The 175,757-nt window shown below is 57.6% G+C and carries 157 protein-coding genes, 4 tRNA genes, 2 rRNA genes, 1 other RNA gene and 2 pseudogenes (2 of these 166 cut by a window edge); 65 read left to right on the forward strand and 101 right to left on the reverse strand.

Annotated features, from left to right (window positions below):
• The 4 genes from V6582_RS09890 to phnG form a co-directional block, all read right to left on the reverse strand.
• Positions 1-378: the beginning of an alpha-D-ribose 1-methylphosphonate 5-phosphate C-P-lyase PhnJ gene (locus V6582_RS09890; protein WP_156631146.1), read on the reverse strand. Its footprint begins 531 nt before the window's first position; 378 of the gene's 909 nt are visible here — the first part of the coding sequence; its start codon is at positions 376-378; its stop codon lies beyond the left edge, outside the window.
• Positions 379-520: 142 nt separating this feature from the next.
• Positions 521-1,627: a carbon-phosphorus lyase complex subunit PhnI gene (locus V6582_RS09895; RefSeq protein ID WP_156631147.1), complete on the reverse strand. Its 1,107-nt coding sequence runs from the start codon at positions 1,625-1,627 to the stop codon at positions 521-523.
• Positions 1,628-2,233: a phosphonate C-P lyase system protein PhnH gene (gene phnH, locus V6582_RS09900; RefSeq protein WP_420360169.1), complete on the reverse strand. Its 606-nt coding sequence runs from the start codon at positions 2,231-2,233 to the stop codon at positions 1,628-1,630.
• The gene (gene phnG / locus V6582_RS09905) at positions 2,233-2,700 is read right to left on the reverse strand and encodes a phosphonate C-P lyase system protein PhnG (protein WP_156631149.1); all 468 of its coding nucleotides are present in this window, start codon (positions 2,698-2,700) and stop codon (positions 2,233-2,235) included. Before phnG ends, phnH begins: the two co-directional genes overlap by 1 nt.
• A 99-nt stretch (positions 2,701-2,799) precedes the next feature.
• Between phnG and phnF the strand changes: the two genes are divergently transcribed.
• Positions 2,800-3,537 carry a phosphonate metabolism transcriptional regulator PhnF gene (gene phnF, locus V6582_RS09910; protein WP_337739201.1) on the forward strand — a complete coding sequence of 246 codons (738 nt, stop codon included), beginning with the start codon at positions 2,800-2,802 and terminating at the stop codon, positions 3,535-3,537.
• Here the strand turns inward: phnF and deoA are convergent.
• The 9 genes from deoA to V6582_RS09955 all read right to left on the reverse strand — a co-directional run bounded on the left by deoA (position 3,521) and on the right by V6582_RS09955 (position 12,506).
• Positions 3,521-4,840 (reverse strand): thymidine phosphorylase, encoded by a 1,320-nt coding sequence (gene deoA, locus V6582_RS09915; protein ID WP_156631150.1) that lies wholly within the window; start codon positions 4,838-4,840, stop codon positions 3,521-3,523. The genes phnF and deoA overlap by 17 nt on opposite strands.
• Before the next feature lies 1 nt (position 4,841).
• Positions 4,842-5,615, reverse strand: a complete 774-nt coding sequence (deoC, locus tag V6582_RS09920; protein WP_197434335.1) for a deoxyribose-phosphate aldolase — start codon at positions 5,613-5,615, stop codon at positions 4,842-4,844.
• Positions 5,608-6,417 carry a purine-nucleoside phosphorylase gene (locus V6582_RS09925; RefSeq protein WP_156631152.1) on the reverse strand — a complete coding sequence of 270 codons (810 nt, stop codon included), beginning with the start codon at positions 6,415-6,417 and terminating at the stop codon, positions 5,608-5,610. The genes deoC and V6582_RS09925 overlap by 8 nt, the downstream gene beginning before the upstream one ends.
• Positions 6,414-6,806 (reverse strand): cytidine deaminase, encoded by a 393-nt coding sequence (locus tag V6582_RS09930; protein ID WP_012654697.1) that lies wholly within the window; start codon positions 6,804-6,806, stop codon positions 6,414-6,416. The genes V6582_RS09925 and V6582_RS09930 overlap by 4 nt, the downstream gene beginning before the upstream one ends.
• 1 nt (position 6,807) lies before the next feature.
• On the reverse strand, positions 6,808-7,779 hold the full coding sequence (locus tag V6582_RS09935; protein ID WP_156631153.1) for an ABC transporter permease: 972 nt from the start codon (positions 7,777-7,779) through the stop codon (positions 6,808-6,810).
• A gap of 12 nt (positions 7,780-7,791) precedes the next feature.
• Positions 7,792-8,937 carry an ABC transporter permease gene (locus V6582_RS09940; RefSeq protein WP_156631154.1) on the reverse strand — a complete coding sequence of 382 codons (1,146 nt, stop codon included), beginning with the start codon at positions 8,935-8,937 and terminating at the stop codon, positions 7,792-7,794.
• Positions 8,938-8,944: 7 nt separating this feature from the next.
• Positions 8,945-10,456 carry an ABC transporter ATP-binding protein gene (locus tag V6582_RS09945; RefSeq protein WP_070163957.1) on the reverse strand — a complete coding sequence of 504 codons (1,512 nt, stop codon included), beginning with the start codon at positions 10,454-10,456 and terminating at the stop codon, positions 8,945-8,947.
• Positions 10,457-10,619: 163 nt separating this feature from the next.
• On the reverse strand, positions 10,620-11,612 hold the full coding sequence (locus V6582_RS09950) for a BMP family lipoprotein (protein ID WP_156631155.1): 993 nt from the start codon (positions 11,610-11,612) through the stop codon (positions 10,620-10,622).
• A 573-nt stretch (positions 11,613-12,185) separates the two neighbouring features.
• Complete coding sequence (locus V6582_RS09955; protein WP_156549061.1) at positions 12,186-12,506, reverse strand: hypothetical protein; 321 nt, start codon at positions 12,504-12,506, stop codon at positions 12,186-12,188.
• Between the two features lie 302 nt (positions 12,507-12,808).
• Here V6582_RS09955 and V6582_RS09960 point away from each other — a divergent pair.
• Positions 12,809-12,898, forward strand: a tRNA-Ser gene (locus V6582_RS09960).
• 168 nt (positions 12,899-13,066) lie between these two features.
• Positions 13,067-13,558, forward strand: coding sequence for a hypothetical protein (locus tag V6582_RS09965; protein WP_156631156.1), 492 nt, complete (start codon positions 13,067-13,069; stop codon positions 13,556-13,558).
• Between the two features lie 16 nt (positions 13,559-13,574).
• Here the strand turns inward: V6582_RS09965 and pncB are convergent, their stop codons facing one another.
• The 7 genes from pncB to V6582_RS10000 all read right to left on the reverse strand — a co-directional run bounded on the left by pncB (position 13,575) and on the right by V6582_RS10000 (position 22,317).
• Entirely contained in the window at positions 13,575-14,879 is a 1,305-nt protein-coding gene (pncB, locus tag V6582_RS09970; protein ID WP_156631157.1) for a nicotinate phosphoribosyltransferase, read from the reverse strand.
• A 160-nt stretch (positions 14,880-15,039) separates the two neighbouring features.
• Entirely contained in the window at positions 15,040-15,321 is a 282-nt protein-coding gene (locus V6582_RS09975; RefSeq protein WP_012654689.1) for a hypothetical protein, read from the reverse strand.
• A gap of 84 nt (positions 15,322-15,405) precedes the next feature.
• On the reverse strand, positions 15,406-16,368 hold the full coding sequence (locus V6582_RS09980; RefSeq protein WP_156631158.1) for a 2-hydroxyacid dehydrogenase: 963 nt from the start codon (positions 16,366-16,368) through the stop codon (positions 15,406-15,408).
• 27 nt (positions 16,369-16,395) lie between these two features.
• Positions 16,396-18,024: an ABC transporter ATP-binding protein gene (locus V6582_RS09985; RefSeq protein ID WP_156631159.1), complete on the reverse strand. Its 1,629-nt coding sequence runs from the start codon at positions 18,022-18,024 to the stop codon at positions 16,396-16,398.
• A complete protein-coding gene (locus V6582_RS09990) occupies positions 18,021-19,157 on the reverse strand; it encodes an ABC transporter permease (RefSeq protein ID WP_060719359.1) in 1,137 nt (378 codons plus the stop codon). Before V6582_RS09990 ends, V6582_RS09985 begins: the two co-directional genes overlap by 4 nt.
• A complete protein-coding gene (locus tag V6582_RS09995) occupies positions 19,157-20,248 on the reverse strand; it encodes a microcin C ABC transporter permease YejB (RefSeq protein WP_012654685.1) in 1,092 nt (363 codons plus the stop codon). Before V6582_RS09995 ends, V6582_RS09990 begins: the two co-directional genes overlap by 1 nt.
• A gap of 173 nt (positions 20,249-20,421) precedes the next feature.
• Positions 20,422-22,317, reverse strand: coding sequence for an extracellular solute-binding protein (locus tag V6582_RS10000; protein WP_156631160.1), 1,896 nt, complete (start codon positions 22,315-22,317; stop codon positions 20,422-20,424).
• A gap of 288 nt (positions 22,318-22,605) precedes the next feature.
• Here V6582_RS10000 and mepA point away from each other — a divergent pair, with 288 nt between their 5' ends.
• From mepA to V6582_RS10030, 6 genes are all read left to right on the forward strand, one after another.
• A complete protein-coding gene (gene mepA / locus V6582_RS10005) occupies positions 22,606-23,616 on the forward strand; it encodes a penicillin-insensitive murein endopeptidase (RefSeq protein ID WP_156631273.1) in 1,011 nt (336 codons plus the stop codon).
• An 83-nt stretch (positions 23,617-23,699) separates the two neighbouring features.
• Entirely contained in the window at positions 23,700-24,080 is a 381-nt protein-coding gene (locus tag V6582_RS10010) for a methylglyoxal synthase (protein WP_060719362.1), read from the forward strand.
• 47 nt (positions 24,081-24,127) lie between these two features.
• Complete coding sequence (locus V6582_RS10015; protein ID WP_156631161.1) at positions 24,128-25,150, forward strand: glucokinase; 1,023 nt, start codon at positions 24,128-24,130, stop codon at positions 25,148-25,150.
• A 104-nt stretch (positions 25,151-25,254) separates the two neighbouring features.
• Positions 25,255-27,045, forward strand: a complete 1,791-nt coding sequence (locus V6582_RS10020; protein WP_156631162.1) for an ABC transporter ATP-binding protein — start codon at positions 25,255-25,257, stop codon at positions 27,043-27,045.
• Between the two features lie 100 nt (positions 27,046-27,145).
• Positions 27,146-27,958 carry a 4-hydroxy-tetrahydrodipicolinate reductase gene (gene dapB / locus V6582_RS10025; RefSeq protein ID WP_156631274.1) on the forward strand — a complete coding sequence of 271 codons (813 nt, stop codon included), beginning with the start codon at positions 27,146-27,148 and terminating at the stop codon, positions 27,956-27,958.
• 34 nt (positions 27,959-27,992) lie between these two features.
• Entirely contained in the window at positions 27,993-28,628 is a 636-nt protein-coding gene (locus V6582_RS10030; protein ID WP_156631163.1) for a 2,3-bisphosphoglycerate-dependent phosphoglycerate mutase, read from the forward strand.
• 249 nt (positions 28,629-28,877) lie between these two features.
• Here the strand turns inward: V6582_RS10030 and V6582_RS10035 are convergent, their stop codons facing one another.
• The 7 genes from V6582_RS10035 to V6582_RS10065 all read right to left on the reverse strand — a co-directional run bounded on the left by V6582_RS10035 (position 28,878) and on the right by V6582_RS10065 (position 34,496).
• The gene (locus V6582_RS10035; protein WP_156631164.1) at positions 28,878-29,414 is read right to left on the reverse strand and encodes a TIGR02281 family clan AA aspartic protease; all 537 of its coding nucleotides are present in this window, start codon (positions 29,412-29,414) and stop codon (positions 28,878-28,880) included.
• A 130-nt stretch (positions 29,415-29,544) separates the two neighbouring features.
• Positions 29,545-30,174 carry a uracil phosphoribosyltransferase gene (gene upp / locus V6582_RS10040; protein WP_060719365.1) on the reverse strand — a complete coding sequence of 210 codons (630 nt, stop codon included), beginning with the start codon at positions 30,172-30,174 and terminating at the stop codon, positions 29,545-29,547.
• An 84-nt stretch (positions 30,175-30,258) separates the two neighbouring features.
• Complete coding sequence (locus tag V6582_RS10045; protein WP_156631165.1) at positions 30,259-31,257, reverse strand: adenosine deaminase; 999 nt, start codon at positions 31,255-31,257, stop codon at positions 30,259-30,261.
• The gene (locus V6582_RS10050; RefSeq protein ID WP_156631166.1) at positions 31,254-32,474 is read right to left on the reverse strand and encodes a phosphopentomutase; all 1,221 of its coding nucleotides are present in this window, start codon (positions 32,472-32,474) and stop codon (positions 31,254-31,256) included. Before V6582_RS10050 ends, V6582_RS10045 begins: the two co-directional genes overlap by 4 nt.
• A gap of 144 nt (positions 32,475-32,618) precedes the next feature.
• On the reverse strand, positions 32,619-33,203 hold the full coding sequence (locus V6582_RS10055; RefSeq protein ID WP_156631167.1) for a TadE/TadG family type IV pilus assembly protein: 585 nt from the start codon (positions 33,201-33,203) through the stop codon (positions 32,619-32,621).
• Positions 33,200-33,823, reverse strand: coding sequence for a TadE/TadG family type IV pilus assembly protein (locus V6582_RS10060; RefSeq protein ID WP_156631168.1), 624 nt, complete (start codon positions 33,821-33,823; stop codon positions 33,200-33,202). The genes V6582_RS10055 and V6582_RS10060 overlap by 4 nt, the downstream gene beginning before the upstream one ends.
• Before the next feature lie 226 nt (positions 33,824-34,049).
• Positions 34,050-34,496, reverse strand: a complete 447-nt coding sequence (locus V6582_RS10065; protein WP_420360170.1) for a pilus assembly protein N-terminal domain-containing protein — start codon at positions 34,494-34,496, stop codon at positions 34,050-34,052.
• A gap of 377 nt (positions 34,497-34,873) precedes the next feature.
• Here V6582_RS10065 and V6582_RS10070 point away from each other — a divergent pair, with 377 nt between their 5' ends.
• The 10 genes from V6582_RS10070 (at position 34,874) to V6582_RS10115 (ending at position 44,494) form a co-directional block, all read left to right on the forward strand.
• Positions 34,874-35,059, forward strand: a complete 186-nt coding sequence (locus V6582_RS10070) for a Flp family type IVb pilin (protein ID WP_156631169.1) — start codon at positions 34,874-34,876, stop codon at positions 35,057-35,059.
• A gap of 196 nt (positions 35,060-35,255) precedes the next feature.
• Positions 35,256-35,774, forward strand: coding sequence for an A24 family peptidase (locus V6582_RS10075; RefSeq protein ID WP_156631170.1), 519 nt, complete (start codon positions 35,256-35,258; stop codon positions 35,772-35,774).
• A gap of 110 nt (positions 35,775-35,884) precedes the next feature.
• The gene (gene cpaB / locus V6582_RS10080; RefSeq protein ID WP_156631171.1) at positions 35,885-36,694 is read left to right on the forward strand and encodes a Flp pilus assembly protein CpaB; all 810 of its coding nucleotides are present in this window, start codon (positions 35,885-35,887) and stop codon (positions 36,692-36,694) included.
• A gap of 14 nt (positions 36,695-36,708) precedes the next feature.
• Positions 36,709-38,268, forward strand: coding sequence for a type II and III secretion system protein family protein (locus V6582_RS10085; protein ID WP_420360171.1), 1,560 nt, complete (start codon positions 36,709-36,711; stop codon positions 38,266-38,268).
• Between the two features lie 11 nt (positions 38,269-38,279).
• The gene (locus tag V6582_RS10090) at positions 38,280-38,996 is read left to right on the forward strand and encodes a CpaD family pilus assembly protein (RefSeq protein ID WP_197434336.1); all 717 of its coding nucleotides are present in this window, start codon (positions 38,280-38,282) and stop codon (positions 38,994-38,996) included.
• Positions 38,997-39,021: 25 nt separating this feature from the next.
• Positions 39,022-40,308: a CtpF protein gene (locus V6582_RS10095; protein WP_156631174.1), complete on the forward strand. Its 1,287-nt coding sequence runs from the start codon at positions 39,022-39,024 to the stop codon at positions 40,306-40,308.
• A gap of 50 nt (positions 40,309-40,358) precedes the next feature.
• Positions 40,359-41,837 carry a CpaF family protein gene (locus V6582_RS10100; RefSeq protein ID WP_070163979.1) on the forward strand — a complete coding sequence of 493 codons (1,479 nt, stop codon included), beginning with the start codon at positions 40,359-40,361 and terminating at the stop codon, positions 41,835-41,837.
• Between the two features lie 4 nt (positions 41,838-41,841).
• Complete coding sequence (locus V6582_RS10105) at positions 41,842-42,846, forward strand: type II secretion system F family protein (RefSeq protein ID WP_156631175.1); 1,005 nt, start codon at positions 41,842-41,844, stop codon at positions 42,844-42,846.
• A 9-nt stretch (positions 42,847-42,855) separates the two neighbouring features.
• The gene (locus V6582_RS10110; RefSeq protein WP_156591411.1) at positions 42,856-43,836 is read left to right on the forward strand and encodes a type II secretion system F family protein; all 981 of its coding nucleotides are present in this window, start codon (positions 42,856-42,858) and stop codon (positions 43,834-43,836) included.
• Positions 43,837-44,116: 280 nt separating this feature from the next.
• On the forward strand, positions 44,117-44,494 hold the full coding sequence (locus V6582_RS10115) for a hypothetical protein (RefSeq protein ID WP_156631176.1): 378 nt from the start codon (positions 44,117-44,119) through the stop codon (positions 44,492-44,494).
• A gap of 141 nt (positions 44,495-44,635) precedes the next feature.
• Here the strand turns inward: V6582_RS10115 and V6582_RS10120 are convergent.
• A tRNA-Leu gene (locus tag V6582_RS10120) sits at positions 44,636-44,722 on the reverse strand.
• Positions 44,723-45,113: 391 nt separating this feature from the next.
• Here V6582_RS10120 and V6582_RS10125 point away from each other — a divergent pair.
• A complete protein-coding gene (locus V6582_RS10125) occupies positions 45,114-45,527 on the forward strand; it encodes a BA14K family protein (RefSeq protein WP_156631177.1) in 414 nt (137 codons plus the stop codon).
• A gap of 125 nt (positions 45,528-45,652) precedes the next feature.
• Here V6582_RS10125 and pheT read toward each other — a convergent pair whose 3' ends face one another.
• The 8 genes from pheT to infC all read right to left on the reverse strand — a co-directional run bounded on the left by pheT (position 45,653) and on the right by infC (position 54,651).
• Positions 45,653-48,076, reverse strand: coding sequence for a phenylalanine--tRNA ligase subunit beta (pheT, locus tag V6582_RS10130; protein ID WP_156631178.1), 2,424 nt, complete (start codon positions 48,074-48,076; stop codon positions 45,653-45,655).
• Between the two features lie 29 nt (positions 48,077-48,105).
• Complete coding sequence (locus tag V6582_RS10135) at positions 48,106-48,525, reverse strand: ASCH domain-containing protein (protein ID WP_156631179.1); 420 nt, start codon at positions 48,523-48,525, stop codon at positions 48,106-48,108.
• Complete coding sequence (gene pheS / locus V6582_RS10140; protein ID WP_156631180.1) at positions 48,522-49,607, reverse strand: phenylalanine--tRNA ligase subunit alpha; 1,086 nt, start codon at positions 49,605-49,607, stop codon at positions 48,522-48,524. The genes V6582_RS10135 and pheS overlap by 4 nt, the downstream gene beginning before the upstream one ends.
• A gap of 162 nt (positions 49,608-49,769) precedes the next feature.
• Positions 49,770-50,174 carry a 50S ribosomal protein L20 gene (rplT, locus tag V6582_RS10145; protein ID WP_070147507.1) on the reverse strand — a complete coding sequence of 135 codons (405 nt, stop codon included), beginning with the start codon at positions 50,172-50,174 and terminating at the stop codon, positions 49,770-49,772.
• A gap of 39 nt (positions 50,175-50,213) precedes the next feature.
• Positions 50,214-50,417 (reverse strand): 50S ribosomal protein L35, encoded by a 204-nt coding sequence (gene rpmI, locus V6582_RS10150; RefSeq protein WP_012654654.1) that lies wholly within the window; start codon positions 50,415-50,417, stop codon positions 50,214-50,216.
• A gap of 227 nt (positions 50,418-50,644) precedes the next feature.
• Positions 50,645-52,000 carry a sensor histidine kinase gene (locus tag V6582_RS10155; RefSeq protein ID WP_156631181.1) on the reverse strand — a complete coding sequence of 452 codons (1,356 nt, stop codon included), beginning with the start codon at positions 51,998-52,000 and terminating at the stop codon, positions 50,645-50,647.
• A complete protein-coding gene (locus V6582_RS10160) occupies positions 51,994-52,662 on the reverse strand; it encodes a response regulator transcription factor (RefSeq protein ID WP_156631182.1) in 669 nt (222 codons plus the stop codon). The genes V6582_RS10155 and V6582_RS10160 overlap by 7 nt, the downstream gene beginning before the upstream one ends.
• A 1,452-nt stretch (positions 52,663-54,114) precedes the next feature.
• Positions 54,115-54,651: a translation initiation factor IF-3 gene (gene infC / locus V6582_RS10165; protein ID WP_337739202.1), complete on the reverse strand. Its 537-nt coding sequence runs from the start codon at positions 54,649-54,651 to the stop codon at positions 54,115-54,117.
• Positions 54,652-54,971: 320 nt separating this feature from the next.
• On the opposite strand from infC, the gene V6582_RS10170 reads away from it, so the two are divergent.
• On the forward strand, positions 54,972-55,781 hold the full coding sequence (locus V6582_RS10170) for an alpha/beta hydrolase (RefSeq protein ID WP_156631184.1): 810 nt from the start codon (positions 54,972-54,974) through the stop codon (positions 55,779-55,781).
• Between the two features lie 185 nt (positions 55,782-55,966).
• Complete coding sequence (locus V6582_RS10175; RefSeq protein WP_156631185.1) at positions 55,967-56,581, forward strand: transglutaminase-like cysteine peptidase; 615 nt, start codon at positions 55,967-55,969, stop codon at positions 56,579-56,581.
• 77 nt (positions 56,582-56,658) lie between these two features.
• Here the strand turns inward: V6582_RS10175 and mbfA are convergent, their stop codons facing one another.
• From mbfA to cmk, 3 genes are all read right to left on the reverse strand, one after another.
• Positions 56,659-57,642, reverse strand: a complete 984-nt coding sequence (gene mbfA / locus V6582_RS10180) for an iron exporter MbfA (protein ID WP_156631186.1) — start codon at positions 57,640-57,642, stop codon at positions 56,659-56,661.
• A gap of 161 nt (positions 57,643-57,803) precedes the next feature.
• Positions 57,804-59,507, reverse strand: coding sequence for a 30S ribosomal protein S1 (gene rpsA / locus V6582_RS10185; RefSeq protein WP_060719485.1), 1,704 nt, complete (start codon positions 59,505-59,507; stop codon positions 57,804-57,806).
• Positions 59,508-59,675: 168 nt separating this feature from the next.
• Positions 59,676-60,320 carry a (d)CMP kinase gene (gene cmk / locus V6582_RS10190; RefSeq protein ID WP_337739203.1) on the reverse strand — a complete coding sequence of 215 codons (645 nt, stop codon included), beginning with the start codon at positions 60,318-60,320 and terminating at the stop codon, positions 59,676-59,678.
• Positions 60,321-60,600: 280 nt separating this feature from the next.
• On the opposite strand from cmk, the gene V6582_RS10195 reads away from it, so the two are divergent.
• The 3 genes from V6582_RS10195 to V6582_RS10205 all read left to right on the forward strand — a co-directional run bounded on the left by V6582_RS10195 (position 60,601) and on the right by V6582_RS10205 (position 62,990).
• Positions 60,601-60,987, forward strand: a complete 387-nt coding sequence (locus tag V6582_RS10195; RefSeq protein WP_060719389.1) for a TIGR02300 family protein — start codon at positions 60,601-60,603, stop codon at positions 60,985-60,987.
• A gap of 151 nt (positions 60,988-61,138) precedes the next feature.
• Positions 61,139-61,214, forward strand: a tRNA-Ala gene (locus tag V6582_RS10200).
• Between the two features lie 396 nt (positions 61,215-61,610).
• A complete protein-coding gene (locus tag V6582_RS10205) occupies positions 61,611-62,990 on the forward strand; it encodes an MFS transporter (protein WP_156631188.1) in 1,380 nt (459 codons plus the stop codon).
• Between the two features lie 81 nt (positions 62,991-63,071).
• Here V6582_RS10205 and V6582_RS10210 read toward each other — a convergent pair whose 3' ends face one another.
• Positions 63,072-63,542, reverse strand: a complete 471-nt coding sequence (locus V6582_RS10210) for a hypothetical protein (RefSeq protein WP_070147499.1) — start codon at positions 63,540-63,542, stop codon at positions 63,072-63,074.
• Positions 63,543-63,843: 301 nt separating this feature from the next.
• On the opposite strand from V6582_RS10210, the gene V6582_RS10215 reads away from it, so the two are divergent.
• Entirely contained in the window at positions 63,844-64,479 is a 636-nt protein-coding gene (locus tag V6582_RS10215) for a trimeric intracellular cation channel family protein (protein ID WP_156631189.1), read from the forward strand.
• 64 nt (positions 64,480-64,543) lie between these two features.
• On the opposite strand, the gene irrA is transcribed toward V6582_RS10215, so the two are convergent.
• A complete protein-coding gene (gene irrA, locus V6582_RS10220; RefSeq protein WP_070147497.1) occupies positions 64,544-64,960 on the reverse strand; it encodes an iron response transcriptional regulator IrrA in 417 nt (138 codons plus the stop codon).
• A 307-nt stretch (positions 64,961-65,267) separates the two neighbouring features.
• Here irrA and fabA point away from each other — a divergent pair, with 307 nt between their 5' ends.
• From fabA to fabI, 3 genes are read left to right on the forward strand one after another with little or no spacing between them, the layout of a single operon-like run.
• Complete coding sequence (gene fabA / locus V6582_RS10225) at positions 65,268-65,783, forward strand: 3-hydroxyacyl-[acyl-carrier-protein] dehydratase FabA (RefSeq protein WP_156631190.1); 516 nt, start codon at positions 65,268-65,270, stop codon at positions 65,781-65,783.
• Positions 65,784-65,817: 34 nt separating this feature from the next.
• Positions 65,818-67,041, forward strand: a complete 1,224-nt coding sequence (gene fabB / locus V6582_RS10230; RefSeq protein ID WP_156631191.1) for a beta-ketoacyl-ACP synthase I — start codon at positions 65,818-65,820, stop codon at positions 67,039-67,041.
• A gap of 5 nt (positions 67,042-67,046) precedes the next feature.
• The gene (fabI, locus tag V6582_RS10235) at positions 67,047-67,853 is read left to right on the forward strand and encodes an enoyl-ACP reductase FabI (RefSeq protein WP_070163998.1); all 807 of its coding nucleotides are present in this window, start codon (positions 67,047-67,049) and stop codon (positions 67,851-67,853) included.
• A 71-nt stretch (positions 67,854-67,924) separates the two neighbouring features.
• On the opposite strand, the gene V6582_RS10240 is transcribed toward fabI, so the two are convergent.
• The 11 genes from V6582_RS10240 to V6582_RS10290 form a co-directional block, all read right to left on the reverse strand.
• Positions 67,925-68,941 (reverse strand): class I SAM-dependent methyltransferase, encoded by a 1,017-nt coding sequence (locus V6582_RS10240; protein WP_156631192.1) that lies wholly within the window; start codon positions 68,939-68,941, stop codon positions 67,925-67,927.
• 174 nt (positions 68,942-69,115) lie between these two features.
• A complete protein-coding gene (gene pnp, locus V6582_RS10245) occupies positions 69,116-71,260 on the reverse strand; it encodes a polyribonucleotide nucleotidyltransferase (protein WP_012654636.1) in 2,145 nt (714 codons plus the stop codon).
• A 436-nt stretch (positions 71,261-71,696) separates the two neighbouring features.
• Entirely contained in the window at positions 71,697-71,966 is a 270-nt protein-coding gene (rpsO, locus tag V6582_RS10250; RefSeq protein WP_012654635.1) for a 30S ribosomal protein S15, read from the reverse strand.
• Positions 71,967-72,170: 204 nt separating this feature from the next.
• On the reverse strand, positions 72,171-73,100 hold the full coding sequence (truB, locus tag V6582_RS10255) for a tRNA pseudouridine(55) synthase TruB (RefSeq protein WP_156631193.1): 930 nt from the start codon (positions 73,098-73,100) through the stop codon (positions 72,171-72,173).
• Positions 73,101-73,104: 4 nt separating this feature from the next.
• Positions 73,105-73,518, reverse strand: coding sequence for a 30S ribosome-binding factor RbfA (gene rbfA, locus V6582_RS10260; protein ID WP_012654633.1), 414 nt, complete (start codon positions 73,516-73,518; stop codon positions 73,105-73,107).
• A 94-nt stretch (positions 73,519-73,612) separates the two neighbouring features.
• Positions 73,613-74,227 (reverse strand): YcxB family protein, encoded by a 615-nt coding sequence (locus V6582_RS10265; RefSeq protein WP_197434337.1) that lies wholly within the window; start codon positions 74,225-74,227, stop codon positions 73,613-73,615.
• 5 nt (positions 74,228-74,232) lie between these two features.
• Positions 74,233-77,013, reverse strand: coding sequence for a translation initiation factor IF-2 (gene infB / locus V6582_RS10270; RefSeq protein WP_156631195.1), 2,781 nt, complete (start codon positions 77,011-77,013; stop codon positions 74,233-74,235).
• 103 nt (positions 77,014-77,116) lie between these two features.
• Positions 77,117-77,812 (reverse strand): RNA-binding protein, encoded by a 696-nt coding sequence (locus V6582_RS10275; RefSeq protein ID WP_234889616.1) that lies wholly within the window; start codon positions 77,810-77,812, stop codon positions 77,117-77,119.
• On the reverse strand, positions 77,812-79,428 hold the full coding sequence (gene nusA / locus V6582_RS10280) for a transcription termination factor NusA (protein WP_156631196.1): 1,617 nt from the start codon (positions 79,426-79,428) through the stop codon (positions 77,812-77,814). The genes V6582_RS10275 and nusA overlap by 1 nt, the downstream gene beginning before the upstream one ends.
• 58 nt (positions 79,429-79,486) lie before the next feature.
• On the reverse strand, positions 79,487-80,101 hold the full coding sequence (gene rimP / locus V6582_RS10285) for a ribosome maturation factor RimP (protein ID WP_156631197.1): 615 nt from the start codon (positions 80,099-80,101) through the stop codon (positions 79,487-79,489).
• Between the two features lie 73 nt (positions 80,102-80,174).
• Positions 80,175-80,591, reverse strand: a complete 417-nt coding sequence (locus V6582_RS10290; protein ID WP_349508965.1) for a hypothetical protein — start codon at positions 80,589-80,591, stop codon at positions 80,175-80,177.
• Here V6582_RS10290 and V6582_RS10295 point away from each other — a divergent pair.
• A complete protein-coding gene (locus V6582_RS10295) occupies positions 80,473-82,032 on the forward strand; it encodes an MFS transporter (protein WP_349508957.1) in 1,560 nt (519 codons plus the stop codon). The genes V6582_RS10290 and V6582_RS10295 overlap by 119 nt on opposite strands.
• Positions 82,033-82,115: 83 nt before the next feature.
• Positions 82,116-84,617, forward strand: coding sequence for a calcium-binding protein (locus tag V6582_RS10300; protein ID WP_156631198.1), 2,502 nt, complete (start codon positions 82,116-82,118; stop codon positions 84,615-84,617).
• 72 nt (positions 84,618-84,689) lie between these two features.
• On the opposite strand, the gene V6582_RS10305 is transcribed toward V6582_RS10300, so the two are convergent.
• Positions 84,690-85,736, reverse strand: a complete 1,047-nt coding sequence (locus V6582_RS10305; RefSeq protein WP_156631199.1) for a glycosyltransferase family 61 protein — start codon at positions 85,734-85,736, stop codon at positions 84,690-84,692.
• A 327-nt stretch (positions 85,737-86,063) separates the two neighbouring features.
• Here V6582_RS10305 and V6582_RS10310 point away from each other — a divergent pair, with 327 nt between their 5' ends.
• On the forward strand, positions 86,064-91,040 hold the full coding sequence (locus V6582_RS10310) for a beta strand repeat-containing protein (protein WP_156631200.1): 4,977 nt from the start codon (positions 86,064-86,066) through the stop codon (positions 91,038-91,040).
• A 440-nt stretch (positions 91,041-91,480) separates the two neighbouring features.
• A complete protein-coding gene (locus V6582_RS10315) occupies positions 91,481-94,738 on the forward strand; it encodes a beta strand repeat-containing protein (protein ID WP_156631201.1) in 3,258 nt (1,085 codons plus the stop codon).
• A 42-nt stretch (positions 94,739-94,780) separates the two neighbouring features.
• Here the strand turns inward: V6582_RS10315 and V6582_RS10320 are convergent, their stop codons facing one another.
• Both V6582_RS10320 and recR read right to left on the reverse strand, forming a co-directional pair.
• On the reverse strand, positions 94,781-96,040 hold the full coding sequence (locus V6582_RS10320; protein WP_156631202.1) for a lytic murein transglycosylase: 1,260 nt from the start codon (positions 96,038-96,040) through the stop codon (positions 94,781-94,783).
• 36 nt (positions 96,041-96,076) lie between these two features.
• The gene (gene recR, locus V6582_RS10325) at positions 96,077-96,682 is read right to left on the reverse strand and encodes a recombination mediator RecR (RefSeq protein WP_156631203.1); all 606 of its coding nucleotides are present in this window, start codon (positions 96,680-96,682) and stop codon (positions 96,077-96,079) included.
• Positions 96,683-96,738: 56 nt separating this feature from the next.
• On the opposite strand from recR, the gene V6582_RS10330 reads away from it, so the two are divergent.
• Positions 96,739-97,356, forward strand: coding sequence for an MOSC domain-containing protein (locus V6582_RS10330; protein WP_156631204.1), 618 nt, complete (start codon positions 96,739-96,741; stop codon positions 97,354-97,356).
• 195 nt (positions 97,357-97,551) lie between these two features.
• On the opposite strand, the gene V6582_RS10335 is transcribed toward V6582_RS10330, so the two are convergent.
• A complete protein-coding gene (locus tag V6582_RS10335; protein WP_156631205.1) occupies positions 97,552-98,544 on the reverse strand; it encodes a LysR substrate-binding domain-containing protein in 993 nt (330 codons plus the stop codon).
• Positions 98,545-98,723: 179 nt separating this feature from the next.
• Between V6582_RS10335 and V6582_RS10340 the strand changes: the two genes are divergently transcribed.
• The 4 genes and pseudogenes from V6582_RS10340 to V6582_RS10360 all read left to right on the forward strand — a co-directional run bounded on the left by V6582_RS10340 (position 98,724) and on the right by V6582_RS10360 (position 101,379).
• On the forward strand, positions 98,724-99,917 hold the full coding sequence (locus V6582_RS10340; protein WP_156631206.1) for an MFS transporter: 1,194 nt from the start codon (positions 98,724-98,726) through the stop codon (positions 99,915-99,917).
• A 37-nt stretch (positions 99,918-99,954) separates the two neighbouring features.
• Positions 99,955-100,128, forward strand: a complete 174-nt coding sequence (locus V6582_RS10345) for a hypothetical protein (RefSeq protein ID WP_156631207.1) — start codon at positions 99,955-99,957, stop codon at positions 100,126-100,128.
• A gap of 24 nt (positions 100,129-100,152) precedes the next feature.
• A pseudogene (locus V6582_RS10350) lies at positions 100,153-100,293 on the forward strand (transposase); the annotation flags it as partial.
• A gap of 528 nt (positions 100,294-100,821) precedes the next feature.
• Entirely contained in the window at positions 100,822-101,379 is a 558-nt protein-coding gene (locus V6582_RS10360) for a DUF992 domain-containing protein (RefSeq protein ID WP_234889618.1), read from the forward strand.
• Between the two features lie 79 nt (positions 101,380-101,458).
• Here V6582_RS10360 and V6582_RS10365 read toward each other — a convergent pair whose 3' ends face one another.
• Positions 101,459-102,460 carry an aldo/keto reductase gene (locus V6582_RS10365; RefSeq protein WP_156631209.1) on the reverse strand — a complete coding sequence of 334 codons (1,002 nt, stop codon included), beginning with the start codon at positions 102,458-102,460 and terminating at the stop codon, positions 101,459-101,461.
• Between the two features lie 203 nt (positions 102,461-102,663).
• Between V6582_RS10365 and V6582_RS10370 the strand changes: the two are divergent.
• A pseudogene (locus tag V6582_RS10370) lies at positions 102,664-103,555 on the forward strand (LysR family transcriptional regulator).
• A gap of 49 nt (positions 103,556-103,604) precedes the next feature.
• On the opposite strand, the gene V6582_RS10375 reads toward V6582_RS10370, so the two are convergent.
• Positions 103,605-104,558 (reverse strand): aldo/keto reductase, encoded by a 954-nt coding sequence (locus V6582_RS10375; RefSeq protein ID WP_156631211.1) that lies wholly within the window; start codon positions 104,556-104,558, stop codon positions 103,605-103,607.
• 142 nt (positions 104,559-104,700) lie between these two features.
• Here V6582_RS10375 and V6582_RS10380 point away from each other — a divergent pair, with 142 nt between their 5' ends.
• Positions 104,701-105,687 (forward strand): Gfo/Idh/MocA family protein, encoded by a 987-nt coding sequence (locus V6582_RS10380; protein ID WP_156631212.1) that lies wholly within the window; start codon positions 104,701-104,703, stop codon positions 105,685-105,687.
• Between the two features lie 19 nt (positions 105,688-105,706).
• Here V6582_RS10380 and V6582_RS10385 read toward each other — a convergent pair whose 3' ends face one another.
• Positions 105,707-106,081: a GtrA family protein gene (locus V6582_RS10385; RefSeq protein WP_156631213.1), complete on the reverse strand. Its 375-nt coding sequence runs from the start codon at positions 106,079-106,081 to the stop codon at positions 105,707-105,709.
• The gene (locus V6582_RS10390; RefSeq protein WP_156631214.1) at positions 106,078-107,082 is read right to left on the reverse strand and encodes a glycosyltransferase; all 1,005 of its coding nucleotides are present in this window, start codon (positions 107,080-107,082) and stop codon (positions 106,078-106,080) included. The genes V6582_RS10385 and V6582_RS10390 overlap by 4 nt, the downstream gene beginning before the upstream one ends.
• 160 nt (positions 107,083-107,242) lie before the next feature.
• Here V6582_RS10390 and V6582_RS10395 point away from each other — a divergent pair, with 160 nt between their 5' ends.
• Positions 107,243-109,111, forward strand: coding sequence for a hypothetical protein (locus tag V6582_RS10395; protein WP_156631215.1), 1,869 nt, complete (start codon positions 107,243-107,245; stop codon positions 109,109-109,111).
• A gap of 30 nt (positions 109,112-109,141) precedes the next feature.
• On the opposite strand, the gene V6582_RS10400 is transcribed toward V6582_RS10395, so the two are convergent.
• Positions 109,142-109,369, reverse strand: a complete 228-nt coding sequence (locus V6582_RS10400) for a hypothetical protein (RefSeq protein ID WP_156631216.1) — start codon at positions 109,367-109,369, stop codon at positions 109,142-109,144.
• 152 nt (positions 109,370-109,521) lie between these two features.
• Between V6582_RS10400 and xseA the strand changes: the two genes are divergently transcribed.
• The 4 genes from xseA to V6582_RS10420 all read left to right on the forward strand — a co-directional run bounded on the left by xseA (position 109,522) and on the right by V6582_RS10420 (position 112,754).
• Positions 109,522-111,153 carry an exodeoxyribonuclease VII large subunit gene (gene xseA / locus V6582_RS10405; RefSeq protein ID WP_156631217.1) on the forward strand — a complete coding sequence of 544 codons (1,632 nt, stop codon included), beginning with the start codon at positions 109,522-109,524 and terminating at the stop codon, positions 111,151-111,153.
• A gap of 324 nt (positions 111,154-111,477) precedes the next feature.
• Entirely contained in the window at positions 111,478-111,687 is a 210-nt protein-coding gene (locus V6582_RS10410; protein WP_025427963.1) for a cold-shock protein, read from the forward strand.
• Between the two features lie 428 nt (positions 111,688-112,115).
• Complete coding sequence (locus V6582_RS10415) at positions 112,116-112,340, forward strand: hypothetical protein (protein ID WP_156631218.1); 225 nt, start codon at positions 112,116-112,118, stop codon at positions 112,338-112,340.
• 33 nt (positions 112,341-112,373) lie between these two features.
• Positions 112,374-112,754, forward strand: coding sequence for a DUF6481 family protein (locus tag V6582_RS10420; protein WP_156631219.1), 381 nt, complete (start codon positions 112,374-112,376; stop codon positions 112,752-112,754).
• Positions 112,755-112,976: 222 nt separating this feature from the next.
• Here V6582_RS10420 and V6582_RS10425 read toward each other — a convergent pair whose 3' ends face one another.
• The 3 genes from V6582_RS10425 to V6582_RS10435 form a co-directional block, all read right to left on the reverse strand.
• Positions 112,977-114,227 (reverse strand): aminopeptidase, encoded by a 1,251-nt coding sequence (locus tag V6582_RS10425; protein WP_156631220.1) that lies wholly within the window; start codon positions 114,225-114,227, stop codon positions 112,977-112,979.
• A gap of 209 nt (positions 114,228-114,436) precedes the next feature.
• Entirely contained in the window at positions 114,437-114,910 is a 474-nt protein-coding gene (gene ybaK, locus V6582_RS10430; RefSeq protein WP_156631221.1) for a Cys-tRNA(Pro) deacylase, read from the reverse strand.
• 48 nt (positions 114,911-114,958) lie between these two features.
• Complete coding sequence (locus tag V6582_RS10435) at positions 114,959-115,318, reverse strand: ArsC family reductase (protein WP_156631222.1); 360 nt, start codon at positions 115,316-115,318, stop codon at positions 114,959-114,961.
• Between the two features lie 348 nt (positions 115,319-115,666).
• Between V6582_RS10435 and V6582_RS10440 the strand changes: the two genes are divergently transcribed.
• Positions 115,667-116,035, forward strand: a complete 369-nt coding sequence (locus V6582_RS10440) for a hypothetical protein (protein WP_156631223.1) — start codon at positions 115,667-115,669, stop codon at positions 116,033-116,035.
• 52 nt (positions 116,036-116,087) lie between these two features.
• On the opposite strand, the gene V6582_RS10445 is transcribed toward V6582_RS10440, so the two are convergent.
• Complete coding sequence (locus tag V6582_RS10445; RefSeq protein ID WP_234889619.1) at positions 116,088-117,491, reverse strand: nicotinate phosphoribosyltransferase; 1,404 nt, start codon at positions 117,489-117,491, stop codon at positions 116,088-116,090.
• Positions 117,492-117,892: 401 nt separating this feature from the next.
• Between V6582_RS10445 and V6582_RS10450 the strand changes: the two genes are divergently transcribed.
• Positions 117,893-120,016: a hypothetical protein gene (locus V6582_RS10450; RefSeq protein ID WP_156631225.1), complete on the forward strand. Its 2,124-nt coding sequence runs from the start codon at positions 117,893-117,895 to the stop codon at positions 120,014-120,016.
• A gap of 47 nt (positions 120,017-120,063) precedes the next feature.
• Here the strand turns inward: V6582_RS10450 and V6582_RS10455 are convergent, their stop codons facing one another.
• The 4 genes from V6582_RS10455 to V6582_RS10470 form a co-directional block, all read right to left on the reverse strand.
• The gene (locus tag V6582_RS10455; protein WP_156631226.1) at positions 120,064-121,011 is read right to left on the reverse strand and encodes an AEC family transporter; all 948 of its coding nucleotides are present in this window, start codon (positions 121,009-121,011) and stop codon (positions 120,064-120,066) included.
• 111 nt (positions 121,012-121,122) lie between these two features.
• A complete protein-coding gene (locus tag V6582_RS10460; RefSeq protein ID WP_041696061.1) occupies positions 121,123-121,617 on the reverse strand; it encodes an acyl-CoA thioesterase in 495 nt (164 codons plus the stop codon).
• 163 nt (positions 121,618-121,780) lie between these two features.
• Positions 121,781-123,205 (reverse strand): phosphomannomutase, encoded by a 1,425-nt coding sequence (locus tag V6582_RS10465; RefSeq protein ID WP_156631227.1) that lies wholly within the window; start codon positions 123,203-123,205, stop codon positions 121,781-121,783.
• Between the two features lie 677 nt (positions 123,206-123,882).
• Entirely contained in the window at positions 123,883-125,079 is a 1,197-nt protein-coding gene (locus tag V6582_RS10470; protein ID WP_156631228.1) for an IS701 family transposase, read from the reverse strand.
• Positions 125,080-125,314: 235 nt separating this feature from the next.
• Between V6582_RS10470 and V6582_RS10475 the strand changes: the two genes are divergently transcribed.
• Together V6582_RS10475 and V6582_RS10480 are read left to right on the forward strand one after the other, a co-directional pair.
• On the forward strand, positions 125,315-126,841 hold the full coding sequence (locus tag V6582_RS10475; protein ID WP_156631229.1) for an alkaline phosphatase family protein: 1,527 nt from the start codon (positions 125,315-125,317) through the stop codon (positions 126,839-126,841).
• A gap of 151 nt (positions 126,842-126,992) precedes the next feature.
• Positions 126,993-127,619: a ribonuclease D gene (locus tag V6582_RS10480; RefSeq protein ID WP_156631230.1), complete on the forward strand. Its 627-nt coding sequence runs from the start codon at positions 126,993-126,995 to the stop codon at positions 127,617-127,619.
• 81 nt (positions 127,620-127,700) lie between these two features.
• On the opposite strand, the gene lepA is transcribed toward V6582_RS10480, so the two are convergent.
• Together lepA and ftsZ are read right to left on the reverse strand one after the other, a co-directional pair.
• Positions 127,701-129,524 (reverse strand): translation elongation factor 4, encoded by a 1,824-nt coding sequence (lepA, locus tag V6582_RS10485; RefSeq protein WP_060719491.1) that lies wholly within the window; start codon positions 129,522-129,524, stop codon positions 127,701-127,703.
• 87 nt (positions 129,525-129,611) lie between these two features.
• Complete coding sequence (gene ftsZ, locus V6582_RS10490) at positions 129,612-130,598, reverse strand: cell division protein FtsZ (RefSeq protein WP_337739196.1); 987 nt, start codon at positions 130,596-130,598, stop codon at positions 129,612-129,614.
• Between the two features lie 184 nt (positions 130,599-130,782).
• Here ftsZ and V6582_RS10495 point away from each other — a divergent pair, with 184 nt between their 5' ends.
• Positions 130,783-131,367: a helix-turn-helix domain-containing protein gene (locus V6582_RS10495; protein ID WP_156631278.1), complete on the forward strand. Its 585-nt coding sequence runs from the start codon at positions 130,783-130,785 to the stop codon at positions 131,365-131,367.
• Positions 131,368-131,383: 16 nt separating this feature from the next.
• Complete coding sequence (locus tag V6582_RS10500) at positions 131,384-131,908, forward strand: GNAT family N-acetyltransferase (RefSeq protein WP_156631232.1); 525 nt, start codon at positions 131,384-131,386, stop codon at positions 131,906-131,908.
• 48 nt (positions 131,909-131,956) lie between these two features.
• On the opposite strand, the gene V6582_RS10505 is transcribed toward V6582_RS10500, so the two are convergent.
• The gene (locus V6582_RS10505) at positions 131,957-132,145 is read right to left on the reverse strand and encodes a YegP family protein (protein ID WP_012654592.1); all 189 of its coding nucleotides are present in this window, start codon (positions 132,143-132,145) and stop codon (positions 131,957-131,959) included.
• Between the two features lie 169 nt (positions 132,146-132,314).
• On the opposite strand from V6582_RS10505, the gene V6582_RS10510 reads away from it, so the two are divergent.
• Positions 132,315-132,638, forward strand: a complete 324-nt coding sequence (locus V6582_RS10510; protein ID WP_156631233.1) for a SelT/SelW/SelH family protein — start codon at positions 132,315-132,317, stop codon at positions 132,636-132,638.
• A gap of 36 nt (positions 132,639-132,674) precedes the next feature.
• On the opposite strand, the gene V6582_RS10515 is transcribed toward V6582_RS10510, so the two are convergent.
• From V6582_RS10515 to ffs, 3 genes are all read right to left on the reverse strand, one after another.
• The gene (locus V6582_RS10515; RefSeq protein ID WP_012654590.1) at positions 132,675-132,998 is read right to left on the reverse strand and encodes a YbaB/EbfC family nucleoid-associated protein; all 324 of its coding nucleotides are present in this window, start codon (positions 132,996-132,998) and stop codon (positions 132,675-132,677) included.
• 98 nt (positions 132,999-133,096) lie between these two features.
• Positions 133,097-134,992 carry a DNA polymerase III subunit gamma/tau gene (locus V6582_RS10520; protein WP_156631234.1) on the reverse strand — a complete coding sequence of 632 codons (1,896 nt, stop codon included), beginning with the start codon at positions 134,990-134,992 and terminating at the stop codon, positions 133,097-133,099.
• 71 nt (positions 134,993-135,063) lie between these two features.
• Positions 135,064-135,160, reverse strand: an RNA gene (ffs, locus tag V6582_RS10525) — signal recognition particle sRNA small type.
• A 146-nt stretch (positions 135,161-135,306) separates the two neighbouring features.
• Between ffs and V6582_RS10530 the strand changes: the two genes are divergently transcribed.
• From V6582_RS10530 to V6582_RS10540, 3 genes are all read left to right on the forward strand, one after another.
• Positions 135,307-135,714 carry an HIT family protein gene (locus tag V6582_RS10530; protein WP_156631235.1) on the forward strand — a complete coding sequence of 136 codons (408 nt, stop codon included), beginning with the start codon at positions 135,307-135,309 and terminating at the stop codon, positions 135,712-135,714.
• Positions 135,711-136,676 (forward strand): NAD(+) diphosphatase, encoded by a 966-nt coding sequence (nudC, locus tag V6582_RS10535; protein WP_156631236.1) that lies wholly within the window; start codon positions 135,711-135,713, stop codon positions 136,674-136,676. The genes V6582_RS10530 and nudC overlap by 4 nt, the downstream gene beginning before the upstream one ends.
• Before the next feature lie 318 nt (positions 136,677-136,994).
• Positions 136,995-138,965: a glycoside hydrolase family 3 protein gene (locus tag V6582_RS10540; RefSeq protein WP_156631237.1), complete on the forward strand. Its 1,971-nt coding sequence runs from the start codon at positions 136,995-136,997 to the stop codon at positions 138,963-138,965.
• Between the two features lie 47 nt (positions 138,966-139,012).
• Here the strand turns inward: V6582_RS10540 and V6582_RS10545 are convergent, their stop codons facing one another.
• Both V6582_RS10545 and V6582_RS10550 read right to left on the reverse strand, forming a co-directional pair.
• Complete coding sequence (locus V6582_RS10545; RefSeq protein WP_337739197.1) at positions 139,013-139,867, reverse strand: prephenate dehydratase; 855 nt, start codon at positions 139,865-139,867, stop codon at positions 139,013-139,015.
• A 10-nt stretch (positions 139,868-139,877) separates the two neighbouring features.
• Positions 139,878-140,627: a 3-deoxy-manno-octulosonate cytidylyltransferase gene (locus V6582_RS10550; protein WP_156631238.1), complete on the reverse strand. Its 750-nt coding sequence runs from the start codon at positions 140,625-140,627 to the stop codon at positions 139,878-139,880.
• A gap of 157 nt (positions 140,628-140,784) precedes the next feature.
• Here V6582_RS10550 and V6582_RS10555 point away from each other — a divergent pair, with 157 nt between their 5' ends.
• Positions 140,785-141,342 carry a c-type cytochrome gene (locus V6582_RS10555; protein WP_156631239.1) on the forward strand — a complete coding sequence of 186 codons (558 nt, stop codon included), beginning with the start codon at positions 140,785-140,787 and terminating at the stop codon, positions 141,340-141,342.
• Positions 141,343-141,721: 379 nt separating this feature from the next.
• Here V6582_RS10555 and V6582_RS10560 read toward each other — a convergent pair whose 3' ends face one another.
• From V6582_RS10560 to V6582_RS10610, 11 genes are all read right to left on the reverse strand, one after another.
• Entirely contained in the window at positions 141,722-143,443 is a 1,722-nt protein-coding gene (locus V6582_RS10560) for an ABC transporter substrate-binding protein (protein WP_156631240.1), read from the reverse strand.
• A 44-nt stretch (positions 143,444-143,487) separates the two neighbouring features.
• Positions 143,488-143,769, reverse strand: coding sequence for a DUF2160 domain-containing protein (locus V6582_RS10565; RefSeq protein WP_060719440.1), 282 nt, complete (start codon positions 143,767-143,769; stop codon positions 143,488-143,490).
• 13 nt (positions 143,770-143,782) lie between these two features.
• The gene (locus V6582_RS10570) at positions 143,783-144,595 is read right to left on the reverse strand and encodes a carbohydrate ABC transporter permease (protein ID WP_081341579.1); all 813 of its coding nucleotides are present in this window, start codon (positions 144,593-144,595) and stop codon (positions 143,783-143,785) included.
• Between the two features lie 3 nt (positions 144,596-144,598).
• Positions 144,599-145,486: a carbohydrate ABC transporter permease gene (locus V6582_RS10575; RefSeq protein ID WP_087726971.1), complete on the reverse strand. Its 888-nt coding sequence runs from the start codon at positions 145,484-145,486 to the stop codon at positions 144,599-144,601.
• Positions 145,483-146,577: an ABC transporter ATP-binding protein gene (locus V6582_RS10580; RefSeq protein ID WP_156631241.1), complete on the reverse strand. Its 1,095-nt coding sequence runs from the start codon at positions 146,575-146,577 to the stop codon at positions 145,483-145,485. The genes V6582_RS10575 and V6582_RS10580 overlap by 4 nt, the downstream gene beginning before the upstream one ends.
• 3 nt (positions 146,578-146,580) lie before the next feature.
• Positions 146,581-147,672 carry an ABC transporter ATP-binding protein gene (locus V6582_RS10585; RefSeq protein ID WP_156631242.1) on the reverse strand — a complete coding sequence of 364 codons (1,092 nt, stop codon included), beginning with the start codon at positions 147,670-147,672 and terminating at the stop codon, positions 146,581-146,583.
• A 262-nt stretch (positions 147,673-147,934) separates the two neighbouring features.
• Positions 147,935-149,485 carry a glycerol-3-phosphate dehydrogenase gene (locus V6582_RS10590; RefSeq protein ID WP_197434339.1) on the reverse strand — a complete coding sequence of 517 codons (1,551 nt, stop codon included), beginning with the start codon at positions 149,483-149,485 and terminating at the stop codon, positions 147,935-147,937.
• Between the two features lie 76 nt (positions 149,486-149,561).
• Complete coding sequence (locus V6582_RS10595) at positions 149,562-150,332, reverse strand: DeoR/GlpR family DNA-binding transcription regulator (protein ID WP_156631243.1); 771 nt, start codon at positions 150,330-150,332, stop codon at positions 149,562-149,564.
• 83 nt (positions 150,333-150,415) lie between these two features.
• Positions 150,416-150,817, reverse strand: a complete 402-nt coding sequence (locus V6582_RS10600) for a DUF2177 family protein (protein ID WP_156631244.1) — start codon at positions 150,815-150,817, stop codon at positions 150,416-150,418.
• Positions 150,818-150,944: 127 nt separating this feature from the next.
• On the reverse strand, positions 150,945-151,637 hold the full coding sequence (locus V6582_RS10605) for a ChrR family anti-sigma-E factor (RefSeq protein ID WP_156631245.1): 693 nt from the start codon (positions 151,635-151,637) through the stop codon (positions 150,945-150,947).
• A complete protein-coding gene (locus V6582_RS10610) occupies positions 151,637-152,203 on the reverse strand; it encodes a sigma-70 family RNA polymerase sigma factor (RefSeq protein ID WP_234624744.1) in 567 nt (188 codons plus the stop codon). Before V6582_RS10610 ends, V6582_RS10605 begins: the two co-directional genes overlap by 1 nt.
• A 247-nt stretch (positions 152,204-152,450) precedes the next feature.
• Here V6582_RS10610 and V6582_RS10615 point away from each other — a divergent pair, with 247 nt between their 5' ends.
• From V6582_RS10615 to V6582_RS10625, 3 genes are read left to right on the forward strand one after another with little or no spacing between them, the layout of a single operon-like run.
• The gene (locus V6582_RS10615) at positions 152,451-153,809 is read left to right on the forward strand and encodes an NAD(P)/FAD-dependent oxidoreductase (protein ID WP_156631246.1); all 1,359 of its coding nucleotides are present in this window, start codon (positions 152,451-152,453) and stop codon (positions 153,807-153,809) included.
• On the forward strand, positions 153,806-154,609 hold the full coding sequence (locus V6582_RS10620) for a DUF1365 domain-containing protein (RefSeq protein WP_156631247.1): 804 nt from the start codon (positions 153,806-153,808) through the stop codon (positions 154,607-154,609). The genes V6582_RS10615 and V6582_RS10620 overlap by 4 nt, the downstream gene beginning before the upstream one ends.
• Entirely contained in the window at positions 154,606-155,820 is a 1,215-nt protein-coding gene (locus V6582_RS10625) for a class I SAM-dependent methyltransferase (RefSeq protein ID WP_156631248.1), read from the forward strand. The genes V6582_RS10620 and V6582_RS10625 overlap by 4 nt, the downstream gene beginning before the upstream one ends.
• Before the next feature lie 68 nt (positions 155,821-155,888).
• Here the strand turns inward: V6582_RS10625 and V6582_RS10630 are convergent, their stop codons facing one another.
• The 3 genes from V6582_RS10630 to V6582_RS10640 all read right to left on the reverse strand — a co-directional run bounded on the left by V6582_RS10630 (position 155,889) and on the right by V6582_RS10640 (position 157,997).
• Positions 155,889-156,659, reverse strand: coding sequence for an SDR family NAD(P)-dependent oxidoreductase (locus V6582_RS10630; RefSeq protein WP_156631249.1), 771 nt, complete (start codon positions 156,657-156,659; stop codon positions 155,889-155,891).
• Positions 156,659-157,213: a DUF3833 family protein gene (locus V6582_RS10635; RefSeq protein WP_156631250.1), complete on the reverse strand. Its 555-nt coding sequence runs from the start codon at positions 157,211-157,213 to the stop codon at positions 156,659-156,661. The genes V6582_RS10630 and V6582_RS10635 overlap by 1 nt, the downstream gene beginning before the upstream one ends.
• Positions 157,214-157,280: 67 nt before the next feature.
• The gene (locus V6582_RS10640) at positions 157,281-157,997 is read right to left on the reverse strand and encodes an SDR family NAD(P)-dependent oxidoreductase (RefSeq protein WP_234889620.1); all 717 of its coding nucleotides are present in this window, start codon (positions 157,995-157,997) and stop codon (positions 157,281-157,283) included.
• A gap of 112 nt (positions 157,998-158,109) precedes the next feature.
• On the opposite strand from V6582_RS10640, the gene V6582_RS10645 reads away from it, so the two are divergent.
• Together V6582_RS10645 and V6582_RS10650 are read left to right on the forward strand one after the other, a co-directional pair.
• Entirely contained in the window at positions 158,110-158,511 is a 402-nt protein-coding gene (locus V6582_RS10645; RefSeq protein ID WP_070164126.1) for a hypothetical protein, read from the forward strand.
• A 13-nt stretch (positions 158,512-158,524) separates the two neighbouring features.
• The gene (locus V6582_RS10650; RefSeq protein WP_156631251.1) at positions 158,525-159,004 is read left to right on the forward strand and encodes a hypothetical protein; all 480 of its coding nucleotides are present in this window, start codon (positions 158,525-158,527) and stop codon (positions 159,002-159,004) included.
• On the opposite strand, the gene iolB is transcribed toward V6582_RS10650, so the two are convergent.
• The 6 genes from iolB to V6582_RS10680 all read right to left on the reverse strand — a co-directional run bounded on the left by iolB (position 159,001) and on the right by V6582_RS10680 (position 166,025).
• Positions 159,001-159,819, reverse strand: coding sequence for a 5-deoxy-glucuronate isomerase (iolB, locus tag V6582_RS10655; protein ID WP_156631252.1), 819 nt, complete (start codon positions 159,817-159,819; stop codon positions 159,001-159,003). The genes V6582_RS10650 and iolB overlap by 4 nt on opposite strands.
• Positions 159,816-160,022 carry a hypothetical protein gene (locus V6582_RS10660; protein ID WP_156631253.1) on the reverse strand — a complete coding sequence of 69 codons (207 nt, stop codon included), beginning with the start codon at positions 160,020-160,022 and terminating at the stop codon, positions 159,816-159,818. Before V6582_RS10660 ends, iolB begins: the two co-directional genes overlap by 4 nt.
• A 278-nt stretch (positions 160,023-160,300) precedes the next feature.
• Positions 160,301-161,203, reverse strand: coding sequence for a myo-inosose-2 dehydratase (gene iolE / locus V6582_RS10665; protein WP_156631254.1), 903 nt, complete (start codon positions 161,201-161,203; stop codon positions 160,301-160,303).
• Between the two features lies 1 nt (position 161,204).
• Entirely contained in the window at positions 161,205-163,028 is a 1,824-nt protein-coding gene (gene iolD / locus V6582_RS10670) for a 3D-(3,5/4)-trihydroxycyclohexane-1,2-dione acylhydrolase (decyclizing) (RefSeq protein ID WP_156631255.1), read from the reverse strand.
• Between the two features lie 131 nt (positions 163,029-163,159).
• Positions 163,160-165,064: a bifunctional 5-dehydro-2-deoxygluconokinase/5-dehydro-2-deoxyphosphogluconate aldolase gene (locus V6582_RS10675; protein ID WP_337739199.1), complete on the reverse strand. Its 1,905-nt coding sequence runs from the start codon at positions 165,062-165,064 to the stop codon at positions 163,160-163,162.
• 127 nt (positions 165,065-165,191) lie between these two features.
• The gene (locus tag V6582_RS10680; protein ID WP_156631257.1) at positions 165,192-166,025 is read right to left on the reverse strand and encodes a MurR/RpiR family transcriptional regulator; all 834 of its coding nucleotides are present in this window, start codon (positions 166,023-166,025) and stop codon (positions 165,192-165,194) included.
• A gap of 218 nt (positions 166,026-166,243) precedes the next feature.
• Here V6582_RS10680 and iolG point away from each other — a divergent pair, with 218 nt between their 5' ends.
• Together iolG and V6582_RS10690 are read left to right on the forward strand one after the other, a co-directional pair.
• Positions 166,244-167,233 carry an inositol 2-dehydrogenase gene (iolG, locus tag V6582_RS10685; protein ID WP_156631258.1) on the forward strand — a complete coding sequence of 330 codons (990 nt, stop codon included), beginning with the start codon at positions 166,244-166,246 and terminating at the stop codon, positions 167,231-167,233.
• A gap of 226 nt (positions 167,234-167,459) precedes the next feature.
• A complete protein-coding gene (locus V6582_RS10690) occupies positions 167,460-168,464 on the forward strand; it encodes a hypothetical protein (RefSeq protein ID WP_156631259.1) in 1,005 nt (334 codons plus the stop codon).
• Between the two features lie 169 nt (positions 168,465-168,633).
• Here the strand turns inward: V6582_RS10690 and V6582_RS10695 are convergent, their stop codons facing one another.
• Positions 168,634-169,665, reverse strand: a complete 1,032-nt coding sequence (locus V6582_RS10695) for a LacI family DNA-binding transcriptional regulator (protein ID WP_156631260.1) — start codon at positions 169,663-169,665, stop codon at positions 168,634-168,636.
• A 162-nt stretch (positions 169,666-169,827) separates the two neighbouring features.
• Here V6582_RS10695 and V6582_RS10700 point away from each other — a divergent pair, with 162 nt between their 5' ends.
• Together V6582_RS10700 and V6582_RS10705 are read left to right on the forward strand one after the other, a co-directional pair.
• The gene (locus V6582_RS10700) at positions 169,828-170,775 is read left to right on the forward strand and encodes a dihydrodipicolinate synthase family protein (protein WP_012654554.1); all 948 of its coding nucleotides are present in this window, start codon (positions 169,828-169,830) and stop codon (positions 170,773-170,775) included.
• A 317-nt stretch (positions 170,776-171,092) separates the two neighbouring features.
• Positions 171,093-172,475, forward strand: coding sequence for an MFS transporter (locus V6582_RS10705; RefSeq protein ID WP_156631261.1), 1,383 nt, complete (start codon positions 171,093-171,095; stop codon positions 172,473-172,475).
• A 331-nt stretch (positions 172,476-172,806) separates the two neighbouring features.
• On the opposite strand, the gene V6582_RS10710 is transcribed toward V6582_RS10705, so the two are convergent.
• From V6582_RS10710 to V6582_RS10720, 3 genes are all read right to left on the reverse strand, one after another.
• Positions 172,807-172,883 (reverse strand) — tRNA-Met (locus V6582_RS10710).
• A gap of 229 nt (positions 172,884-173,112) precedes the next feature.
• Positions 173,113-173,227, reverse strand: a 5S ribosomal RNA gene (rrf, locus tag V6582_RS10715).
• A gap of 337 nt (positions 173,228-173,564) precedes the next feature.
• Positions 173,565-175,757: ribosomal RNA gene (locus V6582_RS10720) — 23S ribosomal RNA — on the reverse strand (it continues 720 nt past the right edge of the window).

Consider the following 175,757-nt stretch of genomic DNA (forward strand, 5'->3'; position numbering starts at 1 on the left):
CTGGCCCGCCCGCAGCTTTTCCTCCGGAATCCGGTGGCGGGTCTGGATGATGGTGGCATCGCCCGTATGGGTGGTAACCGCAACATTGGCGACCTTCTGGAAAAACGCCCGGATCGACACGGCATTGGTGGTGTCGTCGGCGCCCTGGTCAATCACCTTCAGCACATCTTCCGGCCCCAGGATCGCCGCCGTCACCTGGACGCCGCCAGTGCCCCAGCCATAGGGCATCGGCATTTCACGCGAGGCAAACGGCACCTGATAGCCGGGGATGGCAATGGCCTTCAGGATCGCCCGGCGGATCATCCGCTTAGTCTGCTCATCGAGATAGGCAAAATTATAAGTAGCAATTTCGTCCGCTAATGAAACTTCCGTAATCATTGTGCGTTACCCTTCCAGAAATTCGCAAACAGGGAGCAATGAGCATGGAAATCGAAATGATGTTCGCCGTCTTCGTGACCCTCATGCTGGGCGTCTCGACGCTTTGCGCCGCCTGGTATGCCGATCACGACTGATAGACCGGTCATTCCGCCGCCTCGCTCAGGTCCAGCCCTTGCTGGCGGGCCTGTTCGTGTTCGGAGCGCATACGCCGCACCAGATCGAGTTCTGCCTGGAAATCCACGTAATGCGGCAGTTTCAGATGTTCAACGAACCCTGTTGCCTGCACATTGTCACAATGGGACAGGACAAACTCCTGATCCTGGGCAGGGGCGGTGATATCCTCGCCCAACTCTTCGGCGCGCAGTGACCGATCCACCAGCGACATGGCCATCGCCTTGCGCTCACTCTGACCGAACACCAGGCCATAGCCGCGTGTGAATTGCGGCGGGGCTTTTGATGAGCCCTTGAACTGGTTGACCATCTGGCATTCCGTAACCTGAATACGCCCAAGCGACGCGGCAAAGCCAAGCTCCGGCACATCCAGCTCCACCTCAACCTCGCCCAGGCGGATTTCGCCGGCAAAAGGATGGCTGCGGCCATAGCCACGCTGGGTGGAGTAGGCGAGCGCCAGAAGGAAGCCTTCATCACCACGAGCCAGAGATTGCAGCCTCAGATCCCGCGCCATCGGAAACTCGATAGGCTGGCGGGTAATATCACCGGCCAGATGATCCTCCGGCATGTCGCCATCAGGTTCGATCAACCCTTCCTCGCGCAATATATCGGAGACCCGCATGGCGGCTTCGCTGGTTGGCGTCTTCTGGACCGGCGGCTCAACGTCGCCCTCTTCCAACAATGACGGGTCGAGCAGACGGTGAGTATAGTCGAAAGTTGGCCCCAATAGCTGGCCGCCGGGCAAATCCTTGTAGGTGGCGGAAATCCGGCGCTCGATCCGCATCGCGCCGGTATCGACCGGCTCTGACAGACCAAACCGCGGCAGCGTGGTGCGATAGGCGCGCAGCAGGAAAATCGCCTCGATCATATCGCCCCGCGCCTGCTTGATAGCCAGCGCCGCAAGCTTGCGATCATAAAGCGAGGCCTCGGCCATGACGCGGCCAACGGCCAGCGCCAATTGCTCGACAATCTGATCGACGGTCATTGTCGGCAGGCTTCGATCACCCCGGCGACGGTCGGCCAGCAAGCTGTGGGCATTGGCAATGGCGGTTTCGCCGCCCTTTACAGCAACATACATTCACGCCTCCTCGGATAGTATCGCGCAGCTGCGCGGCAGGCAGAGAAAATCCCGACCGGCAGTGAAAATCACATCGACGCCGCGTGGAAACAGGGCATGATTGTCCTGCCAATGGCGCAGGAACCCGTCCGGCAAGCCAAGCGGAGCGATCATTGTCAGGTCCTGGATACCGGGACCCTTCAGCGTGAGCGGTTGACCGCCTTCGAGACTGGCGACTTCATAAATGAGGGTCACCGAGCGGTCAGGATAATCCTGCGTGCCGGTGGAAAATTGCGCGAATGTCGCAAGCGGGCTGCCTGCTTCGAAAAACGCAAACTGCGCTTCGGTCTTGTCGGTTGTCGCCACCGCGCCAGTGTGAAAGCTCAACCAGGCGGGCGTCGCATTTTTGGCAAGCCCGCCGCTCAGCCAGACACGGGTATCGGCATCGCACAGCGTCAGGGCGATGGCCGCCTGCGCCAGACCGAAAGGGGCTGGCGGTTGCAGCGACAGGTCAACAATCTGGTGGGTGCCGGGCCGGGCCATACCGTCCATGATGGCGCGAAACACACTTTGAGCTTCAAATACCGGCTGAGAAAAACCGCCGGTCAGGCTTTCCGCTTCGAGCATCAGTCTTCTCCTCTGACCATGGTGAAGAAATCCACCTTCGTTGCCGCCACCTGCTCCGCCTTGACGCGGTCGCCCTCATTCAGGCGCCGCTCCACAGCCGCCAACAAAGACTCAATCCGGTCGCGATGCGCCTCATCCTGCCAAAGCGCATCGAAAATCGCTGAGAGCCGCGCCTTTTCCTTTGATGTGCCAAGGGCCTGAGCATGCCCGACCTGGCCCGATGTCAGCCTGCATGTCGCCCGCGTCACCGTCACTTCACCCAGGTTGAAGGACGCGCCACCGCCACCGATACGTCCGCGCACCATGACCAGACCAGTCTCCGGTCCGCGCAGGAAGTGTGCTTCCGGTGCAGACGGCAGCGCGCTCCACAGCGCCTTCAATTCATCCAGTTGGGCCGCCGCCAGAAGGTCGACAACTCTTTTTCGATGCATACCGTCCGGATTTGCACTTTTTGCTCGTGCGTCCATTGTCAAATCTCCATTTGTCTATTAATATAGACAACCATACAACTTATCTTTACAAATATTCCTCCGGGATGACAAGCGTGTGACATGATGGGGCAGAAGGTGGCGGGGCAAAAAGCAATCGAAAGACAGACAGGCGTGGCGCTCTGGCGTCAGATTGCCGATCGAATCCGGGTATCGATCAGCGATGGCACCTATGACACGACGGGCATGGTGCCGCCGGAAACGATTCTGGCCGGAGAATTTGGCGTCAATAGACATACTGTGCGCAGCGCGTTGGCAGCGCTTGCCCAGGAGGGGATCGTGCGCGCGGTTCAGGGACGCGGCACATTGATCGAGCGACGGGATCGGATCAGTTTTCCGATTTCAAAACGCACCCGTTTCACGCCCGGAATCGGCGGTCAGGCGCGGGCGTTGGAAGGCCTGTTGCTGGAAAGCGCCGTCGAGACACCCAGCTCTGAGCTGATGGACCATTTGCAATTGGCAGACGGCGTTCAGGTGATCCGGCTGGAAGTGCTGCGCAAAGCGGATGGCCGGGCGGTATCACGCTCCACCAGCTGGTTTCCCCTGCCCCGTTTCGAAGGGATCGATGTGGCATATCGGCAGAGCGGCTCAATCACCGCCGCCTTCGCCGCCTGCGGCCTTGCCGATTATCTGCGCGTGCGCACCGACATCAGCGCCGTCCATGCCGATCCTTCCGACCGGGATGAACTGGGCCTGTCACCCGGTGCCATCGTGATGATCACAAAGGCCCTGAACACCGATATGGACGGCGTGCCGGTTCAATATGCCGTGACGCGCTTTCCCGCCGACAGGGTGCAGTTCACGATTGAGAGTTGAGCCGTTCAACCACCGCAGGCCACGGTGCAGGTGCCTCATCGCCGATGGCAAAACTTGCCGCGATGACCTGCGCGGCGCGGGTGCCGCTGGCCTCATCGGCAGCATGGACGACAGCCAGAACGTCGCCTTTGGAAACAGCGGTTCCCACCGGCAGGAAGCCGCTGAAGCCAACCGAATGGTCAATCCTGTCTGAAGCGCGGCGGCGACCTCCACCAAGGTCGATCACCGCAAGGCCGATATCGCGCGTGGCGACCGTGGAAACGAAGCCGGATTGCGTGGCAAGAACCGGAATGTCGAGCACCGACTTGGGTAGATATTGCCCAACCCTGTCGATGAAATCCACCGGCCCGCCCAGCCCATGCACCATGCGTCCGAAAGTCTCGGCAGCCCGACCGCTGTCCAGGGCTTGGCGGCAGCTGATGTCAGCGGCGTTCCGATCTGGCTCGATCCCGGCATTGACCAGCATCTCGGCACCGAGCGCTAGTGTCACGGTTTCCAGCCGGGTTCCTGCCTTTTGACCTCTCAGAAAGGCGACCGCATTGGCCACTTCAACGGCATTGCCCGCACAATCCGCCAGAGGCTCGTTCATATCGGTCAGCAGCGCCGAGGTTCTGGTGCCTGCGCCATTGGCGACCGCCACCAGTGAGTGTGCAAGCGCCCGCGCCTCTTCGATCTGGCCCATGAAGGCGCCATTGCCGAATTTGACATCCATCACCAGGCTCTCCAACCCGCTGGCGAGCTTCTTGGAGAGAATGGACGCGGTGATCAGTGGCACGGATTCCACCGTGGCCGTTACATCGCGAACCGCGTAAAGCCGTTTGTCGGCGGGGGCGAGATCGGCGGTCTGGCCGATGATGGCGCAGCCAATCTCCTCCACCAATGCATGGAAGACCGAGGCATCCGGCGCAATATCATAGCCGGGTATCGATTCCAGCTTGTCCAGCGTCCCACCGGTATGGCCAAGGCCCCGCCCGGAAATCATCGGCACGGCCAGCCCGCAGGCGGCCATCATCGGCGCCAGCATCAGCGAGACATTGTCGCCGACGCCGCCGGTGGAGTGTTTGTCGGCCACCGGACGGCCTGCCGTCTTCCAGGACAGAACTGTGCCGCTGTCGCGCATCGCCAAAGTCAGCGCCACCGTCTCGGCATCGCTCATGCCCCGCAGGAAGACCGCCATAGCAAAGGCGCCGATCTGCGCTTCCGACAATTCATCCCGGCTCAAGGCGCGGATGAAGGTCTGAAGATCGGCACTGGAAAGCTCCGCCCCGTCGCGCTTGCGGCGAATGATCTCCACGGCCTGCATATCAATAGCCGCTGGCTGGGCCTGAGGATTTTTCGCCGGATAGAATGGCCAGGATATCGTTCAACAGGCCGGATGCGCCGAAGCGGAAGGTAGAGGGCATCACCCAATCCTCACCCATGATCGCGCTGGCGTGGCGGAAATACAGGCTCGCATCCTTGACCGTGGAAATGCCACCCGCCGGCTTGAAGCCGACCTTGCGGCCACTGTCGCGGATTTCCTGGAGCATGATATCGGCTGCCTCAAGGGTGGCGTTGACCGTAACCTTGCCGGTCGATGTCTTGATGAAATCGGCACCTTCGGCAATTGCGATCTGCGAGGCACGGCGGGTAAGGGCGGCGCTTTTCAACTCGCCGGTTTCTAAAATGACCTTGAGAATTGCGGGCGAGGCGATCACGGCCCTCACAGCCCGGATCATCTCCATCACGGCCGTTTCATCGCCTTGCAACAAAGCCTGGTAGGGGATGACCAGATCAATCTCATCCGCGCCGTCGGCCAGAGCCGCCTCGGTTTCCGCGACAACCGCCGCAATACCGAGATTGCCCGAGGGGAAATTGACCACCGTTGCGATCTTCACCTGGCCGTCATGACCAAGCAAGCCGCGCGCCTGCGCAACGAAACGCGGCCAGATGCAGATCGCCGCCGTATGGCCAAATGGCGTCACGGCACGGACGCACAGTTCATCGATCTCTTCTGGTCTGCAATCGTCTTTCAGATTGGTCAGATCCAGCACCGACAAGGCGACGGCAGCGCATTCGCGCAGTTCACGGCTATCCAAGATCTGCTCCTCCATGAACGATCATTCGCTTGAGGATGGCGGCAAGCCGTCTCCCGCCAATCGGGGCCATATCCTTGGTCTCCTCGTGGCTGAGTTCGGCGCCCGTCATCCCTGCTCCATAATTGGTGATAACCGACGCGGCCGCAACCTTCAGGCCAAAAAAACGCGCCAGGATGACTTCCGGCACGGTCGACATGCCGACCGCATCGGCGCCCATCGTCCGCGCCATGCGGATTTCCGCCGGCGTCTCGAAGCTTGGTCCAGAAAACCACATATAGACACCGGATGACAGGGAAATGTCTTCATCGTCTGCCGCACGGCGCATAGCCTCGGCCAACTCGCCGTCATAGGCCTGGGTCATGCCCACAAACCGTCCATCCCCCGCCTCGCCGATCAGCGGGTTGATGCCGGAGAAATTGATGTGATCGGTAATCTGCATCACCGAGCCGGGCGGCATATCGGCCCGCAAGGAACCGGCAGCATTGGTCAGGATCAGCGTGGTTACGCCAAGCGCTGCCAGCGTCTCGATGGGAAGCCGCATGGCTGCGGCATCACCCGCTTCGTAATAATGCACCCGGCCCGCCAGCATGATAATCGGCTGACCGGCGAAAACCCCGGCCACCAGTTCCTTGGCATGGCCGGAAACGCCACCCTGCGGAAAACCCGGTATATCGGAAAAGGGAATGCGAACCGCGCTCTCCACCTCGTCCACCAACCCGCCAAGGCCGGAACCGAGCACGATGGCGATGCGTGGCAGAAGCCCGTTCAGCCTGTCGATGAGCAGATCGACCGCCGGGGTCATCCGAGTGTATCCGTCTCGAAGCTGAAGGGCAGCAACTCGTCCATGCTCATCACCTTTTGCACGCCCACTTCATCGCAGAGGTAGATTTTCGTCTCAGGCGAAGCAAATTCCCGGATCTTCTGACGACAGCCGCCGCAAGGCGGGCAGAGCGCCAGCTTTTCAGCGATGACGGCGATCTCAACGATCTTCCGTCCGCCGCCCATAATCATGCAGCCGATGGCCGTCGGCTCGGCGCACCAGCCTTGAGGAAAAGACAGGTTCTCGATATTGGCGCCGACATAGATCTTGCCATCATCGGCGCGGATCGCGGCACCGACCGGAAATTTCGAATAGGGCGCATGGGCATGGCGCATGGCATCGCGGGCCGCCTCGAACAGATCGTGAGACATATTACCGTTCCTTCACATAGGGCACGCCGCCCGCCTTGGGACCATTGGCGGCTCCGATAAAGCCAGCCAACAGAATACAGGTGAGAATATAGGGCAGAGCCTGGAAAATCTGCACTGGCACTTCCCCAATGCCCGGCACCGCCTTGCCCTGCATGAAATTGGACATCGCATCGAGAAAGCCGAACAGCAGGCAGGCGAACATCACAGGCACCGGCTTCCATTTGGCAAAGATCAGCGCGGCAAGCGCGATATAGCCCTTGCCCGCCGACATGTCGCGGATGAAGGCAGCCGATTGGGCGATGGCGAGATAGGCGCCGGCAAAGCCGCAGAGAAAGCCTGCAACGATCACCGCCCGGTAGCGCAGCCAGGCAACCGATATCCCTGCCGTATCGACAGCACCGGGATTTTCGCCCACGGCCCGCAGCCTGAGGCCAAAGCGGGTACGGTACAGTACCCACCAACTCAGCGGCACAGCCAGAAAGGCCAGATAGGTCAAGGCATTGTTGCCGGAAACGACATTGGCATAGAGAGGGCCGAGAAACGGCACGTCAAGCAGGGCCTCAGCGCCCGGAAGCACGATTGGCTGAAAGCGGGCATCACCAGGCAGTTGCGGGGTGCGTCCGCCCTGGCTGAACCAGGCCTGGCCCAAGACCGCCGTCAGGCCCGCTGCGACGAAATTCAGCGCCACACCGGAAATGATCTGATTGCCGCGATTGGTGATCGAGGCAAAGCCATGGATCAGCGAAAAGCCGATGGACACAGCAATGCCGCCTGCAAGCCCCGCCCAGGCCGAGCCGGTGAGATAGGCAACGCAGGCCGCCGCAAAAGCGCCCGCCAGCATCTTGCCTTCCAATCCAATATCGAAAACCCCGGCCCGTTCGGAAAACAGCCCGGCCAGCGCCGTGAAAATCAGCGGGATCGACAGACGCACTGTGGAGCCCAGGATGCTGACAATCATATCGAAATTGTCCATATCGTCAGATCCTCACTTGTTTGACTTGGCTGGGCTTGACGAGGCGGGGCGGGCAGCCGGGCGGGCAATCGTCTGGTAGAAACGCACCAGCGCCGGTCGGAACATGAATTCCAACGCGCCTGCAAACAGGATCACCAGACCCTGGATGACCACGATCATGTCGCGGGTGATATTGGGCATGTCGAAAGACAGTTCCGCGCCGCCCTGGTAGAGCACGCCGAACAGGATGGCCGCAATGACGATGCCGAGCGGATGGCTGCGGCCCATCAGGCTGACCGCAATACCGACAAAGCCCGCGCCGCCGACAAACTCCACCTGGAGGCGAGCGGAAGCGCCCATCACCGTATTCAGCGACATCATACCGGCCAGACCGCCTGATATCAGCATGGTGATGATAACGATTTTCACATAGGGAATGCCGGCATAGGCCGCCGCCGAACGGCTGATGCCGAGCGTGCGCATTTCATAGCCAAGCTTGGTGCGCCAGATCAGCACCCAGACAGCCGCCGCCATGACAAGAGCGATGATGAAGGAGACGTTGAAGGGTGCCGGGCCGAGCTTCAGGCCAAACAACGCCATCAGCCAATCCAGCTTCGGCAATTGACCGCCCACAAGAAAGGTCCGGGTTTCCGGCGCCATCTTGCCCGGCACGATCAGCACATGCACCAGCAGATACACCATCAGCGCCGCGCCGATGAAGTTGAACATGATGGTGGTGATAACGATATGGCTGCCGCGTTTTGCCTGCAACCAGGCCGGGATCAACGCCCAGGCCGCCCCGAACAGAGCCGCCCCGATCACCGCAAACGGCATGGTGACATACCAGGGACAATAATGGTCCAATGCCAAGGCCACCAGCGCCGCGCCAAGGCCACCGACATAGGCCTGACCCTCGGAGCCGATATTGAACAGCCCGGCATGATAGGCAACCGCAACCGACAGGCCGGTAAAGATGAAATTGGTGGCATAATAGAGCGTAAAACCAATGCCTTCACCGCGACCCAGCGCGCCCTGAAGCATGAGGACCAGAGCGTCCCAGGGATTTTCGCCGATGATCCACACGACCAGGCCTGAAATCAAAAAAGCCAGCAGCAGGTTGATCAACGGCAAAAGCCCGTAGGTGATCCAGTTCGGCAGCGGAATGGAAGCGGTACTCATCAAAACCTCAAGCGGCAATGCCGGCCATCATCAGGCCCAGCGTCTGTTCATCGGCATCTGCCGTCTTTTCGCCCACCACCTTGCCGGCAAACATCACCAGGATGCGGTCGGACAAGGAGCGGATTTCATCCAGTTCCACCGATACCAGCAGCAGCGCCTTGCCCTTGTCACGGGTTTCGACGATGCGCCGGTGAATGAATTCAATGGCGCCGATATCGACGCCACGGGTCGGCTGGCCGATAATCAGCACATTCGGATCGCGCTCGATCTCGCGGGCAACGACGATCTTCTGCTGATTGCCGCCCGAAAAATTGGCCGTCTTCAATCGGGGATTGGGTGGTCGGATATCATATTTGGCAATCTCGACCTCGGCAGCAGCGCGGATCGCCTTCGGATCGAGAAACATGCCTTTTCCGTAGCGCTCGTCGCGGTGATAGCCAAGAATAGCGTTCTGGCTTTCCTCAAAGGGCAGGACAAGGCCCATATGATGGCGATCTTCAGGGATATGGGCAAGGCCAAGATCTCTTAATCGAGCAGGATCGTAACCGGTGACTGATTTGCCAGCGATGAGGATCTCGCCCGATACCGGCTTGCGAATGCCGGTGATCGCTTCCAGCAATTCGCTCTGGCCATTGCCCGCTACGCCAGCAATGCCGACAATCTCACCTTCGCGCACATCGAAGGACACATCATCGACCATGACGACGCCGCGACTGTCCTTGACGGTCAGGTTGCGCACCGACAGCAGAACGTCTCGCGGCTGTGCAGGCTGCTTGTCGACCCGCAGCAGCACCCGGCGGCCAACCATCAGCTCCGCCAATTCCTCTACAGTGGTCTCCGCCGTCTTGCGGGTGGCAACGATTTCGCCGCGCCGCATGACGGAAACCGTATCGGTAATCGCCATGATTTCCCGCAGTTTGTGGGTAATCAGGATAACCGTTTTGCCCTGATCGCGCAGCACGCGCAGGATCTTGAACAGATGATCGGCCTCGGCAGGCGTCAGCACCCCTGTCGGCTCGTCGAGAATGAGAATATCGGCGCCGCGATACAGCGCTTTCAGAATTTCCACCCGCTGCTGGCGACCGACCGGCAATTCCTCGACCACGGCATCGGGATCGACATCCAGCCCGTAATCCGTTTCCAGCTGCTTTAGGGAGGCGCGGGCCGCTGCCGTTCCCTTGGCCAGCAAAGCGCCACCTTCGGCACCCAGCATGACATTTTCCAGCACGGTAAAATTTTCGACCAGCATGAAATGCTGATGCACCATGCCGATGCCGCTGGAAATGGCCGCCTGGCTGTCCTTGATGACCGTCGCCTGGCCGCCGATTTTGATCTCGCCGCCATCTGCCTGGTAAAATCCATAGAGGATCGACATCAGCGTCGATTTCCCGGCACCGTTTTCACCGATAATGCCATGGATCGAGCCCTTGGCCACTGTCAGGTTGATATTCTTGTTGGCATGAACCGGACCGAATTTCTTGTCGATCCCGATGAGTTCAATCGCAGGGGTTTGGGCCACGTGCAAAACTCCGGAGAGAGTATTTCCAGCAAAGGTGCGAAGCAGTTTTGCGTCCGGAAATGCAAAAAGAGAGAGAATTTTCGCTGTTCGACGAAAAGCGAAAACGCTCTAACGGACATGAAAAGGGCGCGAGGCGGAATGCCGCTCGCGCCCTCGTTTCAGATCACTTCGGGCAGGAATTGTCTGCCATGTAATCATGAACCTTGACTGTGCCGGCAATGATATCGGCGCGGGCCTTTTCAACAGCCGCCTTCATTTCCGGTGTAATCAATGCCTTGTTGTTGTCGTCGAGTGCTGCCATCACGCCGTCTTCCTTGACGCCAAGCACTTCCAGGCCAGGCTTAAACTTGTCAGCCTTGGCATCGGCATAGGCGTTATAGACAGCCAGATCGACGCGCTTGACCATGGATGTGAGCACGGAACCCGGATGCAGATGGTTCTGGTTGGAATCGACGCCGATTGACAGTTTCTTGGCATCGGCTGCGGTCTGCAACACGCCCATCCCGGATGCACCGGCCGCCGCGTAGATCACGTCGGAGCCCTGGTCCATCTGGTTCTTGGTCAACTCGCCAGCGCGGACCGGATCGTTCCAGGCCGCACCTGTCGTGCCAACCATGTTCTGCAACACTTGGATCTTCGGATTGGCAGCGCGTGCGCCCTGCTCATAGCCGCATTCGAACTTGCGGATCAGCGGAATGTCCATGCCGCCGACAAAGCTGACTTTGCCGGTTTTGGAGGCCATGCCGGCCAGAAGACCAACCAGATAGGAGCCTTCTTCTTCCTTGAAGACCACCGAGCGGACATTCGGCTTATCCACGACCGAATCGACGATCACGAATTTGGTTTCTGGAAATTCGGTCGCGACCTTTTCCATGGCCGAGGTCCAGGCGAAGGATACCGCGACGATCGGGCTGAAACCCTTGGAGGCAAAGTTGCGGATCGCCTGTTCGCCCTGGGTATCGCTGGTCGGTTCGAAATCCCGGAACTTGATGCCGGTTTCCTTTTCGAACTTGTCCGCGCCGTTGAATGCTGCCTCGTTGAAGGATTTGTCGAACTTGCCGCCGGTGCCATAGACGAGCGCCGGCTTGATGTCGGCAGCGAGCGCCGAGGCCGACATGGCGGCCATGGCAAACAGCGTGATAAGGGATTTCTTCATTGTGCAGCCCTGATGTTGCTTGTGTTGTTCTTTATAGGCTTTCCATGCGCGACGGAGAATTGCGTCACCACGGCCAGCCCGCCCCCTCTTAGGTTCGGCTGGGCCGCATCCTTGCACGGCTTTCCAAAAAATTCACCAGATTTTTTTCAACTGGTAAATATTAACAGGACTGCTGTTTTTTAAAGCTGAAAGACGAAAAACCAGCCGCATCAACGGTTTGTTTGCTGTATTTTTAGCGGCAGGCGACGCACGCCTGTATAGCACAGCCTGCGTTAACCACAGGCGTTCTTGGCCAGAGAGTGTTGATGGCCTTCCTCGGCGCCATAAAACAGACCCGCCCGAGTAGTTTTTACGGCAGACGTCTCTCCGCAAATAGCCTTTTACAGCTCTAAATCCACATGACGCCAGAATACACCTCAGAGCGATAGGTATTACCGACGTCATAGACCGGGAGCGTGCATTACAGCGCCGTGCGTTTTATAAAACGCACAAAGGACGCTGTAACACTTTAAATCTACTGCATAATTCCTTAAATCGATTCCGATTTAAGGAATTATGCAGTAGATCGGAATATCAGGCTGCGAACCGCCCGGCAGGCGACCGCCGTTTATAGCCGGCGATCCACAGCAAAAGAGCCATGGTCAGGAAAACCGCAAAAGCCGGCTGCTGCAATATGCCTTTATCCGCCAGCTGCAAGGCGTCACTGCTGATATGGGCGGTGATTGCCTGCTTGACCACGGCAAGGCTGGCCGGGCCGATATCGGCCCAAAGCGAACCGAAACCCGTTGTGACGACATCCGAGGAAGCGACGGACTCTATGGCATCGGTCGTCCCCGCCACGATGGCGAGAACAAGCATGATGAAACTGAGAATGCGCAATAAAAACCGGATCATCCCCGTCTCTTTCCATCTTGCCCGCGCCCGCTTTTACAGGATTGCCGGTCTACTGCATAATTCCTTAAACCGGAATCGGTTTAAAGAGAAAATTATGCAGCAGATATAAAGCGCTAAAGCCAACCTTTGTGCGCCATATAGGGCGTACGGCGCTGTAGGCCCAAGCGCGCAATCCAGCGCCTGATAAAAGATTTCCGAGGCTTTGTCGAAAAACTGTCAGATTTGGGTTGATCGCCGCCGAATCCTTGATATATGTCCCGCCCGAACGGTCAAGCTGCCCAGCAGCAAGCTTTTCGAAAAACGGACAGGTGGCCGAGTGGTTTAAGGCGCACGCCTGGAACGCGTGTGTGCGTGAAAGCGTACCGAGGGTTCGAATCCCTCCCTGTCCGCCATTAAGTCCCGTAAGCCGGTAATTCCATTATATTGACTGTCTAAAACGTCCAGCAGGTTCGACAGAATGTGTTGGCTTTCTCTTTGTGCCATGGTCTTGACGACTGATCCCGGATACACCGCTTCGAAAAAGCAGCGGTGATCGGACGATGGCGAAAGCGGAAAGACAGATGAAAGCTGCGGAGGTAGAGCGTCTCCGCTCAACGTTTCCCGGCATTTACAGTGATTTTTTGGCGGGCCGCATTGGTTCTCTGCGGGTGGCGCTTGAATTGGCGGGACTGCGACCGCAACGCAGCCGGTTGGAGAAGCTGAAAAACTCCTGGAAAAAGGCGGGCTTGGAAGAGCGGCAGGCGTTTATCGCCTGGCTGACAACCCAGAAAAACGGCGAGGTACTGGAAAGCACTTTGCCCCGGTCAACCCTGTCCGTGCAAAAATCTGCCTCCGGCCCGATTGCCAATGGCCGCTATCTGTTGCCGGAAACGATTATCCGCATTGAAGCCGTCATGGCGCGGCGGCGGCTGAAGCCGGGCGAGGTCATGCAGGAACTCGGTTTTGGCGCCAATGACAGGAGCCTGTTAAAGGCTCTGGCACGCAAAGCCGCATTGAGGCTGAAAGCCATCGCGGCGCTGGAAAGCTGGCTTGCCAAAAACGAACCCTCCTGATCCCTCGACGCAGGCCTTATACCTTTACAGCATGCTCCACACGGTCCTCGGACCCGAAGAATTTCAGGTAGCGTTCGACTTCGGCGGGTTCTCCAGTTGCCTTCAAGGGATTGTCGGAGAGTTTGACGGCGGGCCGGCCATTGGCTTCGGTGATCTTGCAGACGATGGAAATCGGCTTTAACCCGGCAATATCATGGGGTGCGCAGCCGATGAAATCATTGGTGAGGTTGGTGCCCCAGCCAAAGCTCATTCGCACCCGGCCTTCGAAATGACGGTAAGTGTCGATGATGGCATCCACATCCAGACCGTCGGAAAAAATCAATAGTTTCTGGCGCGGATCGCGGCCCATTTTCTCCCACCAGGCAATGATCCTCTCGCCGCCTTCGATCGGTGGGGCGCTGTCAGGTCGAAAACCGGTCCAATCCGCCACCCAGGGCGGCGCATCGCGCAGGAAAGCCGATGTGCCGAAGGCATCGGGCAAAACAATCAGCAGATTGCCGTTATAGAGCGTGTTCCAGTCCTGAAGCACTTTATAGGGCGCATTGGCCAGTTCAGCATCGGTCTTTGCCAAGGCCGCCGCCACCATCGGCAATTCATGGGCATTGGTGCCGACCGCTTCCAGATCCGAATCCATAGCCAGCAATACATTGCTGGTGCCGGTAAAAGCTTCGCCAATACCTTCCTTTAGGGCTTCCACACACCACCTTTGCCACAGGAAGCTGTGGCGACGGCGGGTGCCGAAATCGGAAATCCGCAGGCCCGGCAATTGCTTCAGCCGCTCGACCTTTTCCCACATCTTCGCCTTGGCACGGGCGTAGATAACATCCAGCGTAAAATAGCCGAGTGATTTCAGCGCAGCCCGCGAACGCAGTTCGTTGATAATCGCCAGGGCCGGGATTTCCCACAGCGTGGTTTCCATCCATCGCCCGCGGAAGGTCAGCTCATATTGGCCATCGCGCTTGGAAAGCTCGTAGGGCGGCAGGCGAATTGTCGACAACCAGGACAGAAATTCCGGCTCGAAAATCTGGGTACGGCCATAAAAACTATTGCCCGCCAGCCAAATCAATTCTTTTTTGCTGATACCAAGCGTGCGGACATGGTCGAGTTGGGCGCGCAGTTCCGCCTCGTCAATCTCGTCGGCGATTCGCACCGTAGTCGTACGGTTGATCAGCGTGAACGTCACATCGACATCTGGATAAAGCTTCCAGATCATCTGTAACATCAACAGCTTATAGAAATCGGTATCGAGCAGGCTGCGCACGATAGGGTCAAGCTTCCAGGCATGGTTATAGACCCGCCTTGCAATATCCGCCTTTGCCATTTGTCCTCGCCGCCTGCCGCCGGCCTGGTTTTGGCCGCACCATTATAGCCACCGCCGCATGGCGTTGGCCTTCAGGATCAACCTTATCGAAAAAACTGTGACCAAAGTCCAGTGGCGGGGAAATCCTATCTTGGCCGAATGCGCCGCCCGCCTGTCGCAATCACGGCGTGGTGCTTGGTTGGCTCGGCTGCTGCGGCGCAGTCGTTGGGCGTGTCGTTTCGGTGGCCGGGTCCGTTGAGGGTGCAATTTTCTGCCCCCACCATTCCGCCGGTATCCACGCAACCAGCGCCAGAACCAGTCCTGCCAACAGAACGATCAGCACAGGCTTCCCGCGAAAGCCCTGCCGCGCCTCGGTCGGCTCCAGCGGGCGCTCTGCTCCCGGCGTTTCGGGCGTCGTATTCAGGTTTCTATCAGCGGGGTCGAAATTGCCTGGTCCTGCCATGCGAAGAGCCTCCATCTGTTTCATACGCAATCATACGTAAACACTCATGAAGGCCAACGTACCGACAAGGCAAAGGTTCCGGGATCAATACCCCGCAGAACGGTCCACGACATGATCCAGCGCCTCACCCGCCTCAAACCGCGTGATCTGCGTCTCCACATGGGCAAACAGCGCCCGTACATCCGAGGCCGCAGCCGCATGAGGGGTCAGGACGACATTCTCCATGGCCCATAGCGGGCTATCCATCGCCAGCGGTTCTTTTTCAAACACATCAAGCGATGCGCCACCCAGCACGCCTTTCTGCAAGGCGGTGATGACATCCGCTTCCACCTGGCTCCCCCCACGACCAGCATTGAGAAACACCGGCTTGTCCAGCGCTCCGCCCTGCCGCAGGCGTGAAAACAGGCTGCTATCATAGAGGCCCCGGGTTTCCGGGGTCAGCGGCAGGAGGCCGACAAGGATATCGGTACGGGCCAGGAATTCATCGATCCGCGCCTCGTCATAGGTGTCGATCCCGTCAATCTCGCGTTTGCGCCGCGACCAGCCGATCACGTCAAATCCCATCACCTTCAGTTTGCGCGCCGCATCCTGGCCCAGAACCCCCAGCCCCATGACACCGACGGTAACATCGCGGGCTTCCGGCTGGAGATCCTTCTCATTCCAGACCGTATCGCGCTGCTGCCTGAGATATTGGCCCATATGGCGCAGGTGATAGAGACAGTTCACCACCACCCATTCGCTCATCCTGTCCGTCAGGCTGCGGTCAACGAAGCGCACGATCGGCAAGTCGGGCAGACCCGGCAGTGTCAGGACGTGATCGACACCGGCGCCACCGGAAAACAGCACTTTGAGACCCGAAGCGCGGGTAAACAGCGATGGCTCCGGCTTCCACAACACCGCATAGGCTGCGGCCGACAGGTCCCTGCCAGCGTTCTCGGGATCACCGAGATCGATCACCTCACGGTCCGCAAAGGCCCCGGCCAGCGCTGCCTGCATGGCGGCGCGTGAAAACTTGAGGTCGATCACCACGGGAGGCTTGGCGGACATGTGGGGGCATCCTTGCAGAGACTGGTATTATTGGCTGACGCCACCGATATTCATGGCCTTGAGGTCGAATGCGGCAGCCAGAAGAGCCTTGGTATAATCCTGTTTCGGGGCGCCGAAAACCTCCTGCGCCGGTCCCTGCTCGACAACTTTTCCTGAACGCATGACGATGATGTCATTGGCCAGCGCCTTCACCACTTTCAGGTCGTGGCTGATGAACAGATAGGCGAGGTCATGGCGGCTCTGCAAGTCGCGCAACAGATCCACCACCTGCGCCTGCACGGTCATATCCAGCGCCGAGGTCGGCTCATCCAGCATCACGAAGCGCGGTTTCAGCACCATGGCACGGGCAATGGCGATACGCTGCCGTTGGCCACCGGAAAACTCATGCGGATAACGCCAGCGGGTGGCGATATCCAGACCTACTTCCTCCAGCGCCCAGCAGACCCGCCTGTCACGCTCTGCTGCCGACAGGCTCCGCTCATGCACTCGCAATCCCTCGGCAATGATATCCCCCACCGACATGCGCGGGCTCAGCGCCCCGAACGGGTCCTGGAACACTACTTGCAAACGGTCACGCAGCGGTCGCATCTGCTTAAATGAATAGCCGTCGATATTCTTGCCGAGAAAGCCGATCCGGCCCTCGGACGAGATCAGCCGGGCCAGCGCCAGCCCCAGCGTGGTCTTGCCGGAGCCGGATTCACCGACCACGCCAAGCGTCTGTCCGGCGCGCAGCGTCAGATCGACACCGTCCACGGCCTTCACATTGTCCACTACCCGGCGCAGAAACCCGGCCTTGATCGGGAACCAGACACGGATCTCCTGCCCTTCCATTACGACAGGCTTTGCCAGATCGGTTTCCGGCGGCACACCGCGCGGCTCGGATGCCAGCAATTTCCTGGTATAGGCATGTTGCGGATTGGCGAAGATCGACTCGACCGGGCCGCTTTCAACGATTTTACCGCCGGTCATCACACAGACGCGGTCGGCGAATTTACGGACGATGCCGAGATCATGGGTGATGAACAGCATGGACATGCCATGCTCATGCTTCAGCCCGGCCAGAAGCTCCAGAATCTGGGCCTGCACCGTCACATCCAGCGCCGTGGTCGGCTCATCGGCCACCAGCAGCTTTGGCCGGTTGGCAAGCGCCATGGCAATCATCACCCGCTGACGCTGGCCGCCGGACAATTCATGCGGAAAGGCCGAGAGCCGCTTTTCCGGCTCGCGAATGCCGACCTGAAGCAGCAGTTCCAGCGTCCGCTTGCGGGCGGCCTCTCCGGTCAGCGACTGATGGAGTTCCAGGATCTCGCCAATCTGCTGCTCGATGCTGTGCAGCGGGTTGAGCGAGGTCATCGGCTCCTGGAAGATCATAGTGATGTCATTGCCGCGCACCGCACGCAACGCCGGCTCGGACAGGGTCATCAGATCCCGCCCGTCAAACAGGATCTGGCCGGAGGGATGGCTGGCAGCGGGATAGGGCAGGAGTTTGAGGATCGAGGCAGCCGAGACCGATTTGCCGGAGCCGGATTCGCCCACCAGCGCCAGGATTTCCCCCGGTGCTATATCGAAGCTGACGTGATCCACGGCAAGGCTCTGGCTTTCGCCCTGATGAAAGGCGACCGATAGATCGCGAACGGACAGAAGAGGCGCGCTCATTTGAAGGTCTTCCTCGGATCGAAGGCATCGCGCACCGCCTCGCCGACGAAAATCAGCAGGGACAGCATGATCGCCATGGTGAAGAAGGCCGTCAGCCCCAGCCAGGGCGCTTGCAGATTGCGCTTGCCCTGGGCGATCAACTCACCCAGCGAAGGCGAACCGGGCGGCATGCCGAGGCCAAGGAAATCCAGCGAGGTCAGGGTGGTGATCGATCCCGACAGGATGAAGGGCAGGAAGGTCAACGTTGCCACCATGGCATTAGGCAGCAGATGGCGGCGCATGATGGTCCAGTTACCGACACCAAGCGCTCGGGCAGCATTGACATATTCGAAGTTTCTGGCCCGCAGAAACTCCGCCCGCACGATGCCGACGAAATGCACCCAGGTGAACAGCAGCATGATGCCCAGCAGAATGAAGAAGCCCGGCGGCAGCAGCGAGGCGATGATCAGCAGAATGTAAAGCAGCGGGATCGATGACCAGATCTCAATGAACCGCTGCATCAACAGATCGGTCTTGCCACCGAAATAGCCTTGCACGGCACCCGCGGACACGCCGATCACCGCAGAAATCATCGTCAGCGCCAGGCCGAACAGTACGGAAATGCGGAAGCCGTAAATCATCCGCGCCATGACATCGCGAGCCTGATCGTCGGTGCCAAGCCAGTTCATGTTACCGAGAATGCAATTCGGGTCATCCGCACCTTTCGGATAGGCCGAGCAGCGTTGCTTGGCGTCCATCAGCCAGAAGGGCGGCGTCGGGGCCGATTGCGGGATTTCCGAATTCACCGTGCGATAGGAATAGCGGATCGGCGGCCAGATCATCCAGCCATGGGCGTTGATTTCGTCCGAGACAAAGCTGGAGCGATAATCGGTGACAGCCAGAAAGCCGCCGAATTTTTCCTCCGGATAATTGATGGCGACAGGAAACAGGATCTCGCCCTTGTAGGAGGCGATGATTGGCCGGTCATTGGCGATCAGCTCGGCACAGAGGCTAAGCCCGAACAGAACCATGAAGATCCAGAAGGACCAGGAGCCGCGCCGGTTGGCCTTGAAATTCTCCAGGCGCCGCCGGTTGATCGGGGTCAGGAACGGCTTTTTTGGCGGCTTGGCCAGGTGTTCGGGAACGGCTGCCATCAGACATCCCTCCGGTCAAAATCGATGCGGGGATCAATCCAGGTATAGATCAAATCCGAGACAAGGCTGACCACCAGCCCCAGCAGCGAGAAGATATAAAGCGTGGCAAACACGATCGGATAATCGCGGTTGATGATCGACAGATAGCCGAGACGCCCCAGGCCATCCAGTGAGAAGATATTCTCGATCAGCAGCGAACCGGTGAAGAAGGCCGAAACGAAAGCGCCGGGAATACCAGCAATGACGATCAGCATGGCATTGCGAAACACATGGCCATAGAGCACCCGATGCTCGCTGAGGCCCTTGGCGCGGGCCGTCACCACATATTGTTTCTTGATCTCGTCAATGAAGGAATTCTTGGTGAGCAGCGTCGTGGTGGCAAAGGCCGAAAGCAGCAATGCGGTCAGCGGCAGGGTCAGATGCCAGAAATAATCGAGGATCTTCTGCCACCAGCTGAGATCGGCGAAATTATCGGAGGTCAGGCCACGCAGCGGAAACCAATTGTAGAAGGAGCCACCGGCAAACAGCACGATCAGCAGAATGCCGAACAGGAAGCCCGGCACGGCATAGCCGACCACGACGATGCCGGAGGTCCAGACATCGAAGGTCGAGCCGTCCTTGACCGCCTTGCGGATACCGAGCGGAATGGAAATCGCATAGGACAGCAACAGAACCCAGACGCCGAGCGAGATCGAGACCGGCATTTTCTCGACAATCAGGTCGATCACCGAGGTGTTTCGGAAGAAGCTCTCGCCGAAATCGAAGCGGATATAGTTCCACATCATGTCGAGAAACCGGGTGAGCGGCGGCTTGTCGAAGCCGAACTGCTTTTCCAGTTTCTTGATCAGATCCGGGTCCAGCCCCTGGGCGCCGCGATAGTTCGATCCGCCATCGCCCATGCCGCCCTGGCTGACGATATCGCCACCGCCGGAAAGCCGCTGGTCGGCGCTGTCGCCCTGGCCGCTTAACTGCGCCACCACTTGTTCCACCGGACCGCCGGGGGCAAACTGGATGACCAGGAAGGAAATGCCCATGATGCCGACCATGGTCGGGATCATCAACAGCAGGCGGCGCAGGATATAGGCGCCCATCAGCGGAACGCTCCCGTGTTCACCATGCCATCATGTTTTGCCAATCCATCCGTCCTTTATTGCTCTTGTCGTATGTTCGGGGCGCTGATTCGCCCCGCCTATTGGTAGCGGCTGAAATGCGGCCTGCAAAGCAGGCTGTCACTGCCTATGCCGCCGTATGGTCATGCATAGGGTTAATTCGAGGCTTGCTTTGACCACCAGATATCGGGGAAACCACTGGCAAATTCCGGCAGGTCCTGGGGATGGGCAAACTTGTCCCAATAGGCAAACCACATCTCGCCGCGGGTGTAGGACGGCACGACATAAGCGCCCGCCAGCAGCAGCCTGTCGAGGGCGTGGGCGGTTGCGATCAAAGTGTCGCGGTCTTTCGCAAAGATAATCTGGTCGATCAAGGCATCGATGCCCGGATTCTTTATACCGGCATAATTGCGCGAAGCCGTGGTGTCGGCACTGGCCGACCCCCAGTAATCGCGCTGCTCATTGCCGGGATTGGTGGATTGCTCCGCAACATAATAGACGGCGTCATAATCGAAGCTACGCAACCGGCTGGTGAATTGGGAGGAATCGACGCTTCGGACATTGACCTCGATGCCGATTTTTCGCAGATTATTGGCATAGGGCAATGCCACCCGCTCGATGAGCGGACCATCCAGCAAAATTTCGAACGTGAACGGTTTGCCGGTCGCCTTGGACACCATCCGGTTGCCGCGCAATTCGTAGCCTGCCTTGGCGAAAAGCGAAATAGCCATGCGCAGATTGTCACGCTGCTTTGCGGGGTCTCCATTGACCGGATTTTTATAGACCGTGGAGAACACCTCCGGCGGCACATATTGCTTGATCCCGTTCAGGATCTCCAACTCCTTGCCCTCAGGCAAGCCGCTGGAGGCCAGGTCATTTCCATAGAAATAGCTGTCGATCCGCTTGTAGAGCCCGAAAAACACCGTTCGGTTCAGTTCCTCGAAATCGAAAGCATAATTCAACGCCTTGCGGACATTCACATCCTTGAACTGCTCCCGCCGCGTATTGAGGAAGAAGCCCATCATCAAGCCGGCTTTGCGGTAATCGTTCGGGATCTGCTCGCGCTTGATTCTGCCTTGGACGGCAGCCGGAAAATCGTAGGACTTGGTCCAGCGCATGGCGGAATTTTCAAGCCACAGATCGGTCGCGCCAGAACGGAAACCTTCGAATGCGACATTGATATCGGCATAATAGGTGTAGGATATACTGCGGAAATTATTGTAGCCGATATTGACGTTGATATCCTTGCCCCAATAGTCATCCCGCAATTCGTAGCGCACCGATCCACCCGGCGAAAATCCGGCGATGCGATAGGGACCAGATCCCATGATCGGCTCAAGCGTCGTCTTGGAGATGTCACGCGGCTTGCCATCGGGTCCCTGGGCTTGCCACCAATGCTTTGGAACGACGTCGAGTTGCCCGACAATCGAAGGCAGTTCCTTGTTGCCTTTCTGATCGAACGTGAACGTGACTTCCTGGTCGCCAGTCTTTTCGGCCTTCACAACATGACTATAATAAATCGCAGCCGCCGGGTTGAGCTGCTTGACGGCATCGAAACTGAAAACAACATCATCCGGGGTGACTGGCTGGCCATCCGCCCATTTGGCCTCGCGCCGCAGCCGAAATTTCACATAGGAAACGTCGTCGGGATAGGCGAGCGCCTCCGCCAGCAGACCGTAGCTGACGCCATCCTCATCGAGCGAGGATTTGAGCAGGGTTTCGGTCACAAGCGATGCGCCAGGGGGCGACGATAGCAGCACCTGGACACCATCTGCCAACTGCCCCTTACCCGCGATCGGATTGAAGGTATCGAAGGTGCTGCCGAGCGACGAAAGTTTCAATTCCCACGCCTTCGGCGCATCGGGATTGACATAGTTGAAGCGTTGAAAACCCTCGGGATATTTGGGTGCATCGATCACGCCGATGGCGTAGCGCCATTGCGGCTCCTCTGCGAAAGCCTGAGTGGCCAAGCTCTGTGCGGCACAGAGACCCAAGAACAATGGGCCCAAAAACAATGCGCGTATTTTTGCCCCGGCGCGGATGACAGCCATAAATTACCCTCGAACTTCAACAGAAAGGCCGACAATGCCTTTCCACCTGCGTGATGCCCCACATTTCTGTCGGAGAAAGAGACCCTTGCAGTGGTGATTTGGCTGACAAGATAAGACAAAACCGGGCGAAAGACAGGCTTTGGCACGCAAACCCACACAAACTCTCCGGTTTTGCGGAAAGCCGGGTTCCACTTTCGTCTGGCAAACCCTAGTTTCATCGAGGTGCAGACGGATGATTCCGCAAGGACGAGGTGAAATTTGACGAGACGATCAACAGTGCTACGGGCGATGACAGCCGGGCTGGCGGTTCTTTCACTCGGGATCGACATGGCCATGGCAGGGCCGGATCAACCCGCAAAACTCGCCTTCCCCCAGGAAACCCTTCCCAATGCAGGGCCGGTCATGCCCTATGGTTCCTATGCGCGCGGCTGCATGAGCGGGGCGGTCGCCCTGCCGACGGATGGACCCAATTGGCAGGCGATGCGGCTATCGCGCAATCGCCGCTGGGGCAATCCGGCGATGATCCAGACCATTGAGCAACTGTCGCGCGATGCGCAGAAGATCGGTTGGCCGGGGCTGCTGGTCGGCGATATCGCCCAGCCGCGCGGCGGGCCGATGGCCAATGGCCATGCCTCCCACCAGATCGGGTTGGACGCCGATATCTGGCTGACCCCGATGCCTGCAAAACGCCTGACCGTGCAGCAACGCGAGGATCTGCCCTTTACCTCGATGATCCTGAAGGACAAGTTCCTGACGATCAATCCGCAGACCTGGACACCGACCCATGCCCGGCTGCTGATGCTGGCGGCAAGCTATCCGCAGGTCGAGCGGCTTTTCGTCAATCCAACCATTAAGAAGAAACTCTGCGAAAGCTGGACGGGCGACCGGACCAATATGGGCAAGATCCGTCCGATCTATGGCCATGACGCCCATTTCCATATCCGGCTTTCCTGCCCGCCCGGTGCCGCCGGTTGCAAGCCGCAAGCGCCTGTTGCTCCCGGCGACGGCTGCGACAAATCGCTGGCCTGGTGGTTTACCAAGGAACCGTGGGAACAGAAGAAACGCGACCCGAATGCCAAGCCCCCGCCGCCGCCACGCCCCGTGATGGTTTCGGACCTGCCCAAGGCCTGTGCCGCGGTGCTGGATGCTCCGGCTGTCGCCAGCGAGAAACAGGCGACTTTTGGCGGCGCCAAGGCCTATGTCAGTCCGGGGTCTGCCTCGGTAAAAGCCTCCTCAGCCGCCCCTGATGATGCCAACCTGCCGAGCGAGGACGTTCCATCGCCGTCGCCGCGCCCCTAAGATCAGGCGGGGGCGGCTTTTCAATTCCCTGCCCCTTGGTATAAGAGATCCGCAAATCGATTTAAACGCTCAGGGGAGAACCAATGGCTGAGCGCCAGAAGATTGCGCTGATCGCGCATGACAAGATGAAGGACCAGATGGCGGCGTTTGCCCGCCATCATCAGAGTTTTCTTGAGCAATGGCAGATTGTCGCCACCGGCACCACGGGCGCACGGGTGCAGGACGCCTGTCCGAAACTGGACGTTCTCAGGATGAAAAGCGGCCCTCTGGGCGGCGACCAGCAGATCGGTGCGATGATCGCCCAGGAAGAAGTCGCCATGCTGATCTTCTTCGTCGATCCCCTCACCCCCATGCCCCATGACGTCGATGTCAAGGCGCTGATGCGACTGGCTATTCTTTACGACACACCGATGGCGCTCAACCGGGCGACAGCCGACCGTCTGTTGCCCGTGATCACGGAATAATATCAAACCGCAAGGCCGAAGCCGCGTGACCAGAAATGGATTTTTCAATGCCAAAACCTCATGACAATGATCACATGCCCTTTCCGGTTCTTGTCGGCGATATCGGCGGCACCAATGCCCGTTTCTGGATTCTGACGGATGCCCATGCCGCGCCAAGGGAATTTCCCAATATCCGGACAGCGGATTTCCCGACCATCGACCAGGCCATACAGGATTGCATTCTCGACAAATCCGGCTTCCAGCCGCGCTCGGCCATCCTGGCTGTGGCCGGTCCGATCAAGGATGACGAAATTCCGTTGACCAATTGTCCCTGGGTCATTCGTCCCAAGGCGATGATTGCCGATCTCGGCTTTGACGATGTGCTGGTGGTCAATGATTTCGAGGCGCAGGCGCTGGCCGCTGCATCACTGGGGCGCAACGACCGTGAACCGATCGGTCCCCTGACCGAAACATCGCTGAATTCCCGCGTCATTCTGGGCCCCGGCACCGGGCTTGGTGTTGGTGGGCTGCTTTATACCCATCATACCTGGTTTCCGGTTCCCGGCGAAGGCGGACATGTGGATATCGGGCCGCGCAGCGAGCGGGATTGGCAGATTTTTCCACATATCGAGCGGATCGAAGGCCGGATTTCCGGCGAGCAGATCCTGTGCGGGCGCGGCATCCTGCATCTCTACAATGCCATCTGCGCGGCCGATGGCATTGCGCCTGTATGGACCGATCCCGCCGATGTGACACAGCATGCCCTAAAGGGCAATGATCCGGTCTGCGTGGAAACCATGACACTGTTCGTCACCTATCTTGGCCGGATTGCAGGCGACATGGCTCTGGTTTTCATGGCCCGTGGCGGCGTTTTCCTGTCTGGCGGCATTTCGCAAAAGATCATCCCCCTGCTGAAGAGCCCGGTCTTCCGGGCCGCATTCGAGGACAAGGCGCCGCATACGGAGATGATGCAGTCCATTCCCACCTTTGTCGCCATTCACCCGCAGGCCGCCCTTTCGGGACTGGCAGCCTATGCCCGCACGCCATCGAGCTATGGCGTGAAGCATGAAGGGCGTCGCTGGCAGCGTTGATTGCGTCGCGCATTGCTCTATGGTCAAAAGCCGCCGGACTGGCTATAGACCGGCTGGCGCGGCCATGATGGTCGCTATGACGAACCGAATGGGAAAGACATTTCTTGCGCGACACCATCAAGACCTCCCTGCCAGAATCCTCGGAAAGCATCACGGCAGTTCTTAAGCGGGTCATCGCCGAAAACGGCCGCGATCATGTGCGCGGCTATGTCTTCGCCATCATCTGCCTGGCAACTGTGGCGCTGACGACGGCCTTTACCGCCTGGATCATGGAAACTGTCATCAACGAGGCCTTCGCCAACAAGCGCGCCGATCTGGTCTGGATCATTTGCGTCTCGATCTTCGTTGCCTTTTCCCTGCGTGGCCTTGCCAGCTATGGCCAGGCCGTGGCTTTGTCCAAGATCGGCAATAATATTGTCGCGCGCTATCAGAAGCGGTTGTTCAGCCATCTGATGACGCTGTCGATGGGCTATTTCAACGAGGCCCGCTCGGCGCATCTGGCCGCCCAGGTCAGCCAGAATGTCAATGGCATCAGGGATGTCCTGAACCTGACCGTCACGTCGACGGCACGGGATCTGCTCAGCCTCATCGGCTTGATCGCGGTCATGCTCGCCAAGGATTGGGTGCTGACGTTGATCGTCTTCGTGGTGGCGCCTCCGGTTCTCTATTCGCTGCGCTATATTTCCAAGCGGCTGCGCAAGGCGACGACGGATTCCGTCATTCTCAACAGCCGGGTGCTCGGCGCCATGCAGGAAAGCGTCCAGGGCATCGCGGTGGTCAAGGCCTTCACCATGGAGGAGGAGCTTGGCCGCAAGGTGGAAGGCATTATCGACAGCGCCGAAAGCCGCGCCAATCGCATTGCCCGCCTGAGCGAACGCACCTCGCCGATTACCGAGAGCTTTGCTGGCCTCGCCATTGCCGCCGTGATTGCCTATGCCTCCTACCGCACCATCGCCGGAGGCATGTTGCCGGGCGCGTTCTTCTCCTTCATCGCCGCCCTGCTGATGGCCTATGAGCCTGCCAAGCGGCTGGCAAAATTGCAGATCCAGATGGAACGGGCCGTGGTCAATGCCCGGATGATCTATGCGATCCTTGACACCCAGCCGCACCAGCGCGACAAGCCAAACGCTGGCGAATTGAAGGTCACCGAAGCCCGCATCGAGTTCAAAGACATTCATTTTGCCTATGGCAACGGCCCTGAAATTCTGAAGGGCGTCGATATCACTGCCGAAGGCGGCAAGACCACGGCGCTGGTCGGGCCATCGGGTGCCGGCAAATCCACCATCATCACACTGATTCCGCGCTTCTACGATCCGCCGCAGGGCCAGATCCTGATCGACGGGCAGAACATTGCCGATGTGACCAAGGCCTCTTTGCGCAAGCATATCGCCTATGTATCGCAGCATCCCTACCTGTTCGAAGGCACGATCCGCGACAATATCCGCTATGGCCGCCCCGACGCCACCGATGCCGAAGTGGAAGAGGCCGCGCGCCTTGCCTACGCCCACGACTTCATCCTGGCCCAGCCCTATGGCTATGAAACGCCGGTGGGTGAAAACGGCCTGACGCTGTCCGGTGGCCAGCGCCAACGCCTGTCTATCGCCCGCGCTCTGGTGCGCAACGCGCCGATCCTGCTTCTGGACGAAGCGACATCCGCTCTCGATACCGAATCGGAAGCCGCTGTGCAGAAGGCATTGGACGAAGCCATGAACGGCCGCACCGTCGTGGTCATCGCGCACAGGCTTTCCACCGTGGTCAAGGCCGACAAGATCGTCGTGATGCAGGAGGGCCGCGTGGTCGAAGTGGGCAACCACAGGACGCTGACCGAAAGGCCGGAAGGGCTTTACGCCCGGCTGAACAACATGCAGGCAACCAACGGAAGCCCTTCATTGTAAGTGCAAAGCCTGTGCAGAAGGACGGATGAGGACGGAGAGAGGCATGACAGTTGCGTTGAACACCGATCCGATCAAGGCCAACACGATCAAGGCTGGACCGATGAAACTGGTCGTGGTTGGCGCCAACGGACGCATGGGCCAGGCCCTGGTGCGGATCATTTGCGAGACGCAAGGTGCTGTGCTGCATGCGGCGGTGGGCCGTCCGGGCTCTGCCTCGATTGGCCGGGATGCCGGTGATCTGGCCGGCGTCGGTCCACTGGGTGTTCCCGTCACCGACGATGCACTGGCCGCCTTCGTCAATGCCGATGGGGTGATCGACTTTACCAGGCCGGAAACCTCGGTGGAATTTGCCGCCCTGGCAGCCCAGGCCCGCATCGTCCATATCATTGGCACCACGGGATGCTCGCCAGCCGACGAGGCGAAGTTCGAAGCGGCAGCGCGCCATGCCAGAATTGTCAAATCCGGCAATATGAGCCTCGGCGTCAATCTGCTCTCTGTTCTGGTCGCCCAGGCGGCAAAGGCTCTGGAAGCGTCTGGCTGGGATATCGAAGTGCTGGAAATGCATCACAAACACAAGGTCGATGCGCCCTCGGGCACCGCCCTTCTTCTGGGGGAAGCCGCCGCCAAGGGGCGTGGCATCGACCTGAAGGACAATGCCGTCAAAGTGCGCGACGGCCATACCGGCCCGCGTGCGCCCGGCTCGATCGGCTTTGCAACGCTGCGCGGCGGCTCGGTGATCGGCGAACATTCCGTGCTTCTGGCTGGCGAAGGTGAGATCGTGACGCTTTCCCATAGCGCTGGCGACCGCTCAATCTTTGCACGCGGCGCGGTCAAGGCCGCGCTCTGGGCGCAGGATAAGAAGCCCGGCCTTTACTCCATGCTCGATGTTCTCGGGCTTTCATCTCCGCAATAATGTTTCCAGTAACGTCAATGAGAGGATTTTGTCGATGACCGGTACCCTCGTGCTCGTGCGCCATGGCCAGAGCGATTGGAATTTGAAGAACCTGTTCACCGGTTGGCGCGACCCCGACCTGACCGAACTTGGCGTGCAGGAAGCCAATGCTGGCGGCAAGGCGCTGAAGGATTACGGTATTCAATTCGATATCGCCTACACATCCGATCTTTCCCGCGCCCAGAAGACCTGCGGTATCATTCTCGACAATCTTGGCCAATCCGGCCTTGAAACCATCCGCGATCAGGCGCTCAACGAGCGCGATTACGGCGATCTTTCCGGCCTGAACAAGGATGACGCCCGGGCCAAATGGGGCGAAGAACAGGTGCATATCTGGCGCCGCTCCTACGACATCCCGCCACCGGGCGGCGAAAGCCTGCGCGATACCGGCGCCCGCGTCTGGCCCTATTACCTCACCGAAATCCTGCCGCGCGTGCTGCGGGGCGAAAAGGTGCTGGTGGCTGCCCATGGCAATTCGCTGCGCTCGCTGGTGATGGTGCTGGACAAGCTGACCAAGGAACAGATCCTCAGCGTCAATCTCGCCACCGGCGTGCCGATGGTCTACAAGCTGAACGCCGATTCCACCGTGGCCTCCAAGGAGGTCTTGGGCGACATGTCCGGCGCGCATTGAGCGCAGGTTCATCAACTTTAAACCAATGACGTTAGGGCTCCTCCAAAAGGAGCCCTCAGTTTGTTGACAAACCCCAATCTCGGCATTTCGTCACCCTCGGACCTGCCCCGAGGGTCTGCTATCGCTGAATAAGCATTGACGTTGTTAGACAAAATTAACGTGCGTAGATGCTCGGCACAAGGCCGAGCATGACGTCGAGGATAAATACGGGGTTTGTCAGCAGTCTGAGGGCTCCTCCAAGAGGAGCCCTTATTTTTGACTGAGCTTCAACTGGCCATCTTCAACTTTGTAGCTGCCGAGCTGTTTCAGGAATGTCATGCCGATCAGCGTGCCGGACAGGGCCTTGTCCTTCATTACCATGGCTTGAACCTGCGTGACGCGCACCCCGCCAACCTCCACCCGGTCCAACATTACCACCGCAGCCAAAGTGTCGCCATTGGCGGTATTAACCTTGTATTTGAAGTTCAGATCGTTGCCGCCGAAACCCAGCCTGCGGGCCGTGGTTTCATTGATGGCAACCGTGCTTGCGCCGGTATCGATCATCGCATCGACGGTTTTGCCGTTGATGCGGAAAGGTGCAATGAAATGGCCCCGGCCATCGGCTTTCAGGATCGCCTGACCTGAACCGGCGACCGGCTGTGGCGTGGCCGCGAGACGGGTTGCCTCAAGGCGCGCCGCTTGGGATTGCTTTTCCTGGCCACTTTCCGCCCTGTCCTGCAAATAGGCAGGCAATTGCGTGGCGACGAGGACTGTCAGACCGGCAAAAACCACAACCCGCATGAACATCACATCTCTCTCCAGATCTATCGAAGATAGAAACGGTGGGCAGGATTTCACTTCGGTTAACACAAACGCTCAAAAGCAAACCCCGGCACAGGAAGCACCGGGGTTGAAGCCGTTCGTCGTTAAGAAAGTTTTACTTCGTGCCGTACATCCGGTCACCGGCATCGCCCAGGCCAGGCACGATATAGCCCTGCTCATTCAGGTGACTGTCGATCGACGCCGTAAAGATCGGCACATCTGGATGAGCTTCGCGGAAATGCTTCAGGCCTTCAGGAGCTGCCAACAGGCAGACGAAACGCAGGTTTTTAGCACCGCGCTCCTTCAGCTTATCGACGGCGGCAATGGAGGAATTGCCGGTGGCCAGCATCGGATCGACGACGATCACCAGCCGCTCCGACAGGTTTTCCGGGGCCTTGAAGTAATATTCGACCGGCTGCAAGGTCTCGTGATCGCGGTAGACGCCGACATGCGAGACACGGGCAGAGGGGACGAGATCCAGCATGCCTTCCAGCAGGCCGTTTCCGGCCCGCAGAATGGAGGCGAATACCAGCTTCTTGCCTTCCAGCACCGGCGCTTCCATTTCCACCATCGGTGTTTCGATGGTTTCCACGGTCAGTTCCAGATCGCGGGTCACTTCATAGCAGAGCAGCGTCGAGATTTCCCGCAGCAGCCGGCGAAAGCCCGCCGTCGAGGTTTCCTTGCGGCGCATGAAGGTCAGCTTATGCTGCACCAGGGGGTGATTGATGACTGTGACGCCGTCCATGGGAAACCTCTTGTCTCTTCCGCTCTATTCCTGACTGTGATGTTTCTTCCAACGAATCGGTGGGATGAGCAAGGCTTGCAGCCGTTAAATCGCTGCCTCATCCCCAGAACCAGCCGCTTGCAGCCGCTGCAACAGGTTTTGGCGGGTCGCCTCATCCACGAAAGCCGCTTCGATTGCCGTGTTCGTCATGGCGTTGATCTCGGCATTTGAAAAGCCCATCTCCGCAACGATGGCATAATCTCGTGCCAGTGATGTCTGGAAAAACGGCGGATCGTCGGAATTGATACACATTCGCACCCCGGCATCGGCCAGAGCCCGCATCGGATGACTGGCATAATCCTCAAACACCTTGAGCGCGATATTGGAAGCCGGACAGACCTCAAGGACCACGCCTTCATCCGCCAACCGCCTGACCAGATCAGCATCCTCAATGGCGCGAACCCCATGGCCGACGCGGCTCGGGCGCACCAGATCCAACGCGTCACGAACACTGAACGCGCCACAGAGTTCGCCAGCATGGATGGTAATGCCATAGCCCGCCTCGCGGGCGATGTCGAAAGCCGGGGCGTAGTCCGCCACCCGGTTCATCCGCTCCTCCCCCGCCATGTTGAAGCCAGTGATCAGCGGGTGCTGGTAATCGGCCAGCCATTTCGCCCGGCGCAAGACGTTTTCCGGCCCCAGATGCCGTTCGCCGATTATCACCATCCGGCATTCGATACCGGTCTTGGCCCGGGCAGCTGCAATGCCCTCTGCCAGCCCTTCAATATAGGCTTCGGCGGACAATCCCACCGCCTCGCCGTGATCAGGCGAAACGAATAGCTCGCTATAGATCGTATTGACGCCCGCCAGTTCGCTCAGATAGGCCTCGGCCAGGGCGGCGAAATCCTCCTCGCTGCGAAACACCGAGGCGACAAAATCATAGGCCGCTATGAAACTGGTGAAATCCCCCCAGACATAAGCGTCATCCCGAAGGAAGGCTCGGGCGTCGATACCGTATTTCTCGGCTTGGGCCGCGACCAGAGCCGGCGGTGCGGCGCCTTCGATATGGCAATGCAATTCGGCTTTCAACAGCGATGCGGTCATAGGAAACTCCTGCCATGGCGCCCCGGAGCAATGCCGAGATGGGCTGCAATCGTTTCGCCGATATCGGCATAGGTGTCGCGAATGCCGATAGAACGCGCCCGGATGCCGGGACCGAACGCCATGATCGGCACCCGCTCGCGCGTATGATCGGTGCCACGCCAGGTCGGATCGCAGCCATGATCGGCGGTCAGGATCACCATGTCTCCAGGGATAAGCTTGCGGTAGACATCCGGCAGCCACAGATCGAAGGCTTCCAGCGCCGCAGCATAACCCGGTACATCGCGGCGATGGCCATACAGCATATCGAAATCGACGAAATTGGTGAAAACCAGATCGCCCTCTGCCGCTTCGTCCATCACCGCCAACGTCGTCTCCATCAAGGCGGCATTGCCATTGGCCTTGATTTCGCGGCCTGTCCCCTGATGGGCGAAGATATCGCCGATCTTGCCAATCGCATGCACCGTGCGGCCCGCTTCACTCAGCCGGTCGAGCAGGGTCGGCTCCGGGGGCGGGACCGAATAATCCCGCCGATTGCCGGTGCGTTGGAAAGTCGAAGCACTGTTGCCGATAAAGGGGCGGGCGATCACCCGACCGATCCTGTAGGGGGTGAGCAATTCCCGGACGATTTCGCAGAGCTGCAGCAGACGCTCCAGCCCGAACACATGCTCATGGGCGGCAATCTGGAAGACACTGTCGGAGGATGTATAGCAGATCGGCTGGCCCGTTCGGCAATGCTCCTCACCCAACCGGGCCAGGATGTCGGTGCCAGAGGCATGACAATTGCCGAGAATGCCGGGAAGATCGGCGCGTTTACAAATCTCGGCGACGAGATCGGCGGGAAAGGCATCGCCTTCTTGCGGGAAATAACCCCAGTCGAACATCACGGGCGTACCGGCGATTTCCCAATGGCCGGACGGTGTATCCTTGCCCCGGGAAATTTCGTTGGCCGCACCGTGGAGACCAAAGACCCGTTCCGGCAGGGCCATGCCCGCAGGCAGGCTGCCGCTGGCCAGGCTGGCAATCTGCAACAGGCCCAGCGCCGACAGGTTCGGCAATATCAGCGGCCCGGAACGCAGGCCATCGCGGTCTCCGGCACCGGCGGCGCAGAATTCTGCGATATGCCCCAGCGTATCGGCCCCGTCATCGCCATAGGCTGGCGCATCGGGGGCGCCGCCGACACCGAAGGAATCGAGAACAAACAGAAAGGCTCGCGCCATGCTTCACCCGTCACGCCCGGTCATGCCTTGCATTTCACCTTAAATCGCTTCGTGATTCAGATGAGACGTAGCAGCAGGCAGTTGAATATCAATCGGACGGATTGAATAGACATTTAGGCAGGCAATGGCAAATCTCTACTCAGATCAGCAATCCGAGCAGGCAATCTCACCGTTCTCCCGCTGACGGAAGTAATAATCCCTGGCGATGGTAATGGTGTTGACGCTCGATCCCGAAAATCCCGGCAGATAGGTGACAAGCTCATGCGGCACAGTCAGTTCCGCGTGAACGAAAAAGGCATTGGCAGCCGCCATGCCGGACGGCAGCGTGACCGTTGCACCGGTTGCATAGGGTTTGGAGCCATCCTGCGCCCAGGACCAGGCAATCGTCGCCTTGACGTTGCTGTCCACCTTGATGCCGGTGATCTTCAGCGCATAGCCCGTGGTCGCAGTCGGCGCAAACATGGCCTTCAGCACATCCGGCATGGTCGCCAGGAAGGTCTTGTTGACCGTTTTCTGCTGGCGCGCCACGATATCGGCGATGGCCCCGGCGCTGTTGGTGGCGCGTTGGGAAACGCTGAGTGCCATGGTGAGTTCGAACGCGCCGAGATACAAAACCAGCAGCAGGGGTACGATCAGGGCAAATTCTACCGCGCCCACGCCGGATCGATCCAGGGCCAATCGCCGGAACGGTCTGCACAGACGGAACATCAACACCGATATCGACCTCATGGATAATTCTCGTTCTGGAATGCCATGGTCGACACGATCAGATAATCTGAGTTGCTGGAGACGCCGGGGCGATGGATCGTGGCGATATAGGGACGGACAAGATCCGTGGTGACCGGCCAGTAATAAAAGGCGCGCAGCATATTGATCGAACTTGCTCCACCCGGCGTGAAAGCAAAACTGCTCGTATCGAGACTACCCCCCGTGGTGGCGATGGTGGTGGGCATGGCGGAAAAGGCCGAGAAGGTTCGCACATCGAGCCAGAGCCGGTTAGGTGTTGCCACTTCATCCGCGTCGCAGGTGAGAAGAAAGGAAATCTCGTTGCAGAATAGCTGGCGGAATTCCGTGGCCGTCTTATCGGTGCTGCGGGTCAGGTTATAGGTGATATTGCCGGTGCGCAATTGCCTGCCGAGCGTATCGACCGCTGAATTGACGGTCTGTTCGGCAATGAAAGCCACGAATGTTTCCAGAATGGCAAAAATGATCAGGAAGTAAGGAATGGCCAGAATGGCGAATTCGATGGCCGCCGATCCGTCACGGGAACGACGCAAACGCCTGGCCGCTAATATCCATCTGCGCCATCGTCCGTCGCGTTTGTCACGGGTGCCATCTGGAAAGACCATCGTCTGAATGCCGGTTGTTGTGCCTGATAGCAAGCTAGGGCTGGATCTATTTAATTTTCGTTGCCGAATTCCTTCAGTTTGAACAGGATAATACGGAAACGACTTAAAACTTAATTTTAGGTATTTTGAATAAATTCATGTTGTTACTGCATGATTTCTTATGCAGGCGCTGATTCCGCAACGATACGGCAGATAAAGTCTCACTGTGTCGCGTAGCGACCTGCCGCTATTGGCTGGTTACGCTGGAAACACTATTGCTGGAAGACGCATCTCCGGTGGAATTGCCAGACTGCGAATGCTGCTCACAGCTTGGCGTGCAGGACAGGACCGTGCGTTGCGTCTGTTTGTACAGCCGAACTGTATTGGCTTCATCGATAGAGACAAGAATGCGCTCGTCGAAAATAGCATTGCCCTGGCTGTCGAGCAGAACCAAATTCGTCGTTCCGAAGCTCCGCCCTGTCAACACGATGGTTTTCGGGTCGGCCACGGTGGCATCGGCGACTTTCTCATTACCGATGATGACCTTGCTGACGGGACGGTCGAGTTTGAGAATGCGGGCCTGGTTCATGACCACGCGCAAAAGTGGGTCTTCAGCACGAGCCGTGCCGGAAACTGTCGCCATTCCGGCAAGCAATAACGCAAAACAGCAGCGAAACGACATCGTCAGCGTCATGGAAAATATTCTCTCGTGCAGATAAGAACCATAGATTGAGGTAAAATGGTAAATGAACCATGAAGCCGCCGTCTCCTCTCAGAACACAATACGGTTCATCTCCCGATAAACATTGGCATGTCCGCGGCCATAACTGACACATACTTGCATAACTTCGCATGTAAACATGCCGTAGGTTGGCCCTTTTTCCGAAGTGAATACAATTTTTCCGACTATCTTTCAGCTTCATTTACCACACTGAAATCAAGCTGCCGTTCAAGGATAATTAACTTGTTTTCTTAAGGCGATAGCAATGCGGCGACCTGTAATTTCAGTTCAACCGGACAACAAAAAACAGTTGGCGGACCAGAGAAACCCTTATGGAGCAGGAGAAGAGCATGTCCAAGATTTTCGCACGTTTTATGAAGGATGAATCCGGCGCGACCGCCATCGAATACGGTCTGATCGCCGCTTTGATTTCCGTGGCCCTCGTCGCTGGTGCAACGACGCTCGGAACCAGCATCAACAGCACGTTCACCAATCTGACAACGCAGATGAATAAGGGTGTTGAGGCAACAAAATAAGCTTCAAGTGAGCAGCCTCATGGCTACAAAAGCCGCCTCGCAAGGGCGGCTTTCCTGTTTTTTCGCGGGTCCCCGCCCCAAATTATTATCCTAAAATTATTATCATTGCCGCATTTTCGGTTTCGGGAGAGATTCCGTAAAGGCTTTGCGTCATGATTATTGCGTCCAAATCACCTCCTCAAGGGATACGTCCGCCATGCTGGCTGTCACGCTGTCACTGATCATGCCTCTTTGTCTGGCACTGGCGGCCTTTACCGATTTGTTCGAGATGAAGATCCCCAATGCGATCCCGCTTGCGCTGCTTATCGGCTTTGCCGCCCTCGCCCTGGTGTTGGGCCTGCCTTTAGGCTTGGCCGGTCTGCATCTCGCAGCAGGTCTGATTGTATTTTTCGGTTGCTTCACGCTGTTTGCCGTCAATGTCATGGGCGGCGGCGACGCCAAGCTTTTGACCGCTGCTGCCGTCTGGTATGGCTTCAACATCAGCCTGGTGGAATTTCTGATCGAAGTCGCGGTGTTCGGCGGCGTGCTGACCCTGATGATCCTGGCTTTGCGCAGCCAGGCCAATACCGTGATGGCCCTTGGCCTGCGCCTGCCGCGCTCGCTGATCGTCGAGAAAAAAATCCCCTATGGCATTGCGATCGCCATTGGTGGTTTTTGCAGTTTTCTCAGTGCCCCAGTGGTGACATTGGCCTTGGCGACAGTTTCGCCGAAATAAATCCAGCAATATTTTGTTAACCACACCAGTAAGGCGGTTGTTAACTATAATTACACCAATTTCTGTTCTTTTCGACCTTAAGAAAGCTTCCGCCGACTTAAGGACAGACCATGAAGCCCGCCCGCATTCTCATTCTCTTTGTCGCCGTGGCTGCGGCCGGGCTGGCCGGTCTGCTGGCCATGGGGCTGAGCGGGCAAAAGCACGTGGTGGTGCAGCAATCCGAGCCTGTGGTGACGAAGGAGCCGACCACCAAGGTGCTGATCGCCGCCGCCAGTCTGCCGGTCGGCGCCCGCCTGACCGATAAGGCCATGCGCTGGATGGACTGGCCGAAGACCGATCTGGTCGACGGCTTCGTGACGGAGGAAAACCGTCCCCAGGCCCTGAGCGACCTTGCCGGGCTTGTTGTGCGCCTGCCGATTTTCGAAGGTGAGCCGATACGGATCGAAAAGATCGCCGACGCCTCCAGCCGTACCCTTTCAGCCCTGCTTCCAGCCGGAAAGCGGGCAATCTCCACGGAAATTTCCGTGGCAACCGGTGCTGGTGGTTTCATCCTGCCGAATGACCGCGTTGACGTAATCATGGTCCGCAAGGGCGATAACGACAATCATCTGACCGAAACCGTGCTGTCCAATGTCCGCGTTCTCGCCATCGACCAGCAGATCGAGGAAAAGAACGACGGCACCCGTTCGGTCATCGGCACCACCGCAACGCTGGAACTGACACCGGAGCAAACCAAGGTGCTGACGGTTGCCCAGCAGATGGCCGAGCGCCTGTCATTGGCGTTGCGTTCCGTGGCGGATGCCCAGGAGCAGGACAATAGTTCCGCCAGCTACCTGCTGAGCGGCGATAGCGGCGGGCCACAGGTGCAGGTCATCAAATCCGGGCAGATCGTCAAGAGCGCGGGAGCTGCAAAACAATGAACGGACGATTTGCCATGCGCCTTACCCCCGCCCGCCTGCTGCGGATGATGATCACCGGCAGCCTTTCGCTTGGCCTGTCGATCACCGGCCTGCCGGGAGAAAATATGCTTGTCTGGCAGGCCGACGCGCTTGCCGCGGGAGCCCAGAGCCTGGTGCGCATCGCCCAAACCGGCCCCGGTGTGCGGCGTGATCTGAAGCTTGGCCTCAACAAGGCCATCGTCGTCGATCTGCCTGAAGATGCGCATGATATCCTGGTGGCCGACCCGGAACTGGCCGATGCCGTTACCCGCACCTCGCGCCGGATCTATCTGTTCGGCAAGAAGGTCGGCCAGACCAATATTTTCATTTTCGGGGCAGATGGCCGCGAGATCGTCAGTCTCGATCTGCAAATCGAACGGGATATCGAGGGTCTGCAAACCAACCTGAGCCGGTTCATCCCTGAGTCCAATATCAAGGTCGAGATTATCTCTGACAACGTCGTGCTGAGCGGCACGGTGCGCACACCGCAGGATTCGTCGCGGGCCGTCAGCCTTGCCAAGGCCTTCCTCCAGGGTGGTGAAGCCACCACCCGCGGAGAAACCGCAACCAGCGACAGCAGTGGCGACGGTGCGGTGGCCATCTACGCGGAAAACCGTCAGACCTCGCAGATCGTCAACATGCTGACCATCGAAGGCGAAGATCAGGTCACGTTGAAAGTCACTGTTGCCGAGGTCAGCCGCCAGGTGCTGAAACAGCTCGGCGTCAGCGCCAGCGCCACCGATGGCACCAGCGGCATCAGCTACGCCAATCCTTCCAATCTCGGCAACTCCGTCGACGTTGGCGGCACCGCCACAATTTCCAAGACATTCGGCAGCTTTGGCATCAGCGCCTATGTCAACGCCATGGAACAGGCCGGTGTGATGCGCACGCTGGCCGAGCCCAGCCTGACGGCGATTTCCGGCGAACAGGCGAAATTCTATGTCGGCGGCGAATATCGGCTGGCAGCCGGCCAGGAAATCAGCACCGACAGCACAACCGGGCAGAAAACCGTCTCTCGTACGACCTCGACCGTCGATTACGGTATTCAGCTGAACTTCCGGCCGGTCGTGCTCTCTCCCGGCCGGATCAGCCTGGCGATCGAAACCAATGTTTCCGAACCGACCTATGAAGGATCGGTGGTAGAGGGCAATTCGGATGCATCCATCCCTGGTTCCACCTATCTGTCGATCCGCAAGCGCGAAGCCTCGACCACGGTCGAGCTGCCCTCCGGCGGATCGATTGTGATCGCCGGTCTGGTTCAGGACAATGTCCGCCAGGCCATGTCCGGCCTGCCGGGTATTTCGAAAATCCCGATCTTCGGCACGCTGTTTCGCAGCAAGGACTTCGTGCGCAACGAAACCGAACTGGTGATCATCGCCACGCCCTATCTGGTTCGGCCCGTTACCCGCAATGCGCTGGCGCGTCCTGACGACAATTTCAATCCTGCCGGAGACGGCGCCATGTATTTCCTGAACCGTGTCAACAAGGTTTACGGCCGCAAGGAAGCCACGGCGAACGGCCCCTATCACGGCACTGTCGGCTATATTTACAAATGAGGGCGGACGCGATGACACTTCACCCAGCTTTTGCCCAGAGTCATACCTTGACTCGTCGCTTGGCCCGCACCGTGGCACTCTGCCTTGGCGTGATAGCCATCCTGCCGCTAGCCAGTTGCGGCGGTATGAAAGACGAGATGTCCACCGGCTCGATCCCCGACGATTACCGGACCCGCCACCCGATCATCGTCACCGATGTCGAGCATTCGCTGGATCTTCCGGTCGCGCAGGGTTCAGGCCGTCTGACAATCGGCATGAGCGATGCAGTGACGGGCTTTGCCCAGGACTACCGCAATGCGTCCACCGGCTATGTGCAGATCCTGGTGCCGCAAGGCTCTCCCAATACAATGGCGGCCTCCAGCATCGCACGCCAGGTGCGCAGCCTGCTGGTTTCCAAGGGCATTGCCGCCCCCAAAATCGTTGAACGGCCTTACCGGGCGGGCGCAACAGGTGATGCCGCGCCGATCCGGCTGAGCTATGTCGCAACCACGGCGGTGGCCGGACCGTGTGGTCAATGGCCGGAGGATCTCTCCAACGACACGGCGCAGAACAAGAACTGGCAGAATTTCGGCTGTGCCTCCCAGGCCAATCTGGCCGCGCAGGTTGCCAGCCCGACGGACCTGATCGCCCCGCGCGGTATGACGCCGATCGATGCCGAGCGGCGCTCGACGGTGATCGACAATTATCGCGACGGCAAGGATACCTCTACCACGACATCCACGGATTGATCGACAAGGATCGCGGGGCAGGCTGATGAATACCATCAAATACGATATCGCCGGATCGAAAGAAGACGGCCTAGCCTCAGAGCCGGTGAGAACCGGCAATCTCGAGCAATTGCGGCCCTTGCCGCGCATTTCCGTCCATGCGTTCTGCATCTCGGACAATGTGCTGGCCGTGATGGAAGAGGCCGCCCGTGACCGGCGCATGACAAAGGTCAGCATGCGGGTAACAAGCGGCGGCATTTCGGCGGCAGTCAATATGTTTGCAGGGGCGCCGACCCCCAATCTGGTCATTCTGGAAACCGATGCGAAGCCTGAGAACCTGCTTTCCGAGCTGGCGCCGCTGGCCGATGTCTGCGATCCCTCGACCCGGGTCATCGTCGTCGGACGCTATAACGACATCGCTCTTTACCGCGAATTGATGCGCAATGGTGTCTCCGATTATATCGTTGCGCCGGTCAGCATGGCCGACGTCATCGGGGCCTTGTCGTCGATCTTCATCGATCCCGATGCCGAGCCGCTTGGACGCAGCATCGCCTTCATCGGCGCAAAAGGCGGCGTCGGCTCCTCCACCATCGCCCATAATGCCGCCTTCATGGTCGCCTCGCTGTTTTCCTCCGAAACCATCCTGGCCGATCTGGACCTTCCCTATGGCACGGCCAATATCGATTTCGATCAGGACCCGGCCCAGGGCATAGCCGAAGCGGTCTTTGCTCCGGAGCGCCTGGACGAAGTGTTTCTGGACCGGCTGCTGACCTCGTGTTCGCAAAACCTGTCCCTGCTGGCCGCCCCTTCCCTGCTGGACCGGGCCTATGATTTTGAGCGCGGCGCCTTCCTGCCGCTGTTGGAAACCCTGCAACGCAGCGCCCCGGTCGCAGTGCTGGACCTGCCGCATAGCTGGAATGAATGGACGCTGGCACTGCTGTCGGAAGTGGATGAGATCGTTCTGACCTGCGTGCCGGATCTTGCCAATTTGCGCAACGTCAAGAACCTGCTCGATGCGCTGAAGCGGCTGCGGCCAAACGACAAGGCACCGCATCTGATCCTCAATCAGGCCGGAATGCCGAAACGGCCGGAAATTTCGCCCAGCGACTTTTTCGAACCGCTGGAAATGCAGCCCGCCGCGATCATTCCTTTCGATATCCAGCTGTTTGGCAATGCTGCCAATAGCGGCCGGATGATCGCCGAGATCGATGCGAAAAGTCCGACGGCGGAAACATTCTCGCAGCTCGCCCATCTCATCACCGGACGGGTCAGTATCAAAAAGCCCAAAAAAGCAGGACTCGGCACGATATTCGCCAAGCTGGCCCGCAAATAAACATGCAACCGAGAGCGTCTTTTGCATAGGCGCTCGACTGGAACGAGACAATGTTCGGTAAACGTGGAAATGAAGGGTCTGTAAAGTCCGGTTCCGGCATGGCGCCGCCGGTCTCGGCACTGTCATCGCCCGGCATGCCAGCGTCTGTGTCGGCCTCCGGGCGGATCGAACCGGGCCGCGCCGAGCCACCCAGGCCAGCCGCTCCCGCCGATCCAGCGCAGCGTCGTCGCCAGAACCGGACCGAGGATTATTACGATACCAAGAGCCAGGTTTTTTCGGCGCTGATCGACACGATCGACCTGTCGCAGCTTGCCAAGCTGGACGCGGAAAGTGCGCGCGAGGAAATCCGCGATATCGTCAACGATATCATTTCCATCAAGAATTTCGCCATGTCGATCTCCGAGCAGGAAGAGCTGCTCGACGATATCTGCAATGACGTGCTGGGCTATGGCCCATTGGAACCCTTGCTGGCCCGCGACGATATTTCCGACATCATGGTCAATGGCGCCGGCCAGACGTTTATCGAAGTCGGCGGCAAGACCATCGAATCGGACATCCGGTTTCGCGACAATTCCCAGCTTCTCTCCATCTGCCAGCGCATCGTCAGCCAGGTTGGCCGTCGCGTTGACGAGAGCAGCCCGATCTGCGACGCCCGCCTGCCGGACGGTTCGCGCGTCAACGTGATCGCTCCGCCGCTGTCCATCGACGGTCCGGCGCTGACGATCCGTAAATTCAAGAAGGACAAGCTCAACCTCGACCAGTTGGTCAAGTTTGGCGCAATCACCCCGGAAGGCGCGCAAGTCCTGCAAATCATCGGGCGGGTGCGCTGTAATGTGGTGATTTCCGGCGGCACCGGCTCAGGTAAAACCACCCTGCTCAATTGCCTGACCCGCTATATCGACGCCGACGAACGGGTGATCACCTGCGAAGATACGGCAGAATTGCAATTGCAGCAGCCGCACGTCGTCCGGCTGGAAACCCGCCCGCCGAATATCGAGGGTGAAGGCGAAATCACCATGCGCGATCTCGTCAAGAACTGCCTGCGCATGCGACCAGAACGGATCATCGTCGGTGAGGTGCGCGGATCGGAAGTCTTCGACCTGTTGCAGGCGATGAATACCGGCCATGACGGCTCGATGGGCACCATCCACGCCAATACCCCACGCGAATGCCTGAGCCGCATGGAATCGATGATTGCCATGGGCGGCTATTCCCTACCAGCAAAGACCGTGCGCGAGATTATTTCCGGCTCGGTCGACATCATCATCCAGGCCGCCCGTCTGCGTGACGGGACACGCCGCATCACCCAGATTACCGAGGTGGTTGGCATGGAAGGCGATGTCATCATCACCCAGGACCTGATGCGCTTTGAAATGGAAGGCGAGGACCTGACCGGCAAGATCATTGGCCGTCATGTGTCCACCGGCATTGGCAAGCCGCATTTCTGGGAACGCGCCCGCTATTACAACGAGGAGCGGCGCCTGGCGGCGGCGCTCGACGCCATGGAACAGAAAACCGGTGTAGTTTAAGCCCATGAACATCAATGTGCTCGCCATCGTGTTTCTTGCAGCCCTCGCGGCGGGATCGCTGGCCTATGTATTGTTGTTTTCACGGGTGCAGGCCGACAAGAAAACCGCCACCCGCCTCGCCCGGGTGAAAAATGCGGAAGCCGATACCGCCAAGAAACAGGTGGCGCGCGACCGGGTTCAGGAGCTTTCCAAGCGGCGCAAGTCCGTGCAGGACACGCTGAAGGAAATCGAACGCAAGCAGAATGAGAAAAACAAGAAAATCTCCAACCAATCGCTGAAACAGCGGCTCGGCCAGACCGGTCTCGATGTCAGCCTGACCCAGTTCAGCATTGCCAGCACCACGCTTGGCCTGGTGTTTTTCTGCCTGTGCTTTGTCCTCGGCATGTCCCTGTTTGTGTCCCTGGGTATCGCCTTTACGGCTGGTGCCGGCCTGCCGCGCTGGATCGTCAATTTCCTGATCCGCCGGCGTCAGGAAAAATTCCTGACCGAATTTCCCAATGCCTTGGACGTGATGGTGCGGTCGATCAAATCCGGTCTGCCGCTCAATGATTCCCTGAGGATGATCGCCGTCGATGCGCAGGAACCGGTCAAAACCGAGTTTCGCCGTGTGGTCGATGCCCAGCAACTGGGTATAACCGTGCCGGAAGCCTGCGCGCGCATGTTCAATTCCATGCCTCTGCAAGAGGTCAGCTTCTTTGCCATCGTCATCGCCATCCAGTCCCAGGCGGGCGGCAATCTCTCCGAGGCACTGGCCAATCTGTCAAAAGTGCTGCGCGAGCGGCGCAAGATGAAAGCCAAGGTCAGCGCCCTCTCCATGGAGGCCAAGGCATCGGCGGTGATCATCGGCGCGCTGCCCTTCATCGTCGCCTTTCTCGTCTACATTTCCTCCCCCGCCTATATCATGGTGCTGTTTACCGACCCGCGCGGCCATATGATTCTGGGAGTGTCGGCGGTGTGGATGTCCATCGGCATTCTTGTGATGCGCAACATGATCAATTTCGACATTTGAGGACATGCGATGTCTGCCGATCTTGCCGCCACACTGACCAACCCGACCCTGCTGATCGCCGTATTGGTGGCCATTGCGGTTTTTGCCACCCTTTACACCCTGATTTCACCGTTGCTGGAACGGAGCGACCTCAACAAGCGGATGAAGGCCGTTTCCTCCGAGCGCGAACTGATCCGCGCCCGTGAGCGGGCCAGGATGAACAGCGAGGGCGGACGCGGCAGCCTGCGCAATACCGATAACAGTTCGGCCCGCAAGATCGTCGAGCGTTTCAACCTGCGTAAGGCGCTGGTGGACGACAAGACCATGGACCGGCTGAAAACCGCTGGCTTGCGCTCCCAAAATGCCCTGAACATGTTTCTGACGGCCCGGTTCCTGCTGCCCTTCCTGTTCCTGGCGCTGGCAACCACCTGGATCTTCGGATTGCACAACATGCAGTCCCGGCCGTTTGCCGTGCGTTTCCTGGCGGCGGTTGTGGCGGGTTATGTCGGCTTTTACCTGCCCAATATCTATATTTCCAACCGGATTACCAAACGGCAGCATTCGATTCGCCGGGCCTGGCCCGATGCGCTGGATCTGATGCTGATCTGCGTCGAATCCGGCATGTCGATGGAAGCGGCGATGCGGCGCGTCGCCGATGAAATGGCGTCTCAATCTCCGGCTCTGGCCGAGGAAATGGTGCTGACCACGGCGGAACTGTCCTTCCTTCAGGACCGCCGCACGGCCTATGAAAATCTTGGAAACCGCACCCAGCTGGAAATCGTCAAATCCGTCTGCCAAGCACTGATCCAGGCGGAACGCTATGGAACGCCGATCGGCCAGGCCCTGCGCGTTCTGGCGCAGGAGGGCCGCGACGAGCGGATGAACGCCGCTGAGAAGAAAGCCGCCGCCCTGCCCCCAAAGCTGACCGTGCCGATGATCCTGTTTTTCCTGCCGGTGCTGGTCGCTGTTATTCTTGGTCCAGCCGGTATTCGCGTCTCCGACCGGTTCTAGGTATTTTGGCAGGGTAGACGTTTGATGGATTTCACGATCCGATACCAGTTGGCGAAACCGTGATCGGCAAGGCCTGCCTTATGCCCTTTTGTCCATGCGACAGCCTTCCTATATCAAAGAGAACACGCACGGCTTTGAGCAGCTCAGAAACAGATCTTCGATTGTTTGCCAGGGAAAAACACATACCGATTTCCCTACCCCTGCAAACCTGAGAAAAAGGGCCTGAGAAAAGGACTGCGCATCTGGACCTTTGGCGCCGTGTCAGCACATGGAGATCGACATGCAGAACCAAGCAGCAAGATGGACGGCAGCGCTGGTGGCAGCAGGATTGACCATTGCGGCGCCAGCCTTTGCCGACCAGAACAAGAAACCCACCATGGATAACTGGTCGCAGCCCTTGAAAGCTTACAAGGACCTGCCCGGCGTAAAGACGCAGGCCGAAATCGACCGGCAGAACCTCCAGCCAAGTTACCGCTGCAAAACCGAGACCGTGCTGATGCAAGGGCGCGGCACCCGCGATTTTCATTTTCTCGGCTCCGGCATGCCGCGAACCGTCTATCGCTGCACCACGGACGAAGGCATTACCTATATGGGCAGCGAGCAACCGCGCACCGGGGCCTGGCTGCCGGGGATCAATCCGAGAGATGTCGGGGAATAAGACCTAGAGTCTGTCAGGGAAAACCGGATTCCACTTTTCCCTGACAAACTCTAGAACACGAAAAACGTATAAAAACAAAAAAGCCCGGCGAACCGGGCTTTTTTGTATTCATAAACCAAATCAAAGATTTGGCTTGGGAATTGGTGCCCAGAAGAGGACTCGAACCTCCACACCCTTTCGAGTACCAGCACCTGAAGCTGGCGCGTCTACCAATTCCGCCATCTGGGCGACGAGGAGGGATTTAGTAGGCCAGCCCGCGCCTGTCAACACGGTTTTTGAAGTTTTCATGTCAGGACCGATTTTTTTCCGGGAGCCTCTATCCCGTTCATTTTGCAGCATCATTCAACATTCGCCCAAGCACCTGAATCTAGTGGTTTTAATAGGAACAATCCGCGACACAGAAAAAACTGACGCCAATAAAAGATTTACCTAATATACAAAGCGATCTCGTCCGAAAGACTGAGTTTTTGAGAGGTGCAAGCGGAAGGCAGATGGAATCATGTCACCAGAAAAATTGCCTTGCCTTGAAATTGTCCCCACCCCCGAAGCTTGGGCCTTGAAGCTTAGGCGATGAGATTTATGTAATTCGGCATTTCCGATTATTGTGAGGAGGCGTAGAATGCCAGTGTTCCGCAATGCCTTGGCTGGGGTTGCGTTCGCCCTTGTCGGCAGCCTGCCTGCTGTCGCATCGGCGACCATGCCATTTGCCGTGGCCCCGCCGAGCGGCAACCCATCCCAAGTCATCGATATCCGCTATGTCTGTGATGTCTATGGTTGCTATGACCGACCCGATTACGGCAGGCCGCCACCGCCGCCGCCAGGCTATTACCGGCCAGTCCCACCACCGCCTCCGCCGCCCTATTACCGCCCCGCACCTCCGCCACCCGGCTATTATCGTCCAGCGACACCGCCGCGGGTATCCAACCGCCATATCCGCTGGTGCATGGACCGCTATCGGTCCTATGATCCACAAACCAACCGCTACATCGCCGGGGATGGCCGCCTGCGGGTCTGCCGCTCACCATTCCGATGATTTAAGCGTCTGACTGTGTTGAAAACCTGAGAAACGCAAAACCCCTCGAAATATTCGAGGGGTTTTTACAATCACGATAAAAACAGCGGGACAAAGTTCCCGCCACCCGGCCCTGAAGACAGGTGTCAGGCGCGTAAAACACCGCCTGTGGTCTTTTCAACATTGCCGACGATCTTCTTGGTCAGCGCGTCAAAATCCTCATCGGTCAGGGTCTTGTCCGATGGCTGGATCAGAACTTCAATGGCAACGGACTTCTTGCCCTCGCCAACGCTTGCCCCTTCGAACACGTCAAACACGTTGACGCCTGATATCAGCTTGCGGTCGGCACTGGTGGCGGCCTTGATGATTGCGCCCGCTTCCACCTGTTTTTCAACCACAAAGGCGAAATCGCGCTTCACCATCTGCAAGGGTGAGAGATCCAGCGCTGGCTTGGTGCGGGTGGCCTTCTTCTTCGGCTCCGGCATGGCATCGAGATAGATTTCAAAGCCGCAGAGCGCACCAGACACATCCAGTGCTGCCAGCGTCTTGGGGTGGAACTCGCCAAAATAGCCGAGAACTACCTTTGGCCCCATCTTGATGGTGCCGGAGCGGCCCGGATGATACCATTCCGGCCCACCCTGCTCGATCTGCACATTGCCCATCGGCAGGCCGCAGGCTTCCAGCACGGTCAGCGCATCGGCCTTGGCATCATAGACATCCACCGGCTTGCCGCCTCCCTTGGCTGCGTTGGACCACATGCGGCCAGCACCGCTAAGCGATGCCGTACCACGGCGCACGCCGCCTGCCACGCGGCGCTGGCCTTCGGGCGTATCGCCTTCATAAGTGCCGGAGACTTCGAAAATCGCCACATCGCCAAAACCACGGTCAGCGTTGCGCTGGGCAGCGGTGAGCAGACCCGGCAGCAACGATGGGCGCATGTCCGACATATCAGCGGCAATCGGGTTGACCAGTTTCAGCGCCGCGCTACCGCCGCCAAACAGGGCGGCCTGTTCCGCTGAGATGAACGACCACGTCACCGCTTCCATCATGCCTCGGCTGGCCAGCGCCCGCTTGGCTGTGCGGGTGCGGATCTGCAAGGTGGTGAGGATCTTGCTGTTGACCGCACCCATGGATGGCAGAGGCTCAGGCGTGATCTTATCCACGCCATGCATACGCATGACCTCTTCCACCAGATCGGCCTTGCCGTCCACATCTGGCCGCCATGATGGAACGGCCACCTTAACGGCTTCGCCCTCGCCCGACACCTCAAAGCCGAGGCCGGTGAGGATGGAGCGGGATTCGTCGGTGGAGACATTCAGGCCGGTGAGGCGCTTGACTTCGGAAAACGGGAAATCAACGACCTTCTTAGTGTGGCCCTGATAGCCAACCACCTTGGTGGTGGCAGCCACACCGCCGCACATTTCCAGCACCAGTTCGGTGGTGCGCTCAAGGCCGGGCACCATATAGTCCGGGTCAACGCCGCGCTCAAACCGATAGCGGGCATCGGTGATGATGCCGAGCGAACGGCCCGATTTGGCAATGTTGATCGGGTCCCACAGGGCCGATTCAATCAACACATTACTGGTGTTTTCATCGCAGCCGGAATGCTCGCCGCCCATGATGCCGCCAATGGATTCAACGCCATTGTCATCGGCAATCACCACGGTGTTGGGTGTCAGCTTATAGGTGCGGGTGTCGAGGGCCAGAATTTCCTCGCCATCCTTGGCACGGCGCACGGTCAGCGCACCCTTCACCTTATCGGCATCAAACACATGCATGGGGCGACCTTGATCAAAGGTCATGTAATTGGTCACATCCACCAGCGCCGAGATGGGCCGCAGGCCAATGGCAATCAGCCGCTTTTGCATCCAGACCGGGCTTGGACCATTTTTGACGCCGCGCACCAGGCGATAGGCAAAGCCGGGGCAAAGCTTGGCATCATCCAGCTCCAGCTTGACCTCAACCGAGGTCTCGCCTTCCACTGCAAAGCTTGGAGCTTTTGGCTGCTTCAACGTGCCAAGGCCGGAGGCCGCCAAATCACGGGCAATGCCGTAAATGCTGGTGCAATCGGGCCGATTGGGCGTGAGATTGATCTCGATGACCGGATCATCAATGCCCGCATAGGCCGCAAAAGAGGTACCGACAGGCGCATCGTCCGGCAGATCGATAATGCCATCGTGATTGTCAGACATGTTGAGTTCTTTTTCAGAACACATCATGCCGTGGCTTTCCACGCCACGAATATTGCCAATAGCCAGCGTCACATCCAGCCCCGGCACATACATGCCCGGACGGCCAAACGCGCCAATCAAGCCCGCCCGCGCATTTGGCGCGCCGCAAACGACCTGCACAGGTTTACCGTCGCCAGCATCGACCGAGAGAACTTTCAGACGATCGGCAGACGGATGCTTTTCCTCGCTCAAAATCTTGGCAATCACAAACGGCTTATAGGCCGCCTTGTCATCAACATCCTCAACTTCAAGGCCAATGGCGGTAAGGCGCTCGCAGACCTGATCCAGCGTGGCATCGGTGTCCAGATGGTCTTTCAACCAGGAGAGTGTGAATTTCATCTTAGCAATCTCTTCTTCCGCACTGGGCCTTAGCCCTGATCTCGCTTTAATATGTCCACGAGACGAAACCGCTCGCAAACCAGTTCCATATCCGGCGTGAACCCGCCATTGCGGGCGAAATAGACCTCGTGCCCAACCCGCCAGGCTTCCAATGTCTGGTCATCCTCGCCTTCGTCATGGGCGAATGCGGCATCAACCTCATCGAAACGCCGGATTGTGACCTCTACAGTCTCAATCACTGCGGCAGCGCGCCCTGCACCATCCAGAACGACGTCACGACGCCCGACGACGGGAATGGGCTCACCTTTTGGGCCAAAATCCCGCAATGCACCGCATGTTGCAGTTTTCTTGCCTGCGAGCACCAACCCCAGAAGCTGATCCGCCAGCTCAGGCGAATCACCAAACGCGAAGGTCACAGCATCGCGGTGTGGCTCCGGTAGCTCGATCATACGCTCAAGCCACCAAACAATGTCGGCATGTCCAATGGACGAAAACCGTAGTGGCTCATCCAGCGAACGTCGGCATTGAAGAAGTCGCGCAGGTCCGGCATGCCGTATTTCAGCATGGCGATGCGGTCGAGGCCCATGCCCCAGGCAAAACCCTGGTATTCATCGGGGTCGAGGCCGCCTGCACGCAGCACGTTGGGGTGGACCATGCCGCAGCCGAGGATTTCCATCCAGTCCTTGCCTTCGCCGAATTTGACGATGGGGCCGCTGGAACGGTCGCACTGAATGTCCACTTCGAATGATGGTTCCGTGAACGGGAAGAAGGACGGCCGAAAGCGCATGGTGACGCTATCGACTTCAAAGAAGGCCTTGCAGAATTCTTCCAGAACCCAGCGCAGATGGCCAACATTGGCGGTCTTGTCGATCACCAGACCTTCGACCTGATGGAACATCGGCGAATGGGTGGCGTCGGAATCCTGTCGGTAGGTCTTGCCCGGAATAACGATGCGGATCGGCGGCTTTTGCGCTTCCATGGTGCGCACCTGCACCGGCGAGGTATGGGTGCGCAGCACCTTGCGCTCGCCATTGGCGTCGGGCTGGAGGAAGAATGTATCGTGCATTTCGCGGGCCGGGTGGCCTTCAGGGAAGTTCAGCGCCGTGAAATTGTAATAGTCGGTCTCGATATCCGGGCCTTCGGCAATGGAAAAGCCCATATCGGCAAAGATCGCGGTGATTTCATCAACGATCTGGCTGATCGGGTGAATACGCCCACGCTCCGCAGGCGAGGAACGCACGGGCAGCGACACATCCAGCGTTTCAGCCTTCAGGCGCGCATTGATGGCGGCGTCCTTCAGCTCGGTCTTTTTAGTGGTCAGTTGTTCGGTGATCTCGTTTTTCAGCGCGTTGATTGCCGCACCACGGGTCTGGCGCTCTTCCGGCGTCATGGAGCCCAGTGTTTTCAAAAGCTCGGAAACCGAGCCTTTCTTGCCCATGGCGGCAAGACGCACGGCTTCAATGCCAGCCTCGTCGCTGGCAGCGGCGATATCGGCCAGAAGGGATGTTTTCAAACTCTCGAGATCGGACATTGTCGTCTTTCCTGCCTATGTTCGGCCGCCAGCACCAGAGCATTTCCAGCAAAAGTGTATAACGGGTTTGCGTCCGGAAATGCGTTAAACCATGAAAAAACCCGCGCCAGTTTGCCCAGCGCGGGTTTCCCAATAACCAAATTTCAGTTTGGGACGCGCTGGTTACTTAACCGCGGTCTCAAACTCATTCTTCGTGCCAGCATCCTTGAGGTAGGACAGAGCCTTCTTGGAGGCTTCAACCAGCGCGCCGAAAGCTGCCGGCTCATGGATGGCCATGTCGGACAGAACCTTACGGTCAACTTCAATGCCAGCCTTGTTCAGGCCGTCGATGAAGCGGCCATAGGTCAGGCCGGATTCGCGCACAGCTGCGTTGATACGCTGAATCCACAGGGCGCGGAAATTGCGCTTGTTGACCTTGCGGTCGCGGTAGGCGAACTGCTTGGAACGATCCACCGCAGCCTTGGCAGCGCGGATGGTGTTCTTGCGGCGGCCGTAAAAGCCCTTGGCGGCCTTCAGAACCTTTTTGTGCTTGGCATGAGCGGCAACGCCGCGTTTTACGCGTGACATGTCATGATCTCCTTAAATGATCCAAAAAGCGAAAGGGTCTCAGAGACCGTTTGGCAGGTAGTTCTTGATGACTTTCTTGCCGTCTGCTTCGGCAAGTACCATCGTTCCGCGTGCATTGCGGATGAACTTGTTGGACCGCTTGATCATGCCGTGACGCTTGCCAGCGGCAGCAGCCAGGACCTTGCCGGAGGCAGTGATCTTGAACCGCTTCTTGGCGGAGGACTTCGTCTTCATCTTGGGCATTTTGCTACTCCATTGTTCTTGTATCGAAACAGGCAGACGAGGCCTGTTTTCAAGCATAAAGAACGGCCACGGCATGCCCTGCCGGACCGTTCGGACGGGCGCTTATAACCGCAGGCCCGGTAAAGTGCAACGGGATTCAAGTGCGCGAGGCAAAAATCGCTTTTGCGGCCTGCCAACACCAGAAAATCGACGGCTTAAGCGCGTTATCCAGGCCAAATGACCTGCCGTCAGATCGGGTGAGCCGGAATCTGACGTCCGCCATTGCGGGGAAATTGCAGTGTGACGAGCAAGCCGCCAATATCGGCCTGATCCAGGCTGAGATTGCCGCCATAAGCGGTCATGATATCGGCGCAGATCGCGAGGCCCAGACCGGAACCGCCTTGGTCTGCATCCAGAAATTCGCCCCGGCGCAGCACCTGCTGCCGGTCTTGCGGACGCACACCCGGCCCATCGTCACCAATGACGATCATCGCCATGTCCCGATCCGCAAAAGCGCGGACGTGAATGACCGAGGAGGCCCATTTCGTTGCATTGTCGAGAATATTGCCGATTGCTTCGGCAAGATCGGCGGCGTCGGCCTCAATCGCCAGACCTGGTTCTACATCGACATCCCAGGCAAGGTCCCGCGCCCGGGCAATCGGGTCAAGAACTTTGACCAGCTTGCCCATCAGGCCTTCCATGTCGGTCACCTGCATCTGCTCGACGCCAAGGCGAGCGGCCTGCAATTGCCGGTCGGCTCGCTGACGCACCAGGTTGATTTGCTCGAAAGCCGCTTCACGCTCGGCGGAAGGCAGATGCTGCACCATTTGCGCCAGCACCGTCAGCGGTGTTTTCAACCCATGCGCCAGGTCGCTGGCCCTGCTGCGTGCCTTCTCGATCGTGTATTGCCGTTCGGTGAGCAGGAGATTGATCTCTTCGACAAGCGGCATCACTTCAGGCGGCACGCCGTCATCCATGACCCGCAACTGACCGGCCCGAACCATCGACACCTGGTTTCGCACACGCGTCAATGGCTGCAACACGACCCGGGCCTGGAGCAGCGCCGCGCCCAGCAGAACCAGGGCAGTGATCAGCATGACGGACCGCGAGCGCTCCCGATGCTGATCAAGCGGTTCCATCAGGTTGGCCAAAGGAAAGCCGGCATAGATGATAACAGGATAGTCTATGCCCTCATCCGAGATTTTGATTTCGCTGCGTAGCAGTAAAATATCCTCGCCATCGGGCCCCTGCGCACGACTGAAATCGAATGGCCCTTCCTGGTGCAGTCCAGTTCTGGGCAGTTCCACATCCCAGAGCGACCGCGAGCGCAGGCTGCGGCCATCAGGCGTCCATACCTGCCAGTAACGCCCGCCGCTGACGGTGGAAAAGCGCGGATCCGCTGGCGGCGAGACGATATCAATCTTGCCATTTTCCACCTTCAGGCGGGAGGCAATGGTATTGATAATGACAGTCATCTCGGTTTTGAATTGCTGACCGACATAGTTGATGAACAAAAAACCGACCGAGAACCAAAGGACCATCAGCGCCAACCCGATTGCCAGGAAGGAGCCGATCGCGAGCCTAAGGCGCAGTGATCTCAGCATGAATTTTCGTCCGGCACGACATAACCGAAGCCGCGCCGTGTTTCGATAGCACTGGCATCCGTTTTCTTGCGGATCCGCGCCACCATGGCTTCAACTGCATTTTTCGAAGCATCGTCATCGCGACCCTGGATCTGGGTGGCGATCTCATAGGCTGAAAAGACCCGGCCCTTGTTTTGGACGAGAATCTGGATCAATCGAAACTCCAGCGGACTGACGTCCAGCAGGGCACCATTGAAAGTGACTGTCCGACCGGCTTCATCCACCTGGAAACGCCCGGCTGAAAACAGAGTATGGCTGGTTTTCCCAGCGCGCCGCAGCAATGCGCGAAGCCGGGCCAGCAATTCCTCTGTCCGGAACGGTTTCGGAAGATAGTCATCCGCTCCGGCATCGAAACCATCAACCCTTTCCATCCAGGACCCCCGCGCCGTCAGGACCAGAACAGGTGTCTGGATCCTATCCTTGCGCCAGCGTCTCAAAATGGAAAGGCCATCCAGCCCAGGCAGGCCGAGATCGAGAATAATGGCGCCAAGGGAGGTATCCTCTCCAGCTTCCCAGACATCCGGTCCCTTGTTGACCAAGGTTACCTCGTAGCCCTCGCCTCGCAACGTCTCCGCCACATGGCGACCGATATTGGCATCGTCTTCAGCCAGTAAAATACGCAAGATTCAATGCTCTCCAAAAGATCGCCGAGAAAGAAGTTACAATCCGCGCAAGACGATATCATGCATGGCGCTATAGGATTTTGTTTGCATCGTATTGTCCAAAACCCGGTTTCTACTTTTCGGTACGATGCCGTGTAGACAGTCGCTGTCAACTTTATCGTGCCAGTTTTCCGGTTCGCGCGTCCACTTTCAAGGTGCGAAACCGCCCGGAAATGTCCTTTACGGTCAGCAAGTAAAAATCACCGTTGGAAAGATAGCGTAAATCCACGTCGATCAACCGCGAGCCTTCAGGCAGCTTGAGATTGCTAAGCACCTCTCGCAACGAACGATAGCGGCCACTTTTGACGCCGTCCAGTACCTGGGGCCGGACGATGCTCGGATCGTCATCTGTAAACGAGCCGTTTGGAGTTCCGCCTGGACCTCCCCCTCCGGGCCTGCTGCCAAAAGGCCCAGGAGCGCCTGAAAATCCAGGAGGTCCGCCACTCGGCGGATCGCCGCCTCTTCCTCCACCTGGGGGGCCTCCTGGAGGACCACCTGGCGGGCCTCCGCCTGGCGGCCCACTGCGATTGTCAGCCATAGCGAAACTGGTAAAGAACAGGGATACAAGAAACAGAATTGTCGCCACGCCGCGACCATAGACGCGGTAGCGCTCTGGCCCTTCTGTCGCAAAACACGTCAGGTAAGAACGTTGGCGCCGGATAGCTCTGGCGTCCTCCATTTTTCCATCTTCCGTTGAGCTGCTTCTCATGGCCATTCCGGTATAGGCACAGGGCGACACTGGCTGACAAACTTTAATCGGCGCTCGATTGCCTGTATTCAGTCATAAAATCCCATTGGACCTCAGATAAATTATCCAGTCAACGCGACGAGTGATGCCCAAGCCTATCCGACGGCATTCTCAGGCTGATTCGCATAGCGCCATTTGAATATAGAGGTCGCCAATAGCTGTAAAGCTAAATAACAAATGACACAAAGGGTTTCACTAGTATTTTTTGGCTTTTTTGAGATGCCTCAGATACTAAATTCGATCAATTTCAATTCAAATCAAATTTGATGTCCAATTGAACACTCATTGGAAAATATAAATCATACTAATTAACTGGATAGACCACAAAAGTGCATAGGTATGCACATTCCCCAATAAGGAACTCCGCCGTTCCATTTAGAGACGGCGGAGTTTCCAATAGGCTAATAGCCTTGGTTGTCATCCAGGGGCATAGGATGACATAACAGACTGGGAACGTTGTGGGGACGTGGGGTAAATCCCGTCTGTTGAGAATGACAATGCCAAAACACCGCTGACATCGCGCTGACGCCATTGTCAGGATTTTGTCAGGTTGCATATTCGAAGCGAAACAAGGGCTTTATTAAAAAAAAGCGACCTGCGCTCGATAAAACGCATGTCGCTTCAAACTTGCAGATACTCTCGGGTCCGACTGATAGGTCGCTGGCTTATTTAGGTGCCAGCACCATCATCATCTGACGACCTTCGAGCTTGGGTTCAGCCTCAACTTTGGCAACTTCGACTGTGTCTTCCTTCACCTGCATGAGCAATTTCATGCCCAGTTCCTGGTGGGCCATTTCGCGGCCGCGGAACTTCAGGGTGACTTTGACCTTGTCGCCGTCTTCAAAGAATCGCGACATCGACTTCATCTTCACCTCATAGTCATGGGTGTCGATGTTCGGGCGCATCTTGATTTCTTTGACTTCAACGATTTTCTGTTTCTTGCGCGCTTCTGCCGCCTTCTTCTGGTTGGCGTATTTCAGCTTGCCAAGGTCCAGGATCTTGCAAACGGGCGGTTCAGCATTCGGCGAAATTTCGACCAGATCGAGACCGGCTTCTTCCGCCATGCGGAGCGCCTGGTCCGTCGGCACGGCGCCGAGATTCTGGCCTTCTGAGTCAATCAACTGGACCTTTGGAACCCGGATCTCCCGGTTGGAGCGCGGCCCGTCCTTAACGGGGGCATCGGCTTTGAACGGTCTGCGAATGGTCGTATTCTCCTCAATAATTTCGGATAGTCATATCGGTGATTTCGGAACGTCAGATAGGCCCGATTGTCCCGCCTTGCAAGGCTGAGCTCTCTATCGGACCGCTGTTCAAAGGGTGATAGCATAGTTTTTTAAAAAAATCACCTGCTGTCGTGAAGAGAAGAATCTGTTTTATACCTTATACGACGGCCTGAAGATGCTCACGCATCCCGGCCTTCAAGAGATTTCGAATATCTCAAATGCTCAAAGCATTGAGATATTCGAAACCGGAATACCAACTGCTCTCTTCAATCGCAGTTGGACCACACCTGGAGACAATGATGACCGATGCCGGACGAACAATCGAAACCCATGCTATCACCGTGGGACAGGGAAGCGATGCGCGCAGCATAGCCGCGCTGGTCCGGGCACCCACAGGAGAGAATCGCGCCACCTGCATCTGGCTTGGCGGCTACCGATCCGACATGACAGGCACCAAGGCGCTGGAAATGGACGCCCTGGCCCGGTCGCTTGGGGTTGGAGCGATCCGCTTCGATTATTCCGGGCACGGTGCCTCTGGCGGAGCCTTTCGCGACGGCACCATTTCCCGCTGGCTGGAAGAAGCGCTTGCCGTTGTTGATCATTTCAAACCGGCAAACGTCGTTCTGGTCGGCTCCTCCATGGGTGGCTGGATTGCATTGCGACTGATCCAGGAACTGAAAGCCCGCCACAACAATCCGACCCAGGTGGCAGGAATGGTGTTGATCGCACCGGCTCCCGACTTCACTTCGGACTTGATTGAGCCAATGCTCGGCGACCGGGAGCGGGCAGATCTGACCGAGAAAGGTTATTTCGAGGAAGTCTCCGACTATAGCCCGGAGCCGAATATCTATACGCGTGCGCTGATGGAAGACGGGCGCGCTAACCGGGTGATGACCGGCATGATCGACACTGGCTGCCCCATCCATATCCTGCAAGGCATGGCCGATCCTGATGTGCCCTACCAGCATGCGCTGAAACTGGTCGAACACCTGCCCGCCGACGATGTTGTATTGACCTTGGTGCGTGACGGCGATCACCGCCTGTCGCGTCCGCAGGACATCGACCGGATGCGCAGTGCCATTCGCGCCATGATCGAACCAAGGCCATAAGGCTAAACCCAAGCCAAAGCCAAAGCCCAACTTTGTGTGCCATTCGGCGAAAATGCGACAAAAACTTCACACTGATTAACGGATTTTAACCATATTGGCCGATTGAGCCGCCCCTCGACCTTGGAACGATTGACTCTCTGCCCTGGGTAATCTTAACTCTTTGTTAAGAATTCAAGGGGCGTCTCATGACCTTCAGGCTCTCAGCTCTGGCAGCTTTTCTGGCACTTCCGCTGTTTTTCGCGGGCAATGCGGCTGCGGATATGACATCGGCTGTTCCAGCCTCGATGGTCACCGGCGGCATCACTTCGCAGCCCATCGGTCATTACGAATTTTGCTTGCGCTACAAGGCCGAATGCCAGGTGCGCAGCAAGCCTGGCCCCGCGCGCCAGGTTACCGAACACGGTTGGGATATCGTTCACGCCGTCAACATGGACGTAAACAAATCCATCACGCCGATGACCGATATGGACGTCTATGGTCGTGAAGAATGGTGGGAATATCCCGTTGACGCAGGCGATTGCGAAGACTTTGTTCTGTTGAAGCGCAAGCGTCTGCTCCAGGCCGGATTTTCGGAATCGGATCTGCTGATTACCGTCGTGCGTAAGCCTGATGGCGAAGGCCATGCGGTATTGACGCTGCGCACATCCACAGGCGACTATATTCTCGACAATCTGGTTGACGATGTAAAACTCTGGAGCGACACCTCCTACACCTATCTGAAACGGCAGGCGAGCTTCGATACCGGTCGTTGGGTCACGATTGAAAGCGGCAAGGATGTTCCGGTCGCGGCGTTGAAATAGGCCAACAGACAATCGGCACAGACAATCGAAAAAGGGCCTGGATGTGGAAACACTCCAGGCCTTTTTCATGCACTGTTTCAACCGCTGCCGATCAGGATACCTGCGGCCAATACCAACGAACCGCCCAGCACCACCTGCATGGCCGCACGCCAGAACGGCGTTTCCATATATTTGTTCTGTATGAAGGCGATGGCCCATAATTCGATGAACACCACCACGTCCGCCGTTGCCGTCGCCGTCCAGAAATGCGGAATGAGATAAGGCAACGCATGGCCCAGTCCGCCCAGCGTCGTCATGATGCCGCAAGCAAGGCCGCGCTTGATCGGCGAACCTCGGCCAGAAATCTTGCCATCGTCATGGGAGGCTTCGGTAAAGCCCATGGAAATCCCTGCCCCCACCGAGGCCGAGAGGCCGACCAGAAAGGTCTGCCAGGTATCGCCGGTGGCAAAGGCCGCCGCAAAGATCGGCGCAAGGGTTGAAACCGAACCATCCATTAATCCGGCAAGGCCGGGCTGCACATAGGTGAGAACGAACTGCCGCTTGGTGGTTTCCTGCTCCAGTTGCTGGACGTCCTCAGGCCGGTGCTTTTCACCCAGCATATGGGCCACATCCTCATGGCCCTGCTCCGCCATGGCCAGATCGCCCAGAAGTGCTCTTGTGCGGGCATCCGAGACATGTTTCTGGGCCTCGACATAAAAATTATAGGCGGAGCGCTCCATGGCTTCCGCCTCTTGGCGCACCTGATCAACAGAAAGCTGGGCCTGAAGCCAATCGGGCTTGCGCGTCATGAAACCTTGGACATGCTCCCGGCGGATCAGCGGAATGTGCTCGCCAAATCGCTGGCGATGCATGTCGATCAGCATGTTGCGGTGCGTGTGCTCCACCTCCGCCATATCCTTGAAAACCTTGGCGGACTGAGGATATTGCTCTTTCAACCGATCCGCATAGGCCAGATAGATCCGCGCATCGTCTTCCTCAGAAGAAATCGCCAGCGCAAGAACCTCCTGTTCGGTGAGACTATCCAGACGTCGCTTCGCAGGGGCGAATAAGGAGCGGAACATGATGGCAGATCTCCAATTTAGAATAATTCTAAATTTAGAGCATTGTTCGATTTGCAGCAAGAGCGGTTTTCAGCAATCATCACGCCAGCAACCATCAAGCCAAAGAAAAACCCGCCGGACATTGCTGCCCGGCGGGTTTTTAATCTTCTAAACCGCGACGATTAGTCGTTGCTGCGGTTCTTCAGGGCTGCGCCCAAGATGTCGCCGAGCGAAGCGCCGCTGTCGGATGAACCAAACTGAGCAACAGCTTCCTTCTCTTCAGCGATTTCCAGTGCCTTGATCGACAGCATGACCTTGCGATCCTTCTTGGAGAAGTTGGTGACGCGAGCGTCAAAAACCTGGCCAACGGAGAAACGCTCAGGGCGCTGGTCGTCACGGTCACGAGCGAGGTCGGCGCGGCGGATGAAGGACACGATGTCTTCATGGTTGACGAGCTTGACTTCGACGCCACCGTCATTGACCGCGATCACTTCGCAGGAAACGACAGCATTCTTGCGCAGATCGCCGGAAGCGGCGGCATCACCGACCGAGTCCTTGCCGAGCTGCTTGATGCCGAGCGAGATACGCTCCTTTTCGACATCCACATCGAGAACAACCGCGCGAACAACGTCGCCCTTGTTGTATTCTTCGATAACCTGTTCGCCTGGACGGTTCCAGTCGAGATCCGACAGGTGAACCATGCCGTCAACGTCGCCTTCGAGGCCGATGAACAGGCCGAATTCGGTCTTGTTCTTGACTTCGCCTTCGACTTCAGCGCCAGCCGGATGGCTGTAGGCAAATGCCTGCCATGGGTTTTCGAGGGTCTGCTTCAGGCCAAGCGAGATACGACGCTTGGACGGATCGACTTCGAGAACAACCACGTCAACTTCCTGGCTGGTGGACAGGATTTTGCCGGGGTGAACGTTCTTCTTGGTCCAGGACATTTCGGAAATGTGGATCAGGCCTTCGATACCTGGCTCCAGCTCAACGAATGCACCGTAGTCGGTGATGTTGGTCACGGTACCGGAGATCTTCTTGCCAACCGGGTACTTGGCAGCAATGCCATCCCAAGGATCAGACTCGAGCTGCTTCATGCCGAGCGAGATGCGGTGGGTTTCCTGGTTGATACGGATGATCTGAACCTTGACCGACTGGCCGATGGACAGGATTTCCGAAGGATGGTTCACACGACGCCATGCCATGTCGGTGACATGCAGCAGACCGTCAATGCCGCCGAGGTCAACGAACGCACCGTAATCGGTGATGTTCTTGACAACGCCTTCAACAACCTGGCCTTCTTCGAGGTTCTGAACGATTTCAGAACGCTGCTCGGCGCGGGACTCTTCGAGAACCGTACGGCGCGAAACCACGATATTGCCGCGACGCTTGTCCATCTTGAGGATTTCGAAGGGCTGCGGGTTGTGCATCAGCGGGGTCACGTCGCGGATCGGGCGGATATCCACCTGGGAGCGCGGCAGGAAGGCAACAGCGCCGTCCAGATCGACGGTGAAACCACCCTTGACCTGGTTGAAGATAACGCCTTCGACGCGCTCGCCAGCTTCGAACTTGGCTTCGAGCTTGATCCAGCTTTCTTCGCGACGCGCCTTTTCGCGCGACAGAACAGCTTCGCCCAGCGCGTTTTCAATGCGCTCGACATAAACTTCAACTTCGTCGCCAACTTTCAACTGGCCGTCCTTGGCGCGAGCGCCAAATTCCTTCAGCGGAACGCGGCCTTCGACCTTGAGGCCGACGTCAACGATTGCGACGTCCTTCTCAATGGCCGTCACGATGCCCTTGGCAACATAGCCTTCGGCCAGATCGGTCTTTGCAAAGGATTCTTCCAGCAGGGCCGCGAAATCGTCCCGTGTCGGGGTAGAAACAGACATGAAATCTCCTAATCGCATCCCCTTGGGAATGCGCAGTGCGCCGGTGGGTTGGTGTTGATAACGGCCGATCCCGCGTCCGCCCTTTATAAAAGGACAACCCGGCGCAAGGACGCTGGTTTCGGCTGGTCCAGACAAAACCGGTCGTCGGTCCTGTCTGCTGAATGCATGCTAATTCTTTTTCAATGCCGCATCGATCAAGGAACGCGCAGCCTGAAACGCCGCCTCTATACTCATTTCGGACGTATCTAGCAAGTGCGCGTCTTCAGCAGGTTTCAACGGACTGTCGGCGCGACCCATGTCACGGTCGTCGCGCCGCTTCACATCCTCAAACACTGCCGGATAGTCGGCTACACCGCCATGGGCGACAATCTCGTCATAGCGGCGCCGCGCACGCACGTCCGGTGACGCCGTCACATAGAGCTTGACCGCCGCATCCGGGCAGACAACCGTGCCGATATCGCGCCCGTCCAGCACCGTACCCGGGGCCTTCAGCGCGAACCGCCGCTGCGCCTCGACCAGTGCGCGGCGCACGGCTGGCATGACGGCGATCTTAGAGGCAGCCTCGCCGATATCGTGCTTGGCCAGAACCTCCCGGTCCAGACCGGACAGATCGAGCCCCAGCGCCACCTGCTCGGCCACAGCCTCATTATCGAGCGGCAGGCCTTTTTCCAGAAGCGCCTTGGCTGTGGCGCGGTAGGTCAGGCCGGTGTCCAGGTGATGAAAGCCGTAACTGTTGGCGATGCGGCGTGACAGCGTTCCCTTGCCGGCAGCCGCAGGACCATCGATGGCGATTACAAACGTGTTTTCCGTCACCTCAGTCAAACAGCCATCCTCTTCCTGTCTGCATACCTCATGTTGCACGGCCCCGTAGCACACCCGACGTCCAAGGTCATCCCCGCTTCATCGCCCGCCATTCGTGTCTCTGGCCTGTCTCTGGCTGGCGCGAAAGCGGCAAGCCTGCGGATCGACCAGCCAGATTGCCTTTGACAGAAGCCAGCACAACGATTAAGGGACCGTCGACAGTTGGACCGGCCTTCGGGTCCGGGTCCTTGGCGCATGCCCTCTTTTCCAACGATTTCATGAGGCTTTGACAGTGGCGAAGGCAGAACTTGGAACCAAACGCACTTGCCCCGACACCGGCAAGAAATTCTACGATCTGAACAATGATCCGGTCGTATCCCCCTATACGAAGAAATCCTGGCCGCTCTCTTACTTTGAAGAGACCTCGGTAGCCGCCATCATGGAAAAGGCTGAAGAGGAAGAGGTCGCGGAAGTCGATACCGAGAACACCGATGTCGAGCTGGTTTCGCTGGAAGACGCGGACGATGCAGCCGGTGGCGACGACATTCCTGATATTGGCGATGACGATGTCGAAATCGGCGACGACGATGACGACACCTTCCTGGAAGCCGATGAAGACGACGAAGACGACGACATGTCCGGCATTATCGGCGTGACCGGCGACGACGACGAAGTCTGATTCAACAGCTCTCCGCCCCCGGATGATAAAAAAACATCCGGGGGCGCATTTTTTGGCTTGTCATGTGCAAAAGCAGCACGTATGAAGCCGCCACACCGAACGAAGCACTGCTTCACACGGTTCCCGGACCCGGCAAATGCCGGACCCTTATGGGGCTATAGCTCAGCTGGGAGAGCGCTTGCATGGCATGCAAGAGGTCAGCGGTTCGATCCCGCTTAGCTCCACCAAATCTCCTTTGAGTATGTATTTCGCTGCTTAGCGATCTGTTTCGTGAGACACGTCTCGCTATGAGCAATCAGCGAATCGAATTTTCTGAAAATTGGCGTTTTCTCAATCAGAGCGCTTGTTAACAATTGTCTATTCTGTCAACGGGGATGCGACAAACGCAATAATCCGAGCGTTGTTCATTCGGCTTGATTGTCCATCATTGGCCTGAAGGATATTGGCGCTTTTCGGTTGTACATCCGCTTTGACCTTATTATGGTCGGACTGGATTTTGGTTGTAATAAATTAATCTACTATCATTGGTGGGTAAAATTGCGCTCATTGAATTGTCAACGGAGCGTTGGCAATGTGGCTTTTCCTCTTCCCACTGATGAAATGCGTGTTGGGAGGGAACAGATATGTCCTTTGATCGTGAAAAGGCGCAGAGACAATCTCGTGTCGCCACGGCCAGCGGCTGGATTGGCTCTGCGCTGGAATATTATGATTTCTTCATTTATGCCACAGCCGCGGCACTGGTCTTTCCTCAGCTGTTTTTTCCATCCGCAGATCCGACAACCGCAATCGTTGCATCGCTGACGACCTATGGCGTGGGCTATGTCAGCCGCCCAATCGGCGCCTTCGTTCTGGGCCACATGGGTGACGTTTACGGTCGTAAAAAAATGATGCTGACCTGCCTGTTTCTCATGGGCTTTTCGACACTGATGGTCGGCCTGTTGCCCACCTATGAACAAATCGGCATCTGGGCTCCGATTTTGCTGGTCGTGCTTCGCCTGATCCAGGGTTTTGCTGTCGCGGGTGAAATCTCCGGCGCGTCCTCGATGATTCTGGAACATGCACCAACCGGCCGACGGGGCTTTTTCGCATCCTTCGCACTTCAGGGCGTCCAGGCGGGACAAATTTTGGCTGCCGCCGTGTTTCTGCCGCTCGCCCACTATATGGAGCCAGCGGCATTCAACAGCTGGGGCTGGCGGATTCCCTTCCTTCTGTCGATCTTCGTGGTAATCGTCGGCTTTGTCATCCGCCGTCTGGTTGAGGAAACACCGACCTTCGTCAACGCCAGCGAAAGCGGCGCGGTCTCGAAAGCGCCCATCGTTGAGGCTTTCCGCCATGGCTGGGCCGATATCATCCGCGTTATGTGCATGTCGCTTATGAACGTCATTCCAACCGTGACAACGGTGTTCGGCGCGGCCTATGCCGTGCAGCCGGCTTACGGTGTCGGCTTCAGCAAGGACGTCTACCTTTGGATTCCGGTTCTCGGCAACATTGTTGCCGTTCTGGTCATTCCCTTTATCGGCGGACTGTCTGACCGTATTGGCCGTAAGCCGCCGATCATCATCGGTTCATTGCTGTCTGGCGCTTTGTCGTTTGGCTATCTCTATGCGATCAGCATTCACAATGTCCCGATGGCCATCGCCATGTCGCTCTTGATGTGGGGCGTGATTTATCAGGGATATAACGCGGTCTTCCCGTCATTCTATCCGGAATTGTTTCAGAGCCGCATCCGCGTCTCCTCAATGGCCATCGCGCAGAATGTCGGGACGGCAATCACGGCCCTGTTCCCGGCCCTGTTCACCGCCGTTGCTCCGCCCGGCTCGCTGAATATTCCTGTTGTCATCGGCTGCTGGACGCTCGCCATTACCGTGATTTCAGCGCTGGCCGCACTCTCGGCCCGGGAAACCTACCGAATCACGATCAATGAGCTGGGCAACAAGACGGCAAAGCCGATCACCAAGGACGAATACAATCGTATGCGTGCGCAATCCATGGCAAAGGCGTAGTCCAAGCGGAAATGCGTTCAAACAAACGTTGCGACAGCATGATGCATTCTGCCAAATGCACCATGCTGTCGCTGTTTCAGACTATTTCTTGACGATCGTCACGAACATCACGCCGCGCACCCGCACCGTCATTTCACATTGCGGACCATCGGTGCGGTCGCAGAAATGCGGCGGCATTTTCAGCACGAAAACCTTATTGCCGTATCGCTGGATGAAGTCATAGCCAAAGATCTTGGCGGTGGCGATCATCAGATAGCCGCCTTCCTTGACCTGTACATAGAAATTATAGGGGCAGCCTTCGGCATCGCAGTCGGGGCCGCGCTTGCCATCGCAGGTCAGCGCGCCTTCGTTGACGATCGCATCGACAATACCGTCATTATTGATATCCAACCGGGTGACGTAGTTGTCATCGAACTCAGCTGTCTTGCAGACCTTACGGAAATGATCCTTCTCGTAGATTTCCGGGTCACTGACCAATTGCTGTTGCGCCAGGGCGACCGAGGCAGACAGGGGCAACAACAGGCACAGGAGCAGGCGAAGAAGCAATTTCACGGCATGAACCTTCGATAGGATTGCAGCCCTATGGCGAGAACAAAAATCTAGCGCATCACGGACCACCCGCAGCGCCAAAGATTCCGATAGCGCAATCAGCTTGTGCCGCCCTTGCCATCAATCCGGTTTGCGACGGCCCGGCTGGCGATGGTTGGGTGGCACAGGCGAGAGCGGACGCTTATTGAAGCCGGAATCCTTATGTCTTGGGTAACGCATGATATTGTAAAATAGCCCGTATCCACCCCAGCGCCGCACATTTCGCGTCCATTCATCGGCAGATCATCGCAACGTCAGGGCCACTATGTCGCTTCTTCTTTATCTGGATTATGCAGGCGTCGCGCTATTTGCCGCCACCGGCGCTTTGGCCGCCTCGCGCAAACAGCTGGATCTGATCGGCTTCCTGTTTTTTGCCACGATCACCGGCACAGGCGGCGGCACGGTGCGTGATATCATTCTTGGGCGCCTGCCGGTGTTCTGGGTGGTTAACCCGAGCTATATTCTGATCTGCTGCGCTGTCGGCGTGCTGGTGTTCTTCACCGCGCATCTGGTGGAATCGCGCTACAAACTGCTGATCTGGCTCGATGCTATCGGGCTTTCCGCCTATTGCGTGATGGGAGCGGCCAAGGGAATGGCCGCGACCGGCTCGCCCACCATCGCCATCGTCACGGGCATGATGACGGCCACCCTGAGCGGCGTGCTGCGCGATCTGCTCGCCAATGAACCGTCGGTGCTGCTGCGTCCGGAAATTTACATCACCGCAGCCTTGATCGGCGCCTGTGTGTTTACCGGGGCTTTCATGCTGGCCGCGCCCTTATACTGGGCTTGCGCAGGTGGAATGCTGGCAGCCTTCATGGTGCGCGGCGGCGCTCTGTATTTCGGTTGGACATTTCCGAGATATGGACATCAGGCAGGCCGACATCCCGACGACGTGATGTGAACCGGATATGGTTTGTGCCGATCATGGTCGCCACAACGGGCTTTGAGATCAGGACGGCTGAAGATCAAGCCTTGGGGCGCAGCCGGATCACCACGTCTACATGAGAAATTTCCATGCCTTCAGGCGGTGCAGGCAGGTTGCCGATTTCGATATTGCTGACCGGAATATCCAGGACCTCGTTGCGGCCTTCCACAAAAAAGTGGTGGTGATCCGACACATTGGTATCGAAATAGGTTTTGTTGCTCTCAACCGCGAGAACCCGGATCATGCCGGCTTCGGTAAACTGATGAAGCGTGTTGTAAACGGTGGCCAGAGAAACGGGCACGTCGGCGGCAACCGCTTCTTCGTGCAGTTCTTCGACGGTCAGATGCCGGTCACCCTTGGCAAACAACAGCGAAGCCAAGGCAACCCTCTGCCGTGTCGGCCTCAGGCCCGACCGACGCAGTTTTGCTTCCACGTCCCTAGAGGCTTGCGCCATCATACCGGCGATCTCCGCATTGTCCCTTGAAATCTCACTATCATCGTACTGATATACCTGTAGACGGGCCTGCTTTCAATAGTTTGACGGCGGGTAAATCCAGTGAAAGCCCTTATATTGAGGCAGTTGACCGATTTTAGCACTGGTGGAGTATGGACGCTTCCTGTATGCGGACGACGGAAAGCGGCCCGGACCGAGGCCATTCGACACAGCGTAAAGCGTTGGAATGAATTGGCATCGGCTTCAATTCGTCGCCATCTTGCTTTAAGTCTCCTAAGCGGAACGCCTGAAGGGGGGAATTGAAAGACCGATGAACGAAAAACAGACAAGCTATAATTACGACGAGATTCTCGCCTGCGGTCGGGGTGAACTGTTCGGCAAGGGCAATGCGCAACTGCCGTTGCCGCCCATGCTGATGTTCAATCGCATCACCGATATTTCGGAAACCGGCGGCCCCCACGACAAGGGCTATATCCGTGCCGAGTTCGACATCACCCCCGACCTCTGGTTCTTTCCCTGCCATTTCCAGGGCGATCCGGTCATGCCGGGATGCCTTGGCCTGGATGCCATGTGGCAATTGACCGGCTTTTACCTCGGCTGGCTGGGCGAACCCGGCAAGGGCCGGGCGATCTCGACAGGCGAAGTGAAATTCACCGGCATGGTTACGCCATCCACCAAGCTCGTGGAATATGGCATCGACTTCAAGCGCGTCATGCGCGGACGTCTGGTGCTGGGCATTGCCGACGGCTGGATGAAGGCCGATGGCGAGGTCATCTACAAGGCAACCGATCTGCGTGTCGGGCTTTTCAAGGAAAAGGCCGACTGAGCGCATCACCCCCACCAAGCAAAAGGTCGATTACATGAGACGGGTAGTAGTTACGGGTCTGGGCATTGTGTCCTCCATCGGCAATAATGCCGAGGAAGTCACGGCATCTCTCCGCGACGCCAGGTCCGGCATTTCCTTTTCTCCCGATTTTGCCGAGCATGGCTTCAAATGCCAGGTCTGGGGTCAACCTTCACTGGACACGACCGACCTTGTCGACCGTCGTGCCATGCGCTTCCTGTCACAGGGCGGTGCCTGGAACCATGTGGCGATGAAGCAGGCGATTGCCGATTCGGGCCTGGAGGAAAAGGATTATTCCGCCAACGAGCGCACCGGCATCATCATGGGCTCGGGCGGTCCTTCGACCCGGCAGATCGTCGAGGCGGCCGATATTACCCGCCAGAACAAAAGCCCGAAGCGCATCGGACCGTTCGCCGTTCCAAAGGCCATGTCATCGACGGCATCGGCGACGCTTGCCACCTGGTTCAAGATCCACGGCGTCAACTACTCGATCTCGTCCGCTTGCTCGACCTCGGCCCATTGCATCGGCAATGCCGCTGAAATGATCCAATGGGGCAAGCAGGACATCATGTTCGCGGGCGGCCATGAGGATCTCGACTGGTCGATGTCCGACCTGTTCGATGCCATGGGTGCCATGTCGACCCGCTATAACGACACGCCGGCTCTGGCTTCGCGCGCCTATGACGCCAACCGCGATGGCTTCGTCATCGCTGGCGGCGCAGGCGTCCTGGTTCTGGAAGAACTGGAACATGCCAAGGCGCGTGGCGCCAAGATCTACGCCGAACTCACCGGCTATGGCGCGACCTCGGACGGTTACGACATGGTGGCACCTTCAGGCGAAGGCGCCATCCGCTGCATGCGCCAGGCCCTGGCAACCGTCAAGGGTGATGTGGATTACATCAATACCCACGGCACATCGACCCCGGTTGGCGACAGCAAGGAAATCGGTGCGATCCGCTCGGTATTCGGCGACAAGATCCCACCGATCCAGTCCACCAAGTCACTGACCGGCCATTCTCTGGGAGCGGCAGGCGTACAAGAATCGATCTACGGCCTGCTGATGATGCAGGAAGGCTTTATTGGCGAAAGCGCCCATATTACCGAACTCGATCCAGAATTCGAAGGTGTGCCGGTCGTGCGCAAGCGCATCGACAATGCCAAGATCGACACGGTGCTGTCCAATTCCTTTGGTTTTGGCGGAACGAATGCGACGCTGGTGTTCCAGCGTCATAACGGATGACAGCGATGATCGCTTCCATGCAAGGTAAACGCGGGCTCATCATGGGCGTTGCGAACAATCACTCGATTGCCTGGGGCATTTCCCAGGCTCTCGCCTCCGCAGGTGCCGAACTGGCCTTCACCTATCAGGGCGAAGCACTTGGCAAGCGCGTCAAGCCGCTGGCTGCTCAGCTCGGCTCGGATCTTGTTCTGCCTTGTGATGTCGAGGATCTGGCCTCTGTTGATGCGACCTTTGCCGCGCTTAGAGAGCGCTGGGGCAAGCTCGATTTTGTCGTTCATGCCATAGGCTTTTCCGACAAGAACGAGCTGAAAGGCCTCTATGCCGACACATCGAGGGAAAATTTCACCCGCACCATGGTGATTTCCTGCTTTTCCTTCACGGAAATTGCCCGGCGTGCAGCCGACTTGATGACGGATGGCGGATCGCTGCTGACGCTCACCTATGGCGGCTCCACGCGGGTTATTCCCAATTACAACGTCATGGGCGTTGCCAAAGCGGCGCTGGAATCTTCCATGCGCTATCTGGCCAGCGATTACGGCCCACGCGGCATTCGCGTCAACGCCCTTTCGGCTGGCCCGGTGCGCACACTGGCCGGTGCAGGCATTTCCGATGCCCGCGCCATTTTCAGCTGGAACCAGAAGAATGCACCGCTGCGCCGCACGCCCACCATCGAGGACATCGGCGGGTCGGCGCTCTATCTGCTCTCAGATCTGTCCAGATGCGTAACCGGCGAAATCCATTACGTCGATGGTGGCTATAACATCACGTCACTGCCAGCCCTGGGTGTGCTGCGCAGCAATGACGCTGAATAGGCACTGACATTCACGTTCAAATAAAAAAGGCGCCAGGATCTCTCCCGGCGCCTTTTTTGTAATCGTTCGGCTTATTTCTTCGCCCACAGCACCTTGTAGCGGGCATTGCGGCAGGTCTCGCCATGCTGACGAAAATTGGCCGCCAGAACCGGCTCATAGGCGAGACCGCGATTGGCAACCATCAGCAGGTCCCCGCCGCCCCGCAGGGCGTCACTGGCAGCCTTGATCATGGCCTCGCCAATCGACGGCTCCGTCGCATGGCCTTCGTGGAAGGGAGGGTTCATGATAACAAGATCGTATTTTTCCTTGGGCGGTTCAGCGCCCAGATCCTGCCAGAAGAAGCGCGCCGTCAGATTAGGGCAGTTGCGGGCCAGATTCTTCTTGGCCTGTTCCAGTGAATCGTAGTTGGCCTCGAACAGGTCGATACGGTTGGTGCGCCGCGCCTTCTCCGCCAGCATCACCGACAGATAGCCCCAACCAGCGCCAAAATCGGCAGCATTGCCATCGAAATCGTCCGGCAACCGGCTGACAAGCAGTTCAGAGCCGGGATCGGCATGCATATGGGAAAACTGTCCGGCATAAGTTTCAAACCGGCCCTCGACCACGACAGGCTTGGAAGCAAGTGCGGCAATCGCGGCAGCCTTATCGTCAGGCACGGTGAACCACACGGCAATGCCATGATATTTTGGCAGGGATTGCGGCTCGAGACCAAGGCGGTCGATCTGCTTGCGCAGCGGCTGAATGCCGTCTTCCTTGGCACCGGCCACAATGATGACGCCACCGGCCCGGACACGCGCCAGCGCTTCCGCGACGCGGTTTTCGTTGAGACCCTTGTGCTTGCCAGCCAAAACCAGCGCGCCGTCATAGTCCTCACCTGCGACAACAGGAACCGGCGACTGACGCGCAGCCTCCAAGCGGCGAAAATCGGGTCGGAACCCTTGGACCACGGTCAATTCGGCACCAAAGCCTTCCGGTTTCACGAAACCGGCCTCGGCGCCGAGAAACAGGAAGCGTTCGTCTTCGCCCGGCAGAGCAACGGCTTCGGTGACAAAGGGATGAAAAATGGTCTTCAGGGTTTCGCGGCTCATGGCTCGGCAATCTCGTGATTAGACTCTGTCGGTTTCACGGCAAAACAGACAGTCTCTATTTTCTTTTGTTCTCGTTTGTCATCGGGAAAACCGGTTTTCACGCTTCCCAGACAAACTCCCGGATAAAAAAAGGCGCGGAAAATCTCCCGCGCCTCGTCATAGAATCAACCCCGCTTATTCAGCGGCAGCATCGCCTTCGGCCTTCTTGTCGCCGACGATTTCCTTGCCGGTTGCCTGATCGACAACCTTCATGGACAGGCGAACCTTGCCGCGCTCGTCAAAGCCCATCAGCTTGACCCAGACCTTGTCGCCTTCCTTGACCACATCCTGGGTCTTGGCAACGCGGTCCACAGCCAATTGGCTGATGTGGACGAGACCGTCACGCGAACCGAAGAAATTGACGAAAGCGCCGAAGTCAGCAGTCTTGACGACCGTGCCTTCATAGACAACGCCGATTTCCGGTTCAGCAACGATAGAGTGAATCCACTTGCGGGCCGCTTCGATTTCCTTGCCGGAAGCAGAAGCGATCTTGATCGTGCCATCGTCTTCGATGTTGATCTTGGCGCCGGTCTTTTCGACGATTTCGCGGATAACCTTGCCGCCGGAACCGATGACTTCACGGATCTTGTCGACCGGGATGGTCATGACTTCGATGCGCGGTGCAAATTCGCCAAGCTGCGAGCGACCTTCGGTGATGGCGTTGGCCATTTCACCAAGGATGTGCTTGCGGCCATTCTGGGCCTGCGCCAGGGCGACCTTCATGATCTCTTCGGTGATACCGGCGATCTTGATGTCCATCTGCAGCGAGGTAATACCGGCTTCCGTACCTGCTACCTTGAAGTCCATGTCACCGAGATGGTCTTCATCGCCGAGAATGTCGGACAGAACGGCAAAACGTTCACCTTCCAGGATCAGGCCCATGGCAATACCAGCCACCGGCTTGGCCAGCGGAACGCCAGCATCCATCAGCGCCAGCGAGGTGCCGCAAACGGTTGCCATCGAGGAAGAACCGTTCGACTCGGTGATCTCAGAGACAACGCGCAGCGTGTAGGGGAACTGTTCCGGCGAAGGCAGCATCGGGCGAATGGCGCGCCATGCCAGCTTGCCATGGCCGATTTCGCGGCGGCCCGGGGAGCCCATGCGGCCAGTTTCACCAACCGAATAGGGAGGGAAGTTGTAATGCAGAAGGAAGCGTTCCTTGTACATGCCCGTCAGGCTATCGACATACTGTTCGTCTTCGCCAGTGCCGAGCGTGGCAACCACGATGGCCTGGGTTTCGCCGCGGGTAAACAGCGCCGAACCGTGGGTGCGTGGCAGGATACCGACTTCCGAGACGATCGCACGGACCGTTTCGAGGTCACGGCCATCGATGCGGCTCTTGGTGTCGAGAATGTTCCAGCGAACGATCTTGGCCTGCAGGTGCTTGAAGACCGCGCCGATCACTTCGTTGGTGTATTTTGGTTCTGCACCCTCTGGGAAGAAGTGTGCCTTGACCTTGGCCTTTACGGCATCGACGGCCGTATAACGATCAGCCTTCTGGGTGATCTTGTAGGCGTCGCGCAGTTCGGCTTCGGCAATCGAGAGCATTTCGGCTTCGAGAGCGGAATGATCTTCCGGTTCGAATTCGCGCGGCTCCTTGGCAGCCACTTCGGCGAGCTTGATGATCGCGTCGATGACCGGCTGGAAGCCACGGTGACCGAACATCACGGCGCCGAGCATGACGTCTTCGTTCAGTTCCTTGGCTTCGGATTCAACCATCAGCACGGCGTCTTGCGTACCGGCAACCACGAGGTCGAGAACGGACTCATCCATCTCGTCGAGATGCGGGTTGAGAACGTATTCGCCATTGATATAGCCGACGCGCGCGCCGCCGACCGGACCCATGAAAGGCACACCCGACAGCGTCAGGGCAGCCGAAGCGGCAACCATCGACAAGACGTCCGGATCGTTTTCAAGGTCATGCTGGATAACGGTAACGACGACCTGCGTGTCGTTCTTGTAGCCTTCCGGGAAAAGCGGGCGGATCGGGCGGTCGATCAGGCGGGAAACCAGGGTTTCCTTTTCGCTCGGACGGCCTTCGCGCTTGAAATAGCCACCCGGGATCTTACCGGCGGCATAGGTCTTTTCCTGATAGTTGACGGTGAGCGGGAAGAAATCCTGACCCGGCTTCGGCGACTTGGCGGAAACGACGGTGGCCAGAACAACGGTTTCGCCGTAGCTGGCGAGAACGGCGCCGTCAGCCTGACGGGCGATCTTGCCGGTTTCCAGCTTCAGCGGCCGGCCGGCCCACTCGATTTCAACGCTGTGAACATTAAACATATCTTGTCCTTCATATGCGCTGGCAATTTGTCTGCCAAAGGCATCAAAATCGCGGTCAGACGCATCGTGCTGAACCATCACGGGCAAGACAGTGGGAGGCTTCGCAATGATCCCTGCCGGAGACATCCGGACCAGAGATCCGCCTTGCGGCGCAAGCATCCAACAATCCTGCCCCATGACAGGCCATCGGTTGTCGTCGGCAGTACCGGCCCATCCGGACTGCCTGGTTTGCAATGCCTCGAGCTTTTCAAAGCTCTGGGCAGGTTGCAACATCTCCATGCGGTGCATGGCTTTTCCCAGGTCCATACGACCCAGGCTTCATTCAGTCTGTCAGCGGGCAGAATTGCCGCGCAAACCCTTCAAGCCGGAGCCTTTTCAGCGCCCCGGAAAAAGTACCGGCGGGTCCTTCCTTATCAGAAGCCCGCCGGTCCAGTCTTTAGCGGCGAATGCCGAGGCTCGCAATCAGCTTGCTGTAACGGCCTTCGTCCTTCTTCTTCAGATAATCAAGAAGCGAACGGCGGGTGGATACCAGCGTCAGAAGGCCACGACGGGAGTGGTTGTCCTTCTTGTGGCCCTTGAAGTGCTCGGTCAGATTGGTGATCCGCTCGGTCAGGATAGCGACCTGGACTTCCGGTGAACCAGTGTCACCTTCGTTGGTTGCGTATTCCTTGATGAGGGCTGACTTGCGCTCTGCAGTAATCGACATCGTATGTCCTTTCTTGAAAGGGAGGATTAGGTCGCCTGCGGCCGGGATGTCGTCCAGCGGAGGCCATGAATGCACGCATAGTTCTGCAATGCTGGGGCCGCCTATATACTATTCCGGCAGCCAAGGGAAGAGGCGCGCTTGGCTCGCAAATCAAGCCGCAAGCATGATGCTTTCCCGTCCAGTAACAGACGGGAAAGCTGAATGTCAGGCAAAAACCCGCTTCGGGCGGAACTCGCCCTCACCGATTTCGCCGATCGCCACCAGCTTGCCACCGGCCAGCGCGACCGCTTCGGGTTCGGCCACCGGCGCATCGCGGCCGCGCAGGATGATCGGATTGCCCATCCGCAAGCGATGTGCCTGATCGTCGCTGATGCGGATCTGCGGCAGGGCCATCAGCGCCTCACCGGTATCGAACAGGAAGGCGTCAAGGGCTGCCAGCCGCTCGTCTCGATCTTCGATCTTCTCCAGTTCCACCAGATCTTCGAGCGGCACCATCATGTCCTCGGCAAATGGCGCGACGAAAGAGCGTCGCAGCTCCGAAATATGACCGTAGCAGCCAAGATCCCGACCCATGTCGCGCGCCAGCGAGCGCACATAGGTTCCCTTGCCGCATTCGACTTCGAAATAGGCACAGTCGCGGTCGACCTTCAGCAGGGTCAGACGATGAATTTCCACCTCGCGGGAGGGAATATCGACCACCTCGCCTTCACGAGCCAGATCGTAAGCACGCTCCCCGGCAATCTTGATGGCCGAAAACTGCGGCGGGATCTGGTTGATCACCCCGGTATAATCCGGCAGCAAAGCGCGGATCTGTTCTTCGCTCGGACGCTGGTCGGAGGTTTGGGTTGCCTCGCCCTCCAGATCGTCGGTCGAGCGTTCTTCGCCCCAGGTGACGGTGAATTCGTAGATCTTGCGGCCATCCATGACGTAGGGAACCGTCTTGGTGGCATCGCCCAGCGCAATCGGCAACATGCCGGAGGCCAGCGGATCGAGCGTTCCGGCGTGACCAGCCTTCTGGGCGTTGAACAGCCATTTGATCTTGCCGACGGCCTCGGTCGAGCCGTAATCCACGGGCTTGTCGAGGATCAGCCAGCCGGAAACCGGACGGCCCTTGGGTTTTCTGGGTTTGGACATCGTCTTATTCGTCTTCTTGCTTGTCTTCGTCTGGCCCCAGATCGCGCGCCACTTCCGGCGAACGCAGCAGCGCATCGATCTTCTGATAATTGTCGAAGCTGGTATCGTCGCGGAACCGCACTTCCGGCATGTATTTCATCTGCCGCAACTGGCCACCGATCCGGCCTCGAATATACTTCGCGTGGCGGTTCAAGGCAGCGATCACCGTGTCATGGTCGCTGACGCCGAGCGGCGAGACATAGGCGGTAGCGACCTTCAGATCAGTCGACATTCGCACTTCGGAAATCGAAATCACGGTCTTTTCAATCAGGTCGTCACGCACTTCGCCGCGTTGCAGAACCTGGGTAATGGCGGCGCGGACCTGTTCGCCAACGCGCAACATGCGCTGCGATGGCGCGGAATTTGTTGGTTTGCTCATTATCGTTTCTCATTAGCCTTCAAGAGGCGGGTGGGGATCGAACCCTTAGGTGCGGCTCAATGCCTGTTACTCGCGAGGAGGTCAAGGGGCGGCGTTAATTTTGGGTCTGTGCGTCCGCCATGTTTTTACGGCAGAACGAGAGGAACTCCTGCACCGTATTCGGGCCGAATGCACGCTTCGGAACGGAGAAATAGTGTCGCCCATCTTCGTGCATCAAAATGATGTAATCAGCATCATCGATCAATCGTCCGACATGGGACCAGCGAAGTTCTGATCGCATCCCCGGCAATTCGATTATTAATCCGGCTCCGTCCGCGGTCTGTCGGATTTTGTATAATTTTCCATTCCTGAAGCGCGGCATAATTAGATATACCAATAATGCTTTTAACGCCATGAATACCGCAAACCACAATGAAATATAAAAAATATTTCCTATAGAAACATTCAGCGTTCTCAATAAAAAATTGTATATTAATGCAGCTACACACGCCGCCAACACACCAACAGAAATCAAAACAAAAACAATAAATAGGAAAAATAAAATACGCCGGGTCGCATGCGCCACAATGTTCTGCGGCCGCAGGGCCGAGCTAACAATCTGCGCAACTTTTTTTATGTCTTCGCCACCCCATTGATCCACAATAATCCATGCATCGCCCGCCAAAATGGCGGACGATGCATGAAGCGGATTCGATGCGATTTGAGCCACCACCGTTACAGCGTGCGGGTGATATGCTCGACGCGGAAGCACTCGATGGTGTCGCCAGCGCGGATGTCTTCGTAGTTTTCGAAGGCCATGCCACATTCCTGGCCCATCGGCACATCTGCCACTTCGTCCTTGAAGCGCTTGAGCGTCTTGAGCTTGCCTTCGTGGATAACGACGTTGTCGCGCACCAGACGCACACCTGCGCCACGCTCGACCTTGCCCTCGACAACACGGCAACCGGCAACCTTGCCCGTTTTCGTGATGTTGAACACTTCGAGGATCTCGGCATTGCCAAGGAAGGTTTCGCGGCGTTCCGGCGACAACAGACCCGACATCGCTGCCTTCACGTCATCCACCAGATCGTAGATGATGTTGTAGTAGCGGATTTCGGTGCCGGTGCGCTCGGCCAAGGCCCGAGCCTGAACGTTTGCACGAACATTGAAGCCGATGATCGCGGCGTTGGATGCTTCGGCCAGCGAAATATCCGATTCCGTGATGGCACCGGCGCCCGAATGGACGATCCGGGCCCGCACTTCGTCGGTTCCGAGCTTGTCGAGCGCTGCGACGATGGCTTCGACAGAACCCTGAACGTCGGCCTTGATGACCAGCGGGAATTCCTTGAAGCCGGTATCCTGCAGCTTGCTCATCATCTGCTCAAGCGAACCGCGCTGACCGGACTGGCGGGCAGCGGCCTTGTCGCGGGCCAGACGCTGACGGTATTCCGAGATTTCACGGGCGCGGGCTTCGCTTTCAACCACGGCGAACTTGTCACCGGCGGCAGGCGTACCCGACAGACCGAGAACCTCGACCGGCATGGCAGGTCCTGCTTCCTTGACGTGACCGCCCTTGTCGTTGACGAGGGCGCGCACGCGGCCCCACTGATCGCCAGCGACGATGATCTGACCTGGACGCAGCGTGCCCTTCTGAACCAGAACGGTGGCAACGGCGCCACGGCCCCGATCGAGCTGGGCTTCAATGACCAGACCTTCGGCAGTACGGCTCGGATCGGCCTTCAGGTCGAGAATTTCGGCCTGAAGAAGCACGGCTTCCAGCAGCTTGTCGAGATTGAGCTTGTTCTTCGCCGACACTTCGACGTCGAGCACTTCACCGCCCATGGATTCGACGAACACTTCGTGCTGGAGCAATTGCTGGCGCACTTTTTCCGGGTTGGCTTCATGCTTGTCGATCTTGTTGATCGCCACAATGATCGGCACATTGGCCGCCTTGGCGTGGTGGATCGACTCGATCGTCTGCGGCATGACGCTGTCATCGGCGGCAACCACCAGGATGGCAATGTCGGTCGCCTGGGCACCACGAGCACGCATGGCCGTGAAGGCGGCGTGGCCGGGGGTGTCGATGAAGGTGATCTTGTGGCCGTTCTGCTCCACCTGATAAGCGCCGATATGCTGGGTAATGCCACCGGCTTCACCCGAAACGACGCTGGTCTGACGGATGGCGTCGAGCAGCGAGGTCTTGCCGTGGTCGACGTGACCCATGATGGTCACGACCGGCGGACGCGACACCATTTCGCCAGCGTCGTCCTTGACGTCGAAAATGCCTTCTTCAACGTCGGATTCGGAAACGCGCTTGACGGAATGGCCAAATTCGGTGGCGATCAACTCGGCCAGATCGGCGTCGATGACGTCGCCCGGCTTCATCATCTGACCTTCCTTCATCAGGTACTTGATCACATCGACGGCCCGTTCGGACATGCGCTGCGACAATTCCTGAATGGTGATGGTTTCCGGCAGAACCACTTCGCGCATGACCTTTTCGCGGGGTTCCTGCATCTGGCTGCGGCGGAATTTCTCCTGGCGACGGCGCATGGCCGACAGCGATCGGCCACGCGCATTGCCGTCTTCATCGACAGCGGCGGTGGTGACGGTCAGCTTGCCACGGCGGCGCTCATCTTCGGTTTTGGGGCGAGCAGGAACCTTGGCAGGCTCGGGACGCACGACCTTGCCGCGCACCGGACCGCCACGGGCGGGACCGCGATTTTCATCTTCTTCGCCTTCCGGCTTGCGACCGCGCACAAAGCTCGGAGCAGGCGCGCCGGCAGCCGGTCTGGCACCAGCAGGTGTCGGCGCCCGGGCAGCAGGCTCGGCAGGACGCGGGGTTTCCGCAACAGGCGCGACGGGCTCTGCGACAGGCTCAGGCGCATTCTTGGCTTCAAGCGCGCGGGCCTTGTCTTCTTCGGCCTGGCGAATGGCTTCCAGAGCGGCAAGACGCTGACGCTCGACCTCTTCAGCCTGACGGCGAACCTCTTCCTCGGCACGGCGCTTGGCGTCCTCGACTTCGCGGACCTGGGCTTCGGCCAGAGCGCGGCGGCGAGCATCCATTTCGCTGGCGGACAGATCGTGCAGTACCGCGCCGCGTGGCCGGTCGGGCTGGCGGCTCGGCTGGCTCGACGCCTGCGGACGGTTCTGCTGGCCAGGATGGCGCTGCTGCGAATATTGGTTTGTCTGTTGAACGCGCTGCGGCGGAGCGGCTGGGCGCGGTGCCTGCGGTGCAGCGGCGACTGGCGCCGGAGCCTGCACAGGGGCTGGCGTCTGCACGGGGGCAGCAGCTGCTGTTGCCGGTGCATCGTCGCCAACGCGACCCTGCGGCTGGCCTGCACGTTCGTCTTCAGGACGGGTCGGGCGGCGCTTGCGCGTCTCGACCACAACGGCCTTCGTGCGACCGCGACCCATATCTTGGCGCACGGTACCCTGGTTCACTCCCGTCGGCTTGAGCGTGAGTGTCTTCTTGCCCGTAACGCTGAGTGTCTTGTCGTCTTTGCTGTCGGTCATTCCGTTCCCGTTCCTTCGAGCGAGGCCGGATGACTACCGCATCAGACCACGCCGTTCACATACTGTCCTACACCACGGAGGCCGGTTTGCACCGGTGACCGCGTCATTGTGGTTTACGGCCAGCGCTACTTGCCATCCGCGGCGAAAGGCCACGATAGGTTTCAAGCAGAGTTGCGCGCTTCACTACACCTTCACCCGCCTGTCCTGCAAGCGCGCAGGCATGGATAAAAGCGTTCTGGCCCATCAGTTCTTGCATTTCCGCCTCGGAAAAGAGCCGATAAGAACGAATTTCCTCATCCGTTTCCATTCCGAGATGCCAGGCCTTGCGGGCCTGGTCCAGTTTTCGAACGCCATCTGCGGCGGCATCGGTGGCGTGAAACACGCCAAGCGCGGCACCGCTGCGGATCGCGAGATCGACCTTGGCCGACCCTGTTACAAACTGGCCCGCCTTGCGCGCCAGGTTCATCATTCCCGCCACCTGCTGGACAAGCAGCCTGTCCACACGCGCTCCCATTTCGGGATCGACAGTGACATCCGTCTTCAAGGCACGGGCGAAAAGCTTTTTCGCCACAGCCTTGTCCACGGCCTCTCGGGAAACGGACACCCAGCAGCCACGGCCGGGCAATTCCCGTTTCAGATCCGGCACGAGCGCCCCATCAGGGCCTGCCACGAACCGGATCAGTGTGTCTGGCGTTCCCGGCTGGCGGGTGACGATGCACGTCCGGTCGTTCTGACCGTCCTTTATCGCCTTCACCGGTTTTGCCGGACGCCCTTCCTCCAAAGATGGATCGGAGGCCATCACGAGCCCTGCTCAGCCTCTTGCGCCTCATCCTCGACGACTTCTGCCTCAGCCTCGGCGGCAATATCCGCTTCGGTGATCCAGCCAGCCGCCAGACGAGCCTGAACGATCATTTGTTCCGCCTCGGTGCGCGAAATGTCGATTTTCGAGAACAGACCCTCGAATTTCTTGGTCTCGCCATCCTTACGCTCACTCCAGCCGATCAGGTCGTCGGCAGCACAGCCGGCGAAATCCTCGACCGTCTTGATGCCGTCTCCCCCGAGCGCAACCAACATTTGCGTTGTCATGCCATCGATGCCGCGCAGCTCGTCGGACACGCCAAGCGCCTTGCGCTTGGCATCCAGTTCGGCTTCCAGCTTTTCGAGATATTCGCGGGCGCGGGTCTGGATTTCTTCTGCGGTATCGCCGTCGAAACCATCGATGGAAGCGATTTCCTCCAGATCGACATAGGCCAGCTCTTCAACCTGGGCAAAGCCTTCCGACGCCAGAACCTGACCGACCATTTCATCGACGTCGAGCGCATCCATGAACAGGTTGGTGCGTTCGTTGAATTCCTTCTGACGGCGCTCGGACTCTTCCGCTTCCGTCATGATGTCGATATCCCAGCCGGTCAGCTGCGATGCCAGGCGGACATTCTGGCCGCGACGGCCGATGGCCAGTGACAGCTGCTCATCGGGAACCACGACTTCGATGCGCTCGGCATCTTCGTCCAGAACCACCTTGGCGACTTCTGCCGGTTGCAGCGCGTTGACGATAAAGGATGCCGGATCGGCAGACCACGGAATGATGTCGATCTTTTCGCCCTGCAATTCACCGACCACGGCCTGAACACGCGAACCGCGCATACCGACGCAGGCACCGACCGGATCGATCGAGCTGTCGTTGGAAATCACCGCGATCTTGGCGCGTGAACCCGGATCACGAGCCACCGACTTGATCTGGATGACACCGTCGTAGATCTCAGGCACTTCCATGGTGAACAGCTTCACCATGAATTGCGGATGGGTGCGCGACAGGAAAATCTGCGGGCCACGCTGTTCGCGGCGCACGTCATAGACATAGGCGCGAACGCGGTCACCGTAACGCATCGTTTCGCGCGGGATCATTTCATCGCGGCGGATAATGCCTTCACCACGACCGAGGTCGACGATGACATTGCCATATTCGACGCGCTTGACCGTACCGTTGATGATTTCGCCGACGCGATCCTTGAACTCGTCGAACTGCCGATCGCGCTCGGCTTCGCGCACTTTCTGCACGATGACCTGCTTGGCGGACTGGGCGGCGATCCGTCCGAAATCCATCGGCGGCAGCGGATCGGCAATGTAATCGCCCAGCTTGGCGTCGACATTGCGGTCGCGCGCCAGTTCGAGTGCGATCTGAGTGCCGTAATCCTCGACCTTTTCGACCACTTCGAGCAGGCGCTGCAGACGGATCTCGCCGGTCTTGGAGTTGATGTCGGCGCGAATATTGGTCTCGGAACCGTAACGCGAACGCGCGGCCTTCTGGATGGCGTCAGCCATCGCAGCAAGCACGATTTCGCGGTCGATGACTTTTTCGCGTGCGACCGCATCCGCGATCTGCAACAGCTCGAGCCGATTAGCACTGACTGCCATTGTTTAAAGTCTCCGTCTTCCTGCCTGGGGCATGTTCGCCTGCCAGGCGCGTTATCGGTTATTGGTCTTCGCCGGTTTCGTCGTTCTGGTTCGCAGCTTCAGCCGCGGCCTTTGCCTGTTTGTCGGCCCGCAGCGCATCGCGCACCAGATCATCCGTCAGGATCAGCTTGGCCTCGGCCAATGCCGTGAACGGGATGGTGAGCCGTGGCTCTTCCCCATCGGCGACCTGATCGCGCTCCAGAACGAAACCGTCCGGGGTGACATCCGCAATCTTGCCGCGAAACCGCTTGCGGTTATCGATTAGAATGGACGTTTCGCATTTCAGCAGATTGCCCTGCCAGCGCGTGAAATCGGATGCGCGCACCATCGGACGGTCGATACCGGGCGACGAGACTTCCAGATGATACTCCTTATCGACCGGATCTTCCACATCCAGAACCGGAGAAATCGCCATCGACAGTTCTTCGCAATCCTCGACAGTCATGGTGCCGTCCTTGCGCTCGGCCATGATTTGCAGGGTCATGCCGTTCTGGTTGAGGATCCGCACACGAACGAGCTTGAAACCAAGCTCAACAATGACGGGCTCGATGATATCGGCGATGCGCCGGTCCAGGCCGGTTTCGGTAATCAGACGTGGCTCGGGCGCCTCATCGGCTGGCACGTGTTCGGACAAACCTGTCCTCCTCGGTATGGAGCTTCATGGTCCATCGCCAACAAAAAAGAGCGGGTCCTTGCGGGCCCACTCTTCATCTGGCGATCAAGAATTTGAACGCCGTATACGCCCTTGGCGGCAAGAATGCAAGCATTTCAGAAAAGACGATCCAATCGCCCTCAAACGCAGACGTGAGTTCATTTTGCCCAAATAAGGACTGTTTTCTTGGTTTCAAGGGATTAGGTTGTGCAACAGGCGAGTCGCCTCTCGGTCGGCTGCCCTTCATCGCCCATCCCAGCCTGCAACCGATCGAGCGGAAAACCGTGCCGGACAGAAAATCATCATTGGCGCCTTTCAAGAACCAGATCTTTCTGACGATCTGGTTGGCGAGCATCACCTCCAACTTCGGCGGCCTGATCCAGGATGTCGGCGCCGCCTGGATGATGACATCGATCTCCTCTTCGGAAAGCATGGTGGCGCTTGTCCAGGCCTCCAATACCGCGCCGATCATGCTGTTTTCGCTGGTGGCCGGGGCGCTGGCCGATGGGTTCGACCGCCGCCGGGTTATGCTGTTTGCGCAAGTCTTTCTGCTGACTGTCTCAGCACTCCTGTCGCTCTTCACGTGGTTTGGCCTGCTGACGCCGTGGTCGCTTCTGGCCTTCACCTTTCTGATCGGCTGCGGAACGGCCTTGAACAGCCCGGCCTGGCAAGCCTCGGTCGGCGATATCGTCGGGCGCGAAGACCTGCCCTCCGCCGTCTCGCTCAACAGCATGGGCTTCAACATTACCCGCAGCGTCGGTCCCGCCATTGGCGGCCTGATCGTCGCCCTGGCAGGCGCGGCGACAGCCTTTGCCATCAATGCCGTCAGTTACCTGGCGATGATCTATGCGTTGTTTCGCTGGAAGCCGGTCTATCCGAAAAACACCCTGCCCCGCGAAAATCTCGGCCACGCCATCGCCGCTGGCCTGCGCTACATGGCCATGTCGCCCAACCTGATGAAAGTGCTGTTTCGCGGGTTTTTCTTCGGTTTTTGCGCAACCGCGATCCTGTCCCTGCTGCCGCTGGTGGTGAAGGATAATCTCGGCGGAGGCCCGCTGGCCTATGGCGGCTTGCTGGGCGCTTTCGGGATCGGTGCCATTGCCGGTGCGATCTCCAATGCCCGTATTCGTGAAAAGCTGAGCAGCGAACAGATCGTCAGCTGTTCCTTCGCCGGCTTCGCGCTGGCCTCCGTTCTGACTGGCATTAGCCATCATTTCTGGCTGACGGCCCCTGCCCTGGTTCTGGCCGGAGCCTGCTGGGTGCTGTCGCTGTCGCTGTTCAATACGGTGGTGCAGCTTTCGACCCCGCGCTGGGTGGTGGGCCGGGCGCTGTCGCTCTACCAGACCGCCACCTTTGGTGGCATGGCGGGCGGAGCCTGGATCTGGGGCTTGCTGGCCGAATCCGGCAGCGCAGGTCATGCCCTGGTGATGGCGGCGGGGCTGATGGCTCTCGGTGTCGGCATTGGTCTCGCCTTGCCGATGCCCGCCTTTGCGACGCTTGATCTCAACCCGCTCAACCGTTTCAACGAACCGCCCCTGCGGCTGGATATCCGCCCGCGCAGCGGCCCGATTGTCATCCAGATCGATTTCGAGATCGACGACAAGGACGTGCCGGAATTTTTAGAGGTCATGGTTGAGCGCAGGCGCATCCGTCTGCGAGATGGCGCACAGAACTGGGCGCTGATGCGCGACCTGGAAAACCCTGACATTTGGACGGAAACCTATCACACCCCGACCTGGGTCGATTACGTCCGCCACAACCACCGCCGCACCAAGGCCGACGCCGAAATCACCGACCGGCTGGGAGACCTGCACAAAGGCTCAAAACCACCGCACGTCCACCGGATGATCGAACGCCAGACCATACCGCCTGCCGACGACATATTCCACAAACCGCATATCGATCATCATTGAATTATTTTTGGTATGTAATTTTCACACTACACAACCAAATTTAAACGTGCAAACTATTCCTGTTTCAATCAGGGGCGGTTTAAATGGTATATATTTTGGGTGGAAGTGGCAAGGATACGCTCACAGGTACGTCTGACTTTGACAATCTCAGTGGGGGGGAAGGCGATGACACCATCAATGGTGGCGCAGGCAACGATTACCTCTCAGGGGATGGGGGAAATGATGCAATTTCGGGAGAAGACGGCTCCGATTCCATTCGAGGAGGCTCAGGCAACGACAGCCTTTCCGGCGGCGATGGAGTTGATACTCTTTATGGCGAAGCCGGCGATGACAGCCTTTCCGGCGATGCCGGTAACGATGTTCTGAATGGCGGAGCCGGGGCCGATATTCTGAACGGCGGCGATGGCACGGATACTGTCAATTATACGTCAAGCGGTGCGATCAATATAAATCTCGCGACGGGACTGGCGAGTGGAGGCGATGCGCAAGGCGATACCTTTGTCAGCATTGAGGTCATCAGTGCATCGAGCCAAGACGATGTTCTTGTCGGCGACGATGACGACAATGTCTTCAAGGGCGGCTATGGCAGTGATACCATTAGTGGTGGCGACGGCGATGACACGTTAGCAGGCGGCTGGGATGCGGATGTGATCAATGGCGGGAACGGCTCCGACACCGCAAGTTTCATCGACAACATGGCTGTGGTCGTCAATCTCAAAACCGGCGAGATGAGCGGCGATGCCCAAGGTGATGTCCTGATCGACATCGAAAACCTCATGGGCTCCTACTATGACGACACGCTTACCGGTGACGACGGCGATAACGTTATCGATGGATATTACGGTTGGGACCTTTTGGATGGCGGCTTGGGTGCCGACACACTCAAGGGCGGGGCGGATGGTGGAGCGGCAGTCTACACCTACTCGAACGAAGCTGTGCAGATCAACATCGACACCGGTATTAACACCGGCGGTTATGCCGAAGGTGATGTTTTTGAGAAAATACTTCAGGTCCATGGATCTGCTTTCAATGACACATTCACCGCCTCGAAAGATGCCCGTTTTGCAGGCGGCCTGGGTGATGATCACTACATTGTCAACAGCTCCTCCGTTTATCTGATCGAACAGGAGGGCGAAGGTATCGACACCGTGACGACCGGGTTAAACCGTTATTCTCTGACCACGAATTTTGAAAACCTCACTTACACCGGTACGGCCAATTTCACTGGATATGGAACGGTGGCCGATAACGTGATGATCAGCGGGGCCGGCGCGGATTACCTGCATGGAAACAACGGTAATGATACGCTGATCGGTGGGGCCGGCGCAGACAAGTTAAGCGGTGGCGGTGACAATGATACATCCAGCTATCGTGACTCGACGTCAGCGGTTACTGTCAATCTGACTACGGAGCTTGCGCAAGGTGGATTTGCACAAGGAGATACGTTTATCTCTATAGAAAGCCTGGAAGGTTCTGCATACAACGATACACTGACCGGCGACAGAGAAGACAATACACTGCGCGGCGGCGATGGCGGCGATGTATTGGACGGCGCGGCGGGCAGCGATACGACGAGTTACCTGGATTCGACCAGTGCGGTCACAGTTAATCTCCAAAGCCGCACGCTATCTGGTGGATATGCGAATGGAGATACCATCATCTCTATCGAAAATCTGGAAGGCTCAGCCTATGCTGACAGTCTGACTGGAGACGATGAAGCTAACGTTCTAACCGGCGGAACGGGTGCAGACCTTCTGGATGGCGGAGCCGGTTCAGATACGGCAAACTACAGCGACTCCACCGCAGGTGTAATCATCAATCTCGTAACTGGCCAAACAGCCGGTGGCTCGGCAGAAGGCGACGTACTCGTCTCAATAGAAAATGTCACAGGCTCCAGCGAAGCGGATTACCTGACGGGCAACGATGGCAGCAATGTGCTTTCTGGTGGAGAAGGCGATGACCATCTGATCGGCGGCAGCGGCGACGATCTGCTGAAAGCAGGCAGCGGCGCGGACATTCTGGATGGCGGCGACGGTAGCGATACTGCAAGTTACGCTGACTCTTCCGTTGGTATCAGCGCAAGTCTCTCTGGAGACGCTGGCGTCGGAGGTTCGGCAGAAGGTGATGTGCTGATCTCCATAGAAACGCTGGAGGGTTCCGTTTACGCCGACACTCTTTCGGGAAGCGGATATGCGGACGTTCTTAGGGGTGGCAAGGACGCTGATACGCTCTTTGGTCTTGAAGGTAACGATTCGCTTCATGGGGATGGCGGCAATGACGTCCTTTATGCGGACGCTGGCGATGACACTCTTGCCGGTGGCGAAGGCGACGATGCCCTCTACGGTGGTGACGGCAGCGACGTGTTCGTGTTCAGCTCAAACTATGACAATGATGTGATTTTCGACTTCGACTCGTCGGCAGATTCGATCGACCTGACCAGCATGGGCTTTGCCACCGTCAGTGACGCCGCCGCCTATGCAACCGAGATCGAAGACGGCGTGCTGTTCACCTTCAGTCACGTGGATACGCTGACAGTGTATGGCTTGAACTATGCAAGCCTGACATCCAGCGACACATTGATGTAAAAATCGACTTGTTGCCGGGGTGCTTTCGCCCCGGCCACATACTCCTTCGTCAATTTTGATTTCATCGGCCGGTCATGCGGCCAAGACTTTTTCCAACAGGGCAAGATCGACGATCTGCCACATATCGTTTCTGACCTTGACCTCTTTCGCTGTCCCGTCAGCGTTCTGGCCGGGCCTATCGGGATTGATGATTGCCGTGTAATCCAGTCGTTTTTCCTGACAAATTCGGGCATAGCAGGCATTGATGCAGTGGACCTGCAACAGTTCGATAACGCTGGTTTTGGCGCCCGGCTGGCAATAAACCAGATTTGCCAAGCCTGCACCATGCGGGGCGACAATCACCTCGGCATCGCGGAAAGCCACGACCTGTTCCTTTACGGAAAGCTCACCAGGTGTGATGATTTCAAACCCACGGCTTTCGAGCAACGCACATACAGCCCTTTCATTGACAACCCGGCGCACATCTCCAGCATCCAGGCGCGAAACATAGATCTTGCGGCTGAACCGGCGCTCAATCTTGACACGCTGCGCAAGGGCCTCGAATTCAGCCATCACGGCTGGATGTGGCGCGTGAGCAAAACCGCCGCCTATCAGATTACTCGTGATGCAGTCATCGACATGCAAAACATGGTGATGGTCCATTTCGAGCAATTGCCCATTGAATCCGGTGAGAGAAAGAGCTTCATTCCTCCAACCATTCAGACGCGGCATTGCCAATAGAATATTACCATCATCACGGTGTTTTTTATAAATCAATAGACAGCCGATGGCCTGTAACGTCCAATGATAATAGTTTTTGTACCAACCATTACCAATGATAAGCGGAGATATCTCCTCTATCTGAGATATTTTCGCATTTTTAGGAACCAATTCATCGACTATATCTGGATATACGCCATAGAGCGTGTGCTTGATATCCCCGAAATTTTTCGATTTTATCGCACCGCACCAGCCCAGAACGAAGGACTCGCCAAGCCTGAGAAAGGTGATTTCCGGGCTAACGTAACCAAGCGGAATGGCCTGTCGAAATGCCTCCAGCTCGTCGTCACCCTCAGCATCGGCGGCAACATAAATTTCAGGTGTCCAGGAGCGCACTTCAACAGCTGCGATGTTCAGCATTGTTTTTACATCTCTTTACTCAAAAAATGTCGGAAAGCTCCAATGGGAGACAACCGAGCATAGTCCACAACCCCTATAGCTAGAAAGTGATAACGCTTTAGGATGACCAAACAAAGAGGCACATGAACAGGTTTTATCGTAGCAAATGCCAAACCGATTGACGCTCAAGGCTGCGTTTCTTGAACGCACTACGGCGCTTATGGTAACTCAAGCCCTCAACTTTCAACTTATAATTTTATATTTCTAAATTAGTACAAAAAATTCCCTCTATGCGATTATATTTGGATATGCGAACTATAGAATCGGACGCAATCAGGGGTATATTGCATGGCGACTTTAACGGGCGATTCTGGAAATAATGTTTTAAACGGAACAACGGCAGCTGATACGATTTCAGGCCTGGCTGGTGATGATACATTAAACGGCGGCGATGGTAACGATACGCTAAAAGGTGGAGCAGGTGCTGACGCTTTAAAGGGCGGGGCGGGCTCCGACACGGCCAGTTATGCTGGAAGTGTGGCGGTCAACGTCAACCTCAAGACCGGCATCACATCTGGTGGAGACGCTGCTGGCGACACGTTCGACAGTATCGAAAATCTGACAGGGTCGAACAACGCCGACACGCTGACCGGCGATGATGGTGACAACGTTATATCCGGAGGCAGCCACAATGACACCCTGGACGGTGGCAAAGGAGCCGATACGCTGGACGGCGGCACCGGCACTGACACGGTAACCTACGCCAAGTCAGATGCAGCTGTACATGTGATCTTCGATGAACGTGGTTATAACTATGGCTATGGATTGGGTGGCGATGCTCAGGGTGATAATTATATCTGGGTCGACAAGGTCATTGGATCAGACTTCGATGATACATTTACCGGGATAAAGTCTACCGTTACCTTTTCAGGTGGCAAGGGTAACGACACCTACGAAATTAGCAACGCAAGTTTCACTGTGATCGAAGCCAACGGCGAAGGCAACAATGACACAGTCCTTACGTCAATCAATTATACGCAGCCGGACTATGTCGAAACGCTGGAATACAATGGAACCGGTGACTTTACCGGCACTGGAAACGATCAGAACAATACAATCGTTGGCGGCTCAGGCAACGACACGCTGATCGGCAATGGTGGAGCCGATAAGCTAAAAGGCGGATCGGGCTCCGACACAGCCAGCTATGAGAAAAGCGCAGCGGTCAATATCAACCTCAAGACCGGCGAGAAATCAGGTGGAGATGCCGCTGGCGATGAATTCACCAGCATCGAAAACCTCACAGGATCAGTTAATAAAGACACGCTGACTGGTGACGACGGTAACAATGTCATCGATGGCGGCGGTTCCGACGATGTTCTTGAAGGTGGCAAAGGTGCTGATACCCTGATAGGTGGTGCCAACACAGATACGGCCAGCTATGCTGGCTCCGACGCAGCAGTACAAATCAATCTCGTCACGGGCATTCACACCGGCGGCGATGCCGAAGGCGACACATTAACCACAATCGAAAAAATCGCCGGCTCAGACTTCAAGGACACATTCACCGCATCAAGCTCCATCACCTTCGCAGGTGGAGAAGGGGATGACACCTATTACGTTGGCAGCACCAGCGTCACCGTCTCCGAGGCAGCAGATGAGGGCAGCGATACTGTCCGTACATCAATTGATTACACCCTAACGAAAAATGTCGAGAATCTCGTATATACCGGCTCCAATAACTTCACCGGCACAGGTAACGATCTGGACAACACCATCAGCGGCGACACGGGTAACGACACGCTGATCGGCGATGGTGGAGCCGATAAGCTAGAAGGCGGGTTAGGCTCCGACACGGCCAGCTATTACGGAAGCAACGGCGTTACGGTCAGCCTGGCCAGCAGCATCGGCGCAACTGGCGATGCAATTGGCGATACGTTTGACAGTATCGAGAACCTGACAGGGTCGGGCACCGCCGATACCCTTACGGGCGACGACGGTGACAATGTCATATCCGGTGCCAACGGCAATGACACGCTGGACGGAGGCAAAGGGGCCGACACGCTGGACGGCGGCGCTGGCGGCGGTGATACCGTAACCTACGCCAAATCAGATACCGCTGTTCATGTGATCTTCGATGAACGTGATAATGGCAATGGCTATGGATTGGGTGGCGATGCTCAGGGTGATGATTATCTCGCGATCGAAAAGGTCATTGGATCAGACCTCAATGATACTTTTACTGGGATAAAATCAAAAGTTACATTTGCAGGTGGCGATGGTGACGACACCTACGAAATTAGCAATACAAGTTTCACTGTGATCGAAGCCAACGGCGAAGGCAACAATGACACAGTCCTTACGTCAATCAATTATACGCAGCCGGACTATGTCGAAACGCTGAAATATACTGGAACCGGTGACTTTACCGGCACTGGAAACGATCAGAACAATACCATCGTTGGCGGCGCGGGTAACGACACGCTGATCGGCAATGGTGGAGCCGATAAGCTAGAAGGCGGATCGGGCTCCGACACAGCGAAGTATGAGGGAAGCGCGGCGGTCAATATCAACCTCAAGACCAATTTAGCGACTGGCGGCGAAGCGGCTGGCGATACATTCTTCAGTGTCGAGAACCTGACGGGTTCCAGCTACGCCGACACGCTGACGGGTGATGACAACAACAACGTTTTCAACGGTGGCGCTGGCAAAGACACGCTAGCAGGCGGCAAAGGCGCCGATACCCTGATAGGTGGTTATGGCGATGACATCTTGGTAGGTGGCGAGGGAGCCGACACGCTGACCGGTGGCGGTGACACTGACACGGCAAGCTACGCCAGTTCGTTAGCCGCTATCCAAATCAATCTCGTCACCGGCGCGAATACGGGCGGTGATGCAGCAGGTGATACGCTGACCGGCATCGACACGATTATCGGCTCAGACTTCAACGACACATTCACCGCATCAAGCTCCATCACCTTCGCAGGTGGAGAAGGGGATGACGCTTATGTCGTCGGCAGCACCAGCGTCACCGTCTCCGAGGCAGCAGATGAGGGCAGCGATACTGTCCGGACATCAATTGATTACACCCTAACGAACAATGTCGAGAATCTCGTATATACCGGCTCCAATAACTTCACCGGTACGGGTAACGCCCTGAACAACACGATCATCGGCGGGTCGGGCAATGACACGCTGATCGGGAAGGCAGGCGCCGATGCCTTGATTGGCGGGTCGGGCTCCGATACCGCAAGCTATGCTGGAAGCGCAGCAGTCAATGTCAACCTCAAGACCAATCTTGCGACCGGCGGCGAAGCTGAGAAAGACACATTCTCCAGCATCGAGAACCTGACAGGGTCGAGCAGCGCCGATACGTTAACGGGTGATGACAACAACAATGTTCTCAGCGGTAGCGGCGGCAATGACACCTTGGCAGGTGGCAAAGGCGCCGACACGCTGAACGGCGGCGATGGCAGTGACACGGCAAACTACGCCAACTCCTTTGCGGCCATCCAGATCAATCTCGTCACCGGCACCCATACGGGCGGTGATGCCGCAGATGACACACTGAGCAGCATCGAAGGCGTGATCGGTTCTCAATATGACGACCGATTCACCTCGGCATCAACAGGAACGCTTTCCGGTGGCGGTGGCAATGACACCTATGTCGTCAGCCAAGGTGCCAGTACGACGGTCCTGGTCGAAGAGGCAAATGCTGGCAAGGATACGGTTGAAACAACCTTGACCAGCTACACGCTGAAAACCAATTTCGAAAACCTCACCCACACCGACTCGACCAATTTTCTCGGTTACGGCAATAGTGCCGACAACGTCATCGTCAGTCAGGGCGGCGTCGATAAGCTCTATGGCTATACTGGCAACGATACGATCCGTGGCGGCAGCGGTGGCGACACCATTGACGGTGGCGACGGAAGCGACACGGCAAGCTACAGCGATTCGACCGCCGCGGTGACCATTAATCTTTCCACGAAAACGATCTCCGGCGGTTACGCAACAGGCGATGTGTTCACCAGCATCGAAAACGTCGAAGGATCGGCCTATGCCGATACGCTGACAGGAGACACCGGCGCCAACGTACTATCGGGTGGAGCGGGCGATGACCTATTGATCGGTGGCGCGGGTGCTGACACGCTGAATGGCGGCGCGGGCCAAGACAAGGTCACCTATGAAGCCTCGGCTGCGGCAGTCAAAGTTGATCTCAGCACTGGAACTGCAACAGGTGGCGATGCACAAGGCGATAAATTCAGCAGCATCGAACGTGTCATCGGCTCCAGCTTCAATGATACGCTGATTGGAAGCAGCGCGGCGGAAATGTTAACCGGCGGCGCTGGCGACGATATTCTGATCGGCGGCGGTGGCAATGACGTCCTGAACGGTGGAGAGGGCGCCGATGTCCTCGATGGCGGCGCCGGGAATTACGATACGCTCAACTACTCTGCTGCAACATCGGCGGTAATGCTGGATCTGACGACAGGAACCGGCTCCGGCTATGCGGCGGGCGATACGTTTACCGGGATCGAGGCCTTCACCGGCAGCGCTTATGGTGACACCTATACCGGCAGCACCTACGCTGCCGAATATAATGTCGGTGCTGGCAATGACACTATTTTGGCGGGCTCCGGCGCCGAGAAAATCAATGGTGGCGCGGGGACGGATACCGCAAGCTATGAACTGTCCACCGCAGGTGTTTCCGTCAACCTTGTGACAAATGTCGGCAGCGGCGGTTACGCCGAGGGCGATCACTATAGCAGCATCGAGGTTGTCGTCGGCTCCGCCTTTGGTGACACATTCACCACAAGCACCGCCAAGACCCTGTCAGGCGGCCTTGGCGATGACACCTATGACATCGCAAGTTCGGCAAGCGCGATTACGGAAAATGCCGATGCGGGGATTGATCTCGTCAAGACCAGCAGTGCCAGCTATACGCTGGGCGATAATCTCGAAAACCTCACCTATACCGGCACAGCCAACTTCACCGGCTCCGGCAACAGCGCCGACAATGTGCTGACCGGCGGCGCTGGCGATGACGTGCTGGATGGTGGCACCGGCAATGACGGACTATATGGCGGTGAAGGCCGCGATGCGTTCGTGTTCAACACCAGCTATGGCAATGATGTCGTTTTCGACTTCCAGGCCTCGTCGGACACAATCGATCTGACCGGCATGGGCTTTGCCACCGTCAGCGACGCCGCCGCCTATGCCAGCGAGATCGAGGACGGCGTGCTGTTCAACTTCGGCAACGGCGATACGCTGACGGTGCATGGCTTGAGCTATGCAAGCCTGACATCAAGCGACACATTGATGTAAAAACGACTTGTGGTCGGGGTGCTTTCGCCCCGGCCACGAGCTCCTGTTTCAATTTTGATTTCATTGGCCAATCATGTAGTTAAGACCTTTTCCAACAGGGCAGGATCGACGATCTGCCACATGTCATTTCTGACCTTGACCTCTTACGCTGTCCCGTCTGCGTTCTGGCTGGGCCTGTCAGGATTGATGATTGCCGTATAATCCAATCGTTTTTCCTGACAAATTCGGGCATAGCAGGCATTGATGCAGTTGACCTGCAACAGTTCGATAACCCTGGTTTTGACGACTGGTTGGCAACAAACCAGATTTGCCGAGCCCGCGGCATGCGTAGCGACAATCCTTGGTTTTAATAATTACTAAATTAGACGATTAAATTCCCTCTATGCGATTATATTTTGATATGCAATTTATAAATCAGGGTGCAATCAGGGGTATATAACATGGCGACTTTAACGGGCGATTCTGGAAATAATACTTTAAACGGAACAACAGCGGCAGATACAATTTCAGGCCTAGCTGGCGACGACATATTAAACGGTAGCGATGGTAACGATACGCTAGATGGTGGCGAGGGTGCCGACACGCTGAACGGTGGTATTGGTAATGACACCTTGGTAGGTGGCGAGGGTGCCGACACGCTGACCGGCAGTGATGGCGATGACACCTTTGTAGGTGGCGAGGGTGCCGATAAGCTGAGCGGTGGCGCTGGCACTGACACGGCAAGCTACGCCAGTTCGTCAGCCGCTATCCAAATCAATCTCGTCACCGGCACGAATACGGGCGGTGAGGCAGCACATGATACGCTGACCGGCATCGACAAGATTATCGGCTCTGACTTCAACGACACATTTACCGCATCAAGCACCATCACACTGGCAGGCGGCAAAGGGGACGATACCTATGTCGTGGGCAGAAGCAGCGTCATCGTCTCCGAAGGCACAGGTGGGGGCAGTGACACGGTCCAGTCCTCGATAAACTACGCGCTGTCGGATTATGTCGAAACGCTGGAATACACAGGAACTGGCGACTTTACCGGTACCGGAAGCGCGCAGGATAACACGATCATCGGTGGTGCCGGTAACGATACGCTGATCGGCAAGGCGGGTGCCGACATCTTGAACGGCGGCGACGGCTCCGACACGGCGAGCTATGAGGGAAGTGCGGCGGTTAATATCAACCTCAAGAGCAATGTAGCGACCGGCGGCGAAGCGGCTGGCGATACATTCACCAGTATCGAAAACCTGATAGGCACCAGCAGTGCCGACACGCTGACGGGTAATGACAACAACAACGTTCTCAACGGTGGCGGTGGCAATGACACGCTGGCAGGTGGTAAAGGAGCCGATACGCTGAACGGTGGGAATGGCAATGACACCTTGGAAGGTGGCGAGGGTGCCGACACGCTTAACGGCAGTGATGGCGATGACACCTTGGTAGGTGGCGAGGGTGCCGACACGCTGAGCGGCGGTGATGGCGATGACACCTTGGAAGGCGGCGAGGGCGCCGATACGCTGATCGGCAAGGCGGGTGCCGACATCTTGAACGGCGGCGACGGTTCCGACACAGCAAGCTATGCCGAAAGCGCAGCAGTCAATGTCAACCTCAAGACCAATCTTGCGACCGGCGGCGAAGCGGCTGGCGATACATTCACCAGTATCGAAAACCTGATAGGCACCAGCAGTGCCGACACGCTGACGGGTAATGACAACAACAACGTTCTCAACGGTGGCGATGGCAATGACACACTGGCAGGTGGTAAAGGAGCCGATACGCTGAACGGTGGGAATGGCGATGACACCTTGGAAGGTGGCGAGAGTGCCGATACGCTGAACGGTGGTATTGGTAATGACACCTTGGTAGGTGGCGAAGGTGCCGACACGCTGACCGGCAGTGATGGCGATGACACCTTTGTAGGTGGCGAGGGTGCCGATAAGCTGAGCGGTGGCGCTGGCAATGACACGGCAAGCTACGCCAGTTCGTTAGCCGCTATCAAAATCAATCTCGTCACCGGCACGAATACGGGCGGTGAGGCAGCAGATGATACGCTGACCGGCATCGACAAGATCATCGGCTCTGACTTCAACGACACATTTACCTCGGATTCCGACATTACCTTTGCAGGCGGCAAAGGGGACGATACCTATGTCGTGGGCAGAAGCAGCGTCATCGTCTCCGAAGGCACAGGTGGGGGCAGTGACACGGTCCAGACCTCGGTAAACTACACGCTGTCGGACTATGTCGAAACGCTGGAATACATAGGAGCTGGCTACTTTACCGGCACCGGCAACACACAGGATAACACGATCATCGGTGGTGCCGGTAACGATACGCTGATCGGCAAGGCGGGTGCCGACATCTTGAACGGCGGCGACGGCTCCGACACGGCGAGCTATGAGGGAAGTGCGGCGGTTAATATCAACCTCAAGAGCAATGTAGCGACCGGCGGCGAAGCGGCTGGCGATACATTCACCAGTATCGAAAACCTGATAGGCACCAGCAGTGCCGACACGCTGACGGGTAATGACAACAACAACGTTCTCAACGGTGGCGATGGCAATGACACGCTGGCAGGTGGTAAAGGAGCCGATACGCTGAACGGTGGGAATGGCGATGACACCTTGGAAGGTGGCGAGGGTGCCGACACGCTGAACGGTGGTATTGGTAATGACACCTTGGTAGGTGGCGAGGGTGCCGACACGCTGACCGGCAGTGATGGCGATGACACCTTTGTAGGTGGCGAGGGTGCCGATAAGCTGAGCGGTGGCGCTGGCAATGACACGGCAAGCTACGCCAGTTCGTTAGCCGCTATCAAAATCAATCTCGTCACCGGCACGAATACGGGCGGTGAGGCAGCAGATGATGCGCTGAGCGGCATCGACAAGATCATCGGCTCTGACTTCAACGACACATTTACCGCAAACTCAACAATAACCTTTGCAGGCGGCAAAGGGGACGATACCTATGTCGTTAGCCAAAGTGCCACAACGACGGTTCTGGTCGAAGAGGCAAATGCTGGCACGGATACGGTTGAAACAACCTTGACCAGCTATACGCTGAAAACCAATTTCGAAAACCTCACCCACACCGACTCGACCAATTTTCTCGGTTACGGCAATAGTGCCGACAATGTCATCGTCAGTCAGGGCGGTGTCGATAAGCTCTATGGCTATGCCGGCAACGATACGATCCGTGGCGGCAGCGGTGGCGATACCATTGACGGTGGCGATGGAAGCGACACGGCAAGCTACAGCGATTCCACCGCCGCGGTGACCGTTAATCTTCTCACGAAAACGATCTCCGGCGGTTACGCAACAGGCGATGTGTTCACCAGCATTGAAAATGTCGAAGGGTCGGCCTATGCCGATACGCTGACGGGAGACACCGGGGCCAACGTGCTATCGGGTGGGGCTAGTGATGACGTGCTGGACGGTGGCACAGGCAATGACGGACTTTACGGTGGTGAAGGCAGCGATGTGTTCGTGTTCAACACCAGCTATGGCAATGATGTCGTTTTCGACTTCCAGTCCTCTTCAGACACGATCGACCTGACCGGCATGGGCTTTGCCACCGTCAGCGACGCCGCCGCCTATGCAACCGAGATCGAAGACGGCGTGCTGTTCAACTTCGGCAACGGCGATACGCTGACAGTGCATGGCTTGAGCTATGCAAGCCTGACTGGCAGCGACACATTGATGTAAAAATCGAAATGCCGCCGAGATCTCTGTCTCGGCGGCATTTTCTTACTTCAATTTCGCCTTCAGGCCCTCATCGGGAAAGCAGGTCGGTTTCAGCCCGTTTTTCGCCTGCCAGTCGCCCAGCGACCTTCGGGTCTTGAAGCCTGCGAGACCATCGGCCTTGCCGACATCATAACCTTTTTTCACCAGCGTCTGCTGCATGGACTGCACGTCGGAGCGCAGCATATGGCCGACATCGCCCCACGGCGCCGAAAAGCTGCCCGAACCATAGGCGATCCGGTCGGCAAGATTACCGATGAACAGGGCATAGAGGTCGGAATTGTTATATTCCTTCAGCACATAGAAATTCGGCGTCACCAGAAATTCTGGCCCATGGGTTCCGGCGGGAACCAGCATCATGGTCGGGGCGGAAAGATCCTGTTTCGGGAAGGCTTTGCCGCCAATGCGGCTGATGCCGGTTGCCGCCCAGGCCGACATCGGCTTTGCCAGATCCGGCCCTTCCTGCGCGCAGGAGACGCCGGATGGTATCGTCACTTCGAACCCCCAGTCGCGGCCACGCTGCCAGCCTTTTTGCACCAGGAAATTGGCCATGGAAGCCAGGCTATCCGGCACCGAGGTCCAGATATTGCGATGACCGTCACCATCGAAATCCACTGCATATTGCAGGAAGCTGGAGGGCATGAATTGCGGCTGGCCCAGCGCTCCCGCACTTGAACTCAACATGGCGTCGGCAGCGATATCCTTGCCGTCGATAATATGCAGCGCATCGATCAGTTCGCGGGTGAAAAGCTCCTGCCGTGTGGACATGAAGGCGCTGGTGGCCAGAACATCCACGGCTTCATAGGGGAGCTTGGCCCGGCCATAGCCGGTTTCCCGGCCCCAGAGCGCCAGAAGAATCGGACCGGGAACGCCATATTTGGCCTCGATCTTCTTCAGGGTCGAAGCATATTGGTCCGCCAAGGCCCTGCCGCTCGCGGCCAGTGCCTGCATGCGGGCCTCACGGAAATAGGGGCCGGGAGAGGAAAATTCCGCCTGGCTCTGCGGGCGCTGCTTCGGCGGCGGGAAACCGGGTGGCGCCAGATCGGGAAGCGACCAGTCGAGCTTGACCGTCTTCATCACCGAGGTAAACGTTGCCTGCGAAATGCCCGCCTTTTTGGCTTGCGGCCAGAGATCCCCGCTGATCCAGGACTGAAACCGGCTCTCGATTTCTGCTTTCGATGGTGCTGCCATAACGGTGTTGGCCGTCAAAAAGCAGAGGGTCGCCGCTGCAAGCGCAGCCATGAGGGGGCGGCGAAAATGGGGCATGTCGTCTCCCGGTCAAAATGCGCGATCAAGCGTCTTCTATATCAATGTGCGGGCGCGAAGCGCCGCCGAGAGCGTGCCCTCGTCCAGATAGTCCAGCTCGCCGCCGACAGGCACGCCATGGGCCAGCCGGGTGATTTTTACGTCCAGTCCGGCCAGGTGGTCGGTAATGTAATGGGCGGTGGTCTGGCCTTCCACCGTGGCATTGACGGCGATGATGATTTCACGCACGCCGCCTTTTGCCACCCGGTCGATCAGGCCCTTGATGTTGAGATCGTCCGGCCCGACGCCGTCGAGCGGCGACAGCGTACCACCAAGCACATGATAGGCGGCATTCATCGCGCCTGCCCGCTCCAGCGCCCAGAGATCGGAGACATCTTCCACGACGATGATCATCGATTGGTCGCGCCGCTCGTCAATGCAGACGGTGCAGGGGTCAATGGTGTCGACATTGCCACAGCAGGAGCAGATCTTCACCCTTGCATGGGCCTCGCCCATGGCCAGCGCCAACGGCCCCATCAATTGCTCGCGCTTCTTGATCAGATGCAGCGCCGCCCTTCGGGCCGAGCGGGGTCCAAGCCCCGGCACTTTCGCCAGGAGCTGGATCAGTTTTTCGATTTCGGGACCAGTGACTCGCTTTGCCATGGCGCGTTCTTAGCCCATATCTATCGGAAACGGAATCGCCGAAGGAGAACGGCCCCATGAAAATCCTCGCGGTCTGCCTTGGCCAACCACAAGTTTTGCCCGGTAAAAGCTACAGGACAGGGATTTTCAAATCGGCGCGGACAGGTCCGGTGATGATCGACGAACACGGCCTCGTCGGCGATGCGGTGCTGAATCGCAAGTACCATGGCGGGCCGGACCAGGCGATTTATCTGGAAGGCGCACTGACCTTGCAATGGTGGGAGACGCAACTGAACCGGCAGATCACACCCGGCCTGTTTGGCGAAAATCTGGTTATCGATGGTCTCGACAACCGTGATCTTGCCGTCGGCGACAGGCTTTCCATCGGTGATGTACTGCTGGAGGTGACGGCACCACGTACTCCATGCGCGACATTCTCGGCGAGCATGGAAGATCCTGGCTTTGCAAAACGTTATGCGAGAGCCGCGCGACCAGGAGCGTATTGCCGCGTCCTGCAAGCCGGCATGGTAGAAATGGGTATGAATGCCGAGTGGACAGCGAGCGAAGGCGACAGGTTGACGCTGGCACAGATGATCGGCAAATCCTTCAAATCCCTCGATCCGCAACAGAAGGCCCGCTATCTCACTTTCCCTATCGCGGCACGAATCAGGGCTGAAATTACCGCGACACTTTGACTCGATGTTACGGTCTTGCTTTCCTTAGTCAAAAACGGGCCTCAGTCAAACACGGGCCTCAGTCAAAAACCAGGGACGGCCTTGACGAGTGCCAAACGGGAACAAAAATTTAACGTGAGACTTCTAACGGCCGCACGATCCTGCCTGAATTATACGATTAGGCTTGCTCACAGCATTTATCCATGAAGGATAAACTCATGTCATCGCTCGAAAGCTGTCTGCGGTGGCGCTTGTTGCCGCTATTGCCATGCCGCTGGGCGCCACGGGTGCCAAAGCTGCGGTTGATATGAGTTTCGGTCTCACCGCAATTTCTGCCAATAGCCAATTCTTGAAAGCCAATACGCGCTGACTTTGCACGTTCTGAGGTTTTGTCACAAAATAATATGAGAAGGGCGTGCCAATGGATGCAGCAATTGGAATCACGACGATGCCCAGCTCAATGGCCTCCTCAGCGTAAATGTCCCGAACGATAGCCAACCCCTGAGATGACGCCGCGGCTTTGATCATAAGTGCATCGTCAGAAAAGCTTGTGCCGCGCACGGCTCGACCACTTGGATCCTCGACGCCATGTGCGCGAAACCAGGTCACCCAATCAACGCGATTGCGATCTTGTAAAAGCGGTAGAGCAAGGCAATCGGAAGGTTGCCGAATAGGACCAGCGCTTGCCAAGAATTCCGGACTACCAATCACCACAAGTTGTGGAGTCAGCAGTTGGGTGACCGACATACCTGCATAATTGCCGCTTCCATGTCGGATCGCAACGTCAAACCGTTCATGCCGCAAATCGACCAAAGGCACTGAACTGTCAACCTTTATTTCGATATCCGGATAAAGAGTCGAAAACTTGCCGAGCCTCGGCACAAGCCAGGATGAGGCGAAGGACGGCACCGTCGTCACGACCAGCGCGTCCCGCTCAGGTTTACGGTGATGGAAATCTTCGACGGCGTCTTGTATCTGCTGAAAGGGAAGATTCAGTGCCTCCATCAGCCGAGTGCCTTCAGCGGTCAGGTGCATATCCCTGCTCGATCGCTCAAAAAGCGCCGTTCCCAATCGCTCTTCCACTATCCTGATCTGCTGGCTTATCGCGCCAGGGGTAACACCCAGACTTCGCGCCGCCTCTTTCATGCTCCTAAAGCGCGCGACTTCGACGAAGGTTCTGAGAGATATTAAAGAAACATGTAAAACCATAGGGCGAGTTTAACCAAACTAACTTTACAGACAAGAGAACTCGTTTGTGAGCAGCGACCCCGTCGTGCTTTTTTTGCTCAAAGTGATGAGGCTTTGAGATGCCGCCTCCACATGGTTGGAATATCCGAGGACGCCACTGCAGCCGCAAGGTGCGTCCGTCTGCTCATCAGAGGTAGAAAATGACTTATTCCGCACCGCCTGCAGAACACCTTTTAACAGCGACCTTGAGCAGAAGCGTACTGTTCGTATTGTCTGCGTCCTCCGGACTTGCGGTCGCGAATAGCTATTATAACCAACCGATGCTCGGAGAACTGTCATCCGAATTCGGACTGACCGCAGCAACAGCCACAATGGTCCCCGTCCTTACACAGTTGGGAAACGCCAGCGGAGTTTTGTTTATCGCACCGCTGGGCGACCGCTTTGAGCGCAAACGCCTCATCCTTATAACAAACTCGGCGCTCGTCGCCGCCTTAATCGCCGCCGCCGTCTCCGCCTCATTTCTCTGGCTCATCGTGGCAAGCTTTTTCGTGGGTCTCTTTGCAACAGTTGCCCAACAATTGGTGCCGCTTTCCGTTCATATCGCTCCAGCAAATATGAAGGGGCAGGTGCTCGGAACTGTCACCGGGGGGATTCTTCTCGGAATCCTATTGTCGCGTACGTTAAGCGGCTTCGTTACGGACTGGTGGGATTGGCACCTCATGTTCTGGATTGCAGCCGTTCTCATGACATCCGTCGGCTTGGTTCTTGCCTGGAAGCTACCGCGTGTCGCACCGACTACCGACATTAGCTACTTCGACCTCATCGCGTCTTTGTGGTCGCTGGTGCGCAAACATAGCATTCTGCGCCGCGCGGTATGCATCCAAGCAGCGATTTTCGCAGCATTTCTGGCATTCTGGTCAAATCTGGCATTGCTCCTCGCCCAAGAACCTTACCACCTTGGAGCCTCTGCCGTTGGATTGATCGCTCTCGTCGGCGCTGGTGGTGCACTTGCAGCTCCCCTTGCCGGTCGCCTTGCCGACAAAAGAGGATCAGTAGTAGTCTCGGCTGGCGCAGCAATGGTGATTGCCGCCTTTGCAATATTTATCGCAATTCCTGGATCGATCATTGCGCTGGTCATCGGCGTCGTGGTGATGGACCTCGGCGTTCAGTCTTCCCAGGTGGCTAATCAGGCCAGGGTTTATGCGCTCGATTCCACAGCGCGAAGCCGCCTCAATACGATCTTCATGGCCACAATGTTGCTAGGCGGATCGCTCGGGGCTGGAGCTGGCGGCATTGCATTTTCCAAATTTGGCTGGATCGGAACCTGCTGCTTTGGCGCATTTGCGGCGACGACCGCTTTGCTCATCGCGGTGAGAAAACCGACCGCGAAATAACGAAGTTTAATCTACCAAACCAAGGAGGAAAAAAGCAATGAATACCTCTATCCCGTCACTGCTGGCTAAAGAGACGTTTGAAGCCATGCCGAAGACAGATCGCATTCAGGCCGTTTTAAGCATTGTCGATGAGGCCGAATATAAGGCGGTGACCACTAGATGGGGACAAGATCAAACTCATTGTCGATATTCTCTGATTCCGTGTTTTTAGGATTTCCCGGCATGGAGGCAGATGATGCGTGATCTTTTCTGGCTTTCAGATGAAGCGTGGAACGCCATTGAACCGCACCTACCCAAGAACCAGCCTGGGGCTCGGCGTGTCGATGACCGGCGCGTGATTTCGGGCAGTCTTCATGTTCTGAAGGTTGGCTGCCGATGATCGTGGCAGACCGGTCGCGTTCAGCCTGACGCCGGGCAACATTGCCGACATCAAGATGGCCATTCCGCTGCTGGGGCCACGCGGCCCTCAAAGCGGTTGCTGGCTGATAAGGCCTATGACGCCGACAGTCTGCGAGGATGGCTTGCCAGATATAAGATCAAGGCCGTGATCCCTTCGCCTGCTGCATGTAAAACACCATACCCTGTGGATCGAAAAGCCTATCGACGCAGAAACGTCATCGCATGCCTGTCCTGCCGCCTCAAAAACTGGAGAGGTATCGCAACCAGATACGACCGTCTCGCTATAAACTAGCTTGCCGCAATCGCTCTCGTTTCAACTGTTATTGCATGGATATGATTGAGTCCCCATCCTAGCAAATGTCGGTCTCAATCAAAAACCTGCGATGGCCTTGACGAACGCCAAACGGGAACAAAAATTTACCGTGAGACTTCTAACGGCAGCACGATCCTGCCTGAATTATACGATTAGGCTGGATCACGGCATTTATCCATGAAGGAGAAACTCATGTCATCGCTCGCTCAATCATCGCTCGCAAAGCTTTCTGCGGTGGCGCTTATCACCGCCCTCGCGGTTCCGCTGGGCGCCACGGGCGCCAAAGCCGCGGTGCAGGTTGGCATGCTCACCTGCGAAATGAGCCCCGGCATTAGTGCGGTCGTCGGCTCCAGCCGCGACTTGACCTGCGAATTCAAGCCGACCACATCGGCACCGGTCGAATATTACCAGGGCACGCTCAGCAAGATCGGCATCGATCTCGGTTATGTGCAGGGCGGTAAAATGGCATGGGCGGTCTATGCGCCGGGCCGGCTGGTGGAAGGCGCCTTGCAAGGCAGCTATGGCGGTACAAGCGCCAATGCCGCCGTTGGGTTTGGCGGCGCGGTTAACCTGCTGATGGGTGGCTTCCAAGGCTCGGTCGCCTTGCAGCCTATCGCGCTGGAAAGCACGCTTGGCGTCAATCTCGGTGCAACGTTTGCCTCGCTGAAGCTCGCCTATATGCCGCCATCCACGCCAAAGGCGCTGGATAATGGTCCGCCGCTGCGCCATGGCAAGCATTACAAGGGCTGATCCGGCCTTTTCATAATCTTCATCTCCCCGACAACAAACCCATGCCGGGGAGATGCTTTCATCAGGCGATCTGACTGAATTACTTATTGGCCATCGCCGCCATTTTTTCGGGATAGCGTCCGCCAGCCACCTTCTGCGGTGACAACAGATCTCCCAAGGCCGCGACATCTTGCTCGCTCAGGACGATATCGACGGCACCGATATTCTTTTCCAGATTGGCTATTTTCGTCGTTCCCGGAATCGGCACGATGAAATCACCTTGCGCCAGCACCCAGGCCAGGGCCAGTTGGGCGGCTGTCACACCCTTTGCCTTGGCCATGTCTTCAAGCGCCTTGATCAGCGCCAGATTGGCGTCGAAATTTTCCTGCTGGAAGCGTGGCAGGCCCCGGCGGAAGTCGGTGTCGGAGAGGCCATCGAGGTTTTTCAATGCACCGGTCAACGCGCCGCGTCCGAGCGGGCTGAAGGGTACGAAGCCGATACCCAGTTCACGGCAGGTATCCAGCACGCCGTTTTCCTCCGGGTCACGGGTCCAGAGGGAATATTCGCTCTGAATGGCGGCGATGGGATGGACGGCATGGGCGCGGCGCAAGGTCTCGGCGCTGGCTTCCGACAGGCCAAGAGCGCGCACTTTGCCCTGTTTCACCAGATCGGCCATTGCCCCGACCGTCTCTTCAATCGGCACATCGGGATCGACACGATGCTGGTAGAAAAGGTCGATGACATCAATGCCGAGCCGTTGCAGCGAGGCTTCGGCCACTGCTTTCACATGCGCAGGCCGGCTATCGAGCCCGACCATGGCATTCTGTGAGGATTGCGCCGGATCGATCTTGAAACCGAACTTGGTGGCAATCACCACCTGGTCGCGATAGGTCTTCAATCCCTTGCCGACCAGGATTTCATTTGTAAACGGCCCGTAGACTTCAGCCGTATCGAAGAATGTCACGCCAAGCTCGACGGCCCGCGCCAGGGTGGCAAGCGAAGCGCTTTCGTCGGTAGACGGACTATAGGCATGGCTCATCCCCATGCAGCCAAGGCCAATGGCGGAGACGGACAGGTCGGAGCCGAGTTGTCGGGTTTTCATGGTCTTCACCTTCTCAATCAGGAGCGATAGAGCATTTCCAGGAAAAGTGGAAACCGGTTTTGCCAACCGGAAATGCGCAAAACAAAGAGCTGGAGCGTTGCTGCGATTCTATGAATCGCAGCAACGCTCAGAGACAAAATACCGCCTTTGCCCCGAAAGATAATGGATGCAAATGCGCAGGCACTGTTCTAACAAATAGAACAATGAACAGGATTCAACTATCCCAACTGGCCGTGCTGGCAACGGTGGCCGAAACATCAAGCTTCAGGAAGGCGGCGGAAGAACTGGGCATTGCGCCTTCCGCTGTCAGCCATGCAGTGTCGGCGCTGGAAACAAGCCTTGGCGTTCGGCTGCTGGCACGCACCACCCGCAGCGTTGCTCCGACCGAGGAGGGACGGCAATTGCTGCAAAAGCTGGCGCCCGCTCTGGCCGAGATTGGTACGGCGCTTGAGTTGCTGGCGGAACACAAGCCCCATCCCGCCGGGCCGCTCAGGATCATCATGCCGCATCTGGCGGCAGAAGACCTGTTCGTGCCGAGGCTTGGCGACTTTCTACGATTGTATCCCGATATTCAGCTGGAACTGAGCACCAATGACGTATTCGAGGATATCGTCGAGAAAGGTTTCGATGCTGGATTGCGGCTGGGCGAGCATCTGGAGGCGGATATGGTGGCCGTCAGGGCCAGCGACCCGATCCGCGGCACCATCGTTGGATCGCCGCGTTATTTCGAACGATATCCCCTGCCCCGGCATCCCCACGACCTGATGGAGCACCGCTGTATTCGCCGCCGTTTTTCCAGCGGCAGACTCTATCGATGGGAGACTGGAAAAGGATGGCAGACCGGTGGTGGTCGATGTTCCCGGCATCCTCACCCTTGCCGATCAACGGCTGATCCGGTTGGCGGCACTCGGCGGGGCGGGGCTGGCCTTCGTCTTCGACCAGCGGGTGAAACAGGATGTTGCCGAGGGCAGGCTCATCCGCGTCCTCGAAGACTGGTGCCCGCCCTTCGACGGTTTCTATATCTATTACCCAACCCGCCGCCAGATGCGTCCGGCGCTGCGCGCTTTCGTAGACTTCTTCCGGCACCGGAGTTGAGCAGGGAAGGCTACAGAACCTTCCCCTTATTGATGCCCTGCATGCCTTGCTACGCTGATGCCGCCTCATTCAGGCTTTGCATCTGGGCTGAAGACAATTCAAGCGTCCCAGCCCTGACCATCGCTTCAAGCTGTGTCAGGCTGGTCGCCGAGGCGATGGGTGCGGTAATTCCAGGGCGGGCTGCCACCCAGGCAATGGCCACCGTAGCAGGCGTTGTGCCGGTCTCGGCGGCGACCGCGTCCAGGGCGTCGAGGATACGGTGGCCCTTGTCATTCAGATAGGTGGTGACGCGGTAGGAGCGCGCCTTGCCCTCGGCATCTTGCGCCTGGCGATATTTGCCGGTGAGAAAGCCTGCTGCCAGCGCGTAATAGCTGATCACGCCGATGTCTTCACGCATGCAAAGCTCCGCCAGCGACCCCTCAAATTTCTCGCGGGTATAGAGATTATATTCCGGCTGGATCACATCATAGCGCGGCAGGCCCGCCTTGGCCGCCGCATCGAAGGATGCCTGCAATTGGGCGGCATCGAAATTCGAGCAGCCGAAGGCGCGGATCTTGCCCTCATCCTTCAGCCTGGCATAAGCGCCCAGCGTTTCCTCATGCGGCGTATCGGCATCGAACGTATGGGAGAGATAGAGATCGATATAATCGGTCTGGAGCCGCCTCAGGGAGTTTTCGACTTCCTCGACAATCCATTTGGCGGAAAGATCCGGTTTACCCTGGCCCATATCCATGCCGACCTTGGTGACGATCACCGCCTTGTCGCGCGCGACATGTCCCTGTTTCAGCCATTTGCCAATCACGGTTTCAGATTCGCCGCCGGAATGACCGTCTATCCAGCGCGAATACACATCCGCCGTATCGATGGCATTGTAGCCGGCATCGAAAAACGCATCGAGCAGCGTGAACGAGGTTTGCTCGTCTGCCGTCCAGCCGAACACATTGCCGCCGAACACGACGGGGGCGATCGCCAGACCGGAGCGGCCGAGATTTCGTTTCTGCATGACAGGTCTCCATGAAAGTCCGAAATGGAAAATTCGACAGGAAAGTAACGCTTACTGCGCCGATGACAACCAAGCCCTGTTCACAATCCGGGCACAGGCGTTATGTGTCGTCTACCGAAATACGATTTGCGGAGGAAAAGTCATGCTGCGGTTTGGAATTTTATCGACGGCGAAAATTGGCCGTGAACTGGTCGTTCCCGCCATTCAGGATGCGGAAGGGGCCGTGGTCAGCGCCATTGCCAGCCGTGACCTTGCCAAGGCCCGGGCGATGGCAGACCGCTTTTCCGTACCGCATGCCTTCGGGTCCTATGAAGACATGCTGGCTTCCGACCTGATCGATGCTGTCTATATTCCCCTGCCGACCGCCCAGCATGTGGAATGGACGATCAAGGCCGCCGATGCGGGCAAGCATGTGCTGTGCGAAAAGCCGATTGCCCTGAAGGCGGAGGACATCGACAGCCTGATCGCCGCGCGCGACCGTAACAAGGTGCTGATTTCGGAAGCCTTCATGGTCACCTATGCGCCTGTCTGGCACAAGGTCCGTGCCCTTCTGGCCGATGGCGCCATCGGCAAGTTGCGGCATGTGCAAGGGTCTTTCACTTACTTCAACCGCGACCCCGGCAATATGCGCAATATCCCGGAACTCGGCGGCGGCGCGCTTCCGGATATCGGCGTCTATCCGACCATTACCACTCGCTTCGTGACAGGCCTTGAGCCGGTGCGGGTACAGGCGGTGACGGAACGCGATGCTGAATTCGGCACCGACATCTATTCCAGCGTCAAAGCCGATTTCGGCAGTTTCGAAATGAGTTTTTACATCGCCACCCAGATGGCGGCCCGCCAGACCATGGTGTTTCATGGCGATGAAGGGTTTATCGAGGTGAAATCACCGTTCAATGCCGACCGCTGGGGGGCGGAAGAGCTGGAACTGACCAACCGCAACCACAGCGAATCGCAAATCTTCCGCTTTCCCGACAGCCGCCAATACCGTCTGGAGGCTGAGGCCTTTGCCAAGGCAGCCCGGGGTGAAGAGAGCAACGTCGTGACGCTGGAAAACTCCCGCGCCAACCAGCGCTTTATCGATGCGATCTACAGGGCCAGCGAAAAGGACGGTTGGGAACCGGTGTGACAAAACCGATCTCAGTGCTTCAACGGCGAAATACAAACCGCGAATAGCCGAAAAAGCTGAAAGCCATCGCGGCAAGCGATGCGAAAACCAGCGCCGCGAAAGGATTGAGTGCCGGGATGGCGACCAACAACCCGGCATAAAGACCGTAATTGACCAGCGCCGAAACCACCCCGACCGAGCCATAGCGAAAGCCCTCGACGGCGAGGCTTCGCCGGGACGCGCCGAAGGTGAAGGCGCGGTTAAGCCGCCAGGTGACGAACAGGGCCGCCAGGATGGCAAGGGCGCGGGCCAGCAAGGGGCCGAGAGCGCTGTAAGACAGAAGCAGCCATAAAAGCCCGGCATCCACGGCAAATCCCGCGCTGCCGACCAGAGCAAAACGGACCAGCTTCTTCATGCAGCATCCGCAGCCGACCGAGCCGGATCGATGGCAGGATCAGCCGCTGACAAGGCCGGGTTTTCAGGAGCGATAAAGGCGGGCAAGGCGATATAGGAAAGCCGCAAATGCTCGGCCCGCGCCCGCGACAGCGAATCCAGGATCAGTCCCGCGGTAAACAATAGCTGGCTCATCAACAGCAGCGCTACAGATAGAACCCAGGTCGGCAGCCGCGAGACGAGGCCTGTGGTGAAATATTCGCCCAGAACCGGTGCCATGAAACCGAGGCTTATCGCCAGGACCAGCCCGGCCAGCGCCGAGAACGTCGCGAATGGCCGCGTCTCCTTGGACAACATGGCGAACATCCAGAGGATTTTTGCACCGTCGCGTAAGGTCGATAGCTTGGAATGGGAGCCTTCGGGCCGGCGTCCGTAGTCAAGTTCCAGTTCCACCACCGGCAATTTCAGCCGCGAGGCATGGACGGACATTTCCGTCTCAATTTCAAAGCCTCCCGACACTGCCGGAAAGGTTTTGACATAGCGGCGCGAGAAGGCGCGGTAGCCGGAGAAAATATCGGTAAAGCCCGGCCCGAACAGAAAGCGATAGAGCCTGTTGAACAGGCGATTGCCAAGCGCATGCCCCTGGCGTCCGGCGTCATTGTGGACATTGCGGCGCGTGGCGACCACCATGTCGGCGCGCTCTTCCATCAGCAGATGGATCAAGGCCGTTGCGTCCTGCGGCGCATAGGTGCCATCGCCATCGGCCATCAGATAGATATCGGCATCGATATCGGCAAACATCCGGCGCACCACATGGCCCTTGCCCTGCCGTCGTTCCTGCAACACCTCGGCGCCCGCTAGCATGGCGGCCAGCGCCGTACCATCGGTGGAATTGTTGTCATAGACATAGACCCGCGCCTGCGGCAGGGCGGTACGGAAACCGCGCACCACAGAGGCAATGGTGCCAGCCTCGTTATAGCAGGGAATAAGGACCGCCACGTCCGATGCTGGTGTTTGGCCCATGAACTTACTCGATACACATGTTCGGGCAACCGAAACGCGGCTCCTTGAGATTTTACTATTTCTTGAGAAGGTTAAGGCTAGGTTTCGGACAAGCCGAACAATCGAAGAATCTTGGTCGCATCTCCCCGAAACGGGAGGCCCCGAACAACCGGAAATACCGATGACGTCCAGTTCTTCTCTTCCTTTCTCTTCCCTTGTGACAGGGCATACCCCCCCGCCGCGCCTCCTACCGGTCATGCTGGGCTATTGCCTGTTGGTCATCGTCGCCATCTGTGCAACGACGCTGCCCTTTGCCAAGGATTATGTCGGCGCTGACAATGACGATGCCATGCGGCTGGTCGAAGTCCGGGATTATCTTGCCGGTCAGGGCTGGTTCGACATGATGCAATACCGGCTGGGCCTGGCGCCCGGCACGCTGATGCATTGGTCGCGGTTGATTGACTGGCCGATTGCCGCATTGATCCGGCTGGCGGGTATCTGGCTGGCGCCGCACACAGCCGAAGCCGTTGCCCTCGCCATTTGGCCGCTGCTCTGGACCGTGCCGGTCATGCTGTCGCTCGGTGCTGCCGGATGGGCGCTGGGCGGCAGAGTGGCGATGCATCTGGCGCTTTGCCTGAGCGCTCTTTATCTTCTGACATCCAACCGTTTCCTGCCCGGCTCAATCGATCATCACAATGTCCAGATTGCCCTGATCGCATTCCTGACCGCCGTGCTTTCCACCGCCGCGCCAGGGGCTCAGACTAGGCCCCAGAATGGAACGCGCTCATCGACATGGTTTGCGCTGGCCGGTGCGGCGGCGGCTCTGGCGCTGGCCATCGGCGCGGAAACCACACCGCTGATTGCCACGGCCTGCGCTATCGTCGCCCTGCTCTGGGCCTGGCATGGCAAAGCGATGCGGGCCTGCGCCATGGCCTATTCTCTCAGTCTGGCGCTGTCGGTTACGTTGCTGTTTGTGGCAACCGTGCCATCGCAATCCTATCGCACGGTCACCTGCGATAATCTCTCATTCGGCTTTTACGCCCTGACGGCCATTGGCGGCGGATTGCTGTTTTCCGCTGCCGCCTTTGCCAGCCGGTTTCCTGCCGGTGTTCGGCTGTTCCTGCTGCTGGTGATCGGCGCAAGCGTCGGTTTCTCCGCTCTGATTGTCGCGCCCCAATGCCTCGGCAACCCGCTCGCCAATCTCGATCCGATGCTGGTGACGCTGTGGCTGAACAATGTCGGCGAAGCTCGTTCATTCATTGCCATGGCGCAACAGGAGCCGGGAACTCTCGGCGGCTTTTACGCTGTCGGCCTGTTCGGGCTGCTGGTCTGCCTTACCCAGGTCTGGCGAAAAAACCAGGTGGAGGCGCATCTGGCGCTGGCGCTCTTGCTAGCGGTCAGCGTCGGTGTCGCGCTGATCCAGGTGCGCGGCGCAATGTTTTCCAACCTGATCCCGATCCTGCCGCTCGCGCTGCTGATTGCCGATCTGCGCGAGCGTGCAATGCTGCGACCAGCCCGCATTCTCTCAAGCCTTGCCTATATCGCCAGCATTCTTCTGTCGGTTCCTTCCGTGTGGGCGGTCGCAGGCACCCTTGCCGTGGAAGGAACGGCACGACTAAAACTACAGACTCGCTCCGGCCCAGCATCCCAGAATGCCAGCCGCGATTGCTCATCTGAAAATGCTCTTGTCCAATTGGCGAGTTTAGCGCCGACGACGGTTGCCGCACCCTCAGAAAGCGGCACGTCCATCCTGCGCTTTACCCCACACCGGATATTGACCGCGCCCTATCATCGCAACCAGGCAGGCATGTTGACGGAACTGCATATCGGCCTCTCGACCCCGCCGGACGCCCGCTCTTTCCTGATGGGTGCCCATGTCGGCATTCTCGCCTTCTGCCCGTCCGATTCGCAAACCCGCCAGTTAATCGCCTTGAAGCCCGACGGGCTTTATGCGGATCTGAACCGCAACAGAGTGCCCGATTATCTTCAGCCGCTTGCAGCCGACAGCCAGTCCGGTCTGCGGATCTTTTTGGTCAAGCCGCAGCCGTGAACGGATAGAGTTTACAAACGAATAGTGAGGTCAGGCGATCTTGCGCTGTGACAGGGCGAGCGAGACCATCAGGCAATCGATCAGCCCGACATTATAGGCAATCAGGGCCGTCAGCAGATCCATCGCCGTCATCGCAGGTGAAAGAGCCAGCATGACCAGCCCCACGGTCAAAAGCACCAGCGAAACCGCAACAATTGCCAGGATGCTTCTGGTCGTTGCGGTGGCGATGCCAATTGCCATGGCGATGAGAAAGGTCATGGATGCGATCCCGTATGACAGACAAATCGTGATATCAGGCATATTGCCACCCGAGAGTTAACGATTGGCCCATGAAAACGGCCCGAACAAAGCCTGTTTACTTCTTTCCAAAAACAGATGCGTTTTTTTGCAAGCTTGGATAAAACACTGTCATGGCCTCTTTCTTTGACGACGACCAGCCCAGCAATCTGACCGAATTTTCCGTCTCGGAGCTTTCCGGATCGATCAAGCGCACCATCGAAACCGCCTTCGATCAGGTGCGGGTGCGCGGCGAAATTTCCGGTTTTCGAGGCCAGCATTCCTCCGGGCATGCCTATTTTTCGCTCAAGGACGACAAGGCGCGGATCGACGCGGTGGTCTGGAAGGGATCGTTTTCCAAGCTGAAATACCGGCCAGAAGAAGGCATGGAAGTGATCGCCACGGGCCGCATCACCACCTTTCCCGGCTCATCCAAATACCAGATCGTCATCGAGCAGATGGAGCCGGCCGGTGCTGGCGCCCTGATGGCGCTGATCGAGGAGCGCAAGCGCCGGTTTACAGCGGAAGGCCTGTTCGATCCGGCTGCAAAGCAATTGCTGCCTTTCATGCCAAAGGTGATCGGTGTCGTCACCTCGCCCACCGGCGCCGTCATCCGCGACATTCTTCACCGGATTTCCGACCGCTTTCCGGTGCATGTGCTGGTCTGGCCCGTCAAGGTGCAGGGCGAGGGCTCCGGCGACGAAGTTGCCAATGCTATCAACGGCTTCAATGCCTTTCAGCCTGATGGTGCCATCCCGAGGCCGGATGTGCTGATCGTCGCGCGCGGTGGCGGCAGCCTGGAAGACCTGTGGAGCTTCAACGACGAAGCCGTGGTGCGGGCGGCGGCGGCCAGCGCCATTCCGCTGATTTCGGCGGTCGGCCATGAAACGGACTGGACACTGATCGATTATGCCGCCGATGTCAGGGCGCCGACACCGACAGGGGCGGCTGAAATGGCGGTGCCGGTCAAGGCGGATCTGGAAGCGCAACTGGCCGGGCTTGCCGCCCGATTGGCAGGCGCCGTCAACCGCCAGATGGATCATCGCCGCCAGAACCTGCGGGCACTGGCCCGCGCCCTGCCCTCTCTCGATCAGTTGCTGGCGTTGCCGCGCCGTCGTTTCGATGAGGCCGCCAGCGGTCTTGGCCGTAGTCTGGAACTCAATACCATGACCAAGCGGCAAAGCTTCGAGCGGGCCGCCGCCAAATTGTCACCGGATATGCTGGTGCGCCGCCTGGTGGAACGCCGCCAGCGGGTCAACGAACGCACCGCCCTTGCCGACCGAATTATCGAGCGGCTGATCGAGCGGCAAAAAGCCCATCTCGGACGGATCGATGCAACATTGACGGCAGTTCCAGCCCGGCTGAAGGCGCAAACGGGACGCTCGAGAGACCGGCTGGACAGCTTTTCGCGCCGGGCCGACAGCGCTGTTATCAATGATCTGCGCCGCGCCCGCTCTACGGTCTCGGCCCATGACCGGATGCTGCAATCGCTGTCCTACAAGAATGTCCTGATGCGCGGCTATGCCGTGATCCGTGGAGAGGATGACCGGCCCCTCTCGCGTGCGGCGGGTCTTGAGGATGGGCGCGCCATCGCCATCGAATTTGCCGATGGCCGGGTTTCCGCCGTGACCGGTGATGGCGATAAGGCGTCACCTTCGCCGCAAGCCACTGCTACCACGACAACCTCAGCCCCGGCAAAACCGAATCCCTTGCCCAAATCGCCGAAAAAATCGGAGCCACCCGCCGGACAGGGTAGTCTTTTCTAACCAAAAGGGCGCAAACAGCATCGTGACGAGCGACAGAATGGACGTTTGAACGCGACGTCGCGCGGACAGGGATTACGGTGCGGATACAAGGCTTTGGACCCCTTGAACATGGCCCCGAATAAGGGCGGATCATAATAAATTCAAAGCTTTGGTTGACATGCTTACCTTTAGGGGGTATCTATTGGTCATCGATATTTGCTTGCTGAGCTTTGGTTACCGCGCAATTAGCACCGCGCCCTGAACGAACCTTCCTTTCAAAAATCGCTATCCTCATCCACGGCGTTTTGCGCTGTGGTCACTCAATATGCTATGAAAGGGTTCATCATGACCACTGGCACAGTTAAATGGTTTAATTCCACTAAGGGCTTCGGCTTCATTCAGCCTGACAACGGCGGCCCGGATGCATTCGTGCATATCTCTGCTGTTGAACGCGCTGGTATGCGTGAAATCGTCGAAGGCCAGAAGATTGCCTACGACATGGAACGCGACAACAAGTCCGGCAAGATGTCGGCATGCAATCTCCAGGCTGCTTAATATAGGGTTCTGCTTTCCTTTGACCACGGATGTACTGGCATTGTTGAGAGCATGATCCAACCAAGGTCAGGCAGTTTGCCTGGCCTTTTTTATTGCCTGCCGCGCCGTCGCAGACCGCGCTCACACGATTTCCTGTTGCATAACGTCTTGCGCCCGGCTCGGGTCACACATGAAATATGCAGCAGATGCAATGCGAAGAGACCGTGAAGATGGCAATTCCTGCCTTTTTGCAAACATCTCAAGTCCTTGCTGTCTTTGAGATATCTGCATGTCTTCAGGGCGAGGATGTGAACCGCATCTTTGAGCCTTCGTAATAAAGTGTCACAGCGGCCTCACGTACATCTGGATGTACACGGCGCTGAATGTCGTAGCGTTTTTTGCGCGCCATGCCCGGCACGCGGCGCTGCCACCCAGAAAGGCGCGACCTCATGACAGAAAACTATAGTAAATCACGTCAGCAGGCGGAAATCGCTTTCGATAAGGAGCAGTCGCAGTTCTTCGCGCGCGGTCGTGCCGTGGAAGAACAGGATTCGCTCGTGCTTGCCCGTGAAGAAAAAACCCTTAGGCTGCGTGAAGCGCGGCTTGCCAAGGAATTGCAGGACCAGCAGATGGCTGACGCCGCGACTGCTGCCAAAACGACCCGAAAAGCCTGATTTGCAGGCCCTATCTACAACTGGAACATCTCTTTGAAAAATAGCCGGAAAAATGAAGTCGTCGACCGCCGTACCACCGCTGCCGACGCAAAGGCCGCTCTCCTTCAGGCCTATAAGGCCGCACAGGAAGCGTCGGAACCAACCCGTCTCGCCCGCCAGGCAGAGCGCCAGGCGATAGCCGAGGCCAGAGAAGCGCGGCGCGCCGAGCGCGAACAGACAAAATTGCAGGAACAGGAACGGCTTGCAGCCGAAACGGCTGCACGGGAAGCGGCGATTGCCGCTGAGGCAACGGCTGAAGCCGATGCCCGCGACGCCGCTGAAAAAGCCAGAATTTCCCGTTTGCTTGAAGATGAAGCCACCCGCAAGGCGCAACGCGATCAGCGTTATGCCAACCGTAAGGCCAGACAGGGCTGATACGCTTTGTTGTATAATTCTTTAAACCGGAATCGGTTTGAAGAATTTTGCAATAAATTCAAAATTTTACAGCGAATTTTGCGCACCATATATATGGTGCGCGTCGCTCATAGATTCTTGTTTCCGCATCGAAGTGATCCGAAAACCGTTCTCACGTTTCGGTCCGATGCTCTATTTGGATGAAACCGGCCTGCGTTTATTAAACGCAGGCCGAATGCATTTTCAGGCCCATTCGCCCTTGCGCATCACGGGCACCGTTGTGCCGTCCGCTTTCACCCCGTCAATATCGACCTTGTCGGAACCGATCATCCAGTCGATATGAATCAACGACGAATTGCCGCCCTGGGCTTTGATCTGCTCCGGCGTCAGCGATGCTCCGTCCAGGAAGCATTTGGAATAGCACTGGCCAAGCGCGATATGGCACGAGGCGTTTTCGTCAAACAGCGTGTTGTAAAACAGGATGCCGGACGCCGAAATCGGCGATGAATGCGGCACCAACGCCACTTCTCCGAGACGCCGCGCCCCTTCGTCGGTGTCCAAGACCTTATTGAGCACTTCCTCGCCGCGCGATGCCTTGGCCTCGACGATCCGGCCCGTTTCAAACCGCACCTGGATATTGTCGATCAGCGTGCCCTGATGCGACAACGGCTTGGTAGAGGAGACCACACCCTCCACTTTCAGCGCGTGCGGGGTGGTGAACACCTCTTCTGTCGGAATATTCGGATTGCAGGTAATGCCATTCTTGGCCGTGGAGGCGCCTCCGTGCCATTCGTGACCATCTGCCAGGCCAACCCGCAGATCCGTGCCGGGGCCGGTGAAATGCAGACTGGAGAACCGCTCGCCATTCAACCAGGCCGACCGTTTGGCCAACTCACCATTATGGGCCATCCAGGCAGCGACCGGATCGGGCTGATCGACCCGGGACGCGGCAAAAATCGCATCCGCCAGCTTTTTCACCGCCTCATCCAAGGGCAGATCCGGAAACACCTGTGCTGCCCAGGACGGGTTGGGATAGGACGAGATATTCCAGTTGATGTCGAAATTGGAAATCGGCTCCAAGGCAGGCTTAAAGGCAATTGAATTGGCCTTGTTGGCCCGCGCCACCTTGGCCGGGTCCTGGCTGGCGAGCAGCATGGGATTGTCGCCGGAAATCGCCAACCGCGCAGCACCCCCCGCATAGGCCTTGGCCATGCCCTCGTAAAGCCAACCGGAAGCTCGATCGAAACTGGCATCCGAGCCATGGGCATAGCGGGCCAGCGTCGTCTCTTCATCCGAATAGAAAGTCGTCACCAGACCGGCACCGGCCATATAGGCATGGTGGGTGATGTTGCGCACCAGCGGCAGCGCGTTCAGCGGCGCGGTGATCACCAGATCCTGGCCCGGCACCAGCCGCAGGCCGACCTTGACGGCCACTTCGGCCAGTTTGTCGAGCTTTACCGGATCGATGGAATTTGAGACATCAGGCAGGGTCATAGATTTTTTCCTGGTTTTCGAAACGAAAGCGCCTGCGCTTTTCAATCGCGCAGAGGCCGCAGGTCTTCTGGCTGCGTCATCCAGCCCCACCGGCACTGGATCGGCAGTGAGCTGAAGACCCACATGATCACGAGACAGAGATAGGCCATTTCCTACAGAATTGAAGGCGAAAAACACCGCTAGAAAAACTAACGTCAGCCAATCAACCTTCAGGCAATAACAGGCGCGGCAATGGCATTCAGCGCGGCCTGCGCCGCCTTCGGCTCCAACCGGACCTGCAAGCCACGCTGGCCACCGTTGAGATAGACATGCGGCTCAGTCAGCGCCGACAGTTCGATCACGGTCGGCACCAGTTTTTTCTGACCGAAAGGGCTGATGCCGCCGACGACAAAGCCGGTGAGCTTTTCGGCAGCGGCAGGCTTCATCATCGCAGCATGTTTACCGCCGATGGCGGCGGCCAGTTTCTTCATGCTGACCTCCTGGTCGGAGGGCAGGACGACGCAGACCGGCTTGCCATCCACCTCCGCCATCAGCGTTTTCAACACCCGGCGTGGCTCCTCGCCAATCGCTTCCGCTGCTTGCAGGCCGATACGCTCAGCGTTCGGATCGTAATCGTAGTGATGCACGGTAAAGGCAAGACCAGCCTTTTCCATTGCCAGCGTGGCGCGGGTGGATTTCGACATTGTTTGCCTCTTTACAGCGATGTGCACCCTGGACCATAGGATCGAAAGTTAAGCACCGGCCTTCGCGAAAACAGCCTGATATTGCTCCGGCTTGAAGCCCACCGTCAGCGCCCCGTCCTTGTCCAGCACCGGGCGCTTGATCATTGAAGGTTGGGCCAGCATCAGCTCCAGCGCCTTTTCCTCGCTCATGTCGGCCTTGGCTTCATCGGGAATTTTCTTGAACGTCGTACCCGCCCGGTTCAGCAACACCTCCCAGCCAAGCTTGGCACTCCAGGCCTGGAGGCTGGCGCGGTCGATGCCCTTGGCCTTGTAGTCGTGAAAAGCATAATCGATACCCGCCGTCTCCAGCCAGGTCCGCGCCTTTTTCATCGTGTCGCAATTCTTGATGCCATAAAGCGTGATCGTCATGGGAACCACCTCTTCCTTGTTGGCTCCATGCCTATCAAAAACGGGCGCTGTTGCAAGCGTGGCCGCCCCTGGTTTTTCGCAGCCCATGGGGGGAGATTTCGACGAGGCATTGAGACCATCAAGGTAAAATATATCTTTCCGGCAATGTCGGTTTCATCAGTATTTCCTTAAAGATTTCGGCCTAGCTTTTGCCCTGGCAGCAAAACGGACGAAAGCTCGAGCCGGTTGCCAAAGATCGATGGGACAGGCCGGGCGCAACGATGTGTGCGCATCCAAGCCATTGCCCGTTCAAGCTGAAGCCGTAGCGACCATGGATGAAGCCATGTGCGCCTGACCTGTGTGACCATGATGGATACTGCATCAATTGCGAGAGACGGTGTTTTGCTTTCCTCCGCGCCTTCCGCCCAGGCCTATCCTGTGGAACGGACTGTGCGGCTCGGAGCGGCACATGACGACAGCCAGCAGATCGGGTTTCTGTTCTCCACCCCTCAACGCCAGCTGCCGAGGGAGGAAATTCCGCCACTTTCTGAGGAAATGATCGAGGAAATTGCCGAGATCAAGGCAGACGACGTCAAGGAAGAAGAGCGACTGCCGGCCAATTGGCTCGATGCCATGTCCTCAAGCGAGGAGGACGGGACACCGGCCATCGAGCGTCCTTCGGGTTTCCTTGCCGACGACAATGGTCTCTATCGTATGTTCCTGCCCGACACCGTTTGAAGCAGAAACGCCAAAGACACTTCAGAATTGATCACCGATTCACACCAGCGCATCACATATCCATGCGATGCGGCATCCGGGCTTTTGCTTTGATTTCGTCAAAGCTCCACTCTTTCAGCAAACGGCCATTTTCCCAAACCGGCTGCAAATGATTGGTGCGACGGCCTAGATCCTCCAAAGCAATGGAAGCAAACTCGTCTCCCTCCACGATGACGGCGCGACGCCCAGGTTCCGGCAGGCGTTCCTGCATCGTGACCGGACGGCGGGAAATGGGACGCCAGCGCTCCTGCCCGTCCATGATGGCACTGCATTTCATCGTGAAGGAATAGGTGGAGCGGCTGACCTTCTGCAATTGCGATGCGCCGATGCCGAAGGAGATATTTTCCGCCGAAAAGCCCATGGCTTCCAGCCGACCGAGGATCATGGTGATATCGCGCAGCGACACGCCATCCGCCTGCAAGACCCGCACCTTGTCATCCAGAACCTTGTAGCCCTTGGCATTCAACCGCGTGCCGAACTGGTAGGCGAGCTGGGCCACCGTCTGGACCGGAACATCGATCGGGTCACCGCTATCGGGCCGCACGATCAGCCTGCCAGGCTTGGAGCGCACTTTCTGTTGCAGGGTCTTGCCCCAGATTTCGGACACTGCATTGTGAATGTCATAGCTGTCCGAAACCACCGAATAGGCCGGATAATCGCCGAACCGGTCGATCATATTGGCGAAGGACTGCACTTCCTGGTCCTGGCCCCAGGCAATCATGGTCGTATGTTCCGAAGCCGGAATCGAAAGGCCAGCCATGGCAGCACCATAATAGCGGCGGGCGTAGAGCACGGCTTCCAGCGTATCGGTGTGGTCGAAATGCAGCAGGTTGGCCACACCGCCCAGTCCGGCCTGTTCGAGGCTGGCTGCACCGCGCGCGCCATATTCGAACAGCCGCGAGCCGATAACGTCCGCCGGGTCATCACAGCTTTTATCGAGGAAGGGCTTCAAAGTCTGCTTCACATGGCGAAGCGAGCTGGCGACCGTGGACGGATACCACACCGCTCGCAACAGCGCCGTTTCAATATAGGAGGGCAACCAGAAGCAGGCCGGATCGGTATTGACCACCTGCACCATCGGCACGCCGCGATGCAGGAAGCTTCCCTCTGGCAACGCCTCTATGCGCAAAGGCAGAAATCCGCCATGGACGGAAAGAATATAGTGCCAGCCCGCCTGGTCGAAAGGCTGGCCATGCAGGGCGGCCAGCTCCTGCGCTTCATCAATATCGGCCTGGGTAATGGGCTGAGACAGATATTCCTTCAAGAACATCTGCAAGCCGAAAAACACCACTTCCGGTCGCAGGGACGCACCACGCGTGGTGATATAGCCGCTCACCGCCCGGGTTCCGGGAGGATATTGCAGGAAATGCCCCAGCTTGTAGCTATCGGTGTTCAGGATCAGATTGATACGGCTCATCAGGCTCACCGGCATGTTGCAATCGGGCAGGGTTATGGTGTGGTGTATGCTACTTCATAATTCCCGAAACCGGAATCGATTTACGGAGAAAATTAACCAGTAGATAGAAAGGATTACGGCGAAACACTCTCTCCGAGACGAGCAAATCAGAGCTTTAACATATTGTTAACCATGTACAGCCATTCTATCCTGATAAGGTGATTCGCAACTGCCTTGCACGGCGTCCGATGCAATCCCGCGTAGCTGGGGTGCAACGGGTTTCAGGTCCGATGCATCAGGCTCTGGCCGGGGCAGCCGATATCAAAGCCGCATGAGCGGCTTTCCAGCACACTCTGCCCTTAAACTCCGGATTGCACGGCCCGGCCCTGGTGGCCAGGATCTTTTGCAAAAAGGGATATGCTATGTTGCCTCCCGTTCAAGCATTATCGCGCACTGCGCCAAATTTTCACGACAGCGCCACCGAGGCCGCCCTGTCCGAAACGGCCATGGGCGGCTTGACGAGCGATAGCATGATCCGGGTGGACCGGGAGGGCGGTTCGGCGATTGCCGGACGCATCAACAACCTCTTGCTCAACAGCCGGGAAAGCGTGCAGACGGATCTGGCGGAAATCGCCGATCTGGTCGGCCAGTCAATCGGGCTGAAGCGTGATCCCGGCGAAACCGACGCAGCCTTTGCCCAGCGCTTCGCGACAGCCCTTGCCAATCTGGACGACGGCCAAAGAGCACGGCTGCAAACACAGCTGACCCAAGCCCTGAAAGGATTGCAGATCGAGGTCCTGTTGCGGGTTCTACAAAATACCGATGGCCCGGAAGCAGCCTTGCTATCCGCCTATATGGAAATCAAACGCAACAACAGCGGTGACCTGAAGGCTTTGAACGTGGTGTCGTCCTATAGCCAAAATGGCGCCAGCCCATCCAGCCCTCTACCGCCTCAATCCGCCGGGGCGCCGCCAGCATCGGGCCAGACAGCGGCACCGCAAACGGTAAATCCGGCAACAGCGCAACCCGTGCCATCTGCCGGGTCAAGCGAGCGACCTTCAGGCCCGGCTGCGGGACAACCCGTAACCACGGCACTCGCAGCGCAAGGCGCGGCGGCCTCTACCGCGCAACCGCAAGCCGAGCAGGCGGCAGTCGTTGCTCAAACCGCACCAATTGCGCCGCAACCGGAAGACGTCGCCACGAACCGCACGTCATCCACACCCGTGCTTGATGTTTCGCAGGTGGAGGAAACTCCGGCCCCTCGCAGCCTTTCGGCGCAAGCGCCCGCAAACCCTGAAGTGGCAGGGCGCCAGACGCCTTTGCAAGCTATCCGCCCTGAAGCGCTTTCTGCCGCAATGGCGCTGGTGACAAACGAAACGGCAACGACAGGCGCAGCACCAGCTACGGACAACAGGTCAATTGCCGGCAATATGGTAGAATCCGAAACGGTTATGACCCGCATGGATGACCTGCCGGAGGAAACAAGCACGGGACTTGCGGCCAAAGCTGCCACGGAGGCAGGCTTGAAAGCGTCAGCTTTCGACCGCAATGGCCAGACTGGAACCTCTGGAATGACCGGAACGCCCGTAGCCGTAGCGATGGGAAATAACGCAGCACCGCCCCTTGCCACAAGCCTTGCTCAGACCGGGCGGGAGGCCCAGATGGACGGCCTGGCGACACAAGCCACCAACCGAGCCTATGGAGCTTTCACCACGCCGGCTCCCTTGCAGGATAATCACCGGGACCCCATCCCGCGCCGCAGCACCGACGGTGATGGCATTGATACAATGGTCGCCACCGTGCTGTCTTTGAAGGGCTGGATGGATGTAACCGGAGCATCACTCCAAGCCCCGGCGATGCCGGAAGAGGATGCCGACACGGATTTGCGCCAAATGTTTTTCCAGACGGAAGATATGCAGGAGAATGAACAGAACGATCTGCACCCTGCGATCAATGCCGATGCCCGCGCCAACCAGGCTGCATTGCTGGAGACAAACCACAGGCGTTTAAGCCAGATGCAGGCAAATGCATCGGCAAACCAGACACCAGCCGGCGAAGCGCAGGCGGAGTTGGTTTCCGTACGGCAAGAAGAAATTACCCGTGAACAGGCGGTTCTATCGCTCGCCGGGGCACAGGCCATAGTGCATGCAACGGTTTTGCAGGTGCCGCCCTTCGTGCCGTTTCCGGTGGTAAGCTATCTGGCGGTTCAGGATGAACCCGGTCGCGGCAAGACTGAGAGTGTGGATGCCGTCGAGGCTCTGGACGATGACGACGCGCATCAGGACAACAACGGCCAGCATCGGCGTGACGGCTCTTCCGAGGATGAGGAATCAGCGGAAGAAGACGGCGGCAGCGCAGCAGAAACCTTATCCGAAAGCCAGCCTTATGCCCTGAGCGACGATGTCACGCTTGAAACAGCCGGGTACACCGACGTTCTGGAGCTTGAACCGGAGGATTATACTGCCCCGACTTTGGCGCTAGCAGCGCCGCAGGAAGACGCCCTACCCGCAGAAGCGCTTTACTGGCGGATCGCCGATCTGGCCTGAGCTTTTTATAGCGCTCCAATTCTGGCTTTATACGCAAAGCCTTCGTATCATGCGCCGAGCAGCCACGCCCAGAACGTGACGGAAAACACGCCAAGCGCAGTCGTAATGGTGATGGTGGAGGCGGCCAGGGCATGGCCGACCCCAAAACGATTGGCGATCAGCCAGGCATTGACGCCCGTCGGCACGGAAGACGTCAGCACCAACGCCATAGTCCATTCATGCGGCAAATGCAGAACGTGGCAGGCCATCCACACGGATGCGGGCATCAGGACCAATTTCAGGGCCGAGGTAACGCTGGCAATACCAACATTGCCGGTGACACGATATTTGGTAAGCGCCATGCCCAGCGAAATCAGCGCCGCCGGACCGGCCATGGCGGAGATCTGACTGAGCACGGTCTCAATCGTCGCGGGGATCGGCAGGCCGATCACATGCACCATAAGTCCGATGGCAAGGCCAATCACCAGTGGATTGGTGACAAGATTGCGCCCGACCTGGCGCAGGACGGCGAGCATTCCCCGCAATTGCATCCCGCTTTCCCGGCGCTCGGCATGTTCCATCAAGACTGTGCCGATCACCATCATCAAAGGCAGATGCACGGCCAGCAGAATGGAGAGGGCAACGATACCGTCATTGCCAAGCATGCGACTAACCAGAGGCAGGCCGATGAAAACATTATTGGCAAAGGCTGAGGATACCCCGGCCAGCACGCCGATTCGCTGGTCGCGGCCGAAAACCCGCGTCGCCACGAGATGGCCGATGGTCCAGGTGACACCCACTCCGGCAAAATAGGCAATCCACAACCGAAAAGGCGATGCGCCCTGAAAGTCAGCCTGGGTAATCGTATGCAGCAGCAGAACCGGCACCGCGACCTTGAAAACAAATTCGCTTAAGGCGTCGCCGATATCCACGTTCAGGAACCGGCTGCGCACCAGCGCCCAGCCGGAAAAGATCAGCAGGAAAATCGGCAGAACATTCAAGGTGATTTCGGTCATGTCATCGATCTGTTCCGGCGGGGAGCCTCTATGGGGCCGCAGAGAGCCGCAGGTCGTGACGCAAAAAGGCGCCGGTGAGGGTTAAACGATCAAATCCCAAAGCATGATGTTTTAGTCCTGACCGGACAACTTGACCTGCTTGAAACGATGCTCGAATTCCTGACGCAGGGCGCGACGCTCACGGGCCGCCTTTTCCCGCCGGATTTTCGCCGGCGTTTCGGGACAGAAGGACGGAACGGCGGTCGGCTTGCCCTCGGCATCCACGGCAACCATGGTGAAATAACAGGAATTGGTATGGCGGCGTTCACCGGTGCGGATTTCCTCCGCCTCGACCCGAATGCCGATTTCCATTGATGTGCGCCCGGCATAATTGACCGAGGCGCGGAACGTCACGAGTTCACCGACATGGATCGGCTGACGGAACACTACCTGATCCACCGACAGCGTCACCGCATATTGCTGGGAAAAGCGTGAGGCGCAGGAATAGGCGACCCGGTCGAGAATGTTCAGCAGCGCGCCGCCATGCACCTTGCCGGAAAAATTCGCCATATCCGGCGTCATCAATACCACCATTTCAAGTTCGCTGGGGTCGTGGCCACGGTCCATCGGTCATCCTTTTGCAATAAAATTATCCTGAAAATGATGTACCCGCAGCAGGCACGCGGCGGAAGCGAAAAGCGCATGACAATCCCTTGCGTTCCAAGGACAGCAAGCCGCCGGGAAGCGTATCACCTTGTTTATCCGCTTGATTGACAGGCCTCTGGGTTTGTCAATCTGGCCATTTTGCCAGCAAGGCAAGACCTTGGGCCAGCAGGCTGGCCGCCGATGCCTGATCGCTTGCCTCGACATAGCAGCGCATTTCCGGGGCGTTGCCGGAAGGGCGGAAATGGATGACCCTGTTATCATCGAGCGTCACACGCAAACCATCGATATCGCTGGTTTCACGCACACCCCCTATAGGCGCCAGGAAACTACGCAGGTTTTCGTCCGAGCCGCGCAGAAATGCCATTAGCGCACTGCTTTTGTCCAAGGCGTAGTGTTCCAGACGGTCGGAAAGGGCAATCGGCAGGCGATAATCTGACACCACGGCGGAGAGTGTCTGTCCGGTGCTCGCCGCTGCATAGAGCGCTGCCAGGATAGGCATAACACAATCGCGGGTCGGCAGAGCGGCAAGCCTGCCATCATGAACGGTGAAATCGGAGGCAAGCATCACGCCGCCATTCGCCTCAAAGCCGATCACGCCAGTCTCACCCGCCGAGAGCGCCGCATTCATCGCTGCAATCACGTAAGGAGAGCCGACGCGGGTGCGTAAGACCGAAAACCCGCTTGCCGCCTCAATGCCCGAATTGGAGGTAACAGGTGTGGCAATCACCTTGGCGCCGAGCAGAGTTGCAGTGATCAGGCCCAGCAGATCGCCGCGCAAGGGCGCGCCCTTTTCATCGGCCACCAATGGACGGTCGGCATCGCCATCGGTGGAGACGATGGCATCCAGGCCATGTTCGCTTGACCAGGCGGAAAGTTTGCCGATTGTTTCAGGCGATACCGCCTCGGTATCAACAGGGACGAAGATCTCCGAGCGCCCCAGCGGCAGGACGGATGCGCCATAGCCCTCAAGAAGGGTCACCAGCATGTCACGCGCCACGCTGCTATGCTGATAGACGCCGATTTTCATGCCCTCAAAGGCGGCAGGGGGCAGGACAGCCATATTGCGTTTTAGAAACAGGTCTACGGCAATCGCGTATCGGTCTTCGCCTACGGCATGTTCAACGCGGTTAGCGGCCTCATCAGCCGCCAACTCAGCGGCAAGCGCTGTGATCGCCTCTTCGTCAGCCTTGTCGATTTCCCCATCCGGCCGATAGAATTTGATGCCGTTGCGGTCGGCTGGAATGTGAGAGCCAGTAACCATCAGCGAGGCCGCACCGATCTTGCTGCCATAAAAGGCCAGCGCTGGGGTGGGAATGGCTCCACAATCGACCGGCACCAGCCCTTCCCGTTGCAGTGCGCCCATACAGGTGGCAGCGATTTCCGGGCTGGACGGGCGAAAATCCTGGCCAATCAGCACGGTCGCGCCCGGTTTGGCATAGCCCTTGGCAAGCAGCATTCTGGCAAATGCCGTCGCATGCAGAGCCGAAACGCCGCCGACCAGCTCCAAAGAGAGACCACGCAGTCCGCTGGTGCCGAATTTTACCGCCATAGGGGTCAAGCCTCGCTGTCATCAGGTGATCGCCCACATCCTGCGCGGTCATCGCGCGAGGTGCTTCGATCAACACTGTGTAAACCAATTCAAAGCAGACGAAAGCATCGTTTATGCATCGAACCGGATAAAACGGGGAACCGGATAAGACGGGATTGAAGAGCGAAGAGGCAGGAGCCAGAACGCAAAAGAGCCCGACGCGGGAGGAGGATGCGTCGGGCTCTTGAACTTGATCGGCAATTGGGAGGAGGAGTATCGCCGATCCCTTCAAAGCGACACTGGGAGGAGGAGTGCGTCGCTTCGATGGTTTAAATATAGAGGATTTCCCGAGAATGAATATCGTTAATACCGCATTGCAGCAATGTATTCAGCGCATAGCGAAAGCGTGAAAACCCCGGCATTTTACGAAATCTATCAAGAAAAGGAGGCCTTTCACCCTCCATCGCCGATCATCCGCTGGCGAATGAGTAGAATTTGCGCACTTCCAATCGAGACGATTGCATAGCCACCGGATCAAGCGCGGGCAGAGCTGGAGGATTGTCCACGAGGCCTAGCACTACTTTGGCAGAATTGAATTTTTGCTTTGAAAGTGCTGTTGACAGTGCGGACATCGGATCTGTGCTGTCGGTATAGCAAGCGCATTGATCACGGCTCGACGGACGGCTGGCAAGGTCGGTTCAGGCGGCCCACGGCGAACTCGTCGCTTCTTTTTTTTCCCGCTTTGCAGTTTGCAATCTCTGGTGCTGGAGAAAAGCATAAGCGATCATCGTCATCAGAGCGTGCCGATGTAGGCCTTGCCACGATCGGCCCTCGAAGTGATCGAGACCGAGCTCCTCTTTCATCTGCTGATGCGCCTGTTCGCAGACCCATCTCGCCTTGATCGCGGCCGCCAGCACTTTCAATGTCGCATCGACCGGCAAGTTGGACAGGTAGTATTTGCGCTCGTCGTTTGATCGCCATTCGCCAACTAGCCAGGCCGCTTCGCCCGGCATGTGCTGCTGTCCCTTGTCATAGATGCGCAATGCTGCAAACCGTGCGGTCAGGCGACCTTTTGTGCCGCGGCGCCAACTGACCTTCTTCCAGCTTGCAGATGCCAACATCGTTTCGGCGGCAACCGAAAGGGTGTCGGGGATCGAATGCTTGCGAGGACGGCCATGACCGGAGACGGGAAAGATCAATCCGACATCATCGGGATAAACCTTCTGATGCTTGGGGATACCGACCGCCCAGGTGAGGCCACGTTCACTTAAGCCCTTTCGGAACGCAGCCGACAGGCCGTAACCTGCGTCAGCCAGCACTGTGCCAAACCGGACACCGGTCACGATCAACCGATCGATCTCGGCAAGAGCAATCTCCGGCTTCGTGCGAGAGGTCCGCATGTCGTCTGGGACCCCAGCCTTCGCCATGCGCTCCTGATCACCGATCCAGCTATCCGGCAGGAACAGACGCAGGCCAACCGGGACCGGCACCTCGTCTCGCGCAAGCGTCACCGACACCAGCGTCTGGCAATTTGCTCTCTTGCCCAGCATCGAGGCGTATTGCGGCGCGACTCCGACCGAATGATCACCCTTCTTCGGCAGGCCGATGTCATCAATCACCAGAAACGCATCGGATGCGCCAACGATCCTGTCCGCCTGCAGCGCGAGCTCGGCCTCAAGAGGAACAGCATCCCAAAGGCCATCGGAAATGAAATGGTGGAGGCGGTCATATTGGCCTGGAGCGAACCGTTCCGCCATCGGCTCAATACTTTTGCGGTCTCCGGGGCCGATAAGCCCCGACACATAAAGTGGACACATCTGTCGCCGTTTCTTGTGTCCAAGCTTCTCCAGAAACGGCTGCAAAAATCCTGAAAGCTCCGTATCCCAATCCACCATATCGCCCCCCAAAAGTGAGAGCGCAAATCATCTCAAACCAAGCTTGCCCGAATCTACCAAAGTAGTGCTAACGGCGCAATGGCCTGAGAGACAAAGCCCCCTGCTGGAAGCCAGGCTGCAAACCAAACCTGCATGGACCTTAGAAAGACCCAAAAACCGTCCTAGGAAAACCAGATCCTCGCCGATATAAATTTTGCACATCGCGTCCGTGGCAAAACAAGCAAAGATTTCATCCATGCAGACAAAGCCGAATATCCTGCTGATCACCGCGGACCAATGGCGGGGCGATTGCCTGTCTGCGGTCGGCCATCCCGTGGTGCAGACGCCCAATGTTGATCGGTTGGCGGCAGAAGGCCTGTTGTTTCACCGGCATTTCGCCGCAGCCGCCCCTTGCTCGCCAGCGCGGGCGGCGATCTATACCGGGCTTTACCAGATGAACAACCGGGTCTGCCGCAATGGTTCACCGCTCGATGCCCGTTTCGACACGGTGGCATTGGCGGCGCGTCGGGCCGGTTACGATCCGACGCTGTTTGGCTATACCGATGTTTCGCCCGATCCACGGCGTCTGGCCCCCGCCGACCCGCATCTGACCAGTTATGAGGGGGTGTTACCGGGCTTTACGGTTGGGCAATTGCTGCTGGAAGATGACCGCCAATGGCTGAGCTGGCTAAAGACCCGGCGCGGCGGGGCGCGGCCCGGATGCGAACTCCACCAGACCGGACAGGACCGGCCAGTCCAGCCCAATCAGGAGCCCCCGGCCTATAGCGCAGAGGAAACCCCGACCGCATTTCTGACCGAGGCTTTCCTGAACTGGCGCGAGGAGCAGACGCGCCCCTGGTTTGCACATATTTCCTTCCTGCGCCCGCATCCACCCTTCTGCGTTCCCGAACCTTATAACCGGATGTTTACGCCGGGCAGCGGCCCCAAACCTGTGCGTCATCCGACGCTGGAAGCGGAAATGGCCGTGCATCCGCTGGCAGAGCTGATGCTGCCGCACCTGCAGCAATCCTCTTTCATTGCCGGCGCTAAAGGCCGCGTCTGCGACTGGAGTTCAGAACAGATCGACGTGATCCGCGCCACCTATTACGGCATGATCGCCGAGGTCGATGCCCAGTTTGGCCGGATCGTCGATGATCTGAAGGACAGCGGCGCCTGGAACGATACGATCATCGTCTTCACCTCCGACCACGCCGAAATGCTGGGCGACCACTGGATGCTGGGCAAGGGCGGGACCTATGACGGTAGCTATCATATTCCACTGGTGATCCGCGATCCGGCTAACACCGGCACCCACGGGCAGGTGGTGGAGGCCTTCACCAGCGCCGCCGACCTGATGCCGACGCTGCTAGACCGGATGGGCGTCAGCCCGCTCAATCATCAGGACGGCGGCTCTCTGCTGCCATTTCTTGCTGGCACCCAGCCCGATGAATGGCGAGACCACGCATTCTGGGAATTCGATTTCCGGGATGTGGTGACAAATTCCACGGAGAATGCTCTCGGTCTGAAATCCAGCCAGTGCAATCTGGCTGTGATCCGTGATGAAAAGTTCAAATATGTGCATTTTGCCGGAATGCCAGCGCTGCTGTTCGACCTTCAGGCCGATCCCGGCGAACTGACCAATCTGGCCGGGGACCCGGAATATGTTGCGATAAGGCTGCATTATGCCGAAAAGCTGTTGTCGCTTCGCGCCGAGCATCTGGACCAGACCCTGGCCTATACCGAGCTTTGCGAACAAGGACCGATGAGCAATCCGAAACGGTGAAGGCGTGATTTCAGGCGCGGTCCTTGATATTCGGTATCGCTGCACGACTGTTTCCGCTATACAGCGCCGTGCGCCCTATATGGCGCACAAAGGTTCGCTGTAGCGCTTTATATCTGCTGCACAAAGACCGAAGAGACAGCAGGAGACAGGCATGGCTTCAACCATTCGCTACCATGAAGGCGATATCAGCAGCGAAGATGCGGCGCGCTATACCCGCGCCATCGCCATCGACACCGAAACGCTGGGGCTTATCCCTCGCCGCGACCGGCTCTGTGTGGTGCAGCTTTCACCGGGCGACGGCACAGCCGACGTCATTCGCATTGCACCTGGCCAGCGCCAGGCACCCAACCTGACCGCCCTGCTGGAAGACCCGACCCGGGAGAAAATCTTCCATTACGGCCGGTTCGATATTGCCGTGCTGTTTCATACCTTCGGCGTGACCACCACGCCGGTGTTCTGCACCAAGATCGCCTCGCGTCTGTCGCGCACCTATACCGACCGGCATGGATTGAAGGACAATCTCAAGGAAATGCTTGATGTGGATGTGTCCAAGGCCCAGCAATCCTCTGACTGGGCGGCGGAAATGCTGTCTCCGGCGCAGCTCGAATATGCAGCCTCCGACGTGCTCTATCTGCACGCGCTGCGCGACAAGCTGACCGCCCGGCTGGTGCGCGATGGCCGTATGGATCACGCCACCGCCTGTTTCGAGTTCCTGCCCACCCGCGCCAAGCTTGACCTGCTCGGTTGGGAAGAGACCGATATTTTCGCCCATAGCTGAGCGCAGACTTTTCTCACAAAAAAGGCGGAGAACCTCCCGGTTCTCCGCCTTTTTTTATTGAACTCTGTCTATTTTAACCCGTTACTCGTCGCTCATTTTCAGAGCGGCAATAAAGGCTTCCTGCGGTATTTCGACCTTGCCGAACTGGCGCATCCGCTTCTTACCGGCCTTCTGCTTGTCCAGCAGCTTGCGCTTACGGCTGGCATCACCGCCGTAGCACTTGGCGGTCACGTCCTTGCGCATTGCTGAAATGGTCTCGCGCGCGATCACATTGCCGCCGATGGCAGCCTGGATCGGGATCTTGAACATATGCCGCGGGATAAGATCCTTCAGCTTTTCGCACATGTCTCGACCGCGCTTTTCCGCTGCCGAGCGATGCACCAGCATCGACAGAGCATCGACGGGCTCGCCATTGACCATGATCGACATCTTGACCAAATTGCCTTCGCGATAAGCGTCCAGGTGATAGTCGAAAGAGGCATAGCCCTTCGAGATCGACTTCAATCGATCGTAGAAATCAAACACCACTTCATTGAGCGGCAGTTCATAGGTCAGCATGGCTCGTTTGCCGACATAGGTCAGCTCGGTTTGCACACCACGACGGTCCTGGCAGAGCTTGAGGATGCCGCCGAGATAGTCATCCGGCGTCAGGATCGTCGCCTTGATCCACGGTTCGTGTATTTCAGAGATCCGCACCACATCCGGCATGTCTGCCGGGTTGTGCAACTCGCGCTCGCTGCCATCGGTCATGAACAGCTTGTAGACAACCGAAGGCGCCGTGGCGATCAGGTCAAGGTCGAACTCACGCTCCAGCCGCTCCTGGATGATTTCCAGATGCAGCAAGCCCAGGAAGCCGCAACGGAAACCGAAGCCCAGCGCTGCCGAACTTTCCATTTCAAACGAAAAGCTCGCGTCATTGAGGCGAAGTTTGCCCATCGCTGAGCGCAGATCTTCAAAATCAGCTGCATCGACTGGAAACAGCCCACAGAACACCACAGGCTGGGCAGGCTTGAAACCGGGCAGCATGGTGGCTGTCGGGCGCTTATCTTCCGTGATGGTATCGCCAACGCGGGTATCGGCCACTTCCTTGATCGAACCGGTAAAAAACCCGATTTCGCCCGGACCAAGACTGTCGACAGCCAGCATTTTCGGCGTCAAAACGCCGACACGCTCCACCTGATATTTCGCGTCCGTGCCCATCATCCTGATAGTCTGACCCTTGGTCAAAACACCGTCTATGACGCGCACCAGAACCATAACGCCCAGATATGTATCATACCAGCTATCGACCAACAGTGCTTTCAGCGGACCTTTGTCGCCCAGTTCACTTTTCGGCGCTGGCAAATGTTTGACAATGGCTTCCAGCACATCGGGAATGCCAAGCCCGGTCTTGGCGGAAATCAGCACTGCTTCAGAGGCATCGATGCCGATGACTTCCTCGATCTGTTCCTTGATCCGGTCCGGTTCGGCGGCAGGCAGGTCGATCTTGTTGAGAACGGTGACGATCTCGTGGTTGTTATCGATGGCCTGATAGACATTGGCCAGCGTCTGGGCTTCGACGCCCTGGGACGCATCCACCACCAGAAGCGAACCTTCGCAGGCCGACAGCGACCGCGAAACTTCATAGGCGAAGTCGACATGGCCGGGTGTGTCGATCAGGTTCAGCACATAGGTTTCACCATCATTGGCCTTATAGTGCAGGCGCACGGTCTGCGCCTTGATGGTGATGCCGCGTTCACGCTCGATATCCATGCTATCGAGCACCTGCTCCGACATATCACGCTCTGCCAGGCCACCGGTGGTCTGGATCAGGCGGTCGGCCAGCGTCGATTTGCCATGGTCGATATGGGCGACGATGGAAAAATTGCGGATATGGTCGAGAGGCGTGCGGTTTTGTGTGCTCATGGCCTGCGCATATAGCAGCGCGCCCGCATGCCGCAAAGCGGAAATGCGGGGCATTTGAAGGATAATTTAACCTGTGACCGGGTGAAATCAGCGTACCTGCTGATGGTCACCCTCTTCCCCAAGCCCGGTTGCGACCACCGACACTCTGAACGTGCCGTCCAGTTCCTTGTCGAAGATCGCGCCGACGACGATATCGGCCTCGTCATAGACCTCGTCGCGGATGCGAGTGGCGGCTTCGTCGACTTCGAACAGCGTCATGTCCATGCCGCCGGAAATCGAGATCAGCACGCCGCGTGCGCCGCGCATCGACACTTCGTCCAGAAGCGGATTGGCAATCGCCGCTTCTGCCGCCTTCATGGCGCGGCTGTCGCCGGTCGCCTCTCCGGTGCCCATCATTGCACGGCCCATGCCCTTCATGACGGATTTCACGTCGGCGAAGTCCAGATTGATCAAGCCTTCCTTGACGATCAGATCGGTAATGCAGGACACGCCCGAGAACAGCACCTTGTCGGCGATCACGAAGGCGTCGGCAAAGGTGGTCTTGGCATCGGCAATGCGAAACAGGTTCTGGTTGGGGATGACGATCACCGTGTCGGCAGCTTCGCGCAACCGCTCAATGCCTTCTTCGGCAGCCTGCATGCGGCGGCGGCCTTCAAAGCTGAAGGGCTTGGTGACAACGCCGACTGTCAGAATACCGGCCTCGCGAGCCGCACGCGCAATCACTGGCGCTGCACCCGTGCCCGTGCCGCCGCCCATGCCAGCGGTGACAAAGCACATATGCGTGCCGGCCAGGTGATCCATCACTTCATGCAGGGATTCTTCGGCGGCCATCCGTCCAGTTTCGGGAATCGAGCCGGCACCGAGACCCTCGGTCATTTCGGCGCCAAGCTGAATGAGGCGCGGGGCTCTCGACATGGTCAGCGCCTGGGCATCGGTATTGGCGGCAATGAAATCGACGCCTTGCAGGCCTTCGTTGATCATGTTGTTGACGGCATTGCCGCCACCACCACCAACCCCGATGACGGTAATCTTCGGCCGCATTTCCTCGATTTGCGGTTTTCTGATCTCAATCACGTCTGTCTCCTTGGGGTTGTGCTCGACTCGTCCTGTCGTGCGAATCATACGCTCTCTTGGCACGCGAAAAAGGCCGGGAGTTGGGCGACATGCAAGAGGCTTGTTGATAAAAGGTGATTTTGCTGACGTGAGCGGCGCGAGAAAGGCCATTGACTCCACTATAAGATACTATATTTCTTATATCATGGAAAATACGCCCAATACCCTCACGCTCGCCATTGCCGCAAGGCTGAAAGCGATCCGCACCGAACGCGGCCTGACACTCGACCAGTTGGCGGATCTCTCCGGCGTCAGCCGGGCCATGATTTCCCGTATCGAGCGCGCTGAAGCCAGTCCGACCGCAACCCTGTTGGCACGGCTATGCTCGGCGCTGGGTCAATCGCTTTCGATGTTTTTTGCCGAACCCAATCAGGGCTCACCCTTAATGCGCCGCGCCGACCAGCCGGCGTGGAGAGACCCCGAAACCGGCTATATCCGCCGCGCCGTTTCAGCACCCGGCACCGGTGCGCGGGTCGATGTGGTGGAAGTAGAGCTGCCGCCGGGCGCACTTGTCCGATTTTCTGCGCAACCTGCCAGCCCCCATCCCAGCGGCAAGCAATGGCAACATGTCTGGCTGTTCGAAGGCACTATCGAGCTGACCGTGAGCGATACCGTGCATCGTCTGGAGCCGGGCGACTGTCTTTATATGGCTATCGGCGAGGTCCACGCCTTCCATAACCCCACGGACCGCCCTGCCCGCTACGGCGTGATCATCGATCTTGGCCGCTGATTCGAAGGAAATGACCATGACTGCAATTCGGCTGCTGAACGCCTTTGACGTCCGCGAAGCGATTCCCGACCTCTGTGAAATTCTCTGCGATTGCGTCAATGGCGGCGCCTCGGTGGGCTTCATGTTGCCCTTCGACCTTGAGAGCGCCCGGCCTTTCTGGGAAGGCGTTGCCAATGCGGTCGAGGCAGGGGAGATCTTGCTGCTGGTGGCAGAGCATCAGGGCCGCCTGGTGGGCACGGTACAGATCGGCCTGAAACAGCCACCCAACCAGCCACATCGCGCCGATCTCAAGAAATTGCTGGTGCATCGCTCAGCCCGTGGACTTGGTCTAGCGCGCCAACTGATGGAGGCGGCACAGCTTCAGGCCACCCGTGCCGGTAAGACATTGATCGTACTGGATACAGCGACCGGCGAACCGGCTGAAGCAATTTACGAGAAGCTCGGCTGGACGCGGGCCGGTGTGGTGCCGGATTATGCGCTGTTTCCCGATGGCCGCTTCTGCGATACGACGATTTTCTACAAGCGTGTAGGCTCTCTATAAAAGCCTGGGCAAATCGGCAAGGCACTTTGGCCACGCCGATTTGCCTTATCAGACAGTTGCCGTGGTCTGGTCTTCGATCTTTGCCTCAGGCGCATTTTTCTGAATGGAGGCAATCGCGCTCATCACCGAGGCTTTGGCCTTGTAGCCTTCAGAGCTGAACATTGTTTCGCCATTCGACGCCTTGAACCGAAACCGGAATTCGCCTGCCTTGTCTTTATAAACTTCAAATTTGTACATTCTGCCCTCCCAAGCCGGTGCTATACATTCCCCTAGGGTTTCCACTCTTGTTAATACAAACTCTAGGACTGTCACAGTCCTAGCCTACACCGATAAACGTCCAAATTCAATTTCGCTTATATTGAGCTTATACACTCCCGACCTGTGTCGAAAACTGAGACTTTGCCCCATGACCACTAAATCTGAGACCGATAAGCCGAAAATCACCATTCTCTACTGCACGCAATGCAATTGGCTGCTGCGTGCTGCCTGGATGGCGCAGGAACTCTTGCAAACCTTTGGCGACAGCTTGGGCGAAGTGGGTCTGATTCCCGGCACCGGCGGCAATTTCGAGATCCGCGTCAATGGCGACCTGATCTGGGAGCGCAAGCGCGATGGCGGTTTTCCAGGGCCGAAGGAATTGAAACAGCGGGTCCGCGATATAATCGAACCCGGCAAGGATCTCGGCCATACAGACCGCGTTCATGGCAAAACGGAAAAAGGCGAGGAATGAGCCCGCCCCTTTTCTCTAAACAGCGTCTATACCGGCTTAAAACGGCAGCTTGAAACCGGGCGGGATCGGCAGACCGGCGGTCATGTCCTTGGTCTTTTCGGCGGCAATCGCCTCGGCCTTGTCCTTGGCATCCTTGTGGGCGGCAACGATCAGGTCTTCGAGGATTTCCACGTCGTCTTCCTTGAAAAGCGACGGATCGATTTTCAGGCCCTTCAACTCGCCCTTGCCGGTCATCGTCACAGTCACCAATCCGCCGCCGGACTTGCCTTCGACCTGAAGCGATGCAATCTCTTCCTGCATCTTCTCCATCTTGGCCTGCATTTCCTTGACCTTGCCCATCATGCCCATGATGTCGCGCATATGACCTGCCTCCTTTATATAGTCCGTTGGTCTTGGCTTCGTCTGGCAGACGCGCGGCGATTTCACGCCTCCGCGACAGATGATAAGCCGGCTAAAATTTAAAACTCGATATCGTCTCCGGGAAGGATATCGCCCTCTGCGGATTCAGCCGCGGCTGGTGGCGGCAGGGTCTCGTCTTCTTCCTCGGCGACGGTGCGGATGCGCACATCGGTGATTTTCGCGCCGGGAAAGCGCGACAAGATCGCCATGACGTCCGGATCGGCGGCGGCATCGGTCATCCGCGCTTCGTGATCACTCTTTTCCTGCTCGGCCAGGGTCTTTGCCCCCGGCTCGCGGCTGAGGATCACCATCCAGCGGATATCGGTCCATTCCTCCAGCCGCTTTTGCAGATCGCCAACCAGCGATTTCGGCGCCTCCGGCGGCATGTTGATCTCCAGCCGGCCATTTTCCAACTTGACCAGCCGCACATAGGCGCGGGTCAAGGCTTTAAGCTTCGGATCGCGGTTTGCAGTACAGAGATTGACGATGTCATCCAGCGACCGCACGGGAACCTTGGGCTCGGGTACATCCGGCTGGATCTCAGCCTTTATCTCCGGGCGAGCGGCAATGTCCGGCGACGGTGATGCCTTGGGAACCACCTGCAAATGCGCGGTCGGCTGTGGTTGGCCTAATGCACGCGGTGCCGGATCGCTTGATGCCCGCGCCACCGCCTGCCCGCCATAGCTGGCAGATGCGCCGCCACCATTGCCCCCTCTGGGGCTGGCGCCTTGCGGCGCGCCACCGCCATCCTGCGCCATGTCCAGCAGGCGGCGCGCCGCTTCTTCCGGCGAAGGCAGATGGGCGGCATGGGCCAGCCGGATCAGCACCATTTCGGCGGCACCGGCCTGACGGGAGGCGTTTTCCACCTCGGGAATGCCCTTGAGCAACATTTGCCAGATGCGCGACAGCGTGGTGACGGCAACGCTCTCGGCGTAGTCCGCCCCCCGCACCCGCTCGACTTCACTCAGCGATGGGTCATTCGCACCATTGGGCACATATTTCAGCCGCGTCACCAGATGGGTAAAATCAGCAAGATCGGTCAGCACCACGCTCGGGCTGGCACCGGCTTCATACTGGCTGTTGAATTCCGAAAGCGCTGCGGCAACATCGCCAAGCACGATATGGCCAAACAGATCGACCACCCGAGCCCGGTCGGCCAGACCCAGCATCCCACGCACCGCCTCTGCTTCAACCCGCCCTGCGCCGTGGGCAATGGCCTGATCGAGCAGGGAAAGTCCGTCACGGGCCGAGCCTTCGGCGGCGCGGGCGATCATCGCCAGCGCCTCGTCTTCCGCCTCGATATTTTCCTTGGAGAGAATGGTAGAAAACAGCCCGACCAGATCCCCGGCGCTGATGCGGCGCAGATCGAAGCGCTGGCAGCGTGACAGCACCGTGATCGGCACCTTGCGGATTTCGGTGGTGGCGAAGATAAATTTCACATGTTCCGGCGGCTCTTCCAGCGTCTTCAACAAACCGTTGAAGGCAGCGGTGGAGAGCATATGCACTTCGTCGATAATATAGACCTTGTAGCGGGCCGATACCGGGCGGTAGCGCACCTGCTCGATGATTTCCCTGATATCGTCGATGCCAGTATGGGAGGCAGCATCCATCTCGATAACATCGACATGGCGGCCTTCCATGATCGCCTGACAATGCTCGCCGGGGATTTTCAGGTCGATGGTCGGGCGGTCGATCTCAGAGGTCTTGTAATTGAGCGCGCGGGCAAGAATGCGGGCGGTCGTGGTCTTGCCGACCCCGCGCACGCCGGTCAGCATATAGGCCTGGGCAATCCGGCCTGTCTCAAAGGCATTGGTGAGGGTGCGGACCATCGGCTCCTGGCCGACCATCAGGTCCGTAAAATCCTTGGGGCGATATTTGCGCGCCAGAACGCGGTAAGCACCGGTGGCTTGGCCGGACGCGGGAGCAGCTTGTGCTGTGGGTTCCAGATCGGACATCGCGCTGCCAGTCTCCCCGTTTCGGGCGGGATACGGCCACGCTTGAAACGGACTGGCCATAAACATGAAGGGTGGGAGGCTGGCACGATGACCCGTGCCGCGCTCGTTAGGGCTGCTTCCTTCCGGACCTGACCCGGTTGGCGAGTGGCTCGTCCACCACCAACCTCCCGAGCGACATATCGGCAATTCCTGCGGCAATTGCAAGCCGATGGCCAAAAAAACTATTCGCCTTTCCGGTAAAAGTGGATATCGGCTTTACGGTCAGGCATGCGTAAAAACAAAATGACCTTGAGGAAACAATCAGGAGAGCGATCTTGGAGCCTTTTCGTCTCGATGAACGGCTGGCGCGCGACAGCCAGTCGATCTTGCAGCTGCCGTTAAGCGATCTGCGCCTGTCCAGGGATAGCCGCTGGCCCTGGCTGATCCTGGTGCCGCGCCGCAATGATGTCGCTGAGATTTTCGAGCTTTCAAAGGACGACCAGATCCAGCTGCTGCACGAACAGGTGCACGTCGGTGCCGCCTTAAAAACCGCAACCGGCGCCACCAAGATCAACATTGCCGCCATTGGCAATGTGGTTCGACAGCTCCATGTTCATGTCGTCGCCCGCTTTGAAAACGACCCGAACTGGCCGGGGCCGATCTGGGGTCATGGGGTGGCGGAGCCTTATTCGGACACAGCCCTTGCGACGATGACAACGACACTTCTGGACGCGCTGACATGACCCCAATTTCCCTGTTTGATACCGATACACCCCATCCCGAGGCAAGCGCCCTCACCGCCTTTGCCGGCAACGGACTGGAGCGCTACGCCGAGCATCGCTCGGAAGAAAGCCTTTCCGAGGCTTTCAAGGCCGAGGGCATGCATGTGCTGGCTTTTGCGGGCAATCGGCTGGTGTTCAAGCATGAAGGACTGGTGCTGGACCCGCTATTTGCACCTTACGAGCTGACCGCCCTGCAACCGGACCTCGACAATGCCGTGCTTTTGGGCCGCCGCCCCAGCGGCGAGCCGCGCATCGCCGTACCCGTGACAATCAGCGAGGAGCAGCTTGCAAGCGGCTACAAAGCCTTAACGGCGCGCGAATTGTATCGTGATCCCAATCTTGATGCAGAGCTGGTCGGCGAAGCCGCACAGGGCTTCAGCCTGTTGCACTGGAACAATGAGAACCGTTTCTGCGGCACATGCGGCAAACCGATGGAGCCGCGGCTCGGCGGCTACAAGCGCGAATGTCCGGCCTGCGGGCGCATGGCCTTTCCGCGTACCGATCCGGTGGTGATCATGATGACGGTGGACGAGGAAAACGACCGCTGCCTGCTGGGGCGTGGAGCGCATTTTCCCGAGGGCATGTATTCCTGCCTCGCAGGCTTTGTCGAACCGGCGGAAACCATTGAAAACGCTGTGCGGCGCGAGACCCATGAAGAGGCCGCCATCACCATCGGGCGTGTGCGCTACCATGCCTCCCAGCCCTGGCCGATGCCGCATCAGTTGATGATCGGCTGCTATGCGCAGGCGCTGAGCTTCGAGATTTCCCGCGATGAGAACGAGCTGGCCGATTGCCGCTGGTTCAGCCGGGCCGAAGTACAGGCGATGATCGATCTTGAGACTGAAACGGTAAAAGCCCCCGCGCCCGGCACCATTGCCCATCGGTTGATGAGCGACTGGCTGGACTGGGGCAAGGTTGGTTAAGGTGGTGAATGCTGCGTCTGGAATGGCCTTCAACACCATTTACGCGGAAAACGTGTGAGGCTATGGTAAGCGAATGTGGTGTCATCGTCCGATGGGAGGGGTCAACGGACGATGAAGCAAAACATCGCGCGCGACAGAATTAGTCTATTTCGAGGGAGGATATATCTTTGCTTTCAAAACCCGGCGCCACGGTGAAACGGCGGGCTGTGTCTCGGTAGATCGACCCCGCTCAGCCTTTCAGAAATCTGTTTTCGGCCAGTTTTTGGCCGGTTTTTGGCCGGTTTTTCGGCGAAAATTCATCAATTCAGGAAATCATCGATGAAAATGTTTAGCTTGGCGTCCTGCGCCATTCTGATGGCGTCTGTTGCCATCGCGCAAAATCAGCCTGTCGTCACCGCCCGTTCCGCCGCGATCCTCACGGTCGATGGGCTGACCTTCAAGGATCTTAACCGCAACGGCCGCCTCGACCCTTATGAGGATTGGCGCCGCTCTCCGGCAGAACGGGCAAGCGACCTCGTCAGCCAGATGAGTTTGATCGAAAAGGCCGGGTTGATGATGCATGGGACGGCACCGGCTTTATCATCAGGATCGGAGAGCGGCCAGGGACGCGGCAGCGGGTATGATCTGGAGCGGATCAAACCGCTGATCAACGATGCAAAGGTTGCTACCTATATTACCCGGCTATCTTTGCCGCCCGAACAGCTGGCCGCAGAAAACAACAAGCTCCAGGAAATTGCCGAGGCAAGCCGGCTTGGCATTCCGCTGACGATCAGCACCGACCCGCGCAACCATTTCCAATATGTGCTGGGCGCTTCGGCCCAGAATGGCGGTTTCTCCAAATGGCCGGAAAGCCTGGGGTTTGGGGCGCTCGACGACGCGAAACTGACGCGCCGTTTCGGCGATGTCGCGCGGCAGGAATATCTCGCCGTCGGCATCCAGCAGGCCCTTTCACCGCAAATCGATCTTGCCACGGAACCACGCTGGCCACGCTCGACCGGCACGTTCGGAGAAGATCCGCAGATTTCCAGGCGCATGGCTGAAGCCTATGTCGCAGGTTTCCAGAACGGCACCACGGGCCTGAAGCCCGGCAGTGTCAGCGCCGTCGCCAAGCATTGGGTGGGATATGGCGCAGCACCTCAGGGCTTTGACGGCCATAACTCCTATGGTCGCCATGTGGTTTTTAAGGCCAAGGACTTCGAAAAGCATGTCACCCCCTTCAAGGGTGCCTTTGCCGCCAAGGTGGCGGGCATCATGCCGACCTACTCGATTATCGATGGCGTCAAGCTTGATGGCAAACCCCTGGAGCCCGTGGCCGCAGGCTATAGCAAGCAATTGCTGACGGATCTGCTGCGCAAGCGCTACAAATTCGACGGCGTCGTGGTCAGCGACTGGCTGATTACCAATGACTGCAAGGATGAATGCCTGAATGGCGAAAAGCCCGGCGACACGCCGATCATCCGGCCTGACACATTCGGCATGCCCTGGGGCGTTGAGGATCTCAGCCGGGAGGATCGTTTTGCCAAGGCGGTTAACGCCGGTATCGACCAATTCGGCGGCGTCGCCAATTCCGATATTCTGGTGAAAGCCGTCGAAGACAAGAAAGTCAGCGAGATCAGGATTGATCAGTCGGCCAAGCGGTTGCTGATCCAGAAGTTTGAACAAGGCCTGTTCGAAAACCCCTATGCTGATCCGCAAAAGGCAAAAACCATCGTTGGCAATGCGGATTTTGTCGCCGAGGGCGAGAAGGCTCAGGCCCGCGCCATGGTTGTTCTACAAAACAAGGGGAAGATTCTTCCAGTCAAACCTGGAAAGAAGGTCTATCTTCTCAATGTCGATGCCGCCATCGCCCAAAAACGCGGCTATCAGGTGGTGACAAAGCCGGAAGACGCCGATTTTGCCCTGGTCCGCCTGATGGCGCCTTTTGAGCGCCTGCATCCCAATTATTTCTTTGGGGCGCGGCATGAGGAAGGCGATCTGTCCTTCAAGCCCGGCAACCCGAATTACGACGCCGTGACAGCCATTACCGGAAAGACACCGATCATTGCCACGGTGTTTCTGTCACGCCCAAGTATTCTCACCAATCTGAAGGACCAGACAAAAGCGTTGATCGGCAATTTCGGCGCAAGTGACGAAGCGCTGTTCAATGTCATCGAGGGCAAGCAGAAGGCACAGGGCAAGCTGCCGTTTGAACTGCCGTCTTCCATGCAGGCTGTCGAGGCACAGGCGCCAAGCACACCGCATGATTCGAAAAAGCCGCTCTACAAGATCGGCTATTCCATGAAATATTGAGTGCCAGAGCAATGGCGGCACTCCGCCGCCATTGCTCCAATCTTCGATTAAAATTTTCCGCGCATGGCGTGGGCCTTGTAGACGCCGAGAATATCAACCTTCTCGGAAAAGAAGCGTAATTCCTCCAGCGCCCGCTTGACCGGTGCATCCTCCAGATGGCCTTCGATATCGGCATAAAACTGGGTGGCGATGAATTTGCCGCCAATCTGGTAGCTTTCCAGCTTGGTCATATTGACGCCATTGGTGGCAAAGCCGCCCATGGCCTTGTAAAGCGCTGCCGGAATATTGCGGACATTGAAAACGAAGGTGGTGATGAAGCTTTCATCCGCAGCCGTCCGCTTCAACGCCACCTCATCGCGCGACAGCACGACGAAACGGGTGATGTTGTTTTCTGAATCCTCGACATTTTCGGCGAGAATATCCAGACCGTAGAGCGAGGCGGCGAGGCGCGGCGCCAAGGCCGCCATGGAGCGGTCGCCCAGTTCCGCAACCTGCTTGGCGGCCCCTGCCGTATCGCCCGCCACCACGGCCTTCCAGCCATGGCTGCGGATGATCTTGCGGCATTGGCCGAGCGCATGGATGTGACTGTGGACCGTGCGGATCTCCTCGGCCTTGACGCCTGGCAGCACCATGAGCTGAAAACGGATCGGCATGAAATATTCACCGATGATTTTCAGGCGTGACAACGGCAGCAGATAGTGAATATCGGCGACCCGCCCAGCCAGCGTGTTTTCAATCGGGATCATCGCCAGATCCGCCTCGCCGTTTTCCAGGGCCATGAAGGCGTCCTCGAAGGTCGGGCATGGCAGAGGCTCCATATCCGGGAACATGTCACGGCAGGCCATGTCGGAATTGGCGCCGTAATCGCCCTGAAAAGAGATCTTGTTGGTGAGCGTGACCACGAGCTTATCCTTATTTTGCAGCCAGAATGGCGCGGGCTTTTTCGAGATCCGCCTGCGTATCGACGCCAAGCGGCACGGTATCGACAATCTCGACATCAATGCGCATGCCCGCCTCCAGCGCCCGCAGCTGTTCCAGCGATTCGCGCTTTTCCAGCACCGAAGGAGGCAGCGCCACGAACCGTTCCAACGCGGCGCGGCGATAGGCGTAGAGGCCGATATGATGATAAAGTGGTCCATTGCCATGTGGGGCGGTGGCGCGGGTAAAATAGAGCGCCCGCAGGCGGTTGTCCGACAGCGGTGAGCCGACGACCTTCACCACGTTGGGATTGGTCTTTTCCGCCTCATCCTCGATCTCCACCGTCAGCGTGGCGATATCGACCTGCGGGTCCCCCAGGGGGCGCAGGGCGGCACGAATCGTCTCCGGGTCAATGGTGGGCAGGTCGCCCTGCACGTTGATGATGATCTCGGCCTCACCCTTCGGATCGACCGTCATCAGCGCTTCATGGATACGGTCCGAACCGGATTGATGCTGCTCGCCGGTCATCACTGCTTCAAAACCGGCTGCCGTCACCGTGGCGAACACGTCAGGATGATCCACCGCCACGACGATACGTCCGACATTGGCCTCCGCTGCACGCTTTGCCACCTGTACGATCATCGGCAGGCCGGCAATGTCAGCCAGGGGCTTGCCGGGAAGCCTCGTGGAGGCCATGCGGGCGGGGATGAGAACCAGTGTTTTGAAGCGTGTATGGTCAGACATCGGTATTCGCCTTTGAAAGCAATGGGGGTAAGTGGCAAAACGTCTCAGGGCGGCGGAGCATAATCGGGTTGCAACTGTCAAGCAAAAGTCTTAGCCTTTTCATAGATGGAGGCTTGTCCGATTTCTACTGCGCGGACTGCATGGGGAGCGATAACCAATGAATTCCTACATGAATATGGGAGCAGGCGCATTGCTTGGTACGATCTTCGTACTGATGTCAGTGTCCATTGCGTCGGAGGGGATTTTCCACGCGCCGACCCCCGAAAAGGAAGGCTATGCCATCGTGGCGGCCGAAGCGCCTGCCGCTGGCGGCGCGGAAGGTGCGGCACCAGCCGCAGCCGACAAGCCGATTGCGGAACTGCTGGCATCGGCAGACGTCAAGGCGGGCGAAGCGATTTTCAAGAAATGCACAGCCTGTCATAGCGTCGACAAGGGCGGAGCCAACAAGGTTGGTCCCAACCTTTGGGGCGTTGTCGACCGACCCGTCGCCAGTCATGAGGGCTTTGCCTATTCTGCTGCCATGAAGGATTTCTCCAAGGGCAGTTCGGAGCACTGGACCTTTGAAAACCTGAACCATTTCCTGACCGCGCCGAAGAAATTCGTACCCGGCACGGCGATGGGCTTTGCAGGTCTTCCCAAGGAACAGGATCGCGCCAATCTGCTGGTGTACCTGCATAACCAGTCTGACGCTCCGGTGGCACTGCCGACCAATTGATCGACCTCTCGTCGCATGGCGACAGAGGCACCAAACACAAAGACGCCCGGAGCACATGCCCGGGCGTCTTTGCGTTTCGAAGGCTGGGCGTTTCGAAGGCTGGGCGTTTGGAAGGCTGGTTAAATCAAGAATGCTACTGCATAATTCTTTAAACCGGAATCGGTTTAAAGAGAAAATTATGCAGCAGATTTAAAGTGCTACAGCGTCCTTTGTGCGTTTTATAAAACGCACGGCGCTGTAGAGTTTGTCAGGGAAAAGTGGAATCCGGTTTTCCCGAAAAGACAACCGAAAACAAGAGAATCTGGAGTCTGTCTGGTTCAATCTGAACCTGACAGACTCCAGAGCCGGGCGATCGCACCCGGCTCCAGCTTGTTTGATGTTACTTCTGCCAGCTCTTCACCAGTTCATCGTAATTGATGGTGATCGGCTTTTCCTTTTCGTTAGCCAGCTTGGGCTGCGGTGCCAGGCTGCCGTGGTCCTTGGCATATTTTTCCCAATAGGCGGCGTCCTTCGGCTCGTTCAGCTTGGGGCCGAATTCGCCCTGCACCTTGGCGCGTTCCAGACGGGAGAGAATGCCTTCCTGGGCCTTGCACAAGGCATCCATGGCTTCCTGCGGGGTCTTGGCACCGGCTGCCGCATCGCCAATATTCTGCCACCACAATTGCGCCAGCTTCGGATAATCAGGCACATTGGTTCCGGTCGGCGTCCATTGTACGCGGGCAGGCGACCGGTAGAATTCCACCAGGCCGCCGAGTTTGGGCGCGCGGTCGGTGAAGGTCTTGTCCATAATGGATGACTGACGAATGAAGGTCAGGCCAGTCTGGCTTTTCTTCACATCCACGGTTTTGGAGGTGACGAACTGGGCATAGAGCCAGGCAGCCTTGGCGCGATCAACAGGCGTGGACTTCATCAGCGTCCAGGAGCCGACATCCTGATAGCCGAGCTTCTGACCTTCATGCCAGTAGGAACCATGCGGCGACGGTGCGACGCGCCATTTCGGTGTGCCGTCATCATTGACCACAGGCAGGCCGGGCTTGGCCATATCGGCGGTAAAGGCCGTGTACCAGAAGATCTGCTGGGCGATATTGCCCTGGGCGGGAACCGGACCGGATTCGGAGAAGGTCATGCCCTGCGCTTCCGGCGGGGTATATTTCTTCAACCATTCCAGATATTTGGTAACGGCATAGACCGAGGCCGCCCCATTGGTGTCACCCCCGCGATCCACGCAGGAACCGGTCGGCTGGTCCTTGTCATTGACGCGGATGCCCCATTCATCGACGGGCTTGCCATTGGGCAGTCCCTTGTCGCCATTGCCAGCCATCGACAGCCAGGCATCGGTAAAGCGCCAGCCGAGCGAGGGGTCCTTCTTGCCATAGTCCATGCTGCCATAGACCTTCTTGCCGCCAATCTCGCGGCCGGTGAAGAATTTGGCGATGTCCTCATAGGCCGACCAATTGACCGGCACGCCCAGCTCGTAACCGTATTCCTTCTTGAACTCCTCCTTGATCTTCGGATCGTTGAACCAATCGTAACGGAACCAGTAGAGGTTGGCGAACTGCTGGTCGGGAAGCTGGTAGAGCTTGCCATCCGGGGCGGTGGTGAAGGACAGGCCGATATAATCCTTCAAATCCAGCATCGGATCGGTGACATCCTTGCCCTCGCCCGTCATCCAGTCCGTCAGGTTGCGGACCTGTCCGTAGCGCCAATGGGTGCCGATGAAGTCGGAATCGTTGACCCAGCCGTCATAAAGGTTCTGACCGGTCTGCATCTGGGTCTGGATTTTTTCGACGACATCACCCTCCTGAATAACGTCGTGAATGAGCTTGATGCCGGTGATCTTGCTGAACCACGGTGCCAGCACTTTGGATTCGTAGGCATGGGTGGTCAGCGATTCGGAGACGACATGGATTTCCATGCCCGCAAAGGGCTTGGCCGCATCCACATACCATTGCATCTGCTTTTCCTGATCCGCCCGCGACAGCGAGGATTCCCCCTTGATTTCCTGATCGAGAAATTGCTTGGCCTCATCCATCCCGGCATAGGCGGCGCCGGTCATGGCCAACAGCATCGCCGCTGTTGTCGTCATTAAGTGCTTTCGCATCATGTCCTCCCAGAGTTTGCGATTGCAGGCGTAGTCTTAAAGCTTCAAACCGTCCGGAACACGCCAATGGCGTAGATGACCGAAAGACCGAGAGCCCACCACAGGCTGAGACTGGATAGCCCCAACCATGCGAGATGAATGAAGGCGGAGCCGAGCAGCGACACAAACAGCCTGTCGCCGCGTGTCGTCTCGAACCGCAGAATGCCGACGCGGGGATTGCCGCCGGGCGAAAAATATTCCCAGACCGACAGGGCGATCAGCAACGCCAGAATGGTGATGAAGAACAGCGCCGTGGGCGTGGTCCAGGCCATCCATGACAGGTTCATCGTGTCCTCCTCCTCAGACGCGGCCGAGGGCAAAGCCCTTGGCGATATAATTGCGAACGAAATAGATCACCACGGCGCCCGGGATCAGTGTCAGCACACCGGCAGCGGCCAGCAGACCCCAATCAACACCGGAGGCTGACACCGTGCGGGTCATGACAGCCGCAATCGGCTTGGCATCAACCGTGGTCAGCGTACGGGCGATCAGCAGTTCCACCCACGAGAACATGAAGCAGAAGAAAGCCGCGACCCCGATGCCGGAGGCAATCAGCGGTATGAAGATCTTCACGAAGAAGCGCGGAAATGAATAGCCGTCGATATAAGCCGTTTCATCGATTTCCTTGGGTATACCGGACATGAAACCTTCCAGAATCCACACCGCCAATGGCACGTTGAACAGGCAATGGGCCAGCGCCACCGCAATATGCGTGTCGATCATGTCGAAGGCGGAATAGAGCTGGAAGAACGGCAGTGCAAACACCGCGGGCGGTGCCATGCGATTGGTCAGCAGCCAGAAAAACAGGTGCTTGTCGCCCAAAAACCGGTAGCGCGAGAAGGCATAGGCAGCAGGAAGCGCGCAGGCGACCGAAATCACCATGTTCTGCACCACATAGATGATCGAGTTGATATAGCCCGAATACCAGGAACGGTCGGTGAAGATGGTGATGTAATTCTTCAGCGTCGGCTCATGCGGATAGAGCGTCAGGGAGCTAAGGATTTCCTGGTTGGTCTTGAAGCTCATGTTGACGAGCCAGTAGATCGGCAACAACAAAAACAAAATGTAGAGACTGACAATCAGTACCGGGCGAAGGGAACGGCTGTTGTTCATGGCTTAGTCTCCCTTCGGTGCTGACGCACTCTGGGCGTCGCTATGGGTCATGACAGTGTAGAAAACCCAGGACAGCAGCAGAATGATCAGGAAGTAGATGATCGACATCGCCGCCGCAGGCCCGAGGTCGAACTGGCCGAGCGCCATTTTCACCAGATCGATCGACAGGAAGGTGGTGGAATTGCCCGGACCGCCGCCGGTGACGACGAAAGGCTCGGTATAGATCATGAAACTGTCCATGAAGCGCAGCAGCACGGCAATCAGCAGGACCTGTTTCATTTTCGGCAGTTGGATGTAGCGAAATACCGACCAGCGCGAGGCGCCATCGATCCGCGCCGCTTGGTAATAGGCGTCGGGGATCGACACCAGACCGGCATAGCACAGCAGCACGACAAGGCTGGTCCAGTGCCAGACGTCCATGACGACGATTGTCGCCCAGGCATCGAATGGATTGGCCACGTAATTATAATCGAGGCCGATGGCGTTGAGGGTATAGCCGAGCAGGCCGATATCGCTGCGCCCGAACACCTGCCAGATGGTGCCGACCACATTCCACGGGATCAGCAGCGGCAGGGCCATCAGCACCAGGCAGACAGGCACGCCAAGCCCGGTCTTCGGCATGTTCAGCGCGATCAGGATACCAAGCGGCACTTCGATGGCGAGAATGATCATCGAGAAGATCAGGTTGCGCCACAGTGCATCCCAGAACCGTTCCGATTGCAGCGTCTGGGTAAACCAATCGGAACCAGCCCAGAAGAAGTCGTTATTGCCGAACGTGTCCTGCACCGAATAATTCACTACGGTCATCAGCGGAATGACGGCGGAAAAGGCCACCAGCAGCAGCACCGGCAGCACCAGAAACCAGGCCTTATTGTTCCAGGTCTTGTTCATGGCCGTACCCCTCCCAATCCGGCACCGGCGAAATCGACCCGCCAGGAATTCGCGTAGATATTGATGGCGGTCGGATCGAAGCTCACTTTCGGCTCGGCTGGAATATCGGCATCCTCCCGCAGCACGATAGAAATCGGCTGGTCGGCAAAACGGGCGCGAACGATTTTCTGGCGACCGATATCCTCGACTTTGGAAATCTGCACCGGCATGCCTTCGCGACCAAGGCGAATGAATTCCGGGCGAATGCCAAGCTCGGTGAGGGCTTCGCCCGGGATGACCGGACGGCCCGGCAGGGCGACCCGCTCTCCACCGATCATGGCGGTATCGCCATCGATGCCGGCGGCCAGCACGTTCATGCCCGGTGAGCCGATGAAATAACCGACGAATGTGTGTTTAGGCCGGTCGAACAGCTCAGCAGGGGTACCGATCTGGACGATCTGTCCGTCATACATCACCACCACTTTGTCGGCGAAAGTCAGCGCCTCGGTCTGGTCATGGGTGACATAAACCATGGTATAGGCGAATTCCCGGTGCAATTGCTTGAGCTGGGCGCGCAGCATCCATTTCATATGCGGATCGATCACCGTCAGCGGCTCGTCGAACAGAATGGCATTGACATCGGAGCGCACCAATCCGCGTCCAAGCGAGATCTTCTGCTTCTGGTCGGCGGTCAGGCCCTGCGCCTTGCGCTTGGCCCAGGCTTCGAGGTCGATCATTTTCAGAATGGTGCGCACCCGCACATCCACCTCGGCCTCCGGCACGCGCCGATTTCTGAGCGGAAAGGCCAGATTGTCGTAGACGGTCATGGTGTCGTAGACGACGGGAAACTGGAACACCTGGGCAATGTTGCGCGCCTCGGTGGACAATTGCGTCACATCCTTATCGCCGAACAGGATGCGGCCATCCGAAGGCTGCAACAGGCCGGACATGATGTTGAGCAGCGTAGTCTTACCGCAGCCGGAGGGTCCGAGCAGGGCATAGGCGCCGCCATCATCAAACTCGTGATGCACTTCCTTCAGCGCATAGAGCGGATTGGTCAGCCCCTTGGGACCATAGGCGTGACGGATATGATCGAGGGAAATTCGGGCCATATCTTACTCCCCCTGTCCGGCCAGATGTCCGGCAAGCGCCCGGCCATGGGCATCGAAGGCCATCAGGTGACGGGTATCGAGACGAACCTGCACGTCGCGGCCCGGCTCGATATCGTGAATGCCATGCTCCAGCATCACCCAGCGTTCCCCGGCATAATCGAGATGAATATAGCTTTCCGAGCCGGAAATTTCCGAGATCATCGAGCGGGCCACCAAAGGAGCGACGCCTTCGCTCGACAAGGCTCCCGCCAGCGACAGGTGATGCGGGTGAAAGCCCAGCGTCAACGACTCCTCCGGCACATGCGAAAGGTGCCTCGGCACTGTCAGAACCGGAATGCCGCCGATCATGAAATGGCCCTCGCGCCGGATGGCCTGAACAGTGTTCAACGGCGGATCGGCGAAGGTTCGGGCGGTTTTCAGGTCTACCGGGCGGCGATAGACGTCGATGGTCGGGCCGTATTGCGTGACGCGGCCTTCCGAGAGTGTGGCGGTATGGCCACCCAGAAGCAGGGCTTCCGACGGCTCTGTCGTCGCATAGACGAAAATCGCCCCCAGTTCGGCAAAGATCTTCGGCAGTTCCTCGCGCAATTCCTCGCGCAATTTATAGTCCAGATTGGCCAGCGGCTCATCCAGCAGCACCAGGCTTGCCTGCTTGACGATGGCGCGGGCCAGCGCCGTGCGCTGCTGCTGGCCGCCGGAAAGATTGAGCGGCGTGCGCTCCAGATAGGGTGTCAGCTTCAAAAGCTCGGCAGCCTTCTTGACCTCCCGATCGATGGTGGCCCTATCGACCTTGCGCACCCTGAGCGGCGAAGCGATGTTTTCATAGACGCTCAGGGCCGGATAATTGATGAATTGCTGGTAGACCATGGCAACCGACCGGTCCTGCACCCGCAAACCGGTGACGTCCTTGCCATCGAACAGCAGGGAACCGGATGTCGGCTTGTCCAGCCCGGCCATCAGCCGCATCAGCGATGTCTTGCCCGACAGGGTCGGCCCAAGCAGAACGTTCAGCGACCCGCGTTGCAGGGTCAGGTTGACGGGATGGATGTGAACATCCCCCGCCACCACCTTGGACAGGTTTCGCAATTCCAGCATTGTGCGTCAGGCCTCCTCCGCCCGCCGGCAATGACAGCGGTCTGCGTCGGAACCGACACATCCATCCGCTATCATTCTTGTATTTGCCGCCCTCAAACCCTTTGACCGACACGGTCCGGGTTCTTATGAGACATCTCCCTCTTGCGTGCCTACAGCGCCGTGCGCCATATATGGCGCACAAAGGTTCGCTGTAGCTCTTTATATCTGCTGCATAATTTTCTCTTTAAACCGAATCCGGTTTAAAGAATTATGCAGTAGCCTGTCAGGCCGCCCGCGCCTCCTCGATATAGTCTTCCAGCACTTTTGCCTGTTCGGCAGTCAGGAACAGGCCCTGTTTGGTGCGGCGCCAGAGAATATCCTCCGCCGTTGCCGCCCATTCACGGGCAATCAGCCAGTCAACCTCCACCTGATACAGGGTTCCCCCGAAATAGCGCCCCAGCCCCTCCAGGCTTTTGGCGCCATTGATGATCGTCGTGGCAAACGTGCCATAACATCTCACAAGCCGGCGCGCGCAACGATCCTCCAGGAACGGAAAGGCTTTTTGCAGCCTCTCCACTTCCGCAAGATAGCCGGTTGCCGGAAAATCACCGCCCGGCAAATGGCTTGTCGCCGTCCAGGGCTTGCCCTTGACACCGATAGCCTCGCCAATCTTTTCCAATGCATGTTCACCCAGACGCCGATAGGTGGTGAGCTTGCCGCCGAACACATTGAGCAGCGGCGCGGCCTTTTCCGGCGTTTCAAGTTTCAGCACGTAATCGCGGGTGGCCTCCTGCGCTTTGGAGGCGCCGTCGTCATAAAGTGGTCGCACGGCGGAATAGGACCAAACAATGTCCTCAGGCCGGACCGGCTCGGCAAAATATTCGCTGGCGGCATCGCAGAGATATGAGATCTCAGCGCTGGAAATTTTCACATCCTTCGGATCGCCCTGGTAATCCTGATCAGTCGTGCCGATCAGGGTGAAATCCGTCTCATAGGGAATGGCGAAGATGATGCGATTGTCCGGATTCTGGAAGAAATAGGCACGGGGATCATCGAACTTCTTCCGTACCACGATATGGCTGCCCTGCACCAGCCGCACATTATGAACATTGTTTCTGCCGACCGTATTGGATAGCACGCTATCGACCCACGGCCCTCCAGCATTGACCAGCATCCGTGCCTTGTAGGTGCTGCGGGCACGACTGGCGCGATCCTCGACCTCAATGATCCAGAGATCGCCATCCCGGTGCGCGCCGATAACGCGGTTGCGGCTGAGGATCGTGGCGCCACGATCCGCCGCGTCGCGGGCATTCAGCACGACGAAACGGGCATCGTCGACCCAGCCATCCGAATATTCAAAGGCGCGGGTAAACAGCGGCTTCAGCGGCTTGCCCGCCTTGTCCTTGCGCATATTCAATGTCTTGGTGGCGGGCAGCAATTTACGGCCACCCAGATGATCGTAGAGAAACAGGCCAAGCCGGATCAGCCAGGCGGGACGGATGCCGCCCTTGTGGAACGGCAGCACGAAACGCATCGGCCAAATGATATGCGGCGCCATGGCCCAGAGCACTTCGCGCTCCATCAGCGCTTCGCGCACCAGCCGAAATTCATAATGCTCAAGGTAGCGCAACCCACCGTGAATGAGCTTGGTGGCACCCGAAGAGGTGCCAGAGGCGAAATCGTTCATTTCCGCCAGCGCAACACTATAGCCGCGCCCGACAGCGTCACGGGCGATGCCGCAGCCGTTAATACCACCACCAATAACAAATATGTCGAAGACAGGATCGCCAGACACGTTTCTCTCCCTTTCGCAATGCAGCATTATAGTGCGCATGCGAAACTGGATATAGCTAAAACGAACTTAAAACGAATGTCAAACGAAAGTTTAGCAGTCCCTATTGATCAGGCGGCTATGGGCCCCGGAATGCTTCGATCAACCGCACGTCATGCTCACGGCAAATAGCGGCAAGACCCTCGGTATCGCAGACGTCAGTGATGAATGTGTGAACCTGGCTGAGATGGCCAATGCGCACCGGGGCGGCGCGCTCGAATTTGGAGGAATCGGCCACAAGAATCACGTGCCGGGCATTGGCGATAATCGCCTGCGCCACCTTCACCTCCCGATAGTCATAGTCCAGCAGCGCACCATCAGGATCGATGGCCGAGGCGCCGATCACCGCATAATCCACCTTGAACTGGCGAATGAAATCCACCGCCGCTTCCCCGACAATGCCGCCATCGGAGCCACGCACAACGCCGCCGGCGATCACCACCTCAATGCCTGGAAAGACCCGCAGGCGATTGGCAACATTGATATTATTGGTAATGACCATCAGGTCCTTGTGATCAAGCAATGCTTCGCCCACCGCCTCGGTCGTCGTGCCGATATTGATGAACAGTGATGCATTGCTGGGGATCAATTCGGCGGCAGCCCGGCCAATCGCCTGCTTCTCCGGCGCGGCCATCGAGCGGCGCGCTTCATAGCGAACGTTTTCGGCACCGCTTGGAAAGATTGCTCCTCCATGGACCCGCGTCAACCGGCGCGTCTCGCAGAGATCGTTGAGATCCTTGCGGATGGTTTGCGGCGTGACCGAAAAGCGAAGCGCCAGGTCGTCCACCTGCACCCGGCCTTCCGCCTTGGCGATGTCGAGAATGTCGGATTGCCGGGCAGACAGAAACATGCACCCCTCCCCGTTTTCGTTTTTCTTTCATCATAATCCAAAACGAAAGCGGTGCAATGCGCCTGACGTCTCACGTGAAACGTTTATACAAACCGGCTGGTAATCAGATAGCCAATCCCGGCTGCGGTGGCCGTCAGCACCGTGCCCCAGGCCATGTCGACCAGACTGAGCGTCAGTGACCAGGATTTCAAGGTCGCCAGATTGGTCATGTCATAGGTGCCGTAGGCAATCAGACCCAGAAGCGCGCCGCTAACCACAGCCGTTAACAGGCTGCCGTTCTGTAGGGCCGGACTGACCGCAAAATAAACAATGCCGACGATATAAACCAGATAGAACAGACCCGCAGCGGTAAAATTGGGCTGATCCCGCATCATATCGCCGATGCGGGACTTGTAAAAACCCAGCGCAATCTTGCTGAGCCATAGGAAATCCAGGGTGAAAAACACCGCAGCCGTGGCACAATAGGCAATCGCATAGCTGCGCATATGATTTCATTTCCTTTAGAGGTTGTCAGGGACAAGTGGAAACCGGTTTTCCGAAAAGACAAACGAAAACAAGAGAAGCAAGAGTCTGTCCGGTTCAATCTGAACCAGACAGACTCTAAAGTGTCGGCTATATACCGAGGATCGGCTGAAACAGCCGGACAAGACGGCTCTTGAACCGCAGAGGAGCGTCCGTGACGGCCAGGCAGATGCAGTCTTCGCCTTCTTCGGCAATGGGCTGATGTTCCAGCTGCTCGTCGGCTTCCTCCAGGTCGCCGCGTGCAAACCGGCCCTGTCCATCATGGAAGCTGCCTTTCAGCACCAGCGTCAGCTCGCGCCCGCCATGGCTATGTTCCGGCACCGGCTTTCCGGCCGGAATGCGCAGCAGCCTCACGCTGGTTTCGCCATCGCTGGTCTTGATCGGAATGTGATAGGCGCCGCGCCCAAGCGACTTCCATTTCAAACCATCGATATCCTGCCCCAGATAGGAGCGCAGCGGTTCCGGCAGGATCGCATCGTGTTGCCGGGAGGTGGCGTCCAGCGCCGGTTCAATCCGGCTGACGGTGCTTTCCCTGGTCCGTTCGCCGGAGGCAGCAAGCCTTGCTCGCATGTCCTGCCAGGCGCGGTCGACACCGAGATCGGCATCGACAGGTTTTTCCGCCTCCAACAATGCCCCGGCAGTAACTTCCATGGTCGCGAGGCGCCGGCGACAATCGGGACACAAGGCGAGATGGGTGGCAATGGCGATGCCCCAGCCTTCGGCAAGGCTGCCATTGGCGTAATCGAGCAGCAATTCATCGCTGACATGATGGTGAACAGTCATCAGCGATCCTCCTCTGAGCGGTCTTCAAGGGCGGCACGAAGCTTGGCAAAGGCCATGCGGATTCTCGACTTCACCGTGCCGAGCGGCAGATTGAATTCCTTGGCAAGCGCGCTGTGAGGAATTTCGTGAAAGAAGGACCGTTGCAACAGTTCCAACTGCTCCTGCGGCAATTGTCCCATGGCCTTGTGCAGCCTTTCCGCATCCTGGCGGTTTTCCAGATCCTGATCGGCTGGCATCACCTCGTCAGGCACGAAGGCCGGGTCGTTCGGATCGAATTCCGGTCGGTTCTGCTTGCGATAGGCCGAAACCCGCAGATTTCTGGCGATGGTAAAAATCCAGGCGGAGACATTGCCCCGGGCCGGATCGAATAACGCGGCCTTGTTCCAGACCACCATCATGGTTTCCTGCATCAATTCCTCTGCCGCCTGCTGGTCACGCGCCTGACGAGCCATATAGGCCTTTACCCGCGGACCGTAATGGCGGAACAATGTTTCGAATGCTTCCACATCCCGTTCGCGAGCAACTGCTGCGAGCATGGAAGACATGTCTTCGGTTTCAGCCTTCATAATCATCCCGTTTGCGCCAGAAGGCACGGATCTCCCACCCAACCGGCTGCGCCTGAAAAGGCGCGGGGCCGTCACTCTACTATTGTGGCATTCCAGAGCCGCTTGGGAAATGATTATTGTCATGGCGCTTTCTACGCCTTCTCGCCAAAGCTGGATCACTGCCCGAAAAAAAATCCGCTCCTGGCAATCCAGCCTCCGCTAGCGTTCGTAAATACTGTAAACGAACAACCGGGAGGCGACCGCTCTTATGAAGATCGGATTAGACAGCGGATTGACCACAGGCACAAAGCGCATTGCGGTTGTGGGATCGGGAATTTCCGGTCTGTCCTGCGCATGGCTTTTGTCCAAGGGTTTCGATGTCACGGTGTTCGAAGCTGAAAACCGCTTCGGTGGCCATGCCAATACCGTTAATGTTGCCGGACCAAACGGTCCGGTGGCCGTCGATACCGGGTTCATCGTCTATAACGACCGCAATTATCCAAATCTCGTTGCGCTGTTCGATCATCTTGGCGTGCCCAACCAGGCCTCCGACATGTCCTTTGCAGCCTCGCTGGATGCGGGCCGTTTCGAATATTCCGGTTGCGGGCTGGCGGGACTGCTTGGCCAGCGCAGCAATGCGATACGCCCCCGCTTCTGGCGCATGGTGGCCGATATAATGCGCTTTTACCGGGAGGCCCCTTTGCTGCTCGAGCGCCAAGACCTGACAGCGGCAACGCTCGGCGATTATCTCGATCTGGAAGCCTATAGCGATGCTTTTATCGAGGATCATCTCCTGCCGATGGGGGCTGCGATCTGGTCAACGACGGCTGCCGACATGCGGGCCTATCCGCTGAATGCCTTTGTCCGGTTCTTCATTAATCACGGTCTCGTCACGTTGAAGAACCGGCCGCAATGGCGCACGGTGACGGGGGGCAGTCGTGAATATGTCCTGCGCCTCAAACAGGCGACCAAAGCCGATTTCCGTGCCAATGATCCGGTCAAGGCCATTATCCGCAGCGCACTGGGCGTAAAGATCGTCACGCAAAGCGGCTGTCAGGATCGTTTCGATCAGGTTGTTGTCGCAACCCATGCGGATGAAGCACTGGCGCTGCTGGACGATGCGCAAGGGCTGGAACGGGCGCTGCTTGGCTGTTTCGATTACACCAAGAATGTTGCCGTGCTGCATTCCGACACCAGATTGATGCCTAAACGCAAACAGGTCTGGGCAAGCTGGAATTATATCGGCGAAGAGCGCAAGTCTGGCGAAGGGCCGCTCTGCGTAACCTATTGGATGAACCGGTTGCAGGGCCTCGACGCCTCGCTTCCGCTGTTCGTAACGCTCAATCCTTCACGCGACATCGATGAGTCCAAGGTGCATCAGATATTCAACTACGCCCATCCGCTTTTCGATGCCAAGGCAATCGCCGCCCAGCGCCAGCTCTGGCAATTGCAGGGGCGCAACAGGACCTGGTTCTGCGGTGCGCATTTCGGCAGCGGCTTCCATGAGGACGGCCTTCAGTCCGGCCTGGCTGTTGCCGAACAATTGTCTGGAATTGCCCGTCCGTGGTCGGTGGAAAACCAATCAGGCCGGATTTTTGTCGAATCGGTGCTGGCGGCTGCACAATGAGCTGGTCATCGGCAATTTTCACCGGTGCGGTTGTGCATCAACGCCACCGGCCTAAAAAGCATAGTCTGCGATATCAGGTCTTCTGCCTGCTGGTCGATCTCGATGAACTGCCTGATATAGACAAGTCGCTTTGGCTTCTCGGATATAACCGCCGCGCCATCTTGAGAATTGACGACCGCGATCATGGCCTGGGTATTCCGGGAGGTTTGAAGGCCTGGGTTGCCAACCATGTCGAGCGGGCCGGTCTTAACACCAAGGGCATGAAAGTGAGCATGCTCTGCTATCCGCGCATGTTCGGCTATGTCTTCAATCCCTTGACGCTTTATTATTGCTATGGGCCGTCCGGCGACCTGCTGGCCCTGCTTTACGAGGTTGAAAATACCTTTCACGAGCGGCACACCTATGTCATTCCGGCCAGCGTGGAAGAGGATGGATCGATCCGCCACGCCTGCGCCAAGCAGATGTATGTCTCCCCCTTCATGCCGATGGAATGCCTCTACCGGTTCAAAATCGTGCCACCGGGCGACACGGTGACCGTCGCCATCAACGAAGCCGACGAGCAGGGGCCATTGCTCTATGCGTCGTTTTGCGGAAAACGCCGCACCCTTGATGATCGGGGCTTGGCAAAGGTCCTGGTCCGCTATCCGCTGATGACGTTGAAAGTCATGGGCGCGATCCATTGGGAAGCCCTTAAGCTCTGGGTGAAAGGCGTGCCATTGCATCGGCACCGCAAGGCGCAGAACCCGGTCGCCAGTTCCATCATTCCGCCTGAGGCTGCAAACGCAAGGAGCCCGTCATGACCCATGCCGACCAGCAAACCGCGACACTATCCCTCACCTCCGCGCCGCTGTGGCAAAGGGTGCTGTGCGGCTGGGCGGGCCGCTTGACCCATGGCCATCTGACGCTGCTGTTTCCTGACGGCAAGGAACATCACGTCACCGGTCGCGAAGCCGGCCCCTCCGCCGTCCTGAAGCTGAACAACGCCCGTCCAGTGTGGCGGGTGATATCGGCGGGAACGCTCGGCTTTTCGAGGTCCTATATGGACGGCGACTGGGACAGCCCCGATATTGCCGGATTTCTGGAACTTGCCATTGTCAATGAGGGCAATTGGCACGGGCTGATGTCACCTTCCGCGCTGCTGGGCAAGCTGGCCCTGCTGCGCCATAAGCTCAGGCGCAATTCCAAGGCCGGGAGCCGGCGCAACATCGCCTTCCATTACGATCTCGGCAACGCCTTTTATCGCCATTGGCTGGATGAGACGATGACCTATTCATCGGCGCTCTACACCCATCCTAGCCAATCGCTTGGCGAGGCACAGGCCGCCAAATACCAGCGTATTGTTGACCAATTAGCGCTGGGACCGGACGATCACGTGTTGGAAATCGGCTGCGGCTGGGGCGGCTTTGCCGAACATGCCATCCGCGCCAGCGGGTGCCGGGTAACGGGCCTGACACTTTCCACCGAACAGGCCGCCTATGCGCGCCAGCGGATGCAGGCAGCGGGATATGCCGAGCGCTGCGATATCCGGCTGGAAGATTACCGGGATGTGCAGGGCCAGTTCACCAAGATCGTTTCCATCGAAATGTTCGAGGCAGTCGGTGAGGAAAACTGGCCGGTCTATTTCAACCGGGTGCGCGATCTCCTCGTGGATGGCGGCAAGGCCGTTGTTCAGGTCATCACCCTGGATGAGAGCCGTTTCGAGCAATATCAGCGCGAAGCGGATTTCATCCAGACCTATATTTTTCCAGGCGGCATGTTGCCCTCGGTCGAGCGGTTCGAAGCGTCGGCGCAAAAATCGGGATTGAAAACCTGCGATACTTTCCGCTTTGGTCTGGATTATGAACGCACGCTGCTCACTTGGGACAAGAGCTTCACCGCCCATTGGTCGAAAATCGCGCCGCTGGGGTTTGACGAGCGCTTCTTCCGCATGTGGCGCTATTACCTGCATTATTGCGCGGCAGGCTTTAGAACCGGACGGCTCGATGTGGTGCAGTTCGAGCTTGAAAAGTAAACGGTCCGATCATCAATCAAAAAAGGGGGCGAAGGCCCCCTTTTCACGTTACAACACCCTCAAATATTTCAGCTTTTCCGCAGCATCTTGCGTGTCAATGCGAAATAGAGCGGATAGGGCAAAAGCCTCAACAGCTTGAGCGACAACACCATTTGCCAGGGAAAGGCGATTTCAAATTTTCCGGCCTCCATTCCCATTTCAATGTGATCGGCAGCCTGTTCGGCCGTCACCAGGAAAGGCATGGGAAAGTCGTTCTTGTCGGTCAGCGGGGTTTTGACAAAGCCCGGATTGATAATGCTGATCGCCACGCCCTTTTCGGCAAGAGCCGGACGCAAGGCCTCGGCCAAGGTGATCATCGCTGATTTGGTTGCCCCGTAAATGCCGCCGCCCGGCAGGCCGCTATAGCCGGAGACCGAGCCGACAAGGCCGATCCGGCCTTTGCCGCGAGCGACCATCACGGCAATCACCGCTTCCAGGCAATGGCCGGTGCCGACAAGATTGAGATCGACCATCCGGCGTAACTGCTCGGCTTCGAAACGCACTGCATTTTCGCGGATATAGGAGCCTGCGGAAAACACCGCCATGTCGATCGGGCCAAGCCTGGCTTCAATGTCGGCCACCACCTGTTTCACGGCTTTTCCGTCGGTAATATCCAGCGGAAAAGCATGGATGCGGTCCGGATTTTCAGCCGCCAGCGCCAGCAGATCCTCGGTGCGCCGGGCGCTGACGCCGACAATATAGCCTTGACGCGCCAATTTCAGCGCAAGCGCGCGACCGATGCCGGAACTGGCGCCGGTGATCCAGGCGACCCTGGCGCGAGACGAGGATGACATGACCATCACGGTGCAGTCCTTTCGCGCTTTTGCGCCTTTATCTTGGTGGCCTGTGCGACCTTTTGGAAAGACACGGTGGTCTTGGCGACCGGAAAGCCGAATTTCGTGACCCAGGCGGTGTTGAGCACCGTACCATCCGGCTTCAACACCATCTTGTCGTAGAACCGGACCTTGTTGGACTGGGTCTCGGGCGAGAGATAGACGAGATAGTTGAAGCGGGCGGTATCGCCGCTCAGCCGCACCAACGCATTGCCGACCACATCCTCGCGGGTGCCGGTATAGGTCGTCGGCCCGGTCTTGACGAACCGCCAGGTTTTGCGGTCGCGCGTGCCATCCTCGAAGCGAAAATCCTCCCGCAGCGTCAAAATATGCCCATCCCATTTGCCAGTGAGATCGACGGTGAACTTGCGGCTGACACCATTGATGGCGGCGAAATGTCCCTCGGCCACGGTCTTGCCGACGAAATAGTCCTCGAAGGTAAAATCAGCCGCCACTGCTGGGCTTATAGATGCAAATAGTCCGACGCCCAGACCTGCAAGTGCAGATTTCAGTCCCGACATGATCAAATCTCCGGTTCATTGCTATCAATACTTGAACTACGCGCCAAACGGGCTGCCGGATTGGTTGCTACCACTCGATCACGGAACCGTCATAGGCGAAAAAGCCGCCGGTTTGGGCGGGCGAGAGCGTGTCAAGCACGGATAGCAACAGGCCCGCGCTATGATTCGGGGCAAACCGCTCATGACCCACGGCGAAATTACCGGACAAATCCGTGGCGACACTGCCAGGATGCAGGCTGACCACCACCGCCTGCGGGCGCGACCGGGCGATCTCGATAGCCGCGGTATGAACGATCTGGTTGAGAGCCGCCTTGGATGCCCGATAGGAAATCCAGCCACCAAGGCGATTATCGCCAATCGAACCGACCCGTGCCGACAGAAAACCCATCAGCGACCGGCTGTTTTTCGCCAGAAGCGGCGTGAAATATTTGAGCACCAGCGCTGGGCCAATGGCATTCAGGGCAAATTGAGCTGCCATCGCTTCAGAAGTTACGGCTTTAATGGCCTTTTCCGGGCCAATGCCGTTAATGGTCAAAGCGCCCGTTGCGCATAGGATCAGATCGAAGCTTTGGTGCTGTCCAGCCAGGCGGTCCGCACAGGCAGCGATGCTGGTTTCATCCGTCAGGTCGAAGCCATCCTGACGGCGCGACAGCGTCACCACATCCCGACAGGCGCTGTCCGAGCGCAACACCGCGCAAAGAGCCGAACCGATACCGCCGGATGCGCCGATAACGAGCGCGCTATAGCCGGGCTGAAGCGATGTCATTGATATAAAACGACTCATTTTCCACCTCTTTGCGACATTTATTGTGCTGCCAGTCATCCGAACGCTGACGGTCTGCGTAACACCTCTACGATTCTACTCAGAACGATGGATCACAGGAGGACTTGGAATCATGTCGTTTCGACGTTTATTGATCAGTATCGCCCTGGTTGCGTGTGCTACCGGCACCGCACAGGCCGCCAATGAAAGCCGCTATACCTCCACCGACATCAAAAGCGACATCATCGGCAAGCGCATCTATCTCGCCACGCCGATGGGCGGGGAGTTTCCGCTGAATTATCGCACAAGTGGGGTCGTTGATGGCTCGGGGGAAGCTCTGGGGCTCGGTCGCTTCGTGAAGCCCAATGATACCGGCAAATGGTGGATCAATGGCGACCGCCTCTGCCAGCGCTTTACCACCTGGTATAAAGGCACGCCGATGTGTTTCGAGCTCTATAAAACCGGCGACAAAAGCCTCAACTGGATCCGCGACAATGGCCAGAAGGGGACAGCCCGAATCGGGCAATCCCTGTAATTCGAGGTGGCAAATGGTGGAGCCTTTTGACCAATGGGACATTCAACCGTTTGGAAAATTGAAGCCGATTCCCTATACCGCACGATTTTCACCGGCGGAATATGAAACGATAAAGAGAGGTTTCATTCCAAATTGCATGGAGGATAAGTGGGTTATTTTCTTCGCCGCTCACTCACTGTTTCTCCATCGGAGCTGGACGGGGGCGGCTGTATATCGCGTTGATTTTTCTGGAAGATCGAACACGTTTAATGTCAAAAATGCTTATGTTGACGAAGCTGTCTGTCAAAAAGACAATAACGCTTATGACGCAGCAATATTATCCTTTTTAATCGACAATATTCTTCTCTCCAGAAATTCACCGTTTCCTATGATCGAAGCAAACAAAGGTTTGCCGTCCGGTGCCTATCAGCATCATATTGCAGGCACCGGATACAGGGAAACATCTTTCAAACCTCCCCGTCCCTGGTGGAGGTTTTGGGGAAGGGACCATTAAGCGTTTGGCGGATTGTCGCGTTTGAAAATCCAGTCATGGTCCGGGTGGTTCTGAAAGCGCCATTTGCGCATTGGGCCTGCCATGACATTGAGATAATACATCTCATAGCCATAAGGGGCGCCACACGGATGGTGGCCCTTGGGCACCAGAACAACATCTCCATCGGAGACGGCCATGGTTTCATCGAGCGAGCCATCTTCGGTAAAGACGCGCTGAAAGCCAAAGCCTTGAGCCGGATTCAAACGGTGATAATAGGTCTCTTCCAGATAGGTCATATCCGGGAAATTATCTTCATCGTGCCGGTGCGGCGGATAGGATGACCAATTGCCCTGCGGGGTAAACACTTCTGTCACCAGCAGGCTATCGGCCACATCACGCTCTTCCATGGCGATGGGGAAGATATAGCGGGTGTTGGCTCCCTTGCCGCGCTCGGTCAGCGCCACACCTGCCGGGCCAATCACCTGTGCCTCGCGGCCCGGCTTTGCGGGGGCGGTGCAGATGGCCAGTGTCACATCCGTGGTGGCTATGGCGCTCCACTCGCTGCCTGCCGGGATATAAACGCAATGGGGCGGCTTTTTCTCAAACACATTCATGCGGTCGCCAAGCTCGCCAAAACTTTTGCCCGCACCCGAAATCTCGGCCTTGCCCTCGACCAGCACCAGAATCACTTCCGTCTCGCCCGTCTGCTCGGCAGCCTTTTCGCCCGCCTTCAGCTTGTAAAGCCCAAAGCCGACATAGCCCCAATTGGCGCTTTCCGGGGTGATGTCATGTACTTTTCCGGCGGTGGCCGCAGGTTTGCGTAAAAGATTGGTCATTTTTCATCTCCCTTTCCCGATGTTTTGTAAAACACCCAGAACAGTTGCAGACCGGCGTAAAAACCAAGCGCCAGCGAAATCATCGCCCAGGTTTGAGACCCATTATAAAGTTCGATCCCCGCCCAAACCAGCGGCACCAGCACCACCAGAATGCGCACCCAGAGCGGCTTGAAGAACGGGTGGTGGGGATCGAGAAATTGCATTGGCTTACCTTGTGGTGAGCGGAGCGGAGTCAGCACCGTTCCGGAGTCTGCGTGGTGGGAGTGACATAGCACAGGTCGGTGCTTGCTTAACCCCCCTCTGTCCTGCCGGACATCTCCCCCTCCAGGGGGAGATGGATGTGGGGCCTACCCCTCGTTCCCTTTGTCTTTCCTGCGAAAATGCTGGGTTGACAAAATGGGTGGGCAACTCCATCCGATCTCCCCCCTTGAGGGGGAGATGGTCGGCAGACCAGAGGGGGGTGGCCCCTTGCTCCGACCGATTAAGCCGCCTTATCCAACCCCGCAGCCTTGGCCATGGCCTTCAACGAGGCAAGACCCAAGCTCTGGTAATCATAAGGATTACGCACATCCGGGTCCTGCTCGGCCTCAATCACCAGCCAACCTTCATAGCCATGTTCACCAGCAATTTTCAGCACGGGTGGGAAATTCACACCCCCCTCACTATCGCCCGGCACGGTGAACACGCCACGGCGCACACCCTCAAGGAAGGAGAGCTTTTCATCGCGCACCTGTTTGGCAATCACCGGGCGGATGTTTTTGGCATGGATATGACCCACGCGGCCCATATAGTTGGTTGCCACGCGCTCCGGGTTTCCGCCGCCAAACAGGCAATGGCCGGTATCCAGCAACAACTTGGCATGCGGGCCAGTGTTGGCCATCAGCTTGTCGATTTCTTCTTCGCTCTCAACAATCGTGCCCATGTGGTGGTGGTAAACCAGAGCAATGCCCTGAGACGCAGCAAATTCGGCTAGTGCTTCCACGCCTGCGCCGAAGCTTGCCCACTCAGCATCCGCCAGTTTCGGGCGATCATTCACCGGCTTGTCGTCATCGCCATGAATAGCATTCGATGTTTCGCAGACGATGATCACCTTGCTGCCCATGGCCTTCAACAGGTCCAGTGCAGGCTGCATTGCTGCCTTTTCATCCTCAATCGAATTGGTCAGCAGGTTCAGCGAATGCCAGCCGGAGACATAGCGAAGCCCGCGTGGCTCCAACACAGCCTTCAGAGCCGCTGGTTCCTGCGGGAATTTATGGCCCTTCTCAATGCCGTCGAAGCCGATTTTGGCGGTTTCATCCAGGCATTGGTCGAGGCTAATGTGGGCACCCAGCGTACGGTCATCGTCATTGGACCAGGCAATCGGGTTGGTTCCGTAGAAAATCATCTTAATATCTTTCCTTGAGCGCTGCCTCGTAGCGGGCGCGAGCCTGTTGCACTTCATCTCTAGCTGATACTTCCGGCACCGCCACATCCCACCAGTACCCGCCAGCTTCAGGCGTTGGGTAAGGATCGGTGTCGATGACAATTACGGTGGGTCTTGTGGCCTCGCGAGCACTGGCCAAAGCGGTTTCCAGCTCGGCAATGGTGGTTACTTTGCTTGAATCGGCACCCATGGATGCGGCGTGGGCGGCAAAATCGATCTGCGGAGCGTGGATATGCGAGGTATGGGCGTAGAGATTGTTAAACTCCGCCCCGCCCGTGCCCATTTGCAGCCGGTTGATGCAGCCGTAACCGCGGTTATCGGTAATGACAACGGTGATTTTCACGCCCAGAGCGCAGGCTGTGACCAGCTCGGAATTCATCATCATGTAAGAGCCGTCGCCGACCATGACGATCACGTCACGCTCCGGCTCGGCCATCTTGATGCCCATGCCGCCGGCAATCTCATAGCCCATGCAGGAGAAGCCATATTCCATATGATAGGACAGCGGCAGTTTGGACTTCCAGAGCTGGTGCAGCTCGCCCGGCATGGTGCCAGCGGCGCACATAACCACCGTATTGTCGCGCGAGGCGCGCTGAACGGCCCCAATCACCTGCATGTCGGTGGGCAGGCTGTTGCCATCCTTCGGTGGGGCTGTGACGGCATCGGCCTTTGCGAACCAATCGGCCTTCAGGCCTACATCCGGTGTGGCAAAACGATGCTCACCCAGAGCTTTTGAGATCAGCTCCAGACCGATTTTCGCATCCGCCACTAAGGGCAAAGCATCATGCTTGGCGCTGTCATAAGGCTGCACATTCAGCGCCAGAATCTTGCGGTTGGGGTTCTTGAACAGCGCCCACGACCCGGTGGTAAAATCCTGAAACCGTGTGCCAACACCGATCACGAGATCCGCACCCTCGCAAATCGTGTTGGCACTGGCCGCACCCGTCACGCCGACGGGTCCGAAATTCAGCGCGTCATCCCAGGGCAGGGCCGATTTTCCGGCCTGGGTTTCCACCACCGGAATCTGGTGTTTTTGCGCAAAATCCCCCAGGGTTTGGGTGGCACCGGAAAAATGCACGCCGCCGCCTGCAACAATTACCGGATTCTTTGCGGATTTGATGGCGGCAATCGCCGTTTCCAGCTCAAACGAATCCGGCTGCGGACGGCGGATGTGCCAGATTTTTGGTGCAAAAAAGCTCTCAGGATAATCATAGGCTTCGGCCTGCGTATCCTGACAAAAGGCCAGTGTTACCGGGCCGCAATCGGCGGGGTCTGTCATGGTGCGAAAGGCGCGGGGAAGCGCGGTGAGCAAATGTTCGGGCCGGGAAATGCGGTCGAAATAGCGGCTGACGGGGCGAAAGCAATCATTGGCTGACATCACGCCATCATTGAAATCTTCCACCTGCTGCAACACCGGATCAGGTCCGCGATTGGCAAAGACATCACCGGGCAGAAGCAGAACCGGCAGGCGGTTAACATGCGCCAAGGCCGCCGCCGTGACCATGTTCAGCGCACCGGGACCAATGGAGGAGGTGACAGCCATAGCGCGGCGGCGGCCAAGCTGTTTGGCATAGGCAATAGCCGCGTGCGCCATGGATTGCTCATTCTGGCCGCGCCATGTGGTGACGCTGTCTTTCGCGCCCTGCAAAGCCTCGCCCAGACCCGCAACATTGCCGTGACCAAAAATGGCCCAGACGCCAGCAATAAACGGCACGCCTTCCGGCGTCATCTGATTGGCAAGGTAGCGCACCAGAGCCTGAGCGGCTGTCAAACGCACCGTTTTCATGTGTCTCTCTCCCTGAAATCCTAGTGCACTGACGCATTCACTTCGTTCATGCTATAGTGCACTAGCCTTTTGTTTATGCAACGATTTTTCCAAACTCGGCTGTCGTCTCCGTTTGGATCGATGCAGTAGGATCAGGCGCTTGCGCGCGCCTTATCCCAGACCTGACACAGCGATGTGTATTTACCCACCATGTCAGCAATCGCATCATCATCCGATAGTGTGCCAGCTAACCACTTGCGAGCCGCATCGCCAAAAATAGTGCGCCCCACCGCAAAGCCCTTGACCAGATCAAAGCTGGCAGCCGTTTTAAAGCTCTCCTCCAGCTCTGCCGCTGGCGCATCCAGACCCAGCACAACAATGCCCCGCGTATAGGGATCGTTGCGGGAAATGGCGTCAACGGCGTTGGCCCAAGCGGCTTTCGTCTTCATCGGCTCCAGCTTCCACCAATCGGGGTAGACGCCAATGTCGTAGAAGCGCTGGATGATGGTCGCCGCTGTATCATCATCCGTTGACCCAACCTTGGACGGGATAATCTCCAGCAGCATTTCAAGCCGGTTACGGCGCGCAGCCGTGAAAAGGCGTTTTACCGTATTTTCTTGGTTTTCCTTCAAGGCCGCATCATCATCGGGATGGTAGAAGCACAAAACCTTGACCACATTTTCCACCGGCCATTCGGTGAGGCCACCAAAATCCTCGCCCAGTTCCGGCTCCAATGTCAGCGGGCGCGAGCCCGGCCATTCGACTGGGCGGCCAATCCAAAGGCCAGACCCGGATGCCTGATAGAGCGCATCACGGCCCAAACGGCTATCACACAAAATGCCATAACCGGGCTGACCATTGGCCACCTGCTGCGCGGCTTTCAGGCAGAGTTGCTTGAAGGCACCGATCCGCTCATGGGAAACACCGGCCTCATCACACATGGCTTCCAGTTGCATGCGGTGATCGAAGGCAAACACCCGCATCTGCGGCCATTCTCCATCACGATTGGTGGACCAATGCACCTGTTCCAGCGCCGCATCCTTGCGCAAAGCCTTGTTGCGAATGCCGGTTTTGAAGAAATAATCCAGCTCTTCAAGGCTGGGATAGGCGGGCGTACAGCCGTGGCGTGACACCGCAAAAGCACCGCAGGCGTTGGCATATTTCAAGGCCGTGGGCCAATCCTTACCCGTCAGCCAACCTTTCAGCAGGCCAGACATGAAGCCATCGCCAGCACCCAACACGTTGAACACCTCAATGGGGAAGCCTTCGCCGGTCTGCCCATCATCAAGACTGTCTGGAATATTGCCATCAAACACCACGGCACCCAAAGCACCGCGCTTGCACACCAGCGTGGCCTTGGAAACATTCCGTACCGCCCGCAGCGCTTCCACCGTGTTGGTAGAGCCGCCGGCAATGTGGAATTCTTCTTCCGTGCCGACAATCAGATCAAACCAATGCAGGGTGGATTGCAGCTTTGCCGTCACGGCCTGTGATTCGATAAAGCGGCTCTCACCATCGCCATGGCCTGCCAAACCCCAAAGGTTGGGACGGTAATCAATATCCAGCGCCGTCTTTGCACCATTCTCGCGCGCCAACCGCAGCGCTTTCAGCACCGCAGCTTCGGTATTGGGATGCGACAAATGCGTACCCGTGACGCAAACACAGCCGGATTCGGCCACAAAAGCCGGATCAATATCATCCTCGCACAAAGCCATATCGGCGCAATTTTCTCTGTAGAAAATCAAAGGAAACTGGTGCTCATCGCGAATGCCGAGCAAAACCAGCGCCGTCAGGCGTTTGGGGTCGGTCTTGACGCCGCGCACATCCACGCCTTCGCGCACCAGCTGTTCGCGGATAAAGCGGCCCATATGCTCATCGCCCACGCGGGTGATCAGGGCAGACTTTAGACCCAACCGGGCGGTGCCTGCTGCAATATTGGTGGGGGAGCCGCCGATATATTTGTTGAAGGAGGCCATGTCTTCCAAACGGCCACCCACTTGCGCGCCGTAGAGATCAACGGACGAACGGCCGATGGTGATCAGGTCAAGTTTTGGCACGCTTTCCTCCTTGGACGCGACAGGGCTTGCGTTGCCTGCCGTCAATGACCTCACTCCCGGAAGGTCATTCTATTATCGCTTAAAAATGGACTATATATTCTATTTTTGAACCCATCAACACAAATGTTCAATCCTGCTGCCGGGCCGTTCCTACTGCGACAGAGAGCGCAATGGCCAGACAGAGCGTGGCAGAGAGTGAGCGGAATGCGCCAAAATCCACCTCGGCAACCGACAGGGTTATCGCCCCGAGTTTGCGAAGCGGATTGACCACCGTATCGGTAATCGCCACCACGGAAATACCTCGCGCTGAGACCTGCTCAACCAGATCCAGCGTCTCGGTCGAATACGGGGCAAAGGTAATGGCCAGCACCACATCGCCCTCGCGGATGGCATGCTGGCTTTCCAGCTTGCCAACGCCACTGTGCAACATGGCCGGAACCGCCATTTTTTCAAAGGCATAGGCAATATAACTTGCGACTGGAAAGGAGCGGCGCAAGCCGACAATATGGATCATTCCAGCCGCGCTGAGGCAGGCCACAGCCTGTTCCAGCAGGTGCGGATCGACCGTTTGCAGCAATCCCTCCAACGACACGCGCCCCGCCTCGACAAATTCTGCCAAAAGCGCCGATGGGCTGCCAGATGCTGTTTCGCGCAAATGGTGCAGACGGGTGGAATAATCCGGCCAACCACCAACAAAAGAATCCCGAAACAGCTTTTGCATTTCGGAAAATCCAGAAAAACCAAATATTTGGCAAAACCGCATAAAGGCAGAGGGCTGTACGCCCGCACCTTCAGCCATTTCGGCCACAGTCGAAACGGCAATACGATCTTTATTGGCGGCCACATAGTCCGCGCATTGCTTCAGCCGCTTGGGCAAGGTGTCAGACACCTGCACCAACCGTTCTTCAAAGGCTTTAATGCTATCGGGCGCGGAGGTCTCTGCAACTGTGGTGTCAGACATGGTTGGTTTATCGCCTCAAATTTTGCATCAACGTCTTTGGCGGCAGTGCTCTAAACCGCCTTGACAGGAACACTATCCCAATCTAGCAAAATAGAACATATATTCCAAACGAGGATTGCCGCAACAGCTGACACCTGTCAAAAACTGCGGTGGGTTTGAGAGCGTTTAACGTGTCATGTGCTTGGCCCGAATGGTGCCAGGCCAGGGAGGAGAACATCATGGTGAAGAAACTTGCCCTTCTGGGCGCGGGCCGCATTGGCAAAGTGCATGCCAAGGCCATTGGCGAGGACAAGCGCGCCCAATTGGTGGCCGTTGCAGACGCTTTCCCCGACGCTGCCAAGGCGATTGCCGATGCTTATGGCGCAGCGGTCAAGACCATTGAAGAGATCGAAGCCGATGCCTCGATTGATGCGGTGCTGATCTGCACTCCCACCAACACCCATTCCGACCTAATCGAGCGCTTCACTGCCGCTGGCAAGGCCGTGTTCTGCGAAAAGCCGATTGATCTGGATGTGAAGCGGGCCGAAGCCTGCGCCGAAGTCGTGCGCGCCAACGGCGGCAAGGTGATGCTGGGCTTTAACCGTCGCTTCGATCCGCATTTTCAGGCGGTTCGCAAGGCGATTGACGATGGCAAGATCGGCAAGGTTGAGATGGTCACCATCACCAGCCGCGACCCGGGTGCGCCCCCGCCAGAATATATTAAAGTGTCCGGCGGTATTTTCCGCGATATGACCATCCATGATTTCGACATTGCCCGCTTCCTGCTGGGCGAGGAAATCACCTCCGTCATGGCATCGGCCTCGGTGCTGGTTGATCCCAAGATTGGCGAACTGGGCGACTTTGATAGCGCCAGCCTTGTGCTGACCACGGCCTCTGGCCGTCAGGCGATCATCTCCAACTCGCGGCGCGCCACCTATGGCTATGACCAGCGCATTGAAGTGCATGGCTCGGAAGGCTCGGTGGCCGCTGAAAACCAGCGCCCGGTCTCGATTGAGATCGCCACCAAGGATGGCTACACCCGCCCGCCGCTGCATGATTTCTTCATGACTCGTTACACTGCGGCTTATGCGGCTGAAATTTCGGCTTTCCTTGACTTTATCGAGAGCGGAAAGGCACCATCGCCATCCATCGAAGACGGCTTGATTGCGCTGAAACTGGCGGATGCAGCGGTCAAGGCTGCCAAGGAAAAGATCGTCGTTACGCTGTAATCGAGAGTGTCCCCAAAGGTTAATAGCCGGGTTTTTCCAAAACCCGGCTATTTGCAAGGCATGTTGCCAATCATCAATGCCTGAACATTCTTGACTGCGTCATTCCTTAAATCTGACCCGATTTGAGGGGAGAATTATGCAGCAAATTTAAAGTGCTACCGCATCCTGCCAGTGGGTTTAGCCTGGGTAAGATTTGCAAAGCAACGGATGTTTCAGGAAGATGTGCATGACATTCACTCCCAAATTTTTCAAATTCGTCAGGCTTTTCTCCGTCTTCGCTTTATCATCGGCATCCTCCCTGGCAACGGCTGCAGAAGGACCATCACGCCTTCCGGACTGGCTGAAAGACCATGTGGGGGAAGGAACCAGCCAGATCGCCCCTGTCGTCCTGGAGAGGGCGCGTGCGCTCTATCTCGCTAGAGTGGCAGAAGGGAAGGTCAGGAACGCATGTTACTTCGCGATGGATGCCACACGGCCGAACGACCGTACCGACGGCGTCTCCGGAGGCCGCTTCTATGTCATCTGTGAAGCGGACCGATCCTTTCGGGTCATCTCAGCGGGACACGGTGGCGGGCGCAATCTCGGAGGCGCCGTCAATTTTTCGAATGGGCGGGAATGCGCCAAGAACTTTGGCAACGCCCTGGATTCAAATCTGACGGCGGGCGGTGCTTACATGACGAGCGAGATCAAGACGTCCTTCAAAGGCTACTATCGCACCTCCGCCAACCAGGAATCTTTCCTGACACGTTCTTTCGTCCAGTTCGATGGAACCGGTGAGACCGCCAATGCCCGCCAGCGGGCTATTGGCGGGCATGCGGCGGCATTGGTCTCCGGAATTTGCATGCTGAAAAAGCCTGAGAGTACCTATGCCAATCGAGACGGCTATGTCCCGCGCGGTAATCTCGTCACCTACCCCGCTGGTCGCAGTGACGGCTGCACAAGTTGGTCGCCCGACGATGCGCCTCAAGTCCTGTCGCTGGTCAAGGATAACCCCACCACCCTCTATATCTATCCTGAGTCGCGAGACATCAACGCAGTTTCCCGGGACTTGGCGGCAGGCCGATCCTCGTCAGCGAATAAGACCTATTGGAATAATGCCTGCCTGAAGGAAATTGGCTCCCCGACCTTTTGGCCCAAGGAAAAGCTCGAGCCGATTATCGCTCAATACAAGATGGATCATCCCGCACCTCCACCCCGTCCCGTTCCGATCTGCGACGTGCCATCTCATTGATTGTCGATTTTCATCAAGCACTGGTATTAGAAGCAGGTAATCCCATTCCGTGTCGGGACGGTTCTATCGCATCATGCAGAACAGAATCGGCACGATGCACTCCGGGTCTCCCTACTGCATAATTTATTGAATCGGTTGAAAGAGAAAATTATGCGGCAGATATAAAGTGCTACAGCGCCGGCTTCGACGTCGATTTGCGCGGGATAAGCGTTGGGGCCGAGATCCGTATCCTGTCTTCAGCCGAGACCGCCTCGCTCAGTAATAGATCCAAAGCATGCGATGCGATTTGGTCGAAGGGAACCCGGACCGTTGTCAGCGGAGTGGGGAGATGATTGACAATCGGAATGTCATTATATCCAACCACTGAAACCTCATGGGGTACGGAAATTCCAAGGCGCGAAAGGCCCGAGAGCGCACCGATAGCCGTGTTGTCGTTGACGGCAAAGATTGCTGTCGGACGGTTTTCCAACCGCATCAGACATTCTGCGGCTTCCGCGCCGGCGTCGATCCCGAAGGTCGATGGAACGATTGCCTCTGGAAAAACCGGAAGCCCTGCTTCTTGCATAGCCTGCCTGTAGCCTTCCACCCGCCCGACGGCGCTGGAAGCATAAGATGGCCCTGCAATCACCCCAATATGCCGATGGCCCAGGTCTATCAGGTGGCGTGTTGCCAGGTACCCGCCCAACCTGTCATCGCCAACGGAACAGAGGCTTGCCCCGGCCGTGCGAAGAGCGAAGACATGGGGTACTCCCCGCGCGATGAGGTCGTCAGCAAAATCATCATCCAGCCTTGCTGTCGACAGGATGAGCCCATCGACACCACGGTTCAAAAGTGATTCGGCAGCAAGCCTGTCTGCTCTTGGCTTGTCATCGGTTGTCGCGACAATTGCGAAGCGACCGCTTCTGCTACAGGCCTTCGCCAGCGACTCGTAAAGCATGGCCATGACTGTATCGGTCAAGCGGGGCACGATGATGCCGACAGTCATTGTGCTACCGCGCCTCAAGCTCGCCGCCGAGATATCCCGCACATACCCCATCTCTTCTGCAATCTTGCGGACGCGGCGAGCCGTATCGTTATCGGAACGGGGAAGACGCTCATCCAGAATGCGCGATACCGTTGATTTTGAGACACCGGCAGCCGACGCGACATCGAGAATTGTCACACGTCCCAGACGCCCGGCATCTTCGGTCCTTACATTCATTCCACATTCTCCGCTGAAGCCCTGCGCAATTGCAGTTTCAACCATGCATTAAAAAAAATATTGACTCCAGTAAAATCAGAACCGATATTGGGAACGTTCCCATTAACGATCCTATCGCCGGTCGCTGAAGCGGGCGGCGGCTATCTGAGGAGGAGATACCCGATGCAACCGATGGATATGAGAGGGCTCAGCCCGGCACCAGTCACTGCTTTCACCCGCGATGGTGAGGTCGATTATGCTGCCAATACCCGCATCGCCAAGTGGCTTGCAGGAATGGACGGCGTAAAAAGCCTTGTCATTCTTGGTCATGCCGGCGAAGGCACTTTCCTGACGGAAGAAGAGCGACTGAAGCTCATCCGCACCTATGTAGAGGCCGTCGATGGTCGGATTCCGATCATTGCTGGCATCACCGGCGAAGGCACCCGGGTCGCAGCGGAAGAAGCCAAGAAGTGCAAGGCAGCCGGGGCAACTGGCGCACTGGTTTATCCTAACCATGGTTGGCTCCGTTTCGGCTTCCAGAAGGGCGCCCCGCAGGATCGCTACAAGGCGATCTGGCAGGAATCCGGTCTGCAATGCATTCTCTTCCAGTATCCGGATGCCACCAAAGCGTCCTATGACCTGGACACCCAGCTTGCAATCGCGACCCAGGATGGCGTCGTTGCCACCAAGAACGGTGTGCGCAATATGAAGCGCTGGTACGTTGAGATCCCGGAGCTCAAAAAGGCCAATCCCAACCTTCAAATCCTGAGTTGCCACGACGAATGGTTGCTGCCAACCATGTTCGATGTTGACGGCCTGCTCGTCGGTTACGGAAATATCGCCCCGGAACTCCTGATCGACCTGATCAAGGCGGGCAAGGCGCAGAACTATCCCGAAGCACGCAAGCTTTTCGAGCAACTCCTTCCGGTTACCCGAGCCGTGTACCATCGGGGTTCTCACATGGAAGGCACCGTGGCTCTCAAGCTCGGTCTCGTCCATCGTGGCGTCCTGGAGCACGCCACAATCCGCGAACCCCTGAAGAATCTCGGTGAGAAGGCCGAGGCTGAAATCTTTGCGGCCTTCGATGCTGCCGGAATCGGCCGTGTTGAGCAACTGATGGCGGCCGAATAGTCCGCAACTCCCCGCTTGTCATACCAAGGCGTGACGATGCTCCCGCATCTTCGCCTTGCTGGCAACAAAGGAATACGAACGGTCATTTCAATGATCGTTCGTATCAGGCGGGGGCATTCCAAGGGGAGGATATTGCGGCCGCATCTGGGAGTGATGCACCGCATCCGCACCGACTGCTATGCTTGGTGCGTACCTCACCGTGAAGAGCCGCGTCTTCCGGATTCTCGGTCATCCTGTGTCCAAATCCAGAAGTCGAGACGATCAACGCGTAGGTTCGACGCCGGCTGGGAGAATGAGCCAGGCAGAGGGAGGATATCATGAATATTGAACAACGGATCACCGCGGCGTCGCCGCTTGTTGACCCGCAAGCTGAAATCAGTGCGCGCCTTGAAAGGCTGCCCGTCACCCGCGAGGTTTTCTGGGCGCGGAACATTGTCGGCGCTGCAACCTTCTTTGACGGCTACACCGTCATCGCAATAGCCTATGCCATGCCGGTTCTGGTTCGTGAGTGGAACCTCACTCCGGGACAAACCGGCATGATCCTGTCCATGGGCTATCTCGGGCAGTTGATTGGCGCGGTCTGCTTTGGTTGGATGGCTGAAAAGATTGGTCGCTTGAAAGTCCTGCTGTTCACCATTCTGCTTTTTGTCAGCATGGATATTGCGTGCTTGTTTGCCGCAGGCGCTGGCATGATGATGGCATTCCGGTTCGTACAAGGCATTGGAACCGGCGGTGAAGTGCCGGTCGCCAGCGCTTATATCAACGAGCTGATCGGCTCAAAAGGGCGCGGTCGGTTCTTTCTATTGTACGAGGTCATGTTTCTGCTTGGCCTGGTGGGGGCAGGCTTGATCGGATACTTCATGGTCCCGCTCTATGGTTGGAAAGCCATGTTCGTCGTCGGCCTAGTTCCCGCAATTCTGATGATCCCGCTGCGCTGGTTCCTGCATGAATCTCCTCGCTGGTTGGTTGCCAATGGTCGGTATGAAGAAGCTGACCGTATCGTCGCCAAGTTGGAGAACAGCGCCCGGGCCGCCGGCAATGAACTGCCTGAGCCAAAAATCGTCGCCGCGCCCATGCGTCGCAAATCCGACTGGCGCGAACTGTTTCAGGGGATTTATCTTAAGCGCACATTGTCGATATGGGCCATGTGGTTCTGCGCTTATATGGTGGCCAATGGCACGATCACCTGGCTTCCGACCCTTTACCGCCAGACATTCAATCTCCCGCTTGAAACAAGTATCCTCTACGGCTTTATCACCTCGGTCGGCGGCGTCATCGCGGCTATTATCTGCGCGTTGCTCATCGACAAAGTTGGCCGTAAACGCTGGTATACCGGTGCTCTTCTGATCGCACCGATCCCACTGGTCATTCTCGCGTGGCTAGGAGCGACGTCAGCAATTCAGGTTCTGGTTCTTGCTGGCCTTGCATATGCGATTGTCCAGACTGTGACGTTTTCGCTGTACCTTTATTCCTCGGAAATCTACCCGACACGCCTGCGTGCTATCGGCACGGGCACAGGTAGCGCCTGGCTACGGCTCGGATCTTCGGCTGGCCCAATCGCTGTCGGCTGGGTTATGTCCTCAATGGGCATCCAATATGTTTTCGGGGCTTTCGCAGTAATTTTGCTAATTGGCGCTCTCGTAACGGCTCTCTTCGCAGTGGAGACAAAAGACCGCGTTCTTGAGGAACTCTCCCCCTGACAAGACGACGCCAGATGGCTTGGCCACTCACCACCAAAGCCATCTGGCGATAGTTCAGCTCGTGGCAACAGTTAAAGACGTCGCGCCTTGAACTCTCCCGGAGTTTGGATCGTTTGCAATTTGAGTTATAGGCATTGAATTTGTTCGTTTAGGTTTGCTCCAGTTGGCGGATGCGGATGAGTTTGCGCATCGTTCAGGATTGTGGAAAGTGACGTCTGGGGGATTGTGGAGCGCTATGGTGAGTGCCGTGTTGGCGCAAGTGAAGCCAAGAAACGCCAAAAAGCCCCGTTGGGGGCTTTGATGTTATAGCAGGGTTGGTATAGCGGGGGATTGGTTGCGGGGGCAGGATTTGAACCTGCGGCCTTCAGGTTATGAGCCTGACGAGCTACCGGGCTGCTCCACCCCGCGTTACCATTCTTGCATCCCGTTTGGGATATATTTCGACAGATCAAACGATTTTTGTTTGGGTTACCACCCGGGTTTTGTGGGCGGTAAGATGTCGAGTTTTGTTATTTTTGCCTCGTATTTCAGGGGCTTTAAAGCGAAAGAGCCGCTTGCGCGGCCCGAGGTTTTCGGCAGGGCCGAAGTGTGTGAGAGAAGAGTGTTTTGATGTATTTATCAACATTGCCATTAGCAGACCTGGCAGCGACCTACTCTCCCGCGTCTTAAGACGAAGTACCATTGGCGCAGGGGCGTTTCACGGCCGTGTTCGGAATGGGAACGGGTGCGGCCGCCCCGCCATGACCACCAGGTCAGCTAAGGGCAATGTTGATGCTTCGCATCAATAGTGTTCCCTTTTCTTTGGCAAACCCATCTTCTTCGCTTGCGCTCAGAAGGGTGCCAAAGCGTTAATACGGAACCGTATTGATGCTTTGCATATGTGAGAAGCTGGCGGGCGTTGCCCGTTTTTTTTGTGAACACGTCATTCGTCGACGTTTTGCTTGGCGCCTTCGGACGAAGTCCGCAAGCGCAAAGCGCGTCGCCGATCGTTCGGCGCCCTCGCGGAGCATAGGCTCGTATACGAGCCGCTCATGCGTGAGCGCTAAACAGATGGCTCATCGAGGAAGTCGATGAGCATTGTCAATGAGAACGATTAAGCCAATCGAGCTATTAGTAACGGTAAGCTTCGCAGGTTACCCTGCTTCCACACCCGTCCTATCAACGTGGTCGTCTTCCACGGCTCTGATAGGGAATACTCGTTTTCAGGTTGGTTTCCCGCTTAGATGCCTTCAGCGGTTATCCATTCCATATATAGCTACCCTGCTATGCCGTTGGCACGACAACAGGTCCACCAGAGATATGTCCATCCCGGTCCTCTCGTACTAGGGACAGATCCTGTCAATATTCCTACACCCACGGCAGATAGGGACCGAACTGTCTCACGACGTTCTGAACCCAGCTCACGTACCGCTTTAATTGGCGAACAGCCAAACCCTTGGGACCTGCTCCAGCCCCAGGATGCGATGAGCCGACATCGAGGTGCCAAACAACCCCGTCGATATGGACTCTTGGGGGTCATCAGCCTGTTATCCCCGGCGTACCTTTTATCCGTTGAGCGATGGCCCTTCCACGCGGGACCACCGGATCACTATGACCGACTTTCGTCTCTGCTCGACTTGTCAGTCTCGCAGTCAGGCGGGCTTATGCCATTGCACTCGACGACCGATTTCCGACCGGTCTGAGCCCACCATCGCGCGCCTCCGTTACTCTTTCGGAGGCGACCGCCCCAGTCAAACTACCCACCATACACTGTCCCGGATCCGGATAACGGACCGCGGTTAGACATCCATGACGATAAGGGTGGTATTTCAAGGATGGCTCCACTCGAACTGGCGTCCAAGCTTCAAAGCCTACCACCTATCCTACACATGCCGACACGAATGCCAGTGTAAAGCTATAGTAAAGGTGCACGGGGTCTTTCCGTCTGACCGCAGGAACCCCGCATCTTCACGGGGAATTCAATTTCACTGAGTCTATGTTGGAGACAGCGGGGAAGTCGTTACGCCATTCGTGCAGGTCGGAACTTACCCGACAAGGAATTTCGCTACCTTAGGACCGTTATAGTTACGGCCGCCGTTTACTGGGGCTTCGATTCAAAGCTTGCACCTCTCCTCTTAACCTTCCAGCACCGGGCAGGCGTCAGACCCTATACGTCGTCTTGCGACTTCGCAGAGCCCTGTGTTTTTGATAAACAGTCGCTACCCCCTGGTCTGTGCCACCCCTCTCCACTTGCGTAAAAAGGGGTCACGCTTCTTCCGAAGTTACGCGTGCAATTTGCCGAGTTCCTTCAACATAGTTCTCTCAAGCGCCTTGGTATACTCTACCTGACCACCTGTGTCGGTTTCGGGTACGGTCTATACGGTGGAGCTATTTCCTGGAACCACTCCACTGCACAATCAATCCAGTAAGACTGTACAATTTGTGTGATCCGTCACTACCACCAGGCCCACGAATATTAACGTGGTTCCCATCGACTACGCATTTCTGCCTCGCCTTAGGGGCCGGCTAACCCTGCTCAGATTAACTTTAAGCAGGAACCCTTGGTCTTTCGGCGAGGGGGTCTCTCACCCCCTTTATCGTTACTCATGTCAACATTCGCACTTCCGATACCTCCAGGATGTCTCACGACTGTCCCTTCACAGGCTTACGGAACGCTCCGCTACCACTTGCATTACTGCAAATCCTCAGCTTCGGTGCATGGCTTTAGCCCCGTTACATTTTCGGCGCAAAGACCCTTATTTAGACCAGTGAGCTGTTACGCTTTCTTTAAATGATGGCTGCTTCTAAGCCAACATCCTGGTTGTTTTGGGATCCTCACATCCTTTCCCACTTAGCCATGACTTGGGGACCTTAGCTGGAGGTCAGGGTTGTTGCCCTCTTCACGACGGACGTTAGCACCCGCCGTGTGTCTGCCGATTAGTACTCTCAGGTATTCGGAGTTTGGTTAGGATCAGTAAGACGGTGAGTCCCCATAGCCCATCCAGTGCTCTACCCCCTGAGGTATTCGATCGACGCACTACCTAAATAGTTTTCGCGGAGAACCAGCTATTTCCGAGTTTGATTGGCCTTTCACCCCTAACCACAAGTCATCCCAATCTATTGCAACAGATGCGGGTTCGGTCCTCCAGTTGGTGTTACCCAACCTTCAACCTGCTCATGGCTAGATCACTCGGTTTCGGGTCTAATGCAACTAACTCAATCGCGCTATTAACACTCGCTTTCGCTGCGCCTACACCTACCGGCTTAAGCTTGCTAGTTACACTAAGTCGTTGACCCATTATA

This window comes from Agrobacterium vitis (assembly GCF_037039395.1).
In the GTDB taxonomy this organism is placed as follows: domain Bacteria; phylum Pseudomonadota; class Alphaproteobacteria; order Rhizobiales; family Rhizobiaceae; genus Allorhizobium; species Allorhizobium vitis_E.

What these genes read in the sequence shown, in the direction of transcription:
- V6582_RS09895 (WP_156631147.1), bottom strand. Translation starts at nt 1,627, where the DNA reads ATGTATGTTGCTGTAAAGGGCGGCGAAACCGCCATTGCCAATGCCCAC.
- phnH (WP_420360169.1), bottom strand. Translation starts at nt 2,233, where the DNA reads ATGCTCGAAGCGGAAAGCCTGACCGGCGGTTTTTCTCAGCCGGTATTT.
- phnG (WP_156631149.1), bottom strand. Translation starts at nt 2,700, where the DNA reads ATGGACGCACGAGCAAAAAGTGCAAATCCGGACGGTATGCATCGAAAA.
- deoA (WP_156631150.1), bottom strand. Translation starts at nt 4,840, where the DNA reads ATGCAGGCCGTGGAGATCATTCGCCGCAAGCGCGACGGGGCGGAGCTT.
- V6582_RS09925 (WP_156631152.1), bottom strand. Translation starts at nt 6,417, where the DNA reads ATGACCCCGGCGGTCGATCTGCTCATCGACAGGCTGAACGGGCTTCTG.
- V6582_RS09930 (WP_012654697.1), bottom strand. Translation starts at nt 6,806, where the DNA reads ATGTCTCACGATCTGTTCGAGGCGGCCCGCGATGCCATGCGCCATGCC.
- V6582_RS09935 (WP_156631153.1), bottom strand. Translation starts at nt 7,779, where the DNA reads ATGGACAATTTCGATATGATTGTCAGCATCCTGGGCTCCACAGTGCGT.
- V6582_RS09940 (WP_156631154.1), bottom strand. Translation starts at nt 8,937, where the DNA reads ATGAGTACCGCTTCCATTCCGCTGCCGAACTGGATCACCTACGGGCTT.
- V6582_RS09950 (WP_156631155.1), bottom strand. Translation starts at nt 11,612, where the DNA reads ATGAAGAAATCCCTTATCACGCTGTTTGCCATGGCCGCCATGTCGGCC.
- V6582_RS09955 (WP_156549061.1), bottom strand. Translation starts at nt 12,506, where the DNA reads ATGATCCGGTTTTTATTGCGCATTCTCAGTTTCATCATGCTTGTTCTC.
- V6582_RS09965 (WP_156631156.1), top strand. Translation starts at nt 13,067, where the DNA reads ATGAAAGCTGCGGAGGTAGAGCGTCTCCGCTCAACGTTTCCCGGCATT.
- pncB (WP_156631157.1), bottom strand. Translation starts at nt 14,879, where the DNA reads ATGGCAAAGGCGGATATTGCAAGGCGGGTCTATAACCATGCCTGGAAG.
- V6582_RS09975 (WP_012654689.1), bottom strand. Translation starts at nt 15,321, where the DNA reads ATGGCAGGACCAGGCAATTTCGACCCCGCTGATAGAAACCTGAATACG.
- V6582_RS09980 (WP_156631158.1), bottom strand. Translation starts at nt 16,368, where the DNA reads ATGTCCGCCAAGCCTCCCGTGGTGATCGACCTCAAGTTTTCACGCGCC.
- V6582_RS09985 (WP_156631159.1), bottom strand. Translation starts at nt 18,024, where the DNA reads ATGAGCGCGCCTCTTCTGTCCGTTCGCGATCTATCGGTCGCCTTTCAT.
- V6582_RS09990 (WP_060719359.1), bottom strand. Translation starts at nt 19,157, where the DNA reads ATGGCAGCCGTTCCCGAACACCTGGCCAAGCCGCCAAAAAAGCCGTTC.
- V6582_RS09995 (WP_012654685.1), bottom strand. Translation starts at nt 20,248, where the DNA reads ATGGGCGCCTATATCCTGCGCCGCCTGCTGTTGATGATCCCGACCATG.
- V6582_RS10000 (WP_156631160.1), bottom strand. Translation starts at nt 22,317, where the DNA reads ATGGCTGTCATCCGCGCCGGGGCAAAAATACGCGCATTGTTTTTGGGC.
- mepA (WP_156631273.1), top strand. Translation starts at nt 22,606, where the DNA reads ATGACAGCCGGGCTGGCGGTTCTTTCACTCGGGATCGACATGGCCATG.
- V6582_RS10010 (WP_060719362.1), top strand. Translation starts at nt 23,700, where the DNA reads ATGGCTGAGCGCCAGAAGATTGCGCTGATCGCGCATGACAAGATGAAG.
- V6582_RS10015 (WP_156631161.1), top strand. Translation starts at nt 24,128, where the DNA reads ATGCCAAAACCTCATGACAATGATCACATGCCCTTTCCGGTTCTTGTC.
- dapB (WP_156631274.1), top strand. Translation starts at nt 27,146, where the DNA reads ATGAAACTGGTCGTGGTTGGCGCCAACGGACGCATGGGCCAGGCCCTG.
- V6582_RS10030 (WP_156631163.1), top strand. Translation starts at nt 27,993, where the DNA reads ATGACCGGTACCCTCGTGCTCGTGCGCCATGGCCAGAGCGATTGGAAT.
- V6582_RS10035 (WP_156631164.1), bottom strand. Translation starts at nt 29,414, where the DNA reads ATGTTCATGCGGGTTGTGGTTTTTGCCGGTCTGACAGTCCTCGTCGCC.
- upp (WP_060719365.1), bottom strand. Translation starts at nt 30,174, where the DNA reads ATGGACGGCGTCACAGTCATCAATCACCCCCTGGTGCAGCATAAGCTG.
- V6582_RS10045 (WP_156631165.1), bottom strand. Translation starts at nt 31,257, where the DNA reads ATGACCGCATCGCTGTTGAAAGCCGAATTGCATTGCCATATCGAAGGC.
- V6582_RS10050 (WP_156631166.1), bottom strand. Translation starts at nt 32,474, where the DNA reads ATGGCGCGAGCCTTTCTGTTTGTTCTCGATTCCTTCGGTGTCGGCGGC.
- V6582_RS10055 (WP_156631167.1), bottom strand. Translation starts at nt 33,203, where the DNA reads ATGAGGTCGATATCGGTGTTGATGTTCCGTCTGTGCAGACCGTTCCGG.
- V6582_RS10060 (WP_156631168.1), bottom strand. Translation starts at nt 33,823, where the DNA reads ATGGTCTTTCCAGATGGCACCCGTGACAAACGCGACGGACGATGGCGC.
- V6582_RS10065 (WP_420360170.1), bottom strand. Translation starts at nt 34,496, where the DNA reads ATGACGCTGACGATGTCGTTTCGCTGCTGTTTTGCGTTATTGCTTGCC.
- V6582_RS10070 (WP_156631169.1), top strand. Translation starts at nt 34,874, where the DNA reads ATGTCCAAGATTTTCGCACGTTTTATGAAGGATGAATCCGGCGCGACC.
- V6582_RS10075 (WP_156631170.1), top strand. Translation starts at nt 35,256, where the DNA reads ATGCTGGCTGTCACGCTGTCACTGATCATGCCTCTTTGTCTGGCACTG.
- cpaB (WP_156631171.1), top strand. Translation starts at nt 35,885, where the DNA reads ATGAAGCCCGCCCGCATTCTCATTCTCTTTGTCGCCGTGGCTGCGGCC.
- V6582_RS10085 (WP_420360171.1), top strand. Translation starts at nt 36,709, where the DNA reads ATGCGCCTTACCCCCGCCCGCCTGCTGCGGATGATGATCACCGGCAGC.
- V6582_RS10090 (WP_197434336.1), top strand. Translation starts at nt 38,280, where the DNA reads ATGACACTTCACCCAGCTTTTGCCCAGAGTCATACCTTGACTCGTCGC.
- V6582_RS10095 (WP_156631174.1), top strand. Translation starts at nt 39,022, where the DNA reads ATGAATACCATCAAATACGATATCGCCGGATCGAAAGAAGACGGCCTA.
- V6582_RS10100 (WP_070163979.1), top strand. Translation starts at nt 40,359, where the DNA reads ATGTTCGGTAAACGTGGAAATGAAGGGTCTGTAAAGTCCGGTTCCGGC.
- V6582_RS10105 (WP_156631175.1), top strand. Translation starts at nt 41,842, where the DNA reads ATGAACATCAATGTGCTCGCCATCGTGTTTCTTGCAGCCCTCGCGGCG.
- V6582_RS10110 (WP_156591411.1), top strand. Translation starts at nt 42,856, where the DNA reads ATGTCTGCCGATCTTGCCGCCACACTGACCAACCCGACCCTGCTGATC.
- V6582_RS10115 (WP_156631176.1), top strand. Translation starts at nt 44,117, where the DNA reads ATGCAGAACCAAGCAGCAAGATGGACGGCAGCGCTGGTGGCAGCAGGA.
- V6582_RS10125 (WP_156631177.1), top strand. Translation starts at nt 45,114, where the DNA reads ATGCCAGTGTTCCGCAATGCCTTGGCTGGGGTTGCGTTCGCCCTTGTC.
- pheT (WP_156631178.1), bottom strand. Translation starts at nt 48,076, where the DNA reads ATGAAATTCACACTCTCCTGGTTGAAAGACCATCTGGACACCGATGCC.
- V6582_RS10135 (WP_156631179.1), bottom strand. Translation starts at nt 48,525, where the DNA reads ATGATCGAGCTACCGGAGCCACACCGCGATGCTGTGACCTTCGCGTTT.
- pheS (WP_156631180.1), bottom strand. Translation starts at nt 49,607, where the DNA reads ATGTCCGATCTCGAGAGTTTGAAAACATCCCTTCTGGCCGATATCGCC.
- rplT (WP_070147507.1), bottom strand. Translation starts at nt 50,174, where the DNA reads ATGTCACGCGTAAAACGCGGCGTTGCCGCTCATGCCAAGCACAAAAAG.
- rpmI (WP_012654654.1), bottom strand. Translation starts at nt 50,417, where the DNA reads ATGCCCAAGATGAAGACGAAGTCCTCCGCCAAGAAGCGGTTCAAGATC.
- V6582_RS10155 (WP_156631181.1), bottom strand. Translation starts at nt 52,000, where the DNA reads ATGCTGAGATCACTGCGCCTTAGGCTCGCGATCGGCTCCTTCCTGGCA.
- V6582_RS10170 (WP_156631184.1), top strand. Translation starts at nt 54,972, where the DNA reads ATGACCGATGCCGGACGAACAATCGAAACCCATGCTATCACCGTGGGA.
- V6582_RS10175 (WP_156631185.1), top strand. Translation starts at nt 55,967, where the DNA reads ATGACCTTCAGGCTCTCAGCTCTGGCAGCTTTTCTGGCACTTCCGCTG.
- mbfA (WP_156631186.1), bottom strand. Translation starts at nt 57,642, where the DNA reads ATGTTCCGCTCCTTATTCGCCCCTGCGAAGCGACGTCTGGATAGTCTC.
- rpsA (WP_060719485.1), bottom strand. Translation starts at nt 59,507, where the DNA reads ATGTCTGTTTCTACCCCGACACGGGACGATTTCGCGGCCCTGCTGGAA.
- V6582_RS10205 (WP_156631188.1), top strand. Translation starts at nt 61,611, where the DNA reads ATGTCCTTTGATCGTGAAAAGGCGCAGAGACAATCTCGTGTCGCCACG.
- V6582_RS10215 (WP_156631189.1), top strand. Translation starts at nt 63,844, where the DNA reads ATGTCGCTTCTTCTTTATCTGGATTATGCAGGCGTCGCGCTATTTGCC.
- irrA (WP_070147497.1), bottom strand. Translation starts at nt 64,960, where the DNA reads ATGATGGCGCAAGCCTCTAGGGACGTGGAAGCAAAACTGCGTCGGTCG.
- fabA (WP_156631190.1), top strand. Translation starts at nt 65,268, where the DNA reads ATGAACGAAAAACAGACAAGCTATAATTACGACGAGATTCTCGCCTGC.
- fabB (WP_156631191.1), top strand. Translation starts at nt 65,818, where the DNA reads ATGAGACGGGTAGTAGTTACGGGTCTGGGCATTGTGTCCTCCATCGGC.
- fabI (WP_070163998.1), top strand. Translation starts at nt 67,047, where the DNA reads ATGATCGCTTCCATGCAAGGTAAACGCGGGCTCATCATGGGCGTTGCG.
- V6582_RS10240 (WP_156631192.1), bottom strand. Translation starts at nt 68,941, where the DNA reads ATGAGCCGCGAAACCCTGAAGACCATTTTTCATCCCTTTGTCACCGAA.
- pnp (WP_012654636.1), bottom strand. Translation starts at nt 71,260, where the DNA reads ATGTTTAATGTTCACAGCGTTGAAATCGAGTGGGCCGGCCGGCCGCTG.
- rpsO (WP_012654635.1), bottom strand. Translation starts at nt 71,966, where the DNA reads ATGTCGATTACTGCAGAGCGCAAGTCAGCCCTCATCAAGGAATACGCA.
- truB (WP_156631193.1), bottom strand. Translation starts at nt 73,100, where the DNA reads ATGTCCAAACCCAGAAAACCCAAGGGCCGTCCGGTTTCCGGCTGGCTG.
- rbfA (WP_012654633.1), bottom strand. Translation starts at nt 73,518, where the DNA reads ATGAGCAAACCAACAAATTCCGCGCCATCGCAGCGCATGTTGCGCGTT.
- infB (WP_156631195.1), bottom strand. Translation starts at nt 77,013, where the DNA reads ATGACCGACAGCAAAGACGACAAGACACTCAGCGTTACGGGCAAGAAG.
- V6582_RS10275 (WP_234889616.1), bottom strand. Translation starts at nt 77,812, where the DNA reads ATGGCCTCCGATCCATCTTTGGAGGAAGGGCGTCCGGCAAAACCGGTG.
- nusA (WP_156631196.1), bottom strand. Translation starts at nt 79,428, where the DNA reads ATGGCAGTCAGTGCTAATCGGCTCGAGCTGTTGCAGATCGCGGATGCG.
- V6582_RS10290 (WP_349508965.1), bottom strand. Translation starts at nt 80,591, where the DNA reads ATGATCGGCGCGGTATTGGAGGCCTGGACAAGCGCCACCATGCTTTCC.
- V6582_RS10300 (WP_156631198.1), top strand. Translation starts at nt 82,116, where the DNA reads ATGGTATATATTTTGGGTGGAAGTGGCAAGGATACGCTCACAGGTACG.
- V6582_RS10305 (WP_156631199.1), bottom strand. Translation starts at nt 85,736, where the DNA reads ATGCTGAACATCGCAGCTGTTGAAGTGCGCTCCTGGACACCTGAAATT.
- V6582_RS10310 (WP_156631200.1), top strand. Translation starts at nt 86,064, where the DNA reads ATGGCGACTTTAACGGGCGATTCTGGAAATAATGTTTTAAACGGAACA.
- V6582_RS10315 (WP_156631201.1), top strand. Translation starts at nt 91,481, where the DNA reads ATGGCGACTTTAACGGGCGATTCTGGAAATAATACTTTAAACGGAACA.
- V6582_RS10320 (WP_156631202.1), bottom strand. Translation starts at nt 96,040, where the DNA reads ATGCCCCATTTTCGCCGCCCCCTCATGGCTGCGCTTGCAGCGGCGACC.
- recR (WP_156631203.1), bottom strand. Translation starts at nt 96,682, where the DNA reads ATGGCAAAGCGAGTCACTGGTCCCGAAATCGAAAAACTGATCCAGCTC.
- V6582_RS10330 (WP_156631204.1), top strand. Translation starts at nt 96,739, where the DNA reads ATGAAAATCCTCGCGGTCTGCCTTGGCCAACCACAAGTTTTGCCCGGT.
- V6582_RS10335 (WP_156631205.1), bottom strand. Translation starts at nt 98,544, where the DNA reads ATGGTTTTACATGTTTCTTTAATATCTCTCAGAACCTTCGTCGAAGTC.
- V6582_RS10340 (WP_156631206.1), top strand. Translation starts at nt 98,724, where the DNA reads ATGACTTATTCCGCACCGCCTGCAGAACACCTTTTAACAGCGACCTTG.
- V6582_RS10345 (WP_156631207.1), top strand. Translation starts at nt 99,955, where the DNA reads ATGAATACCTCTATCCCGTCACTGCTGGCTAAAGAGACGTTTGAAGCC.
- V6582_RS10360 (WP_234889618.1), top strand. Translation starts at nt 100,822, where the DNA reads ATGTCATCGCTCGCTCAATCATCGCTCGCAAAGCTTTCTGCGGTGGCG.
- V6582_RS10365 (WP_156631209.1), bottom strand. Translation starts at nt 102,460, where the DNA reads ATGAAAACCCGACAACTCGGCTCCGACCTGTCCGTCTCCGCCATTGGC.
- V6582_RS10375 (WP_156631211.1), bottom strand. Translation starts at nt 104,558, where the DNA reads ATGCAGAAACGAAATCTCGGCCGCTCCGGTCTGGCGATCGCCCCCGTC.
- V6582_RS10380 (WP_156631212.1), top strand. Translation starts at nt 104,701, where the DNA reads ATGCTGCGGTTTGGAATTTTATCGACGGCGAAAATTGGCCGTGAACTG.
- V6582_RS10385 (WP_156631213.1), bottom strand. Translation starts at nt 106,081, where the DNA reads ATGAAGAAGCTGGTCCGTTTTGCTCTGGTCGGCAGCGCGGGATTTGCC.
- V6582_RS10390 (WP_156631214.1), bottom strand. Translation starts at nt 107,082, where the DNA reads ATGGGCCAAACACCAGCATCGGACGTGGCGGTCCTTATTCCCTGCTAT.
- V6582_RS10395 (WP_156631215.1), top strand. Translation starts at nt 107,243, where the DNA reads ATGACGTCCAGTTCTTCTCTTCCTTTCTCTTCCCTTGTGACAGGGCAT.
- V6582_RS10400 (WP_156631216.1), bottom strand. Translation starts at nt 109,369, where the DNA reads ATGACCTTTCTCATCGCCATGGCAATTGGCATCGCCACCGCAACGACC.
- xseA (WP_156631217.1), top strand. Translation starts at nt 109,522, where the DNA reads ATGGCCTCTTTCTTTGACGACGACCAGCCCAGCAATCTGACCGAATTT.
- V6582_RS10410 (WP_025427963.1), top strand. Translation starts at nt 111,478, where the DNA reads ATGACCACTGGCACAGTTAAATGGTTTAATTCCACTAAGGGCTTCGGC.
- V6582_RS10415 (WP_156631218.1), top strand. Translation starts at nt 112,116, where the DNA reads ATGACAGAAAACTATAGTAAATCACGTCAGCAGGCGGAAATCGCTTTC.
- V6582_RS10425 (WP_156631220.1), bottom strand. Translation starts at nt 114,227, where the DNA reads ATGACCCTGCCTGATGTCTCAAATTCCATCGATCCGGTAAAGCTCGAC.
- ybaK (WP_156631221.1), bottom strand. Translation starts at nt 114,910, where the DNA reads ATGTCGAAATCCACCCGCGCCACGCTGGCAATGGAAAAGGCTGGTCTT.
- V6582_RS10435 (WP_156631222.1), bottom strand. Translation starts at nt 115,318, where the DNA reads ATGACGATCACGCTTTATGGCATCAAGAATTGCGACACGATGAAAAAG.
- V6582_RS10440 (WP_156631223.1), top strand. Translation starts at nt 115,667, where the DNA reads ATGGATACTGCATCAATTGCGAGAGACGGTGTTTTGCTTTCCTCCGCG.
- V6582_RS10445 (WP_234889619.1), bottom strand. Translation starts at nt 117,491, where the DNA reads ATGAGCCGTATCAATCTGATCCTGAACACCGATAGCTACAAGCTGGGG.
- V6582_RS10450 (WP_156631225.1), top strand. Translation starts at nt 117,893, where the DNA reads ATGTTGCCTCCCGTTCAAGCATTATCGCGCACTGCGCCAAATTTTCAC.
- V6582_RS10455 (WP_156631226.1), bottom strand. Translation starts at nt 121,011, where the DNA reads ATGACCGAAATCACCTTGAATGTTCTGCCGATTTTCCTGCTGATCTTT.
- V6582_RS10460 (WP_041696061.1), bottom strand. Translation starts at nt 121,617, where the DNA reads ATGGACCGTGGCCACGACCCCAGCGAACTTGAAATGGTGGTATTGATG.
- V6582_RS10465 (WP_156631227.1), bottom strand. Translation starts at nt 123,205, where the DNA reads ATGGCGGTAAAATTCGGCACCAGCGGACTGCGTGGTCTCTCTTTGGAG.
- V6582_RS10470 (WP_156631228.1), bottom strand. Translation starts at nt 125,079, where the DNA reads ATGGTGGATTGGGATACGGAGCTTTCAGGATTTTTGCAGCCGTTTCTG.
- V6582_RS10475 (WP_156631229.1), top strand. Translation starts at nt 125,315, where the DNA reads ATGCAGACAAAGCCGAATATCCTGCTGATCACCGCGGACCAATGGCGG.
- V6582_RS10480 (WP_156631230.1), top strand. Translation starts at nt 126,993, where the DNA reads ATGGCTTCAACCATTCGCTACCATGAAGGCGATATCAGCAGCGAAGAT.
- lepA (WP_060719491.1), bottom strand. Translation starts at nt 129,524, where the DNA reads ATGAGCACACAAAACCGCACGCCTCTCGACCATATCCGCAATTTTTCC.
- V6582_RS10495 (WP_156631278.1), top strand. Translation starts at nt 130,783, where the DNA reads ATGGAAAATACGCCCAATACCCTCACGCTCGCCATTGCCGCAAGGCTG.
- V6582_RS10500 (WP_156631232.1), top strand. Translation starts at nt 131,384, where the DNA reads ATGACTGCAATTCGGCTGCTGAACGCCTTTGACGTCCGCGAAGCGATT.
- V6582_RS10505 (WP_012654592.1), bottom strand. Translation starts at nt 132,145, where the DNA reads ATGTACAAATTTGAAGTTTATAAAGACAAGGCAGGCGAATTCCGGTTT.
- V6582_RS10510 (WP_156631233.1), top strand. Translation starts at nt 132,315, where the DNA reads ATGACCACTAAATCTGAGACCGATAAGCCGAAAATCACCATTCTCTAC.
- V6582_RS10515 (WP_012654590.1), bottom strand. Translation starts at nt 132,998, where the DNA reads ATGCGCGACATCATGGGCATGATGGGCAAGGTCAAGGAAATGCAGGCC.
- V6582_RS10520 (WP_156631234.1), bottom strand. Translation starts at nt 134,992, where the DNA reads ATGTCCGATCTGGAACCCACAGCACAAGCTGCTCCCGCGTCCGGCCAA.
- nudC (WP_156631236.1), top strand. Translation starts at nt 135,711, where the DNA reads ATGACCCCAATTTCCCTGTTTGATACCGATACACCCCATCCCGAGGCA.
- V6582_RS10540 (WP_156631237.1), top strand. Translation starts at nt 136,995, where the DNA reads ATGAAAATGTTTAGCTTGGCGTCCTGCGCCATTCTGATGGCGTCTGTT.
- V6582_RS10550 (WP_156631238.1), bottom strand. Translation starts at nt 140,627, where the DNA reads ATGTCTGACCATACACGCTTCAAAACACTGGTTCTCATCCCCGCCCGC.
- V6582_RS10555 (WP_156631239.1), top strand. Translation starts at nt 140,785, where the DNA reads ATGAATTCCTACATGAATATGGGAGCAGGCGCATTGCTTGGTACGATC.
- V6582_RS10560 (WP_156631240.1), bottom strand. Translation starts at nt 143,443, where the DNA reads ATGCGAAAGCACTTAATGACGACAACAGCGGCGATGCTGTTGGCCATG.
- V6582_RS10565 (WP_060719440.1), bottom strand. Translation starts at nt 143,769, where the DNA reads ATGAACCTGTCATGGATGGCCTGGACCACGCCCACGGCGCTGTTCTTC.
- V6582_RS10570 (WP_081341579.1), bottom strand. Translation starts at nt 144,595, where the DNA reads ATGAACAACAGCCGTTCCCTTCGCCCGGTACTGATTGTCAGTCTCTAC.
- V6582_RS10575 (WP_087726971.1), bottom strand. Translation starts at nt 145,486, where the DNA reads ATGAACAAGACCTGGAACAATAAGGCCTGGTTTCTGGTGCTGCCGGTG.
- V6582_RS10580 (WP_156631241.1), bottom strand. Translation starts at nt 146,577, where the DNA reads ATGGCCCGAATTTCCCTCGATCATATCCGTCACGCCTATGGTCCCAAG.
- V6582_RS10585 (WP_156631242.1), bottom strand. Translation starts at nt 147,672, where the DNA reads ATGCTGGAATTGCGAAACCTGTCCAAGGTGGTGGCGGGGGATGTTCAC.
- V6582_RS10590 (WP_197434339.1), bottom strand. Translation starts at nt 149,485, where the DNA reads ATGCGCACTATAATGCTGCATTGCGAAAGGGAGAGAAACGTGTCTGGC.
- V6582_RS10595 (WP_156631243.1), bottom strand. Translation starts at nt 150,332, where the DNA reads ATGTTTCTGTCTGCCCGGCAATCCGACATTCTCGACATCGCCAAGGCG.
- V6582_RS10600 (WP_156631244.1), bottom strand. Translation starts at nt 150,817, where the DNA reads ATGCGCAGCTATGCGATTGCCTATTGTGCCACGGCTGCGGTGTTTTTC.
- V6582_RS10605 (WP_156631245.1), bottom strand. Translation starts at nt 151,637, where the DNA reads ATGACTGTTCACCATCATGTCAGCGATGAATTGCTGCTCGATTACGCC.
- V6582_RS10610 (WP_234624744.1), bottom strand. Translation starts at nt 152,203, where the DNA reads ATGAAGGCTGAAACCGAAGACATGTCTTCCATGCTCGCAGCAGTTGCT.
- V6582_RS10615 (WP_156631246.1), top strand. Translation starts at nt 152,451, where the DNA reads ATGAAGATCGGATTAGACAGCGGATTGACCACAGGCACAAAGCGCATT.
- V6582_RS10620 (WP_156631247.1), top strand. Translation starts at nt 153,806, where the DNA reads ATGAGCTGGTCATCGGCAATTTTCACCGGTGCGGTTGTGCATCAACGC.
- V6582_RS10625 (WP_156631248.1), top strand. Translation starts at nt 154,606, where the DNA reads ATGACCCATGCCGACCAGCAAACCGCGACACTATCCCTCACCTCCGCG.
- V6582_RS10630 (WP_156631249.1), bottom strand. Translation starts at nt 156,659, where the DNA reads ATGGTCATGTCATCCTCGTCTCGCGCCAGGGTCGCCTGGATCACCGGC.
- V6582_RS10635 (WP_156631250.1), bottom strand. Translation starts at nt 157,213, where the DNA reads ATGTCGGGACTGAAATCTGCACTTGCAGGTCTGGGCGTCGGACTATTT.
- V6582_RS10640 (WP_234889620.1), bottom strand. Translation starts at nt 157,997, where the DNA reads ATGAGTCGTTTTATATCAATGACATCGCTTCAGCCCGGCTATAGCGCG.
- V6582_RS10645 (WP_070164126.1), top strand. Translation starts at nt 158,110, where the DNA reads ATGTCGTTTCGACGTTTATTGATCAGTATCGCCCTGGTTGCGTGTGCT.
- V6582_RS10650 (WP_156631251.1), top strand. Translation starts at nt 158,525, where the DNA reads ATGGTGGAGCCTTTTGACCAATGGGACATTCAACCGTTTGGAAAATTG.
- iolB (WP_156631252.1), bottom strand. Translation starts at nt 159,819, where the DNA reads ATGACCAATCTTTTACGCAAACCTGCGGCCACCGCCGGAAAAGTACAT.
- V6582_RS10660 (WP_156631253.1), bottom strand. Translation starts at nt 160,022, where the DNA reads ATGCAATTTCTCGATCCCCACCACCCGTTCTTCAAGCCGCTCTGGGTG.
- iolE (WP_156631254.1), bottom strand. Translation starts at nt 161,203, where the DNA reads ATGATTTTCTACGGAACCAACCCGATTGCCTGGTCCAATGACGATGAC.
- iolD (WP_156631255.1), bottom strand. Translation starts at nt 163,028, where the DNA reads ATGAAAACGGTGCGTTTGACAGCCGCTCAGGCTCTGGTGCGCTACCTT.
- V6582_RS10680 (WP_156631257.1), bottom strand. Translation starts at nt 166,025, where the DNA reads ATGTCTGACACCACAGTTGCAGAGACCTCCGCGCCCGATAGCATTAAA.
- iolG (WP_156631258.1), top strand. Translation starts at nt 166,244, where the DNA reads ATGGTGAAGAAACTTGCCCTTCTGGGCGCGGGCCGCATTGGCAAAGTG.
- V6582_RS10690 (WP_156631259.1), top strand. Translation starts at nt 167,460, where the DNA reads ATGACATTCACTCCCAAATTTTTCAAATTCGTCAGGCTTTTCTCCGTC.
- V6582_RS10695 (WP_156631260.1), bottom strand. Translation starts at nt 169,665, where the DNA reads ATGAATGTAAGGACCGAAGATGCCGGGCGTCTGGGACGTGTGACAATT.
- V6582_RS10700 (WP_012654554.1), top strand. Translation starts at nt 169,828, where the DNA reads ATGCAACCGATGGATATGAGAGGGCTCAGCCCGGCACCAGTCACTGCT.
- V6582_RS10705 (WP_156631261.1), top strand. Translation starts at nt 171,093, where the DNA reads ATGAATATTGAACAACGGATCACCGCGGCGTCGCCGCTTGTTGACCCG.